At 70.7% G+C, this 214636-nt stretch carries 276 protein-coding genes, 36 tRNA genes and 4 pseudogenes (2 of these 316 running past the window's edge); 197 read left to right on the top strand and 119 right to left on the bottom strand.

What is annotated here, in order from left to right; genetic code table 11:
- Positions 1-172 carry the 3' portion of a galactokinase gene (gene galK, locus O7597_RS16040; protein ID WP_281583165.1) on the top strand. Its footprint begins 998 nt before the window's first position, so the window shows 172 of its 1170 coding nt (coding positions 999-1170); its start codon lies off the left edge, out of view; it ends in the stop codon at positions 170-172.
- Positions 173-256: 84 nt separating this feature from the next.
- Here galK and cysN read toward each other — a convergent pair whose 3' ends face one another.
- The 9 genes from cysN to O7597_RS15995 form a co-directional block, all read right to left on the bottom strand.
- On the bottom strand, positions 257-1558 hold the full coding sequence (gene cysN, locus O7597_RS16035; RefSeq protein WP_281583164.1) for a sulfate adenylyltransferase subunit CysN: 1302 nt from the start codon (positions 1556-1558) through the stop codon (positions 257-259).
- Positions 1558-2466 carry a sulfate adenylyltransferase subunit CysD gene (gene cysD, locus O7597_RS16030; RefSeq protein ID WP_269739900.1) on the bottom strand — a complete coding sequence of 303 codons (909 nt, stop codon included), beginning with the start codon at positions 2464-2466 and terminating at the stop codon, positions 1558-1560. Before cysD ends, cysN begins: the two co-directional genes overlap by 1 nt.
- Positions 2467-2540: 74 nt before the next feature.
- Positions 2541-3374, bottom strand: a complete 834-nt coding sequence (locus O7597_RS16025) for an inositol monophosphatase family protein (protein WP_269739901.1) — start codon at positions 3372-3374, stop codon at positions 2541-2543.
- A 179-nt stretch (positions 3375-3553) separates the two neighbouring features.
- Positions 3554-4144 carry an aminoacyl-tRNA hydrolase gene (pth, locus tag O7597_RS16020; protein ID WP_269742650.1) on the bottom strand — a complete coding sequence of 197 codons (591 nt, stop codon included), beginning with the start codon at positions 4142-4144 and terminating at the stop codon, positions 3554-3556.
- A 116-nt stretch (positions 4145-4260) separates the two neighbouring features.
- Complete coding sequence (locus O7597_RS16015) at positions 4261-4950, bottom strand: 50S ribosomal protein L25/general stress protein Ctc (protein WP_269739902.1); 690 nt, start codon at positions 4948-4950, stop codon at positions 4261-4263.
- 257 nt (positions 4951-5207) lie between these two features.
- A complete protein-coding gene (locus O7597_RS16010; RefSeq protein ID WP_164446188.1) occupies positions 5208-6188 on the bottom strand; it encodes a ribose-phosphate diphosphokinase in 981 nt (326 codons plus the stop codon).
- Positions 6189-6250: 62 nt separating this feature from the next.
- Positions 6251-7786 (bottom strand): bifunctional UDP-N-acetylglucosamine diphosphorylase/glucosamine-1-phosphate N-acetyltransferase GlmU, encoded by a 1536-nt coding sequence (glmU, locus tag O7597_RS16005; protein WP_332317131.1) that lies wholly within the window; start codon positions 7784-7786, stop codon positions 6251-6253.
- A gap of 100 nt (positions 7787-7886) precedes the next feature.
- Positions 7887-7958, bottom strand: a tRNA-Gln gene (locus O7597_RS16000).
- A gap of 26 nt (positions 7959-7984) precedes the next feature.
- Positions 7985-8839: a helix-turn-helix domain-containing protein gene (locus O7597_RS15995; RefSeq protein ID WP_281583163.1), complete on the bottom strand. Its 855-nt coding sequence runs from the start codon at positions 8837-8839 to the stop codon at positions 7985-7987.
- Positions 8840-8972: 133 nt separating this feature from the next.
- On the opposite strand from O7597_RS15995, the gene O7597_RS15990 reads away from it, so the two are divergent.
- Together O7597_RS15990 and O7597_RS15985 are read left to right on the top strand one after the other, a co-directional pair.
- Positions 8973-9932, top strand: coding sequence for an acyl-CoA desaturase (locus O7597_RS15990; RefSeq protein WP_269739904.1), 960 nt, complete (start codon positions 8973-8975; stop codon positions 9930-9932).
- Between the two features lie 106 nt (positions 9933-10038).
- Entirely contained in the window at positions 10039-10722 is a 684-nt protein-coding gene (locus O7597_RS15985; RefSeq protein ID WP_269739905.1) for a TetR/AcrR family transcriptional regulator, read from the top strand.
- Between the two features lie 16 nt (positions 10723-10738).
- Here O7597_RS15985 and O7597_RS15980 read toward each other — a convergent pair whose 3' ends face one another.
- From O7597_RS15980 to O7597_RS15955, 6 genes are all read right to left on the bottom strand, one after another.
- Entirely contained in the window at positions 10739-11215 is a 477-nt protein-coding gene (locus tag O7597_RS15980) for a DUF4383 domain-containing protein (protein ID WP_269739906.1), read from the bottom strand.
- 263 nt (positions 11216-11478) lie between these two features.
- Positions 11479-11934: a DUF4383 domain-containing protein gene (locus O7597_RS15975; protein WP_269739907.1), complete on the bottom strand. Its 456-nt coding sequence runs from the start codon at positions 11932-11934 to the stop codon at positions 11479-11481.
- A 125-nt stretch (positions 11935-12059) separates the two neighbouring features.
- Complete coding sequence (locus O7597_RS15970; protein ID WP_281583162.1) at positions 12060-13862, bottom strand: ABC-F family ATP-binding cassette domain-containing protein; 1803 nt, start codon at positions 13860-13862, stop codon at positions 12060-12062.
- Between the two features lie 257 nt (positions 13863-14119).
- Positions 14120-15067: a 4-(cytidine 5'-diphospho)-2-C-methyl-D-erythritol kinase gene (locus tag O7597_RS15965; protein ID WP_281583161.1), complete on the bottom strand. Its 948-nt coding sequence runs from the start codon at positions 15065-15067 to the stop codon at positions 14120-14122.
- 77 nt (positions 15068-15144) lie between these two features.
- Positions 15145-16017: a 16S rRNA (adenine(1518)-N(6)/adenine(1519)-N(6))-dimethyltransferase RsmA gene (gene rsmA / locus O7597_RS15960; protein ID WP_281583160.1), complete on the bottom strand. Its 873-nt coding sequence runs from the start codon at positions 16015-16017 to the stop codon at positions 15145-15147.
- Between the two features lie 18 nt (positions 16018-16035).
- Positions 16036-16944: a TatD family hydrolase gene (locus O7597_RS15955; protein WP_269739911.1), complete on the bottom strand. Its 909-nt coding sequence runs from the start codon at positions 16942-16944 to the stop codon at positions 16036-16038.
- 89 nt (positions 16945-17033) lie between these two features.
- On the opposite strand from O7597_RS15955, the gene O7597_RS15950 reads away from it, so the two are divergent.
- Both O7597_RS15950 and O7597_RS15945 read left to right on the top strand, forming a co-directional pair.
- Positions 17034-18290 carry a hypothetical protein gene (locus O7597_RS15950; RefSeq protein WP_281583159.1) on the top strand — a complete coding sequence of 419 codons (1257 nt, stop codon included), beginning with the start codon at positions 17034-17036 and terminating at the stop codon, positions 18288-18290.
- Between the two features lie 83 nt (positions 18291-18373).
- Positions 18374-19225, top strand: coding sequence for an alpha/beta hydrolase (locus O7597_RS15945; RefSeq protein ID WP_269739914.1), 852 nt, complete (start codon positions 18374-18376; stop codon positions 19223-19225).
- 100 nt (positions 19226-19325) lie between these two features.
- Here the strand turns inward: O7597_RS15945 and metG are convergent, their stop codons facing one another.
- A complete protein-coding gene (metG, locus tag O7597_RS15940; protein WP_281583158.1) occupies positions 19326-21128 on the bottom strand; it encodes a methionine--tRNA ligase in 1803 nt (600 codons plus the stop codon).
- A gap of 159 nt (positions 21129-21287) precedes the next feature.
- Between metG and O7597_RS15935 the strand changes: the two genes are divergently transcribed.
- On the top strand, positions 21288-22214 hold the full coding sequence (locus tag O7597_RS15935; protein ID WP_281583157.1) for a hypothetical protein: 927 nt from the start codon (positions 21288-21290) through the stop codon (positions 22212-22214).
- A gap of 9 nt (positions 22215-22223) precedes the next feature.
- On the opposite strand, the gene rsmI is transcribed toward O7597_RS15935, so the two are convergent.
- On the bottom strand, positions 22224-23072 hold the full coding sequence (gene rsmI / locus O7597_RS15930) for a 16S rRNA (cytidine(1402)-2'-O)-methyltransferase (RefSeq protein ID WP_269739917.1): 849 nt from the start codon (positions 23070-23072) through the stop codon (positions 22224-22226).
- 192 nt (positions 23073-23264) lie between these two features.
- On the opposite strand from rsmI, the gene O7597_RS15925 reads away from it, so the two are divergent.
- Positions 23265-24845: a phospholipid carrier-dependent glycosyltransferase gene (locus O7597_RS15925; protein ID WP_281583261.1), complete on the top strand. Its 1581-nt coding sequence runs from the start codon at positions 23265-23267 to the stop codon at positions 24843-24845.
- A 267-nt stretch (positions 24846-25112) separates the two neighbouring features.
- On the opposite strand, the gene O7597_RS15920 is transcribed toward O7597_RS15925, so the two are convergent.
- Positions 25113-25391 (bottom strand): hypothetical protein, encoded by a 279-nt coding sequence (locus tag O7597_RS15920; RefSeq protein ID WP_269742653.1) that lies wholly within the window; start codon positions 25389-25391, stop codon positions 25113-25115.
- A 316-nt stretch (positions 25392-25707) separates the two neighbouring features.
- Between O7597_RS15920 and O7597_RS15915 the strand changes: the two genes are divergently transcribed.
- On the top strand, positions 25708-26364 hold the full coding sequence (locus tag O7597_RS15915; RefSeq protein ID WP_281583156.1) for a 4'-phosphopantetheinyl transferase superfamily protein: 657 nt from the start codon (positions 25708-25710) through the stop codon (positions 26362-26364).
- Positions 26365-26456: 92 nt separating this feature from the next.
- Here the strand turns inward: O7597_RS15915 and O7597_RS15910 are convergent, their stop codons facing one another.
- The 10 genes from O7597_RS15910 to O7597_RS15865 all read right to left on the bottom strand — a co-directional run bounded on the left by O7597_RS15910 (position 26457) and on the right by O7597_RS15865 (position 38522).
- Positions 26457-28880, bottom strand: coding sequence for a DUF4132 domain-containing protein (locus tag O7597_RS15910; RefSeq protein WP_281583155.1), 2424 nt, complete (start codon positions 28878-28880; stop codon positions 26457-26459).
- Positions 28880-29275 carry a hypothetical protein gene (locus tag O7597_RS15905; RefSeq protein ID WP_269739920.1) on the bottom strand — a complete coding sequence of 132 codons (396 nt, stop codon included), beginning with the start codon at positions 29273-29275 and terminating at the stop codon, positions 28880-28882. Before O7597_RS15905 ends, O7597_RS15910 begins: the two co-directional genes overlap by 1 nt.
- Positions 29276-29331: 56 nt before the next feature.
- Positions 29332-30780 (bottom strand): family 43 glycosylhydrolase, encoded by a 1449-nt coding sequence (locus tag O7597_RS15900; protein ID WP_281583154.1) that lies wholly within the window; start codon positions 30778-30780, stop codon positions 29332-29334.
- Positions 30781-31010: 230 nt separating this feature from the next.
- Positions 31011-31718, bottom strand: a complete 708-nt coding sequence (locus O7597_RS15895; RefSeq protein WP_281583153.1) for a class I SAM-dependent methyltransferase — start codon at positions 31716-31718, stop codon at positions 31011-31013.
- Positions 31719-31810: 92 nt separating this feature from the next.
- A tRNA-Ala gene (locus O7597_RS15890) sits at positions 31811-31884 on the bottom strand.
- A 240-nt stretch (positions 31885-32124) separates the two neighbouring features.
- Positions 32125-33057, bottom strand: a complete 933-nt coding sequence (locus O7597_RS15885) for a hypothetical protein (protein WP_281583152.1) — start codon at positions 33055-33057, stop codon at positions 32125-32127.
- A gap of 184 nt (positions 33058-33241) precedes the next feature.
- A complete protein-coding gene (locus tag O7597_RS15880) occupies positions 33242-33850 on the bottom strand; it encodes a GNAT family protein (RefSeq protein ID WP_216592750.1) in 609 nt (202 codons plus the stop codon).
- A 61-nt stretch (positions 33851-33911) separates the two neighbouring features.
- Entirely contained in the window at positions 33912-35225 is a 1314-nt protein-coding gene (gene glp, locus O7597_RS15875) for a gephyrin-like molybdotransferase Glp (protein WP_164446207.1), read from the bottom strand.
- Positions 35222-36175, bottom strand: coding sequence for a UTP--glucose-1-phosphate uridylyltransferase (locus O7597_RS15870; protein WP_269739924.1), 954 nt, complete (start codon positions 36173-36175; stop codon positions 35222-35224). The genes glp and O7597_RS15870 overlap by 4 nt, the downstream gene beginning before the upstream one ends.
- 211 nt (positions 36176-36386) lie before the next feature.
- On the bottom strand, positions 36387-38522 hold the full coding sequence (locus tag O7597_RS15865; RefSeq protein WP_281583151.1) for a diguanylate cyclase: 2136 nt from the start codon (positions 38520-38522) through the stop codon (positions 36387-36389).
- Between the two features lie 118 nt (positions 38523-38640).
- On the opposite strand from O7597_RS15865, the gene O7597_RS15860 reads away from it, so the two are divergent.
- The gene (locus O7597_RS15860) at positions 38641-39270 is read left to right on the top strand and encodes a 5-formyltetrahydrofolate cyclo-ligase (protein WP_281583150.1); all 630 of its coding nucleotides are present in this window, start codon (positions 38641-38643) and stop codon (positions 39268-39270) included.
- Positions 39267-39473 (top strand): annotated as a pseudogene (locus tag O7597_RS15855) (FmdB family zinc ribbon protein); the annotation flags it as partial. The gene O7597_RS15860 and the pseudogene O7597_RS15855, both read left to right, overlap by 4 nt.
- Positions 39474-39487: 14 nt before the next feature.
- Here the strand turns inward: O7597_RS15855 and O7597_RS15850 are convergent.
- From O7597_RS15850 to O7597_RS15840, 3 genes are all read right to left on the bottom strand, one after another.
- Complete coding sequence (locus O7597_RS15850) at positions 39488-39706, bottom strand: hypothetical protein (RefSeq protein ID WP_281583149.1); 219 nt, start codon at positions 39704-39706, stop codon at positions 39488-39490.
- A gap of 214 nt (positions 39707-39920) precedes the next feature.
- On the bottom strand, positions 39921-40082 hold the full coding sequence (locus tag O7597_RS15845; RefSeq protein WP_269739927.1) for a hypothetical protein: 162 nt from the start codon (positions 40080-40082) through the stop codon (positions 39921-39923).
- Between the two features lie 775 nt (positions 40083-40857).
- The gene (locus tag O7597_RS15840; RefSeq protein WP_269739929.1) at positions 40858-41343 is read right to left on the bottom strand and encodes a DUF2231 domain-containing protein; all 486 of its coding nucleotides are present in this window, start codon (positions 41341-41343) and stop codon (positions 40858-40860) included.
- Positions 41344-41470: 127 nt separating this feature from the next.
- Between O7597_RS15840 and O7597_RS15835 the strand changes: the two genes are divergently transcribed.
- A complete protein-coding gene (locus O7597_RS15835) occupies positions 41471-42334 on the top strand; it encodes an oxygenase MpaB family protein (protein ID WP_281583148.1) in 864 nt (287 codons plus the stop codon).
- A 25-nt stretch (positions 42335-42359) separates the two neighbouring features.
- Here O7597_RS15835 and O7597_RS15830 read toward each other — a convergent pair whose 3' ends face one another.
- The 11 genes from O7597_RS15830 to O7597_RS15780 form a co-directional block, all read right to left on the bottom strand.
- Positions 42360-43292, bottom strand: a complete 933-nt coding sequence (locus tag O7597_RS15830) for a PD-(D/E)XK nuclease family protein (RefSeq protein ID WP_281583147.1) — start codon at positions 43290-43292, stop codon at positions 42360-42362.
- Positions 43293-43335: 43 nt separating this feature from the next.
- Positions 43336-43950, bottom strand: coding sequence for a MarC family protein (locus tag O7597_RS15825; RefSeq protein WP_269739932.1), 615 nt, complete (start codon positions 43948-43950; stop codon positions 43336-43338).
- A gap of 40 nt (positions 43951-43990) precedes the next feature.
- Positions 43991-44851, bottom strand: a complete 861-nt coding sequence (locus O7597_RS15820) for a PHP domain-containing protein (RefSeq protein WP_281583146.1) — start codon at positions 44849-44851, stop codon at positions 43991-43993.
- A 24-nt stretch (positions 44852-44875) separates the two neighbouring features.
- On the bottom strand, positions 44876-46078 hold the full coding sequence (locus O7597_RS15815; RefSeq protein ID WP_281583145.1) for a hypothetical protein: 1203 nt from the start codon (positions 46076-46078) through the stop codon (positions 44876-44878).
- A gap of 56 nt (positions 46079-46134) precedes the next feature.
- Positions 46135-46944, bottom strand: coding sequence for a SigE family RNA polymerase sigma factor (locus O7597_RS15810; RefSeq protein ID WP_281583144.1), 810 nt, complete (start codon positions 46942-46944; stop codon positions 46135-46137).
- Between the two features lie 100 nt (positions 46945-47044).
- The gene (locus O7597_RS15805; RefSeq protein WP_269739936.1) at positions 47045-47920 is read right to left on the bottom strand and encodes a PH domain-containing protein; all 876 of its coding nucleotides are present in this window, start codon (positions 47918-47920) and stop codon (positions 47045-47047) included.
- Between the two features lie 6 nt (positions 47921-47926).
- Positions 47927-48085, bottom strand: a complete 159-nt coding sequence (locus O7597_RS15800; RefSeq protein ID WP_007455302.1) for a hypothetical protein — start codon at positions 48083-48085, stop codon at positions 47927-47929.
- A gap of 116 nt (positions 48086-48201) precedes the next feature.
- Complete coding sequence (locus O7597_RS15795; protein WP_348650806.1) at positions 48202-48885, bottom strand: DUF6758 family protein; 684 nt, start codon at positions 48883-48885, stop codon at positions 48202-48204.
- A gap of 174 nt (positions 48886-49059) precedes the next feature.
- Complete coding sequence (locus tag O7597_RS15790; RefSeq protein ID WP_269739938.1) at positions 49060-49683, bottom strand: RNA methyltransferase; 624 nt, start codon at positions 49681-49683, stop codon at positions 49060-49062.
- A gap of 170 nt (positions 49684-49853) precedes the next feature.
- Positions 49854-50321 (bottom strand): hypothetical protein, encoded by a 468-nt coding sequence (locus O7597_RS15785; protein ID WP_281583142.1) that lies wholly within the window; start codon positions 50319-50321, stop codon positions 49854-49856.
- A gap of 144 nt (positions 50322-50465) precedes the next feature.
- The gene (locus O7597_RS15780; RefSeq protein ID WP_269739940.1) at positions 50466-50981 is read right to left on the bottom strand and encodes a MaoC family dehydratase; all 516 of its coding nucleotides are present in this window, start codon (positions 50979-50981) and stop codon (positions 50466-50468) included.
- A gap of 588 nt (positions 50982-51569) precedes the next feature.
- Between O7597_RS15780 and trxA the strand changes: the two genes are divergently transcribed.
- From trxA to O7597_RS15765, 3 genes are all read left to right on the top strand, one after another.
- Positions 51570-51932, top strand: coding sequence for a thioredoxin (gene trxA / locus O7597_RS15775; protein ID WP_269739941.1), 363 nt, complete (start codon positions 51570-51572; stop codon positions 51930-51932).
- Positions 51933-52080: 148 nt separating this feature from the next.
- Positions 52081-52521, top strand: a complete 441-nt coding sequence (locus tag O7597_RS15770; protein ID WP_269739942.1) for a hypothetical protein — start codon at positions 52081-52083, stop codon at positions 52519-52521.
- The gene (locus O7597_RS15765; RefSeq protein WP_269739943.1) at positions 52518-53453 is read left to right on the top strand and encodes an HTTM domain-containing protein; all 936 of its coding nucleotides are present in this window, start codon (positions 52518-52520) and stop codon (positions 53451-53453) included. Before O7597_RS15770 ends, O7597_RS15765 begins: the two co-directional genes overlap by 4 nt.
- Positions 53454-53526: 73 nt before the next feature.
- On the opposite strand, the gene O7597_RS15760 is transcribed toward O7597_RS15765, so the two are convergent.
- Complete coding sequence (locus tag O7597_RS15760) at positions 53527-53925, bottom strand: DUF393 domain-containing protein (RefSeq protein ID WP_269739944.1); 399 nt, start codon at positions 53923-53925, stop codon at positions 53527-53529.
- A 92-nt stretch (positions 53926-54017) separates the two neighbouring features.
- On the opposite strand from O7597_RS15760, the gene O7597_RS15755 reads away from it, so the two are divergent.
- Together O7597_RS15755 and O7597_RS15750 are read left to right on the top strand one after the other, a co-directional pair.
- The gene (locus tag O7597_RS15755; protein WP_281583141.1) at positions 54018-55058 is read left to right on the top strand and encodes an Rv2578c family radical SAM protein; all 1041 of its coding nucleotides are present in this window, start codon (positions 54018-54020) and stop codon (positions 55056-55058) included.
- Positions 55059-55093: 35 nt separating this feature from the next.
- Positions 55094-55501 (top strand): CoA-binding protein, encoded by a 408-nt coding sequence (locus tag O7597_RS15750; protein WP_281583140.1) that lies wholly within the window; start codon positions 55094-55096, stop codon positions 55499-55501.
- 4 nt (positions 55502-55505) lie between these two features.
- On the opposite strand, the gene O7597_RS15745 is transcribed toward O7597_RS15750, so the two are convergent.
- The gene (locus O7597_RS15745; protein WP_281583139.1) at positions 55506-56702 is read right to left on the bottom strand and encodes an acyl-CoA dehydrogenase family protein; all 1197 of its coding nucleotides are present in this window, start codon (positions 56700-56702) and stop codon (positions 55506-55508) included.
- A 184-nt stretch (positions 56703-56886) separates the two neighbouring features.
- Here O7597_RS15745 and O7597_RS15740 point away from each other — a divergent pair, with 184 nt between their 5' ends.
- Complete coding sequence (locus tag O7597_RS15740) at positions 56887-57360, top strand: DUF4190 domain-containing protein (RefSeq protein ID WP_281583138.1); 474 nt, start codon at positions 56887-56889, stop codon at positions 57358-57360.
- A gap of 6 nt (positions 57361-57366) precedes the next feature.
- Here O7597_RS15740 and O7597_RS15735 read toward each other — a convergent pair whose 3' ends face one another.
- Positions 57367-58203 carry an SDR family NAD(P)-dependent oxidoreductase gene (locus O7597_RS15735; RefSeq protein WP_269742654.1) on the bottom strand — a complete coding sequence of 279 codons (837 nt, stop codon included), beginning with the start codon at positions 58201-58203 and terminating at the stop codon, positions 57367-57369.
- 191 nt (positions 58204-58394) lie between these two features.
- On the opposite strand from O7597_RS15735, the gene O7597_RS15730 reads away from it, so the two are divergent.
- Positions 58395-58943, top strand: coding sequence for a DUF4190 domain-containing protein (locus O7597_RS15730; RefSeq protein WP_269739949.1), 549 nt, complete (start codon positions 58395-58397; stop codon positions 58941-58943).
- A gap of 55 nt (positions 58944-58998) precedes the next feature.
- On the opposite strand, the gene O7597_RS15725 is transcribed toward O7597_RS15730, so the two are convergent.
- Entirely contained in the window at positions 58999-59955 is a 957-nt protein-coding gene (locus O7597_RS15725; RefSeq protein WP_269739950.1) for a CoA ester lyase, read from the bottom strand.
- A 110-nt stretch (positions 59956-60065) separates the two neighbouring features.
- Between O7597_RS15725 and O7597_RS15720 the strand changes: the two genes are divergently transcribed.
- From O7597_RS15720 to O7597_RS15705, 4 genes are all read left to right on the top strand, one after another.
- On the top strand, positions 60066-60908 hold the full coding sequence (locus O7597_RS15720) for an SDR family NAD(P)-dependent oxidoreductase (protein WP_281583260.1): 843 nt from the start codon (positions 60066-60068) through the stop codon (positions 60906-60908).
- Between the two features lie 61 nt (positions 60909-60969).
- Positions 60970-61689, top strand: coding sequence for a GNAT family N-acetyltransferase (locus O7597_RS15715; RefSeq protein WP_269739951.1), 720 nt, complete (start codon positions 60970-60972; stop codon positions 61687-61689).
- Between the two features lie 88 nt (positions 61690-61777).
- Positions 61778-62371 (top strand): TetR/AcrR family transcriptional regulator, encoded by a 594-nt coding sequence (locus O7597_RS15710; RefSeq protein WP_281583137.1) that lies wholly within the window; start codon positions 61778-61780, stop codon positions 62369-62371.
- Between the two features lie 73 nt (positions 62372-62444).
- Complete coding sequence (locus O7597_RS15705; protein ID WP_281583136.1) at positions 62445-63260, top strand: hypothetical protein; 816 nt, start codon at positions 62445-62447, stop codon at positions 63258-63260.
- A gap of 38 nt (positions 63261-63298) precedes the next feature.
- Here the strand turns inward: O7597_RS15705 and O7597_RS15700 are convergent, their stop codons facing one another.
- Positions 63299-64225 (bottom strand): DMT family transporter, encoded by a 927-nt coding sequence (locus tag O7597_RS15700; RefSeq protein WP_281583259.1) that lies wholly within the window; start codon positions 64223-64225, stop codon positions 63299-63301.
- Between the two features lie 144 nt (positions 64226-64369).
- Between O7597_RS15700 and O7597_RS15695 the strand changes: the two genes are divergently transcribed.
- Positions 64370-65080, top strand: coding sequence for an HAD-IA family hydrolase (locus tag O7597_RS15695; RefSeq protein ID WP_269739954.1), 711 nt, complete (start codon positions 64370-64372; stop codon positions 65078-65080).
- 42 nt (positions 65081-65122) lie between these two features.
- On the opposite strand, the gene O7597_RS15690 is transcribed toward O7597_RS15695, so the two are convergent.
- Both O7597_RS15690 and O7597_RS15685 read right to left on the bottom strand, forming a co-directional pair.
- Positions 65123-65647, bottom strand: coding sequence for a hypothetical protein (locus tag O7597_RS15690; RefSeq protein ID WP_269739955.1), 525 nt, complete (start codon positions 65645-65647; stop codon positions 65123-65125).
- A gap of 22 nt (positions 65648-65669) precedes the next feature.
- Positions 65670-66539 carry a PhzF family phenazine biosynthesis protein gene (locus O7597_RS15685; RefSeq protein ID WP_281583135.1) on the bottom strand — a complete coding sequence of 290 codons (870 nt, stop codon included), beginning with the start codon at positions 66537-66539 and terminating at the stop codon, positions 65670-65672.
- A gap of 108 nt (positions 66540-66647) precedes the next feature.
- On the opposite strand from O7597_RS15685, the gene O7597_RS15680 reads away from it, so the two are divergent.
- The 3 genes from O7597_RS15680 to O7597_RS15670 all read left to right on the top strand — a co-directional run bounded on the left by O7597_RS15680 (position 66648) and on the right by O7597_RS15670 (position 69794).
- Entirely contained in the window at positions 66648-67958 is a 1311-nt protein-coding gene (locus tag O7597_RS15680) for a CBS domain-containing protein (RefSeq protein WP_269739958.1), read from the top strand.
- Complete coding sequence (locus O7597_RS15675; protein WP_269739960.1) at positions 67951-68580, top strand: DUF1003 domain-containing protein; 630 nt, start codon at positions 67951-67953, stop codon at positions 68578-68580. Before O7597_RS15680 ends, O7597_RS15675 begins: the two co-directional genes overlap by 8 nt.
- A 65-nt stretch (positions 68581-68645) precedes the next feature.
- The gene (locus tag O7597_RS15670; RefSeq protein ID WP_269739961.1) at positions 68646-69794 is read left to right on the top strand and encodes an Mrp/NBP35 family ATP-binding protein; all 1149 of its coding nucleotides are present in this window, start codon (positions 68646-68648) and stop codon (positions 69792-69794) included.
- Positions 69795-69849: 55 nt separating this feature from the next.
- On the opposite strand, the gene O7597_RS15665 is transcribed toward O7597_RS15670, so the two are convergent.
- Both O7597_RS15665 and O7597_RS15660 read right to left on the bottom strand, forming a co-directional pair.
- Positions 69850-70269 (bottom strand): preprotein translocase subunit TatB, encoded by a 420-nt coding sequence (locus O7597_RS15665; RefSeq protein WP_269739962.1) that lies wholly within the window; start codon positions 70267-70269, stop codon positions 69850-69852.
- 76 nt (positions 70270-70345) lie between these two features.
- Entirely contained in the window at positions 70346-71665 is a 1320-nt protein-coding gene (locus tag O7597_RS15660; RefSeq protein WP_281583134.1) for a trypsin-like peptidase domain-containing protein, read from the bottom strand.
- A gap of 186 nt (positions 71666-71851) precedes the next feature.
- Between O7597_RS15660 and O7597_RS15655 the strand changes: the two genes are divergently transcribed.
- Positions 71852-72526 (top strand): O-methyltransferase, encoded by a 675-nt coding sequence (locus O7597_RS15655; RefSeq protein WP_269739964.1) that lies wholly within the window; start codon positions 71852-71854, stop codon positions 72524-72526.
- 84 nt (positions 72527-72610) lie between these two features.
- On the opposite strand, the gene O7597_RS15650 is transcribed toward O7597_RS15655, so the two are convergent.
- Positions 72611-74077 (bottom strand): leucyl aminopeptidase family protein, encoded by a 1467-nt coding sequence (locus tag O7597_RS15650; protein WP_281583133.1) that lies wholly within the window; start codon positions 74075-74077, stop codon positions 72611-72613.
- A 150-nt stretch (positions 74078-74227) separates the two neighbouring features.
- Positions 74228-74395, bottom strand: coding sequence for a DUF3117 domain-containing protein (locus O7597_RS15645; protein ID WP_013283866.1), 168 nt, complete (start codon positions 74393-74395; stop codon positions 74228-74230).
- 190 nt (positions 74396-74585) lie between these two features.
- Between O7597_RS15645 and O7597_RS15640 the strand changes: the two genes are divergently transcribed.
- Entirely contained in the window at positions 74586-75410 is an 825-nt protein-coding gene (locus O7597_RS15640) for a PaaX family transcriptional regulator C-terminal domain-containing protein (RefSeq protein ID WP_269739966.1), read from the top strand.
- Positions 75407-76198: an enoyl-CoA hydratase-related protein gene (locus tag O7597_RS15635; RefSeq protein ID WP_281583132.1), complete on the top strand. Its 792-nt coding sequence runs from the start codon at positions 75407-75409 to the stop codon at positions 76196-76198. The genes O7597_RS15640 and O7597_RS15635 overlap by 4 nt, the downstream gene beginning before the upstream one ends.
- Before the next feature lie 34 nt (positions 76199-76232).
- On the opposite strand, the gene O7597_RS15630 is transcribed toward O7597_RS15635, so the two are convergent.
- The 4 genes from O7597_RS15630 to O7597_RS15615 are packed head-to-tail and all read right to left on the bottom strand — an operon-like array spanning position 76233 to position 78688.
- Complete coding sequence (locus O7597_RS15630) at positions 76233-76856, bottom strand: hypothetical protein (protein WP_281583131.1); 624 nt, start codon at positions 76854-76856, stop codon at positions 76233-76235.
- Positions 76857-76868: 12 nt separating this feature from the next.
- Positions 76869-77450, bottom strand: a complete 582-nt coding sequence (locus tag O7597_RS15625) for a DNA-3-methyladenine glycosylase I (protein ID WP_281583130.1) — start codon at positions 77448-77450, stop codon at positions 76869-76871.
- Positions 77451-77495: 45 nt separating this feature from the next.
- Positions 77496-77993 (bottom strand): SRPBCC family protein, encoded by a 498-nt coding sequence (locus O7597_RS15620; RefSeq protein ID WP_164446752.1) that lies wholly within the window; start codon positions 77991-77993, stop codon positions 77496-77498.
- Positions 77990-78688: a DivIVA domain-containing protein gene (locus tag O7597_RS15615; RefSeq protein WP_281583129.1), complete on the bottom strand. Its 699-nt coding sequence runs from the start codon at positions 78686-78688 to the stop codon at positions 77990-77992. Before O7597_RS15615 ends, O7597_RS15620 begins: the two co-directional genes overlap by 4 nt.
- A 142-nt stretch (positions 78689-78830) precedes the next feature.
- On the opposite strand from O7597_RS15615, the gene folP reads away from it, so the two are divergent.
- A complete protein-coding gene (gene folP / locus O7597_RS15610) occupies positions 78831-79700 on the top strand; it encodes a dihydropteroate synthase (protein WP_281583128.1) in 870 nt (289 codons plus the stop codon).
- Positions 79701-79723: 23 nt separating this feature from the next.
- Here folP and ndhC read toward each other — a convergent pair whose 3' ends face one another.
- A complete protein-coding gene (ndhC, locus tag O7597_RS15605) occupies positions 79724-80101 on the bottom strand; it encodes an NADH-quinone oxidoreductase subunit A (RefSeq protein WP_269739972.1) in 378 nt (125 codons plus the stop codon).
- A 121-nt stretch (positions 80102-80222) separates the two neighbouring features.
- On the opposite strand from ndhC, the gene O7597_RS15600 reads away from it, so the two are divergent.
- From O7597_RS15600 to O7597_RS15590, 3 genes are all read left to right on the top strand, one after another.
- Complete coding sequence (locus O7597_RS15600) at positions 80223-81692, top strand: hypothetical protein (protein ID WP_281583127.1); 1470 nt, start codon at positions 80223-80225, stop codon at positions 81690-81692.
- Positions 81693-82004: 312 nt separating this feature from the next.
- Complete coding sequence (locus tag O7597_RS15595; protein ID WP_281583126.1) at positions 82005-83852, top strand: 2-oxoacid:acceptor oxidoreductase subunit alpha; 1848 nt, start codon at positions 82005-82007, stop codon at positions 83850-83852.
- The gene (locus O7597_RS15590; RefSeq protein WP_281583125.1) at positions 83845-84882 is read left to right on the top strand and encodes a 2-oxoacid:ferredoxin oxidoreductase subunit beta; all 1038 of its coding nucleotides are present in this window, start codon (positions 83845-83847) and stop codon (positions 84880-84882) included. Before O7597_RS15595 ends, O7597_RS15590 begins: the two co-directional genes overlap by 8 nt.
- A gap of 90 nt (positions 84883-84972) precedes the next feature.
- On the opposite strand, the gene O7597_RS15585 is transcribed toward O7597_RS15590, so the two are convergent.
- Positions 84973-85986, bottom strand: a complete 1014-nt coding sequence (locus tag O7597_RS15585; protein ID WP_164446250.1) for a potassium channel family protein — start codon at positions 85984-85986, stop codon at positions 84973-84975.
- A gap of 161 nt (positions 85987-86147) precedes the next feature.
- Here O7597_RS15585 and O7597_RS15580 point away from each other — a divergent pair.
- The 4 genes and pseudogenes from O7597_RS15580 to O7597_RS31770 form a co-directional block, all read left to right on the top strand.
- Positions 86148-86384: pseudogene (locus tag O7597_RS15580) on the top strand (helix-turn-helix transcriptional regulator); the annotation flags it as partial.
- A 721-nt stretch (positions 86385-87105) separates the two neighbouring features.
- On the top strand, positions 87106-87693 hold the full coding sequence (locus O7597_RS15575; protein WP_269739976.1) for an ATP-dependent Clp protease proteolytic subunit: 588 nt from the start codon (positions 87106-87108) through the stop codon (positions 87691-87693).
- Positions 87694-87905: 212 nt separating this feature from the next.
- Positions 87906-88907 (top strand): ion channel, encoded by a 1002-nt coding sequence (locus O7597_RS15570; RefSeq protein WP_269739977.1) that lies wholly within the window; start codon positions 87906-87908, stop codon positions 88905-88907.
- Positions 88908-89166: 259 nt separating this feature from the next.
- The gene (locus O7597_RS31770; RefSeq protein ID WP_348650803.1) at positions 89167-90531 is read left to right on the top strand and encodes a site-specific integrase; all 1365 of its coding nucleotides are present in this window, start codon (positions 89167-89169) and stop codon (positions 90529-90531) included.
- On the opposite strand, the gene O7597_RS15560 is transcribed toward O7597_RS31770, so the two are convergent.
- On the bottom strand, positions 90528-90944 hold the full coding sequence (locus tag O7597_RS15560) for a hypothetical protein (protein WP_281583124.1): 417 nt from the start codon (positions 90942-90944) through the stop codon (positions 90528-90530). The two genes, O7597_RS31770 and O7597_RS15560, sit on opposite strands and share 4 nt — an antisense overlap.
- A 175-nt stretch (positions 90945-91119) precedes the next feature.
- On the opposite strand from O7597_RS15560, the gene O7597_RS15555 reads away from it, so the two are divergent.
- The 10 genes from O7597_RS15555 to O7597_RS15510 all read left to right on the top strand — a co-directional run bounded on the left by O7597_RS15555 (position 91120) and on the right by O7597_RS15510 (position 94443).
- Positions 91120-91404, top strand: a complete 285-nt coding sequence (locus O7597_RS15555) for a helix-turn-helix transcriptional regulator (RefSeq protein WP_281583123.1) — start codon at positions 91120-91122, stop codon at positions 91402-91404.
- Positions 91401-91697, top strand: coding sequence for a hypothetical protein (locus O7597_RS15550; RefSeq protein ID WP_281583122.1), 297 nt, complete (start codon positions 91401-91403; stop codon positions 91695-91697). Before O7597_RS15555 ends, O7597_RS15550 begins: the two co-directional genes overlap by 4 nt.
- A 243-nt stretch (positions 91698-91940) precedes the next feature.
- Entirely contained in the window at positions 91941-92174 is a 234-nt protein-coding gene (locus O7597_RS15545; RefSeq protein WP_281583121.1) for a hypothetical protein, read from the top strand.
- On the top strand, positions 92171-92398 hold the full coding sequence (locus O7597_RS15540; protein WP_281583120.1) for a hypothetical protein: 228 nt from the start codon (positions 92171-92173) through the stop codon (positions 92396-92398). The genes O7597_RS15545 and O7597_RS15540 overlap by 4 nt, the downstream gene beginning before the upstream one ends.
- Complete coding sequence (locus O7597_RS15535; protein WP_281583119.1) at positions 92398-92622, top strand: hypothetical protein; 225 nt, start codon at positions 92398-92400, stop codon at positions 92620-92622. The genes O7597_RS15540 and O7597_RS15535 overlap by 1 nt, the downstream gene beginning before the upstream one ends.
- A complete protein-coding gene (locus O7597_RS15530; protein ID WP_281583118.1) occupies positions 92619-92981 on the top strand; it encodes a hypothetical protein in 363 nt (120 codons plus the stop codon). The genes O7597_RS15535 and O7597_RS15530 overlap by 4 nt, the downstream gene beginning before the upstream one ends.
- Complete coding sequence (locus tag O7597_RS15525; RefSeq protein ID WP_281583117.1) at positions 92981-93601, top strand: hypothetical protein; 621 nt, start codon at positions 92981-92983, stop codon at positions 93599-93601. Before O7597_RS15530 ends, O7597_RS15525 begins: the two co-directional genes overlap by 1 nt.
- Positions 93598-94026, top strand: coding sequence for a helix-turn-helix transcriptional regulator (locus O7597_RS15520; protein ID WP_281583116.1), 429 nt, complete (start codon positions 93598-93600; stop codon positions 94024-94026). Before O7597_RS15525 ends, O7597_RS15520 begins: the two co-directional genes overlap by 4 nt.
- Positions 94019-94264 carry a hypothetical protein gene (locus tag O7597_RS15515; RefSeq protein WP_281583115.1) on the top strand — a complete coding sequence of 82 codons (246 nt, stop codon included), beginning with the start codon at positions 94019-94021 and terminating at the stop codon, positions 94262-94264. Before O7597_RS15520 ends, O7597_RS15515 begins: the two co-directional genes overlap by 8 nt.
- Positions 94261-94443, top strand: a complete 183-nt coding sequence (locus O7597_RS15510; protein ID WP_281583114.1) for a hypothetical protein — start codon at positions 94261-94263, stop codon at positions 94441-94443. The genes O7597_RS15515 and O7597_RS15510 overlap by 4 nt, the downstream gene beginning before the upstream one ends.
- Positions 94444-94448: 5 nt before the next feature.
- On the opposite strand, the gene O7597_RS15505 is transcribed toward O7597_RS15510, so the two are convergent.
- Positions 94449-94685 (bottom strand): hypothetical protein, encoded by a 237-nt coding sequence (locus O7597_RS15505; protein WP_281583113.1) that lies wholly within the window; start codon positions 94683-94685, stop codon positions 94449-94451.
- Positions 94686-94799: 114 nt separating this feature from the next.
- Here O7597_RS15505 and O7597_RS15500 point away from each other — a divergent pair, with 114 nt between their 5' ends.
- From O7597_RS15500 to O7597_RS15405, 20 genes are read left to right on the top strand one after another with little or no spacing between them, the layout of a single operon-like run.
- Positions 94800-95333, top strand: a complete 534-nt coding sequence (locus O7597_RS15500; RefSeq protein WP_281583112.1) for a hypothetical protein — start codon at positions 94800-94802, stop codon at positions 95331-95333.
- Positions 95330-95509: a hypothetical protein gene (locus tag O7597_RS15495; protein WP_281583111.1), complete on the top strand. Its 180-nt coding sequence runs from the start codon at positions 95330-95332 to the stop codon at positions 95507-95509. Before O7597_RS15500 ends, O7597_RS15495 begins: the two co-directional genes overlap by 4 nt.
- Entirely contained in the window at positions 95506-96576 is a 1071-nt protein-coding gene (locus tag O7597_RS15490; RefSeq protein ID WP_281583110.1) for a hypothetical protein, read from the top strand. The genes O7597_RS15495 and O7597_RS15490 overlap by 4 nt, the downstream gene beginning before the upstream one ends.
- Positions 96577-96590: 14 nt before the next feature.
- Positions 96591-97817: a hypothetical protein gene (locus tag O7597_RS15485; RefSeq protein ID WP_281583109.1), complete on the top strand. Its 1227-nt coding sequence runs from the start codon at positions 96591-96593 to the stop codon at positions 97815-97817.
- Complete coding sequence (locus O7597_RS15480) at positions 97814-98026, top strand: hypothetical protein (RefSeq protein ID WP_281583108.1); 213 nt, start codon at positions 97814-97816, stop codon at positions 98024-98026. The genes O7597_RS15485 and O7597_RS15480 overlap by 4 nt, the downstream gene beginning before the upstream one ends.
- Before the next feature lie 20 nt (positions 98027-98046).
- The gene (locus O7597_RS15475; RefSeq protein ID WP_281583107.1) at positions 98047-98541 is read left to right on the top strand and encodes a hypothetical protein; all 495 of its coding nucleotides are present in this window, start codon (positions 98047-98049) and stop codon (positions 98539-98541) included.
- Complete coding sequence (locus O7597_RS15470) at positions 98538-99086, top strand: hypothetical protein (RefSeq protein ID WP_281583106.1); 549 nt, start codon at positions 98538-98540, stop codon at positions 99084-99086. Before O7597_RS15475 ends, O7597_RS15470 begins: the two co-directional genes overlap by 4 nt.
- Positions 99079-99669 carry a hypothetical protein gene (locus tag O7597_RS15465; protein ID WP_281583105.1) on the top strand — a complete coding sequence of 197 codons (591 nt, stop codon included), beginning with the start codon at positions 99079-99081 and terminating at the stop codon, positions 99667-99669. Before O7597_RS15470 ends, O7597_RS15465 begins: the two co-directional genes overlap by 8 nt.
- Positions 99666-100322, top strand: coding sequence for a hypothetical protein (locus tag O7597_RS15460; RefSeq protein WP_281583104.1), 657 nt, complete (start codon positions 99666-99668; stop codon positions 100320-100322). The genes O7597_RS15465 and O7597_RS15460 overlap by 4 nt, the downstream gene beginning before the upstream one ends.
- Positions 100315-101025 carry a hypothetical protein gene (locus O7597_RS15455; RefSeq protein ID WP_281583103.1) on the top strand — a complete coding sequence of 237 codons (711 nt, stop codon included), beginning with the start codon at positions 100315-100317 and terminating at the stop codon, positions 101023-101025. The genes O7597_RS15460 and O7597_RS15455 overlap by 8 nt, the downstream gene beginning before the upstream one ends.
- A gap of 28 nt (positions 101026-101053) precedes the next feature.
- Positions 101054-101605 (top strand): hypothetical protein, encoded by a 552-nt coding sequence (locus tag O7597_RS15450; protein WP_281583102.1) that lies wholly within the window; start codon positions 101054-101056, stop codon positions 101603-101605.
- Positions 101598-102008, top strand: a complete 411-nt coding sequence (locus O7597_RS15445) for a hypothetical protein (RefSeq protein ID WP_281583101.1) — start codon at positions 101598-101600, stop codon at positions 102006-102008. The genes O7597_RS15450 and O7597_RS15445 overlap by 8 nt, the downstream gene beginning before the upstream one ends.
- Positions 102008-102352 carry a DUF4326 domain-containing protein gene (locus O7597_RS15440; RefSeq protein ID WP_281583100.1) on the top strand — a complete coding sequence of 115 codons (345 nt, stop codon included), beginning with the start codon at positions 102008-102010 and terminating at the stop codon, positions 102350-102352. The genes O7597_RS15445 and O7597_RS15440 overlap by 1 nt, the downstream gene beginning before the upstream one ends.
- On the top strand, positions 102352-102615 hold the full coding sequence (locus O7597_RS15435) for a hypothetical protein (RefSeq protein WP_281583099.1): 264 nt from the start codon (positions 102352-102354) through the stop codon (positions 102613-102615). Before O7597_RS15440 ends, O7597_RS15435 begins: the two co-directional genes overlap by 1 nt.
- A complete protein-coding gene (locus tag O7597_RS15430) occupies positions 102612-102815 on the top strand; it encodes a hypothetical protein (protein ID WP_281583098.1) in 204 nt (67 codons plus the stop codon). The genes O7597_RS15435 and O7597_RS15430 overlap by 4 nt, the downstream gene beginning before the upstream one ends.
- Position 102816: 1 nt before the next feature.
- Positions 102817-103071 (top strand): WhiB family transcriptional regulator, encoded by a 255-nt coding sequence (locus tag O7597_RS15425; RefSeq protein WP_281583097.1) that lies wholly within the window; start codon positions 102817-102819, stop codon positions 103069-103071.
- A complete protein-coding gene (locus O7597_RS15420) occupies positions 103068-103505 on the top strand; it encodes a hypothetical protein (protein ID WP_281583096.1) in 438 nt (145 codons plus the stop codon). The genes O7597_RS15425 and O7597_RS15420 overlap by 4 nt, the downstream gene beginning before the upstream one ends.
- Before the next feature lie 27 nt (positions 103506-103532).
- The gene (locus O7597_RS15415; protein WP_281583095.1) at positions 103533-104021 is read left to right on the top strand and encodes a single-stranded DNA-binding protein; all 489 of its coding nucleotides are present in this window, start codon (positions 103533-103535) and stop codon (positions 104019-104021) included.
- 58 nt (positions 104022-104079) lie between these two features.
- The gene (locus O7597_RS15410; protein ID WP_281583094.1) at positions 104080-104718 is read left to right on the top strand and encodes a hypothetical protein; all 639 of its coding nucleotides are present in this window, start codon (positions 104080-104082) and stop codon (positions 104716-104718) included.
- A 47-nt stretch (positions 104719-104765) separates the two neighbouring features.
- On the top strand, positions 104766-105431 hold the full coding sequence (locus tag O7597_RS15405) for a vWA domain-containing protein (RefSeq protein ID WP_281583093.1): 666 nt from the start codon (positions 104766-104768) through the stop codon (positions 105429-105431).
- Positions 105432-105734: 303 nt separating this feature from the next.
- Here O7597_RS15405 and O7597_RS15400 read toward each other — a convergent pair whose 3' ends face one another.
- Positions 105735-105953, bottom strand: a complete 219-nt coding sequence (locus O7597_RS15400; protein ID WP_281583092.1) for a type II toxin-antitoxin system prevent-host-death family antitoxin — start codon at positions 105951-105953, stop codon at positions 105735-105737.
- 172 nt (positions 105954-106125) lie between these two features.
- On the opposite strand from O7597_RS15400, the gene O7597_RS15395 reads away from it, so the two are divergent.
- From O7597_RS15395 to O7597_RS15145, 51 genes are all read left to right on the top strand, one after another.
- Positions 106126-106623, top strand: coding sequence for a hypothetical protein (locus O7597_RS15395; RefSeq protein WP_281583091.1), 498 nt, complete (start codon positions 106126-106128; stop codon positions 106621-106623).
- Positions 106620-107162, top strand: coding sequence for a hypothetical protein (locus O7597_RS15390; RefSeq protein ID WP_281583090.1), 543 nt, complete (start codon positions 106620-106622; stop codon positions 107160-107162). Before O7597_RS15395 ends, O7597_RS15390 begins: the two co-directional genes overlap by 4 nt.
- Positions 107163-107388: 226 nt before the next feature.
- Positions 107389-108624 carry a hypothetical protein gene (locus tag O7597_RS15385; protein WP_281583089.1) on the top strand — a complete coding sequence of 412 codons (1236 nt, stop codon included), beginning with the start codon at positions 107389-107391 and terminating at the stop codon, positions 108622-108624.
- On the top strand, positions 108621-109985 hold the full coding sequence (locus O7597_RS15380; RefSeq protein ID WP_281583088.1) for a DnaB-like helicase C-terminal domain-containing protein: 1365 nt from the start codon (positions 108621-108623) through the stop codon (positions 109983-109985). The genes O7597_RS15385 and O7597_RS15380 overlap by 4 nt, the downstream gene beginning before the upstream one ends.
- A 5-nt stretch (positions 109986-109990) precedes the next feature.
- The gene (locus O7597_RS15375) at positions 109991-110314 is read left to right on the top strand and encodes a hypothetical protein (protein WP_281583087.1); all 324 of its coding nucleotides are present in this window, start codon (positions 109991-109993) and stop codon (positions 110312-110314) included.
- A complete protein-coding gene (locus O7597_RS15370; protein WP_281583086.1) occupies positions 110311-110478 on the top strand; it encodes a hypothetical protein in 168 nt (55 codons plus the stop codon). The genes O7597_RS15375 and O7597_RS15370 overlap by 4 nt, the downstream gene beginning before the upstream one ends.
- Positions 110479-110491: 13 nt before the next feature.
- Positions 110492-111472 carry a DUF6085 family protein gene (locus O7597_RS15365; RefSeq protein ID WP_281583085.1) on the top strand — a complete coding sequence of 327 codons (981 nt, stop codon included), beginning with the start codon at positions 110492-110494 and terminating at the stop codon, positions 111470-111472.
- Positions 111473-111475: 3 nt separating this feature from the next.
- A complete protein-coding gene (locus O7597_RS15360) occupies positions 111476-113332 on the top strand; it encodes a DNA cytosine methyltransferase (protein WP_281583084.1) in 1857 nt (618 codons plus the stop codon).
- The gene (locus tag O7597_RS15355) at positions 113329-113604 is read left to right on the top strand and encodes a hypothetical protein (protein ID WP_281583083.1); all 276 of its coding nucleotides are present in this window, start codon (positions 113329-113331) and stop codon (positions 113602-113604) included. Before O7597_RS15360 ends, O7597_RS15355 begins: the two co-directional genes overlap by 4 nt.
- On the top strand, positions 113604-113855 hold the full coding sequence (locus O7597_RS15350) for a hypothetical protein (protein ID WP_281583082.1): 252 nt from the start codon (positions 113604-113606) through the stop codon (positions 113853-113855). Before O7597_RS15355 ends, O7597_RS15350 begins: the two co-directional genes overlap by 1 nt.
- Positions 113856-113858: 3 nt before the next feature.
- Positions 113859-114059, top strand: coding sequence for a BldC family transcriptional regulator (locus O7597_RS15345; protein WP_281583081.1), 201 nt, complete (start codon positions 113859-113861; stop codon positions 114057-114059).
- Positions 114056-115114, top strand: coding sequence for a hypothetical protein (locus tag O7597_RS15340; RefSeq protein WP_281583080.1), 1059 nt, complete (start codon positions 114056-114058; stop codon positions 115112-115114). The genes O7597_RS15345 and O7597_RS15340 overlap by 4 nt, the downstream gene beginning before the upstream one ends.
- A 3-nt stretch (positions 115115-115117) precedes the next feature.
- A complete protein-coding gene (locus O7597_RS15335; RefSeq protein ID WP_281583079.1) occupies positions 115118-115438 on the top strand; it encodes a DUF4031 domain-containing protein in 321 nt (106 codons plus the stop codon).
- On the top strand, positions 115435-115746 hold the full coding sequence (locus O7597_RS15330; protein ID WP_281583078.1) for a hypothetical protein: 312 nt from the start codon (positions 115435-115437) through the stop codon (positions 115744-115746). The genes O7597_RS15335 and O7597_RS15330 overlap by 4 nt, the downstream gene beginning before the upstream one ends.
- Positions 115743-116213, top strand: coding sequence for a hypothetical protein (locus O7597_RS15325; protein ID WP_281583077.1), 471 nt, complete (start codon positions 115743-115745; stop codon positions 116211-116213). Before O7597_RS15330 ends, O7597_RS15325 begins: the two co-directional genes overlap by 4 nt.
- On the top strand, positions 116210-116443 hold the full coding sequence (locus O7597_RS15320) for a hypothetical protein (RefSeq protein ID WP_281583076.1): 234 nt from the start codon (positions 116210-116212) through the stop codon (positions 116441-116443). The genes O7597_RS15325 and O7597_RS15320 overlap by 4 nt, the downstream gene beginning before the upstream one ends.
- Positions 116440-116568 (top strand): hypothetical protein, encoded by a 129-nt coding sequence (locus O7597_RS15315; protein WP_281583075.1) that lies wholly within the window; start codon positions 116440-116442, stop codon positions 116566-116568. Before O7597_RS15320 ends, O7597_RS15315 begins: the two co-directional genes overlap by 4 nt.
- Positions 116565-116873, top strand: a complete 309-nt coding sequence (locus O7597_RS15310) for a hypothetical protein (protein ID WP_281583074.1) — start codon at positions 116565-116567, stop codon at positions 116871-116873. Before O7597_RS15315 ends, O7597_RS15310 begins: the two co-directional genes overlap by 4 nt.
- A 569-nt stretch (positions 116874-117442) precedes the next feature.
- Positions 117443-117688, top strand: a complete 246-nt coding sequence (locus O7597_RS15305) for a hypothetical protein (RefSeq protein ID WP_281583073.1) — start codon at positions 117443-117445, stop codon at positions 117686-117688.
- A gap of 5 nt (positions 117689-117693) precedes the next feature.
- On the top strand, positions 117694-117984 hold the full coding sequence (locus tag O7597_RS15300) for a hypothetical protein (RefSeq protein ID WP_281583072.1): 291 nt from the start codon (positions 117694-117696) through the stop codon (positions 117982-117984).
- A 156-nt stretch (positions 117985-118140) separates the two neighbouring features.
- On the top strand, positions 118141-118512 hold the full coding sequence (locus O7597_RS15295; RefSeq protein ID WP_281583071.1) for a DUF6221 family protein: 372 nt from the start codon (positions 118141-118143) through the stop codon (positions 118510-118512).
- A complete protein-coding gene (locus O7597_RS15290) occupies positions 118509-118943 on the top strand; it encodes a DUF6221 family protein (RefSeq protein WP_281583070.1) in 435 nt (144 codons plus the stop codon). The genes O7597_RS15295 and O7597_RS15290 overlap by 4 nt, the downstream gene beginning before the upstream one ends.
- Positions 118940-119266: a hypothetical protein gene (locus O7597_RS15285; protein ID WP_281583069.1), complete on the top strand. Its 327-nt coding sequence runs from the start codon at positions 118940-118942 to the stop codon at positions 119264-119266. Before O7597_RS15290 ends, O7597_RS15285 begins: the two co-directional genes overlap by 4 nt.
- Positions 119267-119281: 15 nt before the next feature.
- On the top strand, positions 119282-119644 hold the full coding sequence (locus O7597_RS15280; RefSeq protein WP_281583068.1) for a hypothetical protein: 363 nt from the start codon (positions 119282-119284) through the stop codon (positions 119642-119644).
- A 17-nt stretch (positions 119645-119661) separates the two neighbouring features.
- Positions 119662-120048, top strand: a complete 387-nt coding sequence (locus tag O7597_RS15275) for a hypothetical protein (protein WP_281583067.1) — start codon at positions 119662-119664, stop codon at positions 120046-120048.
- 23 nt (positions 120049-120071) lie between these two features.
- A complete protein-coding gene (locus O7597_RS15270; protein ID WP_281583066.1) occupies positions 120072-120287 on the top strand; it encodes a hypothetical protein in 216 nt (71 codons plus the stop codon).
- A gap of 199 nt (positions 120288-120486) precedes the next feature.
- Positions 120487-121317, top strand: a complete 831-nt coding sequence (locus O7597_RS15265; protein ID WP_281583065.1) for a hypothetical protein — start codon at positions 120487-120489, stop codon at positions 121315-121317.
- The gene (locus tag O7597_RS15260) at positions 121314-121715 is read left to right on the top strand and encodes a hypothetical protein (protein WP_281583064.1); all 402 of its coding nucleotides are present in this window, start codon (positions 121314-121316) and stop codon (positions 121713-121715) included. The genes O7597_RS15265 and O7597_RS15260 overlap by 4 nt, the downstream gene beginning before the upstream one ends.
- Before the next feature lie 117 nt (positions 121716-121832).
- Positions 121833-122006: a hypothetical protein gene (locus O7597_RS15255; protein ID WP_281583063.1), complete on the top strand. Its 174-nt coding sequence runs from the start codon at positions 121833-121835 to the stop codon at positions 122004-122006.
- 32 nt (positions 122007-122038) lie between these two features.
- The gene (locus O7597_RS15250) at positions 122039-122392 is read left to right on the top strand and encodes a hypothetical protein (RefSeq protein ID WP_281583062.1); all 354 of its coding nucleotides are present in this window, start codon (positions 122039-122041) and stop codon (positions 122390-122392) included.
- Between the two features lie 113 nt (positions 122393-122505).
- Positions 122506-123045, top strand: coding sequence for a ParB N-terminal domain-containing protein (locus O7597_RS15245; RefSeq protein WP_281583061.1), 540 nt, complete (start codon positions 122506-122508; stop codon positions 123043-123045).
- A complete protein-coding gene (locus O7597_RS15240; RefSeq protein ID WP_281583060.1) occupies positions 123045-124415 on the top strand; it encodes an asparagine synthase-related protein in 1371 nt (456 codons plus the stop codon). Before O7597_RS15245 ends, O7597_RS15240 begins: the two co-directional genes overlap by 1 nt.
- Before the next feature lie 256 nt (positions 124416-124671).
- A complete protein-coding gene (gene dcm / locus O7597_RS15235; RefSeq protein ID WP_281583059.1) occupies positions 124672-125757 on the top strand; it encodes a DNA (cytosine-5-)-methyltransferase in 1086 nt (361 codons plus the stop codon).
- A 49-nt stretch (positions 125758-125806) separates the two neighbouring features.
- Entirely contained in the window at positions 125807-126262 is a 456-nt protein-coding gene (locus tag O7597_RS15230; protein WP_281583058.1) for a hypothetical protein, read from the top strand.
- Positions 126222-128789, top strand: coding sequence for a phage terminase large subunit (gene terL, locus O7597_RS15225; protein ID WP_281583057.1), 2568 nt, complete (start codon positions 126222-126224; stop codon positions 128787-128789). Before O7597_RS15230 ends, terL begins: the two co-directional genes overlap by 41 nt.
- A 12-nt stretch (positions 128790-128801) precedes the next feature.
- On the top strand, positions 128802-130919 hold the full coding sequence (locus tag O7597_RS15220; protein ID WP_281583056.1) for a DUF935 family protein: 2118 nt from the start codon (positions 128802-128804) through the stop codon (positions 130917-130919).
- 29 nt (positions 130920-130948) lie between these two features.
- Positions 130949-131221, top strand: coding sequence for a hypothetical protein (locus O7597_RS15215; protein WP_281583055.1), 273 nt, complete (start codon positions 130949-130951; stop codon positions 131219-131221).
- On the top strand, positions 131205-132536 hold the full coding sequence (locus O7597_RS15210; RefSeq protein ID WP_281583054.1) for a 2'-5' RNA ligase family protein: 1332 nt from the start codon (positions 131205-131207) through the stop codon (positions 132534-132536). The genes O7597_RS15215 and O7597_RS15210 overlap by 17 nt, the downstream gene beginning before the upstream one ends.
- A gap of 22 nt (positions 132537-132558) precedes the next feature.
- Complete coding sequence (locus O7597_RS15205; protein ID WP_281583053.1) at positions 132559-133524, top strand: phage protease; 966 nt, start codon at positions 132559-132561, stop codon at positions 133522-133524.
- A 2-nt stretch (positions 133525-133526) separates the two neighbouring features.
- On the top strand, positions 133527-133922 hold the full coding sequence (locus tag O7597_RS15200) for a capsid cement protein (protein ID WP_281583052.1): 396 nt from the start codon (positions 133527-133529) through the stop codon (positions 133920-133922).
- A gap of 97 nt (positions 133923-134019) precedes the next feature.
- Positions 134020-134952, top strand: a complete 933-nt coding sequence (locus tag O7597_RS15195) for a hypothetical protein (RefSeq protein ID WP_281583051.1) — start codon at positions 134020-134022, stop codon at positions 134950-134952.
- Positions 134953-134965: 13 nt separating this feature from the next.
- Positions 134966-135535 (top strand): hypothetical protein, encoded by a 570-nt coding sequence (locus tag O7597_RS15190; RefSeq protein WP_281583050.1) that lies wholly within the window; start codon positions 134966-134968, stop codon positions 135533-135535.
- A 77-nt stretch (positions 135536-135612) separates the two neighbouring features.
- On the top strand, positions 135613-135885 hold the full coding sequence (locus tag O7597_RS15185; protein ID WP_281583049.1) for a hypothetical protein: 273 nt from the start codon (positions 135613-135615) through the stop codon (positions 135883-135885).
- A gap of 2 nt (positions 135886-135887) precedes the next feature.
- On the top strand, positions 135888-136448 hold the full coding sequence (locus O7597_RS15180) for a hypothetical protein (protein ID WP_281583048.1): 561 nt from the start codon (positions 135888-135890) through the stop codon (positions 136446-136448).
- Between the two features lie 297 nt (positions 136449-136745).
- Positions 136746-138842, top strand: a complete 2097-nt coding sequence (locus O7597_RS15175) for a hypothetical protein (protein ID WP_281583047.1) — start codon at positions 136746-136748, stop codon at positions 138840-138842.
- A 21-nt stretch (positions 138843-138863) separates the two neighbouring features.
- The gene (locus tag O7597_RS15170; RefSeq protein ID WP_281583046.1) at positions 138864-139352 is read left to right on the top strand and encodes a hypothetical protein; all 489 of its coding nucleotides are present in this window, start codon (positions 138864-138866) and stop codon (positions 139350-139352) included.
- Between the two features lie 18 nt (positions 139353-139370).
- On the top strand, positions 139371-139688 hold the full coding sequence (locus O7597_RS15165; RefSeq protein WP_281583045.1) for a hypothetical protein: 318 nt from the start codon (positions 139371-139373) through the stop codon (positions 139686-139688).
- Entirely contained in the window at positions 139688-140005 is a 318-nt protein-coding gene (locus O7597_RS15160; RefSeq protein ID WP_281583044.1) for a hypothetical protein, read from the top strand. The genes O7597_RS15165 and O7597_RS15160 overlap by 1 nt, the downstream gene beginning before the upstream one ends.
- 162 nt (positions 140006-140167) lie before the next feature.
- Positions 140168-140353, top strand: a complete 186-nt coding sequence (locus tag O7597_RS15155; RefSeq protein ID WP_281583043.1) for a hypothetical protein — start codon at positions 140168-140170, stop codon at positions 140351-140353.
- A gap of 1 nt (position 140354) precedes the next feature.
- The gene (locus O7597_RS15150) at positions 140355-140891 is read left to right on the top strand and encodes a hypothetical protein (RefSeq protein WP_281583042.1); all 537 of its coding nucleotides are present in this window, start codon (positions 140355-140357) and stop codon (positions 140889-140891) included.
- Positions 140892-140895: 4 nt separating this feature from the next.
- Positions 140896-141333, top strand: a complete 438-nt coding sequence (locus O7597_RS15145) for a hypothetical protein (RefSeq protein WP_281583041.1) — start codon at positions 140896-140898, stop codon at positions 141331-141333.
- Position 141334: 1 nt separating this feature from the next.
- Here O7597_RS15145 and O7597_RS15140 read toward each other — a convergent pair whose 3' ends face one another.
- Complete coding sequence (locus O7597_RS15140) at positions 141335-141580, bottom strand: hypothetical protein (RefSeq protein WP_281583040.1); 246 nt, start codon at positions 141578-141580, stop codon at positions 141335-141337.
- Between the two features lie 34 nt (positions 141581-141614).
- On the opposite strand from O7597_RS15140, the gene O7597_RS15135 reads away from it, so the two are divergent.
- The 3 genes from O7597_RS15135 to O7597_RS15125 all read left to right on the top strand — a co-directional run bounded on the left by O7597_RS15135 (position 141615) and on the right by O7597_RS15125 (position 143178).
- Complete coding sequence (locus O7597_RS15135) at positions 141615-142040, top strand: hypothetical protein (RefSeq protein WP_281583039.1); 426 nt, start codon at positions 141615-141617, stop codon at positions 142038-142040.
- Between the two features lie 69 nt (positions 142041-142109).
- The gene (locus tag O7597_RS15130; RefSeq protein WP_281583038.1) at positions 142110-142691 is read left to right on the top strand and encodes a hypothetical protein; all 582 of its coding nucleotides are present in this window, start codon (positions 142110-142112) and stop codon (positions 142689-142691) included.
- Entirely contained in the window at positions 142684-143178 is a 495-nt protein-coding gene (locus O7597_RS15125) for a hypothetical protein (protein ID WP_281583037.1), read from the top strand. The genes O7597_RS15130 and O7597_RS15125 overlap by 8 nt, the downstream gene beginning before the upstream one ends.
- Here O7597_RS15125 and O7597_RS15120 read toward each other — a convergent pair.
- Positions 143124-144125 carry a hypothetical protein gene (locus O7597_RS15120; protein ID WP_281583036.1) on the bottom strand — a complete coding sequence of 334 codons (1002 nt, stop codon included), beginning with the start codon at positions 144123-144125 and terminating at the stop codon, positions 143124-143126. The genes O7597_RS15125 and O7597_RS15120 overlap by 55 nt on opposite strands.
- A 102-nt stretch (positions 144126-144227) precedes the next feature.
- Here O7597_RS15120 and O7597_RS15115 point away from each other — a divergent pair, with 102 nt between their 5' ends.
- The 4 genes from O7597_RS15115 to O7597_RS15100 are packed head-to-tail and all read left to right on the top strand — an operon-like array spanning position 144228 to position 149074.
- Entirely contained in the window at positions 144228-147314 is a 3087-nt protein-coding gene (locus O7597_RS15115; protein ID WP_281583035.1) for a hypothetical protein, read from the top strand.
- A complete protein-coding gene (locus O7597_RS15110) occupies positions 147314-147688 on the top strand; it encodes a hypothetical protein (RefSeq protein WP_281583034.1) in 375 nt (124 codons plus the stop codon). The genes O7597_RS15115 and O7597_RS15110 overlap by 1 nt, the downstream gene beginning before the upstream one ends.
- Entirely contained in the window at positions 147685-147990 is a 306-nt protein-coding gene (locus tag O7597_RS15105) for a hypothetical protein (protein ID WP_281583033.1), read from the top strand. The genes O7597_RS15110 and O7597_RS15105 overlap by 4 nt, the downstream gene beginning before the upstream one ends.
- Positions 147950-149074: a hypothetical protein gene (locus O7597_RS15100; RefSeq protein ID WP_281583032.1), complete on the top strand. Its 1125-nt coding sequence runs from the start codon at positions 147950-147952 to the stop codon at positions 149072-149074. The genes O7597_RS15105 and O7597_RS15100 overlap by 41 nt, the downstream gene beginning before the upstream one ends.
- 41 nt (positions 149075-149115) lie before the next feature.
- Here O7597_RS15100 and O7597_RS15095 read toward each other — a convergent pair whose 3' ends face one another.
- A complete protein-coding gene (locus O7597_RS15095; protein ID WP_281583031.1) occupies positions 149116-150426 on the bottom strand; it encodes a transposase in 1311 nt (436 codons plus the stop codon).
- On the opposite strand from O7597_RS15095, the gene O7597_RS15090 reads away from it, so the two are divergent.
- From O7597_RS15090 to O7597_RS15065, 6 genes are all read left to right on the top strand, one after another.
- The gene (locus tag O7597_RS15090) at positions 150412-150621 is read left to right on the top strand and encodes a helix-turn-helix domain-containing protein (protein WP_281583030.1); all 210 of its coding nucleotides are present in this window, start codon (positions 150412-150414) and stop codon (positions 150619-150621) included. The genes O7597_RS15095 and O7597_RS15090 overlap by 15 nt on opposite strands.
- 38 nt (positions 150622-150659) lie before the next feature.
- Positions 150660-151346, top strand: coding sequence for a hypothetical protein (locus O7597_RS15085; protein ID WP_281583029.1), 687 nt, complete (start codon positions 150660-150662; stop codon positions 151344-151346).
- Positions 151347-151358: 12 nt separating this feature from the next.
- Entirely contained in the window at positions 151359-153914 is a 2556-nt protein-coding gene (locus tag O7597_RS15080) for a hypothetical protein (protein WP_281583028.1), read from the top strand.
- A gap of 49 nt (positions 153915-153963) precedes the next feature.
- On the top strand, positions 153964-154893 hold the full coding sequence (locus tag O7597_RS15075) for a hypothetical protein (protein ID WP_281583027.1): 930 nt from the start codon (positions 153964-153966) through the stop codon (positions 154891-154893).
- A 48-nt stretch (positions 154894-154941) separates the two neighbouring features.
- Positions 154942-155214, top strand: a complete 273-nt coding sequence (locus tag O7597_RS15070; RefSeq protein ID WP_281583026.1) for a hypothetical protein — start codon at positions 154942-154944, stop codon at positions 155212-155214.
- A gap of 106 nt (positions 155215-155320) precedes the next feature.
- On the top strand, positions 155321-155809 hold the full coding sequence (locus tag O7597_RS15065) for a hypothetical protein (protein WP_281583025.1): 489 nt from the start codon (positions 155321-155323) through the stop codon (positions 155807-155809).
- Between the two features lie 12 nt (positions 155810-155821).
- Here the strand turns inward: O7597_RS15065 and O7597_RS15060 are convergent, their stop codons facing one another.
- Positions 155822-156103, bottom strand: a complete 282-nt coding sequence (locus O7597_RS15060; protein WP_281583024.1) for a hypothetical protein — start codon at positions 156101-156103, stop codon at positions 155822-155824.
- Positions 156104-156157: 54 nt separating this feature from the next.
- Here O7597_RS15060 and O7597_RS15055 point away from each other — a divergent pair, with 54 nt between their 5' ends.
- Positions 156158-156526 (top strand): hypothetical protein, encoded by a 369-nt coding sequence (locus O7597_RS15055; protein ID WP_281583023.1) that lies wholly within the window; start codon positions 156158-156160, stop codon positions 156524-156526.
- 372 nt (positions 156527-156898) lie between these two features.
- On the opposite strand, the gene O7597_RS15050 is transcribed toward O7597_RS15055, so the two are convergent.
- The 5 genes from O7597_RS15050 to O7597_RS15030 form a co-directional block, all read right to left on the bottom strand.
- Positions 156899-158305, bottom strand: a complete 1407-nt coding sequence (locus O7597_RS15050) for a hypothetical protein (RefSeq protein WP_281583022.1) — start codon at positions 158303-158305, stop codon at positions 156899-156901.
- Positions 158306-158352: 47 nt separating this feature from the next.
- Entirely contained in the window at positions 158353-158514 is a 162-nt protein-coding gene (locus O7597_RS15045; protein ID WP_281583021.1) for a hypothetical protein, read from the bottom strand.
- Between the two features lie 16 nt (positions 158515-158530).
- Positions 158531-158944: a helix-turn-helix transcriptional regulator gene (locus tag O7597_RS15040; RefSeq protein ID WP_281583020.1), complete on the bottom strand. Its 414-nt coding sequence runs from the start codon at positions 158942-158944 to the stop codon at positions 158531-158533.
- Positions 158937-159260: a hypothetical protein gene (locus O7597_RS15035; protein WP_281583019.1), complete on the bottom strand. Its 324-nt coding sequence runs from the start codon at positions 159258-159260 to the stop codon at positions 158937-158939. The genes O7597_RS15040 and O7597_RS15035 overlap by 8 nt, the downstream gene beginning before the upstream one ends.
- Before the next feature lie 158 nt (positions 159261-159418).
- Entirely contained in the window at positions 159419-159676 is a 258-nt protein-coding gene (locus O7597_RS15030) for a hypothetical protein (protein ID WP_281583018.1), read from the bottom strand.
- Between the two features lie 294 nt (positions 159677-159970).
- On the opposite strand from O7597_RS15030, the gene O7597_RS15025 reads away from it, so the two are divergent.
- Positions 159971-161188 carry a helix-turn-helix transcriptional regulator gene (locus O7597_RS15025; protein ID WP_281583017.1) on the top strand — a complete coding sequence of 406 codons (1218 nt, stop codon included), beginning with the start codon at positions 159971-159973 and terminating at the stop codon, positions 161186-161188.
- 11 nt (positions 161189-161199) lie between these two features.
- Positions 161200-161733 carry a GNAT family N-acetyltransferase gene (locus tag O7597_RS15020; protein WP_281583016.1) on the top strand — a complete coding sequence of 178 codons (534 nt, stop codon included), beginning with the start codon at positions 161200-161202 and terminating at the stop codon, positions 161731-161733.
- A 4-nt stretch (positions 161734-161737) separates the two neighbouring features.
- On the opposite strand, the gene O7597_RS15015 is transcribed toward O7597_RS15020, so the two are convergent.
- From O7597_RS15015 to O7597_RS15005, 3 genes are all read right to left on the bottom strand, one after another.
- A complete protein-coding gene (locus tag O7597_RS15015) occupies positions 161738-162205 on the bottom strand; it encodes a hypothetical protein (protein ID WP_281583015.1) in 468 nt (155 codons plus the stop codon).
- Between the two features lie 4 nt (positions 162206-162209).
- A complete protein-coding gene (locus O7597_RS15010) occupies positions 162210-162980 on the bottom strand; it encodes a hypothetical protein (protein WP_281583014.1) in 771 nt (256 codons plus the stop codon).
- Positions 162981-163044: 64 nt separating this feature from the next.
- Positions 163045-163776, bottom strand: a complete 732-nt coding sequence (locus tag O7597_RS15005; protein WP_281583013.1) for a metal-dependent hydrolase — start codon at positions 163774-163776, stop codon at positions 163045-163047.
- 66 nt (positions 163777-163842) lie between these two features.
- On the opposite strand from O7597_RS15005, the gene O7597_RS15000 reads away from it, so the two are divergent.
- Entirely contained in the window at positions 163843-164100 is a 258-nt protein-coding gene (locus O7597_RS15000; protein ID WP_281583012.1) for a hypothetical protein, read from the top strand.
- Here O7597_RS15000 and O7597_RS14995 read toward each other — a convergent pair.
- The 4 genes from O7597_RS14995 to O7597_RS14980 all read right to left on the bottom strand — a co-directional run bounded on the left by O7597_RS14995 (position 164082) and on the right by O7597_RS14980 (position 170360).
- Complete coding sequence (locus O7597_RS14995) at positions 164082-166283, bottom strand: hypothetical protein (protein WP_281583011.1); 2202 nt, start codon at positions 166281-166283, stop codon at positions 164082-164084. The two genes, O7597_RS15000 and O7597_RS14995, sit on opposite strands and share 19 nt — an antisense overlap.
- 44 nt (positions 166284-166327) lie before the next feature.
- On the bottom strand, positions 166328-168190 hold the full coding sequence (locus O7597_RS14990) for a hypothetical protein (protein WP_281583010.1): 1863 nt from the start codon (positions 168188-168190) through the stop codon (positions 166328-166330).
- Between the two features lie 152 nt (positions 168191-168342).
- Positions 168343-168552, bottom strand: coding sequence for a hypothetical protein (locus O7597_RS14985; RefSeq protein ID WP_281583009.1), 210 nt, complete (start codon positions 168550-168552; stop codon positions 168343-168345).
- Positions 168553-168650: 98 nt separating this feature from the next.
- Positions 168651-170360, bottom strand: a complete 1710-nt coding sequence (locus O7597_RS14980) for a DUF2637 domain-containing protein (protein ID WP_281583008.1) — start codon at positions 170358-170360, stop codon at positions 168651-168653.
- 206 nt (positions 170361-170566) lie between these two features.
- Between O7597_RS14980 and O7597_RS14975 the strand changes: the two genes are divergently transcribed.
- Positions 170567-170851 carry a hypothetical protein gene (locus tag O7597_RS14975; RefSeq protein WP_281583007.1) on the top strand — a complete coding sequence of 95 codons (285 nt, stop codon included), beginning with the start codon at positions 170567-170569 and terminating at the stop codon, positions 170849-170851.
- A gap of 150 nt (positions 170852-171001) precedes the next feature.
- Here O7597_RS14975 and O7597_RS14970 read toward each other — a convergent pair whose 3' ends face one another.
- The 31 genes from O7597_RS14970 to O7597_RS14820 form a co-directional block, all read right to left on the bottom strand.
- On the bottom strand, positions 171002-171739 hold the full coding sequence (locus tag O7597_RS14970; protein WP_281583006.1) for a hypothetical protein: 738 nt from the start codon (positions 171737-171739) through the stop codon (positions 171002-171004).
- Positions 171736-172008 carry a hypothetical protein gene (locus O7597_RS14965; RefSeq protein WP_281583005.1) on the bottom strand — a complete coding sequence of 91 codons (273 nt, stop codon included), beginning with the start codon at positions 172006-172008 and terminating at the stop codon, positions 171736-171738. The genes O7597_RS14970 and O7597_RS14965 overlap by 4 nt, the downstream gene beginning before the upstream one ends.
- Positions 172005-172313, bottom strand: a complete 309-nt coding sequence (locus tag O7597_RS14960) for a hypothetical protein (protein WP_281583004.1) — start codon at positions 172311-172313, stop codon at positions 172005-172007. Before O7597_RS14960 ends, O7597_RS14965 begins: the two co-directional genes overlap by 4 nt.
- Entirely contained in the window at positions 172306-172740 is a 435-nt protein-coding gene (locus tag O7597_RS14955) for a hypothetical protein (protein ID WP_281583003.1), read from the bottom strand. Before O7597_RS14955 ends, O7597_RS14960 begins: the two co-directional genes overlap by 8 nt.
- Positions 172737-172931, bottom strand: coding sequence for a hypothetical protein (locus tag O7597_RS14950; protein WP_281583002.1), 195 nt, complete (start codon positions 172929-172931; stop codon positions 172737-172739). Before O7597_RS14950 ends, O7597_RS14955 begins: the two co-directional genes overlap by 4 nt.
- On the bottom strand, positions 172928-173239 hold the full coding sequence (locus O7597_RS14945) for a hypothetical protein (RefSeq protein WP_281583001.1): 312 nt from the start codon (positions 173237-173239) through the stop codon (positions 172928-172930). The genes O7597_RS14950 and O7597_RS14945 overlap by 4 nt, the downstream gene beginning before the upstream one ends.
- A 3-nt stretch (positions 173240-173242) precedes the next feature.
- The gene (locus O7597_RS14940) at positions 173243-173674 is read right to left on the bottom strand and encodes a hypothetical protein (protein ID WP_281583000.1); all 432 of its coding nucleotides are present in this window, start codon (positions 173672-173674) and stop codon (positions 173243-173245) included.
- Positions 173671-173940 carry a hypothetical protein gene (locus O7597_RS14935; RefSeq protein WP_281582999.1) on the bottom strand — a complete coding sequence of 90 codons (270 nt, stop codon included), beginning with the start codon at positions 173938-173940 and terminating at the stop codon, positions 173671-173673. Before O7597_RS14935 ends, O7597_RS14940 begins: the two co-directional genes overlap by 4 nt.
- Positions 173941-173945: 5 nt before the next feature.
- Positions 173946-174218 carry a hypothetical protein gene (locus tag O7597_RS14930; RefSeq protein WP_281582998.1) on the bottom strand — a complete coding sequence of 91 codons (273 nt, stop codon included), beginning with the start codon at positions 174216-174218 and terminating at the stop codon, positions 173946-173948.
- 4 nt (positions 174219-174222) lie between these two features.
- A complete protein-coding gene (locus tag O7597_RS14925; protein ID WP_281582997.1) occupies positions 174223-174672 on the bottom strand; it encodes a hypothetical protein in 450 nt (149 codons plus the stop codon).
- 90 nt (positions 174673-174762) lie between these two features.
- Positions 174763-175083, bottom strand: a complete 321-nt coding sequence (locus O7597_RS14920) for a hypothetical protein (RefSeq protein WP_281582996.1) — start codon at positions 175081-175083, stop codon at positions 174763-174765.
- Between the two features lie 25 nt (positions 175084-175108).
- Entirely contained in the window at positions 175109-175543 is a 435-nt protein-coding gene (locus tag O7597_RS14915) for a hypothetical protein (RefSeq protein ID WP_281582995.1), read from the bottom strand.
- Positions 175544-175577: 34 nt separating this feature from the next.
- Entirely contained in the window at positions 175578-175958 is a 381-nt protein-coding gene (locus O7597_RS14910; protein WP_281582994.1) for a hypothetical protein, read from the bottom strand.
- Positions 175959-176065: 107 nt separating this feature from the next.
- Positions 176066-176659 (bottom strand): hypothetical protein, encoded by a 594-nt coding sequence (locus O7597_RS14905; protein WP_281582993.1) that lies wholly within the window; start codon positions 176657-176659, stop codon positions 176066-176068.
- Positions 176660-176834: 175 nt separating this feature from the next.
- Positions 176835-177041, bottom strand: coding sequence for a hypothetical protein (locus O7597_RS14900; RefSeq protein ID WP_281582992.1), 207 nt, complete (start codon positions 177039-177041; stop codon positions 176835-176837).
- A gap of 103 nt (positions 177042-177144) precedes the next feature.
- The gene (locus O7597_RS14895; RefSeq protein WP_281582991.1) at positions 177145-178305 is read right to left on the bottom strand and encodes a hypothetical protein; all 1161 of its coding nucleotides are present in this window, start codon (positions 178303-178305) and stop codon (positions 177145-177147) included.
- An 88-nt stretch (positions 178306-178393) separates the two neighbouring features.
- The gene (locus tag O7597_RS14890; protein ID WP_281582990.1) at positions 178394-179218 is read right to left on the bottom strand and encodes a hypothetical protein; all 825 of its coding nucleotides are present in this window, start codon (positions 179216-179218) and stop codon (positions 178394-178396) included.
- Positions 179215-179850 carry a hypothetical protein gene (locus O7597_RS14885; RefSeq protein ID WP_281582989.1) on the bottom strand — a complete coding sequence of 212 codons (636 nt, stop codon included), beginning with the start codon at positions 179848-179850 and terminating at the stop codon, positions 179215-179217. Before O7597_RS14885 ends, O7597_RS14890 begins: the two co-directional genes overlap by 4 nt.
- Positions 179851-180058: 208 nt before the next feature.
- Complete coding sequence (locus O7597_RS14880; RefSeq protein ID WP_281582988.1) at positions 180059-180949, bottom strand: hypothetical protein; 891 nt, start codon at positions 180947-180949, stop codon at positions 180059-180061.
- 161 nt (positions 180950-181110) lie between these two features.
- Positions 181111-181524 (bottom strand): DUF6573 family protein, encoded by a 414-nt coding sequence (locus O7597_RS14875; protein ID WP_281582987.1) that lies wholly within the window; start codon positions 181522-181524, stop codon positions 181111-181113.
- 30 nt (positions 181525-181554) lie between these two features.
- On the bottom strand, positions 181555-181851 hold the full coding sequence (locus O7597_RS14870; protein ID WP_281582986.1) for a hypothetical protein: 297 nt from the start codon (positions 181849-181851) through the stop codon (positions 181555-181557).
- Between the two features lie 93 nt (positions 181852-181944).
- Positions 181945-182226, bottom strand: a complete 282-nt coding sequence (locus O7597_RS14865) for a hypothetical protein (protein WP_281582985.1) — start codon at positions 182224-182226, stop codon at positions 181945-181947.
- Complete coding sequence (locus O7597_RS14860; RefSeq protein ID WP_281582984.1) at positions 182223-182444, bottom strand: hypothetical protein; 222 nt, start codon at positions 182442-182444, stop codon at positions 182223-182225. The genes O7597_RS14865 and O7597_RS14860 overlap by 4 nt, the downstream gene beginning before the upstream one ends.
- Positions 182441-182593, bottom strand: a complete 153-nt coding sequence (locus tag O7597_RS14855; RefSeq protein WP_281582983.1) for a hypothetical protein — start codon at positions 182591-182593, stop codon at positions 182441-182443. The genes O7597_RS14860 and O7597_RS14855 overlap by 4 nt, the downstream gene beginning before the upstream one ends.
- Positions 182590-182829, bottom strand: a complete 240-nt coding sequence (locus tag O7597_RS14850; protein WP_281582982.1) for a hypothetical protein — start codon at positions 182827-182829, stop codon at positions 182590-182592. The genes O7597_RS14855 and O7597_RS14850 overlap by 4 nt, the downstream gene beginning before the upstream one ends.
- Positions 182830-182939: 110 nt before the next feature.
- Positions 182940-183074, bottom strand: coding sequence for a hypothetical protein (locus O7597_RS14845; RefSeq protein WP_281582981.1), 135 nt, complete (start codon positions 183072-183074; stop codon positions 182940-182942).
- A gap of 145 nt (positions 183075-183219) precedes the next feature.
- Positions 183220-183420, bottom strand: a complete 201-nt coding sequence (locus O7597_RS14840) for a hypothetical protein (protein ID WP_281582980.1) — start codon at positions 183418-183420, stop codon at positions 183220-183222.
- An 86-nt stretch (positions 183421-183506) separates the two neighbouring features.
- A complete protein-coding gene (locus O7597_RS14835; protein WP_281582979.1) occupies positions 183507-183947 on the bottom strand; it encodes a DUF3307 domain-containing protein in 441 nt (146 codons plus the stop codon).
- 226 nt (positions 183948-184173) lie between these two features.
- Complete coding sequence (locus O7597_RS14830) at positions 184174-184680, bottom strand: hypothetical protein (RefSeq protein WP_281582978.1); 507 nt, start codon at positions 184678-184680, stop codon at positions 184174-184176.
- Positions 184677-184877: a hypothetical protein gene (locus tag O7597_RS14825; protein ID WP_281582977.1), complete on the bottom strand. Its 201-nt coding sequence runs from the start codon at positions 184875-184877 to the stop codon at positions 184677-184679. Before O7597_RS14825 ends, O7597_RS14830 begins: the two co-directional genes overlap by 4 nt.
- Positions 184878-184977: 100 nt before the next feature.
- Entirely contained in the window at positions 184978-185400 is a 423-nt protein-coding gene (locus O7597_RS14820; protein ID WP_281582976.1) for a hypothetical protein, read from the bottom strand.
- Between the two features lie 159 nt (positions 185401-185559).
- On the opposite strand from O7597_RS14820, the gene O7597_RS14815 reads away from it, so the two are divergent.
- The 37 genes from O7597_RS14815 to O7597_RS14635 all read left to right on the top strand — a co-directional run bounded on the left by O7597_RS14815 (position 185560) and on the right by O7597_RS14635 (position 194366).
- Entirely contained in the window at positions 185560-185808 is a 249-nt protein-coding gene (locus O7597_RS14815) for a hypothetical protein (RefSeq protein WP_281582975.1), read from the top strand.
- Positions 185809-185996: 188 nt separating this feature from the next.
- A complete protein-coding gene (locus tag O7597_RS14810) occupies positions 185997-186872 on the top strand; it encodes a hypothetical protein (protein ID WP_281582974.1) in 876 nt (291 codons plus the stop codon).
- The gene (locus O7597_RS14805) at positions 186869-187075 is read left to right on the top strand and encodes a hypothetical protein (RefSeq protein ID WP_281582973.1); all 207 of its coding nucleotides are present in this window, start codon (positions 186869-186871) and stop codon (positions 187073-187075) included. The genes O7597_RS14810 and O7597_RS14805 overlap by 4 nt, the downstream gene beginning before the upstream one ends.
- Positions 187072-187485, top strand: a complete 414-nt coding sequence (locus O7597_RS14800) for a hypothetical protein (protein ID WP_281582972.1) — start codon at positions 187072-187074, stop codon at positions 187483-187485. Before O7597_RS14805 ends, O7597_RS14800 begins: the two co-directional genes overlap by 4 nt.
- Positions 187482-187748: a hypothetical protein gene (locus O7597_RS14795; protein WP_281582971.1), complete on the top strand. Its 267-nt coding sequence runs from the start codon at positions 187482-187484 to the stop codon at positions 187746-187748. The genes O7597_RS14800 and O7597_RS14795 overlap by 4 nt, the downstream gene beginning before the upstream one ends.
- Positions 187741-188145: a hypothetical protein gene (locus O7597_RS14790; protein ID WP_281582970.1), complete on the top strand. Its 405-nt coding sequence runs from the start codon at positions 187741-187743 to the stop codon at positions 188143-188145. The genes O7597_RS14795 and O7597_RS14790 overlap by 8 nt, the downstream gene beginning before the upstream one ends.
- Complete coding sequence (locus O7597_RS14785; protein ID WP_281582969.1) at positions 188142-188642, top strand: hypothetical protein; 501 nt, start codon at positions 188142-188144, stop codon at positions 188640-188642. Before O7597_RS14790 ends, O7597_RS14785 begins: the two co-directional genes overlap by 4 nt.
- A complete protein-coding gene (locus O7597_RS14780; RefSeq protein ID WP_281582968.1) occupies positions 188639-189127 on the top strand; it encodes an SAV_6107 family HEPN domain-containing protein in 489 nt (162 codons plus the stop codon). Before O7597_RS14785 ends, O7597_RS14780 begins: the two co-directional genes overlap by 4 nt.
- Positions 189124-189378, top strand: coding sequence for a hypothetical protein (locus O7597_RS14775; RefSeq protein WP_281582967.1), 255 nt, complete (start codon positions 189124-189126; stop codon positions 189376-189378). Before O7597_RS14780 ends, O7597_RS14775 begins: the two co-directional genes overlap by 4 nt.
- Before the next feature lie 642 nt (positions 189379-190020).
- Positions 190021-190093, top strand: a tRNA-Trp gene (locus tag O7597_RS14770).
- A gap of 242 nt (positions 190094-190335) precedes the next feature.
- Positions 190336-190409: transfer RNA gene (locus tag O7597_RS14765), tRNA-Ala, on the top strand.
- A 363-nt stretch (positions 190410-190772) separates the two neighbouring features.
- Positions 190773-190845 (top strand) — tRNA-Phe (locus tag O7597_RS14760).
- Between the two features lie 55 nt (positions 190846-190900).
- Positions 190901-190975, top strand: a tRNA-Glu gene (locus O7597_RS14755).
- A 56-nt stretch (positions 190976-191031) separates the two neighbouring features.
- Positions 191032-191106, top strand: a tRNA-Gly gene (locus tag O7597_RS14750).
- A gap of 6 nt (positions 191107-191112) precedes the next feature.
- Positions 191113-191188, top strand: a tRNA-Gln gene (locus O7597_RS14745).
- A 1-nt stretch (position 191189) separates the two neighbouring features.
- Positions 191190-191264: transfer RNA gene (locus tag O7597_RS14740), tRNA-Leu, on the top strand.
- A gap of 118 nt (positions 191265-191382) precedes the next feature.
- Positions 191383-191461: transfer RNA gene (locus tag O7597_RS14735), tRNA-Thr, on the top strand.
- A 126-nt stretch (positions 191462-191587) separates the two neighbouring features.
- Positions 191588-192187, top strand: a complete 600-nt coding sequence (locus tag O7597_RS14730) for a group I intron-associated PD-(D/E)XK endonuclease (protein WP_281582966.1) — start codon at positions 191588-191590, stop codon at positions 192185-192187.
- Between the two features lie 8 nt (positions 192188-192195).
- Positions 192196-192266: transfer RNA gene (locus O7597_RS14725), tRNA-Gly, on the top strand.
- Positions 192267-192360: 94 nt separating this feature from the next.
- Positions 192361-192804: an HNH endonuclease gene (locus O7597_RS14720; RefSeq protein WP_281582965.1), complete on the top strand. Its 444-nt coding sequence runs from the start codon at positions 192361-192363 to the stop codon at positions 192802-192804.
- A 38-nt stretch (positions 192805-192842) separates the two neighbouring features.
- Positions 192843-192916: transfer RNA gene (locus O7597_RS14715), tRNA-Gln, on the top strand.
- Between the two features lie 6 nt (positions 192917-192922).
- Positions 192923-192998 (top strand) — tRNA-Leu (locus tag O7597_RS14710).
- Position 192999: 1 nt separating this feature from the next.
- Positions 193000-193072: transfer RNA gene (locus tag O7597_RS14705), tRNA-Thr, on the top strand.
- A gap of 4 nt (positions 193073-193076) precedes the next feature.
- Positions 193077-193152: transfer RNA gene (locus tag O7597_RS14700), tRNA-Thr, on the top strand.
- A gap of 4 nt (positions 193153-193156) precedes the next feature.
- A tRNA-Met gene (locus O7597_RS14695) sits at positions 193157-193230 on the top strand.
- Positions 193231-193241: 11 nt separating this feature from the next.
- Positions 193242-193324, top strand: a tRNA-Leu gene (locus tag O7597_RS14690).
- Positions 193325-193402: 78 nt separating this feature from the next.
- Positions 193403-193477, top strand: a tRNA-Asp gene (locus O7597_RS14685).
- Between the two features lie 5 nt (positions 193478-193482).
- A tRNA-Ser gene (locus tag O7597_RS14680) sits at positions 193483-193569 on the top strand.
- Position 193570: 1 nt separating this feature from the next.
- Positions 193571-193644: transfer RNA gene (locus O7597_RS14675), tRNA-Ile, on the top strand.
- Between the two features lie 13 nt (positions 193645-193657).
- Positions 193658-193729: transfer RNA gene (locus O7597_RS14670), tRNA-Arg, on the top strand.
- A gap of 5 nt (positions 193730-193734) precedes the next feature.
- Positions 193735-193811, top strand: a tRNA-Pro gene (locus O7597_RS14665).
- Position 193812: 1 nt separating this feature from the next.
- Positions 193813-193886 (top strand) — tRNA-Pro (locus O7597_RS14660).
- Between the two features lie 5 nt (positions 193887-193891).
- A tRNA-OTHER gene (locus O7597_RS14655) sits at positions 193892-193978 on the top strand.
- Positions 193979-194055: 77 nt separating this feature from the next.
- Positions 194056-194130, top strand: a tRNA-Arg gene (locus tag O7597_RS14650).
- A 1-nt stretch (position 194131) separates the two neighbouring features.
- Positions 194132-194207, top strand: a tRNA-Arg gene (locus O7597_RS14645).
- A gap of 3 nt (positions 194208-194210) precedes the next feature.
- Positions 194211-194284, top strand: a tRNA-Lys gene (locus O7597_RS14640).
- 2 nt (positions 194285-194286) lie between these two features.
- Positions 194287-194366 (top strand) — tRNA-Met (locus tag O7597_RS14635).
- On the opposite strand, the gene O7597_RS14630 is transcribed toward O7597_RS14635, so the two are convergent.
- Positions 194345-194824, bottom strand: a complete 480-nt coding sequence (locus O7597_RS14630) for an endonuclease domain-containing protein (protein WP_281582964.1) — start codon at positions 194822-194824, stop codon at positions 194345-194347. The two genes, O7597_RS14635 and O7597_RS14630, sit on opposite strands and share 22 nt — an antisense overlap.
- A 67-nt stretch (positions 194825-194891) precedes the next feature.
- On the opposite strand from O7597_RS14630, the gene O7597_RS14625 reads away from it, so the two are divergent.
- From O7597_RS14625 to O7597_RS14605, 5 genes are all read left to right on the top strand, one after another.
- Positions 194892-194966 (top strand) — tRNA-Val (locus O7597_RS14625).
- A gap of 5 nt (positions 194967-194971) precedes the next feature.
- Positions 194972-195047: transfer RNA gene (locus O7597_RS14620), tRNA-Glu, on the top strand.
- A gap of 5 nt (positions 195048-195052) precedes the next feature.
- Positions 195053-195142 (top strand) — tRNA-Asn (locus O7597_RS14615).
- 1 nt (position 195143) lies between these two features.
- A tRNA-Val gene (locus tag O7597_RS14610) sits at positions 195144-195216 on the top strand.
- 2 nt (positions 195217-195218) lie between these two features.
- Positions 195219-195294, top strand: a tRNA-His gene (locus O7597_RS14605).
- 87 nt (positions 195295-195381) lie between these two features.
- On the opposite strand, the gene O7597_RS14600 is transcribed toward O7597_RS14605, so the two are convergent.
- Positions 195382-195660 (bottom strand): hypothetical protein, encoded by a 279-nt coding sequence (locus O7597_RS14600; protein WP_281582963.1) that lies wholly within the window; start codon positions 195658-195660, stop codon positions 195382-195384.
- A gap of 63 nt (positions 195661-195723) precedes the next feature.
- On the opposite strand from O7597_RS14600, the gene O7597_RS14595 reads away from it, so the two are divergent.
- From O7597_RS14595 to O7597_RS14530, 14 genes are all read left to right on the top strand, one after another.
- A tRNA-Arg gene (locus O7597_RS14595) sits at positions 195724-195796 on the top strand.
- A gap of 5 nt (positions 195797-195801) precedes the next feature.
- Positions 195802-195879 (top strand) — tRNA-Cys (locus tag O7597_RS14590).
- Between the two features lie 361 nt (positions 195880-196240).
- Entirely contained in the window at positions 196241-197818 is a 1578-nt protein-coding gene (locus O7597_RS14585; RefSeq protein WP_281582962.1) for a TROVE domain-containing protein, read from the top strand.
- 127 nt (positions 197819-197945) lie between these two features.
- On the top strand, positions 197946-198122 hold the full coding sequence (locus tag O7597_RS14580; protein ID WP_281582961.1) for a hypothetical protein: 177 nt from the start codon (positions 197946-197948) through the stop codon (positions 198120-198122).
- Positions 198119-198619 carry a hypothetical protein gene (locus O7597_RS14575; protein WP_281582960.1) on the top strand — a complete coding sequence of 167 codons (501 nt, stop codon included), beginning with the start codon at positions 198119-198121 and terminating at the stop codon, positions 198617-198619. Before O7597_RS14580 ends, O7597_RS14575 begins: the two co-directional genes overlap by 4 nt.
- A 166-nt stretch (positions 198620-198785) precedes the next feature.
- Positions 198786-199160, top strand: a complete 375-nt coding sequence (locus O7597_RS14570) for a hypothetical protein (RefSeq protein ID WP_281582959.1) — start codon at positions 198786-198788, stop codon at positions 199158-199160.
- Positions 199157-200416, top strand: a complete 1260-nt coding sequence (locus O7597_RS14565; protein WP_281582958.1) for a DUF6884 domain-containing protein — start codon at positions 199157-199159, stop codon at positions 200414-200416. Before O7597_RS14570 ends, O7597_RS14565 begins: the two co-directional genes overlap by 4 nt.
- Positions 200417-200506: 90 nt before the next feature.
- Complete coding sequence (locus tag O7597_RS14560) at positions 200507-201010, top strand: hypothetical protein (RefSeq protein ID WP_281582957.1); 504 nt, start codon at positions 200507-200509, stop codon at positions 201008-201010.
- Positions 201011-201310: 300 nt separating this feature from the next.
- Entirely contained in the window at positions 201311-201550 is a 240-nt protein-coding gene (locus O7597_RS14555; protein ID WP_281582956.1) for a hypothetical protein, read from the top strand.
- Positions 201543-201947 (top strand): hypothetical protein, encoded by a 405-nt coding sequence (locus O7597_RS14550; RefSeq protein ID WP_281582955.1) that lies wholly within the window; start codon positions 201543-201545, stop codon positions 201945-201947. The genes O7597_RS14555 and O7597_RS14550 overlap by 8 nt, the downstream gene beginning before the upstream one ends.
- Complete coding sequence (locus tag O7597_RS14545; protein ID WP_281582954.1) at positions 201944-202258, top strand: hypothetical protein; 315 nt, start codon at positions 201944-201946, stop codon at positions 202256-202258. The genes O7597_RS14550 and O7597_RS14545 overlap by 4 nt, the downstream gene beginning before the upstream one ends.
- Entirely contained in the window at positions 202255-202776 is a 522-nt protein-coding gene (locus O7597_RS14540; protein ID WP_281582953.1) for an AAA family ATPase, read from the top strand. Before O7597_RS14545 ends, O7597_RS14540 begins: the two co-directional genes overlap by 4 nt.
- Positions 202773-202895, top strand: coding sequence for a hypothetical protein (locus O7597_RS14535; protein WP_281582952.1), 123 nt, complete (start codon positions 202773-202775; stop codon positions 202893-202895). The genes O7597_RS14540 and O7597_RS14535 overlap by 4 nt, the downstream gene beginning before the upstream one ends.
- Positions 202896-203214: 319 nt before the next feature.
- Positions 203215-204156: a hypothetical protein gene (locus O7597_RS14530; RefSeq protein WP_281582951.1), complete on the top strand. Its 942-nt coding sequence runs from the start codon at positions 203215-203217 to the stop codon at positions 204154-204156.
- A 120-nt stretch (positions 204157-204276) separates the two neighbouring features.
- On the opposite strand, the gene O7597_RS14525 is transcribed toward O7597_RS14530, so the two are convergent.
- Positions 204277-204349: transfer RNA gene (locus O7597_RS14525), tRNA-Arg, on the bottom strand.
- A 320-nt stretch (positions 204350-204669) separates the two neighbouring features.
- Between O7597_RS14525 and O7597_RS14520 the strand changes: the two genes are divergently transcribed.
- Both O7597_RS14520 and O7597_RS14515 read left to right on the top strand, forming a co-directional pair.
- Positions 204670-205941 (top strand): ATP-binding protein, encoded by a 1272-nt coding sequence (locus tag O7597_RS14520; protein WP_269742661.1) that lies wholly within the window; start codon positions 204670-204672, stop codon positions 205939-205941.
- Positions 205942-206067: 126 nt separating this feature from the next.
- A complete protein-coding gene (locus O7597_RS14515) occupies positions 206068-206628 on the top strand; it encodes a hypothetical protein (protein ID WP_269740092.1) in 561 nt (186 codons plus the stop codon).
- Positions 206629-206674: 46 nt separating this feature from the next.
- Here O7597_RS14515 and O7597_RS14510 read toward each other — a convergent pair whose 3' ends face one another.
- Together O7597_RS14510 and O7597_RS14505 are read right to left on the bottom strand one after the other, a co-directional pair.
- Positions 206675-207466, bottom strand: coding sequence for a hypothetical protein (locus tag O7597_RS14510; RefSeq protein WP_269740093.1), 792 nt, complete (start codon positions 207464-207466; stop codon positions 206675-206677).
- Positions 207463-208092 carry an RNA polymerase sigma factor gene (locus tag O7597_RS14505; RefSeq protein ID WP_269740094.1) on the bottom strand — a complete coding sequence of 210 codons (630 nt, stop codon included), beginning with the start codon at positions 208090-208092 and terminating at the stop codon, positions 207463-207465. The genes O7597_RS14510 and O7597_RS14505 overlap by 4 nt, the downstream gene beginning before the upstream one ends.
- Positions 208093-208256: 164 nt before the next feature.
- Between O7597_RS14505 and O7597_RS31765 the strand changes: the two are divergent.
- The 3 genes and pseudogenes from O7597_RS31765 (at position 208257) to O7597_RS14485 (ending at position 210627) form a co-directional block, all read left to right on the top strand.
- Positions 208257-208823: pseudogene (locus O7597_RS31765) on the top strand (hypothetical protein).
- A 2-nt stretch (positions 208824-208825) separates the two neighbouring features.
- Positions 208826-209047 (top strand): annotated as a pseudogene (locus tag O7597_RS14490) (nucleotidyl transferase AbiEii/AbiGii toxin family protein); the annotation flags it as partial.
- A 305-nt stretch (positions 209048-209352) separates the two neighbouring features.
- Positions 209353-210627 carry an IS701 family transposase gene (locus O7597_RS14485; protein ID WP_281583257.1) on the top strand — a complete coding sequence of 425 codons (1275 nt, stop codon included), beginning with the start codon at positions 209353-209355 and terminating at the stop codon, positions 210625-210627.
- Between the two features lie 177 nt (positions 210628-210804).
- Here O7597_RS14485 and O7597_RS14480 read toward each other — a convergent pair whose 3' ends face one another.
- The 5 genes from O7597_RS14480 to O7597_RS14460 form a co-directional block, all read right to left on the bottom strand.
- Positions 210805-211140, bottom strand: coding sequence for a hypothetical protein (locus O7597_RS14480; RefSeq protein WP_281582949.1), 336 nt, complete (start codon positions 211138-211140; stop codon positions 210805-210807).
- 136 nt (positions 211141-211276) lie between these two features.
- Positions 211277-211675, bottom strand: a complete 399-nt coding sequence (locus tag O7597_RS14475; RefSeq protein WP_281582948.1) for an Imm7 family immunity protein — start codon at positions 211673-211675, stop codon at positions 211277-211279.
- Positions 211676-211903: 228 nt separating this feature from the next.
- Complete coding sequence (locus tag O7597_RS14470; protein ID WP_281582947.1) at positions 211904-212845, bottom strand: hypothetical protein; 942 nt, start codon at positions 212843-212845, stop codon at positions 211904-211906.
- A gap of 373 nt (positions 212846-213218) precedes the next feature.
- Entirely contained in the window at positions 213219-214388 is a 1170-nt protein-coding gene (locus O7597_RS14465) for an FAD-dependent oxidoreductase (protein WP_281582946.1), read from the bottom strand.
- Positions 214385-214636, bottom strand: the final stretch of a protein-coding gene (locus tag O7597_RS14460; protein ID WP_281582945.1) for a (2,3-dihydroxybenzoyl)adenylate synthase. It continues 1383 nt past the right edge of the window; 252 of the gene's 1635 nt are visible here — the last part of the coding sequence; the start codon falls outside the window, past its right edge — the gene reads right to left on this strand; its stop codon occupies positions 214385-214387. Before O7597_RS14460 ends, O7597_RS14465 begins: the two co-directional genes overlap by 4 nt.

Raw genomic sequence — 214636 nt, 5'->3', positions numbered from 1 at the left:
CGGTGCCCGGATGACCGGTGGCGGCTTCGGCGGCTGCGTGCTGGCCCTGGTCGAGGCGGACCAGTCCGACCGGGTGGGGGCGGCCGTCACCGCCGCCTACGCCGACCGCGCTTTCACTCCACCCACCCTCACCACCGCCACCCCCGCCCCAGGTGCCGCCCGCCTGGACTGACCCCACCGTCGATCAAAGAGTTCTGGTCGGGACCGCGGTGGGTCCCGACCAGAACTCTTTGTCCAACCAGCGGTACGGGTGGGGTCAGGGGGTTTCCACGATCATGCCGGCGCCGACCGTACGGTTGGTGGCCTCGTCGATGATGATGAACCCGCCGGTGGTGCGGTTGCGGCGGTACTCGTCGGCCAGCAGCGGAATGGTGGTCCGCAGCCGGACCCGACCGATCTCGTTGAGCCCCAGCTCGGTCGCCGACTCGTCGCGATGCAGGGAGTTGATGTCGAGGCGGTAGTGCAGACCCCGGACGATGGCCCGCGCCGCACGGGTCGTGTGCTTGATCGAGTACTTGCCGCCGACCTGCAACGGACGGGTCTCGTCCATCCAGCAGATCATCGCCTCGATGTCCTGGGCCACCGCCGGCGCGTTGTTCGGCCGGCAGATCATGTCACCACGCGAAATGTCGATCTCGTTTTCCAGGCGTACCGTCACCGACATCGGCGGAAACGCCTCCGCGACCGGCCCGTCGGCGGTCTCCACCGCGGCGATCCGGCTGGTGAAGCCCGAGGGCAGCACCATCACCTCGTCACCCGGCTTGAGCACCCCCGAGGCCACCTGGCCGGCGTAGCCCCGGTAGTCGGTCACCGTGGTCGACTGGGGACGGATCACGTACTGCACCGGGAAGCGGACGTCGACCAGGTTACGGTCGCTGGCGATGTGCACCCGCTCCAGGTGGTGCAGCAGCGCCGGGCCCTCGTACCAGGGCATGTTCTCCGAACGGCTGACGATGTTGTCGCCCCGCAACGCGGAGATCGGCACCACCGTCAGATCCGGCACGTCCAGCTTCGCGGCGAACGCGGTGAACTCGTCGGCGATCCGCTCGAAGACCTCCTGCGAGAAGTCGACCAGATCCATCTTGTTGACGCAGAGCACCAGGTGCGGCACCCGCAACAGCGAGCAGAGGAAGGCATGCCGGCGGGACTGCTCGACCAGACCCTTGCGGGCGTCCACCAGGATCAGCGCCAGGTCAGCGGTGGAGGCCCCGGTGACCATGTTCCGGGTGTACTGGATGTGGCCCGGGGTGTCGGCGATGATGAACTTGCGCCGGGGCGTGGCGAAGTAGCGGTACGCCACGTCGATCGTGATGCCCTGCTCCCGCTCCGCCCGCAACCCGTCGGTGAGCAGCGCCAGGTTCGTGTACTCGTCACCGCGGGCCGCGCTGACCGCCTCCACCGCCGCCAACTGGTCGGTGAACAGCGACTTCGTGTCGTAGAGCAGCCGACCGATCAGGGTCGACTTGCCGTCGTCGACACTCCCGGCCGTGGCGAAACGCAACAGGTCCATCGGCCGGCCCTCGGCGACCGCGGCGGTCGCCAGAGTCTCGGTGCTCATCAGAAGTAGCCCTCCCGCTTGCGGTCCTCCATCGCGGCCTCACTGACCCGGTCGTCGCCCCGGGTCGCGCCACGCTCGGTGATCCGGGTCGCGGCGACCTCGTCGATGACCTTCTCGACCGTGTCCGCGTCGGAACGCACCGCCGCCGTGCAGGAGGCGTCGCCGACCGTGCGGTACCGCACCCGGGCCTTGAACCGCTCCTCACCCGCCCGCGCCGGCAGGAACTCGTTCACCGCGTAGAGCATCCCGTCCCGCTCGACCACCTCACGGTCGTGCGCGTAGTAGATCGACGGCAACTCGATCCGCTCCCGGGCGATGTAGTGCCACACGTCCAACTCGGTCCAGTTGGACAACGGGAACACTCGGATCGACTCGCCCGGATGATGCCGACCGTTGTAGAGCGCCCACAACTCCGGCCGCTGGTTCTTCGGATCCCACTGGCCGAACTCGTCCCGGAAGCTGAACATCCGTTCCTTCGCCCGAGCCTTCTCCTCGTCCCGCCGCGCCCCACCGAAGAGGGCGTTGAAACGGTGCTTCTCCACCGCCTCCAGCAGCACCGGCGTCTGGATCCGGTTACGCGTGCCGTCCGCCGGCTCCCGGACCAGACCGCTGGCCAGCGCCTCCGGCACGCTGGCCACCACCAGCTGCAGGCCCAGCTCGGCCACCCGCCGGTCGCGGTAGTCGAGCACCTCCGGGAAGTTGTGACCCGTGTCGACGTGCATCACCGGGAACGGAATGTGACCCGGTGCGAACGCCTTCTGCGCCAGCCGGAGCATGACGATCGAGTCCTTGCCACCGGAGAACAGCAGCACCGGCCGCTCCAACTCGGCGACCACCTCGCGCATCACGAAGATGCTCTCCGCCTCCAGCGCGTCGAGATGGGTGACCTGGTAGGCAGCACTGGTCATGACACCGGCTCGATTCGCTCGGTCATCCGCTTTCCAGACCTTTCCGGTCGGGGATGTCAGGAAGTAGCGACAGGCTACCCGCAATGCCGCTGCAACGCCGCAAGTAACCGGCTGGCGAGATCCTTGCGGCACACCAACAGGTCAGGCAGGCGCGGATCCGCCTCGTTGTATTTCAGCGCAGAACCATCGATCCGGGAAGCGTGCAGTCCGGTGGCCGTCGCCACAGCCACCGGTGCCGCCGAGTCCCACTCGTACTGCCCGCCGGCGTGGATGTACGCGTCCACCTCACCGGTGATCACCGCGGCGATCTTCGCCCCGGCCGAACCCATCGGCACCAACTGCGCCCCGACCTCCTCAGCGAGATCGGTCAGGAACACCGGCGGCCGGCTGCGACTCGCCGCCAACCGCAACCGCCCCGCGCCACCCACCGTCGCCGCCTCCGGCGTCATCGGCGGATAGGCCGGCGGCAGGTCCGTGCCCAGCACCCGGTGCTGCGCCGGCAGCCCGACCGCACCGGCGACCAGACCATGCGACGTGGCCGCGTTACGCGCCCAGAGCGCGACATGCACCGCCCAGTCCGCGCGCCCCTCCTCGCTGAACTCCCGGGTGCCGTCCAACGGGTCGATGATCCAGACCCGGTCGGCGGTCAACCGCGACACCGCACCGGCGTTGACCTCGGCCGCCCACGCCAGCCGGGAACCCTCGTCCTCCTCGGAGAGCACCGCGTCGCCCGGGCGCCACCTCGCCAGCTCGGTACGGATCAGGTCGTGCGAGACCTTGTCCCCCGCCGACTTCAACGCACCGGCATCGGCGAACCCCATCTCCGCCCGCAGGCCCAGCAGCGCCTGCCCGGCCCGATCCGCCAGCCACCGCGCGAACGCCCCGTCGATCATCGGTGGACCGCTCATGCTTCCGCTCCCGTCGCCACGATCCGCGTACGCCGAGCGGCCGGCCTCGCCCCGACCGCCGAACCCGCACACTACCGGGCCACCGACGAACCCGACCGCCGCAGCCCGCCCCCGACGGGTGTGTCGACGTCACCGGTAGACCGAGGCGAAGGTCAAACGGGGGCACTTCGGTACCCGCGCTAGGCCCCGTGGTAGAGGTTCTGGGTCGGCTCCACACCCCGGCTGACCACGGATTCCACCACGTCCGCAGCCCGATCCACCAGGAAGTCCAACTCCTTGCGTTCCACCGTGCCGAAATCCGACAGCACATAGTCCGCCGGATCCTGCCGCCCCGGCGGTCGACCGATCCCGAACCGCACCCGCACGTAGTCCTTCGTGCCGAACGACTTCGACATCGACCGCAGGCCGTTGTGCCCGCCCTCGCCGCCGCCGCACTTGACCCGCACCTGGCCGTAGCCGATGTCCAGCTCGTCGTGCACCGCGATCACCCGGCCCGGCGGCACCTTGTAGAACTGCGCCAGACTCACCACCGGCCCACCGGACAGATTCATGTAGGTCAGCGGCTTGGCCAACACCAGCTTCGGCCCGCCCAACCCCAGCCGACCCTCCGCGACCTCCGCCACCGCCCGCCGGTGCCGGCCGAACTTCGCGCCCAGCCGACCAGCCAACAGGTCGGCGACCATGAACCCGACGTTGTGCCGGTTGCCCGCGTACTCCCGGCCCGGGTTACCCAGACCCACCACGAGCCACGGCCCGGTCTCGTCCGTCACCGCCCGCCCCTCCCGCTCGTACCGGCGGTCAACCACCACCCGCGCCGCCGATCATCCGATACGCCGACAGGCGCCCCCGAAGAACCGGGGACGCCTGTCGCAAAACTGCGAGACTGTCAGGCCTCGGTACGACCCTCGGCGCCCGCCTCGCCCTCGGCGGCCGGCGCCTCGGCAGCACCCTCGGTGACCTCGCCGACCTCGGCCTCGGCCTCCTCGGTGGCCTCCTCGACCTCGGGCAGCGTCGACTCCAGCTGCTCGGCGGTCGGCGCGGCGGTGATCGAGGCGACCAGCATCTCCGGGTCGCCGGCCAGCTCCACACCCGCCGGCAACGTGACGTCAGCGGCGGTGACCTGGGAACCCGCCTCGGCGCCCTCGATCGAAGCCTCCAGGTGATCCGGCACCTTGGTCGCGTCGGCGGTCACCGAGAGGGTGTCGTGGTCGTGCACGATCAGCGTGTCGCGCGCGGCCTCACCCGTGAGCTGGACCGGGACGTCCACGGTGACCTTCTCGCCCCGCCGCACCAGCAGCAGGTCGACGTGCTCGAAGGTGTCCTTGATCGGATCCCGCTGGATCGCCTTCGGCAGCGCCAGCGCCTGCGTGCCGTCGCTGATGTCGAGCGCGAGGAGCTGGTTGGCCCCACCGTTACGGATTGCCGCCGCGAACTCGCGGGCCGGCAGCGCGATGTGCTTGGGCTTCTCGCCATGGCCGTACAGCACGGCGGGCACCTTGCCGGCCCGGCGGGTACGACGGGCACCACCCTTGCCGAACTCGGTGCGGGGCTCGGCGCTGATCTTTACCTCGGACACGGGGAAACTCCTGATGCTTCGCTGCGGCAGCTTGTCGTCTGGCGGTGCTGGGCGGGGGGCTCGCAGGGGCTCATGCGTCAGAAGACTGCCCGGAGCACCGCGTCGATCACGGTGCCTCCGTGCGGCGCTTCTCAGCGGCCCGCAGGGCACCCTCGCCGTGGCAACCGGACCAGTCTACCCGAGCGATTTCCCGGGTTTCCGGCAGTCCCCGTACCCGGCCGGACACCCCGCCCAGCCGACTCAGTCCCGCACCGCGCTCAGCTCAGCCCGCCGAAGAGAGTGGTCACCGAACCGTCGTCGAAGACCTCGCGGATGGCCCGGGCCAGCAGCGGCGCGATCGACAGCACGGTGAGCTTGTCGAGCTGCTTTTCGGGCGGCAACGGGAGCGTGTTGGTCACCACGACCTCGCTGATCGGGCTGTTCTTCAACCGCTCCGTCGCCGGATCGGACAGCAGCGCGTGGGTGGACGCCACGATCACGTCCGCCGCCCCCGACTCCTTCAGGATGTCCGCCGCGCGACAGATCGTGCCGCCCGTGTCGATCATGTCGTCGACGATCAGGCAGACCCGACCCTCGACCTCACCGACCACCCGGTTCGCCACCACCTGGTTCGGCTTCATCGGATCCCGGGTCTTGTGGATGAAGGCCAACGGGCAACCACCCAGCCGGTCCGTCCACCGCTCGGCCACCCGTACCCGGCCCGAGTCCGGCGCGACGACGGTCATCGGGCGGCCTGCGTACTTGCGCTCCACGTACTCGGCCAGGATGTCCATCGCGAAGAGGTGGTCCACCGGGCCGTCGAAGAAACCCTGGATCTGCGCGGTGTGCAGGTCCACGGTGAGGATACGGTTCGCCCCGGCGGTCTTCAGCAGGTCGGCGACCAACCGCGCGGAGATCGGTTCCCGGCCGCGGTGCTTCTTGTCCTGCCGGGAGTACGGATAGAACGGCAGGACGACCGTGATCCGCTTGGCCGAACCACGCTTCAGCGCGTCGACCATGATCAAGGTCTCCATGACCCACGTGTTCACCCCGTGCGTGACCGACTGCACCACGAAGGCGTCCGAGCCACGTACCGAGTCCTTGAAGCGTACGAAGATCTCGCCGTTGGCGAACTCGTACGCGTCGGCCGGCGTCGGCGCGACGCCGAGCACCTCACCGATCTCCTTGGCCAACTCCGGAAAACCACGTCCGGAGAAGAGCATCAGGCTCTTGCGGTTTTCGGCGACGATGCTGCCCATGGGCCCGTCTGCTCCCGTATTCGGTCGGCGGTACCCGGCCTGCGGTGGTGGTCGGCCGGGGACTATTCGGTTGCAGTATCTCCCGGCTCGGGCGTACCGCCCACCGACTCGGCACCGCCGTGGATTGGCTCACCTTCACTTGCCGAGGACGGGCCGGCCGGAGGACCCTGCGTACCGCCCAGGGCACGCTCGGCCGCCTCGGCGGCGGCGGTACCGGCCCGACGCTTGAGTACCCAGCCCTCGATGTTGCGCTGCCGGGCCCGAGCCACACCCATCGCACCCGCCGGCACGTTCTCGATGATCACCGAACCGGCGGCGGTGTACGCCCCGTCACCCACCTCGACCGGCGCGACGAACATGTTGTCCGCGCCCGTCCGGGCATGACTGCCGATCACCGTGCGGTGCTTCCGCACCCCGTCGTAGTTCACGAACACCGACGCCGCACCGATGTTGCTCTGCTCGCCGATCGTGGCGTCACCCACGTACGTCAGGTGCGGCACCTTCGAGCCGGCGCCGATCTCCGAGTTCTTCACCTCGACGAACGTGCCGACCTTCGCCCGCTCCGCCAGCCGGGCGTCCGGCCGCAGGTACGCGTACGGCCCGACGCTGGCGCCCGGCCCCACCTCCGCACCGACCGCGTGGCTGCGCACCACCGTCGCGCCGGGCCCCACCACCGTGTCGATCAACGTCACGTCCGGCCCGACCACCGCGTCGGCGCCCACCACCGAACCGCCCCGCAACTGGGTGTTCTGATCCACCACCGCGTCCCGGTCCAGGGCCACGGTCACGTCGATCCAGGTGGTCTCGGGGTCGAGCAGGCTGACGCCGGCCCGCATCCACCGCTCGTTGACCCGGTCACGCAGCAGCCGACGCAACGCCGCCAGCTCCACCCGGTCGTTGCAGCCAAGCGTCTCGGTGTGGTCGACGGCCAGGTGCACCCCCACCGGCTCGCCGGCGGACACCAGCATCTTGAAGACGTCGGTGAGGTACTCCTCGCCCTGGTCGTTGTCGGTCGACAGCTTGCCGAGCACGTCCCGCAACCGAGCCGCGTCGAACGCGTAGATGCCCGCGTTGATCTCCCGAAGCGCCAGCTGGGCGGCGCTCGCGTCACGCTGCTCGACGATCTGCTCCAGCCGGCCCGCGGCGTCCCGCACGATGCGTCCGAGCCCGGTCGGGTCCGGCACCTCCGCCGCGAGCACGGTCGCCGCGGCGCCCTCGCCCTCGTGCGCCGCCACCAGCTCACCGACCGTCTCCGGCCGCAGCAACGGCACGTCGCCGTTGAGCACCACCACCGTGCCGGTGACCTCCGGGGCGGCCTCCAGCGCGATCCGCACCGCGTGCCCGGTGCCGAGCTGTTCGGCCTGGTGAACCGCGGTGGCCTCGGGAGCGATCCCGGCGAGGTGGGCGCGGACCTGGTCGGCACCGTGCCCCACCACCACCAGGGTGCGCGCCGCACCCAGCGGGTCGGCCGCGTTGAGGACGTGGCCCACCAGCGTCCGGCCGAGCAGTGGGTGCAGGACCTTGGGCAACGAGGACTTCATCCGCTTGCCCTCACCGGCGGCGAGCACGACGACGGTACGGGTGTGGGGCTCGGGCACGACGTGGCTCCCGTCGGAACGCGGACAGTCTCGCGGCCATGCTAACCAGACAATCCGACCTGTTCGGCACGGGTACGAGGATCGGCAGTTGGGGCGATTGCTGGGGTGCCTGGATTCGAACCAGGAGCTCAAGGCTCCAAAGGCCTGCGGGTTGCCGTTACCCCACACCCCATTGACATGTCAAGCCGACAGGTCACATCAACCCACGCACGCGCGTTCAGCCGCGGACCGGAACAGCTCGGCGATCATACCCTCTATTCGCCAGTAGAGCTCACGGCTACGCGGCACGTTGATCACTAGACAGCCTCGGTACTGGTCGCCGGTGTTCCGACGGACGGTGGCGGGATTGTGCTTCTTCAGCGTCGCCCGGCGGAAGCGCTCGCGTGGTACGCCGAGTTCGGCCGCCCACCACTCGGCCGCCGCGTCCGGATCGGCGGTTTCGTGAATGCTCACCCGGTAGGTCGGCACGGCGGGGTCGACGCCGCAGACTTCGAGGAAGCGTAGGAAGAGAGCGAGCAGGCCAGGGTCGCTGTTGATGAACTGCACGTGGTCATCACGACGCCACGGCTTCGACTTGGTGCCCTCGCACCAGTAGACCGCCGCACCGACGATGAGCAGATCACGCTCATCGAGCTGACCGACCTTATTGGCGGCGAACGCGTGCGCCTTCGCCCGAGCCTCGTCCCGCGCCCGGCGGTGGTCCGCCCACCGCGCGTCGGCCATCGTCTTCGCGTGGGCACGCCGACGCTCCCGCTCCTCCTCGGGGTCGCGCTCGAGCGGAATGTGCCGCACCCAGAGGTACGCCGTCGACCGGCTCACGCCGAGCCGTCGGGCGATCTCCGGAACCGGATGCCCCGTCGAGCGCAGCGCCACCGCCTCGGCGCGCAGGTCGTCCTTTGCCCGGGGGCGTCTGGTCCGGTCCGGCGCGGGGACGCCCCGCAGCAGCTCGTGGATGCGGTTCCGGCCGAGGCCCGTACGAGCGCGGATCTCGCGCACCGAGAGCTGCTCCTCGGTACGCAACCGGCGCACCTCGGTGGCGTCGAAAGCGGTCATGCGGTGCAGGTTAGGACACGCGTACGACACGTCGGGCATCCATTCAGGTCGCTGTCCGATGCGATCTTCCGGACCCTTAAGTTACGGTGACGTAGGCGTAGATTCGCGAACCGACCGTCCCCTGCGAGGTGCCATGTCCGCCACCGTGCTCGACCCGCAACCGGCCACTCCCAAGCCACTCACCCAGGGCACCCAGTCACGCGGTATCCTGATCGCGCTCTGGTCCTTCGTGGTGATCCCGTTCGCGGCGCTGATCGCCGCCGTGCCGGTGGCCTGGGGTGGCTGGCTCAGCTGGGTCGACGTGGGCATCGCCGCCTTCTGGTACGTGCTGTCGGGCCTGGGCATCACGGTCGGCTACCACCGTTACTTCACCCACGGATCGTTCAAGGCCAAGCGGTGGTTGCGCATCGCGATGGCCGCCTCGGGCTCCCTCGCCGTGCAGGGCGAGATCATCCAGTGGGTGGCCGATCACCGGCGGCACCACGCCTTCTCCGATCTGGAAGGGGACCCGCACTCGCCGTGGCGGTTCGGCACCACGGTGCGGGGTCTGACCAAGGGACTGTTCCACGCGCACATGGGCTGGCTGTTCGGCCGGGAACTGTCCAACCGGGAGCGCTTCGCGCCGGACCTGCTGGCCGACCGGGACATCCGGCGGATGGACCGGCTCTTCCCGGTGCTGGTTGTCGTCTCGGTGCTCGGGCCGGCGTTCATGGGCTGGCTGTTGACGTGGTCCTGGCAGGGCGCGTTGAGCGCACTGTTCTGGGCGGGACTGGTCCGCATCTCGTTGCTGCACCACGTCACCTGGTCGATCAACTCGGTGTGCCACGTGTACGGGGAGCGGCCGTTCATGATGCGTCACGGCGACCGGGCGGCGAACTTCTGGCCCTTGGCGTTGCTGTCCTTCGGCGAGAGCTGGCACAACCTGCACCACGCCGACCCGACGAGTGCCCGGCACGGGGTGCTGCGGGGGCAGATCGACATCTCGGCCCGGGTGATCTGGCTGTTCGAGAGGCTCGGCGCGGCGTGGGACGTGCGCTGGCCGAGGCCGGAACGGATCGCGGCGAAGCTGGCCAAGCCGGCAGCCCCGCGGTAACCGGGCGGCCAACCCGCAAGTTACCTGGCAGTATGTTCGGGTGACCGGGCGGAAGACAGGCAGCATCCCACGACAGGGCGTCACCGAGCGCCAGCGAGGTGACGAGATGGCCGAGACTCCCCGCGAGGAGGGTGGCAGGCGGCGGCGCGTGGTGCCGGCGCCGGGCAAGCCGCCGGCCCGGGTACGCATGTCCGCCGCTCAGCGCCGCGAGCAGTTGATCTCGATCGGTCGGCAGATCTTCGCCGAGCGCGGTTTCGACGCCACCTCGATCGAGGAGGTCGCGTCGCGGGCGAAGGTTTCCAAGCCGGTGGTCTACGAGCACTTCGGCGGCAAGGAAGGGCTCTACGCGGTGGTGGTGGACCGGGAGGTCCGGTCCCTGCTTGATCGGATCACCACGGCGTTGACCGCGGGTCATCCACGGGAGCTGCTGGAACAGGCCGCCCTGGCGCTGCTCGGCTACATCGAGGAGGAGACCAGCGGGTTCCGGGTGCTGGTGCGGGAGTCGCCGGTGCTCTCGGCGACCGGCAACTTCAGCAGCGTGATGAACGACGTGGCGCACCAGGTGGAGCACATCCTCGGCGCGGAGTTCTCCAGCCGAGGTTACGAACCGAAGTTGGCCGAGTTGTACGCGCAGGCGCTGGTGGGCATGGTCGCGTTGACCGGACGCTGGTGGCTGGAGGTGCGTAAGCCGCGTAAGGAGACGGTAGCCGCGCACCTGGTGAACCTCTCCTGGAACGGGTTGTCGCACCTGGAGGCCAAGCCGGGGCTGATCACCGCAGCCGGACGCTGATCAGCTGGCGTACCGGTCAGCGGCGGTGGATCTCGGCGACGGGGTGATTCCGGCGGCTTCGCTCGGCCTCGGCGTCCTCGTGCGGACCGACTTTGTCATAGAGGCCGGTGCCGAGCAGGATCAGGCCGAAGAGCATTGAGACGATCACCGTGGACATGGAGAAGTTCAGGAAGTTGGCCTCGGTCTGCAGCACCGACATCATCAGGATGCTGGTGACCAGGAAGACCGCTCCGGCGGTGAGGTTCATGTAGTGGCCGAGGTTGGTTCGCCGGGACGCGCCGATGATGAGCACGATCCCGAAGCCGATGGAGGCCAGCGAGAAGGCCAGGTTGGTGCGGAGCCCGAGAGCCCAGTTGCCGTTCCGGCCGAACAGCGGGTCTCCCCAGGTGAGGGCGGTCCCCCAGACGCCGAAGATCAGGATGTAGAGCCCGACCAGACCGGACAGCGCCCGGTAGAACGGCCGCGCCGGGTGGTTCACCGGAAAGTGCGGCATCGACTCCTCCACGCAAAGCGGGACAACAAGAACATTGTCCCCCAGCCACGCACCCCACGTCCCCAGAACGCCAACTCAGCAGCAGCAACCCCCCGCGAGGCTGGCCGAGGCGCAACCCCGACAGGTTTTCGCCGGAGCCCGACCCGCGCAGGGATCAAGCCTGACCGCCCGGAGCGGGTCGGGCTCCGGCGAAAACCCACAACCGGAAACCGAGACGGGTCAGGCTCCGACGAAAACCCACAACCGAAACCAGAAGCGAAACCTCAGAGCACGAGCCGAGCCTTCTGCCATGCCTCGTGCTCGTCGTCGCTGCCGACCTTGCCGTACATGCCAGCCATCAGCAGCACCAGGCTGAGCACCATCTGGACGACCACCGTGGCGACACTGAGGTTGAAGATGTTGGCCTCGGTACGGATGAAGGCGAGGCCCGCCAGGCTGACCACCATGATCAGATAGGCCGACCACTGGTTGATCAACACGTCGAGGTTGCGCCCGATGGCGGTGCCGGCCAGCACGATCGCACCGACCACGATGCTGAACAGCGAGAAGCCGAGGTTCGTCCCCTGCCCCAGGGCCTGGGTGTCGCCCTGGCTGAAGAAGGGCTCACCGGTGCTGGTCAGGAAGCCGATCACACCGAAGACCACCAGGTACAGACCGACGAGCCCGCCGATCGCCCGGTAGATCGGCCGCGCGGGGTGGTTGACGGGGGTGTGGGCCATGTCTGTTTCTCCAACGCCGTTGGGTGAGGGTCGACGGCGATTCTCCCGCATCCGGCGCTGTGACGCCGCACACGGGGTCCCGGAAACGGCACGTCAGGGCAGGGCGACCGGCCGGGTGGGCCGGGTCAGCTGGCGGGGATCTCGTCGGCCAGGGTCAGCCAGGCCTGCTCGGCCTCCTCACGCTCGCCGCGTACCTGGGTGAGCTGGGCGTCCAGCTCGGCCACCTTGCTGTAGTCGGTGGCGTTCGCGGCGAGTTGGTCCAGCAGGGTGGCCTCCTTCTGTTCCAGCTTGCCGACCTGCCGTTCGAGGCGGGCCAGTTCCTTGCGGGCCTGCCGGGCCTCGGCGGCGCTCATCCCGCCAGCGGCCGGGGCGGTGGTCGGTGCCACGGGCGCCGGGGTTCGCCCGGGCCCTGGCCGGTCGTTGGCACGAGCGAGGTACTCGTCGACACCGCCGGGCAGGTGCACCAGCCGGCCGTCGCCGAACATGCCGTACGCGGTGTCGGTCACCCGCTCGATCAGGTAGCGGTCGTGGCTGGCCACCACGATCGTGCCGGGCCAGGAGTCGAGCAGGTCCTCCAACGCGGCGAGGGTGTCGGTGTCGAGGTCGTTCGTGGGTTCGTCGAGCAGCAGCACGTTCGGTTCGCCGGCCAGCAGTCGCAGCATCTGGAGTCGACGCCGCTCGCCGCCGGAGAGGTCACCCACCGGGGTCCAGAGGCGCCGGTCGTCGAAACCGAACACCTCGGCGAGCTGCGCGGCGGAGATCTCCCGGTCGCCGAGGCGGACCCGCCGGGCGACCTCCTCGACGGCTTCGAGGACACGCAGGTCGCTTGGTAGTTCGGCGAGTTCCTGGGAGAGGAAGGCGGGCCGTACGGTGCTGCCGGTGATCAGCCGCCCGCTGTCGGGCCGGGTGACGCCGGCCAGCATCCGCAGCAGGGTGGTCTTGCCCGCGCCGTTGGCGCCGAGGATGGCGACCCGGTCGCCGGGGCCGACCTGCCAACTGACCTCGTCGAGGATGGTCTTGGGACCGGCGTGCAACCGGATGTGTTCCAGGTCGTACACCTGCTTGCCGAGCCGGGCGGTGGCCAGCCGTTGCAGCGACGTGGTGTCGCGCGGCGGCGGCACGTCGGCGATGAGCGCGTTGGCGGCGTCGATGCGGAACTTCGGCTTCGAGGTACGGGCCGGCGGGCCGCGGCGCAGCCAGGCGATCTCCTTGCGGAGCAGGTTCTGCCGGCGGGCCTCGGTGGCGGCGGCGATCCGTTCCCGCTCGGCGCGGGCGAGGATCCAGGCCGCGTAGCCACCCTCGTAGGCCCGCACGGTCTGGTCGGCGACCTCCCAGGTGGTGGTGCAGACGGCGTCGAGGAACCAGCGGTCGTGGGTGACCACGACCAGGGCACCCTTGCGGCTGAGCAGGTGCCGGGCCAGCCAGTCGACGCCGCTGACGTCGAGGTGGTTGGTGGGTTCGTCGAGGATGAGCAGGTCGGCGTCGCGGACCAGCAGGGCGGCCAGGGCCACCCGGCGGCGTTCGCCACCGGACATCGGCCCGACCGGGGCGTCGAGACCCAGGTGGGGCATGCCCAGCCCGTCGAGGATGGCGCGTACGCCGGCGTCGCCGGCCCATTCGTGCTCCGCGCCCATGCTCTCGGCGAGCCACTCGGTGCCGAGGACGACGTCGCGGACGGTGGCCTCGGGGCTGAGGGTGAGATTCTGTGGCAGCCAGGCGACTCGCAGGTCACGACGGTGGGTGACCCGGCCGTCGTCGGGTTCCTCGGTACGGGTCAACATTCGTAGCAGCGTGGACTTGCCGGCGCCGTTGAGCCCGACGACGCCGATCCGGTCGGCGTCGTCCAGGCCGAGCGAGACCTCGGTGAGCAGTGGCCCGGCCGCGCCGTAGCCCTTGGACACCCGGTCCAGGTTGACGATGTTGGCCACGTACCCACCTTTCATGATCAAGGCGTCCCGGTGCCGGCGGGCACCTGGGGACGCCTGTCGTTCCAGGGTACGCGGAGCACCCCGGTCTCCCGGCGACCGCCCGATCCCAGGCGCGATGCGTCGTCGCCGTCGGCTCGACACGCGACGTGCCGGCCACAGCGGTGTCCGGCGCGATCCGTTCGCCGGCGGCCGGTGGGGGCCGCACCCGACCCGCTCTGGCGCAGTAGGGCCAGCCCGGCCGGGCGGTCCGTCGACCGTCAGGTGATCCGGGCCCCGTGTACCGGGCCGTGGGCGACGCGGGCCTGCCGGCACACCCCGGCGGCCTCCAGTTCGGCGGCGACGCGTTCGGCGTCGGTGGCGTCGGTGGTGAGGAACACGCAGGTGGGACCCGAGCCGGAGACGATGCCGGCCAGCGCCCCGGCCGCCTCGCCGGCCTTCAGGGTGTTCGCCAGCGACGGCCGCATGGCCAGGGCGGCGTCCTGAAGGTCGTTGCCGAGGGTCGGGGCGAGCACCCGGGGGTCACGTTGTCGCAGCGCGGCGAGCAGACCGTCCGTGCTGCCCAGCGGCGGCCCGGCGGCGCCGGCCTCGCGGAGCCGGTCGAGTTCCCGGTACGCCTGCGGGGTGGACAGACCGCCGTCGGCGATGGCGACCACCCAGTGCCAGGAGGTGGGGCGGGCCAACACCGGGCTGACCGCCTCGCCTCGGCCGGTGCCCAGCGCGGTACCGCCGTGGATCAGGAAGGGCACGTCCGAGCCGAGGTCGGCGGCGATGCTCGCCAGCTCGTCACGGGACAGGCCGGTACCCCAGAGGGCGTCGCAGGCGACCAGGGCGGCCGCGGCGTCCGCGCTGCCGCCCGCGAGCCCGCCGGCCAGTGGGATCTGCTTGCGCAGGTGCAGCCGGGCGTGCGGCATGACGCCGGCGTACCCGGCGAGGGCGTGCGCCGCTCGGATGATCAGGTTGGAGTCGTCGAGGGCGAGTTCCCCGGTGCCCTCGCCCTCCATGGTGAGGGTGAGGGTGTCGCCGCGCCGCGCGGTCAACTCGTCGTAGATCGAGATCGCGTGGTAGACGGTGTTCAGCTCGTGGTAGCCGTCCCGGCGCAGCGGGCCGACCCCCAGATGCAGGTTGACCTTGGCGGGCACCCGTACCCGGACCGGCCCGCTCGCCCCGCGCGGCTCGTCGTCGTCCGGTCGCCAGGCCTCGGTCACGGGGTGATGTCCCGGACGGGCAACCGCACGTCGAACGGCTTGGTCACGATCAGCTCCTCGGCAGGCACGGGCTCAGCCTACTGGGCTGCCGGCGTACGGCTCGGGGCCGACGCGGCCACGGCGGCGAACTGATCGACGGTGAGTGACTCGCCGCGTGCGCCGGGGTCCACGCCGGCGGCGGTGAGGGCAGCGGCGGCCCGGTCGGCACCGCCGGCCCAGCCGGCCAGGGCGGCCCGCAGCGTCTTGCGCCGCTGCGCGAAGGCGGCGTCCACCACTGAGAAGACCTGGTGGCGGGGTACGTCGGCGCGGGGTGGCTCGCGGCGGGTGAAAGCGACCAGGCCGGAGTCGACGTTGGGCACCGGCCAGAACACGTTCGGCGGCACCTTTCCGGCGGCCCGGGCGTGGGCGTACCAGGCGAGCTTGACCGACGGTATGCCGTACACCTTGGAGCCGGGACCGGCGACGAGCCGGTCGGCGACCTCCTTCTGCACCATCACCAGCCCGTGCCGGAGGCTCGGCAACTCGGCGAGCAGGTGCAGCACCACGGGCACGGCGACGTTGTAGGGCAGGTTCGCCACCAGTGCGGTGGGCGCCGGATCGCCCAGGTCGGCGGCGCTGATCCGCAGGGCGTCGGCGTGGTGCACGCTGAGCCGGTCGGCGGCCGGGCCGGCGTGCCGGGCGGCGGTGCCGGGGAGCGCGCCGGCCAGCGTGGCGTCGATCTCGACGGCGTGCACGTGGGCGGCGACGGGGAGCAGGGCGAGGGTGAGCGAGCCGAGCCCGGGGCCGACCTCCACCGCCACGTCGTCGGCGGTGAGCCCGGCGGTGGCGACGATCCGGCGGACCGTGTTGGGGTCGTGCACGAAGTTCTGGCCGAGTTTCTTGGTGGGCGCGACGCCGAGCCGGGCGGCGAGGTCCCGGATCTCCGCCGGGCCGAGCAGGTCTGCGGCCATAACCCGACAGCGTACGGGTCAGCCCCCGACGTCGACCGGCTGCCAGGGGCCGAAGGCGCGTTCCCCGGTAGCCGAGATGGCGGCGCAGAGCACGTCGAGGTCGGAGCCGGTGGCGGCGGCCAGCGCCCGGACGGTCAGCGGGATGAGGTAGGAGGCGTTGGGCCGGCCACGGTGCGGCACGGGGGTGAGGTACGGCGCGTCGGTCTCCACCAGGATCTGGTCCAGCGGGGTCAACGCGGCGGCCTCGCGCAGCGCGCCGGCGCTGGCGAAGGTGACCGTGCCGGCGAAGCTGAGCAGGTAGCCCCGGCGGACACACTCGGCGGCGAACTCGGCGTCGCCGGAGAAGCAGTGCATCACCACCGTGTCCGGTGCGCCTTCGTCGTCGAGGATGCGCAGCACGTCGGCGTGCGCGTCCCGGTCATGGATCACCAGCGTCCGGCCGTACCGCTTGGCGATGGCGATGTGTGCCCGGAAGCTCTCCTCCTGCGCGGCGCGGCCCTCGTCACCGGTGCGGTAGCGGTCCATCCCCGTCTCGCCGACACCGCGGACCCGGTCCTGCCCGGCCAGTGCCTCGATCTCGCGCAGGGCCTCGTCGAGGTCGGCGAGCCGGGGCGCCTCGTTGGGATGCAGCGCGACCGTGGCCAGCACCGCCGGGTACCTGGCGGCCACCTCGACACCCCAGCGGGAGGAGGTGACGTCCACCCCGACCTGGACCAGTCGGTCCACCCCTACGGCGGCGGCGACGTCGATGGCCGCCGCGACCGGGTCGGCGACGTCGCCGCCACCGGGCACGCCGGCCTCGCTGACGGTGATGTCGAGGTGGGTGTGGCTGTCCAGCACCGGGCGGGGCAGCGGCTCGGGTGCGGGTGGGAACTCTCCGGCGCGGCGGGCCGCGCGCTGGCTACGGGACTCGGTGGGCTCGCTCATCTCCTCGACAGGATCACACACCGCACGAGTCCACCCGGAAGCCACCCGGAGTTCACCTCGGCTACGCCCCGCACCCCTACCGTCGCGGAGTGGACGCGCGAAGCGAGCTCTTTCGGCCCGGCGGGACGGTGCCGGAGCGGACCGGTCTGCGGGTGGCGTTCGGCGGCGCGGTGTACCCGGCCGAGGAGATCGCCCGGGGCGCGGCGTACGAGTTGTTCAGCGCCGACGAGGTGGCCGGTTTCGAATGGGCACCCCGACCCAACTCAGGGCTGCCGTGGCGACGGTTCGTGCACGTCACCGAGGTCGGCGCCGTGCACGGGGGGACCGAGCAGGCCGAGGACCCGGAGCCGCCGCTGCTGGTGCCGCTGCACCGGGAGCGGGGTTGGTCGGAGGTGCACCGACTCGCGCAGCAGCCGGCCGCCGCGGACGACCCGTTGGTCACCGCGGTACGCGCCTCGGCGGGCGTACGGCGTGGCACCCGGATGATGAAGATCCTCTCGGCCCGGCAGCTCGCCGGATACGTCCGGGGCTGGCTCCCGCACGGGTTCTGCTACCGGGAACACGACGTGGCGCACCTGCGCACCCCGGCGACGACAAGTGTGCTGCGCACCGACGGCGAGGACAGCCGCGACGGTGCGGACGTGACGTACGCGTTGCGCTGGCGGGCCGCCGACCCGGGCGACTACGACGTGCCGGCGGGTGCGGCGTACCGGGGCCTGACGGCGCTGGGTGCCCGGGACCGGTTGGGTCCGGCGGTGCTGGGTACCGGCTTCACGCCCAGCAGTCACCACCTGATCCCCGAGTTCGTCACCCGGGACTTCGCCGACCTGCCGATGCCGGCGAACGCCACCCTGCTGGCCTATCCGGCGCAGGGCGTGGAGGTGGTGCTCTACGCCTACCAGGCCGAGCAGCGGGGCTGGCTGCGGATGGTCGGGCCACAGTGGCGACACCTGCTCGCCGCCGTGCCGGGTCTGTCGCCGGACCAGGAGTACGTGCCGACCGGGGAGGCGCCGCGGTCGACCCGACTGGTGGGCACGTACGCGGGCGGGGAGTACGAGGCGGTCGCCGACCTGCCCGGCGATTTCCGGGTGCTGGCGTTGACCCGGGCCGCCCGGTACCCGGTCGACGGGGTGAGCCGACGGGTGCGCCTGGCCGCCTGGCGGGGGGTGCCGTGCCTGGTGTTGCGTGAGGAGGCGGGCTGGCTGCGGTTGCGGCTGCGACGTCCGGATCCGGACGCGGTCGCCGCGATCGGCGCACAGTGTCACGAACGGGGCGTCTACGAGACGTGGGCCCCGGGCGGTGAGGTCACCGACGATCAGGTGGTGGACCACCCGTACCTTCTCTGACCTGGCCCGTCAGGTCGAGCGGCGCAGGAATATCGGATGCCCGCCGGGGAAGCCTCGGTTTCCCACCCTGACAGGAGGACGAGATGCCCTTCATCACCGTCGGCACGGAGAACTCCGCGCCCATCGACCTGTACTACGAGGATCACGGGTCGGGTCAGCCGATCGTGCTCATCCACGGCTTCCCGTTCAACGGGGCGACCTGGGAGAAGGTCTCCGGACCGCTGCTCGACGCCGGATACCGGGTGATCACCTACGACCGGCGCGGCTTCGGTAACTCGGCGCAGCCGGCGTTCGGGTACGACTACGACACCTTCGCCGCCGACCTCGACGTGCTGATGACCGAGCTGGATCTGCGCAACGCGATCCTGGTCGGCCACTCGATGGGTACCGGCGAGGTGACCCGCTACCTGGGCGCGTACGGCTCCGACCGGGTGGAGCGGGCGGTGCTGCTGGCGCCGCTGGCGCCGTACCTGCGGCAGGCGCCGGACAACCCCGAGGGTGTCGAGCCGAGTCTTTTCGAGGGGTTCAAGCAGGCGATCACGCAGGACCGGTTCGCCTACCTCACGCAGTTCTGCAACAACTTCTTCAACTACGACGAGAACAAGGGCAAGCTGGTCAGCGAAGAGGCGTACCGGGCGCACTGGAACATCGGGGCGATGGCCTCCGCCACGGCCACGCACGACAGCGTGGACGCCTGGGGCACCGACTTCCGGGCCGACGTGTCCCGGATCGACGTGCCGGTGCTGATCGTGCAGGGCGACAAGGACAACGTGCTGCCGTACCCGAAGACCGGTCAGCGGTTGCAGCCGATGCTCGCCGACAGCCGGCTGGTCACCCTCAAGGGCGCGCCGCACGGCACGCCGTGGACCAACGCCGCCGAGGTGAACAAGGCGATCATGGAGTTCATCGGTTCGCCGGCCATGGCCCGCGCCTGATCCGGGCCGGGCCGCCGTCCGGCGCGGATCGCACCGCGCCGGGCCACGCGGACGACACGATGGGCGCGACCCGGTGCGGGACGCGCCCATCACTGCGCGGTCAGCCCTCGAGCCGGGCCAGTTCCTCGTCCACGATCGAGGGATCGAGCTTGCGGAAGACCGGCTTGGGCGCGGCGAGCGCCCGGCCCACCACGAGCGGTACGGACTCCCACCGCGCGCCCTGGGTGTAGTCACCGGTCAGCACCGGGTACCCGGGCCCGACGTCGAGGTCGGCGACCTCCTCGATCACCGGCATCGGTGCGTGCACCCCGGTGCCGCCGAGCAGCTCATGGATCTTCTGCGCGGAGTGCGGCAGGAACGGGGTGAGCAGCGTGTTGGCGTCGCTGACCACCTGGAGGGCGACGTGCAGGATGGTGCCCATCCGGGGCTTGGCGGCCGGGTCCTTCAGCTTCCACGGCGCCTGCTCGGAGAGGTACCTGTTGGCCTCGGCGACCACCTTCATCGCCTCACCGATGGCCTGCTTCTGCCGGTGCCGGGCGATCAGGTCGCCGACCGTGTCGAAGCCGGCGCGCGCCACGGCCAGCAGCGCCTCGTCGGCCTCGGTGAGCCCGTCCGGGCCGATGGGTGGGATCTCGCCGAAGTTCTTCGCCGCCATCGAGACCGACCGGTTGACCAGGTTGCCCCAGCCGGCGACCAGTTCGTCGTTGTTGCGGCGCAGGAACTCGGCCCAGGTGAAGTCGGTGTCGTTGTTCTCCGGCCCGGCCACCGCGATGAAGTAGCGCAACGCGTCGGCGTCGTAGCGCTGGAGGAAGTCGCGGACGTAGATGACCACCCGGCGCGAGGAGGAGAACTTGCGTCCCTCCATGGTCAGGAACTCGCTGGAGACCACCTCGGTGGGCAGGTTGAGCCGGCCGAGCCGGCCCGGCTCGCCGTCACGACCGCCCTCACCGGAGTAGCCGGCCAGCAGCGCGGGCCAGATCACCGAGTGGAAGACGATGTTGTCCTTGCCCATGAAGTAGTACGCCTGCGAGTCCTTCCCCTCACCATCGGTGGACCACCACTTCCGCCAGGCCTCGGGGTCACCGGTGCGGCGGGCCCATTCGATGGACGCGGACAGGTAGCCGATGACCGCGTCGAACCACACGTAGATCCGCTTGTCGGTGCGCTCACGCCAGCCGTCGAGCGGGATCGGCACCCCCCACTCCAGGTCCCGGGTGATGGCCCGGGGGTGCAGGTCGTCCAGCAGGTTCCTGGAGAAGCGCAGGACGTTCGGACGCCAGCCCTCCCGGGTGTCCAGCCACTGCCGCAGCACGTCGGCCAGGGCGGGCAGGTCGAGGAAGAAGTGCTCGGTCTCGACGAACTCCGGCGTCTCCCCGTTGATCTTCGACCGGGGGTTGACCAGGTCGATCGGGTCGAGCTGGTTGCCGCAGTTGTCACACTGGTCGCCCCGGGCACTGTCGTAGCCGCAGATCGGGCAGGTGCCCTCGATGTACCGGTCGGGCAGGGTGCGCCCGGTGGACGGCGAGATGGCGCCCATCGTGGTCTTCGGCACGATGTACCCGTTGCGGTACATCCCCTCGAACAGCTCCTGCACCACGGCGTAGTGGTTGCCGGTGGTGGTACGGGTGAACAGGTCGTAGGAGAGACCGAGCCCGTGCAGGTCCTCGACGATCACCCGGTTGTACCGGTCGGCCAGTTCCCGTGGCTTCAACCCCTCGGCGTCGGCCTGCACCTGGATCGGTGTGCCGTGCTCGTCGGTGCCGGAGACCATGAGCACGTCGTGGCCGGCCATCCGCATGTACCGGGCGAAGACGTCGGAGGGAACGCCGAAACCGGAGACGTGGCCGATGTGGCGCGGGCCGTTGGCGTACGGCCAGGCCACTGCCGCGAGAACGTGACTCATGGACAGAAAGCCTAGTGACCCCCGCGAGGTGGCCGCGAACCAATAGGGGTCCCTGGTCGGCAGGATGGCCCAACCACCCTCGACAAATAGTCCGAATTGTCATCGACACGCTGCTTGAGCTGCCCGATCAACCACCGTCAGCGGTGTCAAATGAAACGCGTGACTGGCAGCCGAGCCGCCCGAGACCACTCCGACGGCCCTTCCCCCGACGCCGGGCCGAACTCCGCCGCGTCGCGTACCCAGGTGGTGGCGCCCCAGCCCCGCGCGGTGCCCTCGCCGGCACCGGACGGTGCGGCCGGGCCGGACCGGGCCGACTCCGCGACGGTCGAGTCACCCACCGGAGTCGAGGTGGAGCCGACGACCGGCGCACCAGCGGACACGCTGCCACGGCGGGTTCCGGTCCGGCCGGTCGGGCGTCGCGGCCGCCGGCATCGGTCGCGTGACGACGGTACGCCGGACGAGGACACCTTCTGGGCACCGATCGAGCAGGTCCACTGGGACGGCACGCCGGTGCGGCAGGACACGCCCGGCGGCACCGATCCGTGGTGGCAGCGGTTTCGACCGGCACGTCGACGCCGGGAGCGGAGCAGCCATCCGCCGGATCCCCTGGCGGGGTTGTCCGCGTTGATCGGGTTGAGCCTCGCGGCGGCCTTCTTCGCCTGGGTCAGCGCCGGCCCGCTCTGGCTCGCGGTCGGGCACGCCACCTCCGGCGCCGTGGTCGTCACCAGGTGCTCCGGCGACGGGCTGACCCAGCGGTGTCGGGGCATCTTCACGGCGACGGAGGAGGAGTTCCGGATCCACGGCGTACGGGTCAGCGGGGTGCCCCGGGAGCGTGCGGTGCCCGGTTCGGTCCTGCCCGCCCGGGTGACCGGCCCGGACGGTCACGTCGCGTACGCCGACCGTGGGGTGGGCGCCCAACTGCGCTGGCTGCTCGGGATGCTCGCGGTGCTCGGCTGCGCGCTGGGCATCGCCCGCTGGACCGGCGCGACCCGGCTGCCCGATCCGACCGAGCGACGCTGGGCGGTCGCCGCCTCGCTGGCCGGCCCGCCGCTGACCGCCCTCGGCTTCCTGATCGCCGCCTGGTGACGTCCGGCTTCACCGATGCACGAGCGTGTAGACGTCACGCCGGCGCAACCCGTACTCGGCCGCGACGTCGGTGATCGCGTCCCGGCGACTACGACCCGCCGCCTCGCGCTCGGCCACCTCCGCGCGCAGCGCGTCGTCGTCGGGGCGGACGGCGGGGGCGGCGGGGGCGCCCGCCACCACGAGGGTGATCTCGCCGCGCGGATCGCCGTCGGCCGCCCATCGGGCCAGCTCACCGAGGGGGCCACGCCGCACCTCCTCGTACGTCTTGGTCAGCTCGCGGCAGAGGGCGGCGGGCCGGTCGGCACCGAACGCGTCGGCCAGGTCGGCGAGCGCGGCGGTGATGCGGTGCGGGGCCTCGAAGAGGACGAGCGTCCGTTCCTCGGCGGCCAGGGCCCGCAGACGGGCCCGCCGGGCGCCCGGGGCGCGCGGTAGGAAACCCTCGAAGCAGAACCGGTCGCAGGGCAGCCCGGACAGGGCGAGGGCGGTGGTGACGGCACTGGGACCGGGGGCGGCGGTGACCGGCACCCCGGCCTCCAGCGCGGCGCGGACCAACCGGTAGCCGGGATCGGAGACGCTCGGCATGCCGCCGTCGGTGACCAGCGCGACCACGTATCCCTCGGTGAGCACGTCGACAAGCTCCGGGGTACGCCGCTCCTCGTTGCCCTCGAAGTACGAGACGATCCGGCCGGCGATGGTCACGTCGAGGTCGCGGGCGAGCCGGTTCAGCCGGCGGGTGTCCTCGGCGGCGACCACGTCGGCGGCGGCGAGCGTGTCCCGCAGTCGGCTGGAGGCGTCGGCCGGGTTGCCGAGCGGCGCGCCGAGCAGAATCAGGCGACCGGTTTCGGACATTCCACCCACAGCAGCGCACTCCTTCATCGACGGGCGTACCGGATATGGGGACGACGGGCGCCAGCGGCCCCCTTGGCAGCCTACGATCGCCGGGTGACGAGTGCGTCGACAGCACAGAGCGCGAGCCCCGACCAGCCCTCGGAGCCGGCGGCGAGCCCAACCACCGCCCCCGGACCGGCGGAAAGTGGCGTACCGGCGACGATCCGCCGCCGGCTGGCCACCGTCGAGGCCGGGCTGGACGGTCGTTCGTGGCTGGCCACGGCGGTGATCGTGGTCATCGCGGCGGTTCTCCGGTTCGCGAATCTGAGCCATCCGCCGGGCAAGATCTTCGACGAGGTCTACTACGCCCGGGACGGCTGGGGGCTGATCGACAAGGCCGTGGAGTGGAACTACACGAACAACGTGCCGTCGTACGTGGTCCACCCGCCGCTGGGCAAATGGTTGATCGGGTTCGGCGAGTGGGCCTTCGGCTACAGCGACGCCGAGCACGGCATCTCGGTGCCGGGCCACCTGTTCACCACCGCACCGGAGTTCGGCTGGCGTTTCTCCGCGGCGCTGCTCGGCACCCTGTCGGTGCTGCTCATGGTCCGCATCGGTCGCCGGATGTTCCGTTCCACGGTGCTCGGTTGCGCCGCCGGCCTGCTGCTCGCGGTCGACGGATTCCACCTGGTGCTGTCCCGCACCGCGCTGCTCGACATCTTCCTGCTCTTCTTCGTCCTGGCCGCCTTCGGCGCGCTGGTGCTGGACCGGGACGCGACGCGACGCCGGTGGGCCCGGGCCCTGGAGTCCGGGCTGGATCCGACCGCCCGGGGGCGGGCCGGCCGGCCACCCAGCGGCTGGCGGAACTGGCCCTGGTGGCGGCTGGCCACCGGGGTGCTGCTCGGCTGCGCCTTCGGGGTGAAGTGGAGCGCACTGTTCTTCGTACCGGTCTTCGCGCTGCTGATGTTCCTCTGGGACGTCGGCGCCCGGCGGTCGGCCGGCGTACCCCGGCCGTGGCGGGACACCCTGCTCGACGGCGTGCCCTGGATGGTGCTCGCCGGTCTGCTGATGGCGGTCACCTACGTCACGACGTGGTCCGGTTGGCTGTTCAGCCAGGAGGGCTACTACCGGCTCGCCGAGCGGTACCCGGACGCCGGGCTCAGCGACGCACCGATCGTCGGCCCGCTGTGGAACCTGATCCAGTACCACCAGGCCGCGCTCGGCTTCCACGGCCAGCTCGACGATCCGCACAAGTACCAGTCGTGGCCGTGGCAGTGGCTGCTGCTGGGTCGGCCGGTGGCGTTCCACTGGACCGGCGAGGGCCCCTGCGGTGCGGCGACCTGCGCCGAGGAGGTGCTGCTGCTGGGCACCCCGCTGCTGTGGTGGTCGTTCCTGCCGGCGCTGGTGGCGCTGGTCTGGCTCGGCCTGGCCCGGCGGGACTGGCGGGCCGGAGCGCTCCTGCTCACCGTGGCGGCGGGGCTGCTGCCCTGGTTCTGGTTCGCCCTCGACGGCCGGACGATGTTCTCCTTCTACGCCGCGCCCGCGCTGCCGTTCCTGGTGTTCGCCGTGGTCTACGTGCTGGGTGCCATCGCCTCGCCGGCGGGACCGAGCGGCAGCCTGGCCGTGACCGGCGCCGACGAGGAGGCCAGCCGCGACCGCCGGCTGGTCGGCGGGGTGATCGCCGGGGCGTACGTGGCGCTCGTCGTCCTCTGCTTCGCGTACTTCTATCCGATCTTCGTGGGCTGGACGCTGCCGTACGACGACTGGTCGGCGCGCATGTGGCTGGGCGGCCGCTGGATCTGACCGCAGAAGGGCCCGTACGCCTCGGCGTACGGGCCCTTCTCGGGGAAAAAGGACGCGCCCCGATCGCCTGCCACGGGGGAAGCGGGCGATTGGGGCGCGCACCTGCAGCTTAACCACCCGCGACCGAGGGCACAACGGGGCGGCGTGGGTCAGATTTCCGACGATCGCTGAATGCGACAAGAATTCGGGGTCACTGTCGCCGTTGCGTGACGTCTCGCGGACGCTGCGCCCACCAGGCACCGCCCACGGCACTGCTGAACCGATCCGTCATGCCGGTCCACTTCCCGCGGCATCGCCTGTCGTGGAACTGTCGTGCGGGCGGGACGACCCGCCGGACAGCGGGCGGCGCGGCAACCAGCCGAAGAACCGGTCCCGCAACGACGTCGCCCCGGCGACGTGCAGGTCCTCGGCGGCGGCGGCGAGACAGGCGCCCAGGTAGACGCTCAGCATCGCCCGATCCACGCCGTACTCGGCGAGCAACTGTTCGCGTCTGGGCGCACAGGGCCATTCGGCGGCGCAGGTGCCACACGTCCATTCGGGGGTCACCGGAGCGTGCGCGCCCGCCCATTCCGGGGCGGCCCCGTTCGCCGCCCTCGTGACACCCGAGCGATCCGTAACACCCGTCATCGCGCTCCTTCCCCGCCTCCACCGGTGGCGGCGGGCGTGCCCGCCCACCGCCGGGCCGAACATGCCCGTGCGCACCTACAGCGTCCGGGGACGCTGCGCCGTTACGTCGTTGCGGTACGTTGACCAACCATGGCCGCCGCGACCTGCCCCAGGCACCGCATCACCCGGAGGCATCCATCGTCGCCGGTCATTGTTGACGCCACCAGTGACCGAACGCACGACCCCGGAGCCGCAGGTGCGTGACCTGCTTCCGCCCGCCGTCGCGGTGGCCGTGGCGGGTCCGGACGACTGGTCCGGGCAGTTGCACCCGGCCGAGGCGACCTGCCTCGGGGACCGCGCGGTGGACAGCCGACGCCGCGACTTCACCGCCGGGCGGGTGTGTGCTCGCCGGGCGATGGCCGCGCTCGGTCTGCCGCCGGCGGCCGTACCGGCCGCCGCCGACCGTTCACCCGTCTGGCCGGCGGGCCTGGTCGGCACCATCACCCACACCCGCGGCTACTGCGCCGCGGCCGTCGCGCGCAGCGACGAGATCCGCGCGGTCGGCATGGACGCCGAGCAGAACCGCGAACTCGGTCCGGGAGTACGCCGACTGATCTGCCTGCCCGAGGAGGACGATCAGGTGGAGCGGCTGCCGCCGGGCATCTGCTGGCCCGCGGTGTTCTTCAGTGCGAAGGAGACCGTCTACAAGGTGTGGCATCCGGTCGTCGGCAGCTGGCTGGACTTCCACGACGCACTTGTGCACCTCGATCCCGATGCCGGGACCTTCACCGCGCGGATCTCACCCACCCGGGTCACCGAAGCGGCGACAGCCCGGCCACCCGCGCTGATCAACGGACGCTTCACGGTCGACGCCACGCTCGTCCGCACCGCGGCCGTACTCACCCCGCCGTAGGAACGGGTGCCACCGACGGACGCCGGCACCGCCCTGGACGCCGAGCCGACGGCAGCACCTCGTGCTGAGGTGTCCACACGGCCTGCCGGCGGCTACCGGGTGGAGCTGATCTGACGGGTGATCGACGCGTCGGTGATCTCGGTGTCCCTGGCCAGCAGGATCGCCTTGCTGAGGATGACCGCGAGCAAACCGTCACCCTCGAACGGCAGGAACTGCGGCTCTCCGGTCCGGCCCGCGCCCCGGTCCGGCACGATGCAGAGGTACTCGTCGTTCGGGCTCATCAGGATGTTGCCCGAACCCAGGTGGATCCGGTACGTGCGCAGGTCACCGTCGACCACCAGGAAGCGGCCGTCGATGCGGGCCCGCCGGCCCACCGCCAGTCGGGGCAGCAGCCGGGTCAGCAACTCCCGTCGGGTCTCGGCGGTAGCGGACAACTCCCCGAAGCTGTACGACGACCAGTAGTCCCGGAACCGGCCCTGCGGGCCGCCGTCCGACCAGGTCGGATCGTTGCCGACGCTGGCCACCCCGACGAAGAGGTCGACGTCCCGCATGATCTCGCTGAAGACCAGCGGCGGGATCCGGTCCAGCGGCAACGGATCCCCCGGCCGGGCGTCCGTCCACCGTGCTGCCGCGTAGCCGCCACCGGAGGCGTGCGACCAGTTCTGCGCGGCGGCGATCGGGTAGAAACGCACCTGGTCGGTGATCAGCCGCAGGTAGGACCCGCTGTCGGTGGTGTCGGTGTCCCACTCGTCGCCGATCCCCTCCACCCAGTACTCGGCGCGCAGCCCCCAACCGGGCAGTTCGCGGAAGGTCGGCGGATAGGAGTCGTCGACCATCAACCGCAACCGGTCCGTCCAGCCCCGGGCCGCGGCCAGGGCATGGAACTGGTGCTGACGCAGGATGTGCCCGGCGAACCGGTTCGAGTACGTGCCGGTGGTCTCCTCGGCCGGCGTGAGCAGGTAGACCTCCCGATGCGCCTGCTTGAACGGCTGGACGATCCGGTGCCGCGCCAACCACTCCCGCCAACCGACCACCTCCGGCACCGGCCGACCGATCGGATGCCAGATCCGCACCTCGGCGTCGTCGCCGACCACCACCGCGGTGTCGTCCACGGTGCGCAACGCGCCGTCGGCCCAACCGCAGGGCACCCCGTCGACCAGCCACAGCAAGCGACGGGCCAGGGTGCCGACCAGCGGGTGATCCAGGTAGCGCTGCCGCCACTGGGCCAAGGTCCAGGTGCGCTGAGCCAGGAAGAGCCGGTCCAGCCGGGCCACCTGGGCGGTGAGCATGCCGCTGATCTCCTTGGCCAGGCTCTTCAGGTTGGCCAACTCCGCGGCGTGGTCCCGGCGTACCGACGCCGGTGGGCTCTTCACCTGCCGGCCGGCCTCGGTGAACCAGGTCAGCGCGGCACCTGTGGACACGATCGACAGCTCGGCCCGGCAACCGCCGAGAGGTACGTCGTGCCGCCCCACCCCGGTCAGGCCGTAGTCCGGGACGGCCAGTTCCTCGATCTCGTCCCGGCCGATGCCGAGGGCGGCGGCACGAGCGTCAAGCGCCTTGTCGATCTCCTTGCGGGTGCCCTTGAAGGTGACCCGGGCCGACAGCCGGGCAAGTTGCGCCAGCGCCGGCTCGCCGTCCAGTCGCCCGAGCACCCCGACCGCCGCGTTGGCCACCTTGGGACAGGCCGGTCCGACGCCGGGAAGTCGACGCAGCATCGCCTCGACCAGGCCACCGATCCGGCGTACCTGCTCCGGTGCCGGTCCGGTCCGCTCGACCAGCCAGAGCAGGCCACGCAGCAGGTCGGCGTTCACCGAGCTCGGCGGCGCGTGCGGGACGCGGGAGGCGCTGGCCAACCACCTGTCGACGAGCTGCCCCACCTCGCGCGGGTCCACCTCGGCGAGTAGTCGGGCCGCCTCGGCCGACCAGCCGGCGCTCGGGCGGGGCATGGTGGCGGTGCTGGCGTGGCCGACGAGCCGCCGCCACGCCGGGTCGAGGGTGGGCAGCTCGGTGAGGATCTGCCGGGCCCACGGGTCGTCCGGGTCTAGCTGCGGCCCGGCCACCTCGGCGATGAACTGCCGCAACCGCTGGCTCTCGTCGGACCGGTCGACGAGCGCCTCCATCAGGTCGGCCGGAATCGGGCCGGTGGCGGCCAGGCCGCGGGCCACCGTCTCCAGCGCGGTCGGTGACAAAGCGTACGGCTCGTCGACGGCGAACGCGGCGAACTCCCGGAGCTGCTCCGGTGCCAACTCGGTGGGCAACCGGCGGGACAGCTGGCCGATCAGGTCGCGTGGCGGCCAGGCGTGGACCCGGTCCTGCCGCACGACGGCGGCCATGGCCAGCACGAGACGCGTCACGTCCGGACGGGACAGTGCGCGCAGTGCGGCGCGCACCTCGGGGTGGTCGCGGCAGAGCCGGGCGTGCGTGTGCAGGTGAGCTGCCAACTTGTCCAGGTCGTTCGCGGCAATCAGCTCGCGGGCCCGGTCGGCGTACCAGACGGGTTCGGTGGTGGTGGTCATCAGCCGCCGACCAGCGCGACGAGCTTGAGGAAGGTGACCTCGGTGTCGCGCCGCAGGTCGACCTCGTCGTCCAACTCCTCGACCTGGCGGTCGCCGACCAGCACCACGAAACCGTTGCTGCGGAACGCCTGCTCGGCGAGGGCGATCTGCCGCTGCGGGTCGACCCGGCGCCGGGGTCGTTCACCCGGGTCACCGTTGAGTGCCCGCTCGGTCGAGGTCGGCTGCACCAGCGACGGGCGTGGCCGCGGGCTGGCCGCGTTGTGCTCGGCGACCTCCTGGTGGATCCGCCGGCGGATCAGCTCACGAAGCGTCAACCGCTCCTCGAAGATCTGCAAGGCCCACGCGGGAGTCCGGGCTCCCGCGGTGCTCTCGTCCACAAAGGTCACCGTCGCCATGTCGCGTGAGTCTAGGTACGCCCTCCGACAGTCCGGCCCGACGCGGTTGGGACGGGCTACTCCAGGGCGAAGGTGGCCGACGCACGTGCGGTCGCGTCCGGTACCGGCTCCAGGTAGAGCAGTCCGTCCCGGTGACGGACGTACTGGCCGGGGAAGTTGACCGACTCCAGGGACACCTTCGTCGGGTCGGCGAGCCCGGAGCGGCGGGTGAAGGTGGCGTCCTGCCGGAAGAGGTTCGAGCCGTCGTTGCGTTCCACCCAGATCTGGTGGTTGCGATGCCGCAGGAAGTAGCCGGGGTAGTTCGTCGACTCCAGCGAGATCGCCGCGGAGTTCGACAGGCCGGCGACGATCCGGAACTGCGAGTCGGCCAGGTTCGTCACGTTCGGCTCCAGCCGGACCCGGAACTCCCAGTGCCGCAGGTAGCGATCGGGCAGATCGTGGGCGCGCAGCCGGACCGGGGTCAGGCCGTCCGGCACCGGTACGCCGAAGTTCGGGGTGCCGTCGGCGTTCCAGTAGACCCGCTGGATCCGGGTCCGCCGGTTCGGGTCGTTGAGCGGGTCGTAACCGTTGCCGAGGTACCGCTCGTAGTTGCGGGAGTGGTAGACGATCACATCGCTGCCGTCCTCGGCGACGGTGAACGAGTTGTGCCCCGGGCCGTACTGGCCGGTCCGGCTGTCGCTGGCCAGCACCGGTGTGGCGCGCTTGCTCCAGGACGCCGGGTTCAGCAGGTCGCTGTTCGCCGAGGCGGTGAGCAGCCCGACGGCGTAACTGGCGTCGGTGGCGCTCGCCGAATAGGTCATGAAGACCCGGCCGTTGCGGATCAGCACCGCCGGCCCCTCGTTCACCCGGTAACCCCGGGTCTCCCAGGCGTACGACGGGGTGGCGATCAGGGTCGGGGTGCCCGCGTACGTCCAGGGGTTGACCGCTCGGGCGAGGTAGATGTTCGAGTTGTTGCCGGCGTACTCCGCCCAGGCCAGGTAGCGCTGACCGTGGTGCACGAAGGTGGTGGCGTCGAGGGAGAAGCTGCTGCGCGCCGGCTGGAGTTGGCCACGCTCCATCCACGGGCCGTCGAGCGGGTTCGCGGCGCCGCTCTCCAGCACGTACGGCCGGATGGCCCAGATGTCGTCGGTGCGGCCGGCGGCGAAGTACACGTACCACCGGCCGTCGATGAAGTGGATCTCCGGGGCCCAGATGTGCGCGCCCATCTCGCCGCTGCCGTGCCGGCGCCAGATCACCCGCTCGGCGGCGGTGGCAAGCCCCTGGAGAGTGGTGGCGCGGCGCAGCACGATCCGGTCGTACTCGGGCACCGTGGCGGTGAAGTAGTAGTAGCCGTCGGTGTGCCGGTAGATGTGCGGGTCGGCGCGCTGCTCGGCCAACGGGTTGGTGAACGTGACGGCGGCGGCCCGCGCCGGAGCGGCCGGCCCCACCAGGGAGCTGATCGCCGCCATCACTAGGGCGGCGGTCAGCGCTGCCCAACTGCGGTACGTGAGCTTCCGACGCGCCATCGCCCTCGCCCTCCCGCCACCGCGAGCCGGTCGTCCGGGACGGGCACGGTCCCCGTCCGACCGTGCCCGCCGTGCCCGCTCCCTCATTGATAGCGTTAACATTCATCGCCGTCAAGGCAATGACATCTATCCGAATCTCGGCCGTAACGCGTCGGCCGCTACAACACGGCCGCACCGCAGCCAGGCCAACCTGATCGCCCACTCAGGACAGACGTGACGTGGGGTGCTGTTCAGGAGGGGTGAAACTGTTCGAAGGGCGGCTCGGCCATCGACTCGGGCAGCCGGATCGCCCGGCAACGGGGCACCAGTTCCGCCGCCGGGTCGTCGCCGATGTTGCGGAGCGTGCCGCCCGTGAAGGCGTCGGGGATCGCCGCCCAGCCCAGGTTCCTCTCGTAGTACCGCACCGCGGTACGCACCGACGGCGTCCAGTCGTCGTCCATCACGATCAACCCGCCCGGCCGAACGATCTTGCGCAGAAAGTAGAGGTCCACGAAGACCTCGTGAAAGCGATGACTACCGTCCACGAACGCCGCGTCGGCGATCAGACCATCGGTGACGAGTGCTGGAAGCGCGATCGAGGACCACGCGCACATCAGCCTGGCGGTGGAGTCCAGGCCGGCGGTGCGTAACAGGTCCCAGCCGACGTTCGCGTACGCCCGCTGCTGGAAAGGGTCGACAATGATGTGCCGGGGATGCGGCGGGTCGATCGTGACCAACGCCTCCCCGATCGCCAACGCGGAGCTGCCGTACGCGAGCCCGACCTCGACCACGGTCTCGACCCGGTCCGAGATCAACAGGTCCCGCAGCAGATCACAATCCCGTTCCGGCAGAGTGACCGTCTCGAAGTCCCGTTCGTGCTCCCGCGTCCACGGCGGGCCACTCTGCGCCAGCCTGCGGCGTACCTCCCGAACCCGCGCCTGCCGTTCGTCACCCCGCATCCGGCCAGTCTGCACCAACCGCCGCGCCGGCATTGCCGGTCAAACGATCAAGGCGGATTCTCGATCATTCGAGAACCCGCCTTTGAACTGGGTGGAGCTGAGGGGATTTGAACCCCTGACCCCCTCGATGCGAACGAGGTGCGCTACCGGTCTGCGCCACAGCCCCTCCGCCGGCCAACCGGCGTCGGTCCCACCCGGCTGTCACCGGGCGGGCCGGCGACAAGGCTAACAGGTCGAGCACTCCCGCCGCGAATCACCCCGCCCACCCGGCCCGGCCCACCTCGACCGGGCCGGGTGGGCGAGATCCGCGCATTTTCCCCGATAGTGCGGCCTTCGGCCGGCCCGAGCCAGCACTTTCCCCGAACCTGTCGCCTCGCCCGCCGACGGGCGCGAGCGAAGGGCGGGGTCAGGCGCTGTTTGAGCCGGGGCCGGCCTCGTAGGGGCGGCCACGCAGGCCGCCGGCACGGCGGTAGGAGACCGAGCCGCCGTTGGCCGCCTGCGGCAGGTCTGCCGGGCGGTCCAGGCCCATCGCGCTGCGCCGGACGGATTCCCGCTGGGCCGCCAGGCGGCGCTGCGCCTCCCGGCGGGCAGCCGCCCGGCGCGCCTGCTCCCGGCGTACCTCGGCCTGGCGGGCGGCCAGCCACGCGGCCTCGCGGGCCAGGGCCCGGCGTCGGCGACGGTCGGCCACCGCGCGGGCGCGCAGGTGTACGACGTACACGATCAGCAGGGTGGCGGTGACCGCGAAGCTGATCCAGAAGCCGGGGCCCACCACCAGCACGCCAACCAGCTCGACCGCGTTGAGCAGCACCAGCGCGGCCAGCACCCGGCGACGGCGGTAGATGGCGGGGGTGTGGTGGCGACGGCGGTCGGGGCGACGGCGGGGACGGTTCCCGCCGGCCGGCACGGCGCGCAGCCGGCTGGGCCTTCCGGAACGTCGCGGCAGTGCCCGCCCGGCGTTCCCACCGTTCGCTGCCGCGTCGCCGACGGAGGCGTCACCTGGCTGACCGGTGGCACGCGAGCGAGGCACCCGGCCGGGTGCCTCGCCCGAGCGCGGCGGGGCGGGAACCGCACGCCGCAGGGCGGGCGGACCGGAGACCGGAGTGGCGAGTTCCCCCGAGTCGGGATCTTCGCTGAGAGTGATGACCAGGGCGCGGGACGGGTTGACCGGCCGCCGCCCGGGGACAGTACGGCGACGTCGGCGGCGCTGGAGCACCCGCGCCGTCGACTGCGCCCGCTCCGCCACCAGCCGCTCGGCGGCGTCGTACCGGCGAACCAGCGCCGGCGCGAGGGCGAGCAGCCCGGCGGCGGCGAGGACGGCGAGGAGCACCGAGGTCGGCACCCTCACCCCTCCCGTCACCAGATTCGGAGCAAGCGCGAGCCGGCCGCAGGATCTTCCACCGATCGGCGTCGGCGACGTGAATCGTGCGGAGCGGACAGCGCCTGCCGCAGCTTGCAGTTACCTGAGGTTACGGGTCACCGTCGCGGGAACCGCCGCGCCGCGCCGATCCCGCACGTGGGACGGCTCACGGGGTACGGGCGCGCAGCCGGTGCCAGCGGGCCAGCAGGCCACCCTCGGCGGCGATCTCCTCGCTGGTCATCGCGTAGCCGATGTGGTCGCGCCAGGCACCGTCGATGTGCATGTAGCGCGCGTGGTACGCCTCCTCGCGGAAGCCCAGCTTCTCCACCACCCGACGGGACGGCCGGTTCTCCGGGCGGATGTTGACCTCGATCCGGTGCAGACCGCCGGGGCCGAAGGCGTGGTCGACGGCCAGGGCAAGCGCGGTGGGAATGACGCCTCGGCCGGCCACCCGCCGGTCCACCCAGTAGCCGACGTATCCGGAGCAGAAGGCTCGGCGCACGATGTTGCCCACGTTTATGTGACCGACCAGCCGCTCCACACCGTCGGAGTGCAGACAGACCGCGAACGGCATCCCCTCGCCGGTGCGGGCCGAGCGTCGCTGGTCGCGGTAGACCCAGCGGAACGTCGCCGGGGAGTTCAGGTCGTCCCAGTCGCCGGGTAGCGATGACTCCCAGGGGGCCAGCCACTCCCGGTTGGCTCGGCGCACCTGCGACCAGGCCGCCGCGTCCGACCGCCGGTACGGCCGTAGGAGTACCGGGCCGTCGGAGAGCACCGCCGGCCAGCCAGGCGCCCGTCGGAACACCGAACCTCCACTCCCGAACGTCACCGGTGGGTCACCGGCGGCGGTCCAGCAGCAACACGTCGACGGTGGAGCCGGCGGCCGCGGCGGTCACCCGCTCGCCGAGAACGAGAAGTCCGTTCGCCTCTGCCAGGCCGGAGAGCGTGAACGGGCCGCCGTTGAGCGGCTGGACAGTGTAACCCCCGCCCCGCCGCTCGGCGACGTGCGCGGGCCGGAACTCGCGCAGCCCGGCCGGCGAGGCGACGGTCTCCAGCAGGTGCGCCCGTACGCTGGGCCGGAACACCGGCTCCGCGCCGGCCAGCAGATTGATCGCCGGCCGGGCCAGCACCTCGAAGCCGATCATCGCGGCCCCCGGGTCGCCGGGCAGACACACCACCGGCACCTCCTCGGCGCCGACCGTGCCGAAGCCGAGGGCGGTGCCCGGGTAGAGCGCCACGTCCGTGAAGGTGACCGGACCGGCGCGGCTGCCCTCTCGACGGGACAGGATCCGGCGGACCATGTCGCCCGGCCCGGTGCCGGTGCCACCGGTCGTGATGATCAGATCGGCCCGCAGGGTCTGGTCCTCCAGCAGCCCACGCAGCCCCTCCGGATCGTCGTCACAGATACCCACCCGGTAGGCCAACGCCCCCACCTCCGCCGCCGCGGCGGTCAGGGCGTGCGAGTTGGCGTCCACCACCTGACCCGGCTGGCTGCCCCGCCCCACGTCGACGAGTTCGTCGCCGGTGGCCACGATCACCACCCGGGGGCTCGGACGCACCACCACATGGCCGATGCCGGTCGCGGCGAGCACCGCCACCAGCGCCGGAGAGACGTAGGTGCCGGAGCGGGCGAGCAGCGCACCGCCGGTCACCTCCTCGCCCGTCCGCCGGACCCCGTACCCCCGTTTCGGGACCCGGAAGATCTCCACCGCCGCCATGCCCTGGTCGGTCCACTCCACCGGCACGACCACGTCGGCACCGATCGGCAGTGGTGCGCCGGCCGCCACCGAGAAACACGACCCCGGTGTGAGTCGGACCGGCCGCCAGCTTGCCGCGCCGAGATCACCGACGACGTTGAGCCGTACGGTGCGACCGCCCGGCCGACCCGACTGGACCGGGACGTATCCCACGCCCCGGCCCCCACCGGCGATGTCCTCCCAGCGCGCGGCGTACCCGTCCACGGCCGCCTGGTCGAAGGCCGGGAAGGAGTGCGGAGCGACGACGTCCTCGGCGAGGACGTTGCCGTACGCCTGGGTGAGGTCGAGGTCGAGCGGAGGCAGCGCGCGCAACCTGCGCAGCACGCTGCCCAGGTAGTCGGCGAGCGGCGTCAACCCGTTTTCGGCCGCCTCGGCGTCGGCCGTCGCGGTCATGTATTCGGACCGCCCGACGCGTCGGAGTTGACGAACTCGGCCAGCCACTTGCGGAACTCGCTACCGAGGTCCTCGCGGTCGGCCGCGATCTGGACCACGGTCTGCAGGTAGCCCAGCGGCATGCCGGTGTCGTAGCGGGTGCCGCGGTAGACGATCGCGTGGACCGGTGTCCCCTCGGTACGCAGGATCTCCATCGCGTCGGTCAGTTGGATCTCTCCGCCGCTGCCGGGCTCCGTCCGGCGGATGGCATCGAAGATCTTGCCGGGCAGCACGTACCGGCCGAGCACGGCGAGGTTGCTCGGCGCGTCCTCCGGCTTCGGCTTCTCCACCATGCCGGTCACCCTGACGACCTCGCCGATGTCGGTCAGCTCGGACTCGGCCGGCTCGACGGAGGCGATCCCGTACCGCTTTGTCTCCGCCGGGTCGACCTCGAAGAAGGCGAGCACCACCCCGCCCGTACGGGCCTGGAGTTCCAGCATCGCGGGCAGCAGCGGCTCACTGAGGTTGACGAACTCGTCGCCGAGCAGCACCGCGAAGGGCTCGTCGCCGACGTGCGACTCGGCGTACCCGACGGCGTGCCCGAGACCCAACTGCTCCGGCTGCCGACAGGTGTAGATGGACGCCAGTTCCTCGGTCCGCTTGACGGCGGCGAGCAGGTCGGGCTTCTCCGCGAGCCGTTCCTCCAGGTCAGGGCGACGGTCGAAATGGTCCACCATCGACGTCTTGCCGCGGCCGGTGATCAGCAGCACGTCGCCGATGCCGGCCTGGGCGGCTTCCTCGACGATGTACTGCAGCACCGGTCGGTCGACCACCGGCAACAGTTCCTTGGGAACGGCCTTGGTGGCCGGTAGGAACCGGGTGGCCAGTCCGGCGGCCGGGATGACGGCCTTGACGGCACGGGGACGGCCGGTGGCGGCGGTCGCTGAGGGGTTCGCTGAGTGCTCCGACATGTCGCGAGACTATCGGCCACGGCCCTGACTCGGCGGGTGAGGACCGGAAGACGCGCCGCCCGCCGGACCGGTTCTGCCGGTTACCGGTGGCGTCCCGGTCAGGTCGGCGGACCGCCGGTGGTCGGCCCGCCCGGACCGGGGCGACGGGCCGACCGACGGGGGTCGACGCCGGCAGGTCGACACCCGGCGGGCCGATGCTGGTGCCGGCAGGTCAGGGCCCGGCCGACGGGTCGCCGGTGGTGATCGGCGCGTCGGGTCCGGCCCTGGGCAGTCCGTCGGCGGGGCTGCGGGCGACCGCCGGCACCGGTACCTCACGGGTCGGCGACGGCTCCCGGGCCGGCGCCAGGCGCCAGGTGTCCCGGCTGGCCGTCTTCGCGGCGTACAACGCCTCGTCCGCCGCCGCCAGCACCTGCGGGCCGGTGTCGGCGTGGTCGGGAAAGACGGCGATGCCGACGGAGACGGTCACCGGGATCAGCTCGCGGACACCGGCGTGCCCCACCACGGTCACCGGGGTGTCGCGAACGGCCGCGCCGAGCCGCTCGGCGACGGTTGCCGCGCCACGGGCGTCGGTCTCCGGTAGCAGCACCACGAACTCCTCGCCACCCCGCCGGAAGGCCAGGTCCACCTCGCGGATCTCGCCGCGTACCCGCCGGGCGAACTCGGCCAGCACGGTGTCCCCGGCCGCGTGCCCGTAGGTGTCGTTGACCCGCTTGAAGCGGTCCAGGTCGAGGGCGAGGACGCTGACCATGCGGCCGAACCGGCTGGCCCGTTCCACCTCCCGGCGCAGCGACTCGCGCAGGTACCGGTAGTTCCACAACCCGGTCAGCGGGTCGGTGAGCGACAGTCGTTGCGCCTCCTCGTGTACGCGCACGTTGTCCACGGCGACCGCCGCGTGCCGGGCGAAGGTGCGCAGGGTGGCCAGGTCGTCGTCGTCGAACTCGTCGCCACCGAGGCGGTCGTAGAGCGCCAGCACGCCCAACACCACCTCCGACGGCCGCCCCTGGGCGGCAGCCGCCGAGGCCACGCCCGAGACGTCGCCGCCGGTCGGGTCGGGCGCGGCGAACGGCACCGCGATGTACGTCCGGCAGCGCGGCTCGTCCGGGTCGACGCTCGCCGCTTCGGCCCGACCCCGACGGGGCTGACCGGTCGCCGCGACCGCGCCGACCACCCCGCTGCCCAGCGGCACCCGCAGTGGCGCGGTGCCGGGACCGCGCTCGTCGAGCCCCTCGCTGCACCGGGCGACAAGGTGCTCACCCTGGTCGGTGAGGAGTACCGCCCCCGCGCGGGCCCCGGTCGCGGCGAGCGCGCTGTGCAGGATCACCCGCAGGATCCGGGGCAGGTCGTGGGTACTGGCCAGGGTGTCACCGAGCACCGCGAGGTGCCCGCGCAACTGGTCCCGGCTGCTGGTCAGCGCCGCCAGGTAGCCGCCCGTCTCGCGGGTCATCCGATTGAAGGCGACGGCCAGCCGGCCGATCTCGTCGCGGCTGCGTACCGGCACCCGGGCGGTGAGATCGCCGGTGGCGACCCGGTCCGCCGCACCGGCCAGTTCCACGAGTGGCCGAGTGGTGACCCGGGCCAGCCGCCAGGCGGCTGCCACGCCCAGCAGGGCGGCCATCAGCACCACCGCGACCAGCACCGCATGCAGCCCGGGGGGCTGGTCACTGGGTACCGAGAGCACCAGGGGCAGCGGCTGGCCGACGGTCGGGCCGGCGCGACGTACGTACCGGCCGTCGGTGGTGCCGGCGACGTGCTCGTCGCGCAGCGAGGCCGCGGCGGCGAGCACCGCGTCCCGACCGTTGCCGGACTCGGTGGTGTGCGCCACCTGCACCGGCGCGGCCCCGTCGAGCAGGGTCACCGCCACCCCGGTCACCGCGGCGAGCCGCGCGACGAAGGCCGGGTCGACCGGCTGGGCGGCGGCCACCGTACCCAGCGACGTGCCGGCGGCGTCGCGTAGCTGCACCCGCGCCACCAGGGCGTTCGCCCCTCCGCCGGGCGCGGCCTGCGCGGTGCAGTCCCGCCAGGGTGCCGGGGGCGGATCCGGCGTGGCGTAGCCGACCCGACCGGTCACGTCGGTGACGAGCACCGCGGTGGCCAGGCCCCGGCTGACCACCTGCGCGGCCGCCGCGGCGTGGTCAGCGGTGACGGCGACCGCGTCGGCTGCGGCGCGTAGCTGCTGGCAGAGGGCGTCGACCGAGGTACGTACGGCCGTGGCGGCCACCGCCAGCCGTTCGGTCGCACGACTGCGGTCGACCGCCGCTACGGTGGACGCGACGAAGACGGCACCGAGCAGGACCGGGCCGAACGCCACCGCCAGGAAGGCTGCGGTCAACCGCCCGCGTAGCGTCAACGCTTCCCCTTCCCCCCGGAAGTTGCGCGACCGTTGCCTGCGATGCTGACACAGAGCAACGGGTAGGCAAGCGTTGCGTGAGGAGTGTTGCGTGCCGGAATTTGCGGAAGGAGCGGAAGTGACGCATGACGCGAAGCGGGCCGCCCGGATCGAGTTGCTCGCCCGCCGCCGCGCCCGCACCGACGCTGAGCGCGCCACCGCCGCAACACGCCTTCAGGACGAACTGGCGTCCCTGGTCAGCCGGCTGCGACCGGGCCGGACAGCCGCGTACGCCCCGGTCGGTGGGGAGCCGGGCGGGTCGGAGCTGCCGACGGTGCTCGCCGAGGCGCTGCCCGCCGGGGCGGACCTGTTGCTGCCGGTGCTGCGTGACGACCTCGACCTGGACTGGGCCGTCTGGGACGGGCCGCAGGCGATGGTCGCCGCCGGGCGGGGCATCCGCGAGCCGACCGGCCCCCGGCTGGGGGTCACCGCCGTGGCCACCGCCGACCTGGTGGTGGTGCCCGCCCTGGCCGTGGACCGACGAGGGATCCGCCTGGGACGCGGCGGCGGGTCGTACGACCGCGCCCTGGCGCGGGTACCGGCAACCGTCCTCACGGTGGTGCCGCTGTACGACGGTGAACTGCTTTCCGAGGTGCCGGCCGAACCACACGACCTGCCGGTACGGGCGGTGGTCACGCCGACCGGCGGCCTGCTGACGCTCGCGGGTGTCGTGCCCCACACTTCCGCTGGACGAACCGGGGGGCGATGACGCACCATTGGCACTCGAATACGTCGAGTGCCAATTCGGCCGTGCCAGATCCGGAGGGGAACGTGCCCACGTACCAGTACGCCTGCACCGCGTGCGGTCACCAGCTCGAGGCGGTGCAGTCCTTCTCTGACGAGCCGCTGACCGACTGCCCGGCGTGCGAGGGACGACTGCGCAAGCTGTTCAACTCGGTCGGCATCGTCTTCAAGGGCTCGGGCTTCTACCGCACAGACTCCCGCTCCTCCGGCTCGGACACCACGTCGAACGGTTCCGGTGCCAAGTCGGAGTCCTCGTCGTCCGGCTCCAAATCCGCTGACTCCGCGAGCTCCTCGTCGAACGGCTCCGCGTCGTCCGCGTCCGGCTCGTCGGGCTCCGGCAACGGGTCGTCCGGTGGTCCATCGGGAGGACCCTCCGGCGGAGCGAGCAAGGCGACGGCCACGGCCAGCCCCTCCTGACCGTCGGCACGCCCCCGGCTGCGGTGCTGACCGAGTGACTGCAGCGCTGACCGGCAAGCTGGGGTGACCGGCAAGCTGCGGTGCCGGCCGGCAAGGGCACCCCGTCAAGGAGCACCTCTGCCGGGCAGCACGGCTGCTGGCGGGCGGGCCCGACGCAGCAGGGGCGTCGGCGGGCACGCTGACGGGCGCCTGCCGGGCTCAGTCCCAGTGTGGCGGGCGCTCGGCGAGCAGCCGATCGTCGTTGTCGCCGGCCCGCTCGCCCCACCCGTGGTCGGTGTCGTCCGCGGTCTGCTCCGGCAGCACCACGAAGTCGTCGGTCAACTCGACCGCGCGATCGTCCTCACCCCGCCAATCGCTCACGAACGACAACATTAACCCTCTGCCCCACGCAGTCAACGCAGCAACTTCGGGGATCGTGCTGGGTCTCGCGCGACGGAGGCAGCACCATCCCCGAAGTTGCTCGTATCGACCGCCACAGGCGCGGCCTGGCGGAGCGGCGACGAGGTGGTTGGTAGCGTCGGACAGCGTGACGATGCCCCCATCCGGTCCGGATCCGGACGATGCCTGGCGCCGGCCCGACTCTGGCGACGGGCGCTCCGGCGGCCCTCCCGCGGAGCGCGTTCCGGCGGCGGCCGATGCGAGTCACCGCCCAGACCCGTCGGTACCCGTCCCTGTTTTGGACGGGAGTCACTCCCCGCTTCCGAGCGACATCCCGGGTCCGAACGACGTCCCGGGTCCGAACGAGACCCCGCCCCCGAACGACACCCCGGGCCCGAGCGGTGGCCCCGGCCCGAGCGGTGGCCCCGGCCCGAGCGGTGGCCCCGGCCCGAGCTCCGGGAATGTCGCTTCCGGTGGGGCGAGCGGCTACAGCGGGCCGCCACCCACCACCGCTCCACCGCCCGGTTGGCGTCCCCCGGTGCACCTGCAGGCAGCACCGCCCCGCCGGCTGCCGCCTCAGGACATGGCCAGCCTGGACGCGCAGGAGCAGCGGGCACAGCGGGTCACCTGGGCCGTCGGCGCGGTCGCCGGAGCCGTGCTGGTGGTGCTGACCTGTCTGCTCTGCACCCGGCTGCTGTTCTGAGCGGGCACCCGGGCGCGGCGGTGGGCGTACCCGCTCACGGCGGCCGTGGCCGGCCTACTCGTACGTGGTGCCCCAGACCATCTCGGCACCCGAGTGGCCGCTGAGCCAGACGTAGACCAGGGCCGCGACGCCCAGCCCCAGCACCACGACTGACAACACCGCCGGCACCCAGCCGGGCAGCTTCGGCACCCGGGCATGGCCGCTCGTGGCGACCAGCAGCAGGATGACCGCCAGACCGAGCCCCAGCGTGACGCGGAACAGCACCTCGCCGTGTGCCGCATGCTCGTTGATCTTGTCGAGGATCTCGCCCGAGAAGCCCCGCGCGATCTGCCGGGCCTGCAACGCCTCACCGGACTCCGTGGCGACCCACGCGGTGATCGGCGCGACCACCGCCAGGACCGCCACCGCCCAGTCCAGTCGGGCGCGGAACCGGGGCAGCACGATGTACGCGAGGGCGAGCAGCACCAGCAGCGGCACGAACACGACGACGGCGTGCACGACCAGTACGTGTAGGGGCAGGCCCAGCGCCTTCTCGAACATCGGCACCTCCGAGGGTGATCGTGGATGTCAGCGTACGGGCCCGTGCTTGATCCGCCCAACGCCCTGTTGCTCCACACGCAGACCCGACCGCACGGGTTCACCTCGGTTCGCGTGGCACCCTTGACAGGTGGAAACCGTCGACGTCGGCCTGTTCGGTCCCGCCTCGGTCACCTGGAAGCTGCACCAGGAGCCGATCCTGTTCGTCGCCGGCCTGCGCTCGCTCTACCTCCAGGCGCTGCACCCACGGGCCATGGCCGGGGTGGCGCAGAACAGCAACTACCGCCAGGACGCCTGGGGGCGTCTGATCCGTACCGCCGACTACGTGGGTACCACCGTCTACGGCACCACCGATGAGGCGGAGCGGGCCGGCCGGCGGCTGCGTCGGCGGCACGCCCGGATGACCGCGGTCGACCCCGGCACCGGCGAACGGTTCCGGATCGACGAACCGGACCTGCTCCGCTGGGTCCACGTCACCGAGGTGGAGTCGTTCCTCGACACCGCGCGGCGGGCCGGCGTGCCGCTGGACGCCGACGAGGTGGACCGCTACTACACCGAGCAGCGGCGGACCGCCGCCCTCGTCGGGCTGGCGCCCGAGACCGTGCCCGGCACCGCCGCCGAGGTGGCCGACTACTACCGGCGGGTCCGGCCAGAGCTGCGGATGACCCGGGAGGCCGCCGAGACCGCCCTGTTCCTGACCGCGCCACCCCTGCCCTGGAAGCTCAGCCTGCCGGCCCGGATCGGGCTGAACCTCGGCCCGCCCCGGTGGGCGTACCTGGGCATCGCCGGCACCGCGCTCGCCCTGCTGCCACCGTGGGCCCGACGGCTGTACGGCGGACTGGGCCTGCCGACCACCGCGCTGTCGGCCGACGTGACGGTACGCGCGCTGCGGCTCGCGCTCACCGCCCTGCCCCGCGACTGGCGGGAGGGCCCGGTGCAGCGCGCCGCCAAGGAACGCGCGGCGCGGCTGACCGCTGCTTCCTCCACCACCTGACGCACGGCGCGAGGTCGGTCGCGGATCAGTCCTCCGTCGTCGGCGCGGCGAAGCGTTCCACCGCGGCCCATGGCTCCTTGCCCGGCAGGGCCGAACCGGTGGGGCAGGTGCGCCGGTAGTCGCACCAGGCGCAGCGCGGCCCGGGGGCGGTCGGAAAGACGTCGTCCGGATCAGCGCCGTCGGCGACCGACCGCTCGGCGGCCATGATGTCGCGGGCGGTCTCCTCCGCGCGGCTCACCTGCCGGGCCAGCGACTCGACACTGTGCTCGTGCGCGGCGACGGTGCCGCTCGGCAGATGGTGCAACTCGACCCGACGGCACGGCCGGCGGAACACCCGCTCGGCCGCGTACGCGTACAGCGCCAGCGCCTGCGAACCGCGCGCGTCGTCGCCGTCCAACCCGGAGCGACCGGTCTTGTAGTCGACGATGACCAACTCGGGCCCCTGCGGGCCGGGCCGCGAGTCGATCCGGTCGGCACGGCCGTTGAAGGCCAGCACCCCGGTCTTCACCGCCACCACCCGCTCCACCCCGACCGGCTCGTCGGCCGGGTCCAGCCCGGCGACGTACGCCTCCAGCCAGCCGAGGGCCCGCCGGTAGGACTCGCGCTCCTGCTCGTCGTCGCGGTAGCCCTCGCGCACCCAGGTGCTCTTGAGCAGGGTCGGCAGCACCTCCGGGCGGCGTCGGTCGGTGGGCAGCGCGTACCAGTTCTTCAGGGCGGTGTGCACGCTGGCGCCGAGCGAGTTGTGCGCCCAGGGCGGGCCCTTCGGCGGCGCCGGGCGATCGACGTAGGAGTAGCGGTAACGCCGCGGACAGTCGGCGTAGGCACCCAGGCGGCTCGGGGTGCAGACGAACAGCCGCTCCGGCATGCCCTCGAAGCCGAGCTGCTCGGGCTGCGCGTCGCGGGGCCGGGGCGGGCGGCCACCGGCGGCGGGTCGTCCGGCTGGAGAGGCTCGTCGCACCACCTGATCCTGCCATCCACCCCCGACAGACCGGGCGACCCGGTCAGCCGGCACCGTTGTACTGCGCCACGAACGCCGCGATCGCGTCCGCGATGAGCTGTACGGCGATCGCCGCCAGCAGCAGGCCGGCGATCCGGGTGAGCACCTCGATGCCGCCGGGGCGTAGCACCTTCACGATGCCGCCGGAGAACCGCAGCACGATCCAGACGGTGAGCATCACCGCGACGATGGCGGCGGCGATCGCGGCGAAGTCGGCGGGTCCGTCGCCCTGCTGGACGAAGAGCATCGTCGCCACGATCGCGCCGGGCCCGGCCAGCAGCGGCGTGCCCAGCGGCACCAGGGCGATGTTGGCGGTGGCCTGCTTGGTCGGGTCGTCGGTCTTGCCGGTCAGCAGTTCCAGCGCGACCAGGATCAGCAGCAACCCACCGGCCGCCTGCAACGCGGGCAGGTCGACGTGCAGGTAGGCCAGCAGCGTCTGTCCTGCCACCGCGAAGATCACGATCACGCCCAGCGCCAGCGCGACCGCCTGCCAGGCGGCCCGGTTGCGCTCCCGCGCGGACAGCGGGCCGGTCAACGCCAGAAAGATCGGCATCATGCCGGGCGGGTCGACGATCACCAGCAGGGTCACGAAGACCTCGCCGAAGAGCTTGAGATCCACCCGGTCACCGTAGCCGTGCCGGTCGGCGTCGAAACCCAGGTCAGCCCGAAGCGACCTCGGTCACCCCGGAGGATGCCGCGACGATCCGCTCGTACGCGTCGACACCGGTGGTGAAGGCACCGAGCCGAACCGTCTTGTGACTGCCGTGAAAGTCCGAGGAGCCGGTCACCACCAGACCCAGCTCGGCGGCGAGACCGCGTACGTGGGCCCGCTCGCTTGGTGAATGGTCCTCGTGGTCGGCCTCCAGGCCGACCAGTCCAGCCGCGGCCAGCTCGGCGATCAGCTCGTCCGGCACGATCCGGCCGCGCCGGCTGGCCCGGGGATGGGCGAACACCGGCACGCCGCCGGCCGCCCGGATCAGCCGGACGGCCCGGAACACGTCGATGTCCTCCTTGGGCAGCCGGTACCGCCGCCCAAGCCAGTTCGGCCCGAACGCCTCGGTGGTGGTGGCAACGAGCCCGGCCCGGATGAGCGCCTGAGCGATGTGCGGCCGGCCCACCGTCCCGCCGCCGGCCAGAGCCAGGATCTCCGGCCAGTGCACGTCGACGCCGTCGGCACGCAGCAGGTCCACGGTGCGTTCGCCCCGGGCCAACCGCGCCGCCCGCACCCTGGTCAGCTCGGCCACCAGGTCCGGATCCGTCGGGTCGAAGAGGTACGCCAGCAGATGCAGCGGCACCGGAGGCTGTTCACCGTCCCACCGGCAGGAAAGCTCCGCGCCACGGACCAGCCGCAGCCCGGTCGGCAGGGCACGCAGTGCCGGTTCCCAGCCGTCGGTGGTGTCGTGGTCCGTGATCGCCACCACGTCCAGTCCGGCCGTCGCGGCGGCGCGCATCAGCTCGGCCGGGCGGAGAGTGCCGTCACTGGCCGTGGAGTGCGTGTGCAGATCGATCCGGGAGGTCATCGCCCGCGGTCACCGGTCGCCCGGTCAGCCACCGCTCACCACCACCGGTAGCTCACCGGCGGGCAGGCCGGGCAGGGCGGTCGGTGCGGCGGGACGGCCCGCGACGACCCGGTCGACGGCCACCCGCACCAGGCCACCGGCGGCGTCGGCGTAGTAGGCCGTGTCGGGGTTGCGCCAGACCACGGTGCCGGTCATCGGCGGTCCCGCCGGCCGTACGGCGGTGGGCAGGTCGAACATGGCCAGGTCCACCAGCAGCGCCGAGTCCACCCCCGCCGACCGCCCGTTGACCAGCAGCCAGCGTCCGTCGGGCGACACCGCACCTCGGCCGTCACCGGCCGTCTCCGGCCCACAGTCCGGCTGGCTGGGTGCCAGATCCCGGGCCGGGTCGAGCAGGGTCAGGCAGGTGGGCAGCCCGACGCCCGGAGTGGTCCCGCCGACCAGGCGTCCGTCGGACAGCGCGCCGAAGATGTGGGTGCTGGCTCGGTCCCCGCCCAGTTCCAGCTGACCAGGTTGCAGGGTCCACAGCACGTGCCCGGGGCGATCGGGCGCCAACCTGACCAGCACCGCCCCGTTGACGAACCGCAGCGGCACCGCCTCGGCCGGTGCCTCGGCCCGTACGGTGCTGGCGAGTTCACCGTTGACGATCCCGGCGCCGGCCAGCACCGTGCCCTGCTTCCAGGCGACCTGCCGGCCGTCCGCGTCCAGGACGATCTCGTCAGCACCGGCCAGCAGCACCTGCGCGGTGCCATCCGCGGCCACCGCCCAGAGGAACCGCCCGGCCAGGGTCGGTGCCCCGACCGCCAACCAGCCACGGCCGTCGGTGAGCCGGTGTACCCGTTCCACCTCGCCGATGCCGAGCAGCGGCACCCGTCGACCCTGCGCGGTGGCGATCGAACCGTCGATCAGCAGGTCGACCTCGGCGATCGGGGCCGCGGTGTCCGGCCCGGGTGGTGCGGTGACGCGCTCGACGAGCGGCCGCTGGTCCGGGTCGCCGATCACCACCGTCCCGCCCGCCGGCGGCCGGTTGTCGCGCAGGTGCAGGCTGCCCGCGCTGACCGCCACGACCACCAGCACGGCCACGCTCATCCCGGCCAGGGTGCGGCGACGTTGGATCCGGTCGGCCCGGCGGATCGCCGCACCGGCCGGGTCGGCGGCGACCGCGCGCGTCACGGCCGCCCGCCGGGACAGCATCTCCCGGAGGGCACCTTCCAACTCGTCGGACGACACGTCCAATTGACGATCCGGGAACCGGCTCTGGTTGTCATGAGCTGCCGGTTTCCGCATCACCGCCGCTCTCCGACCAGCGCGTCGGGCTGCGCTGCCGCCGGTCCGGGCTGAGCTGCCGCCGGTCCGGGCGCCGTCGGCGGGACGTCACGTCCGTCGGCCCCCGCAGCGGCGGGTGTGCCGCGCGAGGAGATCCGGTCGGGCGAGGCCGTCGCACCGGTACCGGCGCCACGGGCCGGTACCACCCCGCCGGCGGGCCGGCGCTGGGCGGCCCGCACGGGGCGCCCAGCGTCCTCCGGTTGCGGACTTCCGGGCCCGGTCCGGTCAGCCGGCTGACCGGTCGGCTCCGGCCTGCCGGCACGCAGGCCGAAGGGTTCCTCCGCGCCGATTCGTCGGCGCAACGTGGCCAGTGCCCGGGAGGTCTGGCTCTTCACGGTGCCCGGCGAGATCTCGAGCATCGCGGCGGTCTGTGCCTCCGACATGTCCTCGTAGAAGCGCAGCACCAGCACCGCGCGCTGCCGGGCGGGCAGGGCCCTCAGATGCCGCCAGAGCACGTCCCGGTCCAGCTGGCGTTCGAGCTCGTCCGCCGCGGCATGCTCGGGCAGTACCTCGGTCGGACGCTCACCGTGCCAGCGACGCCGCCACCAACTCGTCGAGGTGTTGACCATGACACGCCGGGTGTAGGGCTCGATCGCCTCGATCCCACCCAGCCGCTTCCACGCCAGGTACGTCTTGGTCAGCGCGGTCTGGAGAAGATCCTCGGCCGTGCCCCAGTCGCCGGTGAGCAGGTACGCGGTCCGCAGCAGAGCACCGGAGCGGGCCGCGACGAAATCGCGGAACTCCTCCTCCAGCGGGTTGCTGCTGGCCACACACCACCTCCGTGCCTGATCCTGCCGCAGCCTGCCACAGCGGGACCAGCGGGTCGAGGACGAAAGGTGCGCAATATCTCCGATGTTCGGACAAGAAGTTTCAGGCGCCGTCGTCGGCCTTCGCCTCGTCCTGCTCCTTGCCCAGCCGGGCCTCGACCGCCTGCGGCTCGTACATCTCCTCGACGACGCGCAGATAGAGTTCGTTGGGGTTGGGCAGGTTCTTGACCTCGCGCAGCGCCTGCTCCTGGCCGGCGGACTCCAGCACGAAGGTGCCGTAGTTGAGCGCCCGGCCCGCCGGCGTCTGCTCGTACTTCATGTCGGTCACCCGGACCAGGGGCATCATCGCCACCCGCCGGGTGATGATCCCGTTGACCACCATGACCCGCTTGTTGGTCAGGATGAAGCGGTCATACCACCAGTCGGCGACCCGCCACGCCACCCAGCCCATCACCGCGAACCAGAGCAGCACCGCGATCGTGGTGAGCGCGCCGACGTCCTGACCGGCGAGGAAGCCGGAGAGATAGCCGAGCACGAAGGTCGCGGCGACGCCGACGATGATCGGGGTGGCGAGGTGGACCCAGTGCCGCTTCCACTCGCCCCGGTACCGCTCGGTCGGAAACAGGTATCGGGCCACCAACGAGCTGGGCTCGTCCTCCAGCGGCAGCACCCGACGCGGGGTGCCACCGCTGGCGTCGGCGCGTAGGCCGGCCAGCTCCTCCTCGGAGATCTCCGGGTGGAGGTAACCGGCCTCCGGATCGCGCACCCAGGCCCGCCCCGACCGGCCTTCGCCGGCGTACCCCGGGCCGTCGCCGTAGCCGACGTCGTCGGAGAAGGACGGACCGTCGGAGAGGCGAGGGCCGGCGCCGTAGCCCGGCCCGTCGTCGGGATCGATTCGAGGGATCGGCTCTGTGTCGCGTTCCCGGCGGGCCCGGTCGGGATCGTCGGGATCGAAGGGCGGGCCGGAGGGGCTTCCCATCGGAGGCTAGGCGACCAGTGAGGTGAAGAAGTCGCCGAAGCCCTGGGCGATGTCCATGATGCCGCCGCCCAGCGACTTGAACACGTCCGCGGCGGAATTTGGCCGGTAGGCGACGAAGAAGATCAAGAATGCGATTCCGGCCCAGGTGAGGACCTTCTTGACCATGGCGGGCCATCCTCTCGCGCGGCGCCGGGTCCCATTACCGCAGCGGCACCCAGAGTATCAGCGTGGTGTCTTACCGTGAATATCTGCGTCCGTTCTCCGACATTCCGGGAGACTTGTCAAGCCTTCCCGTGCAGGTACGGAGATGGAGCGCCGTACACGAGCTCGGACGGCGTCCACTCGACCAGGTCGTGCAGCAGCACGTCCTCCGCGAGCAGATGCCCCGCACTCGCCGGCCAGGCTATCGCATAGAGCCACATTCCCCGAGCCTCGCCGGCGTACGCGCTTCGATCCGGCAGCGAGTTCACCAGCCACAGTGGAGTCGGGTGACCGGCCACCCTGATCCCGGCGCGTCCGACATGGCCGGGATGCCCCGGGCCGGGGTCGGTCAGCGCCTCGACCAGTTCCGGTCCGGCGTCGGGCCCGGGCACTCCGGCGTACCGCGCGCCCAGCCCCACGCCGGGCTCCTCCGCCACGAAGACCAGGTCCGCCGGGCCACCACCCAACGGTGCCGGCCCGGCGCAGGCGACCACCGTGGCCCGCACTCCGAGCCGATCGTCGCCGGCCCACGCCACGCCGGTCGTGGTCCAGCCCGGCGGCAGCGGCCACGGACACCACAGCGGAACCGCCGGCTGCTGCGGCCCGGCGGCGGCCCGGATGTGGTCGACCACGCTGGCCACGATCTCCGCGCCGATGTGCTCGGGCACGTGCAGGGGCGCGATCGGCCCACAGTCGGGGCAGCGGGATTCCGGGTGCATCAGATCCGGCGACCGGACCGACCCCCCGCATCTGGGACAACTCACCGCAACCGTCACCACTCCACCGTCACCCCCCAACCGCCCCCCGTCAACCCCCTCCCCCGCTCCCCACCCCCGTCCCCCACCCCCGTCCCCCACCTTCGCGATCATGAAGTTGTCATCTCGCTCCTCGGCGTGTCGCGACAACAACTTCATGGTCAACAGCGGTGGAGGGTGGGGTCAGGTCGGAGGTGGGCCGGCGTGGGCGCGGATCCAGGCGTGCATGGCGATGCCGCTCGCCACCCCGGCGTTGATCGAGCGGGTCGAGCCGTACTGGGCGATCGAGAAGACCTGGTCGCATGCGGAACGGGCGGCCTCGGAGAGCCCCGGACCCTCCTGACCGAACAACAGGACGCACCACCGGGGCAGCGTGCTGGTCTCCAGTGGCCGACAGCCGGGCAGGTTGTCGATGCCGACCAGCGGCAGCTCGTGCTCCGCCGCCCAGACGATCAACTGGTCGATCGTCTCGTGGTGGCGTACGTGCTGGTAGCGATCGGTGACCATCGCGCCGCGGCGGTTCCAGCGCCGTCGGCCCACGATGTGCACCTCGGCCGCGAGGAACGCGTTGGCGTTGCGGACCACCGTGCCGATGTTGAGGTCGTGCTGCCAGTTCTCGATCGCCACGTGGAAGTCGTGCCGCCGCCGGTCCAGGTCGGCGACGACGGCCTCACGTCGCCAGTAGCGATAGCGGTCGACCACGTTGCGCCGATCCCCCGCGGCGAGCAGCTCCGGGTCGTAGCGGGGGTCCTCCGGCGGGTCGCCGGGCCAGGGCCCCACGCCGACGTCGAGCTGCTCACCGGTCACGGTCACGCAGGTTACGCCCCGCCGCCCGGAGCACCTCCCACCGCCCGGAGCACCGGAAGTCACGCGGAGCACCGGGAGCCACGCGGACCGCCCGCACACCGCCGGCGGCGGACCGCTGTCACCGTCGGGCGGCCGGTCAGCGCACCGGTCAGCGCGGGCATGGGCACCGGTCAGCGCAGGGCGAGGGCGCCGCCGAGCCGGTCGAGGAACCGACGGTCGGCGGGTGCCAGCACACCGCCGGGCACGGCGGAGGACGCGGTACGACAGACGCGGGCGGCCACCGACTGCACCCACTGCCGGTAGGCGGCCGAGTCGGCGGGATCGGCATGCCGAGCCAGTACCCGCACGACGGCCCGGCAGGCGGCGAGCACGTCCACCAGATCGGTGAGCGGCGCCGCCGGCCGGGACGGCCCGTCGTGCCGGGCGTAGATCGCGGCCACCACCGCCCGGACCAGATCGCTGTCGAAGGCTCGTCCGGCCGCCACCGCGTCCAGTCCGGCCAGACCCGCCGCCACGCTCCAGGGCGGACGCCCCGGGCCGGGTTGGGCGGCGGCCACGATCACCCGCCCGGGCAGACCGGTGAGCAGGTCCCACTCGGTGGCGGAATAGGCGGTGGCGGTGGTGATTCGCTCGCTCATGGCGGGACCTCCGGCGCCAGCATATTCGCCCGGGACGGGGACCGAACCCCTACGGCGGGAACCCGCCGCGGCGTGCCACCGCCTCCCCGCCGGCCGCGATCGACCGGCCGCGACGGGTCCAGGCTCGGGACGTCACCACCCGGGTCAGCGCGGTTCGGGGAAGCTGGGCCGCTCGGGGTCGACGCCGTCGGGAACGGCCGCCGCCGCGTACTCCCGTTTGGGGACCATCACCTTGCGCCGGAAGACGCAGACCAGCGTGCCGTCCTGGTTGTAGCCGCGCGTCTCCACCGCCACCACGCCACGATCCGGTTTGGAGGCGGACTCCCGCTTGTCCAGCACGGTGGTCTCGCCGTAGATCGTGTCGCCGTGGAAGGTGGGTGCGACGTGCCGCAACGACTCGATCTCCAGGTTCGCGATGGCCTTGCCACTGACGTCCGGCACCGACATGCCGAGCAGGAGCGAGTAGATGTAGTTGCCGACCACGACGTTGCGCCCGAACTGACTCGCGGTCTCGGCGTAGTGCGCGTCCAGGTGCAGCGGATGATGGTTCATGGTGAGCAGGCAGAACAGGTGGTCGTCGTACTCGGTGACCGTCTTGCCCGGCCAGTGCCGGTAGACCGCGCCGACCTCGAACTCCTCGTAGTAGCGGCCGAACTGCATCCTGGTCTCCCTCGACGGAGGCGGCGGAGTTCGGCACAGCATGCCTTATCGAGGGTTAAGGCGAAGCCGGGGGCGCGACGGGCGGCGGAATGTCACACCGGCCGAGACCGATAGGCACCGGAGCGGGTGGGGCCGGCGCGGCTGGACCGAGGCCGGACGCAATGAGCGGCGGGGCCCTCCCCGGCACCCGCCGCCCACGCTCTGATGCTTCAAGATTCTGCCGTACGCCCGTCCTGTCGCACAGAGACCGAGGTCACATTTATCTTTTTGTTACATTACTCTGAGTGACATATCATCGGCCAAAAAGCGATCTCTGCAGGTCGAATCGCTGCTAGTCAGCGCCAAAGTTACCGCTTCGTACCCGGTCAGAGCGTTGATCTCACTGGAAACGCTCCCATTACGGGCGGTCACGCAAATGCGACATGCATGTGCGATCTGCGGACGCCCCCGGAGACCGACGGCGATCGATGCGGACAAACACCCCATCCGGACTGCGACCAGGGTTACGGTGGCACCACGACGGGAATGCGAAGGGGGACGCCCGAGTTCCACCAGACGTAGCTGTTCCGCGTGATCGGAGAGACTCACATGGCAACCGTCGAGCTGACCACGGCCAACTTCGACCAGGTGACCGAAGGCGACGGCATCGTGCTGGTCGACTTCTGGGCCGACTGGTGCGGTCCCTGCAAGCGGTTCGCTCCGGTCTACGAGCGATCGTCGGACAAGCACGCGGACATCACCTTCGGCAAGGTGGACACGGAGGCGCAGCAGGAACTCGCCGCCAAGTTCGACATCCGGTCCATCCCGACCATCATGGCGATCCGCGACGGCGTGATCGTCTTCGCCCAGCCGGGCGCGCTACCGGAGTCGGCTCTGGAGAACCTCATCGAGCAGGTTCAGGCGCTCGACATGGACGACGTGCGCAAGAAGCTGGCCGAGCACAAGCACTGATCTCATCTCGGCACGCGGGCCGGGCCCCGATCGGGCCCGGCCAGCGGCGTCTGCGCCACCTGTCCGCTCGCCGGACCCGTCACAGCTGGGACACGGCCCGCCGATCAGGCCACTGCAACGCACGCCGGTGCCGTATCTTCGGCATCCGATGGATGCGTTGACGAGCCGCGGCCGTACGGTCCGGGTGGCGGTGACGGCACTCGGCCTCGCCGTCCTGCTCGCCGGCACGGCCTGGGGCGCCGACGACCACTTCCCGTTCGGCCCCTTCCGGATGTACTCCACCTCCGATCCGGCCGACGCGGACGCACCGGACACCCGGGTGGAAGGGGTCGACCGCAACGGCGACCTCGTCGACCTGGGCGAGGCGGCGACGGGCATCCGCCGGGCCGAGATCGAGGGCCAGCAGAGTCGGTACGTCGCCGACCCCAGCCGGTTGCGCGAGGTCGCCGAGGCGTACGGCCGACGCCACCCCGACGCACCGGGACTGGCCGAGGTCCGGATCGTGATCCGGTGGCACGACGTCACCGACCGCCGACCCACCGGCCGGTGGCTCGACGAGACCGTCGTCCGCTGGCAGGTCACCCCATGAGCCGCTGGCTCACCGAGGCGGTGCCGCGCGGTCGCGTCGCCGCGTTCCGCACGCTCGTCTACCTGTTCGTCGCCGCCGACCTGGTCGTCTTCACCCCCTGGGTACGCGACCGCGTCGACGTACCCGGCAACCTCTACCAACCGCTGTTCGTCGGGCGCGTACTGCCGCTACCCACCCCCACCGCGACGCTGGTGAGCGTGATCTTCTGGGCCCTGCTGCTGCTGGCCCTGCTCGCCGCGACCGGACGCGCTCACCGGCTGCTCGGCTGGACGGTCTTCGCGCTCTACCTGGAGTGGATGATCATCGCGATGAGCTACGGCAAGGTGGACCACGACCGGTTCGCCCTGCTCGTCGCTCTGGCCGTGCTGCCCACCGCCGGCCGCGCCCGGCACGGCGACCCGACCAGGACGGAGGCCGGCGGTTGGGCGCTGCGGGTCACCCAGATCTCGGTGATCTGCACCTACTTCCTGGCCGCCTGGGCCAAGTTCCGTTTCGGCGGCCTGGACTGGGCCACCGGCTCGGTGCTCGCGAAGGCGATCATCCGACGCGGCACCGACCTGGCGGATCTGATCGCGCAGGTGCCCCACCTGCTGCTCGTCGCCCAGTTCGGCATTCTCGCCTTCGAACTGCTCAGCCCGCTGGTCTTCGTGCTGCCCGAGCGCTGGCGGCTGGCCATGGTCGGCTTCTTCTACTCGTTCCACCTGGTGACGATCGCGACCATCACCATCTCGTTCGCCCCGCACCTGGTCGCCATGACCAGCTTCCTGCCGCTGGAGAAGGTACGCCCGCTCGTCGCAGTGCGACGGCTCCTCGCCCGCAGGTCACCGTCCGATCAGCGCGGGCTCGACTCGGATCCACTGGCCGACACCGCCACGCCCGCGAAGACACGACACGGTGGCCGCGAGCCGGTGCCGGACCCGACAGCGCCCTGACCGGCCCACGATCCGTGCTCGGCGCGCGAGCGGTAACGCACGGAACAGGCGGGCGGTCCGTCCTGGCGAGGTGTCAGCCGCCGGAGGGGCCGTAGAGGCGGTCCCGGGTCTCCTGGGGCAGCGAGCAGGCGGCCGTACCGCCGGGCATCCGGTGCCGGTTGCGGGCCACCCAGCGGTACACGGGCCAGGCGACGGCGCGTACCGGTGGGATCCGTAGCCCGGCCCCGGCGAGCCGCCACCCACGGCCGCTGCTGGCCAGCAGCGCCGCGATGGCGTCCGGGCCGGCGGCCCGGCTGCCGTCCGAGCCGACCCACTGCACCGCCTCCTCGCACTGCGCCTCGGTCAGGCCGAGCCGGTCGAGATCGGCGAACTGCCAGGGCACCACGCGGGCGTCGGTGGGAATCCGGCGCTCGATGAACTCCGCGCAGCGGGTGCAGAAGGCGCAGTCCCCGTCGTAGACGAAGGTCGACATGCCTTCATCCTCCCCCCAGCGTCGGCCCACCCACACCCGGGTGTCCGGCGAGTCACTTGCACACTACTAGGACATGTGTTCGAATACTGGCCATGCGCTGGGAGAACCTGACCGCTCCCCCGGTCGAGGAAAGTCCCGGACGGGCAGCGCCAGCGACGCCACCCCTGCCGCTGGCGCTGCCCGATGCGGTCGTCCGCACCTTCGACACTCCCGACTTCGCCGGGATGACCTTCTACGAGGTGCGCGCCAAGTCGATCCTCAACAAGGTCCCGGGCACCTCCCGCGTCCCGTTCGAGTGGACCGTCAACCCGTACCGGGGCTGCAGTCATGCATGTTTTTACTGCTTTGCCCGAAATACCCACACGTACCTTGACTTCGACGCGGGGGCGGACTTCGACAGCCGAGTGGTCGTCAAGGTCAACGCGGGCGAGTTGCTGCGTCGCGAACTGGCCGCGCCGCGCTGGCGCGGGGCGCACGTGGCGATGGGCACGAACGTCGACTGCTACCAGCGGGCTGAGGGGCGTTACCGGCTCATGCCGCCGATCATCGAGGCGCTGCGCGACTTCGCCAACCCGTTCTCGATCCTGACCAAGGGCACGCTGATCCAGCGTGATCTGCCGCTGCTGCGACAGGCGGCCGAGGTCACCCGGGTGTCCGTCGCCTTCTCGGTCGGCTTCCTCGACGAGCGGCTGTGGCGCTCGGTCGAGCCCGGCACGCCGAGCCCGCGCCGCCGGCTCGACGCGGTACGCCGGTTCGCCGACGCCGGCTTCGAGGTGGGCGTGCTGATGGCGCCGATCCTGCCCGGCCTCTCCGACTCGGACGAATCGATCGAGGCCACCGTGGCGGCGATCGCCAACGCCGGTGCCGCCAGCGTTACGCCGCTACCACTGCACCTGCGCCCCGGCGCCCGCGAGTGGTACGCGCGCTGGCTCGGGCGGGAGCACCCCCGGCTGGTGCCGCGCTACCGGGAGCTGTTCGGCGCGGGCGCGTACGCGCCGCAGTCCTATCAGCGGGAGCTGACCGCCCGGGTCCGCATCGCCGCCCGCCGGCACGGACTGACCCGTCCCAGGGCCGGCGAGCACCGTGACGCGCCGCAGCCGGCACCGGCACCTGAGCAGCTGACCCTGCTGTGAGCGCGCGCCGAATGCGACGCGGCTACAGTCGGCGGGTGCGTACCGCCCAGCAGATCCTCGCCGACGCCCAGGTGATCGCCGTCGTGGGCGCGTCCCGCGATCCGTTCAAGGCCGCCCACCGCGTACCGCTGGAGATGCAGCGGCACGGCTGGCGCATCATCCCGGTCAACCCGACCGCCGACGAACTGTTCGGCGAGCCGGTGTACCGGTCCCTGGCCGACATCCCCCACCCGGTCGACCTGGTCGACGTGTTCCGACCGGCCGACGACGCCGTGGACGTGGTGCGGCAGGCGGTGACGATCGGCGCCCCGGCGGTGTGGTTGCAGCTCGGCATCGTGTCGCCGCAGGCTCGGCGGATCGCCGAGGAGGCCGGCATCGACTACGTCGAGGACCGCTGCCTGATCGTGGAGCGGGCCGCCGCCGGGCTGACCCGCCGGAGCTGACCGCTCAGAGCTTGTAGTCGCGGAGCAGGCCGCGGGAGATGATGGTCTTCTGGATCTCCGAAGTGCCCTCGCCGATCAGCAGGAACGGCGCCTCCCGCATCAGCCGCTCGATCTCGTACTCCTTGGAGTAGCCGTAGCCACCGTGGATGCGGAACGCCTCCTGGACGACCTCGGCGCAGTACTCCGAGGCCAGCAGCTTCGCCATCCCCGCCTCGACGTCGTTGCGCTGGCCGGCGTCCTTGAGCCGGGCCGCGTTGACCATCAGCGCGTGCGCCGCCTCGATCTTCGTGCCCATCTCGGCCAGCTTGAAGGCGATGGCCTGGTGCTTCGCCAGCGGCTGGCCGAAGGTCCGGCGCTGCTGGGCGTACGCGACGGCCAGCTCGAAGGCCCGGATGGAGATGCCGCAGGCGCGGGCGGCGACGTTGACCCGACCGACCTCGATGCCGTCCATCATCTGGTAGAAACCCCGACCCACCTGGTCGGCCCCGCCGAGGACGGCGCTGTCGGGAACGGTGACGCCGTCGAGCACCATCTCGGTGGTCTCGACGCCCTTGTAGCCCATCTTGTCGATCTTGCCGGGGATGGTCAGGCCCGGGGCGGTCTCACCGAAGCCGGGTTCCTTCTCCAGCAGGAAGGTGCTCATGTTGCCGTAGACCGAGTCGGCGCCGGTCTCGGTGCGGACCAGGGTGGCCACCACCGACGAGTACGCGCCGTTGGTCAGCCACATCTTCTGGCCGTTGATGACGAAGCGGTCACCGTCGCGGACGGCCTTCGACTTGATCGCCGAGACGTCGGAGCCGCACTCCGGTTCCGACATCGAGAAGGCGCCGCGGATCTCGCCGGTGGCCATCCTCGGCAGCAGCCGGGCCCGCTGTTCGGCGGAGCCGTGCTGAGAGATCAGGTACGCCACGATGAAGTGCGTGTTCACGATGCCGGAGATCGACATCCAGCCCCGGGAGAGTTCCTCCACCACCAGGGCGTAGGTCAGCAGGGACTCACCGAGACCGCCGTGCTCCTCGGCGATGGTGAGCCCGAACAGGCCCATCTCCTTCATCCCGTCGAGGATGTCGGCCGGGTACTCGTCGGCGTGCTCCAGGCGCTGCGCGTGCGGAATGATCTCCTTGTCCGCGAACTCCCGGACGGTCTGCAGGATCGCCCGCTGCTCGTCGGTCAGGCCGGGCGTCTGGGCGAGTCGAGCCATCTCAGCCTCCGGAAACTCAGCGCCTACTCACTGGTAACTAAACGCTCGATCAGTATCGGTCGCCCGACCCGGGGGGCCAAGGCGACCAGTGCCCCCAACCACTGTGAAAAGGTTCACCGCTGCGGGTAGCGTTCCGCAGTGAGGGGCCCGCCCACCAGGGACGTTGGGACCGTAGGAGGAGAGCGTGGGCCAACCACCGGAGCCGGACCAGCCACCGTCGCCCTACGAGCCACCACCGGGCGGGCAGCAGCCGCAGTACGGCCAACCGTACGGACAGCAGGGCGAACAGCCGGCGTACGGGCAGCCGTCGTACGAGCATCCGGGCCAGCAGCCGCACGGCCAGCAGTGGGCTCAGCAACCCCCGTACGCCCCACAGGTGCCCTACGGGCAGTACGGACCACCGGCCGGCCCGGGCGGCGGACGCGGCACCAACGTGCTGGCCATCCTCTCGCTGGTCTTCGCCTTCGTCTTCGCGCCCGCCGGCATCGCCCTCGGTCACCTGGCCAAGCGGCAACTGCGCACCAGCGGCGAGGACGGCGAGCAGCTCGCGACGTGGGGCCTGATCCTCAGCTACATCTTCACCGGCCTCTTCCTGCTGGCCTGCTGCGGCTGGCTGGCCCTGGCGATCTGGGCCGGCTCCGACGGCACCAGCACCTGAGCCCGTTCAGCGGAACTGGGCCTCGCGCACGCTGTTGCCGCCGTCGACCACCAACATCTGGCCGGTGATGTACGACGCGGCCGGCGAGCAGAGGAAGGTGATCGCCGCGGCCACCTCGTCGGGCGTGCCGGGCCGCCCCACCGGCGTACCCAGACCCTGCTTGATCTCGGCCATGGTCGAGGCCGCAGTGTAGATGGTGCCCGGAGCCACCGCGTTGACCGTCACGCCGTCGGCGATCATCTCCATGGCCAGCGCCCGGGTCAGGCCCACCACGCCCGCCTTGGCCGCCGCGTACGCCGCCTCGGTGGGCAGCGCGTTGACCGGACCGGCGGTGGCGGCCAGATTGACGATCCGACCCCAACCGCGCTCGGCCATGCCGCCGATGAAGGCCCGGCTGCACAGGAAGGCGGTGGTCAGGTTCCGGTCGATCTCGCCCCGCCACTCGTCGTAGCTGAGCTGCGCCACCGGGCGCAGCACCTCCGGGCTGGCCCGGCTGGCCAGACCCGCGTTGTTGACCAGCACCTCGACGTCGCCGAGTTGCTCGGCCACGGCGTCGGCCAGCGCGCCCACCTCCGACTCGTCGGTGAGGTCGGCGACGAAACCGGTCACCCCGAGTTCGCCGGCCCGCTCGTGGATGCGCCGGGTGGTCGACACGATCGCCACCCGGGCGCCCAGGTCGGACAGTCGGCGAGCGGTGGCGTACCCGATGCCGTCCGGGCTGCCCGCCCCCGTCACCAGCGCGACCTTGCCGTCCAACCGCATGGTCACCGGCTCGGGCAGTGGCGCCGGTGCGTCCTGGTCGCCGGGCTCCGGTGCCGCGGCGGACCGTGGTCGCCGGCTCATGCCCGGCCGGCTGACGTCCCGTCTCGGTCTGTTGCCGGAACGGTCCGCCGCGCGCGCGTCAATCCCCATGCCGAGATCCTGCCCTTTCCCGCCACTGTCGGGCAACGCGCACCCGCTGCCGGGCGCGTCGCGAGGTGCGCGGCAATGACTACCCTGACTGCGCCACATCATCGCGACGGAAGAGAAGCCCGATGACGCAACCCCCGCCGGCCGGCGGCTGGCCCGACCCCGCCTCGACCGGCCAGCCGTCCAGCCCGCCCGCCGACCCGACGCTGCCGGTCAGCTCGCAGCCGGCCGTTCCACCGCAGCCGTCCGGATACGATCCGTATCAGCCGCCGGCCGACCCGTACGCCGGGATGAAGTCTGACCCGGCCGCCGCGCCGTATCCGCCGGCCGGTTACCCGCCGGCCCAGCCCGCCGGTTACCCGCCGCCGCCCCCGCCCGGCTACGGCTACCCCCAGCCCGGGTACGGCTATCCGCAGCAGAAGACGAACTCGCTGGCGATCGTCGCCCTGGTCCTCTCCCTGATCGGAATCGGCTCGTGCATCACCGCCCCGGTCGGCGCCATCATGGGGCACGTGGCCATGCGCCAGATCCGGGAAACCGGCGAGAGCGGCGAGGGGATGGCCAAGGCCGCCATCATCGTCGGTTGGATCCTCACCGGCCTGCTCGCACTGGTGATCATCGGTTACGCCATCGCGATCGCCTTCGCCATCGCGAACTCGTCCTCCACCACCTGACCGGTGTACGCCCGCCCCGGCCGAGGTCGGGGCGGGCACCGGGTGATCGCCGCGGTTACTCGGCCGGCGGGTTGAACGTCGAGGTGCGGGTCAGGCCGGCGGCCCGACCCTTGGCGGCGATCACCAGCGCCATCTTGCGGGACGCCTCGTCGATCATCTCGTCGCCGAGCATCACCGCACCCAGCCGGCCACCGGCCTCCGAGGTGTAGTGCTGGTAGGCGTCGAGGATCAGTTCGGCGTGGTCGTAGTCGGCCTGGGCCGGCGAGTAGACCTCGTTCGCGGCGTCGATCTGCCCGGGATGCAGTACCCACTTGCCGTCGAAGCCGAGGGCCGCCGACCGCTTGGCCACCTCGCGGAACCCGTCGGTGTCCCGGATCTGCAGGAACGGGCCGTCGATGGCCTGCTTGTCGTGCATCCGGGCGGCCATCAGGATGCGCATCAGGATGTAGTGGTAAGGGTCGCCCGGGTAGTCGGGGATGAGGGCGCCGACCACCAGCGACCTCATGTTGATCGAGGCCATGAAGTCGGCCGGACCGAAGATGATCGTCTCGACGCGGGGCGACGCGGCGGCGATGGCGTCGACGTTGACCAGGCCGGCGGCGTTCTCGATCTGCGCCTCGATGCCGATCCGGCCCACCTCCAGGCCGAGGGTCTTCTCCAGTTGGGTGAGGGTCAGGTCCAGCCACTGCACCTGCGCCGCGTCCTGCACCTTCGGCAGCATCACGCAGTCGAGGTTCGCCCCCGCGCCCTCCACCACGTCGATGACGTCCCGGTAGGTCCACGGGGTGGTGAGGTCGTTGACCCGGACGACCCGGGTCTTGCCGGCCCAGTCACCCTCGTTCAGCGCGGCCACGATGTTCTTGCGGGCGTCCGGCTTGGCCAGTGGGGCGACCGCGTCCTCCAGGTCGAGGAAGACCTGGTCGGCGGGCAGGCCCTGGGCCTTGCCGAGCATCTTGACGCTCGATCCGGGCACGGCCAGACAGGACCGGCGGGGACGCCCGACAACCGCCATCGACGGCGCTCCTTCCGAGGCACGGCCACAGCGCCGCCCCTGACTCAACGATCTCTGAGGTGCTTGTGACGCCACGGTAACCTCGTGCCGTGACCGCGGTGAATGGACCTGTGGAAGATGTCACTGACCGCCGACTGGTCGTGATAACCGGGGCCAGCTCCGGCATCGGACTGGCTGCCGCCATCAAGCTGGCCTGCCGGGGCGACCGGGTGGTCCTGGTCGGCCGGGATCCGGCCCGACTGCGAGCCGCCGCCGACGAGGTCCGCGAGGCGTCCGGGGAGCGGCCCGAGGTGTTCCGGGCCGATTTCGCCGCCCTCGACGACGTCCGGCAGTTGGCCGAGCGGCTGCGCGCCGGGTACGACCGGATCGACGTGCTGGCCAACAACGCCGGCGCGATCGTGCTCCAGCCGGTCACCACCGTCGACGGTTTCGAACTGTCCGTCCAGGCCAACCACCTGGCGCCCTTCCTGCTCAGCAACCTGCTGGCCGACCGGGTACGCCGCATGGTGGTGACCGCCTCCGGCGCGCACCGCAGCGGCACGCTCGATCCGGACGATCTCAACGCCCCGCTGCGCCGTTACCGCCCGATGTCCGCGTACGGCACCAGCAAGCAGGCGAACATCCTGTTCACCGCGGAGGCGGCCCGCAGGTGGCCGCAGGTCGACTCGTACTGCTTCCATCCGGGGGTGGTGCGGACCCGGTTCGGCAACGAGAGTCGGGTGGTCGCCCTGGGCATGCGTCTGCTGCCGTTCCGCAGCCCGGCCAAGGGCGCCCAGACGTTGGTCTGGCTCGCCAACCAGGACGGCTCCCGGTTGACGAACGGTGGTTACTACTTCGACTGCCGGCCACGCCGCCCGTGGCCCAAGGCGGCCGACGCGCGGCTCGCGGCGCGACTCTGGGCGGCCAGCGCCGCCGCGGTGGGCATCCCGGACGGGCCGGGCCGCCCGGCCTGAGGTCGCGTCGGGCCGGGCAACCGGGTCGCCCCGGTCGGGAAACATTGCGATACTCCGCGCCATGACCGTCGCGGAGGGCGTCAACCTGCACGTGCTGGGCAAGGACGAGGAACTGGCCGCCCGGTTGGACGCGGAGCTGACCAGTTTCAACCAGCGGGCCACCGGCGCCACCGACGAGGCGGCGCTGTCCGTCCGGGTCACCGACGCGGGCGGCGAGCTGATGGCCGGGCTCACCGGGTGGAGCTGGGGCGGCTGCGCCGGGATCAACATGGTCTGGGTCCGCGCGGATCGCCGTGGCGAAGGCTGGGGCGGTCGGCTGCTGGCGGCGGCCGAGCAGGAGGCCCGACGGCGGGGCTGCGCCGAGATCTCGGTCGCCTCGTTCTCGTTCCAGGCTCCGGGCTTCTACCGCCGGCACGGCTACCTCGACACCGGTCGTCGGGAGGGCATCCCCGGTGGTCACGTCGACCACCAGTTCTGGAAGTCGCTGGTGAACGACCCGGCCGCCGCAGTGCGCCTGGTCGCTCTGGTGGAGCTTCCCGACGGCGCGGTCGAGGCCGGGCAACGGTACGAGGACACCGTGCTGGCGCTGCTGCCACGCCACGGCGGACGGCTGGAACGCCGGCTGCGCACCGGCGACGGGGGTACCGAGGTGCACGTCATCCGGTTCGACACCCGGGCCGGGTACGAGTCGTACCTGGCCGATCCGGAGCGGATCGCGCTGCGGGTGGCGCTCGGCGAGGCCGCCCCGCAGACCCGGGTGCTCGAGGTACACGAGGTGTGACCGGCGGCCGGGACGGCGCCGCCAGACTTGACCGAGCGGTCAACAGCGACTTAAATTAGACCGAGCAGTCAAGTCTGAGGAGTGAGTCGTGGCTCGGGACACTCGGGAGCGCATCGTCGCGGTGGCGCGCGACCTGGTTCACGGCGCCTCGCTGGCCGAGGTGAGCACCGAGGAGATCTGCAAGGCGGCAGGTGTCCACAAGGGGAGTCTCTACCACTTCTTCCCATCCAAGGAGGCGCTCGGCGTAGCCGTGCTGGACCGCAACTGGGAGATGCTGCACGCCGTACTGGAGGAGGCCTTCGTCGCGGACGTAGCGCCGCTGGAGCGCATCGACCGGTTCGTCGACAGCTTCGTGCGGATGCTCTCGTTCATGCGGGAGAGGTTCGGCGCGACTCCCGGCTGCCCACTCGGCGGCCTGGTCGCCGAGGTGGCCGGTCACGGCGACGACGGCCGAGCCCGGGCAGGGCGGGTGTTGTCCGGCTGGACGGGCTATTTCGCCACGGCCATCAGCGAGGCGAAGGGGCGTGGCGACGTGCCGGCCGACGTCGATGCCGACAGTGCCGCGACCCGTGCGCTGGCGCTGATACAGGGGCTGGCGCTGCTGGCCAAGGCGCACGACGACCCGGCCCTGGTGCTGCTCGCCAAGGCCGACATCCGGCTGCTGCTGCGGGCACCTGGCTGACCCTCGCCAGCGACGAGCGCCGGTTCGTCATGCACATTGAGTTGACCGATCGGTCAATTACTGAGGAGGTTCCATGCGGCAGTCGACCACCGACGCGGGCGAGGAGTACCGGTTCACCCGCTTCCGCACCGCCCTGCTGCTCGACGATCTGACGTTCGACCGGAATGCTCCGGCACCCGGTGACCGGATGCCGGCCTTCGACCTGCCGACCCTGGGCGGCGGCCGCTTCACCGACGCCGACCTCGGTCGCCTGCCGGTGCTGATGGTCTTCGGTTCACGGACCTGCCCGGTCACCGAGAGCGCCGGGCCGGTGCTACGCGCCCTGCACCGCGACTTCGGCGACCGGGTGCGGTTCGTTCTGGTGAACACCCGCGAGGCGCACCCGGGCGAGCGTTTCGGTCAGCCCCGGACCGCCGAGGACAAGTGGCGGCATGCCGAGGAGTTGCGCAAGCATCACGGGGTCGCATTCGAGGTGGCCGTCGACGACCTGGATGGCGGGTTGCACCGGGCGATGAGCCCGAAACCCAACTCGGCGTACCTTCTCGACGCCACCGGCGTGATCAGGTACCGGGCCCACTGGGCCAACGATGAGCAGGGCCTGCGGACGGCTCTGGCCGCGATCGCGGCCGGGGGTGCTCCGGCGCGCGGGCGCAGCCGCGCCATGGTCGGACCGCTGCTGCGCGCCGTCGGCCACCTGCCCGAGGTGGTGAGCTTCGCCGGCGGTCGGGTCGAACGTGACATCTGGCTGGCGGCCACGCCGCTGGCCGTGCTCGGGCGGGTCTCCCGCCTGTTCCGGCGACTGCCGGAGGACCGCCGAGGTATCGCCGCGGCAGCGTTCACCGGCGCGGTTGTCGTCCTGGCCGCCGCCGTGGTCGCGGTGGCGTCGTGACCGCCGAGGCGGGCCGCGGCGAACCTGGGAACGACTGCTCAGTCGCGGACCGGCACCGCGTCCGCTGGCACCGCCGTGCTGACGCGTGTCGCACGCCGGGCGGTGCGGGCGCTGGACAACACCACCACGGCCACCCCGACCAGCAGTAGTGACAGGCCGGGCAGGGTCACCGGATCGGGCAGCTGACCCAACCACGCCCAGCCGATCAGCGCCGCGCCGGGTGCCTCCAGCAGGATCAGCACGCTCACCGTGGTGGCCGAGACCCGCCGCAGCGCGTAGCTGAACATCGAGTGGCCGAGCAGCTGTGCCCCGCCGACCAGGGCGAGCACGGCCAGCCAGGTGCCGGTGTCGAAGCCGCCGAGCGGCACCCGGCCGACGAGACAGACCACCAGCAGGATCAGGCCGCACACGCCGTAGCAGATGGTGGTGTAGGTGGCGTTGCTGACGGTGACCCGGGCCCGCTCACCCAGCGCCGTGTACACCGCCGCGAACAGCCCACCGGCCAGCGCCAGCAGATCGCCGGTGAAGGCCTGGCCCGAAACCGTGAAGTCGGCTCCGGTCGCCAGCACCGCCCCGACCACGGCCACCCCGATGCCGGCCCAGACACCCACCGGCAACCGGCGGCCCTGCGCCCGGGCGATCAGCCCCTGCCAGACCGGCTGGGTGGCCACCAGCGCCGTTGCCGCAGCCACCGAGGTGAGCTTCGCACTCGGCATCCAGGCGGCGAAATGCGCCGCCAGCGCCACCCCGGAGAGGACGCAGAACATGCCCTCGCGGCGGCCCGCGCCAGTGGTGACGAAGCGGAACTCGGACCGTCGGCGGGTCAGCGCGAACGGACTCAGCACGGCGACGGCCAGCATGTTGCGCCAGAAGGCGACCGCCAGGGCGGGCGCGGCGGCGAACGCGATGAGCGGCGCGGACGACGAGACGGCGAAGACGGCGACGGCGAGTGCCGCGCCGGTCATCAGGTCGAGCGGCGGACGATGGGGTTCGGTGACCACGAGGTGCAATCTTCACACGTCGTAGGGGCACCACTTTCCGTCAGCGTTCGGTTACGATCATGCGCGTCCTCACCCAGGGCTCCTCCCTTCCGCCCGGAGTCGGTTTCCATGCCCACGTTCCGGGCGGTGCTGTTCGATTTCTTCGGCACGTTGACCCGTCCGGTTCAGCGTGGCGAGGGTCACCTCAGCACCGCCGAACTGCTCGGCTGTCCGCCGGACACCTTTCTCGAGGTGCTCGACCGCAGCTTCTACGAACGCGCCAGCGGGCGCTTCGACACCGTCGAGGGGACCTTGCGCTGGGTGTGCGAACAGGTCGGCGTACACCCTTCGGCGGAGGCATTGCGAGCCGCCGCCGTTGCCCGCCACCAGGCCGTACGCGCGGACACCCGGTTACGGGACGAGGCCGTGCCGACCCTGCGGGCGCTGCGGCGGCGGGGCGTACGGACCGGCGTGATCAGTGACTGCACCCACGAGCTGCCGACGTTCCTGCCGGAGCTGGCGGTCGCCCCGTTGCTCGACGTCCGGGTGTTCTCGGTGCAGGTGGGGCGCTGCAAGCCGGACGCGAGCCTCTACCTGGCCGCCTGTGCGCGGCTGGGCCTGCCGCCGGCCGACTGTCTCTACGTCGGCGACGGCGGCAGCCAGGAGTTGACCGGTGCGCAGCGCGCCGGCCTGAGCGCGGTCCGGCTCGCCGCACCCGACCTCGCCGACCATCTGGTGTTCAACCTCGACGCGGACTGGGCCGGCCGGACCCTGGAATCCCTCTGCCAGGTCGTCGACCTGGTCGACGAGGCTCCCAGCCCGGTCGGCGCACCCGCGTAGCACGCAGCCACCCCGGGCCGGCGTCGCCGCGAACGAGGTTGGTCAGCGCCGCCGGACGCGGTGCAGCCGGAACGGCCGTCGGGTGGCGCGCACCGCCGGCGTCGGCCGGGGCTGCTCGGCCAGCGAGCCGGACGGTAACTCGTCGCCGTGCGCCGGCTGGCCGGCCGGCGCGAGCCGCACCAGGGCGCAGCCGCCGGCTGCCCAGCGGGCGACGAGCTCGGTGGTGGGTCCGGGCGCGTTGAGCCGTTTGGCCGCCACCAACGGAGCGAGCGTTTCCCACTGCTCGGTGCCGGGTGCCACCCGGCTGACCTGTGCCGGCCAGGTGACGATCCGGCCACCGTGATCGCCGCGCTGCGTCACCTGGGCCTCGTCCGCCTCGGCCAGGCCCGGCGCGGACTGCTCCCCGGGGCCGCTGACCACGAACAGCGCGGCCTCCAGGGGTACGCACCACAGGGCCAGCGGCGGGTTGCCGGCCACCGCGACCCAGGCCACCGAGGCCTTCTTCATCGCCTCGTCGACCAGTGGGTGGTTCTCAGGCTCGTCGGTCACCGCGGCATCCTCTCGCATCCGGGCCGGTCCGCGTCCGCCGTCAGCCGACGAACGGCGGGACGAGGATCTCCCCCCGTGCCACCGGCATCACCTGACCGGCGACGCTGGTGCCCACCGCCACGCCACCGGCTGCGGTCACGGTGCAGGCCAACGAGGCCGGTCGGCCCATCTCGACGCCCTGCCGGACGGTGTAGGACGATCGTCCCTCGCCGGGCAGCAGGCCGCTGGCGACCAGCCACACTCCGAGACCGAGCGCGGCCGAACCGGTCGCCGGGTCCTCGGGTACGCCGAGACCGGGGACGAAGACCCGGGCGTGCGCGGTTTGGGTCGCGGGGTTCCAGGAGAAGACGCTGACATGCTCGATGCCGTACCGCCCGGCCGCCACCGGGTTCACCCGGGCCCGGGCGAGGGCGTCGGGGCGTACCGGCAGGAACGGGAACTCCAGGCCACAGCCGGCGACCCGGGGCGCCGGGCCGAGGTGGTCCTCGGCGCCGAGCCCGACCATCTCCAGCAGCGGCTCCGGCTCCAGTTCGGGCCCGAGGGTGGGGCTGCCACCGGTGAGGACGGCGGCGCCCTCGCTCACCTCGATCGGCAGCACCCCGGCACCGCACTCCTGGTTGACCTGCCCGGTCGGAAAGAGGCCTCGGCGAGCGGCGGTGACCGCAGCGCCGACGCTCGGGTGACCGGCGAACGGCAATTCGTCGACCGGCGTGAAGATCCGCGCCCGGTAGGTGGCACCGACCTGGGTGGCGGGCAGCACGAAGACCGTCTCCGACAGGTTGAACTCGCGCGCCAGAGCCTGCATCTGGTCGGTCGCCAGCCCGTCGGCGCCGAAGACCACCGCGAGGGGGTTCCCGGCGTACGGACGGTCGGTGAAGACGTCCACGATCTCGTAAGCCAAGGTCGACATGTTGATAAACACTAGGCCCTCGGGGCGTATGTCCGGGTCACTGCCCGGCCGTGCCGCCCCTGGAGCATCGTCGGCCGGGGCGTCGACACACCACCTAGGCTGGTGCCCGTGAGCACGCCGACCCGGGTGTACATCGCCCGACTTTCCGGAGTCGCTGTCTTCGACCCCAACGGCGACCAGGTGGGCCGGGTACGCGACGCGGTGGCCCGGCTGCGCGTGAGCCAACGGCCGCCCGAGGTCGTCGGTCTGGTCGCCGAGATGCCGATGCGTCGACGGATCTTCCTCTCCATCAACCGGATCACCTCGATCGACGCCGACGCCATCGTGCTCGGCAGCGGCACGTTGAACCTGCGCCGGTTCGAGAAACGCCCGAACGAGTTGCTCGTGCTTCAGGAACTGCTGGACCGCCGGGTACAGGTCGCACCGGAGGGCCGGGCCGCGTCGGTGGTCGACGTGGCGATGGAGTGCAGTCGTGGTGGCGAGTGGTCGCTGACCCGGGTGGCGGTCCGCGAACAGACGGGCCGGTTGGCTCGCCGGGGCCACCTGCACCAGGTCGAGTGGAACCAGGTACGCGGGCTCAGTGGCGTGGCGGAGACCCGGGGCACGGCCAACCTGCTCGCCGTACTGGAGGACATGCGTCCGGCGGACCTGGCGAACGCGCTACAGGACCTGCCCGACGCCCGGCGCAACGAGGTCGCGGCGGCCCTGGACGACCAACGGCTCGCCGACGTGCTCAGCGAGCTGCCCGAGCACGACCAGGTGGAGATCCTCGCCGCGCTGGACCGCGAACGGGCCGCCGACATCCTGGAGGAGATGGACCCGGACGACGCCGCCGACCTGCTCGGTGAGCTGCCGCCGCCGGAGCAGGACGTGCTGCTCGACCTGATGGAACCGGACGAGGCCGATTCGGTGCGGCAGTTGCTCAAGTACACGCCGGGCACGGCCGGCAGCGTGATGACCTCCGAACCGGTCATCCTGCCCCCGGACGCGACGGTGGCGGAGGCCCTCGCGCGGATCAGGGAGCCCCAGCTCTCCCCGGCGGTGGCCGCGCAGGTCTTCGTGGCCCGGGCGCCGATGGCCACCCCCACCGGCCGCTACCTGGGCATGGTGCACTTCCAACGGCTGCTCCGCGAACCCCCGGCCGACCTGCTCGGCGGGGTGGTGGTCAACGACATCGATCCGCTGCGTCCGACCACCCCACTGCCGGAGATCACTCGCCGGATGGCCACCTACGATCTGGTGGCCATGCCGGTGATCGACCGGAACAACCGGCTGGTGGGTGCCGTCACCGTCGACGACGTGCTGGACCACTCACTGCCCCGGGACTGGCGGGACCGGGACGGCGCGTCGAGTGGCCTACCGAACGGGGCGACGACCCCGGCCGTTCCGGACCCGGCGACGGACGGTGGTCATGACTGAGCAGCGGCGCACGGAACGGCTCGACCTACCGCGGGAGCCCCGGGGCTTCAAGCTGCCCCGGGTGGACCAGGAGACGTTCGGACGCTGGGCCGAGGGCATCGCCCGTGGCATGGGCACGGCGAACTTCATCGTCTACATGACGCTGGTGATCAGCGCATGGTTCCTCTGGAACACCCTCGCTCCGGCGGGAATGCGCTTCGACCCGTACACCTTCACCTTCCTCACCCTGGTGCTCTCCATCCAGGCCTCGTACGCGGCGCCGCTGATCCTGCTGGCACAGAACCGTCAGGCCGACCGCGATCGGGTGGCGATGGAGGAGGACCGACGCCGGGCGACCATGCAGAAGGCCGACACGGAGTACCTGGCCCGGGAGATCGCCGCGCTGCGGATCGCACTCGGCGAGGTGGCCACCCGGGACTTCGTCCGCTCCGAGCTGGCCCGGCTGGCCGAGGAGTTGGACGAGGCGGCGCAGCGGCGACAGCGGCTGGAGCGCCGGCACCGGGACGACCCGGCCGCCCGGGCCGGCGGTGACGGGCTGGACGAGCCCCGCGACGAGGTGGACGGCGACCAACCGGGTGACGGTCGTCACGACCCGGCGGCCTCCCACCGCCCGGAGAGCTGATCGACTCGCTCACACCGTTGTCACCGGCACCGGTGACGGCCTGCCGCCGACGTAGCATTACGGGCATGTCAGCTCCCGTCAGCACCGTCAACGACGCCGTCCTGGCCGCCCTGGCCACCGTCAACGACCCGGAGATCCGCCGGCCGATCACCGAACTCGGCATGGTGCGTTCCGCCGAGGTCGGCGAGGACGGCGTGGTCCGGGTCGAGTTGCTGCTGACCGTGGCCGGTTGCCCGCTGAAGGACAAGCTCCGGGCGGACATCACCGCGGCCGTGGGCACGGTGAGTGGGGTCAGCGGCGTCGAGATCGAGTTCGGGGTGATGAGCACCGAGCAGCGCCAGGAGCTCCAGGCGAAGCTGCGCGGCGGCGGCGCGACTGAGGAGCCGGTGATCCCGTTCGCCCAGCCCGGCTCCCGCACCCGGGTGTACGCGGTGGCCAGCGGCAAGGGCGGTGTCGGCAAGTCCAGCGTGACGGTCAACCTGGCCGCCGCACTGGCCGCCCGGGGTCTGTCCGTCGGCGTGGTGGACGCGGACATCTACGGGCACTCGGTGCCGCGGATGCTCGGTGCGGACGGCCGGCCCACCCGGGTCGAAGACATGATCATGCCGCCGCAGGCGCACGGGGTGAAGGTCATCTCGATCGGGATGTTCACCGCCGGCAACGCCGCCGTGGTCTGGCGGGGTCCGATGCTGCACCGCGCGTTGCAGCAGTTCCTCGCCGACGTCTACTGGGGTGATCTCGACGTCCTGCTGCTCGACCTTCCCCCGGGCACCGGCGACGTGGCGATCTCGCTGGCCCAACTGCTGCCGAACGCCGAGATCCTGGTGGTCACCACCCCGCAGGCCGCCGCCGCCGAGGTCGCCGAGCGGGCGGGCGCGATCGCGTTGCAGACCCACCAGCGGGTGGTCGGTGTGATCGAGAACATGTCCTGGCTGGAGCTGCCCGACGGCTCCCGGATGGAGATCTTCGGTGCCGGCGGCGGCCAGACGGTGGCGGATTCGCTGACCCAGACGATCGGCGCGTCGGTGCCGCTGCTGGGTCAGGTCCCGCTGGACACCCGGGTCCGGGAGGCGGGCGACGAGGGCAACCCGATCGTGCTCGCCGAGCCGGATTCTCCGGCGTCGAAGGCGCTGGGCCAGGTGGCCGACCGGCTCGCGCTGCGTCGCGAGTCCCTGCTCGGCAAGCCGCTGGGTCTCAAGCCGGCCGGACGCTGAGCCGCCGGTACAACCTCGCCCGGTCAGGCGCGGAGGCCGCCTCTCGTGGCGGCGGTCAGGTGACGTCGTCGTAGCTGACCGCCCGGGGAGCCGGCACCGGGCTGGTGGTGCTCGCCGGGGGCAGACCGGACCGGCGCGGGTCGGCCGCGTTCGCGACATCCTTGAGCTCGTCGTGCACACCGGTGACATCGGCGCGGAGGCCGTCGTAGACGCCCTGAAGCGGCTTCCGGATCGCCTGCTCGTCCTCCTCGCTGAGCAGATGCTTGCGGATGAACGCCTTGGGGTGCAGATCCTCCAACTGGATGTCGGTGCCCAGTTCCTTGCTCAGGTCCGTGGTGGCGCTGCGGGCCATGTTGCGTAGGTTGCGCACCATCCGCAGCCCGTCACTGATCACCGCCGGCAGCCGGTCGCCGAAGATCAGCAGCGCCAGCAGCAGCAGCGCTCCGACCTCCCACACGTTCAGGTTCTCGAACACCCTCGGTCCCCCTTTCCCCCGGCTACCGCAGCCAGAGTACGCACGTCGGTGCCGCTGCCAGAAGAGGGTGCACGGGTCACTTCGCGTCCGCGGCGAGGGTGACCGAGGCGTTCTGTCTGGTCGAACCCCGGCGGTACTCGACGGTCACCACCGAGCCGGGCGCGTACTTGCGGACCAGGGCGATGAGGTCGGTCGGCTCGGTCATCGGGCGACCGTTCAGCTTCAGGATCACGTCACCGGCGCGCAGTCCCGCACCGGCGGCCGGGCCGGACGGCTCGACCGTCGCGAGGCGTACGCCGGCACCGTTGGTGCCCGAGCCGGGCCCGCCCACCTGAGCGCCGATCACCGTACGACGGGCCTTCCCGGTGCCGATGATGTCCTGGGTGATCCTTTTCGCCTGGTTGATCGGGATCGCGAAGGCGAGGCCGATGTTGCCGGCCTCCTGCCCCTCGGCGACCAACGACTTGATCGTGGAGTTGACGCCGATGACCCGTCCCGCCGCGTCGACGAGCGGGCCGCCCGAGTTGCCGTGGTTGACCGCGGCGTCGGTCTGGATGGCGGCGTAGTAGCGCGTCGGTCCGCCCGGCTCGCCGCCGTGCATCGTCCGGTCCAGGGCGCTGACGATGCCCGCGGTGACCGTGTTCGCCAACGACAGCGGCGAACCCATCGCCAGCACCGGGTCGCCGACGGCCAGGGCGTCGGAGTCGCCGAATTCGACCGGGCGCAGCCCGGTGCGGGAGACCTTGATCACCGCGATGTCGGACTCCGCGTCCTGTCCCACCACGGTCGCGGACGCCGAGCTGCCGTCGTTGAAGATGACCGACGCCTTCCCGGTGCCGCCGGCCACCACGTGGTCGTTCGTGATCACATGCCCGTCGGCGCTGGCGATGAAGCCTGAGCCCTCGCTGGTGCCACCCAGGCCGGCGACCCGGACGGTGACCACGCTGGGCAGCACCCGCTCGGCGACGCCGGCCAGCGATTCCGGCGGGCGTTGGGCGAGCGTCGGCGCCGCACCGGGGACCGCGCCCAGCACCGTCGCACCGGCACCACCACGGATCGCGAAGGCGTAGCCCAGCGCACCACCGAGCGCGCCGGCGAGCAGGGCGGTCACCAGCGGAATGAGCAGCAGTTGCTGGAGTCTCGGCCGGCCAGCCGCGTCGGGATCGACGACCGGTTCCGGTTCGCTGCCGACGACCGGTGCCGCGGGCAGCACCACCGCCGCCGGTGCGTGCGGATCCCGCCACGGATCGGCGAGCGCGTCGGACCACCACGGCGACCCGGCATGGCCGCCGTCCTGCGGTGTCGCCGGTCCACCGGCCGTCGGATGCCCGGCCGTCGGATGCCCGGCCGCTGCTCCACCCACGCCGGGCTGGCGCCAGTCCCAGCCGTCGGTCACTCGGTGCCTCCCACTCCCGTCCCCCGGTGTCCACGCGTCCGCGATCCGGCGCGGGCTACCGGACACCGCTTCCAGGATTGCACGGATGCGCCGCACCGGGTCAGCGGTTGTCACCGCGGGTGGATGCCCCGCTGCGCTCAGAGCTGGCCGCCTTTAGAGTCACAGTGCCCAACCGCCCTGCGCATCATGCTCGTCGCCCGGAGGTGCCCCATCGCCACGGTCGCCGGTTCCGGCAGTTCGACGAACCCGGCCCTGCAGTTCGCCGAGTCGTACGTCACCGAGGACCTCGTCCTGCGGACCGCCCGCAGCCTCGCCCGCGAGGTCGGCCTGGACGCGGTCACCGCAGGCGCGGGTGCCGCGTTGCGCCTGCTCGCCGCCGCCGGCAACGCCCGCGCGGTGGTCGAGATCGGCACCGGCACCGGTGTCAGCGGGGTGTGGCTGCTGCGCGGGATGCGGGCCGACGGGGTGCTCACCACCATCGACGTCGAGGTGGAGCATCAGCGGATCGCCCGGCGCATCTTCGCCGAGGCCGGCTTCGTCTCCGGCCGCACCCGGATCATCACCGGCCGGGCGCTGGACGTCCTGCCCCGGCTCGCCGACGGCGCGTACGACCTGGTCTTCGTCGACGCCGAGGTGACCGGCTTCACCGCCTGCGTGGACGCCGCGTTGCGCCTGCTGCGGCCGGGCGGCGTACTGGTGCTCAACGGTGCGCTGGCCGGCGGCCGGATCGGCGACCCGGCCGCCCGCGATTCGGAGACGGTGCTGGTGCGCGAGACGGTGAAGGCCATCCGCGAGTCGGAGCACTGGATTCCGGCGCTGCTGCCGGTCGGCCACGGGCTGCTGGCCGCGGTGCGCTGCTGAGCCGAGGCACCCGGCCGCGCTGGCGGGCCGGCAGCGGTACCGAGCGGCCGGCTGCGGGGTGAGCCGGCCGCGCCCCGCACACCGTCAGTCCAGCGCCGCCAACCAGCGCAGCAGCCCGCGTACGCCCCAGCCGGTCGCGCCCCGGGTCAGCTCCGCGTCGTCGCGTTCGCACCAGGAGGGTGCGGACATGTCGATGTGCAGCCACCGGTCGGCCAGCTCGCCGGTGAACTCCCGCAGGTAGAGCGCGGCCAGCACGGAACCACCGCCCTGCGTCGGCGCGCTGTGCAGGTCGGCCAGGTCGCTGCCGAGGTGCTCGACGTAGTCGGCGGGCAGCGGCATCCGCCAGGCCGACTCACCGGCCGACCTGATCGCCGCCAGCAGATCCTCGGCGAGCTGGTCGTTGTCGCTGTAGAGGGCGCCGGTGCGGGTGCCCAGCGCCACCGCGTTCGCGCCGGTCAGGGTGGCCAGGTCGACGAGCAGGTCGGGCTTGAGCTCCTGGACGGCGTACGCCAGCGCGTCGGCGAGCACCAGCCGCCCCTCGGCGTCGGAGTTCGTCGTCTCGCTGGTCATCCCGCCGTAGTGCCGCACGACGTCGCCGGGCCGGAACGCGGCCCCGCTGACCATGTTCTCGGCCAGCGGCGCAAGCGTGGTCACCCGGACCGGCAGGCCCAGCGTGGCGGCACCGAGGGTGGCCGCCACGACGGCGGCGGCGCCGGCCATGTCCTTGCGCATCAGCTTCATCGCCGGCACCGGCTTGATCGAGATGCCGCCGGTGTCGAAGGTGATGCCCTTGCCCACCAGGACCACATGGGTCCGGGCGTCCGCGGGGTGCCAGTCCAGCTCGACCAGGCGCGGGCCGCTGGCCGATCCGCCACCGACGGCGAGGATGCCGCCGAAGCCCTCGGCCGCCAGTTGCTCCGGCTCGCGAACCCGCAGCGTGAGCCCGGGCAGGTCGGCCGCGGCCTCGGTGACCTGCTCGGCGAACCACTGCGGGTTCTTCACCGAGGAGGGCATGTTGGTGAGGTCCCGGGCCAGTCGGGTCAGCCGGGCGGTGGTCTGCGCCACCTCGACGGCCTGCTCGTACGCCTCGGGGTCGGTGACCGCCAGGTCGACGTCGGTGAGCGCGGGCGCGTCGGTGTCCGCACCCAGCCGGAACCGGTACGACGCCAGCAGCAGTCCCTCGACCAGGCCGCGCACCGCCTCGGGTGCCACCCCGCTCGGCAGGGCGAGTGTGACATGAGTCTCATCTTTGGCGGCACGGGCCAGTGCCGCGCCGCTCGCCCGCCACGCCGCCTCGTCGGCCGCGCCGATTCCGAGCAGCAGCAGCCGCCCGGGGCCGCCCCCGGGGCGCAGCTGAACGTGCACCTCGCCGGCCCGGCCCGAGAGCCGCGCCGCCGGGATCAACGCGGCCACCTCGTCGGCGATCCCGTCGGGTGGGGTCACCGCGGTCGGCACCGACTCGGCCGGCGCATCCTCGGCGGCGCCGGGCCGCACGGGCAGGATGAGGGTGTCGAGCCGTTCCGGCTCGGCGGTCAGACGAATGGCGAGCACGCGGAGCCGTACCTCCTGGAGACGGACGCGCGGTGGATCGGACCGCGCGAAGGTGTGACGGCTCTGAGCCACCGGTGGGACCGGTGGCTCAGAGCCAGGAACCAGACGAACTGTCCGCGGCGGCGAGCGTCGCCGACGCACCGGCCACACTCAGCCGGCGGCCGCCTTCAGCGCGTCACCGAGAGCAGTCGCCTCGTCGGGAGTCATCTCGACGACGAGCCGGCCACCGCCCTCCAGCGGGACCCGCATGACGATGCCCCGGCCCTCCTTGGTGACTTCCAGCGGACCGTCGCCCGTCCGCGGCTTCATCGCCGCCATGTTGTCTCCCCTCAGACCTACACCAGGGTCGGTGGGTTGCCCCACAGCCACTTCGCCATGACCACCCGCAACTTGCACGTGGGTGTCGACCGACGATTTTCCCTGATGAACACCGCCGGACCCAAACCGAAGCAGCATTGATGTAACAGCATCTAGCTTATCCTTAGATGGCCTGTCACAATGTGCGGTCATGCAGGCACGGTCGGCACTCTTCGACCTGTACGGCGACCACCTCCGGCCGCGGGGTGGACGCGCACCCGTTGCCGCGCTGGTCAAGCTGCTGGCGCCGCTCGGGATCGCGCCACCTGCCGTACGGACGGCGGTCTCCCGAATGGTGCGCCAGGGCTGGCTCGAACCGATCAGGCTGACCTCCGGACCGGGATATTCGATCACACCGAAGGCGGCCCGCCGACTCGACGAGGCCGCCTCCCGGATCTACCGCACCGGTCGGGTCAGCTGGGACGGGCGCTTCGACCTGCTGGTGCTGGACGCACCGACCGCCCGCCGGGACCGTCAGCGCCTCGCCGCCAACCTGCGGTACCTCGGCTACGGCACCCTGGACGAGCAGACCTGGGTGGCCACCCGCCCGGCCGAGGACGTCGACCTGCTGCTCAGCGAGGCGGGCGTACGCTTCGAGCGGTTCAGTGCGGCGCACGCCGCCGGCACCCCGGGCGCGATGGGTCTGGTCCGCCGGGCCTGGGACCTGGCCGAGATCGGCCGGGCGTACGAGGAGTTCGTCGCCGAGCAGCGGACGCTGCTGACCGGCGTCACCGCCCGCAGCGGCGACGAGGAGGCGTACGCGGCCCGGTTCCGGCTGGTGCACGCATGGCGTACCTTCCTGTTCCGGGATCCGCAGCTGCCCCCGGCGCTGCTGCCCGAGCGCTGGCCCGGCACCGCCGCGGCCAGCTTCTTCGACCGCCACGCGGCCCGGCTCCGACCGGCCGCCGACCGGTACGTCGAGCAGTGCCTCGACGGTGGACACCGGTTAGCCCGACAGAAGGGTCGCCACTCGTGACCGAGCCGCTGCTCGTCGACCGCACCGACGCCGTCGTCACCCTCACCCTGAACCGCCCGACGGCGATGAACTCGCTCGACGTGGCGCTCAAGGAGGCACTGCGGGACACCCTCGCCGAGCTGGAGTCCGACCGTGGTTGCCGGGCGGTGGTGCTGGCCGGGGCGGGCGGGTCGTTCTGCGCCGGCCAGGATCTGCGCGAGCACGTCGACACCCTCCGGGCGGGCGACGACAACCCGCTGGACACCGTCCGGGCGCACTACAACCCGATCGCCGCCCGGCTGGCGAGCCTGCCGAAGCCGGTGGTGGCCGCCGTCCGGGGCATGGCCGCCGGGGCCGGGGCCTCCCTCGCCTTCCTGGCCGACATCCGCATCGGTGGTCCGACCACCAGCTTCCTGATGGCGTTCGCCAAGGTCGGACTGGCCGCCGACACCGGCGCCTCGTGGACGCTGCCCCGGCTTGTCGGCCACGCCAAGGCCGTCGAGCTGCTGATGCTGGCCGAGCCGGTACGCGCCGAGGAGGCCTGCCGGCTGGGCCTGCTCAACCGGCTGACGGACGACGACGAGCAGGTGCTGCCCACCGCGCAGGAACTCGCCGCCCGCCTGGCCGCCGGGCCGACCGTGGCGTACGGGGCGATCAAGCGTCAGCTCTCCGTCGCCGACGCCGGCACCCTGGCCGACGCGCTGGCCGCCGAGGCGCAGGCGCAGGCGATCTGCGGCGCGACCGCGGACCACCGGGCCGCCACCATGGCCTTCGTCGACAAGCAGAAGCCGGTCTTCGAGGGCCGCTGAGCCCGCGCCGGCCCCACTGGCGGGACCGGGTCGGTCAGTCGTCCTCTTCCGGGTCCTGGTTGGCCTCCGCGCCGAGCACGAACGCCTGCATGGCCAACTCGTCGCCCGAGGGCGAGACGAAGGCCGGCAACTCCCGGGGGCCGAGTTCCTGCACGTATGCCCAGAACAGCCGGACCGCCTCCGCCGGCGAGTCGGCCTCGATCGGCAGGTCCAGGCTGACCAGCCAGGTGCGACGCTGCGGGGCCGGACCGAGCCGGTCGACCAGTTCGCGGAACGTCGCCGCGTCGAGCGGGGTGACCGGCCCGCCGAGGAGCAGCGCGTCGGCCGGCACCGGCTCGTCGAAGGCCCGCCGGGTGTACGCGACGACGAGCGTGTCGGGCACCCGGTCGGACTGCGGGTCGTCCGGGTCCTCCGGACGACCGGCGGGCGGGCCGGCGACCCGACCCACGGCCACCAGCCGCGGCGGCTCGTCGGCCAGCACCGCGACCTGGTCACCGGGGCGGGGCAGGCTGCCGCCGTCCAGCCCGGTCAACTCAAGCGTGTCGTGGTGGACGAGCCGCTCGGCGTCGTACCGTCCGGCGGGCAGGAGCACGGCCCAGTTACCCGTGCCGTCCGCCCGGCTCGTCCCGTTCACCCGATGTGCGGTGTCGGTCGTCATGCCCTCATCCCATCACGCCGGTCGGGAGGTCACGACGTGGCAGCCCGCCAGATGGTCGTCGACCATGCCGGTGGCCTGCATCAGCGCGTAGGCCGTGGTCGGGCCGACGAACCGGAAGCCACGTTTCTTGAGTGCCTTGGCCATGGCCGTGGAGGCGTCGGTGAGCGCGGGTACGGCGGCGGCGGAGCCCGGTCGGGCCCGATCGGGTGGTGGGGCGAACGACCAGAGCAGCGCGGAGAGTCCCTCCGGAAGCTCCTGGGCGGCACGGGCGTTGGCGATCGCAGCTTCGATCTTGGCCCGGTTGCGGACGATGCCGGCGTCGGCGAGCAGCCGGTTCACGTCGGCCTCGCCGTAGTCGGCCACCGTGTCGATCCGGAACCCGCCGAAGGCCGTCCGGAAGGCCGGCCGTTTGCGCAGGATGGTCAGCCAGGACAAGCCGGACTGGAACGCCTCCAGCGTCATCCGCTCGTAGAGGGCGTCGTCACCGTGCAGTGGTCGTCCCCACTCGGTGTCGTGGTAGACCGCGTAGTCGGGAGTGCTGGCACCCCACCCGCACCGGGCCAGCCCGTCGGCACCGATAACCAGTTCAGTCACGGCGTCAAGGCTAGGCCCGGTGTCCGACAGCCTGGCCGGCACCGGTCAGGGCAGGCGGCCCTGCTCGACCTGGCGGGCGAAGCGTCGCAGCGCCTGGGTGAGGCTGAACTTGGATCCGGGCCAGAGCACCGGCCAGGCCACCTTGCCGGCCGGGCCGCCCGGCAGGTGGAACCACTCGTGCCAGACCACCTGACTGCGCCCGCTCTCCAGCGGGGTACACCGCAGCACCCCGGGGCCGCGCAGCAGCGTGCCGCAGTGCACCACGCCGATCTCGTACGGCGCGTCCACCCGGACGACCCGCATCTTGTCCCGCAGCACCGCGGGGCCGACCGAGGTCACCGCCTCGACCAGGCTCCCCTCACCACCGTCACCCTCCACCACCCGGACGGTGGTGAACGGGATCCACTCGGACTGCCGCTCCCAGGCCAGCAGGGCAGCGAAGACCTTCTCGGCCGGCGCGTTGACGATCACCGTGGCGGTCACCTCACCCGCGCCGGGTTGGGCCGCCTCGCGAAGATCGTCCACGCCGTCCGAGCCGCTCACGCCGACTCCGACCGGACCACCGGACCGCGCGACGCGGTGCCCGACGCCCCGCTGTCCGCCGGCCTGTCGTCGGCGTCCGGATCGGCAGCCGCCGGGACCGCACCCTCGGCCGCACCCGGCACCTGCTGCCCGCCGGCCGGCCGGGCCTCGCCGTCGGCCGGCTGCGTCGCCTCGCTCGTCGCTCCCGCCGCGGTCGCCGGCTCCGTCGGTGCCTCGGTGGTGGCCGCCGGCATCGGGCGGTCACCGGTCTCGGCTCCCGCGGGAGCCACCGAAAGCTCGATCGTCGATCCGTCGGCCACCGGCGGATCCCAGGGCGCGGGCCCCGCCACCGCCGGGTTGGCCGACTGCTCGCGGGCCCGTCGGAGCGCGTCGGCGTCGGCGATCCGTCCGTCCCGCAACGCCGTCACCTCCGCCTCCAGCACACCGATCAGCTCGGCCTTGTAGCCGATGTCGTAGGCGGCCCGGCGCATCGCCTGGTCGACCTGGGTCATCCGGTACCCACGCAGCGCGGTGTCGAAGCGCACCTCGCCGACATCGGACTCACGCAGCGGACGGTCGCCGGGCAGCGGCACCGCACGCCCGTCCGCCTCGACCGGAGCCAGGCCGGGATCCCGGCCGGTGACCAGCACGGTGACGCCGAACACGACCGCCGCGACGGTGACCGCCACGACCAGCAGGAGCAAAGGCTGACCCATGCACTGATCGTGGCACGCCGACGGGAACAGGGCGACCCCACCCGGCGCGGCGTACCGGACAGGAAGCCGGACCGACGACGGGATAGCGTCAGCGTGCCAGCGGCGTGATCGGCCGGCGGCGTACGGCGATGTGGGAGGTGGCGTGGCCGGGGTGCTGCGGCTCGGGACCCGGCGGTTCGGTCCCGACGAACTGGTGGTGATGGCGATCGTCAACCGCACCCCGGACTCGTTCTTCGACCGGGGCGCCACCTTCGCGGCCGACAGCGCGCTGCGGGCGGTGGAACGGGCGGTGGACGAGGGTGCGGACATCGTCGACATCGGCGGGGTGAAGGCCGGGCCGGGCACCGAGGTCGACGTCGCCGAGGAGATCCGGCGGACGGTCGGCACCATCGCCGCCGTACGGGCCGCCTTTCCGGACGTCGTCATCTCGATCGACACCTGGCGCGCCGAGGTCGCGGTGGAGGCCGTGGCGGCCGGCGCGGACCTGCTCAACGACACCTGGTCGGGGGCGGATCCGGCGCTGGCCCGGGTGGCGGCGCGGACCGGCGTCGGGCTGGTCTGCTCACACGCGGGAGGACTCAGCCCGCGAACCAGGCCGCACCGCGCGGCCTTCGACGACGTGGTGGCGGACGTGGTCGCGACGGTCACCGGCCTCGCCGAGCGTGCGGTCTCCCTGGGCGTGCGCCCCGACGGGATCCTCATCGACCCGGCACACGACTTCGGCAAGAACACCCGGCACTCGCTGGAGATCACCCGGCGGCTGGGCGAGCTGGCCGCGACCGGCTGGCCGGTGCTGGTCGCCCTGTCGAACAAGGACTTCATCGGTGAGACGCTGGACCTGCCGGTCGCGGAGCGGCTGGAGGGCACGCTCGCCGCGACGGCGGTCTCCGCGTGGTTGGGCGCCCGGGTCTTCCGCGCCCATCAGGTCCGCCCCACCCGTCGGCTGCTGGACATGGTCGCGGCCGTCCGGGGAGATCGTCCACCCACGCTCAGCCGTCGCGGCCTCGCCTGAGCGGTGCTCGGTCGAGCGGCCGGTCAGGTCCAGCGGAGAATGTCGCGCCGCCACGCGTACAGCAGGCCGAGCGCCAGGACACCCACGAAGATCGCCATTTCCACCACGGTGACCAGCCCGAATCCGGGCCGGTCGAAGATCACCGCCCAGGGGAAGAGGAACACCGCCTCGACCGCGAACAGCACGTAGAGGTACGCGTAGACGTAGTAGCGGATCTGCATCTGCGCCCAGTCGCCACCCACCGGGTCGAGGCCGCACTCGTAGCTGGCGCGCTTGCCGGGCGGGTCTGCCGGGCGGGCGGGGCGGAGCACGCGGTTGGCGGTGAACGCGACGGCGAGGAAGAGCACGCCGGCGAGCAGCAGCAGCCCGAGCGTCGCGTACGAGCCCAGGTAACCGGTCACGGTCGGTCAGCCTACCGTCCCGCGCTCGACCCCGGTCGCGTCGCGAACTTCTTTCTTCGGGGACTAGTGTCCCAGGACAACTTCCGACCACCGTGAGACCACCACCAGCACCGGAGGACCAATGCGACGGTTGCCCGGACGGCGCGCCTGGCGTCGTACCTTCGCGTCGGCCTGCGCCCTCGGTCTGCTGGTGGCCGGCGGGGCCGCCGTGGCGCCGGGAGCGGTGGCGGCCGGTCCGGCGGCGAGTCGGGCCACCGAGCCGGTGCCGTACAGCCCGCCGGCCGAGCCCACCGAAGAGCCGGCACCCACCTCACCGCCCCCCACGGTGGAGCCGCCGATCGAGACGAGTGGGCCCGCCGCGCCCCCGACAACGCCGACACCGGGCACCACCACCGGCGGGCCGGTCCCGAGCAGCGGTCCGCCGGCTGTCACCGTGGCACCGTCCCGGCCCACGTACTCGCCGCCGTCCCGGCCTGCCGATCCCACCCTCGCACCCCCAGCCGCGGCCGGTGTGAAGGTCACCACCGGCGATGTCACCCTGCCGGCCGGTTACTGGAACTCGGCCAGCATGGTGGTCACCCTGAACGTGACTGTGGCCAACACCGGCACCGCGAGCGCCGGTGTCCGACTCAGCTACACCCTGCCGGCCGGCCTCACCGACGCCGGCACGAGCGGCTGCGCCGACGCCGGGAACCGGGAGCACCGCTGCGGGCAGTGGACCACGGCACCCGGCGCGGAGTTCAGCACCCGGTTGCGGATCCGGGTCGACGGCGACGCCTGGCGCAACGTGCCGCTGGCCGGCTCGGTACGGGTGACGGCCACCGGCGCAGCCGGTACCGCGAGTGACGACGAGGGCTTCGCCGTGCTCTTCCCGCCCGGCCCGCCGGTACCGGGGATCACCATGTCGGCCGGGGAGGTCACCTTCGACGCCGAGGGCGCCGGCACGGAGCTACTCGTCCGGCTCGGCAACACCGGCCGGGCCGACGCCGATGGCCGGGTCGACGTGCTGCTGCCCGCCGGGGTCACGGTGGCGACGCCACCCGCCGGCTGTGTCGCCGTGGCGGCCACGCGTACCCGCTGCGACTTGGGCACGGTGCGGTCGGGGCGGACCGAGGAGGTGAGGTTGCCGGTGACGGCGACGGCGCAGGCGCTGCGGAGCGCGCCGCTGTCCGGCGCGGTGATCGGTCGGCTCGATCCGCGCCACGGTGCCGACCGACGGATGCAGCTCAGTTTCCGGATCACCGCGACGTCACCCGAACTGCCCGCGGTGGTGTCGCCGCCCGCACCGGTGACGTCACCGGCCTTGCGCCCGGCCGGAGCGGCACCCGGCGAGGGGCCGGCGGCGGGACAACGCTCCACGATGCTGCTGATCACCGTGTCGGTGCTGCTGGTGCTGACCGCCGGGCTGGTGGTGGCGTGGTTGCGACGGCGGGCCAGCACGCTGCCGACCGGCGGCGAGGCGAGCGGGGCTTCGCTGCGGACCGAGGCGGCGAACCCGGCCGGCGGCGCGCCGGAACCGGACAGCGCGATCTGGTTCCGCGCCCGGCGACCGGCCCGGACGTACGACCGGCAAGGGTGGGACGTGCGGTGACCAGGGGTGGGGGTGCAGTAATCAGGGGGGTGGGATGTGCGGCGATTTGGCGGTGATATGGATTACGGCGGCCCCGGCGAAACACCGCAACTGACCACATAAACCCTCACGTTCCGGTCCCAGTCGGCGGACCTCCGGGCCGGACGCGCCCCCGATCCGACGTAGGCTCTCGGTGAGGAAGGACAGGCGGGCCGGACGTTCACGGACGGCCGGTGCAGCGGCGCGTCAAGGAGGTCTCGTGGCCGAGCAAGGCGAGGTCACCATCCAGTTCAGCCGGCCGCGCCACGGTGCGCGACGAAGCGAGGTGCGGCCGTGACCAAGCAGATCCGCCAACTCGAACGGGTGGTCATCCGGTTCGCCGGCGACTCCGGCGACGGCATGCAGCTGACCGGGGACCGGTTCACCTCGGAGACCGCGCAACTGGGCAACGACATCTCCACGCTGCCCAACTTCCCCGCCGAGATCCGGGCTCCCGCCGGCACCCTGCCGGGTGTGTCGAGTTTCCAGGTGCACTTCGCCGACTACGACATCCTCACCCCCGGCGACGCGCCGAACGTGCTCGTCGCGATGAACCCGGCAGCGCTCAAGGCGAATCTCACCGACCTGCCCCGGGGCGCCGACATCATCGTCAACACCGACGAGTTCACCAAGCGCAACCTGGCGAAGGTCGGCTACGCGAGCAGTCCGCTCGACGACGACACCCTCGCCGGGTACGCGGTGCATCCGGTCGCGCTGACGTCGATGACGATCGGGGCGCTGGCCGAACTCGACGTGTCCAAGAAGGATGCCGAACGGGCCAAGAACATGTTCGCCCTCGGCCTGCTCAGCTGGATGTACTCCCGGCCCTACGAGTCGACCCTGCGGTTCCTGGAGCGCAAGTTCGCCAAGCGGCCCGAGCTGGTCGCGGCGAACGTCGCCGCCTTCAAGGCCGGCTGGAACTTCGGCGAGACCACCGAGGACTTCGCCGTCCGCTACGAGGTGAAGCCGGCCAAGATGCCGCCGGGCACCTACCGCAACATCACCGGCAACGCCGCGCTGTCGCTCGGCCTCGTCGCCGCGGGCGTCCGCTCCGGCCTACCGGTCTTCCTGGGCGCGTACCCGATCACACCGGCCTCGGACATCCTGCATGAGCTGAGCAAGCACAAGCGGTTCGGCGTCACCACGATGCAGGCCGAGGACGAGATCGCCGCGATCGGCGCGGCGCTGGGCGCCTCCTACGGCGGTGCGCTCGGGGTGACCACCACCAGCGGCCCGGGGGTGGCGCTCAAGGGCGAGACGATCTCCCTCGCGGTGGCGCTGGAGCTGCCGCTGGTGATCGTGGACGTGCAGCGGGCCGGGCCGTCGACCGGCATGCCGACCAAGACCGAGCAGGCCGACCTGAACATGGCGCTGTTCGGCCGGCACGGCGAGGCGCCGGTGGCGGTGATCGCACCCAAGTCGCCGTCCGACTGCTTCCACGCGGCCCTGGAGGCGGCGCGGATCGCGCTCACCTACCGCACCCCGGTCATCCTGCTGTCCGACAACTACGTCGCCAACGGATCCGAGCCGTGGCTGCTGCCCGAGGTCGAGTCGCTGCCGGACCTGCGGGTCGAGTTCGCCACCGCGCCCAACGGCGAGGACGGCACCACCTTCCTGCCGTACCTGCGCGATCCGCAGACCCTGGCCCGGCCGTGGGCCGTGCCGGGCACCCCGGGCCTCGAACACCGCATCGGTGGGCTGGAGAAGGCCGACAAGACCGGCGACATCTCGTACGACCCGGCGAACCACGACTACATGGTGCGTACCCGGGCGGCCCGGATCGAGACGATCCCGGTGCCGGACATCGAGGTGGAGGACCCGGACGGTGACGCCCGGGTGCTGGTGCTCGGCTGGGGCTCGACGTACGGCCCGATCGGTGCGGCCTGCCGCGCCCTGCGTCAGCGCGGCCTACCGGTCGCGCAGGCGCACCTGCGGCACCTGGCCCCGATGCCGGCCAACCTCGGTGCGGTGCTGCGCTCCTACGAGCGGGTGGTCATCCCCGAGATGAATCTCGGTCAGCTCGCGCAGGTGATCCGGGGTCGCTACCTGGTCGACGCCATCGGCTACAACCAGGTCCGCGGCCTCCCGTTCACCGCCGCCGAGCTGGAGACGATGCTGGAAGAGGTCCTGAAGAATGTCTGAGCCCGTCGCCCTCAAGCTCACCGCCAAGGACTTCAAGTCCGACCAGGAGGTGCGCTGGTGCCCTGGCTGCGGCGACTACGCGATCCTCGCCGCCGTCCAGCAGTTCATGCCGGAGCTGAACATCCCCCGGGAGAACATCGTCTTCGTCTCCGGGATCGGCTGCTCGTCGCGCTTCCCGTACTACATGAACACCTACGGGATGCACTCGATCCACGGGCGGGCTCCGGCGATCGCCACCGGCCTGTCGGTCTCCCGACCGGACCTGTCGGTGTGGGTGGTGACCGGTGACGGTGACGCCCTCTCCATCGGCGGCAACCACCTGATCCACGCGCTACGCCGCAACGTCAACCTCAAGATCCTGCTGTTCAACAACCGGATCTACGGGCTGACCAAGGGGCAGTACTCTCCCACCTCCGAGGTCGGCAAGATCACCAAGTCGACGCCGGTCGGTTCGGCGGACGCGCCGTTCAACCCGCTCTCGCTGGCGCTCGGCGCGGAGGCCACCTTCGTCGGCCGGACCATCGACTCCGACCGCAAGCACCTGCAGTCGGTGCTGCGCGCCGCCGCCGAACACTCCGGATCGGCCTTCGTGGAGATCTACCAGAACTGCAACATCTTCAACGACGGGGCGTTCGAGCAGCTCAAGGAGCCGGGCACCCGCGACGACTACCTGATCCGGCTGGAACACGGCCAGCCGATCACGTTCGGCAAGGACGGGCAGTTCTGCGTCGTACACCCGCCCGGTGGGTTCGGCCTGGAGGTACGCGAGACCGCCGCCACCCCGGCGGAGGAGATCGTCGTGCACGACGCCACGGTCGCCGACCCGGCGTACGCGTTCGCGCTGTCCCGGCTGCCCGGCTTCGACCTGCGGAACACGCCGATCGGCGTCTTCCGCTCGGTACGCCGACCGTCGTACGACAGCGTGGTGCAGGGGCAGTTGGCCGACGCCCGGGCCACCGTCACCGAGACCCCGGAGCAGCAACTGGCCGGGCTGTTGGGCAGCGGCGACACCTGGACCATCGTCGGCTGACCCCCGTACCGTGACCGCCACGACGACCGGGCCGTTCCTGTGCGGGGGCGGCCCGGTCGGGCTTTCGGCGCTGCGGTTGCTGACCGTCGCTCAGGGCAGGGTGTTCGCGGTGGGGCGGTCGTCGCGTACGTGCACCAGCATGTCCCCGGTCTCGATGACCGCACCGGCCCGATCCGCCAGGGTCACCACCTTGCCCCGCCGGACCAGCGCGATGACCAACGTGTCCAGTTCACGGGGCGACTTGCCCACCTCGTGGCGCTCGGCGGAACGCATCGCCAGCGCCATGCCCTGACCCGGGGTGAGCAGATCCTCCACCACGTCGATCAGCGGCGGAGCCGACGTCGACAGACCCAGCAGCCGGCCGGCGGTCGCCGAGGACACGATCACGTGGTGCGCGCCGCTCTGCTTGAGCAGCGGCGCGTTCTCCGCCTCCCGGGCCGCGGCGATGATCCGGACCTGACCCGCGGTGAGCTGGCGTACGGTCAACGCCACCAGCACCGACGCGTCGTCGCTGTCGGTTGCGATGATCACTGCTTTGGCGGTTCGCACGTGGGCCTGGTTGAGCACGGAGGATCGGGTCGCCGAACCCTCGATCGCGACCAGCCCGTTCGAGGTGGCCTGACGCAACGCCGGACCGGCGCGCTCCACCACCACGATCCGGGACTTGTCCAGCCCGTTCTCCATCAACGCCGAGATCGCGCTACGCCCCTTGGTGCCGTAGCCGCAGATGATGACGTGGTCCTTCACTCTTCTCTCCCACCGGTGCAGGCGACGGCCGGTCCGGTACTGCTCGGTCAGGACCTCGAGGGTGGTACCGACCAGGATGATCAGGAACAGCACCCGGGCCGGGGTGACGAACACGATGTTGACCAGTCGGGCCTGCTGGGTCATCGGCACGATGTCGCCGTAACCGGTCGTCGACAGGGAGACCACCGCGTAGTAGAAGCAGTCCAGCAGCGTCAGGCCGTCCCCGTTGTTGTCGCGGTACTGCTCCCGTTCGAGGTAGACCACCGCCACCACGGCGAGCACCAGCCCGATCGCGGCGGCCAGCCGCAGGCTCAACGCGCTGAGCGGGCCTCGCCGCTGCGCGGGAAAATGAATCACCGGGGGACCTGCCCCGCCTCGGTCGCCTGCACGTCCACAACATAGCGGCTGATCCGGCAGCCGCACGGCGGGGTGGCGTTTCAACGGCAGGGTACGGCGAACGGGGCGGCGGACGGGCATGATGGGACGGTCAGCGCAGGAACGGCGAGAGTGAGGCCCGCATGTCGTTGCTGAGACGGGTGATCGGCGCCGTACTGCGCCGCGAGCGCCAGCACCAGGGCCGCACGCTGCGGGAGGTCGCCCAGGCCGCCGGGGTGTCCGTGCCCTACCTGTCCGAGGTAGAGCGTGGGCGCAAGGAGGCGTCCTCCGAGGTTCTCGCGGCGATCTGCCGGGCGCTCGGCCTGCACCTCTCGGATCTGCTGGAAGAGGTTCGCGACGAGCTTCGGCGGGTCGAACGCCGGCTGCCGGCCACCGGCCCGGCCGCTCATGCCCGGACCGGTGGTGTCCCGGCCGCCCGGCGCGGCGACCCGGCGACCGCTACCGCTGGCCACGGCACGGACGGAAGCGCCCAGACCGTCGCTCGGCTCGACGCCGTCGGCTTCGGCTTCGCCTCGGACCTGACGGCAGGGCTGGACGGCAACGGCCTGCACGCGGGCTGGTCCCCCTCGGACCGGCCACTCGGCACCGCCGGGCTGGTTGACGGTGGGCTGGTCGGCGGTGGGCTGATTGGCGGTGGGTTGGTTGGCGGCATCAGGGTCGTTGCCTTCGCCGACCGGGTCGGTCCGGTCCACCTCGTCGCCCGGCGGCCGCTGCTGCGTCGCCGCTCCTCGCCCGGCCGGCCGTTCGGCGGCGCGCTGCACCGATCCAGGACACGTAGGCCGGCCGCCCGGCGGACGGCCACCGTTCGGGCCGCCGTCGGTAGTCACCACGGGTGAGACCACCAGGAGTCGTCGTCTCCTGCGCCTCGACGTCCCGCCGATATGTTCATGCCGTTCGACATCGCTCTGACCGGGAAGTTGCCCCTGGAGAGTGACCTGAGCTGGCGGCTGTTCCCCGTCGTTCTGCCGTGGGCGGATCTGCCCCCGGCAGAACCGCTGGGCGGACACCGGCGGCGTCCCGCAGGCTCAAGGAGCCGGTCCCCGGGCGCTCGACGTCGCCGCCGGCGGGTGGAGGTTGACCATGATCAGGATGCTCGACGACGGCCAGCGGACCTTCGGCGACCAGGTGTTCGAACGGCTGCTGCGGGAACGGATCGTGTTCCTGGGCAGCGAGGTGAACGACGAGATCGCCAACCGGATCTGCGCCCAGATCCTGCTGCTCGCCGCCGAGGACCCGGAGCGGGACATCACCCTCTACATCAACTCGCCCGGCGGCTCGGTGAGCGCCGGAATGGCGGTCTACGACACGATGCGCTTCGTCCGTAACGACGTGGCGACCCTGGCCCTGGGGCTGGCCGGCTCGATGGGTCAGTTCCTCCTCTGTGCCGGCACGGCCGGCAAGCGGTACGCACTGCCGCACACCCGGATCCTGATGCACCAGCCCTCCGGCGGCATGGGCGGCACCGCCTCCGACATCACCATCCAGGCGGAGAACATGCTGCACGTCAAGCGGACCATGCAGGAGCTGATCGCCCAGCACAGCGGCCGGACCCTGGCCGAGATCCAGCAGGACTGGGACCGGGACCGCTGGTTCACCGCCGAGGAGGCCCGCGACTACGGCCTGATCGACCAGGTGGTGACGGCCGCAACCCAACTGCCGGCCAGCTGACGCCGCTCGCCGGTCAACCTCGTGCTGGAGGAGACCGGTAGAAGCCGGCCACACATCACACCGATTGGGGTGTACGGCCTCGCGTCCGCGGCGTACGCAGGAGATGACGAGTTGCGCGGGCCGCTGCCATGCCTGAGGTTTGAGCCGACGGAATGCCCGTCGGGTTGATGTGCAGGTCGTGATGGGGCGGTAGAGCGTTGGCTGTGTTGTGGATGTCGGCGGGTCTTCTGGTGGTGGGGGCGGTCCTACTGGACGCGGCGGTGACCACGCTGTCGCTGGCAAGCGGGGCCGGTTGGCTCACCCGACACGTGTCGCAGGGCATGTGGCGGCTGATCCGTCGGCTCGCCGGCCGCGGCCCTCGCCGGCATCGGGTCCTGCGCTGGTCGGGCACCGCCGTCCTGGCGACCACCTTCGGGGCCTGGGTCACCGGCCTGTGGCTCGGCTGGCTTCTGGTCTTCTGCGCCACCCCGGACGCGGTGCTCGACCAGTTCGGCCGTCCGGCCGACATCTGGTCCAGGATCTACTACACCGGATTCTCGATATTCACCCTCGGCGTCGGCGACCACACACCAGGGACCACGACGGCACAGCTTGCCACGAACGGCGCCGTGCTCACCGGCCTGTTCCTGGTCACCCTGGGCATCACCTATCTCATGCAGGTGGTGTCCGCCGTGGTCGACAAGCGCACGATCGCCGGTCATGTCGCCGCCCTGGGCGCCGATCCGGCCGACATCGTCCGCCGGGGCTGGGCCGACGGGAAGTTCGCCCCCATGTTCGCCCAGCACCTCACCAGCCTCACCCCGGAACTCGTCCGGCTCGGTGAACGGCATCTGGCCTTCCCGGTGCTGCACTTCTTCCATGCCGAGAGCAGCGGCAAGTCAGCTTCCGCGGCGGTGACGGTGCTCGACGGGGCGTTGCTGTTGATGCGCGCCGGTGTCGACCCCCGCCACCGGCCGGACATCGGTGCGGTGGAACCGTTGTCCTGCGCACTTGAGCAACTGGTACGCATCCTGGACGGCTCGTTCATCGTGGCGACCGACGAACCGGTGGACGCACCAAGCCTGGAAGGACTGGCCCGGGCCGGGATCCCGACCAATCACGAGCAGCTCTATGCGGAGGCTGTCGAGAACACCCGGACGCACCGCCGCCAGTTGCGAGGCTGGTGTGTCTCGGACGGCTGGGACGACATCGATCTACGGCTCACGCTTCACTGACGACAGATTTCCATCGGACGCGGACTCGTGTCGTACGGCGTACTTCTGCTGGTCAGGGCGCTCGCGTTGGTGCCCCCGGCAGGATTCGAACCTGCGACACACGGTTTAGGAATCGCTACCCGACCATGCCGCTGACCAGGGACGGAACGCTCCACCGCAGGTCAGAGGGGGTGCTGTAGCGACACGCAGCGACACCCAGCGGCACCGAACGACCACCATGTGACCCCATGGGGTCACGGATTTCGGTACCGTCCCGGCCGTGGCAACGATCGAAGACCGGGGCACCTCGATACGGGTCTGCTGGCGGCTCGGCGGCACCCGAGACGGGGCGCGCGTGTCCGCGCCGTTCGTCGGCGCCGACAAGACTGCGGTCCGGAAGCTGGCGGAACAGGCCAAGCGGCTCGTCGAGGCGTACCAGCATCGGATCACCCGCGACGAGGTGCTGCGCATCGTCCTCGGCGAGGAGGCCGCCCCGCAGCCTGGGGACATCACCCTCGCCGAGTGGGTCAAGATGTGGTGCGCCGACCGCACACCCGTCAACCCGGACACACCCGGCCTGGACGACATCCAGCAGGACACCCTCGACGGGTACATGCAGGTGTTGCGGCTGCGGGTGCTGCCGTACCTCGGCCACAAGCGGCTGTCCGAGCTGGCCGACCTCGACACGGGGGAACGGGCCCTCAAGGAGTGGATGCGGGCGCTGCGGGCGTCTCGGGTTCGCCGCTGCAAGTCCAACCCCGCCGGCCGTCCGATCTCCGCGCAGTCGGTGCGCGCCGCGCACGCCGTGCTGCACATGGTGCTGGCCGCCGCGGTGCCCCGGTACATGCCGCTCAACCCACTGGCCCGGCACGGCGGTTCGAAGAAGTCACGCACCGGCCTACCGAAGCCGGTCCGGTTCGAAGGCATGTTCCTCACCCCGGGTGAGGTGGAGCGGATCCACGCCCACTGTGACCGGCAGATCGCCGACATGTGGCTGGTGTTGGTGCGTACCGGGCTGCGGCTCGGGGAGCTGCTGGTGCTGCGCGTGCAGGACGTGACGGTGGAGGGCGACGAGCCGGAGGTCCGGGTTCGCCGGGCACTCAAGCATGGCGGGCGGATCGGGTTGCCGAAGTCGGCGACGTCGATCCGTGCGGTGACGGTGGACAGTGAGGTCGCCGTGTTGCTGGCCCGCCGCTGCAAGGGCAAGGGTCCGCGTGAGCTGGTGTTCCCCTGCCCTGGTAAGAAGTCGGGCGAGCGGACGTGGCGGGAGAACAACCTGTACCGGCGGCACTGGCTACCGTCGATCGCCGCGGCGATGCGGTGTGAGCAGCATCCGCCGCCGGAGCCGCCGAAGCCGGCCCGGGGCCCGCGCCGGAAGTTACGCCCGGATGAGGTGTCGACGTGCGGGTGCCCGGGGGTGCTGCGCCGCCGGCCGCGTCTGCATGACGGCCGGCACACCCACGCGACGGACCTGATCCGGGCGGGCTGGGAGCTGCACGATGTGCAGAAGCGGTTGGGGCACGCAAGCCCGTTGACGACGCTCACGATCTACGGACACGCCTGGGATGGGCCGAAGCGTGCGCAGCTCGACGAACTGGCGGAGCGGCGACGGCAGCGGCTCATGGCGGACGACGAGGCGGCCTAGACGGCTTCGCCGCGGGCGTCGCGGGCAGCGGCGCGGACGGCCTCGACCTGTTCGAGGGTGATCCGGGCGAGGTCGCGTAGGTGGCGGGGCAGCGTGGGGTCCGCGGCGATGGCTTGCATTTCGTCGGCACTGGCGGCGCGGGCCGCGTCGAGGTCGGCTGGCGCAGGTAGGGGTTCGGGGTCGCCGCCGTTGAGGATTTTGTCGATGCTGCCGGGTGTCCAGGAGAGCGCGGTTTCGATGCCGCGTTTGGACAGCGGCCGGATGTCGTGGGTGTCGTAGCGGATCGCGCGCAGTGTCTCTTTGTTGAGGTCGGCGCGTGCGGCGACGTCGATCCACCGGTAGCGGAGTTGTATCCGGCGTTCGTCCATCAGTTGCGCGAGTCGTGTTCGCGCTTCATTGCCTGTTGCGGCCACGCGGCTCATCGTGGCCGATGCGTCGAGGCAGATCAAGGCAGACGTGCCCGGCAGTGGGTCGTTTCTCACCCGTTCGTGGCGTTCACCTCATCCACCCGGCCAGGTAGGGCCAGATAAGAGCAGGTTTCCGCCTGTTTCTGTTGTCGTCTGTCTAAGTCTGCCTTAATCTGACCTCGTGCCCACGACCCGCCCAAACCGGCGCAGAGCCGGCCACACCACCAAGGTCAACGGTGCTGCCATCCGGACCATCCGGGAGCGCACCGAAATGAGCATCGGCGACGTCATCGCGCACCTGGACCGCGAAGGCATCCCCTGTCACCCCGACTACCTGCGCAACATCGAACTGGGCCGCCGGCAGCCCTCCCCCCGGCTGCTCGGCGGTATCGCCCGCGCACTCGCTTGCCCCAAGCGGGCACTGCTCGCCGACCCGGACGCCGACGTCGAGGAGCCGGCGGCATGAGCATCGACATCCCCGACCGGCCGCTCACCCTCCCCGAGGTCGCCCAGGTCACCGGCCTGTCCCTGCGGATGCTTCAACGCGGCTGCCGCGCCGGCCGCATCAAGCACACCCCGAAGGGTGAAGGCACCGAGCGGGTGCACCGAATCATGTACCCGCAGCAGGTGCGGGAACTGCTCGAGTCCCGCCAGACCGGCGACACCCGCCCCGCCCAACCCGCCGCCGTCGACCCGATCGAAGAGGCCATCGCGGCAACCCGGGCGCTGCACACCCGCCAGAGGCGGCGGACCGCGTGAACATCCGCCCCTACACCAGCCACCCGCACGCCACGGGTGAGGCCGACCGCGCCCGGCTAGCCGTCGACACCGCTCCGACCCTCGTGGTGCCGACGCGAAGCCCCGACCGTTTCGCGGCGGTCGGGGCAGGCGCGCACAGCAAGGGGGCCGCCCCCGGATAGGGGACGGCCCGCCACGCCCTCGCCGCCGGACGTGACCCGACGCGAGGTGTCCACCGGAACCACACCTGAGGAGGAGTCCCGGATGAACCCGACCGTACCGCACATCGACAACGGCCCCAGCAGCGAGTTCGACGACAACTGGCTGCCCGCCGGCCACCCCGTACCCGAAGAGACGATCAGCCGCGCCGAGCTGGTCGACATGTTCGGCACCGTCAACCCCGACCGGTTGCCGCCGTACACCCTCGTCGAGGACATCGACGCGGCCCGCCGCTACGCGGCCGAGGATGCCGCCGCCCCGCTGGCCGGTGCAGCATGAACGCCCGCCGTGCCCTGAGCGTCGTCCGGTCCGTGCGGACGTTCCGCGCGTTCCGCACCAGCGAGTTCGCCGCCTGGTTGGGCCTCGTCCAGCCTCGTGACCATGCCACCGAGGAGGCGGGTTGGCAGCGGGAGGACCGCCGCGCCAATGCCGCCGCCGCCGCCGTGCTGCTGGTGGTGGCCGTCCCGGTGGTGTTGGTCGTCCGCGCGTGGCTCGGCCTGTGATGACCGCCCTTCCGGCTGGCGTGGGGTGGCTGGGCACGGTGTTGCTGCCCACCACCGCCACCGTCGGCTCCACCTACCACCGGCCCGGCGCCGCCGGGTGTGAGCGGGTCGGGGACGTCGAGTTGCGGGCGCAGCCGGTCGTGCTTGCTTTGGGGATCGCCGGTCGACCGTGTGTCGACTGCTGGCCGCCGGTCGCGGAGGCCCCGGCGGTGGTGTCCCGGTGATCGGCTGGCTGATGCGTAACGCCCCCACCGTCTACGTGGTCGGGTCTGTCGGCGTTGCGGTCGGCTCCGGCATCTTGTGGCACCTGGCGGTGGAGTGGCGGCGGGTCATCGTCGCCCGCCGGGAGCGCCGGGCCCGCTACGAGGCCGACGTGTGGGCGGCGAAGAACCGGCACCCCGCCTACCGGGCGGCGGGCCGGTCAGTGCGACCGGGTCGGCTGGTCCGGACCGTACGCGCCCTGTCTACGGTGCCGCGCCCCCGTGTCGCACCCGACCAGATGCCGTGGACTGCCGCGTCGGCCGGCTCGTGGCCGCTGCCGCTGGTGTACGGCACGGACGTCCCTGAGCAGAGGGGACACTGATGCCGGTCGCCCTGCTCCCACCCGTCACCGGCGGCTCTCACCGGTTCCCGGATGCGGTGCCGCTGACCGAGGGGCCGCGGTTCGTGCGCGGCCCGCGTAGCGGCCGTTGGCATCGTCCGCGTGCCGCCGTCCGCTACCCGGGCCGGCTGGTGTGGGCGTTGTGGTGCGGCCCGCACCTGTTCGACACCGAGCAGGTGCCAGTGCTGCGCTCCGATGAGACGCCCGCCGACGGGCCGGTGTGCGGAACCTGTGTCGGTCGGGCGTTGGGTGCCGGGCAGGACGAGACACCGACCGGCCTCGGCGAGTTGGTGTTCTCCCCTCGCTGGCAGGAGCCGCCGCGCCGCTGCCCCGGGTCGCGGGCGTGGGACATGTTCGACCGACCCGACACGGCGCACGGGTCCGTAGGTGCGTGCCTGGCCTGCGGTGACCTGGTGGCGGTGCGGTCGATGGGCGGGCCCTGGAATCCGTACGCCGCACCGATCGAGCATGTTCCCGGGCCTGGGTTGGTGTCGGCGTGTCCGTTCCACGCCTGGCAGCACATCCGCCGCCGGCCGGACGGTCGGGCGGGGTGTGTGTGCGGGTGGCACGACGAAGCACCGGCAGGCGGTGACGGACGATGACCGGTGACCTGCTGCGGGCGTTCGGCCAGCGGGTACGCATCCTGCGCGCCGAGCGCGGCCTGACGCAACAGCAGCTCGCCGACGCGATCGGCCTCACTCGCACATCCGTGACGAATATCGAGGCTGGCCGGCAAGAGACCCTTGCGACGACCCTGGTACGCCTCGCTACCGCTCTCGACGTGGTCCCCGGCGCCCTACTCGACGGGCTCGACGGCACAGCACCGGCCGCGATGCCGTGGCTGGAACTGGCGCGTGCGGTGACCGCCGCCGAGCGGGAGCACCGGACCCGGGCGGAGAGCTGCTGGCGGGCTCACGACGTCATGGCGGCGGTCCGCCTGCGTGGAATCGCGGACGGGCTGGCCAGGGCGCGCGACCTGCACGCCGAGGTGGTCGCCGCCACCAAGGGTGGTGATGGCCGTGGCTGAGCAGACTCCCGAAACGGCACGGCAGGCGCAGATGCGTTGGGGTGTCGCTGGCGCGGTTTTCTGCTTCGCGGGCTCTGGGCTTGCGTACGCCGGTCACGGGATTCTCGGCGGCCTGGCGCTCACTGTCGGGCTGCTCTGCTGCTGCCAGGCTGCCGAGCTGAACGGTTGGCGTCAGGGCTGGCTCGCCCGGGAGCGGCGGGTCGGCCCGCCGCCCAGCTCGGGCGGTGAGGGCCGGTGAACTGCACGGACCAGATCGGGGCCGGTCTGACGTTGATCGTCGGGTCGTTGTGGCTGGACGCGATGCTGCTGCCGGGTGCCGGGATTCCGCTGTTCGGGTTCGGCCTGGGCTATCTGGCGGTCGGGTTGTGGCGGGCGGGCCGGCTGGTCACGCAGGCGCGGGGCGGTGGACGCCGGTGAGCCGGTCAGGAGCCGGCCCGCGCGCCCTTCGGCTTGGTCAGGCCAGCGTTCTTGAGGATTCGGCCGACGTGGTTGCGGTCGTACGGAACCTCGTCCTGGATTTCGGTTGGCCGGTTGCCGGTGCGCCGCGCCTCGATGATCGCGGCGGCGAGTTCGTTTCGCTCTTCTTCGTGTTTGCGGACGCGCGCTGCGGCGCGACGCAGGCGGGCCATCGCGGCGTCCTTGGCGGCGTCATCAGTCATGCCGGCGAGTATGCCGCATTTGGTTGCAACATGTCACGCCAACCCTTAGGGTTGCATCATTAGGTTGCAACGTCAGATTGCAACACAGAGGGGGTATGACCTGTGATCGCGACGATGACCGCGACGCGCACGTACCACTGCGTCGTCTGCGGCACCGACATGGCCGTCCCCGGCTGCTGCGACGCATGCCAGGCCAACATGGACGCCGAAGCAGCCGCTAGGCACGCCGCCGCTACCCGGGCCCTAGCCGGCGACCCGATCGCCGAAGCGATCCGCGCCCACCTCGCCACCCTCACCGCCACAGACCTGCGGGCCGCCGAACACCGGGCGCAGATCCGCACCGGCAACGCCGAGCGCGGCGCGATGGACACCAAACGGCTCGTCGACCTCGGCACGCTGCCGCAGGCGTCGTTGGACGCCGCCAGTGACGAGGTGGAGGCCGCCCGGCTGACGCTCCGGCTTGTGCACGAGGCGCAGCAGGCCGAGTTGCAGCGCCAGCGCGAGGAGGAGACGCCACTTGAGTGCGCGCTGTGCGGACCGGCGGGATCGGATGGGCCGCCGTGTGATGAGTGCACTCACGGCGGCCGGGAAGCGCCGTACCACTTCGGTGAGATGGAGTACCGCCGTCCGCAGCAGGTGCAGCCGTGACCGCCCCGGCTCCCGTTTTCAACGAGCCCGGCAACGGCAAGCCGGCCGGCATCCCCTGCCCGTACTGCGGGGTCCGGGACATGCCCGGCCTGCTCGCCGGTAGCTGCGACTCGGCTGACTGCCGCACCGCGTACCTCGACGACGACCGCGCGATGGAAAGGCTCCTCGACCAGTGACCGTCACCGCCGAACCGGCCACCACGCCCGCATCCGTGTTCCACGGTGTCGAGGAAACCGACGACAACCGCTGGTATCTGATCGATGACCTGCGGCTTGTCTCCGCCTCGACGGTCGCCGGCATCATCGACAAAGAGGCCCTGAAAATCTGGGCCGCGAAGCTCGCCGCGCAGGCCGCCTTCGCCGAGTTGCCCGCCGTGGTCATCGCTTCCCGGATCAAGCCGTGCGGCAACACCGGCAGCAAGTGCAGCGGCGAGGGCGGCCACGACTCGCAGGAACGATGCGACCGTTGCCCGTGCCTGGAATGCAAGGCGTGCATGACCGCCTGGCTGGCATCCCGGCACGTCGACCACACCCGCCGTCGCGCCGACGAAGGTACCCGCGTTCACGACGTCGCCGAATGGTGGGCGCTGCACGGCGAGATCCGGCCGTACGACGAGGACATCGCCCCGTACGTGAAGTCGCTGCTGGCGTTCTTCGCGGAGTACGGGCTGACCCCGGATGACTTCCTGGTGTCTGAGGCGATCGTGGTCAACCGGGAAGACGGCTACGCCGGCACCACCGACGGCATCATCATCATCCGCGCCGACCGGACCGACGCCGCCGCGAAACTCGTCTCCCGCGTGACCGGTATCCCGTGGAAGCAGGCGAAGAAGCGCGGCATCACGGTCGTCCTGATCATCGATTTCAAGACTCGTGAGGGCGAGGGTCCGCAGTTCTACGCCCCGCAGGCGTTGCAGCTCACCGCATACCGGCACGCCAAGACGATTCGGATCAAGAACACCGACATTGAGCAGCCGATGATCCCCACCGACGGCGGGATGCTCGTGCAGCTCCGCCCGGACGGGTTCACCGCCCGGCTGGTCATGACCGACGAGGACACCTACCGGCGCGGTTTCCTGCCGACCCTGGCCACCGCGACGTGGGTGTTCGAGCACGGCCCGGCCGCGATCAGCTCCCGCACGTTCGTGCTCCCGGAGACGCTGGCCGCCCGCCGCCGCAAGGCCGCCCGCGACGCCGCCACCACGGGCGACGCCCCGCAGACCATCACCCACCCCGCCGCGTGAATCGAGGTACCCGCATGCCGATCAAGGAATTGCAGCGACGGCTCACCCAGGTTGGGGTCATCCGTCTCGGCCAGCAACTCATGTCGAAGAACAACAAGCCGTACCCGTCGAAGTTGGAGACGCTGCGGTTCACCTCCCCGTCGAAGGCGATCGTGGAGGCCGCCGCCGCCCAGTTCGGCGGCACCGTGCAGCCGTGGGCGTCGTCGGTCGGCCCGCAGTTCGAGGTCATCACCAACGCGCGGGAGATCCGGGTGCTGGTGCCGCAGCAGCAGATCGACCCGAACTACGAGCTGTGGGGCAACGGGTTCCGGCAGCGCATGTGCGACGGCGAGACGGAGCGGATCAGCCAGAAGGGTTGCCTGTGCGCGCCGGTCCGTGCCGCCGCGCAGGCCGCCGGCCGGAACCTCAAGCCGGGTGAGGTGTGCAAGCCGACCACCCGCCTGTCGGTGATGGTCGCGGACATCCCGTCGCTGGGTGTGTTCAAGCTCGAATCGCACGGCTGGAATGCCGCCGCCGAGTTGCCGATGCTCGCCGAGGCCATCGCGAACGCGCCGCGTCCGATCCCCGCCCGGTTGGAGGTGCAGCGGCGGGAAAAGAAGCTGTACCACCCGACGAAGCCGGCTGCCGAGCAGATCGAGTCGCGGGTGTTCATGGTGCCGGTGCTGCACTTCGACTTCGTGACCCCGGCGCAGGCGTTCTCCGGGCAGATCGCGGCGGCTGCGGCTGCCGCGACACAGCGGGAGTTGGTGGCCGCGCAGCTCCAAGCGATCGAGGCGAGCCCGGCCGCCACCGGTCCGGCCGGCGATGGGGAGAAGTTGACCCCGGCGGACGTGGTTCGGCTGGCCCCGTACACGAAGACGGTCGACCAGTTGCAGGCGTTGTGGAAGGACGCCCACAAGGACGGGGCGTTGACCGACGAGGCGGCGGCGGTGCTCAAGGCGCGGGCCGCCGAGTTGGAGAAGGCACGCCAGCGGCCCGCGACCCCGGATGAGCAGCCAGCCGAGGCGGAGCCCGCAGCAGCAGAGTCGACGGACGCCGAGGCGGTGTCCGGGGAGGTCGAGTCGGAGCCGGACAAGAACGCCCTGTGGGTGCAGATCCAGGCGTTGGCCGGGGCCCGGAAGTGGAACGCCGAGGCCCTGGAAAAGCGGATCTACGAGCGGTTCAAGCGGACCAGCGACGAGATGACCGGCTGGGACATGGCCGCCTTCATCTCCGCCGTGGCGAAGGGCGAGATCCAGTGACCGCCGCCGAGGCCACCGCCGGCCGCCGTCGGCACACCCAGCAGATCGGCTTGGCGGCGCACTTCCGGCGGCTCGCGCACGAAACGGAGACCAAGGCCGCCGACGGTGACGCCACCGTCCGGGATGAGGCCGCCCGGGAGGCCGACGAGCTGCGGCGCCGCGCGGACGCCATGACTGGTGAATGGCCGATGCGGGCGTGGACGTCGTGAAGCGGTCCCCAATCAGCCCGATGTCGCAGCGCCGCCGTGCCGAGCTGGCGGCAGCCGGTAACACCCGCCCGTGGTCGACACTGACCGGCGGTGGGCTCAACCGGTCCGGCACGCTAGCGCGCGAGGCGTTCAAGCCGGCCCGCCCAGCAGACACCGGCCCGGACGCAGAGACGGTCGCCGTGGTCGTCGGCCGGGACCAGGGGCAATGCGTCCGCTGCGGCCGGTACGTCCTGAACGGTGAGCGCGGCTGGGACTGGTCGATACAGCACCGCCGGGCAAGGCAGGGCCGCGACCTGCGGCCGGACACGAACACCCCACCGAACCTGATCCTGCTCTGCGGGTCCGCCACGACCGGCTGCCACGGCTGGGTGGAGACGAACCGGAACGCCTCCCGCCCGGACGGGTGGGCGATCCGGCAGACCGACGTCCCGGCCAGCGAGCCGGTCACCCACTACCTGTACGGGCGGGTGCTGCTGACCGCCGACGGTTCGTGGACTCCGGCGGTGGCGGCATGAGCGACTTCCGGCTGATCGTGACGGGCTCCCGGTCGTGGGACGACATCGGCGTCTTCGACCGGGAGGTGTCAACGGTCGCCGACGCGGCCCGATATAGCGGCTGTGACCGGCTGGTGGTGGTGCACGGTGCCTGCTACCCGCCGATCGCCCGGCACCCGCTCGACCCGGCTAACGGTGTTCGGCCGCTGCGGTCGGCGGACTGGCTGGCCCACCTGTGGGTGCAGCACCGCGGCCCCATGCAGCCGCTCCCGGTGGTGGAGGAGCCACACCCGGCGGACTGGAAGGCCCCGTGTCGTCCGGAGTGCCGCCACGGCGGCCGGCGTGTCCACGGCCGCACCTCGTCGTGCCGGGCGGCCGGCGACTACCGCAACACGCACATGGTCAGCCTCGGCGGGGATGCCGGGCTGGCGTTCTGGGACGGCCGATCGAAGGGCACCCGCCACTGCATCCGCGCCATGGAGGCCGCCGGCATCCCCGTCAAGGTCATTCGCCCCACTGTCCACAACGTTATCCACAGCCCTGAGGAGACCCGCACCCATGGATGAGACAACGTACGCACCCGCAACCGAGGTCGAGAAGGCCGTCTTCCGGGTGATCGCCGCCGACCGGTACGCCCGGGAGACGGACCCGCACGCCGACGCCGAATCCGAGCATGCCGACGAGCTGCTGGCCCACGCCTGCCGCGACCTGGTCGACGCCGTCTACACCGGTGACCCCCGGGAGTGGCCGGTCGGTTGGGCGTGCGGGGAGGTCGGCACCCGGTTCCCGGAAGACACGGAGCCCATCGACACCGCGCCGTGCCGGCTGCGCCCCGACCACGAAGAGGCGCACGACTGGGCGGCAGCCGAAGACGCCGCCGAGGCGCAGCGGATCGCCCTCGCGACGCTGCGCACCCAGGCCGCCGCCGCCGCCGCGTACCGCGCGGCGCTCATCAGCGCCCGTGACGGCGTCAATCAGACCGACCGTGCCTGGCACGCCGGCCGCGCCGTCATGATCCGCCGGCTCACCACCGACCTTGCGGAGCGGGCCGGGCTGCGGGTGCCGGACTGGGAGCAGATCGAGCAGGAGGTGCCGGGCTGGGACGCCGTGCCGGTCCCCGACCAGACGGACGCCGAGGTGCCGGCATGAGCACGGAGCGCGCCTACTCGACCAGCGACCCGGCGACCGTCGCCGCCTTCCGGGCGTGGGAGGAGGAGTACAACGCCACCAGCCGGCGCGGCTGGACCTCGGCCGGAGAGCTGGGCAACAACCGCGGCCCGCTGGTCGTCGCCGGCCGGGCATCCGCTCCCCGCGTCGTCGGCCTTGCTGCCGACGACCCGACCAACCCGCCGCCCGGCTGGCGGTACTCGAAGCGTGACGAACACCTGGTGCCCCGCAACGGCCGCGTCGGCGAGCCGGCCCGGCAGTGGCTGGAAGCGCACCAGCCGCCCGACCTGCGGGCGATCCTCGAAGCGCACGGCCTGCCGCGTACCTGCAAGCCCGGTGAGGGACTTCCGCTGGTTCCTCGCCGTCCCGGGCATCTTCGAACACGACGGCACGGTGTGGGCGAAGTACGGCAACGAGCCCGACGGGGTGTGCACCTGGGAGCCGCGCCGGCTGTCGGAATGGCACGCCGCCCGCGACGCCGCGCAGACCGCCGGGGCGCCGGCATGAGCGGGCAGCAGCGGAAGCCCCGCAACCGGCTCGGTGCGGCTGACGTCGCGGTCGCCGTGACCCTGTGCGTGACCGTCGCCGTGGTCGCCGGGATCTGCGTGTGGGGGGCGGTGCAGATCCGTGGCTGACCCGCGTACGGCGGCCCGTGACGCCGCAGCCGCCTTCAACACCGCCCACTGCCCCGGCACATGGGTCCGCTACTGGCCTGCTGGCCGCAGCGCGCCCTTCACGTACGGGTGGACCACCAGCAGGGCATGGGTGATCGAGGACCACCTTCCCGTGGTGGAGGTGTCCGGCGAAGACTTCCGCGTCATCCTCGCCAACGTCGAGCCGATCCCCGTCCAGCCCGACGGCATCGCCGACGACGAGCGGGAACTACCGGCTCCGACCGCCGCCGCGCACCGGGTCCGCGAGTTCATCACCGCGTGGGGCGACGGGATTCTCGACGTCACCCTCGAAGGGCACCCGCTGTACGCCCGCGACCTCGAAGCCCTGTCCCGGCACGCCGCCAAGGTTGCCGAGCTGGTCGACGACCTGTTCCTGGTGTGGTCGCACGAGGCGGGCGCTTGGTGGGGTCCGGGTGGTCGCGCTTACCGGCACGACATCACCCGGGCGGGCCGGTTCACCGCCGACGTTGCGCAGAGCCACGCCCGTACCCGTACCTGGCCCGCCGACCGGAAAACCCCGCCGGAGGTGGTGATCCCCGCGCCGCCGCTGGCGGTGCTCGCCGACCCGGCCCGCATCGAGGCGTGGACCGATGAGCAGATCCGGCAGGCCACGGCGGCGCGGATCGCGGAGCGGCGAGCCTCGATGGTGGAGGTGCCGCTGTGACGGCCGCCGACGCGCGCACGGACGGGGCGTGGGACTGATGCCGCCGAAGGCCCGCACCCGCCCCGCAGCCGCCAAACCCCGCAACCGGGAGGAAGACAACCTGCTCGGCGCGGCGTTCGACGTCGCCAAGCACCGCCGGCTCCTGGCGTTCCACCCGCTGCCGGCGCAGTTCTCCGACGGCCGGCACGTCACCGCCACCCAGGGCGACACCGGCTGGCCAGACGCCGTGTTCGCCGGCCCCGGCGGGCACATCATCCGCGAGTTCAAAGCCACCAAAGGCCCCGTCAAGCCCGAACAGAAGCGGTGGATCGACACCCTCGCCGCTGGTGGCGCCGATGTGGCTGTGTGGCGGCCCGGTGACCTGCTGTCCGGGCGTATCGAGCGGGAGTTGCGGGCTATCGCGAAGCCTCGCCGCACCTTGGCCGCGCCGGGTGGTGTCAGCGCGGACGCGATCGACGCGGAGGCGTTCCGGGCCGCGTTGGAGCGCATCCGGGAGGCGGACCCGACGAGCCCTGCGGCCCGGATCGCCACCGACGTACTCCGCCGGCACGCCGCAAGGGAGGTGGCCGACCGTGGCTGACCCCGGCCTGTTCGACGCCGCCGCCTACCAGGTTGAGCCCGCCCCCGTGGAGAAGGTGTCAGCAGACCGTCGCCGCGCCCAACGCCAGGCGGCAGCCATCGCCGCCGGCTGGCACCCGCTCGGCCTCGCCCTCGGCCGGCACCTGCGCCTGCACCCCGACGCCCCGCGCAGCGACGACCGGACCACGCCGGGGCCGCGCTGCGGCTCCTGCTGGTACCGGGAAGTCCTCGGCCACCACAACCGGTCATACGGGAAGTGCACCGTCGAGGACGGGGCACGGATCAGCAACGGCGCAGGCACCGACGTGAGGCGTTGGTGGCCGGCGTGCCGGGACTACTCGCCCGGCGACCCGCAGCTCAGCGCGGACGCGGCCCGGTACATCCCCGAGGCGGTGCATGCCTGATGCCGCAGCGCATCCACTGGACCCGGTTCGCCGGCACACCGCTGCCGCCGAACACCCGCCTGATCACCCGCCGGTCCCGGTTCGGCAACCCGTTCCGGGTGTGCGACCACCGCACCCAGCAGCAGGCCGTCGACCAGTTCACCCGGTTCCTGAATACCCGCGACGTCCACCCGTCGTGGCTGTGCTGCAACCGCGCCGACACGCTGCGGGCGGCCCGCCGGTACCCGTTCGCGCGTCACATTCGCGCCGAGCTGGCCGGCATGGACCTGGCGTGCGCGTGCCAGCCGGGCACCCCCTGCCACGGCGACCCTTTGCTCATCGTCGCGAACGGGGGTGGGTGCTGATGTTGCGTGACCTCGCCGACGGCACACCCGTCGCGTTCACCGCCTGCACCCGCGAACTGTCCGCCGGCCGGCTGGCCGAGCCGGTCCGGGCCATCCGCGCCCCCGGTTTCCGGCACGCCGCCTTGGCCCGGGTGTGCCCGGTCCACCTACGCGAATCGTGCCTGGACACGTACGAGTCCCATCGCAGGCTGGCCGGCTGGTCGGTGTGGACGTTCCTGCGGTGGCGGAGGCGTTACCGCGCGGCGAGGGGTGAGGTCCGGTGAGGGGCCGTGGCAGTTCCGCGCGGACGACGTGCCCTGCGTGTCCCCGGCAGGTCGCGGTCGCCCGCACCACGGAGCGCATCCACCCGCACAACGACCCCAGCACCGGCGAGCGGTGCGCCGCTACCGGCCAACGCATCGACCTGTACGGCGACGCCCCGGCGGACGCCGACCTGAACCCGCACACCGAAGGAGTGACCTGACATGGATTGGCGACACCACGCGGTTTGCCGCGACGAAGATCCAGAACTTTTCTTCCCGGTCGGCACGTCCGGCCCCGCCCTGTTGCAGATCGAGCAGGCCAAGGCCGTCTGCCGCCGCTGCTCCGTGACTGACGAGTGCCTGCGATGGGCCCTCGAATCCGGGCAGGACGCCGGGGTGTGGGGCGGCATGTCCGAGGAGGAACGCCGCGCCGTGAAGCGCCGCGGTGGGCTCCGTGTCCTACGGGCCGCGTCGTGAGCAAGGAAGGTCGCACAGCCATCGAGCAGGTAGCCCTCGACGGCGCCCTGTACTCGGTGTGGCTACACGGGAACTGGTACCAGCTGACCCGGAATATGACCAGCGAGCAGCGGGAAGCGGCGGCGACCGCCGTTCGCCGACACGAGGAACTGACCCGCGACCCCGATGAGCCGCTGATCTTCGACCCCGACCTGTGCTGGTGGGACCGCGCGTACCGGCACAACGTGTACGGCGTCGACACCTGGCGGCTCGGTGCGGGGGCAAACGTCATCGTCCAGACACCCGACGGCGGGATCGTCAGCGGCTGGGTAGAGCAGCGCGGCGCTCAGTCGATCCAGCTCGCGTGCGGCGTCTACGGCTTCGGCCAGGTGCTCCGCGTCGTGTCCAGCCCATTCGATCAAACCCTTGCGCGTCTCGACGCGCCCACCACCTGACCACCACCACCGAAGGAGAAACCGATCATGGCAGGAGATACACAGATCACGGTCGTCGGGAACCTGACCGACGACCCCGAACTGCGGTTCACCCCGTCCGGGAAGCCCGTCTCGAAGTTCCGCATCGCCTCGACGCCCCGGTTCATGGACAAGGCGTCCGGGGAGTGGAAGGACGGCGAGCCGCTGTTCATGCCGTGCACGGTGTGGGGGCAGCCGGCCGAACACGTCGCCGAGTCGTTGCAGCGCGGCGCCCGCGTCATCGTGCAGGGCCGGCTACGCCAGCGCTCGTACGAGACCCGCGAGGGCGAGAAGCGCACGGTTATCGAGCTGGACGTGGACGAGGTCGGCCCGTCGCTGCGGTACGCGCAGGCGAAGGTCCAGAAAATGTCCCGCTCATCCGGCGGTGGCGGGGCTCGGGGTGGTGTCGATGACGACCCGTGGGCATCCGGGAGCCCGGCGCACGGCCGGTCCGGCACCGGTGGCGGCTCGAACTTCGACGAGGAACCCCCGTTCTGATGCGCCGCCGTCCTGAAACCACCCGCCCATACCCGACCCGCCCGCGAAGGAGCCCACGATGATCACCATTCCGACGGGGGAACTCACCGGCATCCTCGCCGACTGCATCCCCTTCGTCTTCCCCGACTCCGACCTGCCCGCCATCAACTGCGTCCGCGTCGAATGGGACGGCGACATGCTCCACGCCCTCGCCACCGACCGATACCGCATCGCTTGGTCGACGTGGCACCCCGACGACGACCCCGACATCGAGTCCCAAGACGACCTGTTCACCACCTGGGGCAGTGCCGACGACCCGTGGACGGCCACCATCACCCTCGACGACGCCAAAGAGCTGGTGAAGGTGTTCAAGCTGCCCGCCAAGGAGCAGCGCGTCCCGCTCACCGTCGAGTTCGCGGGCGGGCAGGTGACCGTGCGCCGCGACCGCGACACCGGCTACACGGCGCTGCGGCTCGACATCCCCGACCAGTTGGCCGAGTTCCCCGACGTGCGGAAGCTACTCGCCGACGGCGACCGGGTCGAGCCGGTGCCGGGGCTGGCGTTCAACGCGAAGTACCTCGCCGATTTCGGCAAGGTGCGGCAGCGGGCAGCCATGCAGTTGTCATTCACCGGGTCGAAGACCCTCGCGCACGTGGCCATCGGTAAACGCTTCACCGGCGCGATCATGCCCGTCACCGAGGGCGCGGAAGCCGCCTGAACCACCACCCCAACCCGCAACCCAACCAGAAAGATCGAGGTACCCGCATGTCTAAGCCTGTCACTTTCGTCCTGCTAATCACCGATGAGTCCGGGTCGATGTACGGCCTCGCTGACGACGTACGCGGCGGATTCAACGCCTACGTCGAGGGCCTACGCGCCGACACCGAACGCGACTACCGGCTCACCGTCGCCCTGTTCAACCACACCTACCGGCTGCTGTGCAACGCCGCATCGCTCACCGACGTGCCGGCCCTCGACCGCGTCAACTACCGGCCCGGCGGCAACACGGCCCTCCTGGACGCGGTCGGTAAGACCGTCGCCGACTTCGAGCAGGCGACCGTCCTCGCCGATGACGCCCGGGTGCTGGTGGTGGTGCAGACCGACGGTGCGGAGAACGCATCCCGCGAGTACACCCGCGACGGCATCGCCGCCCTCATCCGGGAGCGGGAGGCGACCGCCAGGTGGTCGTTCGTGTTCCTCGGCGCCGGGCCGGACACCTGGCGGCAGGCACGCGGCATGGGCTTCGACGCCGCAACGACCGTCGCCATGGCCAGCACGGGTGACGCCACGCAGTCCAGCTACGCCGGCCTGGCCACGGCCACCCGCTCCTACTCGCGCGGCGGGTCGGGTGCCGACACCGCGGCGACGATCGCCACGTCGACCGGCGGGCGCACGGTCGCCGCCTCGCCGAACTCGGACGACACGAACTGACCGGCCGGTGGTGGCGTCGCCTGGGGAGGGGCCACGCCACCACCGCCAGCAATGAGGGGGGTGTGAGGTGGGGTATCCGCGTACTGCGGTGTTGCAGCGGCCGGTGCCGGTGCCGGGTTGGGTTCGGCCGGAGCCGCCGACACATGGCTGCGGGGTGGGGCGGGTGCCGTGCGGGCAGAAACCGGCACGGCTGTTCCCGTCGGGCTGGCACTGCGCCGAGCACGAGCCGGTGGGCAGGGAGGGCGGCATTCGGCCCGACGTCGTGGCGGCGTCGGGCTCGTCGGGTGGTGCGGGGTGAGGCGGCTAGCTGGCGTCGGCGTCCGGCTTCGCAGGTGGGGTCCAGTCGTCCCACGGGTCACCCATCAGTTCGGCCGCCTGCTTGTACCAGGCGGCGGGGACGAACAGGCCCACGGGCGTACTGCGTCGCAGCAGCACGGGGTGCTCGCCTCGTTCGACCGCCTTGAGCAGGTCGCTGAACTTCTCGCGTGCCTGCTGGGCACCGATGATCGGCCGTTTCGCCATGTCGGCAGTGTACGGCCCTCCGTACGGCTCACCTTGCATCCGCTGTTCGGCGGCCTCGATCATTTCGCGGCTCCTTGCGCTGGAATGTAAGCCTGAGTGTAAGGTTCAGTGTACGCTAGACCTGTCAGGGTTCGTTGACCTGCACAAACGTCGACCACAACGGAGGCCCCGAGTGCCCACAGACACCACCCAGTCGGCAACCAAGCGGACGCTGCATCCGACCAAGACCCGTATCGCCCTGCTCGACGAGGTGCGCGCAGGCAACGTCTTCCGCAACGCCATCGGCGACTCGTACATCGCCGCCGGCCGCAAGGTGACCGCCGCGATCCGCGAGATGGAGCGCGCCCGCTGGGTCGAGCAGGACGACAGCCGGCCCGGCGACTACTGGCGGCCGACCACGACCGGCCGGGAAGTCCTCGACGACCAGGCCACCCGCTACCGGGTCGAGTTCCCCGACGGCATCGGCCGCAAGCTCGACGTCGCCCCGCTCGGCCCGGTCGTCTCCGGCCCGAACCACCAGGGCCGGATCGCCGAAGCGGTGTACCGGTACGCCAGCCGCTTCCTAATCTCCCGGCTCATCGCCGTGGACGTGGACCTGGCCGCCGGCAAGGGTTGGATTGAGGGCGGCCGGTTCGGCACCTTCACCGTCACCCGGGTTGGTGTCGAGTGACCCGCCTCGCCGCGCCGGCCATCAGGCCAATGCTCAACGTCGACTCGTTTAGCCAGCCCACCGGCTCGGCCCGCACCAACGAGACGCTGACCGCCCTCGCCGCCGCGCAACGCCTCATCGCCGAACACGACCTACCCGTTCGCGACATCGACATCGCCGCCGCGCAGCCCGGTGCGAAGCAGTGGAACCCGGACGTCGAGCCCGGCAGCGGCGTCAACGGATGGACACTGCCGTCGCAGCCGACGATCCGCGTCCACCTGTACGTCGACCTGGACGGCTTCTACCGCTGGTGCACGCACCTCGGCGCGGACCGTATCCGTGTCGAGCGGCACCGCTTCCACACCGCCATGGACATCAGGGTTCGGGCCGAAGGGCTGACCTGGTACGTCACCGCCCACCTGGGCCGCCCCGCGAAGCCGCACCCGCACCTGCCCGGCATCCCCGCCCCGTGGGAGCGCGCAGGCGGCCGGCTCACCGACCACGGCGTGATCAGCCGCGACGACCTGCGGACCGTCCTGACCACCCTCGGCGTCCTGTAGCGCCCCCTGCACCTGCACAGACCGCACCACCCGGAACGGAGCACAACGTGACCCACCACGCACCCACCCGGCCCGGCTGCCCGCCGGCCACGCTCGGCCACCCCCGGCCGGGCACCAACCCTGCGGGGGTGCGCTGATGGCACGCAACTACGCCCAAATCTTCACCGCCATCTGGCGTGACCCGCAGTTCGTCGCCCTCGACGCAGCGGCGCAACGGGCGTACCTGATGCTCGTCACCCAGCCGAACATCTCGGCCGTCGGGCTCCTCCCCCTGACCGTGCGCCGCTGGGCCAAGCTCGCCGCCGACACCACCACCACCAGCCTTCGCGCCGCCATCGACCGCCTGGACCGCATCGGCATGGTGGCGGTGGACGAGGACACCGAGGAGTTGTTGGTCCGGTCGTTCACCCGGCACGACAACGGCTACCGCAACCCGCGCAGGCAGCCGTCGATCCGGGACGCTGCCGCCGAGGTGGAGTCGCCTCGGGCGCGGGAGGTGCTGGCGGTCGAGTTGGTGCGGTTGGGGTGCCCGCCGTGGATGCCGGATATGGCTGCGGTGTCGGGGGTGACGCCGGAGGCTCCCGCGCCCGGGGATGGCTATGACGACCCCCCGGCGGTCGATGAGTTTTGGCAGGTCGATAGCCATTCCGATAGCCAAAACTCCGAGCCGGATTCCATCGACGGAATGGCTATCCCGTCAGCAACGGCGCGTACCACAACCCCCAACCCCCAACCCACAACCCACAACCCGGCCGGCAAAAACCCGCCGGCCACGCCGGACGGCCGAATCGTCACACCCGGCTACCTCGCCGACCCGCCACCCCCCACCACGACCAGAACCAACACCCCGCCCATCGCAGCCAGCCAACCCGGCCTGTTCGGCACCAACCAGATCCGCCTCACCGCCCGCCAAGAGGTCGTTGGCGACTGGCTACGCCTCAACGGCTATCCCGCCGACGACGCATTCATCAAAGCCGTCGAGCTGCGCGTCCGCCGCGCCTTCCCGTCGAAGCCGATCGGCTACATCCGGGCCATCGCAGGCCCCGACGGCTCTGGGTTCGGTGAGTTCGCCAACCAGGCACTCACCGAACGTGGCGAAGCGACCGAGAAAGCCATTCGCACGTTGGAGGCCACTGAACCGTCCTGCGAACACGGCACCCTCGCCGGCCGCGCACCCCACCCCACCCACGGTGCCCCGCTGTGTCCGCACTGCCGCATCGGTGCACCCGCGCCCGCCGATACGCCCACCACCCACCCGGACGTCGTCGCTGCACTCGGCGCATACCAGGCCGCCTACCGCGGACCGACGATTCCCACCACGACGCTGATCGCCCTCACCCAGCAAGCCGAAGCGCTCCGCCGGGAAGGGATCCCCGCCGACCAGTTGACCACCCTCGCGAGTGTCGCCGCCGCCGCCGGTGGTGGCCTGCTCGCCGCTGCCCGGAAGGACCCCACCCGATGATGGCCACCGCCGACCCCCACACCACCGCCGCCGCTCCTACGTTCGACGTCGACTCCGAACGCGCCCTGCTCGGGTGCCTGCTGCTGGCCGGCACCCACGACCGGGCAGACGATGCGATGGCCGAGGTAGAAGACCTCGACCGGGGAGTGTTCTACCGGCCCGCCCACGGGGACTTGTTCGACGCGATCCTCGCCGCGTGGAAGGACGGGAAACCGATCGGGCCGGCGTCGATCGGGGCGATCCTCGCAGACGCGGATGCGTCGGCGTTCCAGCGGCTCGGCGGTGCCCCCTACCTGCATACCCTGCTGGCGTCGGCGACGACCGTGGCGCAGGTGCCCCACTACCGGGATCGGGTCCTGGAGTGCGCGGGCCGGCGTGACGTGCAGGAGGACGGCGTCAAGCTGGTACAGGCCGCTTCGTCGGGGGTGAGCACCGAGAAGCTGGCGCAGATCGCCACCGAACTGGCGGAGAAGGTGACCGCCCGCCGCCGCACCCGCGACAGGGACCTGATCGACCTCGGGTCGCTGATCAACCCGGCGTTGGATGACATTTCCACCCGCCTGCACCGGCCGAAGGGCATCACGACCGGCTACTCCGACCTGGACGCCGTTCTGGGCGGCATGAACCGTAAAGAGCTGATCCTGTTTGCCGGCGCTACCGCAATGGGCAAGTCGATCGCTTTGGTCGACGTCGGCCGCCACGTCGCGATCCGACTCGGCCTCACCGTCGCCCTGTTCTCCCTCGAAATGGACCGGGGCATGGTGTTCGACCGGGTCCTGTCCGCCGAGTCGGGCGTGCCCCACCGGCTCATCCGCGATGGCCTTCCCGACAGCGCACCCGAGTGGGGGCCGATCATGGCCCATATCGGGCCGATGGCGAACGCCCCCCTGTACGTGTCCGACCGGGCTCCGCTGCGGGTCGCTGACATCGACGCCTGCTGCCGCCGGCTCAAGCGCAGCGTCGCCCTCGACCTTGTGATCATCGACCACATGCATCTGCTGCTACCCAGCAGCGACCGCATCACCGACGCCACCGCGAAGATCGCCGACATCTCCACCGGATGCAAGCGCCTCGCGATGGGTCTCGACGTGCCGGTGCTCGCCGCCGCCCAGTTCAACCGAGCCCCGGCGGCACGCATGGACAAGACCCCGCAGATGTCCGACCTGCGGGGCGCGTCGAACATCGAGCAGGACGCCGACAAGATCGTGCTCCTGCACCGGCCCGACTACTACGACCCGGACAGCCCCCGCCGGGGCGAGGTCGACCTGATCGTGGCCAAGAACCGGGCCGGTCAGACCGAAACGGTAACTGTCGCCGGCCAACTTCACCTGTCCCGCTTCCGCGACCTGGCCCGGGTGTGACCGCCATGCAGTGGGAGCAGATCACCGCCGCAGACCCCCGTATCGCCGCGCTCGCCGCCGCAGCCGTCGGCGCAGTGCTGGACGGAGAGAACCCGCACCGGGCATACAGCGACGCAAAACCGTACATCGAAGTGTTAGTTGGCCTGCGGGTTGCTGACCCGACGGCGGGACGCCCGCCGACCGCGTTGCGCCGCCGCTACGCGCAGGCGATCACCGTCGCCGAGGCGGGGCCGGATGTCGCGTGGCCGGACGCCCGACGCGTCTACGACTTGGCATGCCGGCAGATCCTCGACCTGGCGGTCGGGGCGGCCGAGTGGAGCATCGCGTGACCGCCTGTCACGTCTGGCTGGCCCGGGACTTCCTGATCCGCCACCGCATCTACGACGACCTGCCGCCGGCCTGCGCGCATCCGGCCGAGGACTGCCCACCCCACCACCTGCCCGCCGAGCCGGCCCCTCCCGGCGGCACACCTGAACCCGCAATCGCAGCCTGAGGAGGCACCCACGATGACCGACACCACGACTGAAACCCTGATCGGACCACTCACAGCCACCGAATGGCTCTCCATGCGCCTCGGCGGCCCCGACGACTTCCTGCGCTGCTGCCACGAAACCAGCGACATCCGCGACGCCGTGATCCACACCCTGCGCATGGGAGCCGATCCGGAACACGACGTGTGGATGCGCGAGGTGTGGCCGCTGGTCGAGTCCCACGACCTGACCGACCACCCGATCATGCGGAAGCTGCACGCCTTCTACGTGGCGGGCAAAGCACCGCTACCGCCGGCCTCGGCGCTCGCCGAGATGCTGGCCGTCGACCCGGGCTACATCGACAGCATGTTGCAGGCGGTACCGGACGTGTTCGACCTGACGGAGCATTCGGGTCGGATGGCGGCGCTCGGCCGGGTCGCGCCGAGGGTCGCGCACGTCCCAGACCCGGGCAGTAGGTCAGCCTGTGTGGCGGCGCTGGCCGAGCTGGTGCGGATGGACGACGTAGACGTTGCGCGGGTGGTTGACGCGTTCCGGGCCAACGCTGGCCTACCTGTCGACGTGCCTGCTGTTGCGGCACCGATAACCGAGCAGCACAGCACCACCGAGGCCGCGACGACGGCCACCTTCGACGACTACGCCGCCGTCGCCGACGCACTCAAGGCCGCGCCCGGCACCGGCGAAATCTGGCGGGACCACCACGGCGACATCACCGGTGAGCCGATGTCCCTGGCCCGGGTCGCCGTGGACGCGCTGATCGCCGCCGGCTGGGAGCGGCCCGCCGACGACGACCTTCGCCACATCATCGAGCTGCGCGCCGACGGCTGGACGATCAAGCACCCGCTGGCCTGCCGCCCGCGACTGTTCGACTGTCCCGTCAACCGGGCCGCCGAACGCTCAGCCATCAGCCCGGCACGGCCGGGCCGGTACGTGTGCACGGTGGACGACGTCAACGGGTTGCTGGCCGTCGGCGAGCGTGTCGACCAGGCCGAGGGCTGACCGGTGGCCGCGACAACCGCCCGCCGGAGGGACAAGGCCAAGCGCCGTACCGCCGTTCACCGGCCCGCTACCCGCAGACGCCGGTTCGCCCATGACGACCTCATCGCCGTCGATCTATTTAGCGGCTTCGGTGGACTCACCCGGGGCATCGAAGCCGCCGGATTCACCACGATCATGGCCGCGAACCACAACGCCTACAAAGTCGAGGTCCACGAAGCCAACCACCCGAACGCCGAACACTGGCTCGCCGACCTCGTCGACCCGGAAGCCTCCGACTACCACTCGGCCCGCGACCTGCCCGCCGCGGACATCCTCGTAGCCGGGGTGTCCTGCGTGAACCACACCCAGGCCAACACGCAGAAGGCGTACGAGCAGCGGATGAGCCTGTTCGACCTCGACGACCCCGAGTTCGAGGCGCGAGTGACGCGTAGCGAGAGGGACCGGGCCACCGCCAACTGCGTGCTGCACTACGCCGAGCAGCACCACCCGCGCATGATCCTGGTCGAGTGCACGACTGAGCTGACGTCGTGGGGCCCCGCCATCCCCGGCAAGCCGACGATCGGCGACGGAACGACCTACCGGTGGTGGCTCAAGCAGTTCGTGAGCCTCAACTACCGGTACAAGGTGCTGTACCTCAACTCGATGTTCTTCGGCGTACCGCAGTCGCGGAACCGCATCTACATCGTGTTCTGGGACGCAAGCCTGCCCACCCCGGACCTGGACCACCGGCCGCCGTCGTGGTGCGGCCGATGCTCGGCGATCGTGCCGGCCGTCTGGTCGTGGAAGACCGGCATCCCCCTGACCGGGTCGGTGTCCTACGGCAAGCAGTACAACTACCGGTGTCCGCGCTGCCGCGTCGAAGTCATCCCGCCCATGAGCCCGTCGATCAACGCCCTCGACCTCACCAACCTGGGTACCCGCATCGGCGACAAGCCGGTCCGCAAGCACCGCGACGGCTCAATCGGGCCGCTCGCCTTGGCGACGCTGGCCCGCGCTGAACGCTGCCGGCAACGGTTCGTCGACTTCCCCGCCATCCTCCTGCCCAAGGTGGCAGGCGGAGCGGTCACCGGGCAGGTGATCGCCGCGCACCGGCACAACGGCGACGGCCAACACATCGGCCGACCGATGGACACCGTCACCACCACCCACGAAAAGGCGCTGCTGCTCGCCGCGGTCAACAACTACCAGGGCAGCCCACGCGGCGTCTCCGAGCCGCTGCCGACGCAGGGCGGCTCGGAAACCCTGGGCGTGCTCACCGCAGGGGTCACCGCGAACCGGGAGAACGCGACCAGCCGCAGCCTCAACGAGCCGATGGCCACGATGGTCGGCAACGCCGGCTCGGGCGGCATCGGGCTCCTGTCCACCGGTGTGGTGCCGTTCCGCCGCAACACCGTCCCGACCACGCACACCGAACCGATGCCGACCGTCACGGCCGCGCAAACGCCCGGCCTGCTCACCGCAGCGGGAACCATCAAGAACAACGGGTGCGCGGGCGAGGCCAAGTATCGGGCACACCCGGTCAGCGACCCGCTCGGCACGGTCACCGCGCAGGGCGCCGGCCAGGCCGTGTTGTTCTCCGGCTGGACCGAACAGGACGACACCAGCGCGGTGGACGCGGAGTGGCGGGCCGCGCTCGCCGCTGTGCCGCTGGAGGACTGCTATTTCCGGATGCTCGCCCCGCACGAGGTGGGTCGGGGCTGCGGCTTCGACGTCGACTTCCCCGGCCACCAGGGCAGCTTCGTGGTGTGGGGTTCGGCGCGGGACCAGATCGACGGGTACGGCAACGCGGTGAGCCCGGAGGTCGGCCGTTGGATCGGTCTGCGGCTGCGCGCCGTCCTGCACGGCGAGGTGGCGGCATGACGCCCGAGGTCGTGACCCTGTGGCGCTGCACGGTGTGCGGGAAGTGGTCCCACGCCCAGCGCCGCCCGAAGACCCACGAGCGGTACGTGGTCACCGGAACCGAGATCGTCACGGAGATGGAGAGCTGGGACACCGGCGCGTACATCGACATCGAGGTGCCGGCCGGCGGGTTTCAGCCGTGTGGGCCGTTCGCCCGGTGGGAGGCCCGCCGCGTGGAGGAGTCCCCGAACCCGCCAACCCACGTACCCGCCAACCGGAAGGAGTCTCACTGATGGGGATTCAACTTCTCGTCGCGCTCGCCTGCGACAAATGCGGCACCCGCTGCCCGCTACCGCCCGAAGCGCAGTGGGACGCCCGGACCGCCCGGACCGCCGCCGAACGTCTCGGCTGGCAGGTCGTCGGCGGTCGTCGCGGCCCCTCAACGGACCGCTGCCCCGCCGACCGGACCGTACCGCCGCCGGGCCCGGCCCCCGACGCGCATTTCAACCCGCCCCTACCCGTACCCGCTGCTGTGAAGGAGTGACCGATGGAACCTGTTGAACTGCCCGGCGGGCAGCTTATGACCCCGGGGGAGGTGGCCGCCCTGTTCCGGGTCGACGTGAAGACCGTCGCCCGGTGGGCGAAGATGGGCCGCCTGTCGTCCACCCGCACCCTCGGCGGGCACCGCCGCTACTTCACCGCCGAGGTGCGGAGCCTGCTCACGACCGAACGGCGGGCAGCGGCGTGACCGGCCAGCCGGACACCGCCGAGCGGGTGCCGCCGGAGGTGGAGGTCGAGCAGTGGCGGGCCGCGTTCGGCGGTGGGGCGTTGGCGAACGCCCGCCGCGTGCTCGCCGAACGGGACCGGCTGCGGGCCGAGCGGGACCATCTCGACGAGATCCGCCGCCAGTTGCAGGCGGAGAACGACGGGCTGCGGGCCGACAACGGCAGCCTCCGGCGGGGCACTACTGCGTACGTCGCCGAGAACGCGCGGCTGCGGCAGGCCCGTGACGGCCTTGCGGAGTGGGCGACGGACGCTGTGGTCAAGGCCAGCGAGGCTGGCTACGCCCTGGCGGTCGGGCGGCTGCGCGATGACGACCGGTACCGGGACTGGTGGTCGGCGTCGGGCGTGAAGCCGGACGGTCCGATGCGCCGGCACCTCGCGGACTACCTGGAATCGGTCGGCCCGGACGGCGTGAACGTGCGGGCAGCGGAAGGCCCGGAGCCGGCCGCGGCGGGCCGCTGCGGGGACCGGCTCACCTCACCGCCTGCCGTGCTGGCGCCGCTCGCCCCGATCGTGTGTGCACTGCCGCACGGGCATACGGGCTGGCACCGCTCCGACCAGGGCACCGAGTGGACGAACACGTCGGACGGCGAGGCTACCCGGGCGGATGACGAGCCGGCAGGCGTTGACCTGGGCGACCCGGCCGGCTACGAGATCGTCGCCCGCCGGCTGCACCGCGACCGTCTCGGCCAGTTCGTGTCGGGTGTGGTGCTGGTGTCGGCGGTCAGCGAAACGGCGACGTTGAGGGAGGCGTTCGACGAGCTGGTGCGGGCGCTCGGCCCGGCGGCGGACGTGGAGCCGCCCGTCTCCTCAGTCATCGCCGTCGACCCCATGCTCGCCCGCTCGGCTGACGGTACGCCCCGCTACGCCCGCGCCGCCGGCCATCCGGCGGGCGGGGACTGGGTGCGTCTGTGTACCGGCTCGGGCCGCGAGTACGAGGGCTATCGCGACCCTTCGTGTCCGGGCGATGGGGTTGCCGGGCACCTGCACGACGTCCGCTGCGTCAAGCGGGTGGGCTGACCGGTGGCCGTCTACGTCGACAACGCCCACATTCCCGCCCGCGTCGGCCGTGTGGCGGGCCGCTGGTCGCACCTGACCGCCGACACCGTCGAGGAGCTGCACGCCTTCGCCACCTCGATCGGGCTGCGCCGGGAGTGGTTCCAAACCTGCAAGTCGAGGTGCGGGCCGGTGGGGCAGCCGTGCGTCCACTGGCATTACGACGTCACCGAGACGAAGCGCACCGAGGCCCTGGCGGCTGATGCTCAGCCGATTGACCTGCGGCGCTGGTCGGAGATCATCCGCGCCCGCCGCGCCGCCCACACGCAACGTGAGGAGACAGCATGAACCCGCACACCACGGTTGACGCCGCCGAGGCAGTCAACGCCTGGCACAACCGGCGCCCCGGCCAGCAGGACAACGAGCCCGCCGACCTGACGGCGGAACAGCACCGCGAGCAGGCGGGAATCCTGCTCCGTAACGCGTTCCTGGCACCCGGCAACGAGGTGCCCCGAACGGCAGAGCAGCGGGCCGCGATGGTCCACGCCGCCCAGGTCCACGCCATGATCTACGCCGCCGACGTGCAGCGGCAGATGGCCGCCGGTGTCCACGCCGCCCTCGACGCGGCACGGCAGGCCGACGGTGAGGCATCATGACCGGCCGGTACGCAGAGCGGACCGACGTCAGTAGCGACCGGTCCCGCGCCGAGATCGAACGGGTGTTGAAACGCTACGGGGCGACCGCATTCCAGTACGGCTGGACCACCGGCATTGCCGTGATCATGTTCGAGATCGCCGGCCGTCGCATCCTGTTCCGCCTGCCGCTACCCGACCCGGGCGAGCGCCGCTTCACCCACACCCCCGGTAAGGGGTTGCTGCGGGATCAGGCGTCTCGGGAACGGGAGTACGAGCAGGCGGTACGGCAACGCTGGCGGGCCCTCGCCCTGGTCATCAAGGCGAAGTTGGAGGCCGTCGCGGCGGACATCACCACGGTTGAGCAGGAATTCGGCATGTTCGTGATCATGCCGGATGGGCGGACCGTCGGAGAACACGTCACCCCGGCCATCGCCGCCGCCTACGAGTCCGGGCAGATGCCGGCGCTCCTCCCGGGCGGCGCGCCGTGACCCGCCATTTCGTGGCCGTGCACGTGTTCTACGCCGACGGTTCGGCCTCGCAGCGGCTGTGGCCGGTCACCGCCGAACGGGCGGAACAGATCGTCGCGCCGCTCGGCGATCCGGCGTTGGAGTCGCACGCGCCCGCCGATGCTCGCCGCCGCGCTATGCCGGCCGCCGTCGAGCTGGCCACCGCGTCAGTCGTCGTGACCCGAACAAACCCGACAGGAGACACCCGTTGAGTACCACCGTCACCGTCACGATCACCGAGCAGCGGTCCACAATCACTCTCGACACCGACGGTGAAGCGCACCTCGCGGGGTGGGTGCCCGCCGACACACCCGTACCCGGGCAGGCCAGCCGATGACCGCCACCATGTACCGCAGGCTGCCGGCCGAGGTGTCCGCGGAGCGGTGGTGGCGGCACGGCGACCACCCGGCCGTGCAGCCGTTCCACGGCCCCCACTGGCCCGCCGAGGACAAACACACCGCCTGCGGCTACGTCTGGTCTGCGCACGGCTGGATTGAGCGCGACGACGGCGGGGACCGGGTGTGCCCCGGCGACCGGGTTGTCACCGACCGGCGCGGCCGGTGCAGCGCTGTGCGTCCGGCCGAGTTCGTCAGCGACTTCGACCCGATCACCATCACCCAACCCAACGAACAGGAGAACTGACCCATGTCCGGACATGCTTTGCCGAACACGAAGATCGGCCCGAAGACGCCGCCCGTCCCGCGCTGCCGCCTCAACCTCGTGTGCGACGCGACACCGGATGGCCTAGGGATACGGCGCGTGAAGGAACCCGACGGGCCAACCAAGCCGACCTTGTGCTGTGAGGCGTGCGCCGACCACGCCGCCGGCACACCGAGCCCCGCACCGGCGGAGAGCGCCAGTGTCGGACCGTAACGGCAGCGCCCGCCGCCGCCTCCACTCGGCCCTACGGCGGGCCGGGTGGAGGGTCGAGCGGGCACGCAGCGGCCATTGGAAGTATTGGGACGCGACTGGCCGGCTGGTCACCACCTCCCCCGGCACCCCATCGGACACCAACGGCTTCAAGAACCTGCTACGGGATCTGCGGCTGGCCGGGTTTCGTCAGGACCAGAAGACGCGAGGCCGGGCATGATCGGCCGCGTCTTTCGCCGGCTGCGTGTCTGGTTTCGTCGCTGCGACGTGTGCGGCGGACGGCTGTGCCCGGTGTGGCTGGCCGGGCCAGAACTCGACCCACAACCCACCAGGAGGCGACCGTGATCACACTCCCCGAACCAGACTGCCGATACGGCTACACCATCGACCAGCTCACCGCGGTCCTCGGGGACCGCCTCGACGACTTCTACCAGTGGATGCGCGGGCAAACGGTCAGCCTGTGCAACGGCAGCGAGCACAACCCCGAGAGGGGCGGACAATGGCCGACAGGTTGCGGGCCACACGGCACGGTGGTGTACCGCTCCGACCTGCGGCAGTTCCTCGCCGGCCGCCGACCGCTGGACTGATCCGGATGACCCTGCCCGGCCTACCGAGTGCGCTCCCGGTGCCGCGTCGTTGCCGCTGCTGTCGCCGGCTGGTGCCGTCCGGGGTGCTCTACGACGGCCTCGGGGAGAAGTGCGCGAGGAGGGCCGGGCTGCTCCCGCCGAAGCTGCGGCGGGTGGTCAGGCGGAGGCCGACGGCCGAGCAGGGGCCGGGGCTGCTCGCGTTCCTGCCGGCTACCGCGCTCGACGACGAACCCGGCGACGAGCCGGACCCGACCGAGCCGCAAACTTGTACGCATAGTGACGAAGGGGACAGTTGATGATCTCCAATCCCGGGTCGACACCCGCCACGATCGACGCAGCGTCACCGATCGCGCCGTGATGGCCTACGCGCCGCACCGGGCACGCCCCGACTGGGTAGTGCTCGGCACGCCAGCCGGCGACGGGCGTAGGTGTCGGCGGAACGGGGGGCGACGGTGAGCGACGACCTGTCGACGTGGCTGACCGCTCAGATCGACGCCGCCGAGGAACGTACCCGCAAGCTGCTCGGCTCGGCGCAGCAGGCGATCTCACTCCTGCAAGATCCGAAGCTGCGCCGGTTCTTCCTCGGCCGCCTCGTGCCCGGCTGGCACGACTGGCCCGACGTCGAGCGGGCGTGCACGGAACGGCTAGCCGAACTCGCCGCCGACCGGCGCATCCTCGACCTGCACCCTTCCGCCGGCCTGCGGAGCGCGCCGGAATCGTGCGGGTCGTGTGCCTCGTACCCAGGGCCATGCGACACGCTCCGGCGGATGGCCACACCGTACGCCGGCCAGCCCGGCTACCGAAGTGAGTGGAGGACGACATGACCGACATGATCACCTGGCTGAACGGTGTGCTCGACAAGAGAGAAGCTACCGCCCGAGCATGCGTCACCGGCGGCCGGTGGCACTACAGCGCCGGAGACACTGTCGGCGCATGGACGCTCTACGACGAGCACTGGTCCATCGCCAGCATGACCGTCTACGACACCGAGGCATACAACTACCGTGAGCGGATGCCCGCCGTCAGGCACCCCGGCTACATCGACCCGGACGCGATCGGCAGGCACGCCGCATTGAACGACCCGGCGCAGATCCTCGCGGACGTCGCAGCCGACCGGGCACTACTCGACCTTGCCGACCAACTCGATCAGTCCGCCGACTGCGAGGCAGGTCCGGCCGCAGCCCAGTTGTGGCAGACGCTCGCCGCGAAGTACGCGACGTGGCCCGGCTACCGCCCCGAGTGGGGGTCGCAGTGACCGCCTTCCGCCCGCCGTGGGTCCCGTCGCTGAACGCGATCATCGGCATCCCTGTCTGCCGCGACCCCGACCAGCCGGCCGGCACGGTCCGCTTCGACCTGGACCCGGAGGATGGCCGGCACATCGTCCGCATCTGGTCGTCGGCCACCAGCCCGGCCGAGACGCAGTTCACCGACGAGCAGCGGGAGCAGATCCGCGACCACTACCGGGCGATGGACGAGCGGGCCGGGCGGCTGCTCGCCGAATGGCGACACCTGGAACGCTTCGCCGCCGCCGTCGTTCCCGATCCACCCGGTCCGCTGATCCGCGTGACCGGCATCTAGCGAAAGGACGTAACGATGCCCATCACAACCGGCTCCATGCCCGACGACCTCAACGTCCCGCCCGGCACCGCCGAGCACGCCGAACTGATCGCCGGCCACCGGCACCCCGGCATCCGCGACGGGTTGCAGTGGCTCACCTACGCGCACCTGCCCCCGGCGTTGCAGCCGTACTCCGCGCCGTTCTACAGCGCCGCCGTGGCCCTGCTCAACGCGATCACCACAGACGGCCCCGAGTTGACCACGGCCATCAATCGGCTGACCGACGCGAAGGACAGCGCCGTCCGGGCCGGGGTCCGCCACACGACCGGCCGCGCCGGCTCCGTCCCCCGCCCGCAGGCGGTCGTCCACCCGCCCCGACTGGCCGACACCGGCCAGTGACAACCAAGGAGATCAACATGTCCCTTGTCGACCACGCACGTCTTGAACTGACCCGGTGCGGCCAGTTCGCCGAAGACCCCGCCTACGCGCAATCGATCATCGCAGCAGTGGCCGCGTTCGCGTCCTACGGCCACTCCGGCGGATCCGCCGGGATGGCGATCCAGCAGTTGATCACCCTGCTCCAATTCGGCAACCTGTCGCCCCTTACCGACGACCCCGACGAGTGGCACAACGTCACCGACATGGCCGGTGAGGAGATGTGGCAGAACCGCCGCAACTCGGGGGCGTTCAGCACCGACGGCGGGAAGACCTACTACCTGCTGGACGAATGCGAGGGCGGCAACCGGCCCATGCACACCAGCCAACCGGCCGAAGCCCCGAACCTGGCCGACACCGACCAGTGACCCAACCCGCAGGAGGAGCCCGCATGAAGACCATCGAGATCAAAGGCGTGTGGTTGGTCAAGGACACCGCCCACAACGGCAACGGGTTGGAGGTGCTGGTCGAGCTGCCCGACGGCACGCTGCGTACCGCCATCACCGACACCGCAGACGACGGGCCGATCAGCCACTACGTGCACCCGGCCGGCATCCTCAACGCCCCCGTACACCCGCTCACCCAGGCCAGGGGTTGGGAACGGTGAAACCGCCCCGCATCAAGCCGCAGCCCTGGCCGTGGGTGATGTGGATACAGCTCGCCGCCGCGCACCCCGCCCTCCCCCGCCGCTGAACACAGCGGTGGCGGTCAGCCCCCAGCCGACCGCCACCCGAGATCCCCCCGACGTGCTCGACGTCCCCCGGTGATCCACCGCCAGCCTAGCCCGCACCGGCCGGAGGACACCCATGCCCCACACCCGCCACGACCAGCCCACCACCGGCACCCGGCCCTGCATCGCCGACACCCACTGCAAGGGCTACGACCGTCTCGAACGCCGGCCCGCCTGGACCGCCACCACACACCCGTACTGCGACCCGTGCATCGCCGCCGCTACCCGCGACATCCGCATGCTCGCCTGCGACTGGTACGACCTCGCCCAGCAGCAGTACCCGACCCTGTCGCAAGCCCCGTCGACCAGTTCCGCGCACCGGCAGCGCCCGGAGCCACCCATCCCGCTGCGTGAGGGTCCGGACGCCCTACAGCGGGAGATCCACCACGCGGTCACCACCTGGGAGGCGGTGGTCCGTGAACATGCCCGCCTGTCGACACCCGCCGACCTGGCCCGCCACGGACCGGCCGTGCAGCGTGCCGTCGGTATCCTCGCCCCCCGCGTCCGCCTGCTCGCCCAACTGCCGGCCACGACCGTCTACCCGACAGGCTGCGAAGACCAGCCAACCGACATGACGGGCGCCGACGCCATCGACCACCTGTGCCGGCTACGGGCACGCGCCCGGTCCATGCTCGGCTGGACGCACCGGCGCCGCTGGGTGCCCGGGGACTGCTGGGCGTGCGACGGCCGCGACGCCGACGACCTCGACGGCCCCCTCTACCGCAGCGAACCCCGCTACGAACCCGGCACCTGGGATGGGGTGCTGACGTCACGGGTGCACTGCGACCGGTGCGGCCAGGACCGGCCCGAGGCGGACTACGACGAGTATCTGGTGACGTTGCGCTGGCCCGGCCAACCTGATGAGCAGGACACCCAACCCACCGAGCCCACCACGGCCACGCCATGACCCCCGACTACGACAAGCAGACCAACCCCCGCTGGCCCAACCCGCTCGACGAGCCACTACACCGGTCCCGCGCCGCCGGCCGTATGTACCGGCAGATGCTCCGCACCGCCCGCCCCGACCTGTGCCAGCAGGCAGACGACACCATGGCCGCGTTCGGTGAAACGTGGATGCTCGAACGCCCCGACATCATCGAACCGGATCGGGAGGTGACCACAGCCGAGGCCGCCGAGCTGGTCAACGTCACCCCCCACAAGATCCGCAAGTGGGCGTCGACCGACCGTAAAGACCAGCCCGGCGTACGCATCCTCCCCCGGTTCGACAAACGCGGACGGGAGACCGTCTACCTGGCCGGTCAGGTGCTCGAAGCCGCCGCCCTGGTGAAACGCGGACTCGTCTGAAACGCGCAGCTTGCGCGGAAGTGTCCCACCGGGTATACGTGTGCACAGCACCTTTGTCTCCAAGGCCCGCCACCACCCCCACGGTGGCGGGCCTTCGGCATATCCGGGGGTGCCCTGTTGGCCGGCGACGACACCCACGTCATCCCCCGCGACGACCTGATCGCCCACACCGCCACCGACGACTGCCCCTGCGGCCCTCGCCCCGAGCCGGTGAAACGCGCCGACGGGTCGGTGGGTTGGCTGTACGTCCACGCCAGCCTCGACGGCCGCGAACACACCGAGGCGCGCTGACCTCCACCGCCACCAACCCACGGGAGGCCCCCGTGCCCCGCCGCATCACCTTCTGGGACTGGGTGCGCTCCAACCTGCGAGACGACACCCTCAACCGCCGCATCACCCGAATGGAGAAGCACATGGCAACCGCCGCCGAACAGCTCGAAGCCCTCCACGGCAAGGTCGACGACGTGATCGCCGACGTCCGCGCCGCCCTCGACATCCTCCGCGCCGACCGGGAGAACCTGACCGAAGCCGGTCAGGCCGCCCTCGACTCGCTGAACGCGAAGGTCGAGGCGTTCGACGTGGAGATCGGCGACGCCGACAACTCGGACACCCCGCCGGTCGAGGAGCCGCCCGTCGACCCGGGCGAGCCGACCGACCCGGCCGCGTTCCGGGGCTGAACCACTGGCCCCGGCCGGACCGCTGCCCGCCCCGGCCGGGGCCAGTACGTAGCTACTACACCTCACGCCCCCACACGAACCGTGACCAGACCGAAACAGGGGGTTGTGCGCCGGTGGAATACGTCGAAACCCGTAATGTTGGCCTGGACGAGCTGACCCCGTTCCCCGGCAACGCCCGCCGCGGCGACGTGACCGCCATCCGCGAGTCGATCCGGAAGACCGGCCAGTACCGGTCGATCGTGGTCCGCGACACCGGCGGGGCGTTCGTCGTGCTGGCCGGCAACCACACCATGCAGGCAGTCGCCGCCGAAGGCCACGACACGATCCGCTGCGAGATCATCCGCTGCGACGACACCGAGGCCCGCCGCATCAACCTCGCCGACAACCGCTACAACGAACTCGGCACCACCGACCGGGACGCCCTGGCCGAGCTGCTGTCGTACCTCGACGACGACTACGAGGGCACCGGCTACACCGACACCGACGTGGAACGGCTCATCACCCCGCCCGACCTCACCGGCGATGACGCCGCACCTCCTGGCGAGTTCCCGTCGTACGACGACGAAACGATCAGCACCGAACACCAGTGCCCCCGCTGTGGTTACCAATGGGCAGGCAAATCGGGCCCGGCCAGCAGCGCCGACGACTCCTGATGTGCGGCCTCATCGGCGGCTACCGGGCCACCCTCGACCAGCAGACGGCCCTCGCCTCGATCGCCCACAGAGGCCCCGACGGCAACGGCTGGCAGGTCATCGGCACGACGACCCTCGGCCACACCCGCCTCGCCATCCAAGACCCCCGCGACGTCGCCGCCCAACCGTTTCCGTTCGGCACGGTGACGCTCACCTACAACGGTGAGGCGTACAACGCCCCGGAGCTGCGTGCCGGGCTGGAAGCCGAAGGGGTCGGCGGGTGGCGCACCACCGGCGACACCGAGCTGGTCGCCGCGCTGCTGAACCTGCACGGGCACGCCGGCCTCGACCGGATAGAGGGCATGTTCGCCGCTGCCTGGCACGACACCCGCACCGGCACCTGGCTTGCCCGGGACCGGCACGGCAAAATGCCCCTCTACGCTGTCCGCGCCGGCCACCGCTGGCTGTGGGCATCCGAGTTGAAAGCCCTCCCGGCAGGGGTGCCCGCCGTCGCCGTCGCCCCCGGAACCGCTGTGCACGTCGACACCGGCAAGGTCCACCGGTGGGCCCGCACCCACCCGCCGCCGCCCGCCGAACCGCAGGCCCTCCGCACCGCGCTACGTGACGGTGTCGCAGCCCGGCTCCTGTCCGACCGGCCCGTGTGTTTCCTGCTCTCCGGCGGCCTCGACTCCACGATGGTCCTCACCCTCGCCCGCGAACTCCACCCCAACCCGGTCGCCTACACCGCCGTCTACGACCCGGCCAGCGACGACCTCCGGGCCGCCCGCAGGGTCGCCGCCCACCTGGACATCCCACTGGTGGAGGTACCCGTCCCGCACCCCACCACCACGGCGATCACCGAAGCTGTCCGCACCATCGAGATCCCGATGAAAGCCCAGGTGGAGATCACCCTGGCGAACCTGCCGCTTGCGCAGGCAATCGCCTCCGACGGGTTCCGGGTCGTCCTGTCCGGCGAGGCAGCAGACGAGCTGTTCGGCGGGTACGGCAACCTGATCCGCGCCGCCCACGGCGCCGACGACGCGACGTGGCGGGAGCTGCGCCGCGCCCAGGTCGACAAGATGGGCCGGGGCAACTTCATGCGCGTCAACAAGGTGTTCATGGCGGCCGGCGTCGAAGCCCGGCTGCCGTTCATGCACCGCCCGGTCGTTGACCTCGCGTTGGCTGCCGGGCTGCGGGACTGCCCGCCGGGCAAGGGGCTGTTGAAGCGGGCTGCTGCCGGTGTCGTGCCCGATTGGGTGATCAAGCGGCCGAAGGACACGTTCCAGGGCGGCACTCGTATCGCTGATGCTGCCGCCCGGGTGGTGTCGAACCCGGTCCGGTTCTACAACGCGGAGGCCCGCCGCCTGTTCGGCTACCTGCCGAAGGGGTGACGCGATGCCCCGAGCGAACGACCTACGGAAACCCGCGCCACACGGCCCGGCGATGGTGCTGCGAGACCCCAGCTCCGGCCAGTTCTTCTACCGCAGCATCGACGAACCAGCACCGACGATCATGGCCCATGGGATCGGCGGATGCGCCCGCCACCAGGCAGGCATCGTCAACGCCCCCCGCGCCACCGACGCCGAAACCGGGGCGGCGCTCAGCCTCGACGAGCTCCAGGTCGGCACGTTCACCGGCCGCCGCCCGGTGCGGTACATCGACCTGCAAGAGCTGCGCCGACTCTGCGGCTTCCCGGACGACTACGCCATGACGGGCAGCTTCAACCAGCGGTGGGAACGTCTCGGCCGGGCTGTGCCGCCCGTCATGATGGCGCACATCGCCGCGACCATCCGCGACCGCATCCTCACTCCCGGCCCGCACGGCAGTAAGGGGGCAGGCGTGGCGAAACCGCCGTACCGGGTGCCGAGCATGGCCGAGATCCGGAACCTGCCGTGGAACGGCCTCACCGCCGTGTCGACGTTCTCCGGCGGCGGCGGCTCGTCGTTGGGGTACCGCATGGCCGGCTACCGCGTCCTGTGGGCGTCCGAGTTCATCCCCGCCGCCCGGGAGACGTACCTGGCGAACGCGGCCCCGTACACGACTGTGGACGGCCGAGACATTCGCAAGGTCACCGCTTCGGACATCCTCACCGCGACTGGCCTCAAAGCGGGCGAGCTGGACCTGTTCGATGGTTCCCCACCGTGCGCGTCGTTCTCGACGGCCGGCAAGCGGGAAGCCGGCTGGGGCAAGGTCAAAAAGTACAGCGATTCGGCGCAGCGCACCGATGATCTGTTCTTCGAGTTCGTGCGCCTCATCGAGGGTGTACGGCCGAAAGTGTTCGTCGCCGAGAACGTGTCCGGTCTGGTGAAGGGGTCCGCGAAGGGCTACTTCATTGAGATCATGCGCGCGTTGAAAGCCGCCGGCTATCGGGTCGGGGCGCAGCTCCTCGACGCGCAGCGGCTCGGCGTACCGCAAGCCCGGCAGCGGCTCATCTTCGTCGGCGTCCGGGACGACCTCGGCAAAGACCCCGTGTTCCCGGCCCCGCTGCCGTACCGGTACACCGTCCGAGACGCCCTGCCGCACATCCTCGCCCAGGGCGACAACGGCGGGTTCGGTGGCGGCGCGATGCGCCCGAGTAACCACCCGTCGCCGACGATCGGCGCGACCCCACAGACCGGCAACGGCCGGTTCCCGCCGTCGCGGGTTGATGTGCCCCGTTCGGTGATGCTGCCGGTGTTTCCGCTCATTGCGCTGCTCCCTGCGTCTCGCTCGTCGCTTCTACTATCAATCTAGCCTACGAGGGCTAGCCCGTCCAGGAAACACGCCAGAAAGACCCGCACCCATGCCCGCATCCCGCGCCCAACGCGCCGCCACCGCCGAACGCCGCGCCAAAGCCATCGCCATGCGCCTCGCCGGCCTCGACTACCAAACCATCGCCGACCGCCTCGGCTACGCCGACCGGGCAGCAGCCCACAAAGACATCACCCGCGCCATGGAAGCGTCGGTGCAGGAGATGAGCCGCAACGCCGACGTCCTCCGCATGGAAGAACTGACCCGCCTCGACCGGCTCCAAGCCGGCGCATGGACCGCCGCCGCAGCCGGCGACGTCAAAGCCATCCACGTCGTGTTGGGCATCATCGACAGGCGGTGCAAGCTCCTCGGCCTCGACGCCCCGGTCCGCCACGAGGTGGTGACCCTCGGTGCCATCGAGCAGGAGATCGACCGTCTCAACGCTGAACTCGCCCAACTTGACGCAGGTGAAGTTGGCGAAGCTGCTGGAACTGCGCCGCCTGCATGAACTGAAAGCCGAACGCGAGAGGCAGGCGCAGTTGAACCGGCCGCTGCGGTGGGCGTCGCCGCTGGACATGGCGTGCGCTCTCGACGCGAACATGGTCCGCACACCCGCCCTCGAAGTCATCAACCGCGGGCTCGTGGACCTGGCGCAGGGCCGCATCCCCGGTAACCAGCTCGCCGTGTTCATGCCGCCGCAAGAGGGAAAGCCGGTCGTTATAGATGGTGTGATCCTTATGGGCGACGGCAGCCGTAAGCCGCTCCGAGACGTCGCAGTCGGCGACCTAGTCATCACGCACAAGGGCCGACCGCGCGCCGTAACCGCCGTACACGAGCAAGGCACCCTGCCCGTCGTCACGATCCGCACCCACTCGGGTCGCAGCATCACCGCAGCGCTCGACCACCCGTTCCTCACCCCCAGCGGCTGGGTGAACGCAGGTGCCCTGACTGTCGGCGACGTACTCGCTGTGGTGAAGACCCCCCAAGCCGTCACCACTGCGACCGTGACCGCTGAAGAGGCCCGCCTGATGGGCTACTTCGTTGGCGACGGCAGCACCACCTACGCCGACCCCAAGCAACACGCCATCAACTCGACCATCACATGTGCTGACGACGTGGAGTGGCAAGACATCCTGCACTGCGTCAAGGCGTCCGGTTTCGACGCCGTCGAGCGTCCGCAGATCAAGCGGATCTTGGTAAAGGGAGGCGTGCGGGACTGGCTCCGCCGGCACCGGCTTGCCGGGTGCTCGTCGCACACCAAGCGGGTGCCCCCGGAGCTGTTCACCCAACCGGCGCACATCATCGCCGAGTTCATCGGCGCGTACTTCGCCTGCGACGGAACCGTGTCCCGCCGCGGCGGTGCGCGGCCCGACGCCCGATGCGAGTTCAACTCGGTCAACCCGGAACTGCTCCGCGACGTGCAGCACCTCCTGCTGCGCCTCGGAATCGGCTCGACGATCCGGGCGAAGCACACCACCTACAAGGGCCAGCCGTACATTTCCTATCGGTTGCTGATGCGCCGCCAGGACGACGTGCGGCGGTTCCGGGACACGGTGCCCATCCACCACGCGAAGGCAGCCACGCTCGCCGACTGGCCGCTGCGGCGGACGTTCTTCGACGGCCCGTACATCGAGGACCAGATCGAGGAAATCGTCACCGGGGAACAGGCGGAGTGCCGGTGCCTGACAGTGGACGAGGACCACACGTTCACCGTTGAAGACGTGGTGGTCCACAACTCCACCCTCTGCTCCTACTGGAACCTGCTGTGGCTCATCGCCGACGTCAACGCCGACACCCGCATCATCGAAGTGTCGTACAGCGACGAGATGGCCCGCCGGTGGGGCGCCGACGTCAAGATGGCCGTCGAGTCACACAACGGCGACGAAGGCACCACCAACCTTGGGGTGCGGTTGCGGGCGGACTCCCGCGCCGCCGGCCGCTGGCAGGTCGCCGGCCGGCGCGGCGGCATCTACTGCGCCGGTATCGGCGGCTCGATCAGCGGTAAGTCTGCCGACTACATCTGCGTGGACGACCCGATCAAGAACATGGAGGAGGCGCAGTCCGAGGCGTACCGGAAACGGGCTATGCGGGTGTGGCAGTCAGCACTCCTAACCCGCCGTGGCCCGCACACGAAGGTGCTGTGGATTCAAACGCTGTGGCATGAGGCTGAACCGATCGTTGAGATCACCTCGGGTGAGAACGCCCAAGACTGGCGGATCATCCGCATCCCGGCCATCGCCGACCGCCCGGATGACCCGCTGGGCCGCAAGATCGGCGAACCGATGCAGTCCGCGCGGGGCAACCGGGACTGGGCGAAAATCCGCCGACAGGTCGGCTCGTACGTTTTCTCCGCCCTCTACCAGCAAAGCCCTACGCCGGCTGAGGGCAACATGTTCAAGCGGTTCTGGTGGCGCTACTTCACCCGCCACGGCGACTTCATCGCCCTCGGCCCGCAGCGGTTCCGGTTGGCGGACTGTTGGCGGTTTGCCACCGTCGACCTCGCCGCATCCGAGCGGGCATCCGCTGACTGGACGGTCATCTGCGCGTGGGCACGCGCCATCTCCGGCGACCTCGTGCTGCTGGATCGGGTGCGGGTGCATGTCGCCGAGAACCGGCACTTCGACGCCGCCCGACCCCTGGTCGAGCAATACCGCCTCGACACGGTGTTCGTCGAGCGGTCGCAGTACGGCATGACCCTGACCCGGGAAGCCGCCAACAACGGGATATCAATCACCCCCCTGGACGCCGAATCAGACAAGGTGTCCCGGGCCATCCCCGCGTCCCGCTGGGTTGAAGGCGGTCGGGTGTGGCTGCCCGCTGGTGCGTGGTGGCTCGACGAATTCGTCAACGAACACGCCGGCTTTCCGAACGCCCGCAACGACGACCAGGTGGACACGACGGCGTACGCGGTGCGGGTCGCCGTCACCCGGCCGACACCGACCCTCCCAGGCACGGCCACGGAGACACCGACGACGCGGCCCGAAACCCCTGAGGGTGACGGCTGGATCGATTGGGACAGCGGCAACCCCCTGTAGCGAGGTGAGGGGGTGCCGGCGTTGACTGCCCCCACCTCCCTGCGCGGCATGGTGTCCGACACCCAGTACGGCACCCTGGTTACGGACGCGTACGAGCATCTGCCGGAGCTGCTGTACCCGCATTCGGTGTGGGTGTTCGCGAAGATGCGCCGCGATGCCCGGCTGACGGCGATCCTCGACGGCTACGGGTTGCAGCTTCGGCGGGCGCAGTGGCAGTTGGACGGCACCGGCTGCCGGCCCGAGGTCACCCAACTGGTCGCCGACTCCCTTGGTCTGAACGTGGCCGGCGACGAGGACGGCAGCACCGGGGCGAAGCTGCGCGGGGTGTCGTGGTCCGACCACCTGCGGTCCGCGCTACTCAGCCAGGTCTGGGGCCACTACGGCTTCGAGATGGAGGCCGAGATCGGCGACGACGGGCGTGCCCGCCTGGCGACGTTGGCCGAACGCCCGCCGGTGACGGTGTCCGCGATCCACGCCGACCCGAAGTCCGGTGCGCTCCTGGGCGTCGACCAGCTCCTCACCGACGCCCGCCGGCAGGGTCCGCAGCTCAAGGCGGACCGGCTGGTCTGGTATGCCCGTCACCGGGAGGGCGCAGCCTGGCAGGGCACCAGCCTGTTGCGGGCGGCGTTCGGTCCGTGGCTGATCAAGCGGGAAATGATCACCGTGTCGGGGATCTCCAACCGCCGGTGGGCGGCCGGCGTGCCCGTCGCGGAGGCGGTCGCGGGCACGAACCCGTCACCGGAGCAGATGGCGGCGGCGCAGCGTGCCGCGTCGGCTGCGCGTGCCGGGGACCAGGCGGGGATCGCGATGCCCCCCAACTTCGTGTTGAAGATCGTCGGCCTGTCCGGGTCGGTTCCGGACACCCTCGGCTTCATCCGGTTCCTGAACCAGGAGATGGCCAGCTCCGTCTTGATGCCGCACCTGGACCTGGGCACCGCCGAGTCCGGTAGCCGTGCGCTCGGTACCGCGTTCATCGACTCCTGGACGTTGGCGTTGGAGGCCGAGGGCGAGTTCATCGCCGACACGATCACCAGGCAGGCCGCGGCCCGCCTCGTTGACTGGAACTGGGGCCCGGACGAGCTGGTGCCCCGCATCGTCGTCTCCGGTGTCGGCTCCCGCCGCGAGGTCACCGCCGAATCGCTACAGCAGCTCGTCTCGTCGGGCGCGCTCGACGCCGACCCCGGGTTGAAGGCGTGGGTGCGCCGCGAGTACCGGCTACCCGCCCCCACAGACGAGCCGCGCCCGCTACCGGCAGGCCCGCCCGCCAAGGTGACACCACCCGCTGACGACACCACCAGCGGCGACGATGAGACCCCGGGGGGCGGTGGCGGTACGCGGGTTGCCGCCGCCGCCCCACCGGCTCAGGTCGACGTGCAGGCCCTCGACGACGCGTACCAGCAGGCCGTCACCGAGATGACGACCGCGTGGGAGCAGCAGTCCGGGCCCCTCATCGCGGCCCTGGCCGCCGCGGTCGCTACAGCAGCGGCCGGTGGCGCGCTGGCCAACCTGACCAGCGTCGCCGTACCCGCCACGGCTACGGCACCGCTGGTGCGGGTGGTCACGGACGGAATGCTCGGCCTGGCCCGTACGTCTGCCGCCCAGGCAGCCGCCGAGGTGGTGTCGATCCGCCGGGTCCGGACCACACTGCCCGCCACGGTGCAGGCACGCATCCGGGCCACAGCCGGCGCGGTGACGGACCTGATCGTCGCCGGCTACCGGTCGGCCGCCGCCCGGGTCGCGCTCGCCCAGGCATCCGGTGCCACCAGCGCCGAGCAGGTGCGGGAAGCGGTCCGATCGGCGCTCGCCGACCTGTCGACGACGAAGACCTCCGGTCTGGTGGCCGGGAACCTGTCGGCTGCCGCGTCAACCGCGCAGGGCATCGGCCGCGAACGGATCTTCGCCGAGTTGCCTGACGGGGTCGAGTTCCGGGCCAGCGAAGCACTCGACCAGAACTCGTGCACGCCCTGCCGAACTGTCGATGGGCGTACGTACCCGTCGCTGGCGGACGCCCTGGTCGACTACCCGGCCGGCAAGTACCGGGCGTGCCTCGGCCGCGACCGGTGCCGCGGTTTCGTGTACGCGGTGATCCCGGACGAGCCGCCGCCGGACGACGAGCCGACGCTGTTCTGACCCCCGACCCCCGATCGGAGGTCGACGGGTTGGCACGCGTTGAGATCACCACCGGTGGTCACAGCATCGTCGTGGACGCTGACGGCGAACTCGACCACGTCGCGGGCAAGGCCCTGTTCCTGTGGACCCGCACCCGCGACCCGCAGCTTGACCGGCCCGTCACCGCAACCGGCTTCGCGCCCGTCCTCGAACGGGCCCCCGACCCCGACCAAGGCGGCAGCGCCTACGAGCTGCCGTACGCGGCCAACCTCACCCGCCCGGACACCACGAAGGGGGGTACAGGTCGTGCCCGCGACTGCTGAACTGGCCCGCCGTGACGGTGTCGAGCTGATCCGCACCGGCCGGTGGAGCATCCTCACCGGCACCTGGAACGCCACCCGTGAACAGCTCGCGTCGGCGGTGGAGGCGACGAAGTGCCCGGCGGTCCGTAAACCCGTCCTCAAGATCGGCCACACCGACAAGCGGTTCGCGTCCGGTGGGGACGGGGAACCGGCGATCGGCTGGATCGAAGGACTACGCCTCACCGACGGCGGTCACACCCTCGTCGGTGACTACGTCGGCGTACCCGCCTGGCTCAACAGCATCATGGCGTCCGCGTGGCCCGACCGGTCCGTGGAGGGCAGGCCGCTCCGCTGCCAGCTCGGCCACCACCACCCGTTCGTGCTGACCGGTGTCGCCCTGCTCGGGGTGACACCACCCGGGGTTGGCACCCTCACCTCCCTGAACAGCCTCGCCGACGTGCAGGCCCTCTACGGGCTCGCCGCGTCCACCGGTGACGATGACGCGGATCTGATCGTCGCCACGGTGCCCGGCGACGCACTGCGTGCCGCAGCAGAGGAACACACCGGGGCGATGATCGCCCTCATCCCCGCCGACGAGGACGCCGAACGTCTCGCGGTCGAGGGCGGGGAGCCGGCCGGGCAGCTACACGTCACCTTGGCCTACCTGGGTGATGCGGTGGACCTGTCGGCCGCCGACCGGCAGGACATCATCGACGCCGTCTCCTCGGCCGTCAACGGTGCCCCGGAGGTACGGGCGGAAGGGTTCGGCCTCGGCCTGTTCAACCCGCCCGGCGCAGCCAACCCCGACGGCAAGGATCGTGACTCGTGCACGGTGCTACTGATGGGCGGCGACGACCTCGACACCATCCACACCCTGGTCGGTGACGCTCTCACCTACGCCGAGGTCCGTACACCGCAGCAGCACGCCCCGTGGCACGCGCACATGACGCTGCTCTACACCGATGACCTCGACCGGTTCCGGGCGCTGGTCGACCGGGTCGGCCCGGTTCGCTTCGACCGGCTGCGGATCGCCCTCGCCGGCCAGCACATCGACATCCCGCTCATCCCCGACGAGCCGGAACCCGCCGACGCCGATGACGGGCTGGCGGTCGCTGCGGCGGCCGGGGGCCGGAACGCCCTCAAGCGGTACTGGACCCGCGGCGAGGGCTTGAAGCGGTGGGCGGGTCACAAACACCCGTGGACGCGCCTGTACCGGCTGCTGCGCAAACACGTCGGGTCGGAGCGGGCAAAGCGCATGGCGTCGCAGTGGTTCCGGGACGTCTTCGGCTACTGGCCGGGCCACCGCAAAGGCAAGAACCCGGTCGGTCCCGGCTAACCCCCCAGAGAGAGGTGAACCAGTGCCCCAGGCACGAGCTGAAATCCTGCGGGACGCCTTCAACGCATCCGGTGCCCCGCCGACGCAGTGGGTCGTGGAGGCCCGCGCCGACGAGGTGATCGTCGTAGACGACGCCGACCCGAGCGACCGGAAGTTCACCCGCGTCCCGGCGGTGATCTCCGGCGACCAGGTGGTGTTCGGGCAGGCGCAGCCGTACGACCCGGAAACCGACCGGATCGTGGTGTACGCGTCGGCTGCCGAGTCTCGGCCGCTGACCCTGCCGGCGAACCCGGTCACCGACCCGGTCGACCTGCCGCCCGCACCCGAACCGGAGCCCGCACCGAACCCGGAGCCGGCCAACCCCGCCCCGGACCCCGGCAGCGAACCCGCCGTAACCCCCGACGCCCCCACCACCGGTGGGGGCGCACCTGTACCCCCGGCCGCCGAGCCGGACAACGCACCAACCGAACCGAAGGAAGGAGAGGGCCCCGTGTCCACTCTGAGCACCGATGTGCGCTCCCGGCTCGGCCTCGCCGAAGACGCCGACGACGCCGCCGTACTGGCCGCGCTCGACGCCGTCCGCACCAAGGCCGACGCCGCACCGAACCCCGAGCAGGTCGCCGCGAGCGCGGCAGCCGAGCAGGAACTCCGCAAGGAGGTGGAGGTGCTGGCCTCCACCGTCAAGGACGTCACCGCGAAGCTCGCCACCGTCGAGGCGGAGAAGGCGGCCACGGTGAAGGCGTCCGTCCTCGACGACGCCGTCCGCCAGGGCAAGATCAAGCCGGCTGACCGGGACCAGTGGGCCACCGACTACGACGAGGCACCCAACGCGATCACCCGCGTCCTGGCGTCCATCGCCCCGCAGACCGCCGTCCCGACCGTCCTCGCCGGCCACGCCGGCAGCGGCGACGACACCGGCCCCGTCGACGGCATCACCGACGACGTGTTCAACGCCATGTTCGGCATCGACGCCAAGACGGGAGCCTGACCATGCCCGGATACCTGCCGAAGCACCTGCCCGGCGACACCATCACCACCAAGGCATCCGCCACGATCACCGGCGGGCAGCGGGTCGCCGTGTCCGGGCCCGGAACCGTCGCCCCCGCCACCGCCGCCACGAAGGCCGCCTACGTCGGTGTGGCCGCGTTCGACGCCGCCACCAACGCCGACCTGACGATCTACGGGCGGGGTGCGGTGCACATCAGCCTCGCCTCCGGCACCGTCACCGCAGGCGACCACGTCACGTCCGCGAACGCCGGCCGGGTCGCGTCCGTCGCCGCCGCAGCCGGTGCGACCGCCGCCGACATCAACAACGCCCGCGCGGTCGACGGCATCGCCCTCACCACCGCCGCCGACGGCGTCGCCGTCGAATGGATGGCGATCTAACCCGCCCCGCACTCCCCACCGCCGAAGCCCCACGCCGAGCCGCGTGGGGCTTTCCCATGCCCGGGTTCCGGGCGACATCGATTGAGGTGACATCACCGTGCCCGTAACCTACCCTCCGGCTGGCCCGTCCCTGTCCGGGCAGCTCCTCACCATCCACACCCTGCTGCGCAGCCCCACCCTGCTGTCGCGGCGGATGCAGCAGCTCTCCGACATCAAGTTCATCGCCGACCTGCTCCTGCCGCAGCGGTACCGCAGCAGCGGCGGCGCGGTCATGTACGAAGAGGATGAGCCGCTGTTCACCGACCGCGAGGTCGAGTCGGTGGCCCCGGGCGCCGAGTACCCGTTCGCGAACCCGCAGACCGGTGTGCCGGCCCTCGCCGCCGTCGTCAAGTGGGGTCAGGCGACCCGGCTGACCGACGAGCGGATCAAGCGGACCGTGCCGATGGGCGGCTCCGTCGACTGGGCGCTGCGGAAGGTCACCAACACGGTCCGCCGGAAGGTCGACCGGATCGCCATTGCGGCCATCGCCTCGCGGGTCACCGCGTTCCACAACGCGAGCGCGGCGTGGACGGGCGGCACGGCGACGATGCTGCGGGACATCGAGATCGCCAAGGGCAAGGTCGACGACCTGGAACTCGGCCACGAACTCGACACGATCCTGCTGTCGAACAACAAGTACGCGCTGCTGGCCACCGACGAGAAGGTGGCGTCGCTGCGCCGCCGCGAGGTGTCCGACAACCCGGTCTACGGCGGGGAGATCGAGGTGTTCGCCGGGTTGAAGGTCGCCAAGACCAGCGTGGGGAACCTGCCGGGCGGCACCGACGACGTGTGGCTGTTCGACTCCCGCAACCTGGGCGGCATGGCCGACGAGGTGGAGGTCGACCCGGGGTACGCGGTGTCCCCGAACGGCATCCAGGTGCAGGTGGAGCGGCTGCCGCGCCGCGACGCCCACGACCTGTGGGCCCGCCGCATCACCGTACCGGTGGTCACCGACCCGTCCGCCGGCATCCGCATCGCCAACACCAACTGACCAGGGAGCGATGATGACCGAGTATCAGGTGACGGGCGAGGTCGCCCACGTGACCGTCGAGGGTCAGTTCGGCCGGCAGAAGCACCTGCTCTACAAGGGCTCACGGTTCTCCGCCCCGCCGGCCACAGACGAAGAGGTGACACACCTCCTGTCCATCAACGTCATCACAGAGTTGGGCGGCGACCCGGTCGGCACCCACGAGGTCGGCGCGGTCGCCGGTGGCGAGGTGCGGGCCGGTCTCGATGGTGAGCCGGTGCAGTCGGCGGAGCCGGGCGTGGGGCGTCCGGTCGACGCGCAGCAGGTGGTGACGACCACCGGCCACGGCCAGGCGGTCACCGTCACCAACAGCGACGAGGGTGGGCAGACCGTGGCCCGGACCGCCGACGAGCAGGCAGCCGACACGGAGGCCCGCCGGCAGGCCGCCCGCGAGAAGCTGGCGAAGCTCGGCGGGAAGGCCCCCGACGGCCGGCACTCGGAGGACGTCCTGATCGAGTACCTGGTCGGTCAGGGATCGAACTACGCCGACCTCGTCAACACCGACAAGGCGGACCTGGTCGAGCTGGTCAAGGCCCGCCAGTCCTGACCCCCCGGCGATCGGCTGGCGGCTCGCACCCCACGCGGGCCGCCAGCCCCGCCACACCCCGAAGGGAAGGCTGCGCTGTGGCACACACCCGAACCGTCACCCTCACCGCCGACGAGGAGGAGACCGTCACCTTCCCGTACAACGGGCGAAGGGTGGAGGTCTTCAACATCGACGGCGCGGCCGAAGTGTGGTTCACCACCGACAACACGCCGGCGACGGTCGGCGGGGACGGCTGCATTCCCCTCGCCGCGGTCATCAGCTCCGTTGAGGTCGATGACGAGGTGTCCGGCAATGCGGTGGTGCGGCTCATCTCCCCCGGCACCCCACGCGTCCACGTCAGGGTGTGGTGACGGTGGGCTCCCGCGCCTACTACGGCCCCGCCGTCCAGGTGCCGCACCAGCCGGCCGACCGCGGCTACCTGGCCTGGACCCAACCGCCGTACGCGCTGGTCGCGGGCACATCCCTGCCCACCGCCGGCACCCTGAACCTTCGGCGGCTGCGGCGGGTCCGGGCCGGCGCAGCAACCAGCATCGTCACGTACGTCACCGCAGCGGGGAACACGTTGACCGCCGGTCAGTGTTTCGCAGCCCTCTACACGGCGGCGGGGGCGCTGGTGGCGCAGACCGTCGACCAGGCTACGGCGTGGACGTCAACTGGTCTGAAAACGATGGCCCTCGCCGGTGGCCCTCACAGCCTGGCTGGCGGTGACTACTACGTCGGTGTGTGGTTTCAGGGCACGTCCGGGCCTGGTCTGGTGCGGTCCGGGACGATCGCCACACCGTTGACCAACGCCGGTTTAGCGGCCCCCAACCTTGAGGCGGCCACCGCGAACACGGGCGTCACCACCACCGCCCCGGCGACGCTCGGCACGCTGACGGCGTCCGTGTTCGAGTGGTGGTTTGCGCTCGCCTGAGCACGGAAGGATCACCATTCGATGGCTCGCATGGTCGGCCCGCAGCAGGCGCAGCGTGTGACTTACTGGACTGTCGGCCCACTCAGGGGGCAACTGGCGCCCACGGGCACCCCCGTTCCGCTGTACGCGGACGAGGCGTGCTCCCTGCCGGCAGACGTGCTGACGCTTGATGGATCCCCCGTTCCCGTCCACGGCGATGTCCCCACCGTATGGATCACCGATTCGCTGGAGATTCCCCGGTTCCTGTTTCCTGACGGCGACGATCCGGTGGTCTATACCCGTATCGTTGATGGCCCCGTGATCGCGCTGCTGCCGGAGCCTGACAGCCGCATGGACACGATGTTGCAGCGGTTGGCGGCGGTCGAGCCGGGCGGCAGCGCCGGCCTGGCAACGGAGGCGTACGCCCGGAACCGGGCCAACCACACTGGTGTCCAGTCGGCCGACTCGCTCGTTGATGGCGTCAACGTCAAGGCGTACTCGGCCGCCGAGCGGGTCAAACTCACCACTCTGTCTGTGGCGGAGGTGTGGGCGTCCGACCCGTCGTACGGCACCCCGGGCACCCGTGCGGCGTTCATCAACTGCCTGAACGCGGCGCAGGCGTTGGGTCGGGGCACGATCGTCCGCATCCCTGCTGGGTTGACGATCAACGTCGAACAGGGTCTGAGCTTGGCCGGGTACAGCGTGCAGATTCGGGGCGCCGGGGCAGGCATCAACGCCGGCACCCCCAACATCTCGGTGATCCGTGCGTCGTCGCAGTCCGGGCCGGTCCTCGACTTCCGCAACTACCTGTACCCGGCTGATTTTCGGGGCAAGGTGACGCCGCTGGCGGACGTCTACATCCAAGGGTCGGGGGTCGCTGACCCGACGAAAGCCAACAGTGGGGTGCGGATCGACCACATCGGGTCGGCGACCTTTCGCGACATTTCGATTTCCCACACCGGCGGGCCGTGCCTCGACCTGACGGCCGTCACTCCCGGCGTGGCTGTTTACCTGTGCGACTTCGAACGCATCACCCTCTACACGCCGGTGAACTGCCGCGACAACGACGTGCCGTACATGCGGGCGGTTGAGCACAACGGCAACCGGTTCCGGGGTATCGGCCTTCGGTCCACCACGTCCACGAATGACTGCCCGCCGTCGGGTGCGGTGGTGTGCTCGGCGGCGAACATCTACACCACCGGCAACAACTTGTACGACGGGTTCTGGTACGAGTACCTGCACGTCCCGACGAACGGCACCCTGTTCCACCTCGCCGGGAACATGAACATCGTGCGGGACTTTCAGTTCTTTGACTGCTTCAAAGAGGCCGGGGCGACCGGCACCAGCTACTACCGGCTTGGTCTACCCGGTGTCCTCGACCACGGCGGCAACCACATCTCCGGCGTCATCCACGGCAACAACGGCGGCTCCGGCACCTACATCGACACCGGTGTGGACATCCGACAGTCCCGCAACACGGTCACCGGCACCAAAGGATTCAACGGCGCGAACGTCACCCTCGCGGCCGGTGTGGACCGCTGCTACGTGCACCTACGCGGCAGCGTCTCCGGTTCCAACCAGCCCGGCTGGATCAACAACTCGGGGATGGCCAACAACCATCTCATCGACGAATACCTACAAACAGAGGTGCGGCCCGCCGGCTGGACCACCCCCGGCGTTCCGGCCAGGGTCAGCGGCATCACGGGCGCGCCCGCAGCCGCCCGGCTCATGGGAGGCACCGCGTCCGGCCCTCCCGTCTCCGGCACGTTCCAGGCCAACGACTACGTCATCTCCACCGACGGCAATCTCTACATCTGCACCGTCGGCGGCGCGCCCGGCACGTGGGTGACCGTAGGCACCCCACCCGCACTGACATCCCTGTCGGCCGACGCGTTGACCGTCGGAGAGATCGTGCCGCGCCGCGACCGCATCAACTCCAACTCCGTTGCGCTGCTGTCAGGGCTGCTGGTGCTCGGCTACTGGACTGCCGACAAGACCGAGACGATCAACACGCTCACCGCCCACACCGGGGGGGCTGCGGCGGGCGCTACACCAACGCTGTGCCGGATGGGCGTCTACTCGGTGGCCGGAAACGGCAACCTCACTCTGGTCGCCGCCACCGACGACGACACCAGCCTCTTCGCGGCGGCGAACACCGCCTACCCGAAGGCGCTGGCGTCACCGTGGAACAAGGTGGCGGGGCAGCGGTACGCCGTCGGCCTGCTGGTCGTAACCGGCGCGGCGATGCCGACGTTCCACGGCCAGCTATGGCCGTCAACGGCCGTCTCGTCAGCCCTACTGTTCGCCGGGCCGCCTGTCGTCAGCCGGATGCTGTCGCAGACCGACCTACCTTCCAGCATCGCCGCCGGGTCACTCGCCGGCTACCAGGGCATGCCGGCGATCCGCATGAGCTGACCGGAAGAGGGGGGTATCGCGGTGCCGATTCCCGCAGGCGGCAGTCCACTGCCGATCATCCCCGGCGAGGTGCCGGTGTGGGCGCCCAGCGTCGACAAGGTCGCCAACCATGTGCCCTACATGACCGTCGATGTGGTTACGCCTGGCTCGCAGCAGTACCGGAACACCTTCGACCATCGGACGACACCGACTGGCGAGCAGGTACGGCAACTGATCGACGCCGCCTGGCCGTCGGTGCTCGCCGCGACCGGCCCGATCGTGGAGCAGGTGTGGCCGCTCGCACAGTCGGTGGCGGCGCTGCGTGCCGCGGCGGCGATCGTCCGCGCCTACCCGCGTGACGATGGCGACCTGGCTCGGGCGGCAGCGTTGGATGCCCGCGCAGACGCCGACCTGGCCAGGCTCATCACTGCCAACGCTGATGCGGGAGGCGGTCCGCAGCCGGCCGTGCCCGCCCTGCTGCCGGTGTGGTCGTTTCCCGAGCCGGCCCCTTGGGGCGACAGTCTCCTCTGAACACGAAAGCGAGTAGCTATGGCTGACTACAGCGCCGAACTGCCCGTCAACGCCGGCACGACACTCACCCAACGCACCGGCACTGGCGGGCTCGACACAGTTCCTGCCGGGTCGCTGGTGCTCGCCCGCAACACCGGCGCCGGAGCCCACACCCTCACCTTCACGGTCGGTGCCCTCTACGACGGGCTGCCCGTGCAGCCGCGTCTCGTCGTGATTCCCGGCGGCGGTAACGCGATCATCCGCGTCCCGGCGATCTACGGCAACGCATCCGGGCGTGTCCCCCTGGCGATCGACGGCACCGCAGCCGAAATCCTCTACTACGTACTGGCGGGCTGATGCCCGCCTACCAGCCGGAGCGGGCCAGTAGCGCGGGCACACTACTGACGGAGCGGACAGCGACCACCAGCTCCGACAACGTGCCTGGCGGCTGCCTCGTCATCGCCCGCAACACCGGTGCCGCTAACCACACGATCCAGTTTTTCCCCGGGTCTCGGATCGACAACCTGACCGTCACGCCCCGCACAGTCACCGTCGCGCCGTCCGCAGTTGTGGCGATCCTCGTCCCGGCCGGCTGGGGCGACGCGAACGGGCGGGTGTGGACGTTTGTTGACGGCACCGCAGCCGAAGTCCTGTTCTGGGTGGTCACCCCATGATGGTGCCGATTGAGGAGGTGGTGGGGTGTGGCTGACTTTCCTGCCGAGACACCCACGACGCTCGGAACCCCACTGACGCTGCGCACCGGCACCAGCTCATCGGACACAGTGCCTGGCGGCTGCACCATTGTGGCCCGCAACACGGGCGCCGGATCGCACACGGTGACGCTCACCCCGTCCGCGACCGTCGATGGTTTGCCGCTCTCCGCTGGGCGGGTCGTGGCGGTCGCCGCAGGTGCCGCCGCGGCGATTCGGGTGCCGGCCCGCTGGGCTGACGCCAACGGCCGGGTTCCGCTGGCAATCGACGGCACGGCGTCCGAAGTCCTCTACTGGGTGATTGGAGCCTGACATGCGGCCCAAGGCCGACTACATCGCCAAGCGTGCGATCTTCACCAATGGTGTCCGGGCGTATAACCCGGGCGACGACGTTCCTGAGTCCGCCGTGGAGAACCTGTTCCTGTCGGTGGGTGAGGATGTGCTGCCTGCCGATCCGGAGGTGATTCCCCGCCCGGCGGGTAACGCCAAGCGCGCGGAGTGGGTGGCGTACTGGCTGGGCCAGGGGATGGACCCGGCCGAGGTGGACGAGATGACCCGCGATGAGCTGGCCGCGAAGGAACCGGAGGTGGTTGGGGAGCCGGAGCCGGCCCCGGCGGTGCCGTACCCGGCCCCGGACAACACCGCCGAGCAAGCCGCGCCGCAACTCGACCGGGACGTGCCCGTCGAGCGGGTAGAGCGGCCGGGACGCGACGGACGTAAACCCGAGTGGGTGGAGTACGCCGTCTATCGGGGGATGCCGCGCGAGACGGCCGAAGAGTCCACGATCCCGCAGCTCGCCGGCACCGACTACGACCTGCTGTTCGGCCCGCCCCCGGTCCCCGAGGAGTAGCGGCATGGCGTCGTCAACGCGGGTGGTGTGGAACGACGCGGCGGAGGATTGGCTACTGCACGCCGAGCAGGGGCCCGTCGGCCGTGACCTGGCGGTGAAGGGTGAGCGGGTCGCGGCGGAGCAGCGGCGCACCTGCCCGGTCAGCGAAGACGGGTCACACGGTCGGGAGTCCGGCCACATGCGTGACCAGATCAAGTCGGAGTTGCACCGCGACCCGGTCGGCTTGTACGTCGACATCGGCACTGACGCGACGACCCCCGACGGCTACCCGTACCCGGTCGGTGTCGAGTTGGGCACCCGCCCGCACACGATCACCTCACACGGCGACTACCCGCTGCGTAACCCCAAGACGGGGCGGGTGTTCGGCAAGACCGTTCAACACCCGGGCACCCAGCCGCAGCCGTTCCTTCGCCCATCGCTGGACGTCCTTCGCCGCGAGTAGGTCAGGGTCGGCGGTGCAAGGCCCGGACCCTCTCGGCGCTGTCCGGCAGGCCGGCAACGTCGAGCCGGTCAGCCAACGCCAGATCCTCGGCCAGTTCCCGCGCATACAGGCGTTCCACCAGCGGGCGCACCAGCGGCTCCACCACGGGCCGCAGGGCAGCCTTCACCACGTCCCACAGGCGGGTGATCGCCTTGAACGGGACCATCCACACCGCCTGAACCCATCCGCCTACCCGTGACCGCGTCATCCGCCCAGCGTACGAGGCCCGGGGGTGATGGCCGGTGGGCACCTACACCGATGCCGAGCGGGCCGCCGCCGACTGGATCAACACGCTCACCTCGACGCTCGTCGGCCCCGGCAACCCGCTCGCTAAGGGCGCACACCTGACCGAGCTACGCGGCGCATCCTCCGCCTGCTACGCCCTCCTGTCGATCATCGGCAGCAACACCGCGCTCGCGCCGGAGAACCCTGACCACCGGGCACGCATCTCCGCATCCATCTACGGCCCCACCAAAGAGGCCGCCACCCGCGCCGCCATCGCCTACGCCGACACGCTCATCGCGGTCGACGGACGGCCACAACCCATGGGCTCGGCGGCTCTCTGCCTGGTCATCGATCCGGACAGCATCACCGGCCCCCTCTGGTCCCCCGACCTGGCGGGGCCGCGGTTGCTGGTTGACGCCGATTTCTACCTGCGGCCGGCGTAGCGCCGGACCGCCTTCCTCCCTTCCGCTTCACCTACTGGCCCGGCGTAGCGCCGGGGAGAGGACACCACCATGCCTGTTCCCGTGGTCCCGAAGAACGCCCTGTCCTTCGGCGCCGGGTTCCTGTACTGGGCGCCGCTCGGCACTAGCGTCCCCAGCTCGACCGTCGCCGGCTCGGTGTTCACCGACAACTGGCCCGCCGGCTGGATCCTGCTCGGTGTCACCCGCGAGGGCCACGAATTCTCGTACGAGTTGAGCACCGAAGATGTCGAGGCGGCCGAGTACCTGGACCCGATCGCCACCGTCACGAACGGCCGCACCGTCGGCATGAGCTTCGAGCTGATGCAGGTCCACGCCCAGAACCTCAAGCGGGCCCTGAACGGCGGCAACATCGCCACATCCGGGAGCGGTGCCACCCTCCGGTCGGAGTACACGCCCCCGGCCATGGGCCAGGAGGTCCGCTGCATGTTGGGGTGGGAAGCGTCCGACCTGACGGAACGGCTGTACGCCGAGCAGTGCTTCCAGACGGGCACGCTGACGGTCAGCCGGAACAAGGGCGCGAACAACGCCGGCTTGCCGACGGAATGGCGGTTGGAGCCCGCCGCAGACGGGCAGCCGTTCCACCACATCTTCGCGGGTGCGATCCGTGGCTGAAATGGGCGGGGTGCACGCGTTGCAGGCGCGTGCGGAGGGTGTGGAGATCGTCGGCGGCGGCGACAAGGTCGAATTCCTCGGCGACCAGTACCGGATCGCCTCATCGGTAGGTTTGATGCCGTTGATGAAGTTCGCGATGACGGCGAAGCAGGGCGCGAACGCCGACGACATGGAGGGCTTGGCCGCCATGTACTCGCTGATCAAGGACTGTATCGACCCCGCCGAATGGGGCAGGTTCGAGCAGGACGCGATCGACAAGAAAGCCGAAGCCGAAGACCTCCTCAAGGTCGTCCAGGACGTGATCCAAACCCTGTCCGCGCGCCCTACCCAGCGGCCCGCCGACTCCTCGGCTGGGCCGCAGACAACGTCGGACTCCTCGAAGGAGACCTTGCCCTCTCCGGCCGAGCAGGCGGGCCGGAGCACGCCGGACGGCTACGGGGAACTGGTGTCGATCACGGAGCTGCTGCAAGCCCGCTCGACGGGCTGAGTCTGCGGCTGCTGTGCAACATCGCCCACGCGTGGCTGCGCCGTGACCTTGTCGCAGCCCTCGCGATGTGTGACGGCAAGGAACGGCAGAAAGCCCTCGACGAGTTCGACGCCTGGTTGAACGCGCCGCTTGAGGGCTGGGACGCCGCCGACCAACGCCTGAGGCGGGCCATCGGAGTCGCGTGACCCGGGCGGGGGTGGCCGATGTCCACGCCGCTTGCGGAGGCGTTCGTCCGGGTTCGTGCCAATACGGCCGGGTTCCGGCGTGACGTCACCCGGGAAGCCGAGCAGGCCGGGGACCGGGCGGGGAACATCTTCGCCGACTCGTTCGCCAAGGCCGTCCGCAGCCGGTTGGCGGGCACGTTCGCCGGGGTGCGCCGTCAGGCCGAGACCGTCACCGACGGGGCCGGCGACAAGGCCGGGCGGAAGCTCGGCGACGACATCGTCCGTGAGGCCACCGGCCGGGTCCGTGACGGGCGCGGCCGTTTCGAGGCCGCCGGCACCGATGCGGGCGCGGCGCTCGCTGACGGGCTCACCCGCGAGGCGTCTGCCCGGCTGCGGGACGCCCGGGGCCGGTTCGTGGCCGCTGGCACTGATGCGGGCGGTGGGTTCGGGGACGGCCTGGACCGGGAGTCCGTTCCCCGGGCGCACGAGACCGGCAGGCGTGCCGGTGACGGTTTCTCGGTCGGCTTCGGCCACGGCATCCGCACCACCCACGGCCATGTGCACAGCCTGGTTGCGTTCATTGCCGCGAGCATCCCGGCGCTGATCCCCATCGCCGCCGGGGCCGCTGCCGCCATCGCGGGGATCGGCACCGCCGCCATCGCGGCGTTCGCCGGGCTCGGCGTGGGTGCGCTCGGCCTGATGGGTGTCGCCAACGCCGTCAAGCAGTTGGGTGCCGTGCAGGCGGGGGCTGCGCAGCGGGCTACCGAGATGGCCCGCTCCCATGAGGCGGTGCGGGCCGCGGCTGAGCGGGTACGCGACGCGGAGCAGTCGTTGGCCCGTACCCGCACGTTGGTGGCGGAGTCGGCGGCTGCTGCTGCCCGCCGGGTGGCCGACGCGGAGCGGAATCTGCTGCGCACGCAGCGGGATCAGCTTTCGTTGACGCGGGAGCTGACGAAGGCGCGTGAGGCTGCGACCCGACGCCTCGACGACCTGCACCAAAACCTGGCGGAAAACGCCCTGTCGCAGCGGCAGGCGCAGCTCGATGTCGCGGACGCCAAGCTGGCCCTAGACAAGGTCATCGCCGATCCGAGGGCCAGCGAAGCCCAGCGCGAGCAGGCACGCATCGCCTACGAACGCAACGTCTTGCAGCTCAACGACCTGGAACGCCGAGGCCGGGAGCTGGCCAAGGACCAGGTCGAGCAGGCCAGGGCCGGCGTCGAAGGGTCCAAAGAGGTCGCAGACGCCCGCAGGCGCGTAGCCGACCAGGACGACCGGATCAGGGACGCACAGCGCCGCGTGGCCGACGCCCGCCGCGAGCAGGACAAGGACGCCCGGGAAGGCGCGTACCGGATCGCTCAAGCCCAGAAGCAGGTCGTAGCAGCGCAGAGGGCAGCACGGGAATCCGCCGTGGCCACCGGCAAGGTCGGCGCGGCGGCGATGACCAAGCTCCGCGACGCGATGGATGACCTGTCGCCGGCCGGGCAGCGGTTCGCTCGTTTCCTGCACGGGCTGCGGGACCAGGTGAGGCGGCTGCGGTTCGCCGCCCAGGAAGGGTTGCTGCCGGGGGCGCAGAAGGCGATCGAGAACCTGCTGCCGTACCTGCCTGCCGTCGAACGGTTCGTTTCCGACATCGCCACCCGCATGGGTGATCTTGCGGTGCGGGCGTCGGAAGCCCTCGAATCCCCGTTCTGGAAGTCGTTCTTCGGCATGATCCGCGACACCGCCGGCCCCGCCCTGGAAGGGATGGCCGTCGCCGCCGGCAACGTGATTACCGGCATCGCCGGAATCCTGCAAGCGTTCCTGCCGCTCAACGCCGACATGGGTTCCGGACTGGTCGACATGACGGCCCGGTTCGCCGAATGGGGCAAGAGCCTGTCCAGCAACAAGGGCTTCCAAGGCTTCGTCCAGTACGTCCGTGACACCGGCCCGACGGTGCTCGCGTTCTTCCGTGACCTGTTCCGGCTGGTCGGCAAGCTACTCGCCGGTATGGCACCCGGGGGCGCCGGGCTGCTCGGCGGGATCACCGCGGCGATCGGCTGGCTGGCGGGCCTGTCGCCGCAGACCCTCGGCCGGATCGGCACGACGATCGCGTCGATCGCTGCCGCGACCCTCGCATTCAACATCGCGGCGAAGGGCGCTGCGATCGTCACGACCGCCTGGAATGTCGCCCAGAAGGCGATCGTGGTCGCCCAGAAGGCGTGGGTCGGCGTCCAGATGTTGTTGAACGCCAGCCTGTGGGCGTTCCCCGGCACATGGATTGTCCTCGCAGTCGTGGCGCTCGTGGCCGCGATGGTCATCGCCTACCAGAAATCGGACAAGTTCCGTGCGGTTGTGCAGGCCGCCTGGTCGGGCATCCAGAAGGCGATTTCGTGGGCTTGGGAAAATGTGATCAAGCCGGTTTTTGCGGCCTTCAAGTGGTACATCACGAACATTGTCGGCCCGTGGATCACCTGGTTGTGGCAGAAGGTGGTCAAGCCGGCGTTCACCGGCATCCGGATCGGCGCGGAGGTCATGTGGGCCATCGTCAAGGTCATTTTCGGGTTGCTGCACATCTTCATCAAGGTGACCCTCGGCCCGATCTTCGGCTGGCTCCGTAGGGCCGTCGAGACGGCGTTCTGGGCGATTGCCACGCTGGTCCGGACGGTATGGGAGAACCACCTGCGGCCAATCTTCTCCCGGTTCGGCAACTACATCAAAGATCATGTTGTGCCGGCGTTCAAGTCGGGTGTGTCCGCGATCGGCAAGGCATGGGAGCGGATCAAGGACGTCGCGAAGATCCCCGTCAAGTTCGTGGTCAACACGGTCATCAACTCGGCGATCATCGACAACTTCAACAAGCTGGCGACCGTTTTCGGTGTCGACAAGGTACCGAGGGTGAGCCTGCCCAAGGGCTTCGCCCGGGGCGGTGTCCTGCCCGGCTACACCCCCGGCAAGGATGTGCACCGCTTCGTCTCCGCCAGCGGTGGGGCGATCGACCTGTCCGGCGGGGAAGCCATCATCCGCCCAGAAGGCACACGGGCGCTCGGCCGAGGCTGGGTCGACGGCATCAACGCCGCCGCCCGCCGCGGTGGCGTCGGCGGAGTGCACCGCTTCCTCGGAGGCGCGTACGCCGGTGGCGGCATCATCGACTGGCTCGGCCGCCGCGCGAAGGACGCCAAGAAGAAGGCGACCGACGTGATCAGCGGTGCGGTCGGTCTGATGGCCGACCCCGCCGGCACGATCCGGTCGGTTGTCGACAAGGTGATCGGCCTCGTCCCCGGTAGCGGCATGCTCCGTGACCTGGCCACCGGCGTCCCCCGGAAGATCACCACAGCGGTCATCGACCAGGTCAAGGGCTGGTTCACCGGCGGGCAGGACGGCGGCCGTGGCATCGCCGGCAAGTCACCGCTCGGCGGCTCGGCGGGCATGATGCGGATCCTCCGCGCCGTGTTCCCCGGCCTACCGCTGTGGTCCGGGTACCGGCCCGGCGGGCGAACCCTGTCCGGCCGCATGTCGTACCACTCGGCGAATCGGGCCATCGACACCGCGCCGATCCGGGCGGTCGCGGAACACATCTTCCGCCACTTCCGCACCATCACCCGCGAGCTGATCACCCCCTATCAGGAGTTCAACCTCCTCAACGGACGTCCGCACCGGTACACCGGGGCGGTCTGGAATCAGCACAACTTCGCGGGAGGGAACGCCCATACGCACTGGGCGGCACGCCTCGGCGGCATCGTCCCCCGCATGGGGGCGCGGCTGTTCGACCGTGGCGGTGACTGGCCGTCCGGCACCATCGGCGTCAACATGTCCGGCCGCACCGAACATGTGTCGACCGGGTCGTCCATGGATACCGTCGCGGCGATCCTCACCGGCATCCGCAAGGACCTGCGCGACCTGCGGGCAGCGGTGCAGCGGGTCGGCGCGGAGGTCGGCGTCGAAATCAACGGGGCAGCGTCGACAGCGCTGCACCGGGGAAGGGCGCTCGGCTGATGGCCGCCATCACGCTGAACCGGGTGTGGATCAACCTGGTTGCCTCGGGTGAAGCCATCGCCGCCTACTCGGCGGATCGGGGCAGGTCCGCCGCCGTACAGGGCGAAACCCGCACGTACGGCGGCGGCCGGCGCCGAGCAGTCACCCAGCAAGGCCACACCGACACGACCACGTTCACCCTGCGGCGGATCACCACCGCCCAACGTGACCGGCTACGGGACTGGCTCGGCCAGCAGATCATGTGGCGTGACTACCGGGGACAGCTCGCCGTGGGGGTGCTGTTCGACATCGAGGTCCGCGAGTACAAGACGGAAATCGACCTGTACGACGTGACCACGACCCTGCACGAGGTGACTTGGGCGGAAGGCGCGTGAGGCGCGTCGAGCTGGTCCAGGCCGTCGCCGTCGGCGGGGACGAACGTCCGCGCTGGTGCGACGGCTGCCTCACCTCCGCCGGCTACGACGCTGATGTGTGGGCGATGCTGCCGTCCGGGCTGATCCTGCTCGGCACGTTCCGCGCCTGCGACACCTGCGACCCAGACGGCCAGGTGGTGTGCGCGTTCTGCCCGACAGCCGTCACCGACGGGGGCCGGTTCTTCGCCCACATCCGCGACCGTCACGCGGAAGGGAGCGGCCGTGCAGGCGATCACCGCCGCCCCCCGCAACCATCTCACTGAGGCCACCGTCGTCCGGCTGCTCCGCGACGCCCCCGCGATCACCGTCGGGCATGGCCTCGAACTGATCGGCCAAGACCTGCAACTGGTCGAGGACATCTCGGCGGACCTGGCTGGCGGGCAGGTGTCCCGCAACAGCTACGCGACGCTGCACGCCACCTGCCAACTCGCCCTGTCCCGGGCACTGTCGTGGGGGTCGGCGCTCGTCCGCCCCTACATGACCATCTCTGATGGGCAGGACACCGCCCGGTTCAACCTGGGCGCCTACTACACGTCGACACCAACGCATCGGGTCGGGGAGGACCCGGTCACCTACGACGTGGCCGGCTACGACATCCTCCACGGCCTGCACTCCCCCGTCGGGGAGGCGTACGCCGTCGATGCCGGGGTGGGTTATCTGGCGGCGGTGGAGGCGATCCTGCAAGGGCAGGGCTACACCCGCTATCTAATCGACCAGCGGCGCGGCGATGCGGTCCTGCCCAGCGCGAAGGTGTGGGCGTTGGATGACCAAACCCGCTGGCTGACCGTCGTCAACGATCTGCTGGCCGCGATTGGCTACCAGGGCATCTGGTCCGACTGGGATGGGCAGTTGCGGTGCCAGCCGTACCAGCGGCCCGCCGACCGCGCCCCGGAATGGCTGTACGACGATAGGCAGGCCACCTCCATGGTCGGCCTCAACCGTGACCTTGAACGCGACTTTTTTGAGGCACCCAACCGGTGGGTGTTCGTCCGCCAGAACGACGTTGACGGGCCGCCGCCGGTCGAGGGCGACGGCGTCTACACCTGGACGAACACCGATGTTGGGGACACCAGTGTCGAAGCCCGCGGCCGGGTCCTCACCAAGGTTGTGTATGCGGATGCAGCCGACCAAGCTGCGCTCGAAGCGGCTGGGCAGGTGACGATCGACGCGGACATGCGAATCCCGACCGCTCTGCGGGTCACCACATCCCCGAACCCGCTGCACTGGCATTTCGACCGGCTGATCGTGGATGAGCCGGCGCTGGGCCCGTACGCGGATGTGATGGCCACGTCGTGGACGCTGCCGCTGGACGGCTCCGATATGACCCACGAGTGGACATCGTTGTAGGTGAACCTCCCCCGCCTGAAGGCGGGGGCTTCTCGCGCGGCTCATGCCGGACGACGGGCAGTTCCTGCCCGGAGGATGTTCAGGGCCGCGTTCCGGTCGGCGTGGTCGACATGACCGCACGCCTGGCACTGGAACTTGGCCTGGGTGACACGGTTTCCGGCCGCCGTGTGCCCACACTGGTGGCAGCGGCGGGACGTGTTGGCGGGCTCGACCAGCACGACTTCCCGCCCAGCTTCTTCCGCTTTGACGAGGACAGCACCGATCAGCACCCCCCAACCCGCGTCGTGAACGGATCGGTTGAGGCCGGCTTTCGCGGCGGCACCGTTGGGCAGGAATCCGCCCGCGTCGTCGGGCTTCGGCTTAGGTCGGCGGACCATGTTGGTCAGCCGCAGGTCTTCCAGCACGATCACGTTCGCGTGCCGAGTCAGCGCGAGCGCGGCCTTGCGGGCGGTGTCGAGACGCTGGCGACGGACGACGCCGTGCAGCCGCGCCACCCGGTCCCGTGCCTTGCCGCGACGGTTCGAGCCCCGCTTGCAACGGGCCAGCGCCCGCTGCGCAGCCGTCAGCCGGTCGGCGGCGGCTCGTGCGTGTCGGGGGTTCGGGGCGTGCCCGTCGGTGTCGGTGAGTCCAGGGACGGGTTCGCTGGCGGTGAGCAGGTACGCCACGCCGAGGTCCACACCGATCGTGCGGCCAGTCGTCGGCAGCGGCTCGCTCTCGACCTCGATTGGGAGAACGACGTGCCAACGGGCGCGCGGTCCGGAGCCTTCCCGCTTCACGGACACCTGGCCGAGCTTCGCGCCCTCGGGCAGCGGGCGATGCAGGCGCACCTTGACCGTGCCGACGCCCTGCACGCGTAGCGCCGCGTGGCCGGGCGAGCATCCGTCGGTGGCGAGTTTGACGCCGTCGCCGTGGCGGAAGTCGACCGAATCGAACCGGTGCGCGGACCGGAAGCGCGGGTAGCCGGGCTTCTCGCCTGCCTTGACGCGGCGGAAGAACGCCTGGAACGCCTTGTCGAGACGGCGCAAGGTTTGCTGCTGTGACGTGAACGACCACACGGCCTGGTCGGGTCGGGCGGTGCGGATGTCGGTGAGTTGCGCCATCTGCTGCGTCGCCCGGATCGTGGCGCCGGCCTTGCGGTAGGCGTCGCGGCGTTCCTGTAGGGCGGCGTTGTACAGCTCGCAGTGCGCGGCCAGCATCGCGGTGAGTGCGTCGCGCTGGCGGGAGGTGGGGTAGAGCCGGAACGAGTACATGCGGATCATGCCCAACACCTCCCTTGCGGTAACTGACTTACCACAACGATACCACCACTGAGTTACCACAAGGGGTAGGATCGCCGCATGATTGACGGGCACCTGACCTCCGACGACGCCGCCGCGCGCCTCGGTATCGCCAGGCAGACCCTCTACAACCTCGCCCAAACCCGCGACGACTTCCCCGAACCGCTGCGCATCGGCCGAACCCTGCTCTGGCCCATCGCCGGACTCGACGCCTGGCGAGAACAGCACCCCGCCCGACGCAAACCCGGACGCGATTCCCCCGCCACCTGAAGAAGGCGGCACCCTCGCGTTGGACAGGTGGTGGCCGGGTGTTCGGATTGGACCTTCTGCGGCTCATCGACGCGCGGATCGAGGCCGCCCGGCAGCGGCAGACCGCCGTCGGCACCGTCCATTCCCGCCAGTCAACGTCTCGCGCCTCGGTGGTGATGGACGGATCCAGCCTCGAAGTGCCCGTCAAGGTGCTCACGCACGTCGTGCCGCAGCCGGGTTCCCGGGTCACCCTGACCCGCTACGGCTCCGAATGGGTCGTAGACGGGATGTTCGGTGGGGCCGGGGATCTGGTGGCGGTGTGGCAGGCGTCCACATCATCGTCGGCGGTGTTCTCCGAAACCGCCGTCCTCGCCATCAGCGGGTTCACCTTCGAAGCGCAGGCGGTATACCGGCTGACCCTGGGTGGGCAGGTGCAGGCCACCGCCAGCGGCGGCTACTCGTTGTGGCGGGTACGGGACCGGTCTACCGGCCCGTTCCCGAACGACTGGGGCCAGCTCGGGCACGTCTCGCATCCGATCGCTGACATCCCGTTCGCGTTGCACGGGGTGCACTACCTGGCCAACCCGGCGACGGCACCGCTGGAAAACCGCACGATCGCGGTCACCGCGCAGGCCAACTCGGGCACGCTCGTGCACTTCGCGTCGGCGACGAAACGCCGCTTCCTGGAGATCGAACGCTGTCCCGGCAGCCCAGCCTCATATCCGCACGCAACCACCGTCACCTGAGGAGGTGCGCCGGTGGCCCTCATCGACGACTCGACGCTCAGCAACCCGTTGCAGGCGGCTCCGCCGGTGGGTCGTATCGCCCGGCAGACCACGGGCGTCCTCTGGTTCACGATGATCAGCAACGCGGGCAACTCAGTTCTGTACTACCGGTCCACCAACGGTGGCAGCAGTTGGACGTACGCGGGCGGCTGGAACTTCGGCGTCACCATCCAGGAGATCTCTAACCTGCACATCCCCAACGCCAACGACCTGTGGTTGGCGTTCCGCACCAACGAGTCCGGCCGGGACCGCATCAGCATCGTCCGCGCCACCGGCTCCTCATCCAGCTTCGCGTTCGGCAATCCTCTGAAGGTCGCCGAACCGTCACACGGCGGCACCGCCGGCAGCGTCCATAACGGCCTTGAAATCCACGCCATCTCCGTCGGCTCGGCCGGAATGCGGATCGTCGTGGCCGCCGGTACCCGCATCGGCGGCTCCAACGGTGTCACCCTCTACGGGGCGAACCGCGTCGGCTCTACCCTCTCGGTCAACACCAGCCTGATCACCGGCACCAAGCAGTGGTTGTATCCGTCCGGCACGACCGGCCGCGCTACTCCGCAACTCGACATCGAACACGTCGGTGACGCCAAGTCGGCGTCGTCGTCGCCCCACCTGTGGTGCAGTTTCGGCCGCGACTTCCTGCGGGTCGTCAAGCTCGCGTGGAACGGCACGAGCTGGGCCGGGCCGTCCGGCACCCTCCTACTCGCGTCCGGCCTGGCCGCGCAGAACGCGCTCCCGGGTCGTTGGGACGGCAGCCGGTACGTCATGGTGTTCCGTGACCCGTCATCGACGAGTCAAGTCCTGCTGCTGGAACGGAACCAGGCCAACTCGAACACCACCCAGCGGCCCGCCACCCCCGGCCATCCGGAGGGCGCGATCCGATCCTGCACTTTCGCCTACAACAGCGTGACGAAGGATGTGCGGGTCTTCGCGGTCGGCACCAGCACTGACGTCGTCCACTACATCGATTACATTCGCTCAGGTAACACGTGGTCGTCGTGGACAGTCGCGGTTGCGACCGGAGTCATCGGCGGCTCCAACTACTCGGTGCGCCGCGAGTCGCACGGGTCGGCGAAGTACGACATCGTCACCGCGCACACCGGCAGCCCCCACACGATCGTCTCGACCCACCTGTCACTGTCGTATGCGCCGACCGCGCCGACGTGGCGATACGGCGTCACCGCGCAGACCCCACCCGCCAACGGGGCCGCGATGGACGTGGCCATGTCGATGCGCCTCGACTGGCTGTTCGCTGACCCGGACCCGTCCGACACACAATCAGCGTGGGCGCTGTCGCGGCAGATCGGCACCGGCACCATCCAATACTTCCGGGCGTCCGACAACACCTGGCAGGCCAGCGAGCAGAAAAACACCGGCTCGACGCAAAACCGCACACTGACCACCGGCCAGTGGGTCGGTGGCGGTGGTGCCGGCGACCCTGCGCACACCTACCGGGTGCGGGTGTGGGACACCTCTGACACGCCGTCGCCGTACTCGACCGGTTTGGTGATCGTGCCGGCAGCCAAAGTCGACCCGACGATCACCAGCCCCGCCGTTGACGGGGACACCTGGACCAGCGGCACCATCACCGTGATCTGGTCGGTGGCCGAGCAGACCGGCTACCGGGTGCATCTCATCCGCTCCGGGTTAGTGCTGTTCGACTCGGAATGGCGGGGTGGCGGAGCCACCTCGTACGCGATCCCCCTACCGGTCGCCGATGGGCAGTCGTACACGATCCGGCTGTGGACCCGTTCCGCCGCCGGCCTGGCGTCGTCGGCGGTCGACCGGACTGTAGTCGTCGACTACACCGAGCCCGCCGAACCGATCGCAACGCCCACCCCGATGCCGCACCTCGGACTGATCCGCGTGACGGTCACTAACCCCGCCCCGGCGGCGCTGCTCGCATCTTCATTCGAAGTGGATTTGACGGGCTGGGTGGCGTGGAACGGTGCCCACGCCCGCGTCAACGACTGGGCGTCCGACGGATCGTGGTCGGTGAAGGTCACCCCGTCCGGGTCCGGGACCGCCGCATACACGCAAAGCCCGCAGGTCGCCGCGGCGGCCGGGCAGCCGTACACCGGGTGGGTGACGGTACGCCCCACCACCAGCGACAAGCCTGCTGCGGCGATGCTGCACTGGTTCGACGGGTCGGGCGTCTACCTGTCGTCGACGACCGTCACATCCCCGGCCGAGGCCGGAGTGGCGCAGCAGTTGACGGTGACCGGCGCCGCTCCCGCGAGCACCGGGTTTGTGGCCGTCGCGGCGGGTGTCGCGTCCGCCCCCACGGCCGGCGACATTGTCTACGTCGATGACGTGCGGCTCATGGGTGGCGCTGTTCCCCAAGTCGTCGGTAACGACATTCAGCGGCGGCCCGCCGGGGTGGACGGTGCCGAGGTGACGGTTGCCCGGGATGTGGCCGCCGGTGGCGGCTGGGATGACTGGACGGTCCGTTCCGGGCAGGAGTACGAGTACCGGGCGGTAGCGGTCGGGTCGAACGGCACTGCCGCGCCTGGCCTTTGGTCTGCCTGATCGGGTCGCCCTTTTCCCCGCATGCAACACCCCGCACCTGGAGGTGCTAATGACCCGCGCTCCGGCGACGCTGCTTGCTGTCCGGTCCCTGCTGCTCGCACACCTGAACGTCGACAAGTCACGTTCCCGTGACGCCGACCTTGAGCCGGCAGAGCTGGGCATTGTCGGCGACTCCGCCCACATCGGCGGATACCACTGCGGCTCGGATCGCCTGTACCGCCGGGACGGGAAGGTCGCCGACTACTCGGTGATCGAATCCGCCCGGGACCGCGACGGCCTCACCCTTGACGCCGCCGCCCTCGACGTCGGCATGTTCACCGTCAAGGTCGCTGGCAAAACACACACCCTGGCCACGTTCTCCGCCTGGCTGGTCGCGCAGTGCGAAGCCAACGCCCCGGACACCCGCGACATCCGGGAGATCATCTGGTCGCCCGACGGCAAGGTGGTCAAACGGTGGGACCGGCTCAAGCGGCGCACAACCGGCGACCTGTCACACCGCTGGCACACCCACATCTCCTGGCACCGCGACGCGATCCGCGCCAAGCGGGACCAAACCCCGCTGGTCCGCCGCTACCTCACAGCCATTGGCCTGATCAAGTCGCCCGCACCCGCCGTCACCGCACCGAAGGAAGACACCATGAACACCAGCCAGGAAAAGCTCCTCAAAGAGATCCACACGATGCTGTCCCGCCTCGACGGCCGCGAGGCGGTAGGCATGGCCTACCTGCGGCTCGCCGAAGGCAAGGACCACCGGCCCGACGCGAAGCCGGTCAGCCACCCCACCCTCACGAGCATCGGCGCGCAACTCGGCGAGCTGCGGCAGCTCGTCGCCGCGATCCCCGCCCGCGACGGCATCGATGAGCAGGCCATCGTCGCCGGAGTCCTCGCGTCGCTGACTCCGGAGGCGATTGCCGACGCGATCCCGCCGACGATCGCCGAGCTGGTGGTAGCCGAGCTGTCCCGCCGACTCGCCGGCTAGGCGGCACTTCCCGCACAACCGCACCGTTTCTACCCCTGAGGGAGTGCAGTGACCCAGGAGCAGGCGCCGACCCGCGCCGAACGGGTCCGAGACATCACGATGGCGCTGGTCCTGGTCGTGTGGACCGTGTACGCGGCTGCCGCCGTCATCCAGTTGTTCCGCTCCGGCGCGCAGGTACTCGAATCCCTGCCGCCGTTCTGGTTCTGGGGCATCCCCCTCGCCCCCTACTCCGCCCTGTACACGCCGTGGACTCGGCCCGGCGGTCCACCCCCGCCGCCGGCCGCGCCTACCCCGCCGCCCAGCCCGGAGCCCGCTCAATGACTGTCGGCCTCTACCTCGTCCTGGCGGCCCTGTGCGCCGTCGTTTACTGGCTCGCGGGCCGGATGGTCCGCCGAGCCTACGACCACGCCCGCAGGGAGGGCCGAAGGTGACTATCCCGTCGATCACGCCACGCCGTATCTGGTCGTGGCTCGGCACACCCGGCAGTGTGCGGGCGATCACCGCAGGGATGCTCGTCTACGCGCTGCTCATCGGCGCGCTCGTGTTCGGCTACGCCCGGGTGTCGAACTGCCTGGCCAGCTACGCCGACGCGTCCGCCAGGTCGACGGCGGCCCGAGCCCAGGCAGCCGCCGAGGACCGTGCCGTCGGTGAAGCGGACCGGCGGATCACCGAACAAGAGCGTGCCGCTGCTGCTCGAGCCGAGGCGGCGTTGGATGCGGTGCTGCGGGCGATGGCATCCCAGGACCGGGACCGTACCCAGTCCGCGTTTGCGGATCTGCTGCGGGTACGCGACGAGGTGGCCGAGGTGCGGGCCGGCGCGGCGGCAGCCCGCAAAGAGAATGATGCGATGCGGGCACGTATCGAGCAGCGGCGGGCCGAGCATCCGGTGCCGCCGCCGCCATCTCAGTCCTGCTGACACCACCCGCAGCTAGTACGGCTTGCGGGTGTGCACGGTCCACCGGCCGGTGATGCCGTGCTGGGCGCGGCACTGTTCGTCGATCCATTTGCGGAGCCGTGCTGCTTCGCCGTGTGCCTGCTCGGCGGTGTCGTGTTCGCTGCGCTCGGTGGCCGCCTCTGCCGGCACGTTGTGCAGCACCGCCCACCGGCCGGTGTCGTCCCGGTGTTCCTCTACGCGCACCGACGCTGCCGGGGTTCCGCTGTCGTCCAGGTACAGCCACGCGTGTTCGCGGACCTGCGGCTGACCGGGCATGCCGGCGATCGTACGCCCCACCAATCCTGATCTTCGACCCGTTGAGGAGGGTCCATGGACCCGATCATTCTGCCCGTCCTGCCCACCTACCAGTTCAGCCCGACGCTCGCCGGCCTGCTGTCCCTGGTGTTGACGATCATCCTGCCGATCCTGGCGGCCCTGCTGATGCGGGCTTCCTGGTCGGCGTGGCGCAAGGGTCTCGTCCTGCTGGCCCTGGCCACCGCCAAGTCGTACGTGGAGGCGTGGCTACTCGCCGTCGGCGACAACGTCGCGTTCAACCACGTCACCACCCTGTACGGGGCGGGCGTCACGTTCGGGATCGCCGTCGCCATGTACGTCGGATTGTTGAAGGGCACCCCCGTTCAGCAGGCGGCGCTTCGGGGTGGCTTCGTCAACGATCGGCCCCGGCACGCCGAGCCCTGATCTACGTCGCACCGTCTCGGTAGGATCGTCGGCGCGGTGCCGCCGGTGACGTCCCGGTCAGGCACCGACCAGCCTGCATCGCCCCGCCCGCCCGGCATGTCCGGGGTGGGCGGGGCGCTTCGTCGTTTACGCTGCTAGTGCGGGTGCGATGCCGAGGGCGTCGGTGGTGCGACTACACCAAACGCGAAGGGCCACCCGCGACAGCTCCCAGATGATCACCGCAGGGCCCCGGCGTAGGTGCGGGCCTCCGGCGCATCAGGGCCTCTACGCTGGCCCGCGCCAACCGTGCCGACGGTGGGATCGGTGCCCCGCTGCTCGGGCAGAGAGCAGCCGAACCGCCCCCCTCACCTCCGGGTGAGGGGGGCGGTTTCGTCATGCCCGGACGTCTCGGCTGTCGTCGGGCTCGACGTGCCGCCGGTGCATCCACCCCACCGCGACGAGTAGTAGCACCAGGACAACCAGCCGACTACCCGTGCGAGTCATGTACGTGAAAGACCCAACCCACAGCAGGTCGAACAGGCCGACCATGGCGAGGATCGCGGCGACGAACCCGGCCAGCGATGCCGGGGTGGTGAGTGGCCTGGCCGCCGCCCGGATCAGCAGCCGGTCGATACCCCGCACCGCAAGCCCGATGACGGGGATCATCACCAGCAACCCCCATCCGCCGAAGTTGAACAGCCACTCACCATGCCAGAGGGCAGCGGCGGAATGTTCCGTCCCCGCCAGCTCCGGCGACAGGTAGGGCACGATCTCGGAGCCGAAGCCGACCGGCTTGTCCGGCCACATCGCGCGGGGCACCAGGGCGACGGCGGCAGCCCAGAACGTCGACCCCGCCGCGTGGGGCAGGTATCCCCAGATGTCGAGCTGCCACAGGTGGGCGAACGAGGAAAAGGGGCTGACCGCCGAGCCGAACCCGTCGGCGTCGATCGTGGACCCGGGCCCACCAGCTCGTAGTGCGGCGAGGAACAGCAGGGCGGGAGCAGCCCCACCCACGATGATCGTTTTGGCGTAGCGGTGGGTGTGCCGGTACGCGAACACGACCAACAAGGCGAGTGCGAGGGTGCCGATGACGATCCGCCCAAACCCCGTGAACAGATACGTGAAGTAGATGCCGAACGCGGCGATGAGAACGGCGCCGCACAGCAGAGTCCGCCGCCCGAGGGGCCCGAGGAGAAGGCCGACGCCGAGGAGCAGCACACCCACGAACCCGGCCGGCATCACCAGCACAGTTGTATGCCCGGCCGCCAGCGCGACAGTGACAGCGACGGCAAGCAGGGCGGTCCCGAACGTGACAGCCCACCCGGCGGTGCGCCCATCGACGGTGACCTGCGGGCTGTGTGGTCGACGAGCCGGCGCGACGGTTGTACCCCAGAACAGCATCCACATCGTGACGTGGCTGAAGTAGCAGACAGCCTGCGCCGCGAACAAGGGTGCGCCGGGGTTGTCGCTACCAGCCTTCACCGCCAGGTACAAGCCAGCGAACCCGACGAACAACGCGAATGCGAGGTTGTAGACGCCGACGGCAGTGATGCGGTTACCGCCGTCACGCCAGAACACCCAGCAGCCGAACACAGCCGACAATGCGCTCAACGCGATGGTGCCGCTGTAGCCCCACCCGTCGGGGTCGGACGATCCGACGGTGTATGCAGCCGCGCCGAGGGTGAGCCATGCGAGGCCAGTGAGTCCGTGTCGGACGATGACGGGGCGGCTGTCGACGCGATGCCGTCCAGCCGGCGCGTCGTGGTGTGTGGTGGGCTGGCGGTGCGGCGCCGTGTCCAATGACCCCATGTCGGCGGAGCTTATACGAGCAGTCCACCGGCTACGGCCTATTCGACCGCTTCGAACGCTTCGGTGGTTCCGGACAGTTCCCGGTCGGCGCGTAGCCGATACCCGCAGGGCCAGTAGGCGGCGCAGTCCCGGCAACGGCGCGGCTCGTCGTCGCAGCGGCCGTGCCGGGCCGCGAGGCTACGCCAGTGCTCCCGATCCATCCGGGGCAAACTACCCCTAACCGGCAGGTTCCGAACCTCGGCGGGGACGGCCACGCCGCGCCCAGCCCGCCCGCGACTCGGCCACCAGTCGGTCCACGGCCGCGTCGTCGGCACCGTACAGGCGAGCCAGGCACCGCATATCCGAGACGGAGATGCCAACCTGCCCCAGCTCGATGCGCCACACCTTCGACACCGACCAGCCCGTCTTGGTCGCGACCTCGTCGCCGGTCAGGTCAGCCGCGACCCGCAGCCGCTTCAACTCATGCCGGTAGTCGCGTACGTCCTGACGCGGGAGGACGCGGGTTGCCCGGCGTGCCTGCTCGACCAGCTCGCGGGCGCGTTCCCGCAGCCGCCCACCGTCGGCGGGCGGGTCGGCGACCAGCGCGACGATGGCGTCCACAACCTCGTCGAGGGTCAAGGGTTCAGACACGATCAGCGAGCCGGTTCCGGTTAGCGGTCTTCGACCGCGGTTGCGGCCCCGCGTTCGGTGTCTTCTGTGGAGCGCGGCCCTGCCGGCGCATGCATTCCGGCTGCGGGCACACGCACCGGAACCGCACCTCGTCGCTGGGGATGCTGGCCCCGCCGCAGTCATGTTTGATGCTGGGCAGGATCGACGGCTGGCAGCCCATGCACGTCGTGTCGGCGATGGGTTGCGCGCGCCGCACCCAGCCGACTATCCGCGCGTGCAGCGCTTGCGGGTCATCATCGGGTAGGTCGGCGATGGCATCCCAGTAGTAGCCGGACATGAGTTGCGACAGACCCGGAATGTCTGTGGCGTACCACCGCAGGTGCCGTGCTCGGGTGGGCTGGCATGGCCACGGGTCGCGGCACTGGCCGCACACCCATGAGGGCCGGATCGGGTCGTGCGGGTTGCTCGGGTATGCGACGCCGGTCCGCCGGGCCGTCACCGGGTGCCGTCCAGGCATGCGCGGACCGCGGCGACGGACACCTGCGCCTCCCAGCAGTGGTGCCGGTCGCAGTCGGGGTCGCGGTGGTTGCAGGCGTGGCCGGTGGCGTAGACCAGACCGCCGATCGCCTGCTGCCGGACGGCGACTGACGACACGAGGATTTGTCGCCGCGCTGGCCTGCCGGGTTCCGGGTACCACTCCCCTTCCAGGAGCAGCAGCACCGTACCTTCCGGGACGTCCAGGTCGACTCGCATCCGTGATCCCCCACTCCCGAGCGCCGTTCGGGGTGGGCTGCGGTGGCCCGCTGTTGTCGACTCGCACGCACGGGGACAACGAACGTGCTCGGATGGTCGGCAGACCACCGCAGCCCTGGTGGGGGTTTCCGCAGGCCGTCGGCCCCGACCTCGTCGTCCGAAACCAGCGGCGCGTTCACCCCCGGGCCCTCCGCCGGTCCGGTGTGGGCCCTGACCGCAGCCTGCCCGCTACCCTGCGTGTGGGGTAGGTGTGAGCAGTGGGCCCACACAACTGCCCACACCGTGGGGGTGCCGATGGAGGCGTTCGGGGTCACACTGAAACGGCACCGGCTCAACGCCGGCATGTCGCTGCGGCAGCTCGGGGCGGCAGCCCGGATCGACTACTCCTACCTGTCGCAGGTGGAGCGGGGTGTCCGACGGGCGTCACGGGCGCTGGCCGAGGACTGCGACAGGGCGATCGGTTTGGGTGGTGGGCTCGTCCAGGCGTGGCAGCAAGCGGGTGAGATCGACGTGCACAGGCGCACAGTGCTCGGTGTGATGGGTGCCCTCGCGGCTGCGCCCGCAGTCGCCCCGCTCGTCGGTTTGGAGGCGCTGCGGCACACCCTCGGCGCGGCGGCCGGCACCGACACGGACGCGTGGGAGCGGATCGTCGCCGGATACGCCCGGGACTTCTACATCCTGCCCGCGCCGCTGCTACGCGACCACCTGCAAGCCGACCTGACGGTCCTCTCCCACCAGCTCGCCGCCGCCCCCGACGACCGTGGCCTGTTGCGCGCTGCCGCGCACCTGGCGGCGATCATGGCGATGGGGGTGTCCGCTGCCGGCCTGCACGGCATGGCCCGCCGCTGGTGGGACGACGCCCGCGTCTACGCTGACCGGTCGACGTGCCTCGACACCCGCCTGTGGGTGCGTGACTGGGAGGTCGTCAACGGTACGTATGAGCGGCGACCCGTCGCGGCGATTCTGGACCGGGCGGATGAGACGGTGGCGCTCGCCGCCGACCGGGTGTGTGTCGGGCACGTCGGGGTGCTCTCCGGCCGGGCGCAGGCCCTCGCGGTCGCCGGCCGAGCCGACGAGGCCCGGCGGGCGTTGGCCGTCACCGCGGCGATGACCGACCGGATGCCCCCCGGCGTTGTCGCGGACGCCGACAGCATGTTCGGCTGGCCCGAGGTCAGGTTGCGGCACACCGAGTCGTACGTCTACACCCACATCGGCGACACCGCGCAGGCGATGGCCGCGCAGGACCGGGCCCTCGACCTGTACCCGGCCGAGTTGGGTCGGGAGCGGGCGCAGATGCTCATGCACCGCGCGTCGTGCCTCATCCAGGACGGTGACGTCGGCGGCGGCCTGCGTTACGCCGCCGACGTCCTCGACGACCTACCGGCTGCCGACCACACCGCCCTGCTGTACCAGGTGGCACGGTCGGTGGTGGCGGTGGTGCCGGAGCGGGAGCGGCGCCGCGCGGAGGTGGCCGGTCTGCGGGACCGGATCGCCGCGCTGCCGGCCGGGTAGTGTCACCGGCCATGGCTGACCTCGTGTGGACGCTCGTCGACGCCGACACTGCCCGGACGATGACGGATGAGATCCGCGACCTGTACGCCGTGGTGTATGCCGAACCGCCCTACTGCGAGGGGCCGGAGCACGTCCGCCAGTTCGGCCGCTGGTGGTCCGACCACCTCCGCCAGCCCGGGTTCACGCTGGCCACCGCCCGTGACGCCGGCCGCCTGGTCGGGGCCGTCTACGGACACACCATGCCGCCCGGCGACTGGATGGAACCCGACGCTGACGAACCCCCGGCCGGGCTCCGCCAGGCGACGAAGCTGTTCGTCGTCGAGTGGATGGTCCTTGGCGGTTACCGGGGTCAAGGGGTCGGCCGGCGGCTCCTCGGGATGCTGCTCGACGGCCGGGCCGAGCAGTGGGCGGTGCTTGCCGCGAACCCGGCCGCCCCCGCCCGCCGGCTGTATGAGCGGATGGGCTGGCAGCAGCACGGCCAGATCAGGCCCCGCACCATCCCCGACATGGACGTGATGGTGCTGCGCCTCAACGGCCGGGACTAGCAGGTCAGGCGGTCGGGTCGCGGCGCAGCTTCCACCACTGATGCTCGACGCCGGCCTCCGTGGACACCCCACGCACACCGGTGTGGTACCAGCCGTCGGCCATGTGCAGGCCGATGGGCTGGGCGAACAGGTAGGTGATCGCGGCGAGTGGGTAGGGGGCGACGATCGTGGTGTGCCGGTGCCGGTACGCCGCCTCATACAGCCCCCGGTCGCGGTAGCCGGGCCGCTCGTAGTTGTCGCAGCAGCGCAGCACGTTCCCGTCTACGACCGCGCATGCCCACGCCGCGGGTACCCACCGGCCGCCCTCGCGCACCGTGGCGATCGACCACACCTTGCGCGGATGCTCTATCAGCCGGTGTTCCGCATCCGACCACATTGCCGCCAGCAGCGCGGGGTCGGTGCGGATCTGCCCGACCAGTTCCTCATAGCGGGGGTAGCCGGGCGCGACGTTCACCAGCTCGCACGGTGCCATCGGTTCAGTCCTGGCCCGCGCGCACGACGTTCTGAACCCAGGTGTGAGACTTGTCGGCAAGGGCGGCGATCTGCCGGTCGGAGTCGGTACCCCACGCGGCGATCTGCCGGACGAGGGCGGCGCGGCGTTCGATGAGGGTGTCGATCTGCTCGGCGACCTGTTCCAACACCTCGCGCACCTCGGCGCGGAGTTCTTCGCGGCGGGTTTCCAGCCAGGCGCGCAGGCCGGCGACGACCACGGTCTTGTCGGCGGTGGAGATGATGTCGGCTTCCGCCGCCTGTTCGATCGCGTCGAGCTGGTCGTCGGTGGTGTCGGCGGTGAGGCCGAGTTCGTCTGCCGGGTCGTCGCCTTGGGCGTACCAGTCGGCGGCGTCGATCTCGTCGACGATGTCGCTGCCGTCCATCTCGGCCCAGCCGTCGGCGATGGTTTCGATTTCGTCGGCGGCGGCGTGGGCGGCGGCGTTGAGGGAGCCGACGTGGTTGTTGCCGTCCCACTCGATGATGGAGCCGTCGAGAACTTGCTGCGCGAGGGGGGCGATCTTGTCCATGAGGGCGTTGGCCGAGTCGGCGGTGAGTGCGGGGATGGACCAGGTGCGGGTGCGGCCGGCGTAGACGTGTTCGGGGATCGCGCCGCCGATGGCGCTGGCGTAACCGCAGTAGAGCCGGCCGTTTTCGAGGTCGAGTTGAATGTGGCAGGGCTGTGTCTTGTACTCGCCGGGGTACCGGCAGTAGAGGGCGGTGGGTTCGGTCAGCTTCTCGATCATCACTGTCGTCATGGCAAGTATGTTGCCACAGGTCGGGATGCCATTCAATCAGGTTGGCAAGAAAGTTGCCGAGGTGTCAGCCGAACACCAGGTACGCCCCACTGCCCAACCCGAGCAGCATCAGCAGGCACCACACCACCCGCTCCCCCGGCCCGCCCGTACGGAACCGCAACCACCGCGGCGACCCCACCACCCCCCACCGGCAGCCCCGCACCCGCAACGGCCAGAGCAGCGGACACGCCGACAAGGTCGCCGCGTCACCCAGGCAGTGGGCGATCATCCCCCACGCCACCGGCAGCCCGATCCACCACCAGCCCGGCCCGCCCTCCGCGAGCACCGCCCCGACGGCGACGGCGACGACCAGCACCCCGTAGCCGCCGCGCCGACGCCGAGGCGACAGCAGGCCCCGGCAGGCCAGAGCAGCGGACACGGCAACGACCGGCACACCTGCGGCGGCACCCCACCGCCAGCCAGCCACCCCGAGCAGCACCCCGAGCAGCACCGCGAACGCGACCGTATGAGTGAGCGCGCGATGGCCGTCGGCGTCCCCATCACAGCAGGAACAGGTCACCCGGGACACCCACCGCGACACCGCAGCGGTCACCCACGACACACCACCGGTGACCGAGCCCAGGCTGATCGACGCGGTCGCCTTGGGGTGGTCGAGATCCGGGAGCAGGGCGGCCCCGGCCGAGACGACCGCCCCGGCGACGGCGACGTGCCCCTGCACCGGGTGACCGGCCAGGCCGAGCGCGGCGCAGCCGGCCAGCCAGCCGACCGCGCCCGAAAGCGCGTGCGTCCGGCCCATCACAGCGACACACCACCCGTGATCTCGCTGCTACTGAATGTCGTACCCGTATGCGACACTGGCGACATGACGACCAGTGACCGGGACCGGTGGGTGCAGCGTCTCCGCGACGCCGCCATCGAAGCCACCTGCCTGGGCGCCGACCGTGACGAGTTGGACGAAGCTCTCACCGAAGGCGTCGAGGAGGGTTTGCGGCTGCTCGCGCTCCGGTCCGGCACCGCCGCCCCGGCGCCGCGTCTCCCGCAGCCCCGCGAGGCCACCACCGGTGGCGCGCTCGCGCGGCTCACCGCGGCGACCGCCGGCATTCAGCCCACCGCCCGGTAGTACGGGCCACTCACTGAGTCCTCGCGTACGAGCCCGCCCAGCTCCACCAGCCGGGCCAACACCTGGTCGACGCGCTGCTTGGACACGTTGACACCCCACCTGGCGTGGATCGCGACGCGGACCTGCACGGCGGTGAGTGGCCCGTCTGCTGCCCGCATCACGTCGAGGATCGCCTGACGGGTCGTCGGCGGCGTCGCCGGTCCCGTGTCGGGGGTGTCGACGTGGGGGCGGACCGGCACCGCGTCCATGCGTAGATGCGACTCCGACAGCAGCTCGGCGGCGACCGTGTCCACGTCCCCGGTGGGCCGCTCCGGCTGCGGCTGCGTGGGGATCGACGGCTGCGAGGCGGCCTCGGCCACCGGTGCAGTCGGGGCCGGCTTCACATCCAAACGCACCCCCGCGCCACGGACCAGCCGGTCCAAGGCCGAGCCGGGACGCGGCCCGGACGGCACAGCGGCCGTCTTCGGTGCCGGCTCGTCATCCTCGGGCAGATCCTCGTCACGGAGCTGGGCGAGCATCGCGGCCTTCCGCTTCCACCGGTTCTCGTACGCCAACCCGGCTTCGAGATCCTGGAACACCTGCTCTTGCAGCAGCTCCCGGTAGTCGGGGTGCGACGGGTCACGACCGTCGAGCACATCAGCGGCAGTCACCCGGGAGGCGATCAACCGTGCCCGGTCGTCGAGCTTGGGCCGCAGGTGCGCGGTGGCGATGGCGTGCGCCTCGATCGACGCGATATCGACATCGACGGTGCGGACCAGCACCGGCCGGTAGTCCCGATCGGTCCGGTACAGGAACGCGGAACCCTTGTGGAGCAGCCGCACCCGGCCCGGGTTCTTACCCAAGATGTGGTCGTACTCGCCCTCTTCGTCCATGCGCAGGCAGATGCGGATACCCTGCACCGCCCGCAGACCCTTCTCCAGCATGTCGGACGTGCCACGCAACACCGACTGGATGACGCGGGCCCCCTCGGCGCGGCCGATCTGCGCGACGCGGGCGATGTACTGGTCGAGGAGCTGCGCGAGCAGCCCGATCGCCTGGCGGATCTCCGCGCCCTCGTCGGTGATGACCACGATCGCCGGGAGATCCTTGTCGACCGGCACGACAGTGGTGTTGGCGGCCCGCTTACGACGCATCGACTCCCGGTTCGTCTTGCGGTCCTTCGAGATGGCGATGAGGATCGCGCACATCACCGCGCCCTCAATCTCGTCTTCGGCCACCCAGTCGATCGTCGGTACGTCGACCTCGCCGCGGGCGTACGGGGTGAGCCACGGGCCGGCGACACCGCCGCCGTTGGGGTCGATGACCCAGATCAGGGCGTCGATGCAGCGGGCGAGCCGCATGATGATCCGGTGCAGCAGGGTCGTTTTGCCGGAGCCGGTGGTGCCCCCGACGACCATGCCCTTTTCGCGTAGGCACACCGTCATGTCTTCGCCGCGTGGGCTGGCCGCGAGATCAATTTCGTCGTAGATCGACGCCGGGGTGGTCGGTTCGGACAGTCGCCGGACGTCGGCGAGGCAGTCACGCAGCATCACGTCGAGGATCGCCGCGCCCTGGTGGGCTGCGTCGAGGACGCGGACGATGCAGCCCTGCGGCAGTTTGACCGCTGCGGCGATGTCGTCGGCGTACTCGGACAACTTCTTGACCGTCAGCCCCTCTGGCAGGTCGACCATGACCTGCATTCCGTCGCCGGGCGCGTTCTCCCACGGCCGGATGCCCGTGACGGTGATGTCCTTCTTGGTGAGGCGGCGAAGCATCGCCTGCCACCGCAGCGCGTTGTCGGACTGCGTGCCCTGCGCGGGTTCGGGTCCGGGGTCGTGGCGGATGGTGCGGGCCACCGTCTCCGCCGGGGCGTAGATCCGCTCCAACACCCACAGGGCGCCCGCCCACGCAATCACCGTCATCCACGCCCACAGCGACCAGCCGGCCAGCGCCACCCACGTCATCCACGCGCTGCACGCCAGAACCGCCGCCAGCCGGTGAACGAGTGCCGCCGTCCGATCGGCCGCCATCGTGACCAGACCGGTGAGCAGGCAGCCAAGCAGCCCTGCCCCGATCCCGATGGCCCAGCTTCCATTTCCCTGCTCGGTGCCGTGGCGCAGGACAGCCGCCCCGATGAGGACGACGATCGTCCACGCCGGCACCCACGCTGCCCCCGACGGGCGGCTGCCCTGCTCCTGGTCCATGCTGGTCCCCCTTCCGTTCGCTGTGGTAGTCATCGGGCTGCCTGTCAGGTGTCCCGCTCGGCAGCGGCCACGTCGGCACGCTTCTCTGCCCGCCGGCTACCCCGCACGCCGTCCATGCGGTCCTTGTCGAGGTAGTGACCACGGTTGAACATGCCGGGCAGCACCTCGGCGCGGGCGGCAAGCCTCCGCTGCCGGGTGACCAGGGCGTCGGCCTCGGCGCGGATCGCGGCCTGCTCTGCGGCGATGGCCTCAACTTCGGCGACAAGCGGCTTGATCGCGGGGAGGTCGTTCTCGCCGTAGGAGGCGAGCTGCTTTACTCCCGCAGTGAGTGCATCCATCGCCTCGATCTGCCGCCCGAGTTCACTGGCGGCCTCGTCGCAGGCGGGGGCGATGTCACTCAGGACGATGCCCCACTTCTGGAGGCTCATGTCGTCGGTTCCGACTCGGATTCCCATGCTGGTGTTCCCTTCGCGCTGTGCCTCCCGGGAGGGAGGACGGTTGGTGCGTTGTCCCGGCCGGTGCGATTGCCTGCCGTCGGGGCGTTGGGGTGCCGCCTGCTGTCCTGCGCGCCGCTCTGGCGCGGGTGCGCTGGTCTTCCACTCGGCCGGGTATGCGCCGGGCGAGAGGAAGCAGCCGGGGCAGACCAGTTGGCCCGGCTTACGGGACAGGGCCGTCTCACCCTTGAGGATCGGCCCGCCGCAGCGGGTGCAGCGACCCTCCTCCAACATCTCGACCTCGTTGAACTTGTTCCCAGGCCGGGTGCGAGGCGGGCGAGACGCCTGCTCCGGACCACCCTTCGCCTGGCCCTTGGGCCGACCCTGCGTATCGGTGCCGCCGCCCTGGGGGGTCTTCGGCTTGTTGTAGTCGCCGCGTAGCCCGGCCATGAAGTCGTGGCCCTGCCGCCGCCAGAACCCCGGCTTGCCGCTGCGGCCGGTGCCGCCGCTGTGTGCCGCGTTGGTCGTGTCGTGTCCACCGCCGTTGCGGTTCCGGCCGCCTCGCCTGCCACGTCGGGTCGGCTTGTGTCCGCCACCCGTGCCACCGCCGGACGCGCCGCCGCCACCAGGGCCACGCCCGCCCGAGCCCTTACCGCCCGAGCCGCCACCGAAGCGCGGAAGGCGAGGCATCCGGAACCCGCGGCGGCCACCCGAGCCGGCCGAGCCCCCGCCGGGCGAGCCGGGACCACCACCGGACGGCGAGCCTCCACCGCCACGCCGGTTGCCGGTCTTCGACCGCAGCCACGCCAGCGGTCCACGGCGACCGCCACCCGACCGGCCGCCGCCCGGAACACCGCCGGAGTGGGCGGCCCCCGGGCCACCGCCAGCAGACCCGCCCCCACCCCCGCCGTTGCCGGCTCGGCGGAACGGGTTACGCATCCGGCTGAGCAGACCGCCACGGCGGTGTCCGCCCCGGTAGCTGCCGCCACCGGAACCGGCAGGTCCATGGCTGCTGTCACCAGTGCCGCCGCTGCCGTGGGCAGCCTGCCGCTCCTGCCGGCGACGACGCCACGACAACACACTGAGCAGCCCACGCCGATCTGCCGCCCTGCCGCTGCCGTCCTTGCTGGCAGCCTTGCGGGCTTGCCGGACAGCCCGACGGACACCCGCCTTACGCCACGCCAGCGCCGCCGCGAACAGCAGCAGCAGGCCGGCACCGTTGAGCAGCAGCACCCCCACCCAGCCGAGCATCAGCCAGGCGAGCACCTGCACGCCGACGATCGCGACGGCCACGGTGACGATCACCTGCGGAGTCATCACCTTCGACATCGCCTTAGCGACGAACGGGTGAACCTGCTTGGTGCGGACCTTGTCCCCGGGGGCCGGCTTGGCGGGCTGGCCGGAGGTGTTGGTGGTGGAGTCGTCGGCGGGCACCGGCGGCGGTCCGACGGTGCCGGACGGTTCTGCGGGCACGCCGGGCGCGGTTACGTTCTGTTCGCCAACCCCTTGACCGGCCAAGGGGTTGTTCGGCGAAGGAACCTCCCCTGTTGAGCGTGCAGGGGCGTCCTCAGCGGGCACGCCAAGGGGTTGACGCCGCAAGGGGTTGACGATACGCACAGTGACTCCTAACCGAACAGCTTCGCGATGAAGTCGAAGATCGCGCGGACCCAGTCCACGGCCGTGTCGAACGCGGTGTAGAGGAACCCGTCGCCGGCCTTCGCGATGACCACGCCGAGCAGGATGGTGATGAGGGCGTCGTACCAGGTGAACGCGGTTCGCCACGTCCGCCAGGCCACGTACACCAGCAGCAGCGCGCCGAGCAGGGCGAGGCTCATCGCGCGGCCAGCCCGGCGATACCGCCGATGATGACGGCGGACAGGACGAGGAAACGCCAGGTGGCGATGGTCTTGATGAACATGGGGACTCCTTCGGGTCAGGCGGGTACGGGTGTGCTGCCGTTGACGGCGGTCGTCGGCGTCGCGGGCGGGTCGATGGGTAGGGCGGGCACGGTCGGCGGCGTCGCCGTGTGCTTGGTGCGGCTGGCGAACCAGCGGCGGATCGTGGAGCTGGCCGCGCCGATCTCCCGCTCCAACTCGGGCCACGTCCACCGCTTCTTGTCGGCGTCGCGCAGCTCGAACGCGCGTAGCTGCTCGGGGGACCACGGCGGGCAGGTCGGCCACTTCCCGGCAGGCTGCTCACCGGTGTTGGTGTCGTCTGCCGGCTGCCGGCGACTGCTCCGGGGCGGCTGCTCACGGTCACGCTGCCTGGGCAGTTCGGTGGCAGCGGCGGTGAGCCTGCTCAGGGTGGCGCGGTGGGCAGTCTGCTCGTCGGTGAGCTGCCGGCGTAGGTCGGCAGTTTCGGCCGCGTGCTGCTCGGCGGCGGTGGTTGCGGCGGCAGTTTCGTGGCGGAGCTGGCCGACGAGTTCGCGGGCAGCGGCCAGGTCTGCGGTGACCTGGTCGGCGCGGGACATGGCGAGGGCGGCGGTCTGCTCGGCGGCGGCCACGGCGCGGGCGGCGTCGAGTCGGGCCGTGTTGGCGTCGGCCTCGGCCGTCCGGCGTGCGGTGTCGGCGGTGGCCGCGCGCTGCTCTGCGTCGGTGGCCCGCTGCTCGGCGGCCGTCGTCTCGGCGGCGGCGACTTCCAGGAGCGTGTTGAGGTCGGCGACCTGCCGGCGCAGCTCGTCGATGGTCTGGGCGGCGGTCGCCCGGTCGGTGGCGGCGTCGGCGCGCACCCGGGACAGTTCGGCGGTGGACGTGTTCCGCAGGTCGACCAGGGCGGCACCCAACTGGCGGACCCGCAGCCACGGGTTGATCCGCGCCCACCCTTCGGCCGGTTCTGCACCTGCCGGGGTGTGCCTCTTGATCCGCCGCGCCCGGCGCACCACCTCAAGGTGGGAGAGGGCGTGCCGCACCGACGCGTACCGGGCGACCCGGTCGGCAGTAGCGTTCGTGGGCAGCGGCGCGGGCGGGAAGTTCTGCCACGCCAACCAGGCGGCGGCGCTGTCGCCCGGCGAGGTGATCCACCGCAGACCGAACCGGGGCTTCACCCGCTCGACGCGGGCACCTCGGCTGCCGGTGAGCAGGTCCAGGATGATGTGCAGCAGCAACATGCCGAGTAGCGACAGCAGACCCAGGTAGGCGCCGCCGACGGTGGAGCCGGCCGGGCCGTTCGCCTCGTGGTCGAAGTTGATCGCGGCCGATGACAGGGTGGCGAGCCACACAACCCGGTGAGCGGCGGTGCCGTCCTTGCGCTTTTTGATCGCGGCAAGGGCCAGCAGGGCGCAGGCGATAGCGACGCCGTCGAGGGTTGCCGGGACGAGGTATTCGAGGCCGCCGGTCCAGTGGAGGGTGTCGCGGCCGAACGCGGCCAAGCCTTTGAAGCTGCCGAAGAACACGGCTGCCAGGAACAGGATGGTGGCGGTGATGGCGGCGCGGAACAGTCCCCCGCCGTCGTCGTTGCTGGTCTTGCGGCGACGGACGACCAGGAGCAGCAGGACGACGGACGTGAGAAGCAGTGCGGTGGTGGCGATGGCCCACACCCAGCCGGGTACCGCTTCGAGGGCGCGCAGAGCGCCGAGCCACCACGCCTGGCCGTCGGCGGCCGGGGCGTACTCGTCGACCGGGAGCGGTTCGCGCTGCAACTCCACCGGCTTTCCTCCCCTGGTCCTGTGGTGTCTCGACCTTCTGGCCGAGCCGTGCCATCATGATGGCACAAGATGGGGAGTTTCGGGAGTCTCGGAAAGTTCAGGAGGATCGCGTGTCGGTCGTTACATCCGGGGGTGGCGATCCTCGCGTTACGGCCGGCAGGTCTGTCACACTGGGCCGAATCTGGAAGATCGGGAACCTGCGAAGGATGGGCGCGGCAGTGGCAGAAGACGGCGACTTCGTGACGCCCACCGAGGCGAAGGAACTCGTCCACTCACGCCCAGGTGCGACCGCGATCCGCCGATACGCCGACATCGGTCTACTTCGCGTCACCTACACAGCCGGCGGGCACCGCAGAATCGTCCGCGCGTCGATCGCAGACCTGAACGAAGTGCTGGCGATGCCCCCGGGGAAAGAGAAACAGGCCGCGAAAGAGGCGCTCATCCGGAAGAACCGCGGCGAGCCGACCGGCGACCAGGCACCCGAGACGTAGACTGGCTGTGCAGCCCGCCAGCTTGCACGAGAGCCCTGGTCCGGACCCCCGGCCGGGGCTTCCTCGTACCCGGGGTGAGCTTGAGGAACGACGGAAGCGGCCGGCCACCCGAACGGGTGACCGGCCGCGTACGCCGTGCGGATTCCTGCGCTACCCCCTGTAGATGTCCTGGCCGCAGTCGTGTTCCAGCGGCGTCTTGAAGTAGTCATCGAACTCCTGCTGACTGGTGCCGCCGGTACGGACCGCCTCGATCCCCGCTGTCTTCGACTCGCCGAACAGCTCGCATTGGAGACGCTGCCCGCCCGTGGCCAGGCAGCGCGCGTGATCGCAGCGGGCGGCGTGCGGCGTACCTGCGGGCACGTTGCAGCCGCCGCACTGCTCCGGATGGTCGGTGCGGGTCGGCAGGGTCGCCCGGTCGGCGTGGACACCGAGCGCGGTCAGGTCGATGCGGGTGTACTCGCCCACCTCGACGCCGTCATCTGCGGCGCGGCCCATGCCGATGACCTGGGCGATCAGGTGCGCCTCTTCCCAGATCAGGGCGATAGCGCCACGGCCGCCCCCGGACGGCCACCAGAACCTGGACAGGGCGGCGGCCGGATGGTCGGTCGGCACGTTCAGCGGGTGCTCCACCTGCCACGCGTGCCGGTCGCAGGCGGCTTCGGCGCTGTGAACGCTGTTGTCGCTGTTCCACCGCCACGGGGACTCTTCGAGCAGGTAGCCGAGGGTGCCGCGCATCGGGTCGGCGGCGGCCATGCTCGGGTCGATGCGGCGGGCCTGGTAGACGGTGCGGGCAGGCCGCTCGGGCAGGGTGACGGAGACGATGGCGTATCGGCCGCACAGGCTGCGCCACACTCCCGGCTGGGTGTTGGCCCATGTCAGCGTGGTCATACCTCGTCCTCGGCCGGGGCCGACAACAGCTGGAAGTTGATGACGGACACGGTTCCGGGCGAGAGCCCCCGCCACTCGGTGATCGAGTGTGCAAACTGGTTGGTGTCCTCGATCGTGGTCACTCGTCTGCGGGTGCCGATGCTTTGGCTGCCGAATCCGACGTTGCCGTGGCGGTCGACGACGGCGAACGCGACGAAATAGTTGTAGGGGAACTCGTCTGCTGCCGGGCCGGTTGCCTGCTGGTCCTTGGCGGTGCTGGTTGTGGTCATCGCGGGTTGTCCTCCTTGTCGTCGCCCAGGTGGGCGTGTGTCGGGTCAACCGCCTTGATGGCGGCCATCGCCTGCGCGGCGGCGCGCGTGTAATCGGCGACGCGGGCGAGCGGCACCGTGCCGCTGTCCCACCGCCGGGCGGCGGTGTCCTCGGGCGCGTGCCCCTGGATGTAGAGGTGCCGGGCGAGGCGATGCAGCGCTCCGGCGCCGGTGATGCGGGCCAGCTCGGCGGCGTAGTCGTCGCGTTGCTGCCGCACCCGGTCGAGGTCGGCTTCCAGCTCGCGGATGCTCTCCGACTCAGCCACGGCTCGCCTCCGTGCTCGCGTACGGGAACTCCCAGCCGATCCGCTGCGCCTCCGAGGCGAGCAGGTCACGCCAGCCGTCCGGCGGCGGGAACTCCGTGCTGCCGCCGTCACCCTCGTAGTACAGGTGAGGCTTGACCGAGGGGCCGCCGAACGTGATTCCGAGGCGGCCGGCGTCGGCGATCAGGGCGGCGATGACGGCCCGCAGCCCGGTCGTCGTGTCGCCGTCGCGGACGTAGTAGCGGGTGTTCAGACGGCCCTCAGTGGACACCTTGCCGGCGTCGGCGTCGTCGTCGCCTGCCCATCCGTCGTCGTAGAAGTCGACGCGCCCGGCCCACGCGGGACCACGGCGGGAGCCGCTGCCCAGCGCCGCGTACCAGCGGATGACGATTCCGGTCGACCAGTAGCCGCTACTGCTTCCGAGGATCATGACTGCTGCTCCCCGTCGGCGGCGGGTACGTCGGTTCGGGCGGCCCGGTGGTCGGCCTGCCGGACGAGCCGGACCGCGTTGGCCAGGTCGTGGACCTGGATGGGCCAGTCCCACTCGCCCAGCCAGCCGTTGTCGATGAGTGCCTGCACGGCCGGGTCTGGGTGCGTGGGCGTCGGATCGGTGGCGGTCACGCGAACACTCCCGGCGGGTCGGCCGGGCGGCGGGCGTCCAGCAGCGGAGCCACCCACTCCGGTGCCCGTGCGGCGTCCGCGGCCCAGCTCAGCCACCACGACTCCTCATGCCGGTTCGCCCCGGCGGTGCCGTCCTTCTTCGCGTTCGGCCCTTCGATGACGAGGCGGGTCGGGGTGCCGTTGGTGAAGGTGACGGTCACCGTGTCCGGCAGGATGCGGATACTGCCGTACCGCATCGGCGTCGGGTCCGCGCCGGTCACCGAGTAGGAGCGGGTCACGACCACATCGGTCGGCGTGAAGGTGGGCATCGGTCAGTTCCTCTCGTCGGTGTCGTTGGCGGCGCTGCGGCCGGCGATGGCGTACAGGTGCGCCTCCACCTGCTCGGACGTCAACCCGGCCACCGTGCCGCCGGGGGCGTCGAGCGAGTCGGACAGCATCTCGAACCGAAACGGCCGGTGCGGGTCGTTGATGATCGAGGCGTCGCGGCCGTTCGGGAACCGGTACAGCCAGCCCGTCTCGGTGGTCTGGCGGAACCGGTGCAGGCTGGTCGCTGTGACCTGCTCGATGGCCCAGTCCACGGCGGCGATGGCGTCTACGAGTGCGCAGCCGGTGGCGGCGCGGACGTCACGGCAGGCCGCCACGCGGGCGGTGCTGTGGCCGGGCCGGATGGGCTGCTGGTGGGCGGCGGCGACGACGACGTCGAGGGCCTTGACCCGCAGGTCCGCCGTGGCCAATTCAGTCATCGCTTCTCCTTGGCGTCGTGTTCGGTGAGGGCCTTCTCTCCGGCGTCGGTCAGCTTGTATGGCTGCCCTCGGTGCTCGTCGCCGTGCTGGCGGGGCAGTAGCTCGATCAGTCCGTCGCGTTGGGCACCCTGGGCAGTCGGTGTGACCCTGCCGCAGTCGGGGGAGTTCAGGTCGATCCAGTCGTATCCGCCGTGGACGCTGTGGTGGAGGTCGCCGCGCTGGGCGGCGCGGAGAACTCTCAGGCGGGGGATGGTGAGCTTGGCCACCGGGATCACTCCCCCTTCGTCCGCGCGACGTCGGCGTCAGCGGCGGCGGTGACCAGGCCGCCGAGGTTGAGGTTCATCAAAGTCGTGTTGATCTCGTGGATGATGTCGGCTGCCACGTTCGCGTAGAGCGGGCGGCCGGGTCCGCCGGTGAGCGCGATGTCGTCTCGGCGGTGCTCGACGCGGGCGGTGAGGTCGCCGAGCCTCGCGATGACGGTGTCGACGCGTCGCCGTAGCTGGTCGGCGAGCATCGCTTCAACGGCGGTCGAGATCTCGGTCATCGGGTCAGTCCTCCTGGTGCCAGGTGCCGGACAGCAGGTGCGCGGCAGCGAGAGCGTGGGCCATACGTTCGGCGGTGGGCTGGTCGTGGCGGCAGGCGAGGACCGCGGTGACCCGGTCGATGAGGTCGGCGGTGGCGTCCCCTCCGCCGATCAGGTAGCCGGCGTCGTGCAGGTCGGCGGCGGCCGTCTTCGACTGCTCGATGCGGTCGGGTCCGTCGATGTGGCGGCCGATGACGGCGGCAGCGTGGCCGGTGATGATGTCGGCGGCGGTTTCGTGGCCGTGGCGGGTGACGTACCGCCAGCCGGTGCCGGCGTCGGCGGTGAGGAGTCCGACGCGGGTGAGGGCGTTGAGGGCCCGCCGGTTGCCGGGGGTGCCGTGGATGCGGCCGGTGTTGTCGACGGCTGCGAGGAGCCAGTCTCTTTGCTGGTCGTTGAGGCTGACTGTGACATCCATTGCGGACCCCCTTGATCGCTGTTTCTACTATCAATCTACATCATGAGGGCTGGCCGTGCCAGGACATCCGTCAACCCGACACCCCGAATATCAGGTCGCGCACCGGACCGCGTACCCGCAGGCGACACGCACAGCAGCGGCAGCATGATCGGCAGCCACACCCAGATCCGGGCAGGACGCCCGACCGGCCGCACACGCGAGGCGGGTCAACAGCACCGCCAGCTCAAGCGTGGTGGCCCGATGCTCGTCGGTGAGGTCAGCGAGCCCGTCAGGCTGTGCAGACCCCTCGGCCAGGTAGTCACGGACCAGGTTGCCGGCGATCTGCCGGGCAACATGGCGAGTCGCGCCGAGCCCGGCGAGCAGGTCGACGATACGGCCGTCGCGGACGTCGGTGATCAGTACGTCGCTCATCGTGGGCTCCCTCGCGCGGGTTGGGTCAGGCCGCGAGCGCGGCAAGCTTGGCTTGGACAGCGGCAGGGCTGAGCACCCACCGGTTCGGGTAGTCGGCGGGCAGGTCGTCACCGAGGTCGAAGCGGACCATCGGCCGCCCGGCGAACGCGACCGGCTCAACCTCGCCCTCGCCGACGGGCACGGCGACGACGTGGACACCGTCGCCCGCACCCTCCGAGCGGCAGGCCAGGTTACGACGGGCGGCCCATGCCGTGTCACTGGTGCGGATGTAGACCGTCGTGATGGTGACGGGCAGGTCGGCCAGCGGAATCCACCGGTCGTCGATCCGGCCGCCCCACATGCCGTTACTGACCCGGTAGCCGCGCTGTAGGTCGGCGGCGCACACCCGCACCCATTCCTGCTCGCCGTCGATGACGACGGGGTGGTGGGTGCCGATCTGGTGCAGGTCGTTGATGTCCATCGCGGGCTCCTTCGGGCTCGGGTCGGGGTCGGGTTCAGTCCTGGCCGGGACGCCAGGAGGCGGGCTTGATGCGGCCCCGATCGACGGCGAGGCCGCAGACGCGAACCTCGCCCCAGGCGCGGCCGTTGTGGTGGGCGGCGAGGATGTCGGTGAGCTGGTCACCGAGGGCCTGGGCGGCGGCGGTGGGCCGCCACTTGTCGTTGTCCCACTCGTCTTTCTCGATGCTGATTGCCCACGCCTTGTCGACGTTCTCGACGGCGATGTCGACGGCGGAGCCTCCGGCGAAGTTGTGGGAGGTGACCCGGATCTTTGCGCCGTCGGGGAGGGCGAGGGTGCCGGCCTTGCTGGCGGTCTTGATGTCGGTGCGGACGGCGGCGGCGATCTGGGCGGCGGGTGTGAGTGTCGTGGCGGTCATGTCATCCCCCTTGCTCGTAACTTCTACTATCAAGTTACCCCATGAGGGCGGGACGTGTCGGTGAAACCGCGAAAAACGCCGCAACCAATCCCCGGCGTCAGCTCAGATCAGACCTCAACCCCCGCATGGGCCAGCCACCGCGCCACCCGCGCCACCAGCAGCGCGTCATCCCGCGACAACCCGCGCTCCCGCACCAACGCCGCAACGACCTTGGCCTTCCTGCCCCCATACGTCCGCCGGAACCCCAGCGCCGCAGCCATCAGCCCGGCATCGAACCGGTACTCCCGGCCGTCCGCCTTCACCACCACGTCACTACCGGCCCGGTCGACCACCAGCTGCACCGGCAGATCCGCAGCGACCTTCTTCTGCACCTGCTCGACCTGCCGCGCCGCCAACCTGGCCTGCGCCTCAGCGCGGGTCACCGGGCCTCCGATGCCGTCACCCTTCTGCCGGCGCGGATGCCGCTTGAACCACTCCTCGACCTCGGCCTCCCGGTGGACGTGCCACCACGGCATGGTGCCCGCGTAGCCGTCCGGCGTGGGAAAGGGGTCGTCGGCGTACTTCCCGCGCCGGGTGCCGCCGGTCTTCCGGTTCGGGATCTCCGGCCTCGACTCGAACATGTTCCGCGCAATCGCGGTGATCTTCGTGGACTCGACACCCGCGAGGCGGGCACTGATCGCCGCCAGATCGGCGGTCGTCAAAAACGGGTGATCCGGCATCTCGTCTTGGCCCCCCACGGCAGCTCGATTGTCGGGGGCACTGTATGTCAGTACGGCATCCATTGGCGATGTTCCTCCTTCTCTACGGTGCGGCGCGCACCGACCTGTGGCCGGTACGCGACGCGCATGATCTCTACGGGTTGGGTGGTCGAGCGGGTCAGCCGCCGCGTGACCATCTGTTCAGCTCGGCGGTTAGGTCGGCCACGTACTGCTCGTAGGCGGCCCGGCAACTGGTGCAGGTGACCTTGTCGATAGACGTGGCGGTGCGAGTGTCGTCGGTGATCGGCTCGTCGCAGACGGCGGTTCCGTCCACCCCGAATCCGGTGTGCAGGTGGATCGGGGTCGCCTGGTCGGTGCTGGTCATGGTGTGGTCCTCCCGGATTCGGTTGCGGGTTCAGTTGGCGGCGTTCATCTCACTGGTAAATACTACTATCAAGATATCCCGCGCGGTCTGGCCTGCTGCCGGATCACGCCAGCACCTTGCACCGCGTGAGAACGGTCGACCTCGTGCCCTCGTACTCATCGTGCTTCTTGACCGTGCCCTTGATCCGGCGGACCACGTCCGCCGTCTCACCGAGCGCATCGGTCGAGGCGAACCACTTGTACACCCGCTTGTCGTCGCCGACCAGCGTGTAAATCGTCGTGGTGCCCCAGTCGCCCGCGGTGTAGCGGATCGACTTGACCCGGACCGTCAACTCCAACCGCTCACCCGGCTGCCCGGTGAACTCGTTGACCAGTTCTTCGCTTTCCCGGCGGCGGATCAGATCCCGCTCCATGGCCCGCGCCCACGCCTGCGGCGCGGAAGCCAGAAGACCCACATGGCGGGCGCTCACGGTCTCGGCACCGGCGACCGCCTTCATGTTGCGGACGTACTCGGTGTCACCGGAGAAAGCGTCACTGAGCAGCCAGTCACGGACGATCTGCGCCTGAGCGGCGGACCGCTCGACGTACGGCCGCAGGGCCTCGACCAGTTCCCGGTCTCGCGCGCTACGCGGGTTCGGGTCGAGCACCGTCAGGACGACGGATTTGGTCGGGGTGCCGTCGTAGGAGCTGACCGGCTTGAAGCCGTATGCCTGGATGGCGGCCCAGGCGACGGCCAGGACCGTGGCGGCCGACCACCGCTTGTCGTAGTAGCCGCCACCGGCCAGGAGCCCGTCAATTTCCTCCTCGATCGAACCGGTCGAGAAGAACACCACGTTGCCGGACCAGCCGAGGAAGTCCTTGATGCAGGTCGAGCCGACCTGGCGCTGCTCGCCGGTTGTCGCGTTGTGCACCAGGTAGGTCTTGCTGCGGTGCCGATTCTTACGGCAGTGGTCGCACCAGCCCTCGACCAGCCCGTCCCGGTCGACCTTCTCGACACCGGGTGCGGTCCGGACGATCAGCCCGGCTTCGGGGTCGAAGTCGAGCGTGGCGCTGATCTTCCAGCCGTTGTAGCTGGGTGCCTCGCCGGTGACGGTGGTTTCGTACAGGATCTCCTCGACCTCGAATCCGAGGTCGTTGGTTTCTTTCTTGATGACCTTCTTGGCCTCGACGAGCAGGCGGCCGGTGAAGCCTCGCCTTTCGGCACGAGCGTTGATCTTCGCGATTTTCTCTTGGGTCGCGACCAGTTCGCCGTGGGTGATCAGCATCTCGTCCTCCTAGCTCGGTCGTGCCTTCTACTATCAAGATAACCCAGATGGTCCGGCCCGTCCACGACTTCGGGAAATCAGCGGCGTGTCACCCCGCCGCGACCTTCCCGACCCGCAGCACGAACCGCCCACACCCGCAGCCATCCACCCCACACGACCCGTTGCCCACCCCGCCCGGAGAGGTGTGGTCCGCCAACGTCGAGGCGTGCGAGGCGCACAGATGCCGGCACGCACACACCCGCAGGTCGTTGTCCTCCACCCACTCCCCCGGCCCTGCCGGCAGGCCCACAATCCACCCCACCCAGCGGACGGCCGTCGACTCGTGGCACACCAGCACCACCTCACCGGCGCCCCGGTCCCGGACCTCGATACGGCCGGCGGGTAGCCGGCACCCCAGCTCGTACCCGGCGGCCGGCGGCGACTCCGGGCACTCCCGGGCCAGCCGCGCCCGGATGCGGTCACGGACATCCGCCAGCCGCACACCCAGCGACCGGGCCCCACCGACACCGGGAATCCGGTGGTCCGGGTCAACCGACCAGGCCGCGTCGAGCCGCGCCGCGACCTGGGCGAGATCACCGGCCCGCAACGCCTGCTCGGCCTCGCCCACCATCCGGTCGACCTGGGCGGTACGGGCAGCCGCGTCCACCTTGGCCTGCTCCGGTGACCGCCCGATGACGGTCGGGTCTTCGTCGATCGCCTCGGCGACGGCAGCCTTGACGGTCTGCCAGTCATACCGGTCCGCGAGCAGCCCACCCAGCTCGCCCTCCGCCAGATACCGGGCCACGCTGTCGCGCGAGCCGCCGACCATCGGTGAATGGAAGATCCCCGGCCCACGGTCGGCGACAGCGTTGCGGATGCGCTGCTGGTCCTCCGACGATATGCCGCCCAGCAGGCGCGGCGCCGGGGCGGTCACCGCTTCCCCTCGGCGAGCAGCCGTGCCCGCTCGGGGCAGTCGACCGGCTCCCCGCACACGCACCGGTCGTCCAGCTCGAAGTGCTGCCAGGCGCGCGTGCGGTACGGGCGCACCTGCGGGTGACGGGGGTAGCCGACGGCCGGTGCCTGCTTGTAGACGACGTGCGCCACGACCGTGTGCGCGGCGTCGGCCCGCCTTTCGTGGTAGTCGATCGGATTGCTGACGAACGAGTTGTTGGGGACGCCGTTGTGCAGGTAGTGGTGGACCTCGTCGAGGATGTCGCCGTCGTTGTCCGGGCCATCACCGCGGAACGCGCCGCTGGCGACGTGGGCCGACCAGCGTCCGGCGTGTTCACCCGCACTGACCTTGGCCGTCCAGCCGAGGAGCCGGCCATTGTCGGCGCGGACGATGCCCCAGCCCCACTCTCGGCGCTTGAAGCTGACCAGCACCACGACTTCCCGGGGAGGGCGGGATTTCAGGTCGGGGACGGCGAGGGCGATCACGCCAGCAGGCAGCGACGGCAGGGGCGTGCCGTGGGGGCACATGTCGTAGTAGCAGAGGGTGTTGGGGTGTTCGGTGTTGAGTTGGTCCTGTAGCGCGCGGATCGCGGGCTGGTGGGTGTAGCGGGCCATCGTGGCTCTCCTCGGGCTCGGGTGGGTCAGGAGTTGCGTTCGTGGGTGGCGCAGTCGCGGCACAGCCAGCCGCCGATGCGGCCAATCCAGCGGCACAGGAGGGTGAGCTTGCAGCGGTCGCACTCGCGGTTCTCGCTCCGGGGCATCGCGGGTTCTCCTTCGGCGGTCGGGTGGCCCGCCCCCGGGTGGGGCGGGCCGGTCGGGTGGGTCAGTGGTTGGCCTTGGCCATCTCGCGCTGCCACTTGCGGATCTTCGCGTCGACCTTCGGCATCAACGCCGCCTCGATCTGCTCGACGGTGACGCCGTCCTTGGCGGCCAACGCCTCGGCGATCTGCCGGGCGAACCCGCGCTGCTCGGCCTGCCACTCCGGGTTGCCGGCCCAACCGCGCTCGTCGGCGTTCTCCATGTGGCGGACCCAGTCGATCTCGGCGGTGCGGCGGGTCTTGATCTCCCACCCGTCGACCTTCAACACCTCGCCGGTCGCGGTGCCGATCAGCTTGGGGTCTTCGATGCGGGCCTTGCGGGCGTCGTCGGCGGCCATACGGGCGTGGGGGTGCTGGCGGAGCCGGCCGAGGCTGGTCACCGCGATCCCCTGGGCGTCGCAGTCGCCGCACGTCCCGTACGGGCTGGCGTAGCGGCGGTTGACGTGGGCGGGGATCTTGTTGAGGCAGATGCCCTTGGCGTCGGCTTCGGCGGTGGCGTAGGTGCCGGGGGTGCGGAATCCGTCGAGTACGGGGGCGTTGGGGACGCAGATGGTGCAGACGTTCCAGCCGTAGCGTTCGACGATCTGGGCGTCGTCCATGCCGGAGGCGGCGGCGGTGAGGTTGCGGTCGGTGCTGGCGTACAGGGTGGAGCACTCGCCCTCGCGGTGCAGGTGGCCCTTGGGCACCCAGTACCAGCGGTTCCAGCGACGGGCGGCGTAGGCGGCTTCGAGGGGAGCGGCCTCGGCGACGGCGTCGGCGGCGGCCTGGGCGGCGTAGGCGCGGACGCTGTCGGAGAGGCGGTCGCTGTCGGCGATGGCGCGGTGGTGGGCCTGGGCCATCCACAGCTCGATGAGCCGGGTGTCGATCTCGGCGGGTGTGGCGGTGGTGACGTCCATCTGCCCTACTCCTATCTCGATTGCTGTTCCTACTATCAATCTAGCCCACGAGGGCGGGCGTGTCCACGAAACCACCAAACCCACCCCCGGCGTGTCCCCCACCAACACGACGACGCCCCGAGGGAGGGCACACCCCGGGGTGTCGCCAGGAGGAACCGGACTCAGTCCTCCGTCTCGGTGCCGATGGTCATCACGGGCTCGCCGCAGTCGCCGGGGCCAACCATGAGAGCGAGGGTGGTCAGGCGGGGCCGCTGACCCCGGCCAGTGCGGGGCACCCGAAGCACCTGGAACAGCACCCGGTCCCGGTTGCCACCGCGTTTCGCGGCGAGCTTGGCCATCCACAGCACGTCCCACAGGCGGCCCTTCTCGTCCTGCACGGTGCCCTTACGGGTGTTGTCGGCGTCGTCCCAGGCGACGGCGTCCTCCCAGGCGGCGCGGGTGAGCGCGACCGGCCAGCGGAAGCCTGCCTCGGCGGCGAGGTCACCGGCGTCCACCAGCGCCCCGTCGTCGAGTGCCTGCGCGCGGCTGTAGGCGTGGATGATCTCGGCGTCGGCCCAGAAATCGGTGGTTGTCACGGTGATGTTCCTTCGGTTCGTGATGGCAGGTCAGGCGTGGGCGAGGGCTTCGCGGAATGCGACGTCGAACGGGATCACGCCGTGGGCGGCTTCCCAGTCCTCCTGGGCGCGGGCGTCCCAGTAGCCGCGGTCTTCGAGGGCGCGTTCTGCGGCCAGTTCGGCGGCGGCGTCGGCCTCGGCGGCGGCTTCCTCTTCGGCTGCTCGGCGGTAGCAGTCGCGGACGGCGGTGACGCTCTCGTGTCGGGCGTCTTCCCCCGGGTGGTGGTTGCCGCAGCGGATGCCGGTGTCGGTGATGACCGGGTATCCGAACTCGTCGCAGGTGATCATCCTGAACCCCTCAGGCTTGATTGCTGTTTCTACTATCAATCTAGCCTGTCAGGGCGAGTGTGTCCATGACTTCGGCAAACCCACCCGAACGTGTCACCCGGCCCGCCGCAGCTCCGACCACGGCACCACCCGCTCCGCCCCACCCCGGGCAACCACCACCCCGGCATTCGACAACCCGACCGGCCGCCACCCCTCCCCGGCCACCTCAACCAGCGGCGGATCACCCGCCGCCAACCCGGCCACGATCGCGTCAACCACCGCCGCATCCCCGACCGTCACCGACGCCACCACCCGATCCACCACCGCCGCGTCGAGGCCGTCGAGGGCGGCGACCAGGCGGCCGATCACCTCCTGGTCGCCGCCCGGATCGGTCACGGCTGCGCCCGGCGCCGCAACGCCATCAGCGACCGCGTGTAGGCGAATGCGCCGATCAGCGCGACCGGCAACGCCACCGGCACATCCCAGGTGCCGACGTGGGCGTCCCACGACACGATCCCGCCGGTGCCGAGGTGTACGAGGATCGCCAGGATCGCGGCGGCGAGCGTGAGCGCGGACACGCCGATGGCCAGCCGCAGCAGCAGCCGGGCGATCACTTCCGGTCCGCCTTCGTGTCGGTCTGCGTCCGGCCGTGCCGGGTTGTCCACTGCCGAGACTTCGTGTCGTAGCTGGCCTGCTTTCCCGAGCCGCCGACGCCCATGGTGCCGAACACCGTTGCGGCCGTGCTGTTGTCGGCGGTACTCACCGGCCACCACCACCTGTGTGCCGGCCGGTGAGGTGACCCGCCGTCGCCGACGTGGCCCCGGACACGACGAGCACGATGATGGCGGGCCAGATCACGGCCTCCCACCCGGCTCCCGGGCAGACGCGATCGGCGACCAGGGCGACCGCCAGCACAGCGAGCGCGGCAACGGCGGTGAGGCCGGCGACCGCGGCGACCAGTTCGGCTCGGCGACGCCGGCCGCGAGTATGTTGGGCCACGGCGGGCCCTCCTTTCGGATGGTTCGTCCACCCCGTGCGGGGTGGCCCTGTGGATGGGGCAGGGCGGGGGCGGCCGGGCTTTCTCAGGGCATGGGCCGCCCCCGCGCGCATCAGGTGTTCCGTCCGGCCTGACGGGCGTTCTCGGCGGCGGCCTTGGTCGCCTTGCTGGGCGACAGGTCGCCGTACGACTTGCTCTCCAACCGGGGGTCGGTCGTGTGGCCCGACTTCGATTCCGACTTCGCCATGGCGGGTGGTCCTTCCTGTGGATGGGTTCCGGTCCGGGGTGTGCGGCTGGGCTTCTCAGGGCGTGCGCCGCACCACCCGTGGTCTGCGTTGACCCCGCCGGGCCGGGAAAGCTGGGTCCGGCCCGACAGGCTCACGGCGCAGACGTCAGAACTCGTTGCCGGGCATGTCCTGCACGTTGAGCACGATCACGACGTCATGACCGGTGGACGCGGCGATCTCCGCACCCGCGCGGCCCGGGTCGTTCAGCGGATGGAACTCGAAGTCCCGGACGGTGTTGCCGAAGCCGACACGGGTACCGCCCGGCTCTGCTCGCTCGTACTGGTAGGCGACGAAGAAGGTCCGCATGGTTCCTCCGGTGGGTTGGTGGTTGGCCTGGATCGACCCCGCCGGGCTCGGACGTGGTGGCCGAGCCCGACAGGCTCACCCGCAGGTCAGCTACCGATGACCAGGGCGGCGACGTACAGCCAGCCGATGTGCCACGACTGGTCGAGCGCGTACGCGCCCGTACCGAGTGACGGGTTGTCGTCCCGGCCGGGCCGGGGTGCGCCGAGCCGGTAGAAACGGCCCGATCCGAGCCGGTCAGCGATCCACCGCAGTGGGGTACGCCGATCGGCGATGTAGTGCGTGACCGCGCTGACGGCGAGACCGGCGGCCAACTGACCCGGGTTCGGCCACCACCCGGCGGCCAGGTGCAGGGCGACCAAGGCGACCGCCTGCGTGGCCGTGTACGTGGCGACGTGGGCGGCGCAAGCGATACGGCCCGGCCAACCCGGCAGACCCTTGCGGTCGGCCTGGTGCTGTGACTGGACCCAGTGGTCGCCGACCATGTGACCGACGTACAGGGCCGCGAACACGGCGGCGATGACGCTCATCGGCTGCCTCGCAGTGCCCGCCTGACGGCCCGCACGTCGCGGCCGGTGGCGTTGAGCTGGCGGGCGATCTTCGGTAGCAACACGCCAGTCCCGGCCCCGGTCAGCCCTTCATGTAGCAGCACCGTGACCCGCAGCGACTCCTGGTCGTCGGTGAGTGCACCGATCGGGTCTCCGGTGCACCGGCACCACAGCCGCGTAAGCCGGCGGCCGGCACCACGCAGGCGCTTCACTGGCCGACGCCGATCTGCGCGGCGAGGATCGCCGTAGCGGCTCCGGCGGCGAACATCAGCAGCCCACCGCCCACGATCGACACCACGCGCCGCCAGGCGGGCCGCTGCGACTTGGCCAGTGATGCCTGCCCGGCGGCGAACCCCTCCCGGTACTTGGCGGCGTAGACGGTTTGCCGGGTCAACGCCCGCTCGACCATGGCGCGCAGCATCGCGTCTTCACCGGCGCGGGTCAGCCGTAGCCGGGACTGCTCCCCGTCGCCGACCTTCGCGGCCAAGCCGGCTTCCTGGACGGTGCGGGCCAGGTGGTCGACGGGGATCACCCAGCTACCGCCCTTGTGGGCGACCCGGCCGGCGTCGATCGCGTCGAGCAGCGAGGTGACGTCGGGACGCAGGCCGACACCGGGGGCGACCCGCCTCGGGGTCTTGCCGCTGCCGGTGACTCCGTTGACGACCTTCGCGGCGTCTCCGTCGAGGTGCGCGACGGCGCGGGTGTCGGCGGTCACCGGACCCACACCCCCTGGATCAGCGAGTCGGCGATGGCGGCCCGCTCGCTGGTGTGCCGCGACGGGCGGCGCAGCTTCCGGCGGCGGATCTTCTCGTTGCCGTCGGCGTCGGTGATGACCTCGCGGATCGGGGGCCGGCTGGTGCGGGCGGCGGTACGGGCGACCCGGCGGGCGGTGTGCTGAACGGACGCGGACATGACGGTCTCCTCCTGAGACGTGGACGTGCGGGTTGGGTTGGGTGCCGGCGTGTGCCGGCGGAAGGTGCTGGATTGGGCAAGGTGAGGCCGGGCGGCCCGGTCAGAACACCGGGCCGTGGATCGAATCGGCGAGGCGGTTCAGGTCGGCGTAGCCGTCGGATAGGTCCGAGGTGAACGCCAGCCGCTCAACGCGGTCGAGCATCCGGTCCAGTTCGGCGACTCGGGCGTCCATGCCGTCCCGGCCGTCGATGCGGCCACGAATGGCGACGAGGCGGCGGCGCACCAGTTCGGCGATGTCCTCGATGGGCATTCCGGCCAGGGCGGCGTCGCGGATGTCGCGGTAGACGTCGCTCGCGTCGAGGCGGTTGTCGAACCGCAGCCCGGACAGGGCGTCGATGCGCTCGGGGCCCTGGTGGACGTTGATGGCGCAGCCGCCGTCCACGGTGAGGTTGGCGATGAGGTGCAGCGCGCCGTACTTCTTGGCGCGGGACTCGCCGGGCTGGGTGAGCTTGGTGCTGGTCATGTCGGGGGCCTCTCCCGATCGGGCTCCGGGTGGTGTTGGTAGCACCGCCCGGAGGCTTGGTCGCTGTAGCTACTATCAAACTAGACCACGCGGACCCGCAGGTCAACCGGATTGCCCAACGTGTTGGGAAATTTGTTGGTGGTGTGGCATGATCGGGCCATGACCAACCACGAGCAACGACTACGCGAGAGGGGTGAGGCGTATCAGCGAGCCCGCGAAGAGGCCGACAGGATCATCGCCGGCCCCCGAGACGAACTGGTCGCGGCAGCCCGAGAGGCATACGCCGACGGCGTCAAGAAGGCATCCATCCACAGGTGGATGGGCCACGTCTGGTCTGACACCTGGATCGACAAGATCCTGAAAGGCGTGCAGCGGAAGCAAAGCGCCACGGAGCCGACCGACAGCTGAAACAGGCGCGGTCCGGGCGGTGCTACCAACACCGTGCTCCCGGACCGACTAACCCAGAAAGCAGGCCCTGGGCTGTGCAAGAACGTACCACCACGCCGCACCCTGACGGGAGTACGCCGCCCGACGACGAGCCGCGCCCCGAGTGGGTCAGTCAGCGCGCCGTCGCCTGGGTCATCCACGATGCCCCGGTGCCAGCCGATCTCGCCTGGACGCTCACCGTGATCGCCAGCCGATGCGACCAGCACGGCAGAGGCTCACGGCAGACCACGAAGACGATCGCGGCGAAGACCGGCAAGTCGGTCAAGCAGACGCAGCGAGAGATCGTGCGGCTGCGCGAGCTGGGGCTGATTGTGCCCGGAGACGATTCGTTGGTAGCGCACCTCCCGGCTGGGCAGCGTCCGGCAGTGTATGACGTGCCGTTGCACCTCAAGGGGCCAAAGCCGCAGAAGGAATCCCGGAACAAGAGCGGGCGACGCAAGCCGGACGACGAGCCGGACACACCCCCCATGGAAGGGGCCCCTCCCTTGCAAGGGGACTCCCCCCATGGAAGGGATGCCGACACCCCCCTTGCAAGGGGTACCGACACCCCCCTTGCAAGGGGGACAGAAGAATCCTTTGAAGAACCCGTTGAACAACCCTCTCTCTCCGCGCGTGAGTCGCTGCCCGGTTCGCTCGCCGACGACGATCGAGAGAGAGGCGGTGAGGATTTTTCCAACCGACCCGACGACCAGCGGCACCGGTGGGCCATCGAGGCAGGATGCCCCGGACACCTCGCCGCAGCCGTCGTTGACGAACTCGAACGCTGGCACGAGGTCGAACGCTTCGGCTGGTGGAAGCGGGTCCACGGTCGGGGCGACCTACCCCGCCTCGTCCGCGAGTCCCTCGACCGCCTGGCCGGCGTAGACCGGCCAGCCGCCCGCACTAGCCGGCACCAGCCGTACACCAACAACATCAGCGACGACGACTATCGGAAGTACGCCGAACGTGGCCGCCAACCCGACCTGGACACACCCGACCTGGACACCATCTGGTTCGGGCCGACAACCCTTGGAGCCCTGAATTGACCATCACGGACACCGCCCACCTCACCGACGACATCACCGCACTCACCGACGCCGAGGGCGGCACCTGGACCCGCCAGCCCGGCGCCGATGTGTGGCGGCACCGCGATGTGGAGGTGATCGGCCCGGTCACGTCGGCGGAGCTGGTCGACATGTTCCGCCCGCTGACCCCCGTTGACCTGACCACGAACCGGAGGAGCCGATGACGATCACATGGGTCACAGTGCTGCTGCTCGTCCTTGGCGTCGCCGCACCGCTCGGCTGGCACCTCATGCGCCGCTCCGGCAGTGAGCCGCAGCCGTCCAGCAGCGAGGTCGCGGCGGCCGAACGTCGCTGGCGTGCCCTCAACGCCGCCGCCCGTGCCGCCGGTTGCCGCTGCGGCCAGCCCGCGACGGAGGTCCGCTACGACACCCGCAACGTGGGGTCGGTGCCCGTCGAGACGTGGACGTGCACTGAACATGTGGGTGCGGAGATGTGGGTCGGCAGCCAGCCGTTCTGGGGCCATGACCGTCCGCTGCCGGGGGTCACCCCTGCGGCGACCAGCACCCGGAACGCTGACGGGGTGACACAACGCTGGTTCTACCCAGTGAAGCCGTCGGAAGCAGGCCGGCGGTGACCGCTACGGACGACATGTGGGCCGCTGCCCGCCAGCTCGGCGAGGCCATCGCCGCGCAACGCGCCGCCGACCGGCAGGCGAAGAAGGATGCCCGTAACGCCCGACGGCGGTCGCGCTACCGGGCCAACCCGCCCAGCCGGGGCCCGAAGGCATCTGCGGTGATCGTGGACGACGAGCCGGAGTTGGAGCCCGGATGCCGCTGCGCCGTGGTGGCGTCGCCGCCCTGCCCGTGGTGCGAGGGCGGCGGTGGGGACGATGAGTGACGTGACCCTCACCGAGGACGAGATTCGCCGCGACGAGCGCCGGAAGACCGCCGAGGCAATCGCACGCGCGATCGAGGTAGCCCAGGGCATCCGCTGCCCGGAGTGTGGCGGGAAGTCGGCGTCGACTCGATCCGACGGCCGGCAGGATCAACGCCGCTGCGGCGGCAACCACACCTGGTGGAGTTCGTCCCGGGTCGTTCACCCGGCCGAGATCGCCCGCCAGCACGGCAACCTGTGCTGCGACCTGCACAACGCCAACTGTGAGCCGCCCGCCGACCTGTGCTGCCGTGGCTGCACGGAGGCCGCCCACCCGGAGCACCCGCGCGGCGTGCCGTGCGTGCTCACCGTGGCCGTACCACGCGGCTACCCGACACCGACACCCAGGAGGAACCCATGACCGACCCGACCAACACGCCCGCTCACCTGGTCAAGACGACAACCGGCCGGGGCTTTGCCCACCTCCCGCCGATCCCGTCCGAGTACGGCGGACACGTCACCGTGTCCGAGTCGTCCGCCGCCGACGGCCCGCACGTCTGGCTGCGGGCAACCTGCCCGGTCGACCTCAACAACCCGCACGGCGACGCCAAGGAAACCGCGATGCACCTCACCGCCGACAACGCGGTGCGGGTCGCCGAGCAGCTACAGCAGACCGTCCGCGACCACTACCAGGGGTGGGGATACGACGGCGACTACCTCGGCGTCAACGAGCCGATGCGCCGTGCGCTGGAACTGATCGGCACGGAATGCGAGATGTTCGCTAGCGGATTGTGCGTGGACGAGCCCAACCGGACGCCCGACGCGCAGCACGCCGCCGACCGGTGGTGCCACGGATGCATCGCCCGGACCGCGCTCGCCGGTGGCGAACTGCCCGCGACGGGGGGTGCGCCGGAATGAGCGCCGACCTGCCCACCGTGCCGGCGCATCTGCTGCCGCACCGCACTCCCGCCAAGCTCCTCGCCGCCGCCCGCCAGCAGCTCTCCGAGGCCGCCGAGACGCGCCCGCCTGGTCTGCGGTACGCCGCCGCGCACCTCGCCGCCCTGCGTGCCGCCGCCGCGGTGTTGGCAGCCGCCGCCTCCCGGCCCGCCGTGACGAACAGGCAGGAACGGCACCGGGTGCCCGGCGTGTGGGTGCAGCTCGCCCAGGTCGCGCCGGAGCTGGACGGGTGGGCGGCCCACTTCGCCGGCACGTCCAGCCGGCGGGCGGCCTGCGAGGCGGGTATCCCCCGGGTCGTGTCCGGCCAGGACGCGGACGACATGCTGCGGGCGGCCGGGGAGTTCGTTGACCTGGTCGACCGGGAGTTGGGCGGGCTGTACGTCGTGCCGTGGGTCAAGCCGGTCCCCGACCACGCACCCGGCCACGGAAAGGCGGCCAAGCGGTGACCACCACAACCGACCTGGAACTGCTGCCCGCGTGCGGCAGGCACGGCACGATGGCGTTGCGTCCGCTTGACCGGCAGACACCGGAGCAGCGGTGGTGTGGTGTCTGGTACGACTGCACCGACCCGTGGTGCCGTACGGCGACGCTGTTGCCGTCGCCGGAGTTGCGGCGGCAGCTCGCCGAGCAGGCCGAGGCGGCAGCCGCCCGAGAGGGGGCGATCCGGATAGACATGTCACGTTCCGTGACCACATAATGGGCTCATGGTCATCACGACGGCCACCGATACCCGCCCGCGTCGAACGTCGGCGGGCCGGCAGTGCCGCACCTGCGGGGCCCGCGTGAGCAGCCACGCCCGCCGCCCGTGCCCGCTGCACCAGGCGTTCGGTAGTCGGGGGACGTGCCCGGGGAGTGGGCAGCCGACCGTCCCGGCCGGGCGCGTGTCCGTCGGCTAGGTCACGAGGTCGCCGCTTGTGTCCGTTTCGTCCTGGACATCCTCGCCGCCGGTGCCTTACCGTGGTCGGAGCGGCACCCTCCGGAGCCGCCCGGCGCGGTAAATCCGTTGCCGGGTTCGATCTCCGGGGCCTACCGTCACCAGCAACCGATCTACTGAGGGAGAACGCCGGTCATGATGCGCCACGCGACGCCAGAACCGCAGCAGCGGCTTTCGCTGCGCGGTGAGTGGCGTGTGGCCATCACCGGGTGCTCCGCCGACAACTTCAAGCCTGGTAGGTGGCGCGGCTAGCCGCAGCATCAAGCGCGACAGCCGCCCACCCGCAAGGGACCGGGCGGCTTTTTCGTAGGTAGCGAGTTAGGAAAGTCGCTGGACAGGCTAGACCCGACACGGTAGCTTGATAGCAGGAACGACGAGCAAGGCAGCGAGGCAAGTCAACTACATAGGGGTGTGGCGCAACTGGTAGCGCACCGGCCTCCAAATCCGGTGGTTGCAGGTTCAAGTCCTGTCACCCCTGCTCCAACACCCCGGCCTCCCGGGCCGGATTGGTGATGATCGTTGAGAACTCCACAGCGGATGGCATACAGACACCCGGCCGGACCACGGACCGGGTGTACGCGGGGCCGGATACACCGTTAGTCGGAACGCCTCCCCCACCCGGGGGAGACGGATACACCGGACAGGAACGGCCCCGCGCATATCGATCCCCCGGCCGGCGGCCAGCAACGCCGACCGCCGGCCGGGGAACGTCGACAACACGGGCTCATGGCGCAGTTGGTAGCGCGTCGCTCTGGCAGGGCGAAGGCCCCCGGTTCGAAACCCGGGTGAGTCCACAGAAGGGTGCCGCGTTCCCCAGGCGGGGGACGTCGAGGGGCCTGGCGGACCAGGACGGTGGCCCCGTCCCCGCCATTGGTCGAACCGGGCCAGGTCGCCGGCTAGCCACCGGTCCTGGTTGGGCGCTCAAAACGTTGAGGTGTGCCGCGAATACGTCAGGCTGACCACCTGGCGGGCGGCTGGTCACCGCCCCGCGAGTGCGGGCAAGCGGCACACCTTGCTTTGTCGGCGCGGACGTACGGCCGCGCAAGTCGTCAGGCTGCGACCCCGTTTGACTCGGGGACCGGGTACGCGGAGCGGGGTGGCCACCCTGCCCGTGGAGGGTTCGACTCCCGGCGGACGCCCGCAGCGTGGCGCACCTTGCCCACCAAGCTCTGACGGCGGAGCACCCGAGTGAAGTCCGGGAGGCGCGGGGTTCGAGTCCCTGGGTGGGCACGTTGGCAGGGGGAACCTCCCGGGCGAGGTAACCCGGCCCCCTGCCGGCTCCAACCGGCCGTTGGAGCTGTCCGGAAAGCTCGTCACGCTCTCAACGTGAAGATCACGGGTTCAAATCCCGTACGGCCGACGCAACACAAGGGGAAGACACGCCCGGTTCCGTGGCGGGAGTAACGGAACACCTATGCGGTACTAGCTCATCTGGCAGAGCGGCAGCCTTCCAAGCTGCTGGGCGGGGTTCAAGTCCCCGGTACCGCTCCACTTCGTTCCGGGTTGCTCTGCTGGCTGGGCACCTCGACTTTGGATCGAGGCGACGCAGGTTCGATTCCTGCACCCGGAGCCATGCCCTGCTACCCCAACTGGCACGAGGGCGTCGGCTCAAACCCGGCGTGATGGCGGTTCGAATCCGTCGCAGGGCACGCACCACACGCCTCGCTTTGACCACGGGAACCGTGCGGCCGGCAACCCCGGCACCAGCGGGACCAAATCACCCTCGGGGTGAGAGGCACGTTCCCGCCCAGTGGGAGAGGCACCCATGCCGTCGTAGCTCAGCCTGGCTAGAGCGCCGACCTGGTACGTCGGAGGTTCGCCGGTTCGAATCCGGCCGTCGGCTCCATGCGGTTGTAGCGCAGTTGGTAGCGCGCCACCTTGCCTGGTGCGCCGACGACCGCGAGTTCAATACTCGCGCGGTGCCGGCATTTCAACCGGCCTCCTATCTACGGCATAAGTGTAGGATTCCGGTATGCCGAACCCGCGTAGGTACACCGATGACCAACTCCGTGAAGCCGTTCGCACAGCGACTTGCTGGGCGGACGTGATGGAGGGGGTTGGGAAGCGCCGGACGGCTAACCAGGCGCCGGTTCGGGCGGTGGTTGCCCGACTCGGCCTTGATGTTTCGCACTTCGGGTACGCGCGAAGCAACGTCCCTGTCCAGGCCCGGTCGCTGCCCTTCTCTCAGGCGGTAGACCGCTGCGGTCGGTCCGGCCTTAGCGTGGCGGCCACCTGGTTCCTTGACCGCGGCTATAACGTCTCCATTCCAGTCGAGCCGGCGCCGTATGACCTCGTCTGCGAATCCGACGACGGCCTGAAGAAGGTGCAGATCAAGACGACCCGGAAGGTTTCCGGTGGGGGCCGCTACGTTGTTCAGCTGACGCGGACGATCTACAACCCGGCGGCCATGCCCAACTCCGCTGGTAAGTACCGGCAAGCGAGGTACGAGCCGGGAACGGTGGACCTGTTCTTCATCATCGCCGGCCCGAACACCTACCTCATCCCGTACGACGCGGTGGCCACGTCGACGACCCTAAACCTGGACGACAAGTACGGGGCCTTCGTCGTCTAGCCATCCTCGCGGCTGTAGCACAACGGCAGTGCGGCTGCTTGCCATGCAGCAGACCGGGGTTCGACTCCCCGTAGCCGCTCTCGTTGACAGATCACCTGTCAATCTCGCAACGACCGTTGGAAGTGCACCCCGCACCTCCAACACCACGCCCGGTCGAGTTGGAAGGAGGGGCCGTGGACGCAGTGCTCGTCATCAACGCCGACCTCGGCCCCTTGCACCGGGTCACGGTCGCCCACGCGATCCGGATGCTGTGCCGCCGGGTCGCCGAGATCCACGAAGCCGAACCGGACCGGCACCTCGGCGTCTTCCCGATGCCGAAGGTCGTCCGCCTGGTCCGGTACGTGGTCACCCGGTGGCGGTACACCCAGGGGCCCGCCTGGTCCAAGTCGGGTGTGCTGGCCCGGGACGGCCGGCGTTGCGGCTACTGCTCCGGTCCGGCCGCCACCGTCGACCACATCCTGCCCCGCTCCCGGGGCGGTAAGAACACCTGGCGGAACACCGTCAGCGCGTGCGCGCCCTGCAACCAGGCGAAGGGCGACCGGACCCCGGCCGAGGCCGGCATGGTGCTTCGCACCCGGCCGATCGTGCCGGCGTGGGGGTCGCTGGCGCAGCGCTGACACCGGCCGGCAGACCCGCCGCGGTCTGCCGGCCCCGATGGGAGCTGGTGCAATCTGGCAGCACATCCGGTTCTGACCCGGAAGGTTGGAGGTTCGAGTCCTCCGCTCCCAGCTCGATGCCCTCGTAGCCCAGAGGTAGAGGCGACGGTCTGAGGGGCCGTATAGGGCAGGTTCGAATCCTGTCGAGGGCACCAAGCCGGCGTAGCTCAGTTGGCAGAGCGCGCGCCTTGTAAGCGCGAGCGGGCCGGTTCGATCCCGGCCGCCGGCTTCACGCCAGCGAAGCTCACTAGGCCGAGCGCCGGTTTCGTAATCCGGAGGTAGCGGGTTCAACTCCCGTCGCTGGCTCCAACTCGCCGACGTAGCTCAGGTGGTCAGAGCGCTCCGCTCATAACGGAGAGGCCCGGGGTTCGACGCCCCGCGTCGGCACGCATCATCACGCGCTCGTGGTGGAACTTGGTAGACACGCCGGTCTCAGGAACCGGTGCCGAAAGGCGTGGGAGTTCGACTCTCCCCGAGCGCACTCACGGGTCGGGCACAGGTGTGCAGCGAAGCCTTGCAAGCCTCGCCTGCGGGGTTCGATACCCCGTCGATCCACCAAGCCCTGTCGGTCCAGTCAGGAGTGGACGCCGGATTGTCAATCCGGAGATCGCCGGTTCGAGTCCGGTACGGGGCGCGCATGGAGAGGTGGCCGAGTTGGTAAGGCAGCGGGTTGCTAACCCGTAACGGGTCACGCCGTCAGGGGTTCGAGTCCCTTCCTCTCCGCCAGGTCGTCGTAGCTCAGTCGGTTGGAGCGCGGAGCTGATAACTCCGAGGGCGGAGGTTCGATCCCTCCCGACGGCACGCAGCAAGTCTTGCCCCCGTAGCTCAGTGGATAGAGCAGCGGTCTACGGAACCGCGTGCGCTGGTTCGATTCCAGTCGGGGGCTCTCATCGGGACGTGGCGCAGCTTGGTAGCGCTCGCGGCTGGGGGCCGCGCGGTCGTCGGTTCGAATCCGGCCGTCCCGACCAACGGGTAGTGGCGCAGCTTGGAAGCGCGCTTCGTTCGGGGCGAAGAGGCCGCAGGTTCGAATCCTGTCTACCCGACTCGTGGAGGGTTCCGGCCCGTGGGGGCCAGCCGGTCTTGAAAACCGGAGGCAGGTGCAAGCCTGGGCGTTCGACTCGTCAACCTTCCGCCACGCCCCCGTAGCTCAGAGGCAGAGCAGCTAGCTCTTAACTAGCGGGTCGGGATGTCGGAATTCCCCGGGGGAACTCTGCGGTACGTGCGCTGGATGCGCTTCGTGGCCTTCTAAGCCGCGTGTGCCAGGTTCGATTCCTGGGTGCCGCACCAAGCCCCGGTAGCTCAGTGGAGAGAGCGCCCGCCTCCTAAGCGGTCGGCCGCTGGTTCGAGTCCAGTCCGGGGCACCACATGGGCCGCTAGCTCAATGGCGTAGAGCTGCCGACTTTTAATCGGTAGGTTCGGGGTTCGAGTCCCCGGCGGCCCACTAGCGGAGTAGAGGAGTTCGGTCGTCCTCGCCGGCCTCATAAGCCGGAAACCGCGTGGTTCAAATCCCGCCTCCGCTACCAACCTCTGGTAGTTGCCACCCCGGCACTCGCTCACGCACGTAGGCGGCAGCACGTTCGATGACCTCGGAGTCGTCACGAAGAAGTCCGATCGCCCGGTTACAGTCGTGGCAGAGCAGGCCACGTACAAACTTGGTCCCCTTGATGTGGTCGGTGCAAATTTGCTTAAATGGTCTCTGGCAGATGGCACATGCATCGCCCTGCGCCATGAGATGCGCCTCGAAGTCTTCATCGTTCAGCCCGTAGCGACGCTTCCGCCAGCCAACCCGCTGGGAGTACCGACGAACAGCCTCGCGACGCAGTTGGGCCGCCCGCTCCGGGTTCTGATTTTGCCAAGATCGGTAATACTTGGCAGCGCAAGCTTTGCATTTGTGCCTCCGGCCTGTCGGCCGGCTCCGATCCTTCATGAACATGTCGAGCGGTTTGACTTCGCCGCATGTCCGACAGGTGTCAGTCTCCATATACATCATCATAATCTGGGCTCATAACCCAGAGGTTCCCGGGTTCGAATCCCGGTCCCGCTCCCAAGTCCCGGTAGCTCAGTTCGGCGAGAGCACCACCCCGACATGGTGGGGGCCGGTGGTTCGAATCCACCTCGGGGCACGCATGGAGCCGTAGACGAATCGGATAAAGTCGCCGGGTTTTCACCCCGGACATGTGCGGGTTCGAGTCCCGTCGGCTCTACTCATTCCGACGTAAACCGTAATTGGTATCGGGGCGGACTGTTAATCCGTTCAGGTGGAAGCCTGGTGCTGGTTCGAGTCCAGCCGTCGGAGCCAAGCCCGTGTAGCTCAGTGGAACGAGCGTCCCGTTCACACCGGGAAGGCCCCTGGTTCGAGTCCAGGTGCGGGCACGGTGGCAGAGGCCCAGAGGTCGGGCGCCGGATTGTGGCTCCGGAGGTCGGTGGGTTCGATTCCCCCCTGCTACCCCAAGCGCGTCGTGGGCGGCGGCACGCCCCCTCGGCTGTAAACCGAGCGCCTTCGGGCAGACCTGGGTCGGCACCAGGGACGCGCACCAGCTACTCCGGGGTCCGCTTGTCCCTGCGTCTGCGGTTCGCTCGCCACCGCTTGCGCTTGGCGGCCTTGATCGCAGGGTCCGCGTTACGGGCGTTCAGCCGGGCGATGTCCTTGGCCTTGCGCTTGGCGGTGTCCCTGAGGTGCCAGTGGCCGCACTGCTGGTCAAGGTAGGGCTCATAGTCCCGGCCGTAGTGGCTGGCGAAGGTCGCGGCGGCACGGCCGGCGTCCTCGGCGGTGCCGTACTGCCGCTTGTCGGCGGCGGTGCAGCGGGGGGAACCCATGGCCCGTCCGTCCCTTCGTTCACGGCGGATTCTAGTGCCACCTGGCGACTCGCTCGCCACCATGCCTTCGTAGCTCAGGGGAGAGAGCGGCGGTTTCCGGGACCGCAGGTCGCAGGTTCGATTCCTGCCGGGGGCGCGCTTGGCCTCGTGTCGGTCCGGGTGGGCCGCCCCGCCTGCAAAGCGGGTGATCGACCGGTTCGAGTCCGGACGAGGTCTCCACGTCTGCCATCCGCTGTGGACGTGTTTCAGCGATTCGCTAGCATGATCTACGATCGGGCTGCTATGGTCAGACATGACGCAACTCCCGGTGCCCAGTCCAGCGGTTACTTCTTTCGGATAGAAACCACACCGATGGACGCCTTGATCTCGGGAGGCCACAACCTAAGATGCGGGTGCCCGGTGCCCAGGCTCCGGATACTTCCACTGCTAATGGGGTGGTTGCGGGTTCGAGTCCCGCTCCCAGCTTCGGCCGGGGTAGCTCAATCGGCAGAGCGCCTAATGTAAGCCGTGGCCGACTTGATCTCGGGCACCCGCACTCTGGACGTCGTGGCTCCTCCCCCAAGCGTGAGGAGCCATTTTCGTGTCCAAGTTCAACCGCACCGCAGTCCGGCCCGCCGCCCAGTCCCCGATCGTCACCGCGTCCACCCCGACCGGGCAGACACACGAGGGCGGCCAGGGATTCGCCCGCGAGGCACAGTCGGAACTCTTCCTCCTCGCGGTCAGCAACATGGTCGCCGAGAAGACGTTCTACGAGTCGGCCGACACCCGCGACGAACGCTACGAACGGCTCATCGGTCAGGTCGCCGTCGCCGATCCGGCGTGGATGCTCGGATTCGTGGGCTGGCTGCGCGGTGACGCGAACATGCGGTCGGCGTCGATCGTCGCCGCGGTCGAGGCCGTCCGGGCGCGGCTCGCGGCCGGTGTCGCCGAGGGGCCGGTGACGAACCGGCAGCTCATCGCCGCGGCCATGCTGCGCGCCGACGAGCCGGGCGAGCTGCTGGCGTACTGGCTCGGCCGGTACGGTGCCCGCATCCCGAAGCCCGTCAAGCGGGGTGTCGCAGACGCCGTCGTGCGGCTGTACACCCAGCGGTCGTTGCTCAAGTACGACACCGTCAGCAAGGGACTCCGGTTCGGCCGCGTGCTGGACCTGGTGCACCCGGTGGCCCAGTCGCCGGAGCAGGGCGCGTTGTTCGCGCACGCGCACGAGCGGTTGCGGAACCGGGCGTGGGCAGTTGACGCGGAGGCGCTGCCGATCGTGGCGTTCAACGCGACGCTGCGCGAGCTGGCCACCGAGGGCGACCCGGGCCGACTGCTCGACGCGGAGAATCTGCGTCGGGCGGGCATGACGTGGGAGGACGCCCTGTCGCTGGCCGGGGACCGGGTTGACAAGGCCCGACTGTGGGAGGCGCTGATTCCGTCGATGGGTCTGATGGCGTTGGCGCGGAACCTGCGGAACTTCGACCAGGCCGGCGTCAGCGACGAGATGGCCGCGACCGTCGCGGCCCGGATCGCCGACCCCGCCGAGGTGGCCAAGTCGCGGATGTTCCCCTTTCGGTGGCTGGCCGCGTACCGGTCGGCCCCGTCGCTACGGTGGGGCCACGCCCTCGACAAGGCACTGTCCGCCTCACTGGCGAACGTGCCGGCGCTCGCCGGGCGGACGCTGATCCTCGTCGACACGTCGGGTTCGATGATGGACCGGATGTCGGGCCGGTCGGAGTTGACCCGGGCGGACGCTGCCGGGGTGTTCGCTGCCGGGCTGGCGTTGCGGACAGAGTCCCCGACGCTGGTGTGGTTCAACAACACCTCGGGTGAGGTGACGGTGCCGCGCGGTGGGTCGCTGCTGCGGTTGGTGGATTCGATTCCGAAGCCGAACGGCGGTACGTACACGGCGAGCGCGGTTCGGCGATGGTTCGCCGGCCATGACCGGGTGGTGATCGTCACCGACGAGCAGTCGGCGTGGGACGGTAGCCCGGCGGCGGAGGTGCCGGCGCGGACTCCGCTGTACACCTGGAACCTGGCTGGCTACCGGCACGGGCATGGGCCGTCTGGTGGCCGGTTCCGGCACACGTTCGGTGGTCTGACCGATCAGGCGTTCCGGATGATTCCGCTCCTTGAGCGGGGCGTGTCGGGTGCCTGGCCGTGGGAGTCGACGGACTGAGCACTAGTCACGGATGGAGCCCTCTGGCCTGCGGGTCGGGGGGTTTCGTTCGTTTCGGCGTTTCGGTGGCCAGGCCGCCCGTCGTCCGGTATCTTGATAGTAGAAACAGCGATCAAGGGGGTTGAGGGTGGCTAAGAGTAGGGGTGTGATCCTCCGCAACCGGGGTGCCGGCCTGCGGTTCTGGCGCGACGAGGCCACCGGCGACGGCGGGATGCGCTACCTCCGCAAGCGCGTCCGGCGACGCGGAGAGCGGCAGTGGCGTCGCGAGAACGGCCTGACCTCGGGACGGAGCGCCGACCGATGACCACGACGCTGCCGCCCGTGTGGCACCTCGACGTCGATGGCGTCATCAACGTCTCCCGCCCCGGCTGGGGAGCCGCACCCCGCACCGGCTACGCCTACGCCGCCGGCCGGGGATGGAAGATGCGGTGGGCACCCGCCCTCATCACGCGCATCCGTGACCTGCACAAGGCCGGCACGGTCGAGGTCCGCTGGTGCACCACCTGGTGCGCGTACGCCGACCAGCTCGAACGACTGTGGGCGCTGCCGCCGCTCGTCCGGGCGTTCACCGAGGACATCAACGGCGACGCCGCGTCGCTGGCGAAGCTGGCCGCTGCCCGGCAGGTGATCGCCGAGGGTCGCCGGCTCATCTGGACCGACGACACGGAGGTGCCGCGGTGGGGTGAGGTTCACGACGAGTTGGTGTTCGGTGGTGCGCTGTTGATCCGGCCACGCGGGTCGATCGGGTTGCAGCCGGAACACCTGGACCAGATCGAGGCGTTCGCGTGGGATGTGGAGTGATGGACCGCGCCCCGACGTGGCGGCAGGTTACCGATGCCCTGGCCGAGCGCATGAGCCATCACGCGCACTGCGCTAAACACCCGGAGGCGAACTCTGATCCGGAGTGCCCGTTCTGCGAGGACCGGGCCGCGTATCGCCTGTGGGAGCGGAAGCGGGAGGCGAGCCGGTGACCCGCCGCCGCAAGGCCCGGCAGGGCCGTGACCGTACCGCCGAGATGGACCAGCTCTACGCCGAACTCCCGGAGATCGACTGCAAGGGCTTGTGTCACGAGTCGTGCAACGCGATCGTCATGACCCCGTTGGAGCGGGGGCGTATCCGGGAGCGGGGTGTCGACATCAGCCCGTTGGACATGCCGTGCCCGGCGTTGACCCCGTTGCGCCGCTGCTCGGTGAGAGATATACGGCCGATGATCTGCCGGCTCTGGGGTTTGGTCGAGTCGATGGCCTGCCCGCACGGCTGCGTGCCGGAGGGTGGGTTCCTGGACGAGACGACCGCTCGGCGGCTGCTGGACCGGTCGATGGTGATCGGTGGTCGACCGTGACTCTCTGGGAGGGCATCACGTACGTCGTGCCGTGCGGCGGCGCGAAGCTCCCCCACCCGGCCCCGGCCCGTGACCTGTACGTCGGGTCGCTGTTCCGGCACACGCTGGCCGCCGCCGAACAGTCGGCCCGCCTCGACGGCGAGGCCGCCGGTCTGCCGGCGCGGGTGCTGATCCTGTCCGCCCTGCATGGCCTCGTCGAGCCCGACACGGTGTTGGCCCCGTACGACCAGCGGATGGACGCCCCCGGGTCGGTGACCGCGGCACGGCTCGCCGAGCAGGCCACCGCCCTGGGTATCGAGTGGGGGGCGCAGGTGTACGCGCTGCTGCCCCGCCCCTACCTGCGGCGGCTCGACGAAGCCCTCCGCAGCCTCGACGTGTGGGTGCAGGACGTGTACGAGGCGTGCGGCGGCGGGATGGGTGAGCAGAAGCGCGTCAACGTGCACATCGGCCGCCCGCCGGTGCCCGCGCAGGTCGAGCCGGACGGGCCGGGGCCGGTCGTGTGGCTCGGTGGTGACGTGTCCGCCCTCTGGTGGGGCAGGCGGGTGCTGGTGTCGTACGTGCGGCTGCGGCGGGCGAAGACCCTGCCCGTAGCGGTCGCTGACTGGCTGCTGGACTCGGGCGGCTACGACCAGCTCATGCGCCACGGCGGGTGGACCGTCAGTGTCGCCGAGTACGCGGCGGACATCCGCCGGTACGGGCAGGAGATCGGCCGGCTACGGTGGGTGGCGCCGCAGGACTGGCCCGCCTCCCGGGCCGCACTGGCGCGGACCGGGTTGAGCGAGGAGGAGCATCAGCGGCGCACCGTCGCGTCGGTGGTGGACCTGCGGGCCGCCGACACGGGTGTGCACATCGCGGCGCTGGTGACGGGGACGACGCCGGCCGGCTATCTGCGGCACGTCGACATGTACGCGCAGGCGGGCATCGACCTGCGGGCGGAGCCGATCGTGGCGGTGGGCGCGTTGCTGCGGCGTCCGGTGCGGGAGGCCGCCGAGATCGTGCGGCTGCTACATGCTGCTGGTTTGCGGCTGCACACCTTGGGCGGTAAGGGTCCGCTGCTCGGCCTGGTGGGTGGGTTGATCGAGTCGACGGATTCGGCGGACTGGTCGGGTAACGCGCGCCGGCACGTCGGCCGCTGCCGGCATGGGCTTGTGGTGTGGGAGGCGAACTGTCCGCAGGCTGCCGCCGAGTGGGGTGTGCGGCAGCGCGAGTTGGCGGCCGGGTCGGCGGCGCAGCCGATGTTGCCGTTGGCGTGCTGATCGGGTCGGGTTTCGTGGTTGTCGTGGACCGGCACGCCCCCACGAGGTATCTTGATAGTAGGAACAGCAATTGAGATCATCTGTGAGGGCATGATGCCGTTACCCGCGTTCCCCACCATCCGATTCGCCGACGTCGACAACGCCGACCTGAGCGCCCTCGCCACCTGGCTCCGCGACAGCACCGCCGCCGTCGAAGCCGAACAGGCCCGCCGTACCGCCGTCCGCGTCCAGGTCGCCCGCGCAGCCGCCTACCGCATCGCCACAGAAGGCCACGACGACCCCCGCTGGACACCGCTGCCGTGGGACGGAGCCCGCATCGCCGCCGGCCCCCACAGCGGCCGGACCGGGTTCATCGTCGACCGGTGCGGCGACGGCTGCGAACAGGTCGACGGACAACCCCGCTGGCAGCTCTACATCGCCGGAGGCGGCCCCGTCGTGACGTGCATCCCCCGCGAGCACCTACGCCCGGTGGCGACGGTGCGCCGCGACACCGACCCGCCCAACCAGCGCCGCCGCTGCGACTACAAGTGCCTGTGCTGCAAGTCCGCACCCCGCGCCCAGCTCGCCATCACCGGCACACCGGCCAACCACTGAGGAGACGACGTTGAGAAACAAGCTCTGGCAGACATCCGGACGCCCCGGCGAACGGCGGCTGCCCGTCCGCGTAAAACGGCACAGCAGATTCGTCGCCGGTCTGACGGTCACGATCGTCGGCACCCGATGGAGCCGAACCTGGGGACTGCTGCCAGCCGGAACACAGCTCGACGTGGTGGGTCACCCCGACTGGCTGGGCGGCCAGTCATGGCAGACCCCGGACAGCCGCGGTCCGGTTCGGCTCCGTCCGCGTCGATTGCTCACCCGGCCGACCCTGGCCCTGTGCAAGTGGAGGTACCGATGACGAAAGCGACCGCCCTGCGGCCCGGCGACACGGTCACCGCGACCGTGGACGACACCACCGGAACCACCGTCACCGCCGACCTGACCGTCATCCTGTCCGACCGGCTCGGCTGCGGCTGCTGGCGGTACACCTGCCAGCGTCCCGGGCCCGCCGTGACCGGAGCTTGCCGGTCGGTGCAGGTGCTAACCGGCTGCGGCCGGCACCCGTCCGACACCGCCGGTGGCCTCAATGGCTGACCTGAATCCGTTCGCTGTTGTCGCCCTGGCCGAACTGCGCAACCAGACCGCGCACTGGCTCACCCAAGCCGGCATGGAAACCCAGGCGGAGGCCCTGCGTAGCCTGCCGCCGATCCTCGACACCGTAACCGTGGCAGCCGCCGCCGCTACGGTGCAGCCGATGATGCTGGCCGCGTACCGGCGCTCCGGTGTAGTGACATGGCCCCAAGCGGATCGTGGATACCGTACGGTGCGGGTCGGAGGTGGGCTGGCCGCGCTCTTGGACGTCAGTAGCGCGCACCCGCAGCCACCGTGCCCAGAAGCCCCGGACGAGTGCGCGGGTGCGAGGCAGTTGGCCGGCTGGCTGCACACGGTGGCCGTCTTCGCTGCTCACGCCGCCACCGAGGAGACACGGTGACCCGCCGCCGCGCCCGCAACCCGCGACGGATCACCCTCGACTTCCTCCGCGCGTTCAAGAACGACGTCAGCGGGATCATCCACCGGTGGAACGTTGACGGGCGGGTGTACCTGGACCCGTCCGAGCGGGAGGAACCGTCCCGGTGGTGGCGGCCCCGTCAGCGGCACGAGTACCCGGAGCACGACCCGCAGGCGTGGGCGTGTCTCGCCAACGACGCCGACGAGATGGCCCGCAGTCTCGCGGCGCTGGCCCGGTTCGCGCGGGAGCAGCGGGCCGCCGTGTTGGAGGCCACGGCAGGGGACGACCGGTGAGCGACGTCGAGCTGGTAGCGACTCGCGGTATCCCCGCCTCGGGGAAGTCGACGTGGGCTGGCGAGTGGGTCGCCGAGAACCCTGCGGGACGTGCCCGGATCAGCCGCGATGGCGCGCGGACGATGATGCACGGCGGATGGCTCGGCACCGAGGAACAGGAACGGCAGGTCACGATCGTCACCCACGGGGCGATCCTGGACCTGCTCCGCGCGGGCGTCTCCGTCGTCTGTGACGACACGAGTCTTGACGACGCGCATCTCACCGCACTGTGGGACATCGCCGACCGGGCCGGGGCGCCGCTGCGGGTCGTGGACTTCACCGCCGTGCCGTTGGAGTTGTGCCTGCGTCGGGACGAGGCGCGTACCGGGGCGGACCGGGTCGGCGATGTCGTCATCACCGGCATGTGGGCGGTGTACGTCGAGGGGCGTCCGTCGCCGCTGCCACTGCCGCCGCTCGTCCAGGCCACGGTGGAGACGCCGCACGGGTGGCTGGTGCCGGCGCAAGGTGGCACGCGGTGACCACCCAGCCCCGAATGCTCCAGATCCGCCACACCTCCGCGCCGATGCCGGAGGGCTGCCGGTGGTGCGGCGTGCCGGAGCGGGAGCACGCCGCCCCGGCCCGCGAGCCCATCCCCTAACCCCCGGCCGGGTGGGCTGTTCGGTCAGGGTGATTGGCCCGGTCGGGGCCGATACATAGCGACGGTCGCATAGTTGTGAGAGCGAGACGGTTACCCGTTCGCCTCCGACTGGTGCGAAACCCGTCGGCCGCACGTTGCGCGCTGCGACTTTCGCGGCGCGGATGGTTGCAGACCTGCAACTTCTCGTCGCAGAGTGGTGTCCTCACCACCCTCGGCGACATCCTCTGTTAACTTGCGGCTAACCCTCTTTAAGTAACTGAAACTGCCGTATTGAGTACCGGACGAAGTCCCGTCCACCGGACCCGACACGGGAGGGACGATGGCCGAACCACATCGCCAGGTCGACGCACCCACGCTCGACCTCGCCGCCGTCCGCCGTGCCACTACCCGCCCGAACGAACGCAGACGTCGCCGCAGGCCACCCACAGTCGAGCCGGCCCGCTGGTACACCATCGCCACCGCCACCGTCGCCATCACCGCTGCCGCAGACTGGGTCGCTCTCACCTTCCACCGCGCCGCTCTCGCAGACGACGCCGAACTGCGCCCCTACCTCGACGAGCACATCGCCGCCAACACGGCCGCCACCGGCTCGGCGGCACTACTCCTCGCCATCTGGGCGATCTGGGCGATCAGGGCCGGCACCCGCCACCCCCGGGCCGTAGCCGTATCGGCGGGCCGCCCTGAGGTGCGCAGCAACCAGCCGGTGAGCCGGTTCGAGGGCCGCGCCGCTCCCGGGCAACGAACATGGGTTACCCGTGACCGTCAAACCAACACTGGGCGACCGCCACCCGCGACCGCAGACGTGACCGAACTGGACGACGCCATCCAAGCCGGTGTCGCCCACCTCGGCACGGAACGCCGGCCGTCCCGCCGGTTCACCGTCGCCGCGGCGGTCGCCAGCCTGGCGGCGACGGCCGGCTGGGGCGCATTTGCACTTCATAGCCTGTTCGTGGCCGGTGGCCCCCCGACGTCGGGCATCGTCATCCACGCTGTTCTCGCATCCATCCTGACCATGGTCGGTATCGCCCTCGACGCGGTGTGGTTGGTGGCTTGGCGGTCCGGCCGCCGGGAGTCCGTCCGGGATCAGCTCGCGGCGGACCGGTATGAGCGGCTGCTGGCGGAGATCGGGCAGATGCGGGCGGACCTGCGGGACGGCGACGGGCGTGCGTTGGCGGCGGTGGAACGGGCCCAGCAGCTCATCGGATCGCCGGAGGGTGGGACGGTGCGGCCGTTCCCTGCCCGGCCGCCGAACATGCGCTAGGTGGGTGCTGCGACACGCCCGACAGGGGCGGTTTGCCAGGGGCCTTGTGGGGGCGGTGACCCCACGGTGACCCCAACGCCACCCAACTCCCTAGATCATTAAGGCGTGTTTTGGCTGGTGTGCCCCCGGCAGGATTCGAACCTGCGACACACGGTTTAGGAAACCGATGCTCTATCCCCTGAGCTACGAGGGCGCGAGGGCACAGTCTAGCGACCTGGGTTCACCTGGGGTGGCAGGGCGTGGCCCACGTTTCCCGAGACGGTTGTTGTAGCAGCCCAGGGAGTCTCTACGCGAGTTCACGCAGCGCCACCTCTGCTGATCTTGGTTGTTCAGGCTAGTAGGGATCTTCTGCGGATGCAGGCCCAGCAGCAACACGAGGTAGCCGTGGACACCTTCATGAACCGGCTCGCCCGCACGCCCGCAGATGGAACATCAAACGACCGCATATCGAACGCACGTTGGCCCGCAGATCGAAAGCCGAAGTCCTCGCAGATCGAAAATGCGGCCGCTATGATGACGCCCGTGCCCACACCGCACCTGATCCCCCGCCGCGCCGCCGCGCAGGTCAATGCTGCCCTGGCGGACACCCGCGTCGTCTTGATCAACGGAGCACGCCAAGCAGGCAAGAGCACCCTGGTCCGCCTCGTTGCCGGCGATCGTCTGGCCGAGCGCCGCGATCTTGATCGGGCTCAGGACCGGGCAGCGGCGATCGCCGATCCGGTCGGATTCGTGGACTCCTCCGAACTCCTGGTCATCGACGAGATCCAGCGCGCTCCGGAGCTGCTGCTGGCCATCAAGGCTGCCGTCGACGAAGATCCCCGTCCTGGCCGGTACCTACTCACCGGATCGTCTCGGCTGTTCGGCATGGTGGCTGCGCCGGACGCGCTGCCCGGTCGGATGGAAACTATCGAGCTCTGGCCGTTCTCCCAAGGCGAACTCGACGGGGCCCTGGACGGATTCATCGACGCCGTCTTCGCGCTCGGCCCGGACCTGCGACACGAGTCGGACGTGACCCGCGCCGACTACGCAGCCCGAATCGTGCGCGGCGGCCTGCCCGAGGCCACCACCCGCACCGACCCGCGCCGCCGCCAACGATTCCTCGACGCCTACGTCCAGGCGCTCATCGACCGCGATGTCCGGCAGCTGTCCGACATTCAGCACAAGGGCGAGCTACGCAGGCTGGTACGCCTCCTCGCGGCCAGATCCGCGACCATCATCGCCGCCAACTCCCTCGAATCCGCCCTCGGACTGAGCCGGCCGACGATCGCCCGCTACCTCCAAGCCCTGGAAGAGATCTTTCTGATCAAACGGATCCCGGGCTGGTCCCGCAACCTGGGCACCCGGGCCACCTCCGCGTCGAAACTGATCTTCGTCGACTCGGGCATCGCCGCCAACGAGATCGCGACCGACGCCCGGGCACTGCTCCGGCCGGGCGCACCGTTCGGCCCGCTGCTCGAATCATTTGTCCTTTCCGAGCTGTCCCGGCAACTCACCTGGTCCGAGCAGTTCGTCGACCTGTCCCACTACCGTGACCAGAGCAGGTACGAAGTCGACGCGGTACTCGAAAACAGAGCCGGTCAGGTCGTCGGGATCGAAGTCAAAGCAGCCACCACCGTCGGACCCGACGACTTCCGCGGCCTACGCCGACTGGCCGACCGCCTCGGCAATGACTTCGTCGCCGGCATCGTCCTCTATACCGGAACCGCCACGCTGCCATTCGGCGACAGACTCCGTGCCATGCCGGTCAGCACCATATGGCAGGTTTCCGCCTCGACAGCAGACTGACCTGACAGCATCAGCGCTCCATCGAGCCCGGGCAGGCGTATGGCATGGCGGCCCATGACGGCTGGTCGCCGGACGCCACCGGTCTGGCTCCTGGCCAACCGACGCTGCAGCGGCTTGAATGGCGGTGTGCAGGTCAGCAAGCACGGGCGGAGTTGGCGCGTCGGCACCGCCGCCGACGTGAGTTGGATCGCCGGTCACACCACTGCCGGCGTCTCGATCACCACCGCCATCCCACCGGTCTTCGACGCCTACGCCACCACGTACCAGGCCGACGAGGTCACCGCCGCCACCTACGAGCAGGCCCTGGTCGAGGACCTCATCACGCACACTCCGGACCAGCCGTGGTGGCTGGCCTACCTCGACACCGGCGCCCACGACGTCGTCTTCCCTCAGGCCCCGAGGGTGTTCCTCTACTGGGACTGGCCGTACGTGCTGGTCGAGGCCGGTCCCGAGCAGGCCCTCACCTGGCGCACCGGTGGGCACATGCGCCACGGCCGCGGCACGCTACCCGATCTGTTCTTTCCCGCCGACCGGTCATGGCTTGTCTCCGCGCTCTGGGACGACACCTGGACCTGCATCGGCGGGCCGGCACCACTGATCCACACCCTGGAGCGCGACCCGGTGGCCAACGCCCGCCAGGTCCGACCCGACGAGGACGCGCTGCCACCAGGACTGGTCCGCGAGTGACGATCAAACCAGGACCGAGCCGACCCAAAGGTTCGCGAACCTCTGGTTATTGGATCGGTAGCCGGACGGTTGACGGGTCGACGAGCGTGACGCCGGTGGCAGTGCGCACCTGCAGCTTGCTGCCGGCGAGTTCGCCACGATCGCTGGGCCACCACACACCCCAGATGCCGTTCCTCAGCGTGGCGCTCACTCGAAGTCCATTCGCCAGTACTACGTCGACGCCAGTCACCGCGGCACCGCTCAGGCCAAACATCTGGAAGGCTTGAATGCCGCCCTCTGGCGGCTGCTGCAAAACGCCGCCGAGCACCAGCACGGCACTGTCTTGCGGCTTGGTGAACGGTTTGTCGGAGACGGTGGCCGCCATGAGGTTAAGCCCATTGCGCCCGTCGGCCTTCAGGCCGGACAGGGCGATCAAGGGGTCCCTGGAGGTGCCGCTGCCCATCGAGACATCGACGCAGAAGGTGAAGCCGCCGCGTCGATCGACCAGCACCTCCCGTCGGTCCGCCGCCTCGCGGCGCGCCGGGACACCTCCGACGCCCACCCCGCCGACGCCGAGGTCGCTGCATTTCGAAGCCCAGCGCTCAACGTCTTCATCCGAAGCGGTCAGTGGTGGAGCGGCCTGCGGGACGGGCGTCCAAGCGGCATAATTCTGCTGCGGTTGCTCGGGGTCGACCGCGAGCGCGATGAAGCCGACTGCCGCGGTCAGGACAGTGAGGCCACCGGCTATGGCGATACGCCGGTTCCGGATCGGGGCAGCGCCACGCGAGGCCTGAGCAACCAGCATTCGCCGAACGTCGGTGTGGCGCTGTGGGTCCAGGCGGGATCGCAGCTCAGTCATGACATCTCCTGTCGCTGTGTGGGGGTGTCGACTGGGCAGGTCGCGGGATCGACGATGGTTAATGATTCTGTCTCGGCGTCGAGCCGGGACCGGGCCCGCGACAACCGTGATCGGACGGTGCCCACCGGTACGCCGAGCGCCACTGCCGCCTCGGCATATGTGAGGCCCTGCCAGACACAGAGCAGCAACACGTCGCGGTCGGGCGGCCTGAGTCGCTCGAGAGCCGCCCGCAACCGGGTCAGGTGTCGCTCGTCGTCGAGCCGGCCGGCGACCTCCTCGGCGTGGTCGGGCGTGGCCGAAGCGGGTGCCAGCCGTTCCAGCGCCCGTCGATGCCGCACCGCGGTCCGCCAGCGATGCTGAATCGTTCGGCGAGCGATCCCGTACAACCACGGCAGCGCGTTGCCATCGACCAGCTCGACCTCACCCCGCCGACGCCACGCCTCCAGGAACACGATGGAGACCAGATCATCGGCGGCGTCGATCGAGCCGGTCCGGCGGGCACAGAATGCCCGGATGGCCCCGCCGTGCCGGTCAAAGAGCACACCGAAGCACTCGGCCTCCCCCTGGCGCGCTCTCTGCCACAGCTCGCCGTCGTCGGCCCGGATCATGTCCGCCGTCTCGCTCACACTCTCCTATGACCGTTGCGCCCGTCAGGTTCCACTTCCGGTAGCACTACATCTGAACTAGCCCAGTGCAGCATGCTCGCCACAGCCGGCTCAGGTTCATGACACCGACAACAAGGGGTACGCTAGGCCAAGCATGCTTGGCCTAGCGTAGTAGGCTGACGAGCATGGGTCGGTTCTCCGAGGATGAGCTGCAGGCGGTTGTCTCCAGGTACGAGGCGACGCGGGCACAGGCGTTGACCGAGCGGGACGAGCAGCTACGGGCGTTCCACGCCGCCGGCTGGCGGCCGGTGGATCTGCAGCGGGTCACCGGGTACAGCCGGGAGACGATCCGTCAGGCGCTCCGACCGGACGTCCGACGGGCGACAAACCTCAGCCGGCGCAGGACGGCACCCTAGCCGCCGGCGGACTACCGGCCCTACGGTGACCGCAAGCCCTACGTCGTGGCCGAAACCCTCGCCGCGCTGCGCGGCCCAACCGACGGCACGGTGACACTCCCGCGTCACCTCGACTGGTCCGGACACGCCGAGTACGACCTGAACCGGACCGCACGCCTGGCCAGCATGTACAAGGTGGTACTCACCGAAGCCAGTAGCGTCGAGGATCTGCACACCTGGCTCGACGCCGACCTCCTCCGGCGGCTCTGGCCCACCCTCTGGCTGCCACCCCAGCTCCGCCAGCGCTGGGAGGAAGCCTTCCCCGAACTCGCCGCAACCCGTAGCGAGGTGGCGTAGCGGTGGACCCCTTCCACGAACGCCTCGCCCGTACCGGACTCGCGGCGGCCGAACGATACGGCTTCGCTCTGGCCGGCGGCTACGCGGTCCAGGCCGCCGGACTCCTGGAGCGGCCCAGCGAGGACGTCGACCTGTTCACCGCCTGGGACCGCCGCAACGAGTTCACCGCCGCGGTCGCCGCCGTCGTAAACGCCTACCGGAACGACGGCCTGACCGTCGAGACTCACGGCAACGTTGAGCCTGCACCCGCGGTACCCACAACGTCCCAGCTGATCTTCGGCAAGCGATCGCAGCGAGCCCGCGAAGCGACCAGCACGTAGCCGGGGACGGCAGGAAAGCCACAGATCATCAGCCTGCGACCACCGCTGGACCGTCGGGTTAGTACGGCAGCCGCCGTTTGAGATGTCGCTGGTGGGGCCGGGTAGACGAGGTGCGGCCACCGCGTGATCGTCTGTCTGCTGTGGACATAACTTCAGATCTGGCGGTGGCCGCGTGCCACAGCGTAAACCCTGCCCGGTGGCGGCGGGTTCTGGCCGGGGTGTCTGATGCGTTCGCGGGTCGGTTCGGGCGGGTCGAGCCGCGGCGGGCTGCGGCGGCGTTCGTGACCGGGCTGCTGGCGGATATCGAGGTCAAGACGTGCTGGCAGTTGGCGGAGCAGGCCGGGCATGCGCGGCCGGATGCGATGCAGAGGTTGTTGTATCGGGCGGTGTGGGATGCCGACGCCGTCCGCGACGATCTGCGTGACGTGGTCGTGGCCCGGTTCGGTGACTCGGACGCGGTGCTGGTCGTTGACGAGACCGGGGATCTGAAGAAGGGCACGCATACGGTTGGGGTGCAACGCCAGTACACCGGCACCGCCGGCCGGATCGAGAACGCGCAGGTAGGGGTGTTCTGTGGCTACGCCAGCCGGCATGGGCACACACTGATCGACCGCCGGGTCTACCTGCCGGTGTCGTGGACCGATGACCGGGACAGATGCCAGGCCGCCGGAGTTCCCGACGAGGTCGTCTTCGCCACGAAGTCCGAGCTGGCCGCCGACATGATCACCGCTGCCCTCGACGCCGGCGTCCCCGCTGGGTGGGCGGCTGCGGACGAGGCCTACGGCAACAGCAGTGTCTTCCGTGCTCGCCTGCGTGAACACCACCTGGGCTACGTCCTGGCCGTGTCCCGCAGCCACCTCGTCCCCCTCGACGGCGGCAAGACCCGCCTGCGGGCTGACCGGGTCGCCGCCGGCCTGCCGGCCTCGGCGTGGCAGCGCCGCAGCGCTGGCGCCGGATCCAAGGGCCCGCGTTTCTACGACTGGGCCTGGCTCGACGACGTCTGCACCGACGCCGACCCCGACGACGGCGGCCACCACAGCCTCCTGATCCGCCGCAACACCACCACCGGTGAACTGGCCTTCTACCGCTGCTGGACACCCAGACCGGCCACCCTCGCCCAGCTCGTGAGGGTCGCCGGCATCCGCTGGACGGTCGAGGAAAGCTTCCAAGCCGCCAAGGGCCAGGTCGGCCTCGACCAACACCAAGTCCGCCGCTGGGACTCCTGGCACCGCTTCACCACCCTCGCCCTGGCCGCCCTCGCCGTCTTGGCGATCTGCGCCGCCGAAGCCGACGATGATTCCACCGACACCGGTCTGATCAAGCTGACCGTCAACGAGACCCGCCGGCTGATCAACACCCTCGTACTCCGCCCGATCCGCGACCTCGCCCACCGTCTGCGCTGGTCAGACTGGCGCCGCCGCCATCAAGCCCGAGCCCGCCAAGCCCACTACACCCGACGCCTCAACCTCGAACTCCAGCCATGATCCCGAACGGCGGCTGCCGTATTAGGAAACCGATGCTCTATCCCCTGAGCTACGAGGGCGCGAGGGCACAGTCTACCGACCTGGGGTTCACCTGGGGTGGCAGGGCGTGGCCCGCGACGACCCACGCTCCCCTGACCCGTGTTCGCCCAGCCCAGGACCAAACCCGGAGTCTCCGTGTCACTCCGGGGTGATCTTGGAGGGCAGGGTGAATCGGCCGGCGCGACGGGGTTGCGTCGGCAGGGAGCGATCCGGTTCAGGCTGCCGCGCGGATCGCTGGTGCCGGTCGGGTGAAGGTTCTGCCGACCCGGACGAGCGCCCAGAGGACGTCGAGGCGTCGCCGGGCGAGAATGGCTTGCCGGTGGTTCTTTCCTTCGGCGCGTGTCTTCCCGGAGACCATTCGCGAGTCGCGGGAACAGGTGCCAAACCTGCATGAGCGGCGACTTTGGCGGGGCTGTCGTACTCGGTCATGCCGGCGGTGTGGACGAGCAGTTCGGCGGTGAGCAGGTTACCCATGCCGGGCATGCTCCCGATGATCGGCGCCAAGGGGTGCTGGTCGAGCTGCTCGGCGATGAGGTCGGCGCTTCCGGTTCAGGTCCACTGCCCGCTCCAGGGGAGGGCTGGTCCCGGTGAGCAGTTCCTGCAAGCGGAATCAGTCCTCCACGACGGGGTGCAGCGGTGACAGAAACGGGTCGAGGCGTTCGGTGATGTCACTCCGCGCCATGACGTGGACCAGGAACGCGTTCGGTCCGGGAGGAACAGGCATTTCCTCGTCTTTTTCGTAGAGGAGGCCATAGGAGCCCGGTAGCCTTCGTGCCACAAATTTGAGCACCTGGCGCATCCCTGCCGCCTCATCCCGACGTCGGTTCGCCACTCCGTGCAGGAGCAGGTGGTACTCCCCGTTGAGTACCGTCACCTCCGCCGAGACGTTCGTCGGGAAGTCCAACCCGGCTATCATCTCGTTCAGCTCATCGATGATGGCGTGGAGTTGGCCGACGTCTGATTCCTCGGTGGTCTGCGAGAGGCGAAACCATCCGTGGAACTCGTACATGCCACCCTCCGAGCGGTCTGGTTTCGATGACGGGCTCGATGCCGTTCCAGGCACCGTATTCGTGCAGCTTCCTTCGCGCTGGCCGGCGGCTACGCGGTCCAGGCCGCCAGAGCGTCGGGTCAGGACACCGACACCCCTGTCCGAGCGGGCCTGACCAGTGACGCCGCCGGGGCCGACCCAGACGGGTCGGCCCCGGCGTACGGCCCGGCAGAAATGAGAGGGGCCCGGTCAGCGCGGGAACAATTCCTGGTCGGCAAGCACGACCAGTTCGTCGGAACGCGCCGACATCGACGTCTTCGTTTCGTCGACCCAGACGTCGTAGCCCACCGGCGGACCTGACGGTCCCCACAGAGCACCCACGATGGTGGCCGTCCGCCCCTGGTGGAGGTCACGGAGCAGGCGGGCCCGGGTGCCCGGGGCGTGACCGTCGTCGGCGACGATGAGCAGAGCGTCCAGGATCTGCCGGACACCCAGGATGGGCAGCCCGTCCACGTACAGCTCTCCCGCGTAGCCCTCGCGCGGGGTCACCATGGTGCGGAGAAGCGCGGCATGCCGGATCGCCTCTCGGCGGAACTGCCAGTCGGTGCTGTGCTCGGCGGCGGCCAGCGCCTTCTCGATCGCCGGCCACAGCACGACCGGCTCCCGGTCGAGCAGCCGGCGGGCTTCACGGTCCAACTCCGCACAGGCCATATCGAGCGCGGTCTCCTCCCCCATCTCCGAGATCCAGGCCAGGTCACCCACCTCGGGCAGCAGCCCCGGTGACTCGGCCGCGACGACGATGTACAACATCGCGAGCAGTTCTTGGCGTCCTTCACCGTGGTAGAGCGGGCCCACCCCGGTCCCGTTGGGCCCCCGGGTGGGCGGAAAACGCTCGACGAGGTGTTGGGCCCGGCCGTCGGGGAGCCTCCCGGCCCGCCGGGTATCCGCGACCCGCTCTTCGAAGGACCGCCGTTCGCGGCGTTCGATCAGCAATTGGCGGTGTGAGTCGAAGCCGGTCGGATAGATCGTGCGTCCATAGCTGGAGAGAGTCTCGCCGGGCTGGAGACCGACCGCCTCAAGCTGCCGGGCAGCCACCGAGTAGGCGACTCCGGTCCGGGCGGCCTGTTCCCGGATCGCCCGCTTGCGGGCGCGCCCCGGCCGTGGCATGAACCGCGGGTTCTGATCAGACATGGCGCCTCCGGTGCAGTCCCACGCCCTTCACCAGACGGTCGGCGTGGCAGGCACGCCGGGATCTCGACCCAACCGCGCGGAGTCGGAGACTCTTGGCCCCAGGACGCAACCAGGCGTGGGCTGTCACGTCGGGCGCAGGCAGGCGCGCTGCCGTCCGCCATGATATCGCGATGACACCACCATCTCTGACGACGCGGGTGGATGCCGGGCGTCTCCTGCCGGGGCGTCGCGTGGTGGCTGGCCACGAGACGGAAGAGCACGATAAGCCGGTCCCGTTCAATCTTCGGCACGTCCGCCGCACCGAGCTTGCCGAGAAGCCGCCACCTCCGGTGACCGGAAAGGGATGGGGTGACGACGGTCCACGCCCGGCAGGTCAGTACTTGCTGTCGGCGGACGGGCCCTGACGAGGTCCGTAGGGCGCCGTCTCCAGCCACCGGCCGAGCGCCGGAACCACCGGCGCCAGGGTGGCGCAGCAGCGCTGCCGGATCCGCATCGCCCGCCCCGGCCGCAGGTGACGCAGCGCGGCCCCAGCCGCGTCCCGGTTGTAGCGGGCCGCCGCGTGCCGCCGCGCGGCGTACCTGGGCACCGCCGTCGGATCGGCGTCCGCCGCCGCGATCGCCTCGGCCGCGGCGACGGCGTCGGCTATCCCGCTGTTCATCCCCCGGGCGCCGAAGGGTGGGAACAGGTGCGCCGCCTCCCCCGCGAGCAGCACCCGATGGTGCTCGTCGGTGAGCCGGTCGGCCACCACCTGGTGGAAGTGGTACCGGGCGACCCACAGGATCCGGTCCCGATATCGCTTCGGCACCACGGCGGGCAGCCAGCGCCGCGCCGCCTCGACGCTGTCGAAGGTCTCCGGGGCATCGGTGTCGCGGCACTGGAGGTCGATCTGCCAGCCGCCGGCGAAGGGCACCTGAAGCACGGTACGACCGTCGAGGGCCGGATGTTCGTAGCGGAAGATCCGGCGCGGCGGCATTGGCCGATTCGGATCTTCGGCCAGGTCGACGACGACGTGGAAGCCGCGCGGTCGGGGGCCGTGCAGCCGCACGCCGAGCGAGCGGCGGACCGCCGAGCGGGCACCGTCGGCGGCGACGACGTACCCGCTGCTCCACCGCCGACCGTCCCCGGTTTCCAGCGTGACCGCCTGCGGCCCGGTCGAGACCGTGGTCACCCCGGTGCCCCACTCGAACTGGACCCCGGCTCGCTCGCAGGCTGCCAGGAGCAGGCGTTCCGTCTCCACCTGACGCAGACTGGCGAACGGGGGCAGCCCGCCGGAGTGCGGCGGATAGCTACGGGAGTAGACCAACCGCCCCCGGTAGTACGTCTCGCGGGTCGGCCAGACCACGGCCCGCTGGGCGATCTCCTCGGCGAGGTCCGGGTTGAGCCCGGCGAGCAGCCGCAACGTCCGATTGTGTACGAACAGGGCCCGGCTGCCCGGGCGGGCACGGTCCGCCGGCTCCGCTTCCAGCACCGTGGCCGGCAGACCCGCCGCCCGCAGCGCCAGGGCGGCCGTGAGGCCGGTCGGACCGGCGCCTACCACGATCATCGGCCACCCTCCGCGCTGGTGGAGCCGGGCTGCGCGCCGGTGAGTTCGCGGATCCGCTCCCGCAGCCGCCGTTTGTCCACCTTGCCCACCGCGGTACGCGGAAACGACTCGACCAGCTCCAACCGGTCCGGCAGCTTGTACGCCGCAAGCCCTCGGTCCCGCAGGAACGCCACCATCTCGGCCAGCCGTGGCGCCGCACCACGCGGTCCGGGCACCACGAATGCGCAGGTCCGTTCGCCGATCAGCGG

Origin of the sequence: Verrucosispora sp. WMMC514, from assembly GCF_027497295.1 — a bacterium.
GTDB lineage: Bacteria > Actinomycetota > Actinomycetes > Mycobacteriales > Micromonosporaceae > Micromonospora > Micromonospora palythoicola.
This window is presented reverse-complemented; position numbering and strand designations above follow the sequence as displayed.

Coding starts and splice junctions, on each gene's coding strand:
- cysN (WP_281583164.1), bottom strand. CDS start 1,558: ATGAGCACCGAGACTCTGGCGACCGCCGCGGTCGCCGAGGGCCGGCCG.
- cysD (WP_269739900.1), bottom strand. CDS start 2,466: ATGACCAGTGCTGCCTACCAGGTCACCCATCTCGACGCGCTGGAGGCG.
- O7597_RS16025 (WP_269739901.1), bottom strand. CDS start 3,374: ATGAGCGGTCCACCGATGATCGACGGGGCGTTCGCGCGGTGGCTGGCG.
- O7597_RS16010 (WP_164446188.1), bottom strand. CDS start 6,188: ATGGGCAGCATCGTCGCCGAAAACCGCAAGAGCCTGATGCTCTTCTCC.
- O7597_RS15995 (WP_281583163.1), bottom strand. CDS start 8,839: ATGACCGCTTTCGACGCCACCGAGGTGCGCCGGTTGCGTACCGAGGAG.
- O7597_RS15990 (WP_269739904.1), top strand. CDS start 8,973: ATGTCCGCCACCGTGCTCGACCCGCAACCGGCCACTCCCAAGCCACTC.
- O7597_RS15985 (WP_269739905.1), top strand. CDS start 10,039: ATGGCCGAGACTCCCCGCGAGGAGGGTGGCAGGCGGCGGCGCGTGGTG.
- O7597_RS15980 (WP_269739906.1), bottom strand. CDS start 11,215: ATGCCGCACTTTCCGGTGAACCACCCGGCGCGGCCGTTCTACCGGGCG.
- O7597_RS15975 (WP_269739907.1), bottom strand. CDS start 11,934: ATGGCCCACACCCCCGTCAACCACCCCGCGCGGCCGATCTACCGGGCG.
- rsmA (WP_281583160.1), bottom strand. CDS start 16,017: ATGGCCGCAGACCTGCTCGGCCCGGCGGAGATCCGGGACCTCGCCGCC.
- O7597_RS15955 (WP_269739911.1), bottom strand. CDS start 16,944: ATGAGCGAGCCCACCGAGTCCCGTAGCCAGCGCGCGGCCCGCCGCGCC.
- O7597_RS15945 (WP_269739914.1), top strand. CDS start 18,374: ATGCCCTTCATCACCGTCGGCACGGAGAACTCCGCGCCCATCGACCTG.
- metG (WP_281583158.1), bottom strand. CDS start 21,128: ATGAGTCACGTTCTCGCGGCAGTGGCCTGGCCGTACGCCAACGGCCCG.
- O7597_RS15910 (WP_281583155.1), bottom strand. CDS start 28,880: ATGACCACCACCACCGAACCCGTCTGGTACGCCGACCGGGCCCGCGAG.
- O7597_RS15905 (WP_269739920.1), bottom strand. CDS start 29,275: ATGGCGACGGTGACCTTTGTGGACGAGAGCACCGCGGGAGCCCGGACT.
- O7597_RS15900 (WP_281583154.1), bottom strand. CDS start 30,780: ATGGCGCGTCGGAAGCTCACGTACCGCAGTTGGGCAGCGCTGACCGCC.
- O7597_RS15895 (WP_281583153.1), bottom strand. CDS start 31,718: ATGCGGGGTGACGAACGGCAGGCGCGGGTTCGGGAGGTACGCCGCAGG.
- glp (WP_164446207.1), bottom strand. CDS start 35,225: ATGACCGCGACGGCCGACGCCGAGGCGGCCGAAAACGGGTTGACGCCG.
- O7597_RS15870 (WP_269739924.1), bottom strand. CDS start 36,175: ATGTCGGAGCACTCAGCGAACCCCTCAGCGACCGCCGCCACCGGCCGT.
- O7597_RS15840 (WP_269739929.1), bottom strand. CDS start 41,343: ATGTTCGAGAAGGCGCTGGGCCTGCCCCTACACGTACTGGTCGTGCAC.
- O7597_RS15820 (WP_281583146.1), bottom strand. CDS start 44,851: ATGACCTCCCGGATCGATCTGCACACGCACTCCACGGCCAGTGACGGC.
- O7597_RS15805 (WP_269739936.1), bottom strand. CDS start 47,920: ATGGGAAGCCCCTCCGGCCCGCCCTTCGATCCCGACGATCCCGACCGG.
- O7597_RS15800 (WP_007455302.1), bottom strand. CDS start 48,085: ATGGTCAAGAAGGTCCTCACCTGGGCCGGAATCGCATTCTTGATCTTC.
- O7597_RS15785 (WP_281583142.1), bottom strand. CDS start 50,321: ATGAGCGAGCGAATCACCACCGCCACCGCCTATTCCGCCACCGAGTGG.
- O7597_RS15780 (WP_269739940.1), bottom strand. CDS start 50,981: ATGCAGTTCGGCCGCTACTACGAGGAGTTCGAGGTCGGCGCGGTCTAC.
- trxA (WP_269739941.1), top strand. CDS start 51,570: ATGGCAACCGTCGAGCTGACCACGGCCAACTTCGACCAGGTGACCGAA.
- O7597_RS15770 (WP_269739942.1), top strand. CDS start 52,081: ATGGATGCGTTGACGAGCCGCGGCCGTACGGTCCGGGTGGCGGTGACG.
- O7597_RS15765 (WP_269739943.1), top strand. CDS start 52,518: ATGAGCCGCTGGCTCACCGAGGCGGTGCCGCGCGGTCGCGTCGCCGCG.
- O7597_RS15760 (WP_269739944.1), bottom strand. CDS start 53,925: ATGTCGACCTTCGTCTACGACGGGGACTGCGCCTTCTGCACCCGCTGC.
- O7597_RS15755 (WP_281583141.1), top strand. CDS start 54,018: ATGCGCTGGGAGAACCTGACCGCTCCCCCGGTCGAGGAAAGTCCCGGA.
- O7597_RS15745 (WP_281583139.1), bottom strand. CDS start 56,702: ATGGCTCGACTCGCCCAGACGCCCGGCCTGACCGACGAGCAGCGGGCG.
- O7597_RS15735 (WP_269742654.1), bottom strand. CDS start 58,203: ATGAGCCGGCGACCACGGTCCGCCGCGGCACCGGAGCCCGGCGACCAG.
- O7597_RS15730 (WP_269739949.1), top strand. CDS start 58,395: ATGACGCAACCCCCGCCGGCCGGCGGCTGGCCCGACCCCGCCTCGACC.
- O7597_RS15725 (WP_269739950.1), bottom strand. CDS start 59,955: ATGGCGGTTGTCGGGCGTCCCCGCCGGTCCTGTCTGGCCGTGCCCGGA.
- O7597_RS15715 (WP_269739951.1), top strand. CDS start 60,970: ATGACCGTCGCGGAGGGCGTCAACCTGCACGTGCTGGGCAAGGACGAG.
- O7597_RS15705 (WP_281583136.1), top strand. CDS start 62,445: ATGCGGCAGTCGACCACCGACGCGGGCGAGGAGTACCGGTTCACCCGC.
- O7597_RS15700 (WP_281583259.1), bottom strand. CDS start 64,225: ATGACCGGCGCGGCACTCGCCGTCGCCGTCTTCGCCGTCTCGTCGTCC.
- O7597_RS15695 (WP_269739954.1), top strand. CDS start 64,370: ATGCCCACGTTCCGGGCGGTGCTGTTCGATTTCTTCGGCACGTTGACC.
- O7597_RS15690 (WP_269739955.1), bottom strand. CDS start 65,647: ATGCGAGAGGATGCCGCGGTGACCGACGAGCCTGAGAACCACCCACTG.
- O7597_RS15685 (WP_281583135.1), bottom strand. CDS start 66,539: ATGTCGACCTTGGCTTACGAGATCGTGGACGTCTTCACCGACCGTCCG.
- O7597_RS15675 (WP_269739960.1), top strand. CDS start 67,951: ATGACTGAGCAGCGGCGCACGGAACGGCTCGACCTACCGCGGGAGCCC.
- O7597_RS15670 (WP_269739961.1), top strand. CDS start 68,646: ATGTCAGCTCCCGTCAGCACCGTCAACGACGCCGTCCTGGCCGCCCTG.
- O7597_RS15655 (WP_269739964.1), top strand. CDS start 71,852: ATGCTCGTCGCCCGGAGGTGCCCCATCGCCACGGTCGCCGGTTCCGGC.
- O7597_RS15645 (WP_013283866.1), bottom strand. CDS start 74,395: ATGGCGGCGATGAAGCCGCGGACGGGCGACGGTCCGCTGGAAGTCACC.
- O7597_RS15640 (WP_269739966.1), top strand. CDS start 74,586: ATGCAGGCACGGTCGGCACTCTTCGACCTGTACGGCGACCACCTCCGG.
- O7597_RS15630 (WP_281583131.1), bottom strand. CDS start 76,856: ATGACGACCGACACCGCACATCGGGTGAACGGGACGAGCCGGGCGGAC.
- O7597_RS15615 (WP_281583129.1), bottom strand. CDS start 78,688: ATGGGTCAGCCTTTGCTCCTGCTGGTCGTGGCGGTCACCGTCGCGGCG.
- O7597_RS15600 (WP_281583127.1), top strand. CDS start 80,223: ATGCGACGGTTGCCCGGACGGCGCGCCTGGCGTCGTACCTTCGCGTCG.
- O7597_RS15590 (WP_281583125.1), top strand. CDS start 83,845: ATGTCTGAGCCCGTCGCCCTCAAGCTCACCGCCAAGGACTTCAAGTCC.
- O7597_RS15575 (WP_269739976.1), top strand. CDS start 87,106: ATGATCAGGATGCTCGACGACGGCCAGCGGACCTTCGGCGACCAGGTG.
- O7597_RS15570 (WP_269739977.1), top strand. CDS start 87,906: ATGTCGGCGGGTCTTCTGGTGGTGGGGGCGGTCCTACTGGACGCGGCG.
- O7597_RS15550 (WP_281583122.1), top strand. CDS start 91,401: ATGAGCATCGACATCCCCGACCGGCCGCTCACCCTCCCCGAGGTCGCC.
- O7597_RS15545 (WP_281583121.1), top strand. CDS start 91,941: ATGAACCCGACCGTACCGCACATCGACAACGGCCCCAGCAGCGAGTTC.
- O7597_RS15540 (WP_281583120.1), top strand. CDS start 92,171: ATGAACGCCCGCCGTGCCCTGAGCGTCGTCCGGTCCGTGCGGACGTTC.
- O7597_RS15535 (WP_281583119.1), top strand. CDS start 92,398: ATGACCGCCCTTCCGGCTGGCGTGGGGTGGCTGGGCACGGTGTTGCTG.
- O7597_RS15525 (WP_281583117.1), top strand. CDS start 92,981: ATGCCGGTCGCCCTGCTCCCACCCGTCACCGGCGGCTCTCACCGGTTC.
- O7597_RS15520 (WP_281583116.1), top strand. CDS start 93,598: ATGACCGGTGACCTGCTGCGGGCGTTCGGCCAGCGGGTACGCATCCTG.
- O7597_RS15505 (WP_281583113.1), bottom strand. CDS start 94,685: ATGACTGATGACGCCGCCAAGGACGCCGCGATGGCCCGCCTGCGTCGC.
- O7597_RS15500 (WP_281583112.1), top strand. CDS start 94,800: ATGACCGCGACGCGCACGTACCACTGCGTCGTCTGCGGCACCGACATG.
- O7597_RS15485 (WP_281583109.1), top strand. CDS start 96,591: ATGCCGATCAAGGAATTGCAGCGACGGCTCACCCAGGTTGGGGTCATC.
- O7597_RS15475 (WP_281583107.1), top strand. CDS start 98,047: ATGTCGCAGCGCCGCCGTGCCGAGCTGGCGGCAGCCGGTAACACCCGC.
- O7597_RS15470 (WP_281583106.1), top strand. CDS start 98,538: ATGAGCGACTTCCGGCTGATCGTGACGGGCTCCCGGTCGTGGGACGAC.
- O7597_RS15465 (WP_281583105.1), top strand. CDS start 99,079: ATGGATGAGACAACGTACGCACCCGCAACCGAGGTCGAGAAGGCCGTC.
- O7597_RS15460 (WP_281583104.1), top strand. CDS start 99,666: ATGAGCACGGAGCGCGCCTACTCGACCAGCGACCCGGCGACCGTCGCC.
- O7597_RS15440 (WP_281583100.1), top strand. CDS start 102,008: ATGCCGCAGCGCATCCACTGGACCCGGTTCGCCGGCACACCGCTGCCG.
- O7597_RS15435 (WP_281583099.1), top strand. CDS start 102,352: ATGTTGCGTGACCTCGCCGACGGCACACCCGTCGCGTTCACCGCCTGC.
- O7597_RS15425 (WP_281583097.1), top strand. CDS start 102,817: ATGGATTGGCGACACCACGCGGTTTGCCGCGACGAAGATCCAGAACTT.
- O7597_RS15415 (WP_281583095.1), top strand. CDS start 103,533: ATGGCAGGAGATACACAGATCACGGTCGTCGGGAACCTGACCGACGAC.
- O7597_RS15410 (WP_281583094.1), top strand. CDS start 104,080: ATGATCACCATTCCGACGGGGGAACTCACCGGCATCCTCGCCGACTGC.
- O7597_RS15405 (WP_281583093.1), top strand. CDS start 104,766: ATGTCTAAGCCTGTCACTTTCGTCCTGCTAATCACCGATGAGTCCGGG.
- O7597_RS15400 (WP_281583092.1), bottom strand. CDS start 105,953: ATGGCGAAACGGCCGATCATCGGTGCCCAGCAGGCACGCGAGAAGTTC.
- O7597_RS15385 (WP_281583089.1), top strand. CDS start 107,389: ATGCTCGTCACCCAGCCGAACATCTCGGCCGTCGGGCTCCTCCCCCTG.
- O7597_RS15380 (WP_281583088.1), top strand. CDS start 108,621: ATGATGGCCACCGCCGACCCCCACACCACCGCCGCCGCTCCTACGTTC.
- O7597_RS15375 (WP_281583087.1), top strand. CDS start 109,991: ATGCAGTGGGAGCAGATCACCGCCGCAGACCCCCGTATCGCCGCGCTC.
- O7597_RS15365 (WP_281583085.1), top strand. CDS start 110,492: ATGACCGACACCACGACTGAAACCCTGATCGGACCACTCACAGCCACC.
- O7597_RS15355 (WP_281583083.1), top strand. CDS start 113,329: ATGACGCCCGAGGTCGTGACCCTGTGGCGCTGCACGGTGTGCGGGAAG.
- O7597_RS15350 (WP_281583082.1), top strand. CDS start 113,604: ATGGGGATTCAACTTCTCGTCGCGCTCGCCTGCGACAAATGCGGCACC.
- O7597_RS15345 (WP_281583081.1), top strand. CDS start 113,859: ATGGAACCTGTTGAACTGCCCGGCGGGCAGCTTATGACCCCGGGGGAG.
- O7597_RS15330 (WP_281583078.1), top strand. CDS start 115,435: ATGAACCCGCACACCACGGTTGACGCCGCCGAGGCAGTCAACGCCTGG.
- O7597_RS15325 (WP_281583077.1), top strand. CDS start 115,743: ATGACCGGCCGGTACGCAGAGCGGACCGACGTCAGTAGCGACCGGTCC.
- O7597_RS15310 (WP_281583074.1), top strand. CDS start 116,565: ATGACCGCCACCATGTACCGCAGGCTGCCGGCCGAGGTGTCCGCGGAG.
- O7597_RS15300 (WP_281583072.1), top strand. CDS start 117,694: ATGACCCTGCCCGGCCTACCGAGTGCGCTCCCGGTGCCGCGTCGTTGC.
- O7597_RS15290 (WP_281583070.1), top strand. CDS start 118,509: ATGACCGACATGATCACCTGGCTGAACGGTGTGCTCGACAAGAGAGAA.
- O7597_RS15280 (WP_281583068.1), top strand. CDS start 119,282: ATGCCCATCACAACCGGCTCCATGCCCGACGACCTCAACGTCCCGCCC.
- O7597_RS15275 (WP_281583067.1), top strand. CDS start 119,662: ATGTCCCTTGTCGACCACGCACGTCTTGAACTGACCCGGTGCGGCCAG.
- O7597_RS15270 (WP_281583066.1), top strand. CDS start 120,072: ATGAAGACCATCGAGATCAAAGGCGTGTGGTTGGTCAAGGACACCGCC.
- O7597_RS15265 (WP_281583065.1), top strand. CDS start 120,487: ATGCCCCACACCCGCCACGACCAGCCCACCACCGGCACCCGGCCCTGC.
- O7597_RS15260 (WP_281583064.1), top strand. CDS start 121,314: ATGACCCCCGACTACGACAAGCAGACCAACCCCCGCTGGCCCAACCCG.
- O7597_RS15240 (WP_281583060.1), top strand. CDS start 123,045: ATGTGCGGCCTCATCGGCGGCTACCGGGCCACCCTCGACCAGCAGACG.
- O7597_RS15230 (WP_281583058.1), top strand. CDS start 125,807: ATGCCCGCATCCCGCGCCCAACGCGCCGCCACCGCCGAACGCCGCGCC.
- O7597_RS15200 (WP_281583052.1), top strand. CDS start 133,527: ATGCCCGGATACCTGCCGAAGCACCTGCCCGGCGACACCATCACCACC.
- O7597_RS15190 (WP_281583050.1), top strand. CDS start 134,966: ATGACCGAGTATCAGGTGACGGGCGAGGTCGCCCACGTGACCGTCGAG.
- O7597_RS15165 (WP_281583045.1), top strand. CDS start 139,371: ATGGCTGACTACAGCGCCGAACTGCCCGTCAACGCCGGCACGACACTC.
- O7597_RS15160 (WP_281583044.1), top strand. CDS start 139,688: ATGCCCGCCTACCAGCCGGAGCGGGCCAGTAGCGCGGGCACACTACTG.
- O7597_RS15150 (WP_281583042.1), top strand. CDS start 140,355: ATGCGGCCCAAGGCCGACTACATCGCCAAGCGTGCGATCTTCACCAAT.
- O7597_RS15145 (WP_281583041.1), top strand. CDS start 140,896: ATGGCGTCGTCAACGCGGGTGGTGTGGAACGACGCGGCGGAGGATTGG.
- O7597_RS15140 (WP_281583040.1), bottom strand. CDS start 141,580: ATGACGCGGTCACGGGTAGGCGGATGGGTTCAGGCGGTGTGGATGGTC.
- O7597_RS15130 (WP_281583038.1), top strand. CDS start 142,110: ATGCCTGTTCCCGTGGTCCCGAAGAACGCCCTGTCCTTCGGCGCCGGG.
- O7597_RS15120 (WP_281583036.1), bottom strand. CDS start 144,125: ATGGGAGCGGGCCATCTCGGTAGCCCGCTGCGCAGCCCCCGCCTGCAC.
- O7597_RS15110 (WP_281583034.1), top strand. CDS start 147,314: ATGGCCGCCATCACGCTGAACCGGGTGTGGATCAACCTGGTTGCCTCG.
- O7597_RS15090 (WP_281583030.1), top strand. CDS start 150,412: ATGATTGACGGGCACCTGACCTCCGACGACGCCGCCGCGCGCCTCGGT.
- O7597_RS15075 (WP_281583027.1), top strand. CDS start 153,964: ATGACCCGCGCTCCGGCGACGCTGCTTGCTGTCCGGTCCCTGCTGCTC.
- O7597_RS15060 (WP_281583024.1), bottom strand. CDS start 156,103: ATGCCCGGTCAGCCGCAGGTCCGCGAACACGCGTGGCTGTACCTGGAC.
- O7597_RS15055 (WP_281583023.1), top strand. CDS start 156,158: ATGGACCCGATCATTCTGCCCGTCCTGCCCACCTACCAGTTCAGCCCG.
- O7597_RS15045 (WP_281583021.1), bottom strand. CDS start 158,514: ATGGATCGGGAGCACTGGCGTAGCCTCGCGGCCCGGCACGGCCGCTGC.
- O7597_RS15035 (WP_281583019.1), bottom strand. CDS start 159,260: ATGTCCGGCTACTACTGGGATGCCATCGCCGACCTACCCGATGATGAC.
- O7597_RS15030 (WP_281583018.1), bottom strand. CDS start 159,676: ATGCGAGTCGACCTGGACGTCCCGGAAGGTACGGTGCTGCTGCTCCTG.
- O7597_RS15025 (WP_281583017.1), top strand. CDS start 159,971: ATGGAGGCGTTCGGGGTCACACTGAAACGGCACCGGCTCAACGCCGGC.
- O7597_RS15020 (WP_281583016.1), top strand. CDS start 161,200: ATGGCTGACCTCGTGTGGACGCTCGTCGACGCCGACACTGCCCGGACG.
- O7597_RS15015 (WP_281583015.1), bottom strand. CDS start 162,205: ATGGCACCGTGCGAGCTGGTGAACGTCGCGCCCGGCTACCCCCGCTAT.
- O7597_RS15010 (WP_281583014.1), bottom strand. CDS start 162,980: ATGACGACAGTGATGATCGAGAAGCTGACCGAACCCACCGCCCTCTAC.
- O7597_RS15005 (WP_281583013.1), bottom strand. CDS start 163,776: ATGGGCCGGACGCACGCGCTTTCGGGCGCGGTCGGCTGGCTGGCCGGC.
- O7597_RS15000 (WP_281583012.1), top strand. CDS start 163,843: ATGACGACCAGTGACCGGGACCGGTGGGTGCAGCGTCTCCGCGACGCC.
- O7597_RS14995 (WP_281583011.1), bottom strand. CDS start 166,283: ATGGACCAGGAGCAGGGCAGCCGCCCGTCGGGGGCAGCGTGGGTGCCG.
- O7597_RS14985 (WP_281583009.1), bottom strand. CDS start 168,552: ATGAGCCTCGCCCTGCTCGGCGCGCTGCTGCTGGTGTACGTGGCCTGG.
- O7597_RS14975 (WP_281583007.1), top strand. CDS start 170,567: ATGGGCGCGGCAGTGGCAGAAGACGGCGACTTCGTGACGCCCACCGAG.
- O7597_RS14970 (WP_281583006.1), bottom strand. CDS start 171,739: ATGACCACGCTGACATGGGCCAACACCCAGCCGGGAGTGTGGCGCAGC.
- O7597_RS14965 (WP_281583005.1), bottom strand. CDS start 172,008: ATGACCACAACCAGCACCGCCAAGGACCAGCAGGCAACCGGCCCGGCA.
- O7597_RS14955 (WP_281583003.1), bottom strand. CDS start 172,740: ATGATCCTCGGAAGCAGTAGCGGCTACTGGTCGACCGGAATCGTCATC.
- O7597_RS14945 (WP_281583001.1), bottom strand. CDS start 173,239: ATGCCCACCTTCACGCCGACCGATGTGGTCGTGACCCGCTCCTACTCG.
- O7597_RS14940 (WP_281583000.1), bottom strand. CDS start 173,674: ATGACTGAATTGGCCACGGCGGACCTGCGGGTCAAGGCCCTCGACGTC.
- O7597_RS14930 (WP_281582998.1), bottom strand. CDS start 174,218: ATGACCGAGATCTCGACCGCCGTTGAAGCGATGCTCGCCGACCAGCTA.
- O7597_RS14925 (WP_281582997.1), bottom strand. CDS start 174,672: ATGGATGTCACAGTCAGCCTCAACGACCAGCAAAGAGACTGGCTCCTC.
- O7597_RS14920 (WP_281582996.1), bottom strand. CDS start 175,083: ATGAGCGACGTACTGATCACCGACGTCCGCGACGGCCGTATCGTCGAC.
- O7597_RS14915 (WP_281582995.1), bottom strand. CDS start 175,543: ATGGACATCAACGACCTGCACCAGATCGGCACCCACCACCCCGTCGTC.
- O7597_RS14910 (WP_281582994.1), bottom strand. CDS start 175,958: ATGACCGCCACGACACTCACACCCGCCGCCCAGATCGCCGCCGCCGTC.
- O7597_RS14900 (WP_281582992.1), bottom strand. CDS start 177,041: ATGACCAGCACCGACCAGGCGACCCCGATCCACCTGCACACCGGATTC.
- O7597_RS14895 (WP_281582991.1), bottom strand. CDS start 178,305: ATGCTGATCACCCACGGCGAACTGGTCGCGACCCAAGAGAAAATCGCG.
- O7597_RS14885 (WP_281582989.1), bottom strand. CDS start 179,850: ATGGCCCGCTACACCCACCAGCCCGCGATCCGCGCGCTACAGGACCAA.
- O7597_RS14880 (WP_281582988.1), bottom strand. CDS start 180,949: ATGGACGTCACCACCGCCACACCCGCCGAGATCGACACCCGGCTCATC.
- O7597_RS14870 (WP_281582986.1), bottom strand. CDS start 181,851: ATGATCACCTGCGACGAGTTCGGATACCCGGTCATCACCGACACCGGC.
- O7597_RS14845 (WP_281582981.1), bottom strand. CDS start 183,074: ATGGCGAAGTCGGAATCGAAGTCGGGCCACACGACCGACCCCCGGTTG.
- O7597_RS14840 (WP_281582980.1), bottom strand. CDS start 183,420: ATGCGGACCTTCTTCGTCGCCTACCAGTACGAGCGAGCAGAGCCGGGC.
- O7597_RS14835 (WP_281582979.1), bottom strand. CDS start 183,947: ATGAGCGTCATCGCCGCCGTGTTCGCGGCCCTGTACGTCGGTCACATG.
- O7597_RS14825 (WP_281582977.1), bottom strand. CDS start 184,877: ATGTCCGCGTCCGTTCAGCACACCGCCCGCCGGGTCGCCCGTACCGCC.
- O7597_RS14820 (WP_281582976.1), bottom strand. CDS start 185,400: ATGACCAGCACCAAGCTCACCCAGCCCGGCGAGTCCCGCGCCAAGAAG.
- O7597_RS14815 (WP_281582975.1), top strand. CDS start 185,560: ATGACCAACCACGAGCAACGACTACGCGAGAGGGGTGAGGCGTATCAG.
- O7597_RS14800 (WP_281582972.1), top strand. CDS start 187,072: ATGACGATCACATGGGTCACAGTGCTGCTGCTCGTCCTTGGCGTCGCC.
- O7597_RS14790 (WP_281582970.1), top strand. CDS start 187,741: ATGAGTGACGTGACCCTCACCGAGGACGAGATTCGCCGCGACGAGCGC.
- O7597_RS14785 (WP_281582969.1), top strand. CDS start 188,142: ATGACCGACCCGACCAACACGCCCGCTCACCTGGTCAAGACGACAACC.
- O7597_RS14780 (WP_281582968.1), top strand. CDS start 188,639: ATGAGCGCCGACCTGCCCACCGTGCCGGCGCATCTGCTGCCGCACCGC.
- O7597_RS14730 (WP_281582966.1), top strand. CDS start 191,588: ATGCCGAACCCGCGTAGGTACACCGATGACCAACTCCGTGAAGCCGTT.
- O7597_RS14630 (WP_281582964.1), bottom strand. CDS start 194,824: ATGGAGACTGACACCTGTCGGACATGCGGCGAAGTCAAACCGCTCGAC.
- O7597_RS14600 (WP_281582963.1), bottom strand. CDS start 195,660: ATGGGTTCCCCCCGCTGCACCGCCGCCGACAAGCGGCAGTACGGCACC.
- O7597_RS14575 (WP_281582960.1), top strand. CDS start 198,119: ATGACCACGACGCTGCCGCCCGTGTGGCACCTCGACGTCGATGGCGTC.
- O7597_RS14560 (WP_281582957.1), top strand. CDS start 200,507: ATGATGCCGTTACCCGCGTTCCCCACCATCCGATTCGCCGACGTCGAC.
- O7597_RS14555 (WP_281582956.1), top strand. CDS start 201,311: ATGACGAAAGCGACCGCCCTGCGGCCCGGCGACACGGTCACCGCGACC.
- O7597_RS14550 (WP_281582955.1), top strand. CDS start 201,543: ATGGCTGACCTGAATCCGTTCGCTGTTGTCGCCCTGGCCGAACTGCGC.
- O7597_RS14530 (WP_281582951.1), top strand. CDS start 203,215: ATGGCCGAACCACATCGCCAGGTCGACGCACCCACGCTCGACCTCGCC.
- O7597_RS14520 (WP_269742661.1), top strand. CDS start 204,670: ATGACGCCCGTGCCCACACCGCACCTGATCCCCCGCCGCGCCGCCGCG.
- O7597_RS14510 (WP_269740093.1), bottom strand. CDS start 207,466: ATGACTGAGCTGCGATCCCGCCTGGACCCACAGCGCCACACCGACGTT.
- O7597_RS14480 (WP_281582949.1), bottom strand. CDS start 211,140: ATGGGTAACCTGCTCACCGCCGAACTGCTCGTCCACACCGCCGGCATG.
- O7597_RS14475 (WP_281582948.1), bottom strand. CDS start 211,675: ATGTACGAGTTCCACGGATGGTTTCGCCTCTCGCAGACCACCGAGGAA.
- O7597_RS14470 (WP_281582947.1), bottom strand. CDS start 212,845: ATGTCTGATCAGAACCCGCGGTTCATGCCACGGCCGGGGCGCGCCCGC.
- O7597_RS14465 (WP_281582946.1), bottom strand. CDS start 214,388: ATGATCGTGGTAGGCGCCGGTCCGACCGGCCTCACGGCCGCCCTGGCG.